The sequence below is a fragment of the Pseudomonas putida W15Oct28 genome, from assembly GCF_000708715.2.
In the GTDB taxonomy this organism is placed as follows: domain Bacteria; phylum Pseudomonadota; class Gammaproteobacteria; order Pseudomonadales; family Pseudomonadaceae; genus Aquipseudomonas; species Aquipseudomonas putida_R.
In genome coordinates this window covers 1-164,804 of sequence record NZ_JENB01000011.1, presented here as the reverse complement: position 1 = coordinate 164,804, position 164,804 = coordinate 1, and the positions used below count along the sequence as shown (strand labels likewise).

The following is a 164,804-nucleotide window of genomic DNA, read 5'->3' as shown; positions in this document are numbered from 1 at the left end:
CCCCAACGGCGACCCCCAGTTGATCAACCCCCGCCCCGCATCCGCTTCATCCTCGCCCACCAGCTGCACCACCTGCTCCTGGCCCTGCGCATCGACAAACCGCACCCGGCTACCAATCTGCACCTTGCTGCGTGAAGTTGCTGCAGGCACCACCTGGGCACTCTGCACCCGCGCATTGAAGTAACGCAGGTCCCGTTCGGTATCGGCCAGCCGCTGCTTGTCGCCGCGCTCGCCCTGCGCCTGCAGCTCGCTGCGCAAGGCATTAAGCTCGGCCACGCGGGCCTGCAGCTGACGCAGGCCGTTGGCGGTGACGTAGTTGGTTTGTTCGCTGACGCGTCGCTCGACCGGTTGGTCGGCCTGGGCGGCGGCCTGGTCTTCGTTGACGAATGCTCGGCTCATGCAGGGCCTCCTTGTGCAGGAGACCATCATGGCAGGCCGCCGGTTTCAAGGGATGTCCGTTTGCGACTCAGTTATGGCGATAGGCCTTGGCGGCGCCACGGTCCTTTTCCTGCTCCCACTCGCGGTCGCGCTGGTCCCAGAAGCGCTCGTGGTACTCGCGCTGTTCTTCGCTGTTCTGCATGGCGTGGCACTGGCGAAAACCATCGTCCCAGCCGGTTTCGTACTGGCGCTCGTGCAGGTAGCGCGGCACGTTCTTGCTGAACCCGCCCACCATCAGCCCGGCCGCCAGGCGGCCGCTGCTGCAGCCGTCCTGGAAGCCATCGGCATAGGCAGGGGGATAACCATGGTTGAGCATCTGCTCGTGGGTGGTTTCGCAACCTGACAGCAACAACGCAATGCACACGCCGAACCAGTACCGCGACATAACCACCAGACCCTCCCGTTGATAGTGGCAAGTCTAGGTGGCGATTTGTCGGGGAGGTGTCAAAACAGTGTCAAAGAGTTGGTTGGAAAACTTTCTTTCCGGCGCGGCACGTTCCATGTAGGAGCGGCCTTGGGTCGCGATCGGGCCGCAAAGCGGCCCCGGGATTTCAGCGATGATGCACATATTGCTGGGGCCGCTCTGCGGCCCGATCGCGACACAAGGCCGCTCCTACAAAAAGCGCGCAGGCCCGACCCGCTAGTAGTGATACCACTTCAGTTCCAGCATCACCTCGTTCTGCGCCGTAGCCAGGTGGCTGAACTCGCGCGAGGCACTCAACCGCAGCCCCAGGTTCTGGCTGATCTCCCACTGCTGGTTCAGGCTCACACTGCGCCGCACTTCGCCATTGGTGAAGTAATCGCCTTTGGCCTCCAGCGTCATGTTGCCCAAGCCGTTGCGCCACAGCAGCCCGCCATTGAACCCCGCCGCCGGGGCGATGAACTGGGCGAAGTCGTTGTGATGCTCGACCCGCACCGTACCCAGGGCAAAGCCCAGCAACCCGTCGGCCAGTTGCCAGGTGCCACCGGCGCCGCCGTTCACGTGGCTGACCAGCACCTCGTCATCATGCTTGCCGGGCACCCGCTCCAGGCCGCCGGCCACTTGCCACGACCAGGGCTTGAGCAGCTCGTTACGGGGTGTCAGTGAGCGAATGGTGGCCAGGTCCAGACGCTGAACCTGCCAGTCATTACCCTCGTACTGGCGCACCTTCAGCTGCAATATCTCGATTTGTGCCCCCAGCGGGAAGCCGTAGGCATTGTCGTTCAGGTCGTGGTAGGCCATGCGCAGGCCGTACTCGGCGTAGGCGCGGTCTTCACGGGTGCCCACGCCCAGCTGCCAGGTGCGTGAGTCATGGCCGTCCTCGGGCAGGCCGGGGCGCTCGATCTGCAAGGGCGGCGGGGGGTTGCTGTTGATCGCCCGCAGCAGCTCGAAGCTGCGTTTCGCCCGCCCTGGGTCGCGTTCCTGGCCATTGGCGCGGTAGCGCTCCAGGCGATACGCGGCGTCCTGCACCAACGCCTGGCGTTCGCTGGGCAGGGCCTTGAATTCAGGGCTCTGCAACTGCGCGGTGTCGGCACTCACGGCCAGCACCTGACGCTTTTCGTCGTGGTCCAGTGGCTCTGCCCGGGCCAGCAGTTCACGTTCGCGGGAGGGGCGGTAGGTTTCGCTGGCGACCAAGCCGGACTGCTTCACGGCCTTCACCGTATCGGTCGGGATGGCGGTCAGCGGGAACTGCGAGGTCAGGTCCAGGCTCGGCCGGGCCACTTGCAGCAGCTCCAGCAGGCGATACGAGCAGTTTTCGTCGAAGAAGAAGTAGTCGAACTGGATCTGCTTCAGCTCCCACACATGCTCGACCATGCGCCCGGTTTCTTCGGGGGTGAGGTCCAGCTGGTATTCCCACAGGTCGCGGTTTTCCAGGCTGCGGTATTCGGACAGTTTTTCCTGGTAGGGCATCAGCGCGAACAGCCCTGGGTAGCCGCCCATCAGGCCCTTCCAGGCGTACAGGATGCTGTTGTCGCTGCCTTCGATGTAGGCGCCGAAGTTGATCGCGTAGCTCAGCAGGGTGGTGTCGTCGTTGCGCGTGCTGGACTGGTCGATGCGCAGCAGGGTGTGGCCGAACATCGACGACGGGCTGTTCAGGTAGGCCGCCGGGAAGATCAACGCGGCGCTGTGCGGGTCGATCGACTTGTACCAGGTCTTGAACTCCTGGCAGTCCGGTTGCGGCAGGCCTTGCAGGTCGAGCTGTTCGCGCAGCCAGCGGGTGCGGGCGGGGAATACGCATTGGGCGTGCTTGTCGCCGAGGCTGGCCGGGGCATACAGCGCTTCGACCGTGGCTTGCAGCTCTTGGTCGGGGTGGTGCGCACCGTCCTCGGCAAGGAAGAACGCATCATCATCCACATAGCTGCGCCAGCCACCGAGCTTGGCGGTTTCGTAGTGACCAATGGCGAGCCAGTAAGGGGTATTGGCCAGTTGCTGGAGACGGCCTTGGTCCAGCATGGGTGCGGCATGAACAGGGGCGCAGGCACACAGCGCCAGGGAAGCGAGGCGTTTGAGCATATCGGGCAACTACTTCTTAACGATGCCGAAAAAGGCGAAACCCGCCCCGGGGGAGGGGCGGGAGCAGCTGCGCTTAGGCCTCGGTAGCGTATTTGGCCAGGCGTGGGTCGCTCTTCAGAACGGCCAGTGTGTTGCTGTGGACAGTTTCAGCAGTGACGTCGGCGCTGGTGAAGATCTGGTTGAAGTGCTGGTGGGCGACCGACTCGAAGTAGCCACGGTCTTCCGGGGCGACACCGAGGACCACGGCATAGGTGGTCAGTGCTTCACCCTGGCCCATGGCCATGTCTTCGGAAAGCTCGTTCATCATGCCGTTCATGGCAAACCAGGACTTGCCGCCGTAGGTCAGCGAAGCCTTGGTGGAGCAGCCGTTGGTGCCGGAGGTCATGCCGAAGGTGGCGTTGCCGGAAGTGCCGTTGGTGGTAGAAGCCAGGAAGTGTGCCGGAGTGCCGCGCTGGCCTTCGAACAGCATGTTGCCCCAGCCGCAGTTCGGGCCGCCAGGCGCTTCGGCCATGGCGTTAAGCGAGACCACGGTGAACAGAGTACCCAGAAGAATCCGTTTCATAGCATTTGTTCTCTTTGTCTTAACCAAGGGTCAGGGTTTCTGGCAACTCGGTTGCCAGGTCGGGAAAGCATTTCACCCACCCGCGCAGCTTGGAGTTTAGGCACGATCTAAAGGTTGCGTTGTTGATTGCGAAAAATTTGCTGTTGCATGACCTGCACTGGCTGCGACCTGCCGCGATATAAAGTCCCGTAGAGCCTTGCAAGGCGCGCTGAGGCAGCGCCAGAATGCTGCTCATCTGCCCCGCCGAAGTAAGGAAACCCAATGCCCGATCCTGTCGCTGCGCGCCTGCGTCTCGCGCCTGAAGCCCTGACCCGGCGTTTCTCCCCCGAGCAGTTTGCCTTTACCCATACCGACGATCTGGAGCCGTTTCGCGGAGTCCTGGGCCAGGAACGTGCTGTCGAGGCCCTGCAGTTCGGCGTGGCCATGCCCCGCCCCGGTTACAACGTATACGTGATGGGCGAGCCCGGCACCGGGCGCTTCTCGTTCGTCAAGCGCTACCTCAAGGCCGAGGGCAAGCGCCAGCACACCCCGGCCGACTGGGTCTACGTCAACCACTTCGATGACACCCGCGAGCCCCGCGCCCTGGAATTGCCATCGGGCAGCGCCGGTGCGTTCATTGCCGACATGGGCGGGTTGATCGACAACCTGTTGGCCACCTTCCCGGCAGTGTTCGAGCACCCGTCCTACCAACAGAAGAAAGGCGCCATCGACCGCGCCTTCAACCAGCGCTACGACCGCGCCCTGGATGTGATCGAGCGGGCCTCGCTGGAAAAGGACGTGGCGTTGTACCGCGATGCCAGTAACGTCGCCTTCACGCCGATGGCTGAGGGCAAGGCGCTGGACGAAGCCGAGTTCGCCCAGTTGCCCGAAGCGGTGCGCGAGCAGTTCCACGAAGACATCGCCTTGCTCGAGGAACAGCTGAACGAAGAGCTGGCCAGCCTGCCGCAGTGGAAGCGCGAGTCGAACAACCAGCTGCGCCAGCTCAACGAAGAAACCATCACCCTGGCCTTGCAGCCGTTGCTGGCGCCGCTGTCGGAAAAGTACGCCGAGAACGCCGCGGTGTGCGCCTACCTGCAGTCGGTGCAGCTCAACCTGCTGCGCACCGTGGTCGAGCAACTGGTCGACGACAGCAAGACCGACGCTGCCGCGCGCAAGCTGCTTGAAGAGCAATACGCCCCAAGCCTGGTGGTCGGCCACCATGCCGCCGGTGGCGCGCCAGTGGTGTTCGAGCCGCACCCGACTTACGACAACCTGTTCGGCCGTATCGAATACAGCACCGACCAGGGCGCGCTGTACACCTCGTACCGCCAGCTGCGCCCTGGCGCGTTGCACCGTGCCAACGGCGGCTTCCTGATTCTTGAAGCCGAGAAAATGCTCGGTGAGCCGTTCGTGTGGGATGCGCTCAAGCGTGCGCTGCAGTCGCGCAAGCTGAAGATGGAGTCACCGATCGGGGAGCTGGGCCGTGTGGCCACCGTCAGCCTTCAGCCGCAGATGATTCCGCTGAACGTGAAGCTGGTGATCATCGGCTCGCGCCAGCTGTACTACGCCCTGCAGGACCACGACTCGGATTTCCAGGAGATGTTCCGCGTGCTCGTGGACTTCGACGAAGACATGCCCATGGTCGACGAGAACCTGGAGCAGTTCGCCCAGTTGTTGCGCACCCGTACCAACGAAGAGGGCATGGCGCCGTTGACCAGTGACGCGGTAGCGCGCCTGGCCACCTACAGCGCCCGCCTGGCCGAAAACCAGTCGCGCCTGTCGGCGCGTATCGGCGACCTGTTCCAGCTGGTCAGCGAGGCCGATTTCATCCGTCAGCTGGCCAGTGACGAAATGACCGACGCCGGGCACATCGAACGTGCGCTCAAGGCCAAGGCCACCCGCACCGGGCGTGTTTCGCAGCGGGTGCTGGACGACATGCTGGCCGGCATCATCCTGATCGACACCGAAGGGGCGGCCATCGGCAAGTGCAACGGCCTGACCGTACTGGAAGTGGGCGACTCGGCGTTCGGTATGCCGGCGCGTATCTCAGCCACCGTGTACCCGGGCGGCAGCGGCATCGTCGACATCGAACGCGAGGTCAACCTTGGCCAGCCGATCCACTCCAAGGGTGTGATGATCCTCACCGGGTACCTGGGCAGCCGCTATGCCCAGGAGTTCCCGCTGGCGATCTCCGCCAGCATCGCCCTGGAGCAGTCCTACGGTTATGTGGACGGTGACAGCGCCTCGCTGGGCGAAGCCTGCACGCTGATCTCGGCCTTGTCGCGCACGCCGCTCAAGCAGTGCTTCGCCATCACCGGCTCCATCAACCAGTTTGGTGAAGTGCAGGCGGTGGGTGGGGTCAACGAGAAGATCGAAGGCTTCTTCCGCCTGTGCGAGGCGCGTGGCTTGACCGGCGAGCAAGGGGTGATCATCCCGCGTGCCAACGTCGCCACCCTGATGCTCGACGAGCGCGTGCTGCAGGCGGTGGAGAACGGCATGTTCCACGTCTACGCGGTCAGCCAGGCCGACGAGGCACTGAGCCTGTTGGTGGGCGAGGAGGCCGGGGTGCTCGATGACCAGGGCCTGTTTACCGAGGGCAGCGTCAACGCCCGGGTGGTTGAACGCCTGCGTGAAATCGCCGAAATGATCAGCGAAGAAGACATCGAGAAGGCAGAAAAAGAACGCCTGGAAGAGGTGATTGCCCAGGCCAAACCGGCCTGAGTCAATAAACCGGCGCTGGCGGCGATGTGCTACCGTTCAGCGCCGGTTTTCCATCTTTCTGTGCTGTTATTCTATGCTGGAACTTAAGGACAGTATCAGCGTTCAGGATGGAAACAGCCTGGTGTTCAGGCTGAACAAGGCTTATTGGAGGGGACGCGGCCATGCGCAACCTCAGCCTCACACGCCAGTGCCTGGGCCTGGTGACCCGCATCGAATGCAGCATTCGCCCACTGGCCGGGGATAACGGCATGTGGACGCTGCTGTTCGCCGCCGGCATGGCCGGTGAGCAACCTTCCGCAATCAAGGCCCAAGGGCCGTTTCATGGGCCTATGGTGGCTGAATCGGTGCTCAATGCCATTGTCGACAGCCTGACCTTGCATGGTTATCAGGTGTCCGAAGACCCGCAGATCTGGTGTTTGCATTTGCAGGCGCAGTTGCGGCGGATCAATGGCGAGCGGTGCCGGAACCTGGGGGATTACCAGTTTCATCCTGAGACCTGAACCATTGCCGGGGCCGCTTTGCGGCCCATTCGCAGCACAAGGCTGCTCCTACAGGAGATCGCGTTCCCTTGTAGGAGCAGCCTTGCGCTGCGAATGGGCTGCAAAGCAGACCCAGTTCACCGGGCTTTTGCTGTAACAGGTGGCTGGCTATACTCGCTGTCGTTTTTTTAGTCACCTGACGAGTCCCAAACCCTCCATGGAACGTATTCTCGAAAACGCGATGTATGCCTCGCGCTGGCTGCTCGCACCTATCTACTTCGGCCTGTCCCTCGGCCTGCTGGCCCTCGCGCTGAAATTCTTCCAGGAAGTGGTCCACGTCCTGCCCAACGTCTTCGCCCTGAGCGAAGCAGATCTGATCCTGGTCATCCTCTCGCTGATCGACATGTCGCTGGTGGGTGGCCTGCTGGTGATGGTGATGATTTCCGGCTACGAGAACTTTGTCTCGCAACTGGACATCGACGACAGCAAGGAAAAGCTCAACTGGCTGGGCAAGATGGATTCTTCGTCGCTGAAGATGAAGGTGGCTGCGTCGATCGTGGCGATTTCGTCCATTCACCTGCTGCGGGTGTTCATGGATGCGCAGAACATCTCCACCGACTACCTGATGTGGTACGTGATCATCCACATGACCTTTGTGGTCTCGGCGTTCTGCATGGGCTACCTGGACAAGCTGACCAAGCACTGAGCCCGGTTGTTGCCTGCACCGCCCGTCTGTTGCAAAACGGACGGGCGGTGTCGTTTCTGGCTTGTGCTTTCGGCCCACCTGTACGAAAAATGATCGCTCATGCGTGGTTCTCATCGCGAGGTGCTTACATGAACCTGCATCAGCTCAATCTCGAGGCCAGGGCTGGCCATGTCGACGAAGTGAACCTGATCGCCATCGAAGGCGGCGATTACCTCATTGAAGCCCGGCTCAAAGGGCGCGCCCACCCGCTGTCTGACACCCGTGGCGAGCGCTTGCGCGTGCACTCGGTGGAGGATGCCCGCAAGTTGCTGCAAACCATCCCCATGGTCTCGATGAACCTGGTGCACTGGTCGGTGCAGGATGAAATGTGCGGCATGGGCTCGCACCCCGAAGAAGACCTCAAGGTGCCGATTTCCCAGCGTTCGGCCTGGTAGCTGCTCGCAGCTCATCAGTGTGCTAGGCTGCTCGCCCTTTTCATCAAGGGCGCGGCTGCACTGCGCCCTGCAGTGGAGCACGACAATGTCCGAACTCAATCTGTCTACCGACGAAACTCGCGTCAGCTACGGTATCGGCCGTCAGCTGGGCGGCCAGCTGCGCGACAACCCGCCACCAGGTGTTAGCCTGGAAGCCATCCTGGCCGGCCTGACCGACGCCTTCAACGGCGCCGACAGCCGCGTCAGCGAAGCCGACCTGTCGGCCAGCTTCAAAGTGATCCGCGACATCATGCAAGCCGAAGCTGCTGCCAAGGCTGAAGCCGCCGCTGGCGCTGGCAAGGAATTCCTGGCCGAAAACGCCAAGCGTGATGGCATCACCACCCTGGCTTCGGGCCTGCAGTTCGAAGTACTGACCGCAGGTGAAGGCGCCAAGCCGACCCGCGAAGACAACGTGCGTACGCACTACCACGGCACCCTGATCGACGGCACCGTGTTCGACAGCTCCTACGAGCGTGGCCAGCCGGCTGAATTCCCGGTAGGTGGCGTGATTGCTGGCTGGACCGAAGCCCTGCAGCTGATGAATGCCGGCAGCAAATGGCGCCTGTACGTGCCGAGCGAGCTGGCCTACGGCGCCCAAGGCGTTGGCAGCATCCCGCCGCACAGCGTGCTGGTGTTCGACGTCGAGCTGCTCGACGTTCTGTAATACCGCCGGGGCCGCTTTGCGGCCCATTCGCGGCACAAGGCCGCTCCTACAGGAATATGCGATCCCTCGGCGGGATGCGTTCCCTGTAGGAGCGGCCTTGTGTCGCGATCGAGGGCGAAGCCCTCGCCAGATCTGTCAGTTCCAATCCGTTCCCATCGGGCGCAATGCCCGCGCATAGCAGAACAGAAACAAATTCCGCACCAACTCCTTCAGCACCCCCGGTTCACTCGAATTCAGCCCGCTCATGTCCAGGTCGCCCTGGTCACGCAGTTCGTCGAGCGCTTCTTCTTCAAGCACCGCGCACACTTCGCCGGTTTCGCGATGAAGAATGCGCAGGTAGGGGTGAGGGCGGTCAAGCCAAGCGTCAATCAGATAAGTCATGGCTATTCTCCTTGGAAATCAGTTCCAATGAGAATAATTCTTATTATCAAAATAGCAAGCGCCAATTGGCAATTTTTTGTGTAATCAGACTTTGCGAACGAACTCGGACTTCAGCTTCATGGCGCCGATGCCGTCGATTTTGCAATCGATATCGTGGTCGCCGTCGCACAGGCGGATGTTCTTGACCTTGGTGCCGACCTTGACCACCAGGGACGAACCCTTGACCTTGAGGTCCTTGATCACGGTGACAGTGTCGCCATCCTGCAGGATGTTGCCGACCGAGTCTTTCTTCACCGCCTCGTCGCTGGCCGCTTCGGCGTCGCCACTGGCCGACCACTCGTGGGCGCATTCAGGGCAGATCAGCTGAGTGCCATCCTCATAGGTGTATTCGGAGTTGCATTTTGGGCAGGCTGGCAGAGTGCTCACTTCGGTTCCTCAAACAAACAGACGGGCGGTTAAAAACCCACATTGTAAAAGGTATTTTCCCAGAAGTGATTATGTCCGGACAAAAGCATCGCGGGCTTGCCCGCTCCAACAGGGATGGCACCAACCTCAAGGGCTGTACTCATCCTGTGGGAGCGGGCAAGCCCGCGAATGGAGGTGGCTCGGTCTATCAGTGAGTACGCGCGACTGCAAACTCGCTCAGCTCGACCAGGGCATCCCGGTATTCACTGGCCGGCAGCACTTCGAGGCAGGCAATGGCACGCTTCACATAGTCGCGCGCCAGCTCTGCGGTGTACTTCAGCGCGCCCGACGCTTCGACCGCCACGCGGATCTGCTCCAGATCCTCAAGGCCACCTTTCTGGATCGCCTGGCGTACCAGCGCAGCCTGCTCGGCAGTGCCTTCGCGCATGGTGTAGATCAGCGGCAGGGTAGGCTTGCCCTCGGCCAGGTCGTCACCGACGTTCTTGCCCAGGGTTTGCGAGTCGCCCTTGTAGTCGAGCAGGTCGTCGACCAGCTGGAAGGCCACGCCCAGGTGGTCACCGAAGGTGCGCAGGGCTTCGCGCTGCTCGTCGGTGGCTTCGGCCAGCGCGGCGGCGCTGTGGGTCGAGGCTTCGAACAGCATCGCGGTCTTGCCGCGGATGACCTCCATGTAGATTTCCTCGGTGGTGCTGGCATCGCGTACCCGCGACAACTGCAGCACTTCACCTTCGGCAATCACGCGGGTGGCCTTGGACAGGATCTGCATGACCGGCATCGAACCCAGTTCGACCATCATTTCGAACGAGCGCGAATAAAGGAAGTCGCCCACCAGCACGCTCGGCGCGTTGCCCCACAGGGCGTTGGCGGTGGAGCGGCCACGGCGCATGCCGGACATGTCGACCACGTCGTCGTGCAGCAGGGTGGCGGTGTGCAGGAATTCGATGGTGGCAGCCAGCAGGCGCAGGTCGTCGCCCTCGCGGCCCAGGGCCTTGCCACACAGCAGTACCAGCAGGGGGCGCAGGCGCTTGCCACCGGCCGACGTGATATAGTCGCCGATCTTCGATACCAGCGGCACGCGCGAGGTCAGCTGCTTCTTGATGATCTCGTCGACGGCGCTGAAATCATCAGCCACCGCGCGGTAGAAGGTTTGGGGTTGCATCGGCTGCTCCAGTGAGGTTGCGCGGCATGCTAGGTCGCGGGTACCGGTGTGTCAAGGCGCGGTGCCAGCGGGCCGGGGGCGGCACTTGCAAGCAAAACCAGGGTTGCGTACAATCGCGCACCCTAACTTCCTGGGCAGCACCTGCCTTACGCAATTGCGCCGGGCCGTTCCAGCCTTGTGCAGCCATGCCAGCCAATACTCATCATATAAAGCGCTGGGTGAGCAGGATTATCGGAGAAATACCATGTCTTACGCAGTAATCGTTACCGGCGGCAAGCAGTACAAAGTCGCTGAAGGTGAATTCCTCAAGATCGAAAAACTGGAAGTCGCCACTGGCGAATCCGTGACTTTCGATCGCGTTCTGCTGGTCGCCAACGGTGAAGAAGTCACCATCGGTGCTCCAGTTGTTGCTGGCGCTAAAGTAGTGGCCGAAGTCGTTTCGCAAGGCCGCCACGACAAGGTTCGCATCATCAAGTTCCGTCGTCGTAAGCACCACATGAAGCGTATGGGCCACCGCCAGTGGTTCACCGAGATCAAAATCACCGGCATCCAGGCTTAATCCCCTAGATCCCCTGAATTTATTTGGAGAATTGAACCATGGCTCACAAGAAGGCTGGTGGTAGTACTCGTAACGGTCGCGACTCAGAATCTAAACGCCTTGGCGTGAAGATGTATGGCGGCCAGGTTATCAAGCCAGGCAACATCATCGTCCGTCAGCGCGGCACTGAATTCCACGCTGGCTACGGCGTTGGCATGGGCAAGGACCACACCTTGTTCGCCAAGATCGAAGGCGTGATCAAGTTCGAGAAGAAAGGCGAGTTCATGCGCCGTTACGTGAGCATCGTCGCCGCTTAATCGCGACGTCGCTCCAGAAGCCCCGTCATGCGACGGGGCTTTTTCGTTTGTGGTGAGCCTCTTGCAAAGCTGTTTGTCTGGGTTGCCGGCGTTGGTTTCTACGGTCGTACGGGGCCGCCGCGCTCATTTTTGCAAGAGCCTCATGTTTTTGATTCATTCAACTCGTCTACTGACGAGAGGCGGTTTTAATGAAGTTTGTTGACGAAGTATCGATTCGGGTCAAAGCCGGTGACGGCGGCAACGGTTGCATGAGCTTCCGTCGCGAGAAGTTCATCGAGAACGGTGGCCCCAACGGCGGTGACGGCGGTGACGGCGGCTCGGTGTACATGGTTGCCGATGAAAACCTGAACACCCTGGTCGACTACCGCTACACCCGTCACCACGAAGCCCAGCGCGGCTCCAATGGCGGCAGCACCGACTGCACCGGCAAGAAGGGTGAAGACCTGTTCCTGCGCGTGCCGGTCGGCACCACGGTGATTGACGCTTCCACCCAGGAAGTGATCGGTGACCTGGTCACCCCTGGCCAGAAGCTGATGGTCGCCCAAGGCGGCTGGCACGGCCTGGGCAACACCCGTTTCAAGTCCAGCACCAACCGTGCACCGCGCCAGACCACGCCAGGCAAGCCGGGTGACCAGCGCGACCTGAAGATGGAAATGAAGGTGTTGGCCGACGTTGGCCTGCTGGGCCTGCCGAACGCCGGCAAGAGTACCTTCATCCGCTCGGTCTCGGCCGCCAAGCCGAAAGTGGCCGACTACCCGTTCACCACCTTGGTGCCAAACCTGGGCGTGGTCAGCGTCGACCGCTGGAAGAGCTTCGTCATCGCCGACATCCCCGGCCTGATCGAAGGCGCTTCCGACGGTGCCGGCCTGGGTATCCGCTTCCTCAAGCACCTGGCGCGTACCCGCGTGCTGCTGCACCTGGTGGACATCGCGCCGCTGGACGAAAGCAGCCCGGCCGATGCTGCCGAAGTGATCGTCAACGAGCTGACCCGCTTCAGCCCGTCGTTGGCCGAGCGTGAGCGTTGGCTGGTACTGAACAAGTCGGACATGGTCATGGACGACGAGCGCGATGAGCGTGTTCAGGAAGTGATCGATCGCCTGGAGTGGGAAGGCCCGGTCTACGTGATCTCGGCGATCTCCAAGCAGGGTACCGACAAGCTCAGCCACGACCTGATGCGCTACCTCGAAGACCGCGCTGACCGCCTGGCCAACGACCCGGCCTACGCCGCAGAGCTGGCCGACCTCGACCAGCGCATCGAAGACGAAGCCCGTGCCCAGCTGCAGGCCCTGGACGACGCGCGTACCCTGCGCCGTACTGGCGTCAAGAGCGTGCACGACATCGGCGACGATGACGGTTGGGATGATGATTTCGAGGACGACGAAGACGGTCCGGAAATCATTTACGTGCGCGACTGACCGGTTGCAGTACACTAAACGCCGCTCTCTGGAGCGGCGTTTTTGTATCCACGGTATCTACAGATTCGACATAGGTTGGAAGAAGATGCGAAGCAAGGTGACGGGCGCCAAGCGCTGGGTCGTGAAGATTGGCAGTGCTCTGCTGACCGCCGATGGCAAGGGCCTCGACCGCGGTGCCATGGCCGTTTGGGTCGAGCAGATGGTCGCGCTGCGTGAGGCAGGCGTGGAGTTGGTACTGGTCTCCTCCGGGGCCGTGGCTGCCGGCATGAGCCAGCTGGGCTGGACTTCGCGACCGAGCGCGATGAACGAGCTGCAGGCGGCTGCCGCGCTCGGCCAGATGCGCCTGGTGCAGGCCTGGGAGTCGAGCTTCGGCGAGCACGGCAAGCACACCGCGCAAATCCTGCTGACCCATGACGACCTGTCCGACCGCAAGCGTTACCTGAACGCTCGCAGCACCCTGCGCACCTTGGTCGACTTGGGCGTGGTACCGGTGATCAACGAAAACGACACCGTGGTCACCGACGAAATCCGCTTTGGCGACAACGATACCCTGGCGGCGCTGGTGGCCAACCTGGTCGAGGCCGACCTGCTGGTGATCCTCACCGACCGCGATGGCATGTTCGACGCCGACCCGCGCAACAACCCCGAAGCCCAGCTGATCTACGAAGCCCGTGCCGACGACCCGACGCTGGATGCCGTGGCCGGTGGTACCGGTGGTGCCCTGGGCCGTGGCGGCATGCAGACCAAGCTGCGCGCAGCCCGCCTGGCCGCCCGTTCCGGTGCCCACACCATCATCATCGGTGGCCGTATCGAACGCGTGCTGGACCGCCTGAAGGCAGGCGAGCGCCTGGGTACCTTGCTGTCGCCCGAGCGCGGCATGCTCGCTGCGCGCAAGCAGTGGCTGGCTGGCCACCTGCAGACCCGTGGCACCCTGGTGCTGGATGCCGGCGCCGTGCAGGCGCTGCGCCAGGCCAACAAGAGCCTGTTACCGGTTGGCGTGAAGACCGTACAGGGCAGCTTCCGTCGTGGCGAGATGGTGGTGTGCGTCGGCCCGGACGGTGTTGAAGTGGCCCGCGGGCTGGCCAACTACAGCGCCCTGGAGGCGCAGAAGATCATCGGTCAGTCGTCCGATACCATCGAGTCGATCCTTGGCTATAGCGCCGAGCCCGAGCTGGTACACCGCGACAATCTGGTGCTGGTATGAGCCTGTTCAAGCGGGTGATTGCCGTGGCGTTGCTGGCGCTGCCAATGCTGGCCGGGGCCGAGGAAGTTGGCCAGGTGTCCACTGTGTTCAAGTTCCTCGGGCCGAACGACCGCATCGTGGTCGAAGCGTTTGACGATCCCAAAGTCGAGGGCGTGACCTGCTACCTGTCGCGGGCCAAAACTGGCGGCATGAAGGGTGGCTTGGGGCTGGCGGAGGACCGTGCGGAGGCGTCGATTGCCTGCCGTCAGGTCGGGCCGATCAACTTCAAGGGTGAATTGAAAGATGGCGAGGAAGTGTTCAAGGAACGCACCTCGCTGGTGTTCAAGACCATGCAGGTGGTGCGCTTTTTGGACAAGAAGCGCAATACGCTGGTGTACCTGGTGTACAGCGACCGCATGATCGAAGGCAGTCCGCAGAATGCGGTGACCGCGATTCCGATCCTGCCTTGGGCTCATTGATAGCCTGGTAGATTTTGGGAGGCCTTTGGCCTCCTATCGCGACACAAGGCCGCTCCCACAAATGTCCTGCATACGCCGATCAATGTGGGAGCGGCCTTGCCGGAGCGCCGGACCGGTCGGATAGGGCCGCAAAGCGGCCCCCGATTCCTCAGGCTAACTCTTCAGCCTGATCCTCACGCACAACCTTCCTCACCTCATCCAGCCGGCTGATGAACTTCCAGTCCGCCTCGTCGATGTAGATGCCGTTCGGCCCGCTACCGCCTTCCAGGTCGATCGCCACGTGCGCCGATACCTGCGGCTTCACACTCGCCAGAATCGGTACGAAGCCCAGCTGCAAGCTGGTCTCCAGCAGGGCCGCCTGGTTGCGTTCGTCGATGTCCGCTGCTTCGTCCAGGTAGTACGGCAGGCGGATGCGCCCGGCCAGGTCGCGGTCCATCAGGTGCAGCAACAAATACATGTTGGTCAGCGCCTTGATGGTCATGGTGGTGCCGTTGGACGCAGCGCCGTCGATGTCGGCGTGGATGATCGGCTGGCCATTCACCTTGGTGATCTCGAACGCCAGCTCGAACAGGTCTTTCAGGCCCAGCTGGTTGTGGTTGGCTGCTACCAGGCGTGCCAGGTATTCCTTGGCCTCTTCGTTCTTGTTGTCCTGCTCGGCGCTTTGGGTCAGGTCGAACACCGACAGGGTTTCGCCTTCTTCGTACTGGCCGGCGCTGTGGATGATCTGGTCGATGTGCTTGAGCGCTTCCTTGTTCGGCGCCAGCACCACGCGGAAGCTCTCCAGGTTGGAAACCTGGCGCTTGTTGATCTCGCGATTGAACAGGGCCAGCTGGTGCTCGAGGCTGTCGTAGTCACTGCGGATGTTGCGCAGGGTCCGGGCGATGTCGGTGACCGCGGCGCGGCGTGCCTTGGCCAGGGTCAGGGCTTCTTCAGTGCGGTGCGCATAGGCGTTCACCAGCAGCTGCAGGCGGCGCTCCATGTCGTCTTCGCTGTCGAACTTGGCCACGCCTTTCAGGCGCACCTGGGCGTACAGCGCCTCGATCTGGTTGTCTACACGCTGCAGGCCCTGCCAGCTGTCCTGGTAGTCGTTGAGCAGCGGCAGCAGGTTGTCCATCGAGTCGTCGATGGCTTCCATGAACGGCGTGCCGTAGGGCAGGTCGGCCGGCAGCAGCTGGCGACGGCGCAGGGCGTCTTCCAGGGTGCGCTGTTTGGACTCGAGGTCACCGATCTGGCGGCCGACCAGCTGCAGCTTGGCCGACAGCTGCTGGACGCGCTCGGTAAAGGCATCACTGGAGCGCTTGAGTTCGTCCTGGGCGGCTTCCAGTTGCGACAGCTGTTCCAGCTTCTCGGGCTCTTCGGCGGCCAAGGTTTCGCTGCGGCGGAAGTCTTCCAGCGCCTTCTGCGCGTCCAGCACCTGCTGGTACAGGGTTTCGGTCTGCGCCTTGGAGGCTGAGCGGTCGGCGGTTACAGCCTGCTGGGTCTTGAGCTGCTTCAGCTCTTTTTCCAGGCGCTCTTTCTGGTCGCGCAGGGCGGCGCGGTCGGCCAGGGCCTGCAGCGCCGGTGGGTCGATGTGGGTAAGGTCGATGGACAGGCCCGGGGCTTCGAAGCGCTCGCCCTTGAAACCGTCCAGCACCGCTTCCAGCGATTTTACCCACAGGGCGCTGTCGTCCAGCTCGATGCCACGGTCACCCAGCGGCAGGCTGAACAGAGCACCGTTGAACAGGCGCATCAGGCGATCGACGTCCTGTTGCGAGAACTCTTCGCGCAGGCGGGCGTAGCTGTTGTTGTCAGCGTGGTCCAGCTGCTGCTTGACCTGCTTCAGGCGTTTTTCCAGGTCGCGTACGCGCTCGTCCAGGTCTTCGGCACTGAACTGGCGCGACTGCGCCAGGGCGCCGGCCAGTTCGTCGTGGGCATCCTTGGCCGCCAGCAGTTGCTGCTCCAGTACCTTGACGTCATCGACCAGGGCAAAGCGGTGCTTGAGCACCGACAGCTCGCCCAGCCAGCGCTGGATACCGGTGATTTCACGCTCCAGGCGCATCAGCTCCTGGGTGCCGCCGCGCTGGTCATTCTGCAGGCGGTCCTGCTCGCCACGGTAGTGCTCGGACTGGATGACCAGCTCTTCCTTGCGCGCCATGGCGTATTCCTGCCAGGTGCCCAGCAGGGTATCGAGCACCGGCGAAATGCGGTGCAGCTTGCCGCGCAGGATGTCGCGCTGGGCGACACCACCGGCCAGGGCCTCGACCAGCGGGCCGGCAGCGACCAGGGCGTTGTAGTCCTGTTCCATGCGGCGCACGTCGCGGAAGGCTTCCTCGCACGCGGCGATGTAGTCGACGCTGCCCGAACGCAGGCTGTGCTCGAAGGCGTCAAGGAACAGCTGCTTAAGCTTGGCCGCGGTGATTTCGCGCATGTGCAGCAGGTTGATGAACAGTGCGCGGAAGGTTTTCAGGCTTTGCTCGCTGGTGGAGCGCAGCGGGATCATGGTCAGGTCCAGCGGCACCGAGGTGTGGCCGCCAACCAGCAGGCGGCGCAGTTCGTCCGGCTTCAGCTCGTAGGCCTTGATGCCCAGCCGCTCCAGGTTGGTGAACAGCTCTTTCTGGCGCAGGCAGGTGTCGTTCTTCTGGTAGTGGGCCAGGTCCAGTTCGCCTTTGTAGGCGAAGAACTGGTGGCCGAAACCGCCGCCCGGGCCGCGGCCGACCACGCCGATCACGTGCGGGCCGTGGGGCAGGCTCAGTTCACAGAGAATGTACGAGGTGTCGCTGGCGAAGTAGAAGCGGCGCGACTGCTCGAGGCTGTACTTGCCGAAGCTCATGTCCGACATGCGCGCCAGGATCGGGAACTGCAGGGCGTTGATCGACGCCGATTTACCCAGGTTGTTGGCACCGTAGACCGACAGCGGGTGCTCCAGCGGGAACAGGCCAAGGCTGTAGCCGGCGGTGTTGAGCAATGCAAAGCGGCGGATGCCGTAGCGTTCCTGGCTCATGCGTCAATCTCCTGTTGCTCTTCGCGGATGGCCCGGGCCAGGGCGTCCTCTTCGCTTTCGCCCTCGAAGGGCGTGAGGTCGAGCGGGTCGTCGGTGCGGTTGAGTTCTTCGGGGCTTTCTTCCTCGATCAGTACCGGGGTCGGCAGCGGCAGGACGCTGTGCAGGGTGGCGGCCAGGTCGCGGTCCTGCTGCACCGAAAGGCACACATCGAGGAAGCGGTGCATCGGCGGCAGGAAGCGGTAGATGCCGCCTTCTTCATGGGCGAAGCCGAGCTGGGTCATGCGGCGCAGGATTTTTTCTTCCAGCTCTTCCACGGTCTGCACTTCGGCCTGCAGGAACAGGTCGCGGTACTTGTCCAGCAGCGAGGGCAGTTCGTCGCGGCCGATGCTGCCGCCGTCCAGCACGGCCATCGGGTCACGGCCCTGGTCGGCCAGGTGCTCGACCAGGATGAAGGTGAACAGCGACAGGCGCTGCGCGGTCTTGTTGACCTGCGCGGCGGTCATGTCCGGCACGAAGTAGTAGAAGCCGCGGGTATCGCACACCAGCTCGAAGCCCAGGGCCTTGAACAGGGTGCGGTACTGGTCCTGGAAGTTCGACAGCTGCGCGTACAGCTCGGGGTCGCGGCGGCTGACGTGGAAACCTTTGAACAGCTCGCGGAAGATCGGCGCGAGCTGGGACAGTTCGGAAAGATCAAGATGCATGGGCTGGGCTCGCGTTGGGTTCGGTAGGCGCGCTGGTGGCGTCTTCGCGGCTGGAGGTCAGGGCGAACGAGCGCAGGCTGACCAGGTGTTCCTGGGTGGTGTATTCGCGGCGGTCGAGGCGTTCGCGCTTGAAGCGCTTTTCCCGCGACAGGCGCGAGAACCAGTACAGCAGTTCGTCGGTGGCGCCTTCGGGCTCCTGCTCCAGCAGCCAGACCATCAGGTCGGGCAGCGGCAGGGCCTGTTCGCAGCGTTGGGCCATTTCCTTGACCGTGCGCGGTGCACGAGGCAGATCGCCGGATTGGGTCTTGTGGGCCTTGGGGAAGCGCGCCGGCTTGGGCTCGAAGCGCGCCAGGGCGTACACATAGGCTTCGACCTGGCTGGCACTGCCGAGGAAGGTGCTTTGCGGGCGGGTGAACATCGGCATGGCCGCTTGTGGCACGGCGTCGATGCCCTTGCGCCGGATCACCGACAGGGCCAGCGCGGCGCCACGGGTCACGGCGTTGTGCCGGCGGGCTTCTTCACGCAGCGGCAGCAGCAGTTCACGGGCGTGGCGCAGGGTCAGCTGGGCGCTGGTCTGCATTTCCAGAATGCGTGCGTGGGTACGCAGCAACATGTCGTCGTCGACCAGGTGGCCCAGGCGCGCCTGTTCGCCCAGCAGCTTCAGCAGCACGGTCTCGACCTTGCGCACGCCTTGTTCGAAGGCGCCGTCGGCGTTCACCAGCTGGATCATCGGCTCGACGTATTCGTCCCAGGTGGCCAGTACTTCGGCATAGCGCTGGCGCAGCGGGATCTGGCGGTTGCTGGTCTTGGCCCGTTCGGCCACGGCGACCAGTGCCTGTTCGTCGTTATCGAGCTTTTTCAGCACGTCGCGCACACGCATGTCGAGCAAGCGCAGCTGGCGCGCCAGGTCGTCGCTGTCGCGGTTGTCGAAGGCATCCTGGATATGGCCGGCCAGGCGTTCGAGGTGGCGCAGGTAGGCTTCGATCTCCAGGCACAGGCCCAGCCGGTGTTCGCGGCGCAGGTAGGCGAGGAAGTCGTGGATCTGCGCGTTGAGCTCGAAGCGGTTCGGGCTCTTGGCCACCGGGACCAGGATGTCCAGGCGGATCCACACGTCGAGTAGCTGGGTGATGTCCTGCGGGGTGCTTTCGAGCTGCTGGCGGGCCACATGCTGGCGCAACTCGACCAGGCTCAGGGTGCCCTGGTCGAAACGCTCGCACAGCGGCTCGATCAGGGCCCAGTGTTCGGCTAGGGCGCGCAGGACGCGCTTGGGTTCGATCATTGGCTTCGACTCGTTGCCAAGAAAAAGGGGGCGATTGTACTGCATCCGGGGGGGAGGTTTTCACCCCTTGGTCTGTAATGAGAGATAACCTTTTTGTTTGTGGGTGTATGGCGGTGTTTTTGTGGTGGTTTTCTCGCATGGTCACTTGTGATGCTGATAATCTTTTTGACTATCAGTCCATACTCACAAGCACCCACACGAATTGCTTGATTCAATTTGTTAAAGAGCGCTTGGTTAAGAGCTTTTCGTCTCAACCGAGGCGCGCATTCTACGCTTTCCTCAGAGCCTGTCAAGCGTTTATTTTGAAGTTTTTTCCGAGAAACTCGTTTAGCTTCAAACACTTAACTCGCTGCGATCTCTCGTAGCGGGAGGTGAATCATACAGCGTTTAGAAGCGCTGTCAACCACCATTTCAATCGCTTGCGATCTTTCGATCGTAGCCCTTACAGCATCACTTAACTCGCTGCGATCTCTCGTAGCGGGAGGTGAATCATACAGCGTTTAGAAGCGCTGTCAACCACCATTTCAACCGCTTGCGATCTTTCGATCGTAGCCCTTACAACACCACCTTAACTACCTAACTCGTTGAATCTCAAGGAGTTTGTCGTTCCGATGTCGCTGGAAGTGGGGCGCATTATAAGGGGATTCGAAAGCGCGTCAACACTTAATTTCAAGAAAGTGAAATATAAGGGGGAAAGACCCTATAAAGGCTACCAGGCGCTCGCCATGACACATTCAGCGCCTGGGAGATCGAGCGCCGCCCGCGCGGCGCATCGCGACGCAAGGCCGCTCCCACATTTGTTTCGGGCCAGTCATGCCTGTGCCATTGGCGCGCGTACCCCTGGGTGCACGACGCGATATCGAAGGGGACAAGCAAGGGACCGCGCGCCAATGGATCAGGATTGATTGGCCCGAAACAAATGTGGGAGCGGCCTTGCGTCGCGATGCGCCGCGCGGGCGGCGCTCGGTCTGATAGGCGCTGCAAAAACCACGGCGTACACGTTAGAATGCCCAACTGTCTTGACCCCCTCCGGATACCCGCCCCTTGCTGACCGAACCCCGTCGCCGCGCCTACCTTTCCGCCATGCAAGTGGTGCACTGGCTGCCGCGCGCCGAACTGCCGTTCGCCGCACCGTCGCGGCCCGAGCTGCTGCTGCCGGTGGCGCCGGTCGAGGACATCGATTTCGAGGTCAGGCCGGCACCGGCTGCAAACGAAGCGCCCGCCAGCCCCCAGGCCCGCACCGGTGAGCGGCCGAAAATCGAGATCCCGCGCCCGGGCAGTGCGCCCAAGCCTGCCGCCAAGCCCGTCGAGGCCGAGGAGCAGCCCGCACCACCACGCCCGGCCCCCGTACCGCCACCGCGCTTCTCGCTGCAATTGCTGCGCGCTGGCAGCTGCCTGCTGCTGGTCGAACTGACCACCGGCCAGCCGTTCCAGAGCCGCGACCCGTCCTACCTGCTGCTCAAGGACATGCTGCGCGCGGCTGGCCTGCCTGACGCCCCACAGATCATTGGCGAACCGGTGCGCTGGCCGTTGCTGGTACGCGGCAATATGGACCAGGGCCCGGAAGCTGCGCGCGATTTCGTCCAGGGCTTTGTCCAGGCGCGCCTGGAAGACGCACCGAGTACCTGCCTGTGGCTGATCGGCTTGCCGGCACTGCGCTTTGCCGCCAATGCCGATGCCGAGGCCTATTACCAAACCCTGAAGCTGGACGGCCTGGGCGATGCCTGGGCGCTGCCGGGCCTTGAATTGTTGATGGACGAGCCGCAGCGCAAGGCGGACGTCTGGAAAGCCATGCGCCAGCTGATGGCGCGCTGGAAGAGCGTTGAATGAGTGAATCGATCAGTTTCCGCCCGATGAACGAGGCGGATCTGGAAGCCGTACTGAAGATCGAATATGCCGCGTTCAGTCACCCCTGGACCCGTGGGATCTTTCAGGATGCGCTCAAGTCGTACGAAGTCTGGCTGATGTTCGATGGCCAGCAGCAGGTTGGCCATGGGGTGATCAACGTGATCATCGACGAGGCGCACCTGCTCAACATCACCGTCAAACCGGCAAACCAGGGCCGCGGCCTGGGCCTGCGCCTGCTGGAGCACCTGATGGCCAGGGCCTACCAGCTCAATGGCCGCGAGTGCTTCCTTGAAGTGCGCGCCAGCAACCAGTCGGCCTATCGTTTGTACGAACGCTACGGTTTCAACGAAATCGGCCGCCGCCGCGACTATTATCCGATTGCCGGTGGCCGTGAAGACGCCCTGGTGATGGCCTGCACCCTGCTTGAGGACTGACCTCGCATAGTCGGCGCCATCCACCGCGTAGCTTTCTTTGTTCTCTATGCAGGGATGGATAAAGAATGAACAAACTGCTTCTGGCGGCGGGCCTGCTGATAGCGGCTACTGCCCACGCCGACGAACGCGACCTGTGGATGTTCGCCCAGTGGGCCGGCGACCACCAAACCCGTCCCTTCCGTGAAATGCTGGTGGATACCCGCCTTTACGGTGTAGTGCCTATCCACCAACTGCTGCGTTCGGCCTCGGACTGGAAGCTGTGCCACGCGTCGCCCTTCGCCGTGCCGCCTGCCAGCAACTGGCCGGCTGTGCGCTCGACCCTCTCGCTGATCAAGGTGCTTGACGGCCAAGGCATCCTGCGCCAGTTCGAGGTGGTGTCGGCCTATCGCGACCCTCGTCTGAATACGTGCGCAGGCGGTGCTGCCAACAGTGCCCATACCCGCGCCTTCGCCGTCGATATCCTGCTGCCGGCCTGGGCGGACCCTAACCCGCTGTGCCGTTTCTGGCAGCAGCATGGCCAGGCGTGGAGCATGGGCCTGGGTCGCTATCCGTCGGGGCGCATCCATCTGGATACCGCGGGCTATCGCACTTGGGGCGGTGATGGCAGCGCGGGGTCGTCGTTCTGCGTCAAACCCAAGTGAGCCAGGCAACGTTGGCATTCGCCCATGACCCACTCTGCGAAGCGCTGGCGCTTGCCGCTGTCGTCCAGGGGCTGTGGGCTAAGCAGGTGGTAGGCCGAGCCATCGCGCACAAAACCGAACGGCGCCTGCAACTGCCCGCTGTCGAGTTCGTCGCGCACCATCAGGGCTGATGCCATGGCCAGGCCCAGGCCGGCGCTGGCGGCCTGAATCGTCAGGTAGAAGTGTTCGTAGTCGCTGCGTTCGTTGTGCCGCGCCTGCTGGCCGCTGAGGCGCAGCCAGGTGGGCCAGGCAGCGGGGCGGGTGGTGCTGTGCAGCAGGCGTTGGCCGTCGAGCTGGGTGGAGGAGGCGGGGTGGCACACCGGGCCGATCCATTCGTCACAGATTTTTTGATTGAACAGCTGGTTGTCCCAGTGGAAGTCGTCGCGGCGGATGGCCAGGTCGACACCGCTGCGGGCGAAGTCCAGCGGCCCGCCGGCGGCTACCAGGTGCAACTGCAGGTCGGGGTGGTCGGCATGGAAGCGGGGCAGGCGCGGGATCAGCCAGCGCATGGCGATGGTCGGCTCGCAGGACAGCACCAGTACATTGTCGCGGGCCTGTTGTTGCAAGCGCTGCACGGCGCCTTCGAGTTGTTCGAAAATCGCCTGGGTGGTGCCTTGCAGGGCACGGCCGGCGGAGGTGAGGAAGATGGCCCGGTTACGGCGCTCAAACAGCGCCACGCCAAGGCTTTCTTCAAGCAGGCGTATTTGGCGGCTGACCGCGCCGTGGGTGACGTGCAAGTGCTCGGCGGCGCGCACGAAACTCTCGGTCTGGGCGGCGATGTCGAAGTAGCGGAAGGCGTTGAGCGGCGGCAGTTTCATGGCATCCCTTTTGGCCTGTGCCGGCCTCTTCGCGGGTTCACCCGCGAAGAGGCCGGCACAGGCTCTACATATCTGTGAGTAAAGCTATCAGATATGCCTCACTATAAATCGATTTTTCATTGTTCATGAGCGCTCGATAATCACCCGGTCTGTGCATTTTCATCGCCTATCGAGAGCCATCAGCATGACCGAACTCATCGCCGTCGCCCTGTTCACCCTGCTCGCCGTCATCAGCCCTGGCGCCGACTTCGCCATGGTCACCCGCAGCAGTTATGCACAGGGCCGCAAGGCCGGGCTGGCGGCTGCCGTGGGTATCGCACTGGGGGTGCAGGTGCACGTGCTGTACACCGTATTGGGCATTGCCGTGATCATCAGCCAGAGCCCGGCGCTGTTCCTCGGCATGAAAGTGCTGGGTGCGGGTTACCTGATCTACCTGGGCTACAAGTCGCTTACCAACACTCAGCGCATCTCCCTCGAGGGTGGCAGCCAATCGGCCGCCAGCGCGTTGCAAGCCCTGCGCACGGGCTTTTTGACCAATGCCCTCAACCCCAAGACCATGTTGTTCGTCATCAGCGCTTTCACCCAGGTGGTACAACCGGGTAGCTCGCTGAAGCTGGCCTTTGCCTACGGCGCGTTCATGTCTCTTGCCCATTGGCTGTGGTTCAGCCTGGTGGCGGTGTTTTTCTCCAGTACTGCCTTGCGCAAGGCGATGATCGACCGGCAAGTGCTGGTGGACCGTGTCATTGGGCTGGCACTGATCGGCCTTGGCCTGGCAGTGGCGGTCACCGGAATACGTTGAAGGGGCGATTGCATGTTGGGGTGATGGCCATTTAGAATAGAATCATTCCCATTTGCGAAGTCTCGCGATGAAACCAGCAACGCCCGCCGCCGCAGACAGCCTGGATGCCTTGTACAAGGGCTATCACAGCTGGTTGCTGGTCTGGCTGCGCCAGCGCCTGAACTGCCCTCAGCATGCGGCCGACATGGCCCAGGATACCTTCGTCCGTTTGCTCAGTGCTGGCAGTTACGTTGCCCCCCGCGAGCCTCGGGCCTTGCTGGCGACGGTGGCGCGTCGCCTGCTGATCGACCGTGGCCGTCGGCATAAACTGGAACAGGCCTATCGCGAAGCGTTGGCACTGCACGTAGAGCAGATGGAGCAAGCGCCTTCACCCGAGCAGATCCACGCCGCCATACAAGCTCTGGAACAGATCGACCGGGCCCTGTCGCGCATGCAGCCACGGGTGCGACAGGCGTTTGTGTTGCGCCATCTCGAAGGCCTGAGCCACAGCGAAATCGCCCAGCGCCTGCAGGTGTCCACCAAGAGTGTGCAGGGCTATCTGGTGCAGGCGCTACTGGCATGCCACGCGGCAGCAGAGGCCTGCCTGTGAGCCCGGAAATTCTGCACGAAGCCGCCGAATGGCTAGTGCGTCTGGACGACCAGCCCAGCGGTCGCGACCGTGAGGCCTTCCGTGTCTGGTTGGCGCAGGACAGCGAGCACCTCGAAGCCTTCCAGCGCATGCAGGAAACCTTGGCCCCCTTGCAGGTGCTCAAGCAGGCACCTGCGCGCAACGCACTGTTGGCGTTCAAGCAACAGCGGCGTTCGTCCCAGGCCCTGAAGGCGATCGCCCTGGTCGCAGTACTGGCCTTGCCGCTGGGGCTGTTCGTGCAGCAGGGGCCGGTTTACCTGTTGGCCGATATCCGTACCGGCAGCGGTGAATGGGCTACGCGGCAGTTGCCTGATGGCAGCCTGCTCAGGCTGGATGGCGGGTCTGCCGTCAATCTGGACTTCGATGGCCGCACGCGCACGGTTCACCTGCTGCGCGGGGAAATCCTGGTGGATGTGGCCAAGGATGCCGGGCGCCCGTTCAAGGTGGTTACCGAGCATGGCAGCGTGCGGGCGCTGGGTACGCGCTTTGTGGTGGAACAGCTGGCCGAAGGCTCGCGTCTGGCGATGATCGAGTCCAGTACCGAGGTCGACAGCCATGGCCAGCGCCGGGTAGTGACGGCTGGCCACGAACTGCATTTCGATGCCACTGGGCCGGGCGAGCAGCGAGCCGTTGATGGAAGAGGTGTAGAGCAGGCGTGGGCCCGGCACCAGCTGGTGGTGCGCGAGCGCCCGTTGGTCGAAGTGCTCGAACAATTGAGCCGTAACCATTCGAGCTATTTGCTGTTCGATCGCAAAGCCCTGGCAGACATCCGCGTGACCGCCGTATTGCCGACTGACGACAGCGAGCGCGCACTGCGCCTGCTGGCGCGCAGCCTGCCGCTGGCTATCGATCACTACACGCCCTGGATCACGCGGGTGCGCTACCTGCCAGCGTCCGAGTTCAGATAAAAAACATTCCCATCTGCTTCCAGTTCTCGATTTCCGTGCGTCCTTGTCGTAAGCCTACATAACGGAGTATCGGGAACATGCTTTCGAACTTGCGCCTGCGCATCCCTTTCACGCCTCGCAATGCGCTGGCTTTTGCTATTCACCTGGGGCTGGGCTGCCTGCCGCTAGCCCTGGCGCCTGTAGCGGTGGCCCAGCAGCAGGTGCAGCGCTATGACATCCCGGCGGGTGCGCTGGGTGATGTGCTCAGTAGCTTTGCTCGCCAGGCCGGCGTGGCGATTTCGTTCGATGCCAGCGAGGTCGAAGGGCGACGCAGCGCGGGGTTGCAGGGTAGCTATGGCGTGCAGGAAGGGTTTGCCGTGCTGCTGGGCGGGCAGGGGCTGCAGGCGCAGGCGAGTGCCGATGGTTTTGTGCTGGTCAGCGTGCCAGGCAATGAAGGGGGGCTGGAGTTAGGGGCAACCACCATCAACAGTCAGTTGCTGGGCAGCATTACCGAAGGCAGCGGCTCGTACACCACCGGTATCAGCAATGCCGCCACCAAGCTTAACCTGAGCCTGCGCGAGACGCCGCAGTCGGTCAGCGTGATGACCCGCCAGCGGATGGAGGACCAGAATTTGCGCAGCATCGGGCAGGTGCTCGAGCAAACGCCGGGTATCAATGTGCAGAGCCCGGGCAGTGATCGCCTGTACGTGTTCTCCCGTGGGCTGGCAATCGACAACTACCAGTACGACGGCATGCCCACCACGACGTTCGCGTTCAGCCAGGCGCTGCCCCAGGCGCTTTCGGACATGGCCATCTACGACCGGGTCGAAGTGGTACGAGGCGCTACCGGCTTGCTGACGGGGGCAGGCGACCCGTCCGGCACGGTAAACCTTATTCGCAAGAAACCCACGGCGCATTTCAAGGGCTACATCAGTGGCGGGCTCGGTTCCTGGGACCTGTACCGCACCGAAGTGGATGTGTCCGGCCCACTGACCGACAACGGTGCCGTGCGCGGTCGTGCGGTGGCGGCGTACCAGCAAGGCAACAGCTTCACCGACCACCTGCAGCAGCAGAAGACCATCGTGTATGGCGTGAGCGAGATGGACCTGACGCCGGATACCCTGTTTACCTTGGGCGTGGAGTACCTGGACAGCGACCCGCGTGGCTTTTCCACTACAGGTTTGCCGGTTGTGGCCACCAATGGCTCGGGGCGTGGTTTCCAGTACCGCATGCCGCGTTCATACAACGGTGCCAGCCGTGACAGCAGCAACCATCAGGAGTCGGTCAACACGTTTACCTCGCTTGAGCATCGCTTGGGCGATGGCTGGGCACTCAAGCTCGCCGCCAATTATCTGTATGGCACCCGCGACTACGATTCGGTCATCGTTGGCACCACCACGGGCGTGGTCAACCCGGTGACAGGCGATGGTTTGCGCTATACCGCCACCAAGGGTGACAACACGCAGAAGCAGCGCGGCATCGATGTAATGCTCAGCGGCCCGTTCCAGTTGCTGGGGCGTGAGCACGAACTGGTGATGGGCTTCAATTACCAAAGCTATGAGAACCGCCGTAACGGCTTTGGCAACCTGCTGGCCAATGGCAGCAGCAACAATGGCGTCAGCGGTGTGCCGGTGAACATCTGGGCCTGGGACAACCAGGGCCCGACGCCGGCCTACAACTTCAACCGTGAAGACGATGACATTGATCAGCGCCAGACAGGGGCTTACCTGGCGACGCGTCTCAAACCGACGGATGACCTGTCGGTGATCCTGGGTGCGCGGGTCAGCAACTACCAGTACGACGCCCTGTTCCATTATCACGTTGCCAGTCTGCAGCCCTACGACACTGACGACTCGGTCAAGGCCACCGGTGAAGTGACACCCTACGCGGGCGTGGTCTACGACCTCAACGACGTGCACTCGGTGTATGCCAGCTACACCAGCATCTTCAAGCCGCAGCCCTATCGTGACCAGGCAGGGAAGCTGCTGCAGCCGCGAGAAGGGGATAACTACGAGATTGGCTTGAAAAGCGAATACTTCGGCGGTCGCTTGAACACTGCTGTGGCGTTGTACGAAGTCAGGCTGGACAACGATGCCGTGGCCGACGGAACCGTGGCGGGCAGTGATGGCCTGATTACCGCTTATCGCGCGGAGCAGACCACCACCCGTGGTATCGACATGGAGGTGAGCGGGGAGCTGGCGCCGGGCTGGAACCTGGCAGCCAGCTATACCCATTCCAGGGTCAAGGACAACGACGGCGAGCGGGTCAAGACCACCATCCCGATGGACATGTTCAAGCTCTGGACCACTTACCAGCTGGGGGGTGAGCTGGAGCGGCTGACCCTTGGCGGTGGTGTGAACTGGCAGAGCGGCATGCATTTTACCGCGACGCCTTGGCAGGTTAGTAATCCGGTGAAGATCAAGCAGGGGGACTATGCCACCGTTGGCCTGATGGCACGCTACCAGTTCACTCGGGAGTGGTCGGCGACCGCGACGGTGAACAATCTTTTTGATGAAAAGTACTTCAGCTCGTTTGATGACAACTTCAACAGTGCTTCTTATGGCGAGCCGCGCAACTTCATGCTGAGTTCCAAGCTGGAGTTCTAGGGTTCAGGGTTTCACGCGGTCCTTGTAGGAGCGGCCTTGCCGGGGCGCCGGACCGGTCGGATAGGGCCGCAGAGCGGCCCCGGCAATTTTGTAGCGGTGCGAAGATCCCGGGGGCGCTTCGCACCCCGATCGCGACACAAAGCCGCTCCTACAGGGGTCGCGAAAGGCCTTGAGCTTTTTCGCAGGCAAAGAAAAAGGGCTTACCTTGCGGTAAGCCCTTCGTCTTGTTTGGTGGCTACACAGGGACTTGAACCCCGGACCCCAGCATTATGAATGCTATGCTCTAACCAACTGAGCTATGTAGCCAATGGCGCGCATTATTCTCTTGAACGGGCCCTCTGTCAACACTCATTTCAAAAAAAATTTGCACGCTTTCAAAAACTTAGCGGCCAGGCCTGGTTTCAGTGCACCACAAGCCAGTGCCCGAGCACGCCCTTAAGCTGCAGGTGCTGGGCCGCCGCCAGGGATTGCAGGCTTTCGCCAGGGCGGTCGAGGTTGAAATCACCGCTCACGCGCCGATGGGCCATTTGTTCATCCATCATCCACACGCGCTGCCCCTGGTAGCCGGCAAGGCGCTCCAGCACCTGCCCCAGTGGCATGTCGGTGGCTTTAAGGCGTCCGTTGCGCCAACTGTCGGCGGTTTTCAGGTCTGCCTTTTGTACCGGGTCGATGCGTGTGTCATCGAAGGTGACCCGCTCACCCGCCGAGACCATGCGCTGCTCACCCCCCTGGGTGACCATGGCCTTGCCACTGAGTACGACAAGTTCATCATGACTTGCATGGCGGGCTACCTGCAGGCGGGTGCCGAACACATGGATGCGTGCGTTGCCCACGTCCACTTCCATCGCCCGCCCGTCGAGCACGACTTCCAGGTACACCTGGCCCTGCACCAGGTGCAGTTGGCGGGTGCGGCCGCGCAGGTCGACGTTCATTGCGCTGGCGCTGTCCAGGTTGAGGGTCGTGCCATCCGCCAGGCGTGTGCTGCGCCGCTCGCCCACGTCGGTGTGCAGCTCGCTGGCCAGCCGCTGCATCAGCGGCCAGTACAGGTAGGCTGCGGCGCCCAACCCGAGCAGGAACACAAGCGCCAACCATTTGCCCAAGTGGCTGCGGCGTACTGTGACGTGCCGTGGGCGAGGGCGGGCGGGTGGTGGTTGCAGCTGTTGCCAGAACGTCTCCAGCTCGGCGTAGGCGTGGGCATTTTCGGGTACCTGGCACCAGGCTGCGAACGCCTGGCGCTGGGCTTCGTCGCAACCGGGCTGGCGCAACAGCGAAAACCACTCCAGCGCTTCCTGCTGTGGGTCGGGCTGCTGCAGCTGCTTGGCGGGCATCGGGCTCATGGGGTCGGTCTGCTCACGATAGGGGCCGTTTCGCCCAACGATGACAGGGGTATGGGCTAAGGATGCTAATTATATTGAGAACCATTTTCAAGTACGTTGCGACAGAGGGATAAAAAAGGTAGCTATGTATCTATTTGTTTCCTGATAATCGGATCCCAAACTGCGGACGGAGATTCAGGCACATGGCCACCAGTAGCGCCTCCACGGCGTCCACCAGCGCAGCGGCGAGCCAACAGACGCCGCTGGTAATGCGCATCATCGGTTTCTGCGCCCTGGCGCACCTGATCAACGACCTGATCCAGTCGGTGCTGCCGGCGATCTACCCGATGCTCAAGGCCAATTACGACCTGAGCTTCGCCCAGATCGGCCTGATTACCCTGACGTTCCAGATCACCGCTTCGCTGCTGCAACCCTGGGTCGGCTTTTTTACTGACCGCCGCCCCGCGCCAAACCTGTTGCCGATGGGCACCCTGTGCACGCTGGTGGGCATCGTGATGCTGGCCTTCGTCGGCAGCTTCCCGATGATCCTGCTGGCTTCGGCGCTGGTCGGCATCGGCTCGTCGACGTTCCACCCGGAAACCTCGCGTATTGCGCGCCTGGCCTCTGGCGGGCGCTTCGGTCTGGCCCAATCGACCTTCCAGGTGGGCGGCAACACCGGCTCCGCACTGGGCCCGTTGCTGGCGGCGGCCATCGTCATTCCGTTCGGCCAGACCCACGTGGCCTGGTTCGGCCTGGCCGCGTTGTTCTTCCTCGGTGTCACCCTGATGCTGCGCGGCTGGTACAAGGAGCACCTCAACCAGGCCAAGGCGCGCAAGGCGGTGCAGGCCACCCATGGCATTTCGCGCAATCGGGTGATCGCGGCGCTGATCGTGCTGGGCCTGCTGGTGTTCTCCAAGTACTTCTACATGGCCAGCTTCACCAGCTACTTCACCTTCTACCTGATCGAGAAGTTCGACGTGTCGGTGGCCAGCTCGCAGTTGCACCTGTTCCTGTTCCTGGGTGCGGTGGCGGCGGGTACGTTCTTTGGCGGCCCGATCGGTGACCGCATCGGGCGCAAGGCCGTGATCTGGTTCTCGATCCTGGGTGTGACGCCATTCACCTTGGCGCTGCCGTATGCCGACCTGTTCTGGACCACCGTGCTGAGCGTGGTGATCGGCTTTATCCTGGCTTCGGCGTTTTCTGCGATTGTGGTGTATGCGCAGGAGCTGGTGCCGGGTAGCGTGGGCATGATCGCCGGGATCTTCTTCGGGCTGATGTTCGGCTTTGGCGGCATTGGCGCGGCGCTGCTGGGGTATGTGGCGGACCTGCGCGGTATCGAATATGTGTATGGCCTGTGCTCGTTCCTGCCTTTGTTCGGGTTGTTGGCGGTGTTCTTGCCGTCTACAGGTAAACGCTGAGATCGCTGGGGGCTGCTTTGCAGCCCCCGGGCGATTGACGAGCCCCCCTGAGGTGGCTAGAGTGCCGCCTCTTTTTACCCACCACCTGCGTAGTAGCCAAAGCAATGCGCCGTAACCCGTCCCTCCCACATGCCCGCCAGCCTGCCCTCCAGGCCCTGCGTCGTGCCTGGCCGAGCGACACGGTGCTCAAGCGTCGCCGCAGCGTGCTGTTTGCCTTCACCTTCTCGCCACACCTCGCCTGAACTGATCTGCGCTTTTGCGTCGCTCGCCACCCTGGCGTGCGCGCCTGTGTCTGCACGTCTTTTCGGTTTGCAAGGAGTGGTACATGAACATGCGTTTGCTGGCGGGCCTGTTGTTCGCCGTTTCGGTCGTGGGCTTCAGCCTGGGGGCCAGCCTGCCGCTGGTGTCGTTGCGCCTGCATGAGGCCGGGGCCAGTACCCTGGAAATCGGCATCATCTCGGCCATCCCCGCTGCGGGCATGATGCTCTCGGCGTTTCTGGTCGACGCCTGCTGCCGCCACCTCACCCGGCGCACCATCTACCTGCTGAGTTTCAGCCTGTGCACCGTCAGCATTGCCCTGCTCGAATCGGCCTTTGGCTCGATGTGGTTGCTGGCGCTGCTGCGCCTTGGCCTGGGGCTGGGCATGGGTATTGCCATCATCCTCGGCGAGTCGTGGGTCAACGAGCTATGCCCTGAGCATAATCGCGGCAAGATCATGGCCCTTTACGCCACCAGCTTTACCGGCTTCCAGGTGCTGGGCCCGGCCATGCTCGCGGTGCTGGGCGCCAACAGCCCGTGGATCACCGGTGTGGTCACCGCCTGCTACGGCCTGGCGTTGCTGTGCATCGTGCTGACCGTTCCCAATGACCATGTCGAACATGAAGAGGGCGACAAGAGCTTCGGCCTGGCCGGGTTCTTCCGCGTGGCTCCGGCGTTGTGCGTGGCGGTGCTGTTTTTCTCGTTCTTCGATGCCGTGGTGCTGTCGTTGTTGCCGGTGTACGCCACCAGCCATGGCTTTGCCGTGGGCGTGGCGGCGCTGATGGTGACGGTGGTGTTTGCCGGCGACATGCTGTTCCAGCTGCCGCTGGGCTGGCTGGCCGACCGGGTGGAACGCACCGGGCTGCACCTGGTGTGCGGGCTGGTGGCGATGTCGATTGGCATCGGCCTGCCGTGGCTGCTGAACATGACCTGGCTGCTGTGGCCGCTGCTGGTGGTGCTGGGCGCGGTTGCGGGGGGCATCTATACCTTGGCGCTGGTGCTGATCGGGCAACGCTTCAAAGGCCAGGACCTGGTCACTGCCAATGCCAGCGTGGGTTTGCTGTGGGGCGTGGGTAGCCTGATCGGCCCGCTGGTCAGTGGCGCAGCGATGGATGTGGCCCCGCATGGCCTGCCCATGGCGCTGGCGCTGATGGCCGGGTTGTTCGTGTGTTTTGCCCGGCAATCGTACCGGCGCGCGGGCCGGATGCGAGCTGTAGCAGACTGACATCCTCCCAGCGTACGCGACACCCGTGGGGGTCACTGTCTTGTGCTGTTTGCTCTGGCCCAATCGCCGGCAAGCCAGCTCCCACAGGTACGGTGTATGGCTAGTAGGCGATGCGATCAATGTGGGAGCGGCCTTGTGTCGCGAAAGGGCTGCGGAGCGGCCCCACAATTTCAGCTTCGCCGCGAATATTGCCGGGGCCGCTTTGCGGCCCTATCGCGACACAAGGCCGCTCCCACAAGGAGCGCGCAGCCGCTCAAATTAGTCAGGCTGCGCCGATGCTTACCCAATAGCGCGTTTTGTAGTCGACACGCACCGGCAGGCTGCGGGTGAGCAACTGCAGAATCTGACTGGTATCGGCCAGCTGATAGGTGCCTGATACCTTCAGGTTCGCCACCTCGGGGGCACAGCGCATCAGGCCAGGGCGGTAGCGGGCGAGCTCTGCGACAAACTCGCCCAGTGGCATCTGCTGCACGCTGAGCACACCGTCGGTCCAGCCCCAAGGGTCGCTGTGCAGGGCCACCGTGTGGACACTGCCATTGGCCCCAACCTGCAAGGTTTCGCCCGGCTGCACCTGCCGCGGCGAGGCCGAAGAGGGGAACAGCGTAACCTCACCACGACGTACCGCCAGCAGCAGGCCATGGTTGTTTTCGCGCAGCAGCAGTTGGCCGTTGAGGGTGGTCAGCGGGCCGACGCGGGTGTCGATGTGGAACGGGCGGGTATCGTTGGGGTTGCTGTCCAGGCTGACCTCGCCACGTACCAGTTCCAACTGGCGTTGCTCGGCGCTGTAATGCAGGTCGATGGCGCTGGCAGTGTTTAGCAGGATATGGCTGCCATCGCTGGCTTGCCACTGGCGCCGTTCACCCGTGGCGGTGCTGCTATCGGCCAGCAACTGCGGCAGGCCCAGAGGTTCGCGCGTGGCCCAGCCCAGGCTGCCGCCCACGGCCAGCAGCCCCAGTAGCTTGAGGTGGTCACGGCGGCTGCTGCGCTGGCGCTGGCTGCCGTCCAGGGTGCGCCGGCTCAGGTCCTTGGGCAGCCCGGCCAGTTCGTCGCCAAGGTGGCTGACCCGTTGCCATGCCAGCGGGTTGTGCGGGTGGCTGGCCAGCCAGTGCTGGAACTGCTGCTCGGTACGCGGGCTGGGGCGGTCGAAGCGCAGCTTCACCAGCCAGTCGATGGCCTGGTCGACTTGCGCCTGCGCCGGCACGCTGTCACGCATCGGCATAACGCAACCGGTAGCAGACGCCCAAGGCCTTGGCCAGGTCGCGCTCGACCGTGGCCCGGGACACTTCCAGCTGCTGGGCGATCTGCACGATGCTCAAGCCGTCCAGTTGAGCCAGCAGAAACGCCTGGCGAACACGCGGTTTCAGCTGGTGCAGGGCACGGTCGAGGCGGTCCAGGGCATCGAGAATGACCAGCCTGTGCTCTTCGCTGGGTACCTCGGCTTCGGGCAGGTGGGCCAGGCTTTGCTGGTAGGCGTGTTCCAGTGCGCGACGGCGAAACTGGTCGATCATCAGGCCACGGGCGATGCTGCTGAGGTAGGCGCGTGGCTCTTTCAGCGGCGAAACCTGACGGGCCCGCAGCAGCCGCACGAAGGTATCCTGGGCCAGATCGGCGGCATGCTCACTGCAACCTACCCGGTTGCGCAACCAGCCGCGAAGCCAGCTATGGTGGGCCTGGTAGAGCAGAGCGACCTCGGTCGGCTTGAGCGTGTCGTTGATCTGCATCGTAGCGAAGGCCCGGTCCTGTGAACTGTGCGACTGTGAATAGTTCTCAATTCTATGCGGGGATAACGGCACAGGGCAATGGTATGCCAGGAATTCGCCGCGCAAGAACCGGCGTTTACCCGATGAACGGCTGGGCTAAGCTGGACCTGCATTCACCCTGTTGGAGGCGCCATGATCCTGGCCGACCTTTCGCCCGAGGCCTACTGCGAGGCTACGCGATATTTAGCAGCGCTCGACCCGGACTGGTCGCGGCACATTGCTGCAACCGGGCCTTGCCTGCATCAGGCCACGCCGGGGCGTGAGCCCTACGAGGCGCTGGTGCGGGCGATTGCCTATCAGCAGCTGCATGCCCGTGCTGCCGAAGCGATCCTTGGTCGGTTGCTGGCGTTGTTCCCGGAGGTTGCGTTCCCGACGCCACAGCAGTTGTTGACGGTCAGCCCGGAAACCCTTCGCGCCTGCGGTTTTTCGGCAAGTAAGCTGGCCACGGTGCAAGGCATAGCCCAGGCCCGGCTGGAGGGCCTGGTGCCGACGCGGGAAGAGGCATTGGCCATGGCTGACGAAGCGCTGATCGAACGCCTGGTAACCTTGCGCGGGGTAGGGCGATGGACGGTGGATATGCTGCTGATCTATAGCCTGGAACGTTCGGACATTCTGCCAGTGGACGATTTTGGCGTGCGTGAGGGGTATCGGCGGTTGAAGGGGGTGGAGAAGGCGCCGACACCGGCGCAAATGCGCTCCCTGGGCGGCGGCTGGCGGCCGTTTCGAACCGTGGCGGCCTGGTACCTGTGGCGGGCCTGAGGTTTTTGCATCGCCTGTACCGGCCTCTTCGCGGGCATGCCCGCTCCCACAAGTCCTCTGCGGGGTTCGAGCCTTGTGCAGTGCCTGTGGAATCACCTGTACCCAGAGGGACTGCACAAGGCTCGAATCCGGCAGAGTACCTGTGGGAGCGGGCGTGCCCGCGAAGAGGCCGGTACAGGCGAAAACTTATCTGGATGCTGACCCATGAATCTCTACACCACCCCTGACCAACGCTGGCAAGCCGTCGAGTCCCGCGACTCCAGCGCCACCGGCCACTTCGTCTACGCCGTGCGCACCACGGGCGTCTACTGCCGCCCCGGCTGCAAGTCACGCATGGCCAAGCGCACCAACGTCGAATTCTACGACAACCCCACTGCCGCCGAAGCCGCAGGCTACCGCGCCTGCAAGCGTTGTATCAGCAAGGCCAGCACCACCCGCCACAGCCAACTGGTCACCCGCGCCTGCCGCCTGATCGAAACCAGCGACCCCGCGCCCAGCCTCGACCAGCTCAGCGCGCAACTGGCCGTCAGCCCCTTCCACCTGCACCGCCTGTTCAAGGCCGAAACCGGCGTTACCCCCAAGGCCTACGCCACGGCCTTCCGTGCCCGGCGCCTGCGTGAGCACCTGGAAGACGGGCAGCGTTCAGTCACCGACGCCATCTACGATGCCGGCTACAACTCCAACAGCCGCTTCTACGAAAGCGCCGATCAGCGCCTGGGCATGCGCCCCCGGCAGTACCGTGCAGGCGGCGCAGGGGCCACCCTCCATTTCGCCCTCGGCCAGTGTTCGCTGGGCGCGATCCTGGTGGCCCAGAGCGAGAAGGGCATTTGCGCGATTTTGCTGGGCGACGACCCCGAGGCCCTGTTGCACGACCTTCAGGACCAGTTCCCCAAGGCCCGCCTGATCGGCGGCGACAGCGCATACGAACAGTTGGTCGCCACAGTGGTGGGCTTTGTCGAAGCCCCGGCGCTGGGCCTGGCGTTGCCGCTGGATGTGCAAGGTACGGCGTTTCAGGAGCGGGTGTGGCAGGCGCTGCGCGAGGTGCCGGCCGGCAGCCGGGTCAGCTACACCGACATTGCCGAGCGTATCGGTGCGCCCAAAGCGGTGCGCGCGGTGGCCATGGCTTGTGCGGCCAACCACATCGCGGTGGCCATCCCCTGTCATCGGGTGGTGCGCAGGGACGGCGATATCAGTGGCTACCGTTGGGGTGTCGAGCGCAAACAACAACTGCTCAAGCGAGAGACGGCACTCTCCTGATTGCCTGAAGCCGCGTAGAATCCCCCGCCAAATCGAGTTGTAAAGAGGAAACTTCGATGAGGCGTTTCAGCCTTGCCCGTTATTGCCCAGGCCTGATGGCCCTGCTGGCCCTGATGCTGGTTATTGCCAGCCCGGCCTGGTCGGCCTCGGCCACGCCATTGTCCAACCTGGCTGCTGCCGAAGCGCCAGCGCTGGATGAAAATGCCAGCATCGAACAGCTGAGCGACCGGCTGGACCTGATCCGCCAGGGTGTCACCAGCGAGGCCAACGATGACTTGCTGTCGCAGTTGCGCCTGGCAGCGATGCAGGTTCAGCGCCAGGCTGATGCATTGAGTGCACAGCGCACCGCCGACGTAGGCAAGCTCGACGACAAGTTGAAGGTCATCGGCCCGGTCCAGCCGGACGAGGCCGTCACCCTGACCCAGCAGCGCAAAGAGCTGGAGGCCGAAAAAAAGGCACTGGTAGCCCAGCAGGATCAGGCCACCAAGCTGACCCAGTCGGCTCGCGACCTTTCCACGCAAATCGTCAACCTGCGCCGCAGCCAGTTCAACTCGCAGATCACCAGCCGCGCGGCCTCGCCACTGAGCCCGGCGTTCTGGCAGAGCATCATTCGCCCCACCCAGGACGACGTGGCGCGCCTGCGTGACCTGCGCGGCGAGGCGGCCGATGCCATCGGCACTGCCTTCAGCGCCGAAAACCGCTGGCTGTTCATTACCAGCCTGGTGGCGGCGATTCTGGTCTGGACCCTGGTGCGGCGCGTGCTCGAGCGTTTGCTGGCCAGTGCCATGGTCGGCTGGTTGCCCGAGGGCCGCCTGCGCCGCAGCGCCTTGGCCCTGGGCGTCAGCCTGGCAACCCTGGGTACCATTGCCGGTTCTGTATCGCTGCTGCGCTGGGGGCTGGAGAGCAGTGCCGAGCTGGGTTCCGATATCGCCAGCCTCACCAACCACATTCTCACCCTGGTGGTGTTCAGCGCCTTCATAACCGGCCTGGGCCGCGCCATGCTGATGCTGCAACGGCCGTCGTGGCGGCTGCCGGCGATCCATGACGAAGTCGCCAGCGCACTGGGCTGGTTCCCGAAGGTGCTGGCATTGGCACTGATGGTCATGATGACCATGGAGCGCATGAACAGCGTGATCGGCGCCAGCCTGGCGCTGACCGTGGCGGTCAATGGCCTCACTGCGCTGGTCGTGGCGTTTATTTTTGCCGGTGCGCTGCTGCGTTACCGCCGCACCCTGCGCAAGCATGATCTGGAGCGCCCCACGGGCCTGGCCGGGTTGATTCCGTTCGTGATGGTCATATGGTTGGCGTTGATCCTGCTGGCGCTGCTCACCGGTTACCTGACACTCGCCTATTTCCTGACTGCCAAGCTACTGTGGGTCAGCCTGGTGGTCACCTGTGCCTACTTGCTGACCACCTTCTTCGGCGACCTGTGCGAAACCCTGCTGTCGCCACGCCAGCCCGGCGGACTGGCGCTGGCCTCGACCCTGGGCCTGGCGCCTCGCCACCAGGCGCAGGCCAGCACCGTACTGGCCGGCATCGGCCGCACCATTGTGCTGTTCCTGGCGCTGTTGCTGGTGTTGATGCCGTCGGGCACCAGCCCCAGCGAACTGCTACTGAGCCTGGGCGACTGGGACGGCACCGGTGGCAAGCTGCTCGGCAACCTGAACATCGTGCCGCAGGACATCCTGCTGGCGATGGGGATCTTCTTCGGCGGCCTGTTTGCCATTCGCGTGGTCAAGCGCTGGCTGAGCGATCGCCTGCTGCCGGAAACCGACATGGACGCCGGCATGCGCGCCTCGCTGGTAACCCTGGTGGGTTACCTGGGCTTCCTGTTCCTGGCCATGCTGGTGATGTCGACCCTGCGCATCAACCTTACCAGCCTGACCTGGGTGGTCAGTGCCCTGTCGGTGGGTATCGGTTTTGGCTTGCAGCAGATCGTGCAGAACTTCATCTCCGGCTTGATCCTGCTCACCGAGCGCCCCGTCAAGGTGGGCGACTGGGTCAGTCTGGCGGGTGTCGAGGGTGATATCCGCCGCATCAATGTGCGCGCCACCGAGATCCAGATGTCCGACCGCTCGACGGTGATCGTGCCCAATTCGCAGTTCATCTCTCAGAACGTGCGCAACGTGACCATGGGCAATGCGCTGGGCGTGGTCGGCATTACCCTGACCCTGCCACTGGAGACCGATGCCAACCGGGTCCGCGAGCTGTTGTTGGCGGCTTACCAAGAGCATGAGGCGATTCTGGATGCACCAGCCACTTCGGTGTCGTTCAAGGACTTGACTGCCAGTGGCATGGTGATTGGCGTCAGTGGTTACGTGGCGGGGCCGCGGCAGGTGTCGGGCACCCGTAGCGACCTGCTGTTCACCATCCTTGGGCGCCTGCGTGATGAGGGTATTCCCCTGTCTTCGCCGCAGAGCATGGTGCTGGTGCAAGAGGGTACGCGCCCGGCTGATGAATCGGCTTGAGTGCCGGGGGCTGCTTTGCAGCCCTTTCGCGACACGAGGCCGCTCCTACAGGGATGTGCATGCTCTCAGGCGGTGCGATCCCTTGCAGTAGCGGCCTTGTGCCGCGAAAGGGGCGCACAGCGCCCCCGAATTCAATGCTGCTTGGCCTGCTTGATCCGCAGCAGAATCACCATCAACACCAACAGTACCGGCGGCGCCATGGCCAGCAATCCATCCCGCGCCGTCAGCCCCAACCCCAGCACATTCAGCCCGCCATACAGCAGCTTGAACAAGTTCAGCAGGTAGTAGGTGATGGCAATGATCGACAGCCCCTCCACCGCCCGCTGGATTTTCACCTGGGCATCGGCCCGGGCATTGAGGCTGCGCAGGATCTCGGCGTTCTGTTCTTCCATCTCCACCTGCACACGCGCCTGCAACAGGTCGCCCAGGTTCGCCACGTTCTTCGCCAATTGCTCCAGCCGCTGCTCGGTCGCCGCGCAATAGCGCACAGTCGGCTTGAACCGACGTTCGATGAACACCCCCAGGCGCTGGCAGTCGCCCACATGGCTTTCGCGCAGCTCGCCCAGGCGTTCGAACACCAGTTGCGCATAGGCTTGTGTGGCGCCGAAGCGGTGGCGGGTCTTGACCGTGTGGCTGACCACCTGGCGTGACAAGTGGGCAATGGCGTCCAGCAGCCCTTTGGAGTCATGGCCGTCCCCCCCGGCACTGCGCTCCGAGAGGCTGACCAAGGTCTTGTCGAAGGTATCCAGTTCGTGGCTCAGGGCCTTGGCCGTGGCCAGGGTCAGCGAGGCCATCATGCGGTACGTCTCGATTTCCAGCAGACGGCGGATCATGCGGCCCTGGCGGTAGGCATTGAGGCGGCGGTTGATGAACAGGAATCGGTTGGTGCCATCTTCGGTCAGGCGGAAATCGCTCCACACCACCGCATCGCCCCCGCCAACGCACGAGCCGCATGGGTCCTTGAAGCCGTAGTGGGCCAGGTTCAGGTCGTGTTCGTCACGCACCAGCACCTGCACTGCGTTGATTACCTGCGCTGCCTGCGGGGCAATTGCCTCGGCCAGCACCGGCGGCAGGGGCTGCCACAGCGCCTATGAGATCGAGCGCCGCCCGCGCGGCGCTTCGCGGGGCAAGCCCGCTCCCACATTTGTTTCGGGCCAATCAATCCTGATCCATTAGCGCGCGGTCCCTTGTTTGTCCCCTTCGATATCGCGTCGTGCACCCAGGGGTACGCGCGCCAATGGCACAGGCATGACTGGCCCGAAACAAATGTGGGAGCGGGCTTGCCCCGCGAAGCGCCGCGCGGGCGGCGCTCGATCTCACAGGCGCTGCAAGGGTTGTGGCAGGCTCAAAGCCAACGCCATCTATAGACAGCCCCATCACCGCCCTGACACCCAGCGAAGCAACACCCCAAAAACAAAGCGGGGAGGCCTTCCGGCCTCCCCGCTTCAGTTACCTACCTTAAAGGCTAGGGAACGCAAACTGCGACGCCTCATGGCTGGCACGCTGCGGCCAGCGCTGGGTAATCGCCTTGCGACGGGTATAGAAGCGCACCCCGTCCGGGCCATAGGCATGCAGGTCGCCGAACAGCGAACGCTTCCAGCCACCAAAGCTGTGATAAGCCACCGGCACCGGCAGCGGCACGTTCACACCGACCATGCCCACTTCGATCTCGTCGCAGAACAGGCGTGCCGCTTCACCGTCACGGGTGAAGATGCAGGTACCGTTGCCATACTCGTGATCATTGATCAGCTGCATGGCCTGCTCCAGGCTGTTCACACGCACCACGCACAGCACCGGGCCAAAGATCTCTTCTTTATAGATGCGCATCTCCGGGGTCACCTTGTCGAACAGGGTGCCACCCACGAAGTAGCCATCTTCATTGCCGGCCACACGCAAGCCGCGGCCATCCACCACCAGCCTGGCGCCTGCAGCAACACCGTCATCGATGTAACCCACGACCTTGTCACGGGCAGCAGCCGTTACCAGCGGGCCCATGTCCAGGCCACACGAAGTGCCGGCACCAATCTTCAGTGCCTTGATCTGCGGTTCCAGCTTGGCAATCAGGGCATCGGCCACCTGGTCGCCCACGCATACCGCCACCGAAATAGCCATGCAACGCTCGCCGCACGAACCGTAGGCCGCGCCCATCAGTGCGCTGACGGCATTGTCCAGGTCGGCATCCGGCATCAGTACTGCGTGGTTCTTGGCGCCACCCAAGGCTTGCACGCGCTTGCCGCGCTTGGTGCCTTCGGCATAGATGTACTCGGCGATCGGCGTCGAGCCGACGAAGCTCAGCGCTTTGACTTCTGGCGCTTCGATCAGCGCATCCACCGCTTCCTTGTCACCGTGCACCACGTTCAGGATGCCCTTCGGCAGGCCGGCTTCCAGCAGCAGCTGGGCGATGTACAGGGTCGAGCTCGGGTCACGCTCGGAAGGTTTGAGGATGAAAGCGTTGCCGCAGGCAATGGCCAGCGGGTACATCCACAGCGGCACCATGGCCGGGAAGTTGAACGGGGTAATACCAGCGACCACGCCCAGCGGCTGGAAGTCGGACCAGGCATCGATGTTCGGGCCGACGTTGCGGCTGTACTCGCCTTTCAACACTTCTGGCGCTGCGCAGGCGAACTCGACGTTCTCGATGCCGCGCTTCAGTTCGCCGGCTGCGTCTTCCACGGTCTTGCCATGCTCTTCGCTGATCATCTGCGAAATCTTGGCTTCGTTCTGCTCCAGCAGTTGCTTGAAGCGGAACATCACCTGGGCGCGCTTGGCCGGCGGGGTGTTGCGCCAGGCCGGGAAGGCCGCCTTGGCGGAGTCGATCGCTTCCTGCACGGTCGCGCGGCTGGCCAGCTCGACCTTGCGTACAGCCTGGCCGGTGGACGGGTTGAAGACATCGGCGGTGCGCTCACCCTTGGAAACCAGCTCGCCATGGATCAGGTGCTGAACAATGCTCATGCAAAACTCCAGATATAGAAGGTAGAAGCAGGCGCGCTATCTATATGTACGCACCTGGCATCGAAATCGGAAAGATCAGTCGATCAGGTTCAGGTTTTCGCCGACGGCGTCGAACAGGCGGTCCAGTTCCTGCGGCGTGGTGTTGAACGTTGGGCCGAACTGCAGGGTGTCGCCACCAAAGCGTACATAGAAGCCTGCCTTCCACAGCTTCATCGCCACTTCGTACGGGCGGACGATGGCATCACCGTCACGGGCGGCGATCTGGATGGCGCCGGCCAAACCGTAGTTACGGATATCGACGACGTTCTTGGTGCCCTTCACGCCGTGCAGCAGCTTCTCGAAGTGCGGCGCCAGCTCGGCGGCGGACTGCACCAGGTTTTCCTTCTGCAGCAGGTCCAGCGCGGCGATACCGGCGGCGCAGGCCACCGGGTGGGCCGAATAGGTGTAGCCGTGCGGGAATTCCACGGCGTATTCCGGCGTGGGCTGGTTCATGAACGTCTGGTAGATCTCGCTGCTGGCAATCACCGCGCCCATCGGAATGGCGCCGTTGGTTACCTGCTTGGCGATGCACATCAGGTCCGGGGTCACGCCGAAGGCTTCAGCGCCGGTCATCGCGCCCATGCGGCCAAAGCCGGTGATCACTTCGTCGAAGATCAGCAGGATGTTGTGCTGGGTGCAGATTTCACGCAGGCGCTTCAGGTAACCCTTCGGCGGCGGCAGTACACCGGCGGAACCCGCCAGCGGCTCGACGATCACCGCAGCGATGTTGGAAGCATCGTGCAGCTCGATCAGCTTGAGCATTTCGTCAGCCAGGGCAATACCGCCCTCCTCCGGCATGCCCTTGGAGAAGGCGTTCACCGGCAGCACGGTGTGAGGCAGGTGGTCGACGTCCAGCAACTGGCCGAACATCTTGCGGTTACCGTTGACGCCACCCAGGCTGGTACCGGCGATGTTCACGCCATGGTAGCCACGGGCACGGCCGATCATCTTGGTCTTGGTCGCTTGGCCTTTCAGGCGCCAGTAGGCACGCACCATCTTCAGCGCGGTGTCGGCGCACTCGGAACCGGAGTTGGTATAGAAGACGTGGTTCAGATCGCCTGGAACCAGATCGGCAATCTTTTCCGCCAGCTGGAACGACAGCGGGTGGCCAAACTGGAACGCAGGTGAATAGTCCAGGGTACCCAGCTGACGGGTCACCGCGTCGGTGATTTCCTTGCGGGTGTGCCCGGCGCCGCAGGTCCACAGGCCAGACAGCGCATCGAAGATCTTGCGCCCCTGGTCATCGACCAGGTAGTTGCCTTCGGCCGCCACGATCAACCGTGGGTCGCGGTGGAAGTTACGGTTGGCGGTGTAGGGCATCCAGTGGGCATCCAGCTTGAGCTGGCTGGCGATACCGGCGGTAGCGGTTTCGGGCATGTTCATCGGCGGTTCCTCGAAAGACGATTAGGCAACGATGTATGTTGTTGCAGCTAAATTGGCACGGCGATAAAGTCTGAAAAAGCCAACATTTCTAATCTTCAGACAGGCCGTGACTAAACTGATGAGCCGACGCCCCGATCCACTCGCCCAAGTCAGCGATTTCGACATCCGCCTGCTGAAGATCTACCGCAGCGTGGTCGAGTGCGGTGGCTTTTCGGCCGCCGAAAACGTGCTGGGCATTGGCCGCTCGGCCATCAGCCAGCAAATGAACGACCTTGAGCAGCGCCTTGGCCTGCGCCTGTGCCAGCGCGGCCGCGCCGGTTTCTCGCTGACCGAGGAAGGCCGCGAGGTCTACCATTCGGCACTGCAACTGCTCAGCGCGCTGGAAAGCTTTCGCACCGAGGTGAACGGCCTGCACCAGCACTTGCGAGGCGAACTGAACATCGGCCTGACCGATAACCTGGTCACCCTGCCGCACATGCGCATCACCCATGCCCTCGCCGAACTCAAGGACCGCGGGCCCGATGTGCGTATCCAGATACGCATGATCGCCCCCAGCCAGGTCGAGCACGGCGTGCTCGACGGCAGCCTGCATGTCGGTGTGGTACCCCAGACCAGCCCGCTGTCAGGCCTTGAGTACCAGCCGTTGTACAGCGAACGCTCACTGTTGTACTGCGCGGTCGGCCACCCGCTGTTCTATGCCGATGATCAGCAGGTCGACGACGACCGCCTCAACAGCCAGGAAGCCATCACCCCCACCTTCCGCCTGCCAGCCGACATCCAGGCCCATTACCAGGCGCTGAACTGCACGGCCAGTGCTTCGGACCGCGAAGGCATGGCGTTTCTCATCCTCACCGGGCGCTACATTGGCTACCTGCCCGACCACTACGCCATGTTCTGGGTGCAGCAAGGCCGCTTGCGCGCCCTGAAGCCGCAACAGCGCTTCTATGACCTGAGCCTGAGCTGGGTAACGCGCAAGGGCCGGCGGCCGAACCTGGTACTGGAAAGCTTCCTCGACAGCCTGGCTGCGACACGTTGATGCCAGTCTCTGCCGCAAACGCTTGTCACTTCGGCGCAGGCAGGTAATCTTGTCCGACAGCCGCAGCCCCTGACCCGTACGGAATCGTCCATGACCCTAGAAGTCCCTGCGCACCGCCTCTCTGCCTCGGGCAAGCCCGCGGGCCGCATCCGCCAGAAGAACGAGCAGGCCATTATCCAGGCCGCCGAAGACGAGTTCGCCCGCCATGGTTTCAAGGGCACCAGCATGAACACCATCGCCCTCAAGGCGGAATTGCCCAAGGCCAACCTGCATTACTACTTCACCAACAAGCTGGGCCTGTACATTGCCGTGCTCAGCAACATCATCGAGTTGTGGGACAGCACCTTCAACGCCTTGAGCGTCGAGGACGACCCAGGGGAAGCCCTGAGCCAGTACATCCGCACCAAGATGGAGTTCTCGCGACGCAACCCGCAGGCCTCGCGTATTTTCGCCATGGAAGTGATCAGCGGCGGCACCTGCCTGACCGAGTACTTCAGTGCCGACTACCGCGAGTGGTTCCGTGGCCGGGCTGCCGTGTTCCAGGCCTGGATAGACGCTGGCAAGATGGACCCGGTCGACCCGGTGCACCTGATCTTCCTGCTCTGGGGCAGCACCCAGCACTACGCCGACTTCGCGACCCAGATCTGCCAGGTTACCGGCCGCAGCCGCCTGACCAAGCAGGACATGGAAGACGCGAGCAACAACCTTATCCACATCATTCTGAAGGGCTGCGGCATCAAGCCGGCTGTGTAACCGTCATTTATGCCTTCTACCCTGCTCGACCTCTGCGAATACCGCGAGGACATCCGCAAAAGCCGCTTCATCACCCTCGCCGGGCCGATCAGCAGTGCCGCCGAAGCGATGAGTTTCATCGAACGCCACAGCGACCTGGCCGCCACCCACAACTGCTGGGCCTGGAAGCTCGGCGCGCAGTACCGCAGCAACGATGATGGCGAACCCGGCGGCACCGCAGGCCGGCCGATTCTGGCAGCCATCGAAGCGCAGGACTGCGACCAGGTCGTGGTGCTGGTGATCCGCTGGTACGGCGGCATCCAGCTGGGTACCGGCGGCCTGGCCAGGGCTTATGGCGGCGGGGCCAACAAGTGCCTGCAACAGGCGCCCAAGCGGCTGCTGGTGCAGCGCAGCGAATTCACCTGCAGTTGCAGTTTCAGCGAACTGGCACTGGTGAAACTGCGCCTTGCCGAGGTTGACGGCCTGGTACTGGATGAACAGTTCACTGCCAATGGCGTAGACCTGTTGATTGCGCTCGGCGACGCCCACCTGGGGCCACTGCAGCAGCAACTGGCCGACCTGAGCCGCGGGCGTATCCTGCTCGAAGCGCGCTGAACATTGCCCACAGCAACTGTGGGCCTGCCTGTGGATAAGCTTGGGGCAGTCGCTTGCACGCTAGTGTTTTCATGGCCTGCAGAGCTTTGATCATATTTTGATCACTATTTGATGACAGCCGCAAATTGCTGAAAGCCCACGAGTTATCCCCAACACGAGGCCAGGCGCGCCCGCCTGCATCGCCCTAAGCTTGCACACAATAACTGTGGATCAGCTTGTGGATAACCCGTGCGCCAACAGATGAATCGCCCGGCCAGGCAAGGCCCAGGCGACGTTGATCATTTTTTATACAGACCTGGGCAGGCAGTGAGTGCCGCTGTGGATTATTCTCAAATACCTTTCACTATTACCGACCACGGAGCGCGTTCACATGACTGACGCAAAAACCGCACTTATCATCGGCGCCTCGCGCGGGCTTGGCCTGGGCCTGGTGCAGCGCCTGAACGAAGACGGCTGGAACATCACCGCCACCGTGCGCAACCCGCAGCAACCCGGCGCACTGGCGGACGTACCGGGCGTGCGCATCGAACAGCTGGAAATGAACGACACCGCCCAGCTCGATGGCCTGAAGCAACGCCTGCAGGGCCAGGTGTTCGACCTGGTATTCGTCAACGCAGGCGTCATGGGCCCCATGCCGCAAGAACTGGAGACGGTACAGAACAAGGACATCGGCGACCTGTTCATGACCAATGCCGTGGCGCCGATCCGTGTGGCCCGCCGCTTGGTCGGCCAGGTGCGCGAGGGCAGCGGCGTGCTGGCCTTCATGAGTTCGGTCCTGGGCAGCGTAACCATCCCCGACGGTGGCGAAATCTGCCTGTACAAGGCCAGCAAGGCAGCGCTGAACTCGATGATCAACAGCTTCGTGGTCGAACAACAGCGCCCCGGCCTGTGCGTGCTGGCCATGCACCCGGGCTGGGTGAAAACCGACATGGGCGGCGAAAACGCCGAAATCGACGTGTTCACCAGCACCCGCGGCATGCTCGACCAGATCAACGCACAAAGCGGTAACGGCGGCCTGCGTTTCATCAACTACAAGGGTGAACCCTTGGTCTGGTGATTCACCGGGTCGCAGCCTGGCCGGGCGCAATGCCCGGCCAGCCCCTGTAGAATGGCGGCAACCGTACCTGATTGAGATGATCCACTATGTATGACTGGTTGAACGCCCTGCCCAAGGCCGAACTGCACCTGCACCTGGAAGGCTCGCTGGAGCCCGAGTTGCTGTTCGCCCTGGCCGAGCGCAACAAGATCGCCCTGCCCTGGGCTGATGTGGAGACCCTGCGCGGTGCCTATGCCTTCAACAACCTGCAAGAGTTCCTCGACCTGTATTACCAGGGCGCGGATGTGCTGCGTACCGAGCAGGACTTCTACGACCTGACCTGGGCCTACCTGCAACGCTGCAAAGCCCAGAACGTGATCCACACCGAACCGTTCTTTGACCCGCAAACCCACACCGACCGCGGCATCCCTTTCGAAGTGGTGCTCAATGGCATCAACCAGGCGCTGAAGGACGGCCACAAGCAACTGGGTATCAGCAGCGGCCTGATCCTTAGCTTCCTGCGCCACCTCAGTGAAGAGGAAGCGCAAAAAACCCTCGACCAGGCCCTGCCGTTCCGCGATGCGTTCATCGCCGTCGGCCTGGACAGCTCGGAAATGGGCCACCCGCCCAGCAAGTTCAAGCGCGTGTTCGACCGCGCCCGCAGCGAAGGCTTTGTTGCCGTTGCCCATGCCGGCGAAGAAGGCCCGCCCGAGTACATCTGGGAAGCGCTCGACCTGCTGCAGATCAAGCGTATCGACCATGGGGTACGCGCCATCGAGGACGAGCGCCTGATGCAACGCATCATCGATGAGCAGATCCCGCTCACCGTGTGCCCGCTTTCCAACACCAAGCTCTGCGTGTTCGACCACATGAGCCAGCACAACATCCTGGACATGCTCGAACGCGGCGTGAAGGTTACGGTCAACTCGGACGACCCGGCCTACTTCGGCGGCTACGTGACGGAAAACTTCCACGCCCTGCACACCCACCTGGGCATGACCGAAGACCAGGCCCGTCGCCTGGCGCAGAACAGCCTGGATGCCCGGCTTGTCTGATTGAACGACGGCGTTGCGCTCAACCGACCTGCAACGTCGCCACGCGGGCTATGCGATTGATCTGCTGGATACCCAGCGCCGAGATATGCAATGCCCGCGTGTCCTCTGCCTCACGCATCCAGCCAGATTGCAGAAACAGCCTGAACAAGGCCTGGCCCAGCACACCGCCCAGGTGCGGGGCTTGGTCGTTCCACTCGGTGCAACGGCAAATCACACAACCGCGTTGCTGGTCCGGTGCCAGGGCATCGATATAGACCCCGACAAGCGCCAACTGCGCTCGCCCCTCATCACTCACCATCAGTTGCCTGCCGCTGCCCTCCAGCCAGCCGGCCACCACCAGGCGGTGATAGAGCTCACTGGCAAGTTCCCCACCCAGGTGATCGCCACAACGGCGTGCCCGGCGCATCGACATGGGCAGCGGTGAAACCGGGGCCTTGGCCCGCTCCCCCCTGGCGCTCTCCAGCTGAACGCTGGCCAGGGCCTCCACGGCGGCCCCCACCTGCGGTGTCGCCAGGCGGAAATAGCGCTTGCGGCCACGTGCTTCATGCCTGAGCAAACCGGCCGACGACAGCAACGAAAGGTGCGCGCAGGCCGATGACGAAGTCAGGCCGGTCATTATCGCGAGCTCATTGGCCAGCCGTGGCGTGCCGTCGATCAATGCCCACAACATGGCACTGCGCTTGGGGTCGGCCATCAGGCTGGCTATCTGGCTGATACTGCTGGCTGCGTTCATGTCCCTGTAACTCCCTGCAAGTTCACTGTGTGGATGCGATGGCCAACCCTGGCAGGGAAGCACGTCTCGCTGTCACTGGCCTGGTTCGTCAGTATAAGCCGCAGCAAACGCCATTCAGACGGCCACGTGCCGACGCACCTACCGCGTAAAGCCACTGGGTATGCCTACCCATGGCAAGCAGTGACGCGGCCTCGGAAAACTGCCCGAAGCCCGGTCAGCCAAAGCTCCGATATACGCATACAGGGGTGCTGAAACATCTTGATGAAAAAAGACGTGCTGCAATTTCAGATATGGCCCACAGCCATGTTTCACAAATAGCGCGAAACAAAGCGAAGGTTCTGCAGGTTTGCGGGCATTACACCCAAAGCAGGAAACAGGGTGTCGAAAGTGCGCCTGTCGACCGTCAGTCAGGACACTGATGCAGCCCGTGGCAGGCACGAGGGGCAGCGCTACACTTGAGCGGCTCCCCCCTTCTGGAGGTTTGCCGCGATGAAAATTGTCGTCAGTGCATCGAGCCGAAACCCTGCCTGCCCCTGGCAGGTCCAGCTCGATCAACACGTGGTCAGTTTCCGCAGCGAGGCCGAGGCGCGGGCCTTCGTCGCCACGCTGGAAACCCGCCTGCAGGCACCTCACCCGCTTATGCGGGACGCGTGGCCTGCAAGCGTCGGGTCAGCAGCGCGACACTGACCGCCAGTGCACCGCACAAGCTGATCACCATCGCCATCGGTACCGCACTGCCATCATGCAGCAGGCCGACCAGTGCCGCCGCCCCTGCGGCGACGCTGAACTGCAGGCAGCCCATCAGTGCCGAGGCGCTGCCAGCCCGTGCGCCCTGCCCGCTCATGGCGCATGCAGAGGCATTGGGGATGATGCAGCCCAGGCTGGCGATGCAGATGAACAGCGGTACCAGCAGCGGCCACAACTGGGTCGGCTGCAATGCTGCCACGCCCAACAGTGCAAGGCCTGCCGCCAGGTACACCCAAACCCCGCGCGCCAGCAAAAACGCCGGCCCACGCTTGGCCAACAGACGCGCATTCACCTGTGCCACCAGGATAAAGCCGGCGGCATTGGTGCCGAACAGCCAGCCGTAGTGCTCGGCCGGCACGTCATAGAGCTTGATGAACACGAAAGGCGAACCGGCGATGTAGGCAAACATGCCGGCAATGGCGATACCGCCGGTCAAGGCGTGGCCAAGGAACACCCGGTCAGCAAGCAACCGCAGGTACTGGCGCAACGCGCCAGACAACGGCTGACGCGGCATGTGCGCAGGCAGGCTTTCCGGCAGGCCAAGGCTGACCGCCAGCAGGCAGCCGGCGCTGAACAGGCTCAAGGCCAGGAAGATCGACTGCCAGCCCGCCAGGTTCACCAGCACACCGCCCAGCATCGGTGCCAGGATCGGCGCCAGGCCCATGACCAGCATCAGTTGCGAAAACACTTTGGCCGAGGCCACCGGGTCGCACTTGTCGCTGACGATGGCCCGCGACAGCACCATGCCGGCACAACCGCCCAATGCCTGGACGAAGCGCGCCAGCACCAGGGTGTCGAGGTTGGGGGCATAGGCACAGGCCAGCGACGCCAGGGTGAACAGGGTCACCCCGAACATCAGCGGTATGCGCCGGCCAAAGCGGTCGGCTACCGGGCCATAGGCCAACTGGCCGATAGACAGGCCGAGGAAGTAGGCGGCCAAAGTGGCCTGGATGTGTTTTTCATCGGTGGCGAACGCCTGCGCCATGGCCGGGAAGGCGGGCAGGTAGAAGTCGATCGCCAAGGGCCCGAACGCACTGAGTGCACCCAGGATGAGCACCATTCGCAGGTTCATCAGGAATCCATAGCAGGCTAAGCAAGTGATTGATTCTACCTGCTGTGGACCCTATCGGTATGAAAACATTTGCAACAAACCTGGGCCTTGGTCTCGCTCAAAACCCTAAAACTGGCGTGGTCCCTGTGGGAGCGGGCGTGCCCGCGAATCAGGCAACGCGGTGGATGGCACCGGCTATGCCGGTGTTCGCGGGCAAGCCCGCTCCCACAGGTAAGTCTTCAGGCGAGTTCGGCCTGGTAACCTTCATCCCGAATGGCGGTAAGGATCTGCTCCTGCGCCAAGTCACTCTGCACCCGTACCTGCTTGGCTGCCAGGTCGATCTCGACCTTGGCCGCTGCATCCTGCTCCTGCACCGCGCGGGTCACGGCTTTCACGCAATGGCCGCAGGTCATGCCTTGTACATTGAACACTTGCATGGGGGTTGCCTCCTTCAGGTTTTCAACGAGTCTCAAGCTTGCCATCGGGGCAAGGTCAAGCCCTGCCAGCAACACATGGGGTGGAAATCCACGCCCGCGTCGGCCAAGCTTCGCGTTTGACGATCAGGCAAGCAGGAGATTCTTCATGTTCAGGGCAGCATTGGGCGTCGTCGGGCTATTGAGCGCGCTGGCTGCGGTGCCACCGGCCAGTGCCGAGGGCAATTCGGACTACAGCGTACTGATCATTTCCCGGGAACGCCTGGAAGTGGCCACCAACTGCGAAATCGGCGTCTACCTCAACGATCAGCTTTCCGGGCGTGTGTTCCAGGAGCAATCCACCTCGTTCAACCTGCCGCCCGGCCCGGTGGATGTGCGCCTGCGCCTGCTGCCAGGGCAGATGCCAGGCTGCGCACCGGGCATCGAGGACCAACGCAGCACACGTTTGAACCTGCAGACGGGCCAGATCAACAAATACCGCATCGCCATGGGGCAATATGGGCTGGAGTTGAAGCGAGCCGGCCTGGGCTATTGACCTTACCTGCATGGCAAGGTTGATGCTGGAGGCCTGTCCAAGGAGGAGAGCCATGCCCGCATCCACCATTTATGACCTGCCGATCTCCGGCATGACCTGCGCCAGCTGTGCCGGCCGGGTCGAGCGCGCCCTGCGCAAGGTCACCGGCGCTGAACAGGTCAGCGTCAACCTCGCCACCGAACAGGCCCGGGTCCAGGCCCCGGCCAACAGCCTGCCCGCCCTGGTCGATGCCGTGCGCGAAGCCGGCTACGGCGTGCCCACCCGTACCGTCGAACTGCAGATTGGCGGCATGACCTGCGCCAGCTGCGTCGGCCGCGTAGAGCGCGCCCTGGGTAAACTGCCCGGGGTCGAGCAGGTCAGCGTCAACCTGGCCAGCGAACGCGCGCACCTCGAGGTGCTCACGGCCCTCGACGACAACCTGCTGATCGACGCCGTGCACAAGGCTGGCTACAGCGCCAGCCTGCCGCAAACGGCCAAGGACGACCAAAGCGCGGCCCAGCGCCGCCTGCGCAAAGAGCGCCTCGCAGTCGGCGCAGCCTTGCTGTTGGCCCTGCCGCTGGTATTGCCAATGCTGGTGCAGCCATTCGGCCTGCACTGGATGTTGCCTGCATGGGCGCAGTTCCTGCTGGCCACGCCCGTGCAGTTCATTCTCGGTGCCCGCTTCTACATAGCCGCCTGGAAAGCCGTGCGCGCCGGTGCCGGCAACATGGACCTGCTGGTGGCCCTGGGCACCAGCGCTGGCTATGGCTTGAGCCTGTACCAGTGGGCGCAGGCCCCCGCCGGCATGGCCCCACACCTGTATTTTGAAGCTTCAGCCGTGGTGATTGCCCTGGTATTGCTGGGCAAGTACCTGGAAAGCCGTGCCAAGCGCCAGACCGCCAGTGCCATCCGCGCCCTTGAGGCACTGCGCCCGGAACGCGCCCTGCGTGTAGTCGACGGCCAGGAGCAAGACGTGGCCATCGCCCAACTGCGCCTGGGCGACCTGGTACTGGTCAAGCCCGGCGAGCGTTTCCCGGTCGATGGTGTGGTCGAAGACGGCAGCAGCCATGCCGATGAAGCCCTTATCAGCGGCGAAAGCCTGCCGGTGCCCAAGCAACCCGGCGACAGTGTCACCGGGGGCGCCATCAATGGCGAAGGCCGGTTGCTGGTGCGCACCCAGGCGCTGGGCACCGAAACGGTACTGGCCCGTATCATCCGCCTGGTCGAAGACGCCCAGGCCGCCAAGGCGCCGATCCAGAAGCTGGTCGACCGGGTCAGCCAGGTGTTCGTCCCGGCCGTGCTGGTACTGGCCCTGATCACCCTGATCGGCTGGTGGCTGGCCGGCGCACCGCTGGAAACCGCACTGATCAACGCCGTTGCCGTGCTGGTCATCGCCTGCCCCTGTGCCCTCGGCCTGGCCACACCTGCAGCAATCATGGCTGGCACCGGGGTTGCCGCCCGCCACGGTATCCTGATCAAGGACGCCGAAGCCCTGGAGCGGGCCCATGCGGTCAACCGCGTGGTCTTCGACAAGACCGGCACGCTTACCTCCGGCAGCCCGCGGGTTGTCCACAGCCAGGCGCAAGTGGGCAGCAGCGCCGACCTGCACCGCCTGGCCGGCGCCTTGCAGCGCGGCAGTGAGCACCCACTCGCCAAGGCGGTGCTGGATGCCTGCGCCGAACAAGGGCTGGATGTGCCAAGCGTTACCGACAGCCAGTCGCTGACCGGGCGCGGCATTGCCGGGCGTGTAGAGGGCCGCGAGCTGGCCCTGGGCAACCGCCGCTTGCTCGACGAAAGCGCCCTGCAACCCGGTGACCTGGCCGCCAAGGCCCAGGCCTGGGAAGCCGAGGGGCGCACCCTGTCGTGGCTGATCGAACGCGGCACGCAACCCCGTGTGCTGGGCCTGTTCGCCTTTGGTGACAGCCTCAAGCCCGGCGCCGCGCAGGCCATAAACACCCTGCGCGCACGGCACATCAGCAGCCACCTGCTGACCGGCGACAACCGCGGCAGCGCCAAAGTGGTGGCCGACGCCCTGGGCATCGACGATGTGCATGCCGAAGTGCTGCCAGCCGACAAGGCCGCCACCGTGGCCGCGCTGAAGCAGGATGGCGTGGTCGCCATGGTGGGCGATGGCATCAACGACGCCCCGGCCCTGGCGGCCGCCGATATCGGCATTGCCATGGGTGGCGGCACCGACGTGGCCATGCAGGCCGCCGGCATCACCCTGATGCGTGGCGACCCGCGTCTGGTCCCCGCCGCGCTGGAAATCAGCCGCAAGACCTACGCCAAAATCCGCCAGAACCTGTTCTGGGCGTTCATCTATAACCTGATCGGTATCCCGCTGGCTGCACTGGGTTACCTCAACCCGGTACTGGCTGGCGCCGCCATGGCCCTGTCCAGCGTCAGCGTGGTCAGCAACGCGCTGTGGCTCAAGGCGTGGAAACCCACCAGCACCAACGAGGAAGCGCCATGAACATCGGCCAGGCCGCCCGCCGCAGCGGGCTTAGCACCAAGATGATCCGTTATTACGAATCCATCGGCCTGCTCAAGCCTGCCACGCGCAGCGACAGCGGCTACCGCCTGTACCAGGCAGAAGACTTGCACAGCCTGGCCTTCATCAAGCGCTCCCGCGACCTGGGCTTTTCACTGGAAGAGGTCGGCAAGCTGCTGACCCTGTGGCAGGACCGCCAACGTGCCAGCGCCGATGTGAAGGCGCTGGCCATGCAGCACATCGACGAGCTGAACCGGCGTATCGAGGAGTTGATGAGCCTGCGCGACACCCTTGGCGAGCTGGTTTCGCATTGCCAGGGGGACGACCGCCCGGACTGCCCGATCCTCAAGGACCTGGCCAATGGCGCTGCTGGAGGCTGCTGTCACTGATCAGTCACCAGCGCTTGGTATGCCAAAAGCGTCCAAACGCGACCGAATAGTCACCAACCGCGACTTTATCCAATAAATACAGGCGTTTTGCTTCATAAAACCCGGATGCTGCCGATGTACTGGCTACCTGCCTCGTGTGTCGAAAATAAAAAATTCCGGGAGCGTCGATGAGCATCAAACAGAAACTGACCTGGGCATTCGCGGTCATCGCCGGCTTGCCCATCGTCCTCGTGGCCACACTTGTGGTCCTCAACCTGCGCGGCGAAGCCCGCGACGGATTCCTCGACGGTAGCAGCCGGGAAATTCGCCAGGTCAGCAACGCGATGAACATCTTCTTCCAGGGCATCAACCAGAACGTCGAGTACATGGCTTCGCAGCCAATGGTCGCCGCCACCGGCAGCGAGCTGAACAAGTACACGAGCGCCGCGCCGTCCTACGAACTGGGCGAGCAGGCCAGCAAGCTCCTCGACTTCATGACCCGCCTGGCCAACTCGCATCCCGCCTACGCCTACCTGTCTTACGGGGTGAACGACGGCGGCTACACGGGCTGGCCGGCCGGGCAGAAGTTCGTCAATTACGACCCACGCACCCGCCCTTGGTACCAGTTGGCCATGGCCAACCCTGGCAAGACCGTGCGTACCGGCGCCTACTACTGGGCCGCCGACGACGCGGTACTGGTCAGCACCGTGCGGGCCGTGGCCAACCAGTTGGGCAACCCCGGCGGCGTGGTCAACATCGACGTATCGCTCAAAGGCCTGACCGAGATCGTCAAACAGATCAAGCTGGGTGAAAGCGGCTACCTGATGCTGGTCGAAAGCAACGGCAACGTCATGGTCGACCCACGCGACGCCGCTCACAACTTCAAGCAGCTGGCCAGCTTCGGCGACGGCTATGCCGCGCTGGCCAAGGCCGGCAAAGGCCTGGTAGAGGTCGAGCTCAATGGCGTGCGCTACATGGCCAACGTCTACCCCGATGAGCAATTGGGCTGGACCTTCATCGGCCTGATCGAGCAAAGCGAAGTGATGCAGACCACCACCCGGCTGACCTGGCTGATCGGGGTCATCGCCGTGGTGCTGGCCGCGCTGTTCGCAGTGGTCGGTGCCGCCTTCGCCAAGCTGATCGTGCGCCCGATCAACAGCGTCACCAGCGGCCTGGAAGACATTGCCCAGGGCGAGGGTGACCTGACCCGCAACCTGGAAATCCGTGGCCGCGACGAAACCGCGCAACTGGCCAGCTGGTTCAACCAGTTCCTTGGTGCCATTCGCAGCCTGATCCAGCACATTGGCGCAGCTGCCGGCAAAATCCTCAGCACCTCCAGCAGTTCGACCCGGGTTTCCAGCGACATGGCCGAGGCCGCTGGCCGCCAGCGCGAAGCCGTGGACATGGTGTCCACCGCCTTCCACGAAATGGTCGCCACCGCCAACGAAGTGGCCCGGTCCTGCAGCCAGGCGGCGCAGTCGGCCGACAGCGGTCAGCAGCAAGCCCGCGAAGGCCAGCAGCAGATCGATGCCGCCGTGCAAAGCGTCGACCGCCTGAGCCACGAAATCGAACAGTCCGCGCAGTCGATCCAGCAGCTGGAGCGTGACAGCAACGCCATCCAGTCGATCCTCGGCACCATCCGCTCGATTGCCGAACAGACCAACCTGCTGGCCCTCAACGCGGCCATCGAAGCAGCCCGTGCCGGTGAGCAGGGCCGCGGATTTGCCGTGGTGGCCGACGAAGTGCGGGCCCTGGCCAAGCGCACTGCCGACTCCACCGCCGAAATCGACGGCCTGCTGGGCAACCTGGCCAGCCGCACCGCCGAAGTGGCTGATCAGATGCATGCCAGCCTGGAAGTGTCGCAGCAGTCGGTGAGCCGTATCGGCCTGGCCCGCGACAGCTTCGGGCAAATCCGTGAGTCGGTGGATGTGATCCGCGACATGAACACGCAGATCGCCACGGCGGCCGAGGAACAGCACCAGGTGGCCGAGGACATCAACCGGCACATCAGCCAGATCCACGGCGATGCGCAGCTGGTGGCCGAACTGGCCCAGGCGGCGCGCCAGGACTCCGAGAGCCTGGCGGGGCTGTCCAATGAGCTGGATTCGCTGGTGCGCAGGTTCCGTACCTGATGCGTTGCCTGTACCGGCCCTATCGCCGGCAAGCCAGCTCCCACAGGACCCCGCTGCCCTCAGGGGCTGTGCAGTCCCTGTGGGAGCTGGCTTGCCGGCGATAGGGCCGGTACAGGCAAACAATGCCTAGAGTTTCAACTCGCCAGGGGTAGCCCCAAACAGCTGCTTGAAGGCCGCAATGTAAGCCGAGGTGGAGTCATACCCACACCCCAGCGCCGCCTCGGTCACATTCTCCCCCGCCTCCAGCAACGCCAGCGACGACAACAGCCGCATGCGCTGCCGCCAGTTGCGAAAGCTCAACCCCGTCTCGCGCTGGAACAGCCGCATCAGCGTCTTCTCCGAACACCCCAGCTCCCGCGCCCATTGCTGCAAAGTCTGCGGCTGGTCCGGCGCGGCGATCAAACCGTTGCACAGGGCCAGCAACCCAGGGTGGCGTGGCAGCGGCAGCGAAAACCCGACTTCCGGCAAGGTGCGCAGCTGGTCGAGCAGCACCGCCACCAGACGCGCCTCGGCGCTGTCATCCTCGGGGTAGTCCGGCGGCAACAGGCAGAACTGCTTGATCAGCTCGCGCGCCAGCGGGGTCACTTCCAGCACCCGACATTGCTCCGGTGCCCATGGGCAGGCATCGCGGCGCACGTACAGGCTGCGCATCTCTGCCTTCATTGAAGTGACCACTTCGTGTTCGGCATCGGCAGGGATCCACACACCCCACTGGGGCGGAGCAAAGTAGCTGCCGTCCCGGGTGTATACGCCCAGTACGCCGCTGATGGCGTAGGAAAATTGCACCCAGTCGTGCTGGTGGCGGGTGGTCCAGGAGCCGGCGCCGAGGCTTTCGGCACGGGCATAGAGGGGCCTGGGCAAGTGGTCCAGCGCAGGAATGGCGCGAGGATGTCCGATGATCGGCATGGCGGTTTCTTGTAGTTCTGAGCAGACAAGCCTAACAGCTGGGGGAAATGACTGTGACATCTGTGCCGCCTTCTTCGCGGGCTCGCCCGCTCCCACAGGTCCATCGCTGCAACTAAAGGCGGTGCTGTACCTGTGGGAGCGGGCAAGCCCGCGAAGAGGCCAGTACAATTGATCTGGTACTTACCCTTACAACACCACCTTAACTACCTAACTCGTTGAATCTCAAGGAGTTTGTCGTTCCGATGTCGCTGGAAGTGGGGCGCATTATAAGGGGATTCGAAACCCCGTCAACCTTTAATTTCAAGAAACCTTAATATCGCTGAAAAGCAAAGCAGGGAGGCCTGTCGGCCTCCCTGCTTTTATATAGCACCAGCCGTTTCTAGAGCACGCCGGCATCGCGCAAGCGCTGCACCTCACCTGCCTCGAGCCCCAGCACTTCCCCCAGTACCGCCCCGGTGTGCTCACCCAGCAGCGGCGGCGCCCGCCGATACTCCACTGGCGTCTCCGACAGCCGTATAGGGCTGGCCACCTGCGGCACGCTACCCGCCAGCGGATGCGGAATGTTAACCGCCAACCCCCGCGCCAACACCTGAGGGTCCTGGAACATCTGCGCCAAGTCATTGATAGGCCCGCACGGCACCCCCGCAGCCTCCAGCTGGGCCACCCATTCGGCGGTTGTCTTGAACACCGTGGCCTGGCGAATCAGTGGAATCAGCTCGGCCCGGTTGGCCACCCGCTGCTTATTAGTAAGGAAGCGCGGATCGTCCGCCCATTGTGGCTGCCCGGCCACTTCTGCAAACTTGCGGAACTGGCTGTCGTTGCCCACGGTAAGAATGAAGTCGCCATCCGCCGTCGGGAAGTCCTGGTAGGGCACTATATTAGGGTGCGCATTGCCCAGGCGCCGAGGCGGGTTGCCCGTGGTCAGGTAGTTCATGGCCTGGTTCGCCAGGCAGGCTACCTGTACATCAAGCAACGCCATGTCCACATGCTGGCCCACCCCGGTCTGCTCCCGATGGGCAAGGGCGGCAAGCATGGCCACCGTGGCGTACAGCCCGGTAAGGATGTCGGTAAGTGCCACACCCACCTTCACCGGCCCCGCACCTTCCTCACCCTCCGGTCTGCCGGTCAGGCTCATCAGCCCACCCAGCCCCTGGATCATGAAGTCATAACCGGCGCGCTTGGCATACGGCCCGGTCTGGCCGAAACCTGTAATGGAGCAATAGATAAGCCGCGGATTGATCGCCTTCAGGCTCTGGTAGTCCAGCCCGTAGGCAGCCAAACCGCCCACCTTGAAGTTCTCGATGACAATATCGGACTTCGCCGCCAACTCACGCACCAGGCGCTGCCCTTCAGGCCGGGTGAAGTCGATGGTCACCGAACGCTTGTTACGGTTGGCCGACAGGTAGTAAGCCGCCTCGCTTGTGTTCTCCCCCTCGGCATCCTTGAGGAAGGGCGGCCCCCATGCGCGGGTATCGTCACCACTGCCCGGGCGCTCCACCTTGATAACGTCAGCGCCCAGGTCAGCGAGAATCTGGCCAGACCAGGGGCCGGCCAACACGCGCGAAAGGTCCAGCACCCGCAGATGTGATAGCGCGCCCATGGGCTGGCTCCTTATTAATAGAAGGCCTGGATACCGGTCTGCGCACGCCCAAGGATCAGCGCATGCACGTCGTGAGTCCCTTCATAGGTGTTGACCACCTCCAGGTTTACCAGGTGACGGGCCACACCAAACTCATCGGAGATGCCGTTGCCACCCAGCATGTCGCGCGCCATGCGGGCGATATCCAGCGCCTTGCCGCAGGAGTTGCGCTTCATGATCGAGGTAATTTCCACTGCAGCGGTCCCTTCATCCTTCATACGCCCCAGGCGCAGGCAGCCTTGCAGGGCCAGGGTGATTTCGGTCTGCATGTCGGCCAGCTTCTTCTGGATCAGCTGGTTGGCAGCCAGAGGGCGACCGAACTGCTGGCGGTCCAGGGTGTACTGACGCGCGGTGTGCCAGCAGGCTTCGGCAGCGCCCAGCGCCCCCCACGAGATGCCATAACGGGCTGAGTTGAGGCAGGTGAACGGGCCCTTGAGGCCGCGCACATCCGGGAAGATGTTCTCTTCTGGCACAAACACATTGTCCATGACCACTTCGCCGGTGATCGAGGCGCGCAGGCCGACCTTGCCGTGGATTGCCGGGGCGCTGAGGCCCTGCCAGCCTTTTTCCAGGACAAAGCCGCGGATATCCCCTGCATCGTCCTTGGCCCAGACCACGAATACATCAGCGATCGGGCTGTTGGTGATCCACATCTTGCTCCCGGTCAGGCGGTAACCGCCGTCGACCTTCCTGGCACGGGTGATCATCGAGCCTGGGTCGGAGCCATGGTTAGGCTCGGTCAGGCCGAAACAACCGATCCACTCGCCACTGGCCAGCTTGGGCAGGTACTTCTGCTTTTGTGCCTCGGTACCGAACTCGTTGATCGGCACCATCACCAGCGACGACTGCACGCTCATCATCGAGCGGTAACCCGAGTCGATACGCTCAACCTCACGGGCGATCAGGCCATAGCACACGTAGTTCAGCCCGCTGCCGCCGTATTGCTCCGGAATGGTGGCACCCAGCAGGCCAATTTCACCCATCTCGCGGAAGATCGCCGGGTCGGTCTGCTCGTGGCGGAAGGCCTCGAGCACACGCGGGGCCAGCTTGTCCTGGGCGAACTGATAAGCGCTGTCACGCACCATGCGCTCTTCTTCAGTGAGCTGCTGATCCAGCAGCAGCGGGTCGATCCAGTGGAAGCTTGCTTTACCGGCCATGAGCGAAATCCTCGAAATAGGGGGCAGTTTCTTGTGCCTTTGAGCCTAGGCCTGATCGGCCGCCGGGACAAACGAGGATTGCGCACCCATTAGTGATAATTTGTCACTTCGTAAATCGGTAAAACACCTTGAAAACAGCCTGACGAGTGAGGTTGACGTACATGCGCCGCAAGATCCCCAGCACCGCTGCCCTGGTTTGCTTCGAGGCGGCGGCGCGCCACGAGAGCTTTACCAAGGCTGCCCAGGAACTCGCCCTGACCCAGGGTGCCGTTTGTCGGCAGATTGGCGGCCTCGAGGCCTTCCTCAATGTGGAACTGTTCCGCCGTTCGCGCCGCGGCGTGAAGCTGACCGAAGCCGGCCTTTCCTACAGCCGCCAGGTTGCCGCCCAACTGGACGCCGTAGAGCGCGACACCCTGTCGGTGATGGGCCAGCAGGGCGCCAGCGTGATCGAACTGGCCGTAGTGCCTACCTTTGGTACCCAATGGCTGCTTCCGCGCCTCAAGGACTTCCAGCAACGCCACCCCGAGGTCACGGTCAACCTCACCAACCGTACCCGGCCATTCCTGTTCGCCGACACCCCCTTCGATGCCGCGATCTATTTCGGTGATGCCGACTGGTCTGGCACGCAGTCGCACCGGCTGATGGGAGAAAACCCGGTCCCCGTCTGCAGCCCGGCATTGCTGGCCGGGCAGGGCATGCTTGAAGCACAGCGCATCGCCCAACTGCCACTGCTGCAGCAAAGCACGCGCCCCTACGCCTGGCGGCAGTGGTTCGGCAGTTTGGGGATGAATGTGGAACGCGACATGACAGGCCCACGTTATGAACTATTCTCGATGCTCGCCCAGGCGGCGATACATGAAATGGGGATCGCGCTGATTCCGCCGTTCCTGATCCAGCGCGAGCTGGGGGAGGGTAGGTTGGTGGTCGCTAACAGGCATGCCCTGATCAGCGACAAGGCCTACTATCTGATGATTCCGGAGCGCAAGGTAGAGTCGGCCTCGCTGCGCGCATTCCGCGACTGGCTGGTGAGCCAGGCCCAGGCCTACGCCGCAACAACCTGACCAAGTGCGACAAATTGACCCTGTAGTCAATTATTTTAAACACCTACAGATATATGTATTTGTCGCATATCCATAAACTGTTATGCCGGTCTGAAAAAACCCTTTAACCCTGCTAACTACGCGTCTTTGCGGGCTATTTTGCGACATTCACCGTGCCGTAAGCGTATTGACTCAAATATTTTTGATTTTTTCTCCTAATCTCCCAATAGCCCATGTTTGACGGGGCGCAGCCTTACCGCTGCGACAAGCGGTCACAGGGTGACTTGTAGTTTTAACTTCGTTTCGCTCCATAACCGGTTGAAGGCCCGGGGGTTCGTCTGCAAAATGCTTCGCCCGCCCGGGATTCGGCGGGTCGGCGCTCCACAGCCGCCCCAGCGCACCATCCGAAGTGTGCTGGTTCTTACAAAGACAAAAGGTCACCGCAGGAGAAATAGTCGTGCACATTGGTGTTCCTCTCGAGACGCAGACCGGTGAGACAAGGGTCGCTGCGACCCCGGAAACCATCAAGAAACTGATTGGCCAGGGCCATCAGGTCACCGTCCAACGGGGGGCAGGGCTCAACGCCAGCATTCCGGACAGTGCCTATGAGGCCGTGGGCGCTTCCCTTGGGAGCGCAGCCGATGCCTACGGCGCCCAATTGGTACTCAAGGTGGTCGCCCCCAACGACCAGGAGCTGGCCCTGATCAACAGTGGCAGCCTCCTGGCGGGCATGCTCAACCCCTTCAACAGCGAACTGATCGGCAAGATGGCCGAACGCGGCATCACCGCTTTCGCCCTGGAAGCCGCGCCACGCACCTCGCGGGCGCAGAGCCTGGACGTGCTGTCGTCACAGGCCAACATCGCCGGTTACAAGGCCGTGCTGCTGGCTGCCCATCACTACCCACGCTTCATGCCCATGCTGATGACCGCCGCCGGTACCGTGAAGGCCGCGCGCGTGCTGATCCTGGGGGCAGGCGTTGCCGGCCTGCAGGCTATCGCCACCGCCAAGCGTCTGGGTGCGGTGATCGAAGCGTCCGACGTACGCCCGGCCGTGAAGGAACAAATCGAGTCGCTGGGTGCCAAGTTCATCGACGTGCCTTACGAGACCGATGAGGAACGCGAGTGCGCCGAAGGCGTCGGCGGTTACGCCCGCCCCATGCCGGCCAGCTGGATGCAACGCCAGGCCCAGGCCGTGCACGAGCGCGCCAGGCAGGCGGACATCGTCATCACCACCGCACTGATCCCCGGCCGCAAGGCACCAACCCTGCTCAGCGCCGAAACCGTCGCGCAGATGAAGCCCGGTTCGGTGGTCATCGACCTCGCTGCAGCCCAGGGTGGCAACTGCCCGCTCACCGTTGCTGACCAGGTGGTAAAGGAAAACGGCGTGACCATCGTCGGCCCGACCAACCTGCCGGCCCAGCTGGGTGCCGATGCTTCGGCGCTGTATGCGCGCAACCTGCTGGACTTCATGAAGCTGCTGTTCGACAAAGACGGCGCGCTGGTCATCAACCTCGAAGACGACATCGTCGCGGCCTGCCTCATGTGCCGTGATGGTCAAGTCGTCCGCAAGAACGGCTAAGGAGCACGACAATGGAAGACATGCTGATTTCCCATGGCATCTACAACCTGATCATCTTCGTGCTGGCCATCTATGTGGGCTACCACGTGGTGTGGAACGTCACCCCGGCGCTGCACACGCCGCTGATGGCCGTGACCAACGCCATCTCTGCCATCGTTATCGTCGGCGCCATGCTGGCCGCCGCCCTCACCGTGACCCCTGCCGGCAAGCTGATGGGCACGCTCGCCGTGGCCCTGGCCGCGGTCAATGTGTTCGGTGGCTTCCTGGTCACCCGCCGCATGCTTGAGATGTTCAAGAAGAAAGCCAAGAACGAGGGGCAGAAGTAAGCATGAGCATGAATCTGGTAACACTTCTGTACCTGGTCGCTTCGGTGTGCTTCATCCAGGCGCTCAAGGGCCTGTCGCACCCGACCACCTCGCGGCGCGGCAACCTGTTCGGCATGATCGGCATGGGCATCGCCATGCTCACCACGGTTGGCCTCATTTATAAGCTCGGGGCTGAACTTGCAACGGCGGGCATCGGCTACGTCATCGTCGGCCTGCTGGTCGGTGGTACCGCCGGTTCGATCATGGCCAAGCGCGTCGAGATGACCAAGATGCCGGAACTGGTCGCCTTCATGCACAGCATGATCGGCCTGGCTGCCGTGTTCATCGCCATCGCCGCCGTGCTGGAACCGCAGTCGATGGGCATCGTTGCCGCCATAAGCGACCCGATCCCCACCGGCAACCGCCTGGAGCTGTTCCTGGGCGCGGCCATCGGTGCTGTTACCTTCTCAGGTTCGGTGATCGCCTTCGGCAAGCTGTCGGGCAAGTACAAGTTCCGCCTGTTCCAGGGCGCTCCGGTACAGTTCCCTGGCCAGCACAAGCTGAACCTGATCCTCGGCCTGACCACCATCGCCCTGGGCCTGCTGTTCACCTTCACCGGTCATTACAGCGCCTTCACCCTGATGCTGGCCCTGGCCTTCGTCATGGGCGTACTGATCATCATCCCGATCGGCGGCGCCGACATGCCGGTGGTGGTGTCGATGCTAAACAGCTATTCGGGCTGGGCAGCGGCCGGTATCGGCTTCTCCCTGAACAACTCGATGCTGATCATCGCAGGCTCGCTGGTGGGTTCGTCCGGTGCCATCCTCTCGTACATCATGTGCAAGGCGATGAACCGCTCGTTCTTCAACGTCATCCTCGGTGGCTTTGGCGGGGATACCAGTGCCAGCGCGGCGCAAGGCTCGAAAGAGCAGCGCCCGGTGAAGTCCGGTTCGGCCGACGATGCCACCTTCCTGCTCAGCAACGCCGACAGCGTGATCATCGTCCCGGGCTACGGCCTGGCAGTGGCCCGTGCCCAGCACGCGCTGAAGGAACTGACCGAGAAGCTGACCCACAACGGCGTGACCGTGAAGTACGCCATCCACCCGGTGGCGGGCCGCATGCCCGGGCACATGAACGTGCTGCTGGCCGAGGCCGAAGTGCCGTACGATCAGGTGTTCGAGATGGACGACATCAACGCCGAGTTCGGCCAGGCCGACGTGGTGCTGGTGCTGGGCGCCAACGACGTGGTCAACCCGGCGGCGAAGAACGACCCCAAGTCGCCAATCGCCGGCATGCCAATCCTCGAAGCGTTCAAGGCCAAGACCATCATCGTCAACAAACGCTCCATGGCCAGCGGCTATGCTGGCCTGGATAACGAACTGTTCTACCTGGACAAGACCATGATGGTGTTCGGTGACGCCAAGAAGGTCATCGAAGACATGGTCAAGGCGGTGGAGTGACAACCTCTGCTGCAAACCAACTGATATAAAGGAAGCCCCGGTCAGATGCTGCCGGGGCTTTCCTTTTATTGATCCGGATCAATGGCTCTACTTCAAGGCTTCTCATACGACCATGGTCGTGGGACGGCAATGGGCGAAATCTCTAGACTGCGCTGCAGTAGTTTCAGTAGCCCGAGATAACAATCCATGTACCGTGATCGTATCCGCTTGTCCTCCCTGCACAGCAAGGTAATGAGTGCGGCTGATGCCGCTGGTCTGATCGAGGACGGCATGACCGTCGGCATGAGCGGTTTCACCCGCGCCGGCGAAGCCAAGGCCGTACCGCATGCCCTGGCCGAACGTGCCAAGCAATCGCCACTGAAAATCAGCCTGATGACCGGCGCCAGCCTGGGCAACGACCTGGACAAGCAACTGACCGAGGCCGGCGTGCTGGCTCGCCGCATGCCGTTCCAGGTCGACAGCACCCTGCGCAAGGCCATCAACGACGGCCAGGTGATGTTCATCGACCAGCACCTGTCGGAAACCGTCGAACAACTGCGCAACCAGCAGCTGAAGCTGCCGGACATCGCCGTTATCGAAGCCGTGGCCATCACCGAGCAAGGCCACATCGTGCCAACCACTTCGGTAGGCAACTCGGCCAGCTTCGCGATCTTCGCCAAGCAGGTGATTGTCGAGATCAACCTCTCGCACAACCCCAACCTCGAAGGCCTGCACGACATCTATATCCCGACCTACCGCCCGACCCGCACGCCAATCCCGCTGGTCAAGGTCGACGACCGCATCGGCAGCACTGCCATCCCGATCGACCCGGCCAAGATTGTCGGCATCGTCATCAGCAACCAGCCGGACTCGCCGTCCACCGTGCTGCCGCCGGACGACGAAACCCAGGGCATCGCCGACCACCTGATCAACTTCCTCAAGAATGAAGTTGAAGCTGGCCGCATGACCAACAAGCTCGGCCCGCTGCAAGCCGGTATCGGCAGCATCGCCAACGCGGTGATGTGTGGCCTGATCGAGTCGCCGTTCGAAGACCTGACCATGTACTCCGAAGTACTGCAGGACTCCACCTTCGACCTGATCGACGCCGGCAAGCTGAGCTTCGCTTCGGGCAGCTCGATCACCTTGTCCAGCCGCCGCAACGCCGACGTGTTCGGCAACCTGGAGCGGTACAAGGACAAACTGGTGCTGCGCCCGCAAGAAATCTCCAACCACCCGGAAGTGGTACGTCGCTTAGGCATCATTGGTATCAACACCGCACTGGAGTTCGATATCTACGGCAACGTCAACTCCACCCACGTGTGCGGCACCCGGATGATGAACGGCATCGGCGGCTCGGGCGACTTCGCCCGCAACGCCCACCTGGCCGTATTCGTCACCAAGTCGATTGCCAAAGGCGGCGCGATCTCAAGCGTGGTGCCGATGGTCAGCCATGTCGACCACACCGAGCACGATGTGGACATCCTGGTCACCGAGCAAGGCCTGGCCGACCTGCGTGGCCTGGCGCCGCGCGAGCGGGCACGGGCGATCATCGACAACTGCGTGCACCCAGACTACCGCGCTGCGCTGAACGATTACTTCGATCGCGCCTGCCAGCGTGGCGGCCACACCCCGCACATCCTGCGTGAAGCGCTGAGCTGGCACGAGAACCTGGAAGAAACCGGGCGCATGCTGGCTAGCTGATGCAGGCGCGGCCTTGTGTCGCGATGGGCTGTACAGCAGCCCCCTCAAACTCAGCTGTGACATCGCAATTCTGGGGCCGCTCTGCGGCCCTATCGCGACGCAAGGCCGCTCCTACAAGACTGTGCGGCACAGTTCGGCCATCTAAACCGACATAAACTGTTCTACTGTACCGGTTTTCTCCCGGTCCTCGCCGTTCAAAACCCTCTCACGACCTGAAAACGCACCATATTCGTGCAGACCAGTACAGTTGCGCCATTTTCGAGTGCAACAGTAGGGTTACACAGTTAACTGAGCCATCGTCTTTCAACAGAACTGTATCTACTGTTATGGACAACAGAGGAGGATCATTGGCATCAGTTAAATCACTACCTAATCCCGCCATAAGCGGAAGGATGAAGCATCATGGAACGTACCCTCAGTTCCGGTCTGGTTTTTGAAAGCAACGCCCAGCAATCCAACGCCTCGCTGCCGCTGCGCGCACTGTCGACCCTGCTGCTGTGGCAGCGCCGCATGGCCAGCCGCCGTCAACTGGCTCGCCTGGACGGCCGTCTGCTGGCTGACGCCGGTATCAGCGAGTCGCAGCGTTACGAAGAGCTGAGCAAGCCTTTCTGGCGCTAAGCTCCGGCTTGCCGGCTTCGGCCGGCACCGCGAATTCCGAAACCCGTTGCAGGTGACTGCGACGGGTTTTTTATTTCCAGGCCGCGCGCTAGAGCCGTTTTCAGGCTGATAGGTACAGTTTTAACGGCTTTGAATATAGCCAGTACAGTTGTTTGGCGTGCCGTTCATTAACTTCCACAAACAACGGCGCGTGATACGCTTGTCTGAACAGTCTGTTGAAAGCCGCTGTTAAACGTACCGCGACGAGCTGTATGAGCGTCCGATAAGCAGAACCACCCGATCCTAGTCCAGGAGTTCACCATCATGTCCCGTAAATACCTGATTGGCGCCGCCCTGATGCTGAGCCTGGCCGGCACCGCACACGCCACCAGCTTCGTTGTCACCACCGACGCCGTCGTTGGCGCAGTGGCCGCATCCACCGATGCCACTTCCGATATCTCCTCGTCCTTCAAAGACGACAAGATCGTGCAGGCCGCCCGTGACGACGCCGCCAGCTTCGTTGGCAGCCAAGGCGACATCCGCGGTGCCAAACTGGAAAGCGCGTTCCTGCACATCCGCTCGCAGATGCCGGCCCTGCAGGCCAGCGACGCGCAACTGGCCCAGGCCATCCTGGCGCTCTGAGCCCGGCTGAGCCGTTCAGCTGTGCTGGTCCCCCCCAGCACAGCCGCACCCACCTTTGCCGCCCACGTTCCCAGCCGTTGTAGAGCCCATGCGTTATCTGTTGCCGCTGCTGTTCTCCGTTGCCGGCATGGCCAGTGCCCATGCCATGGATACCACCACGCAAAGCCTGGTCATCACCGGCTATGTCACCAGCCAGGTCACCACTGCACCGTTTGATCGCAAGCTGGTTCGCCAGGCGCGCGACGATGCAGCTGCCTTCGTTGCCAGCGACGGCCAGATCCGCGGCGTGCGGCTGGAAGCCGCGCTGGAATCATTACGCCACAATTGTTCGCAGCACGCCGTCGGCGACCTGGAACTGGTGCAGGCAATTCTCGTCCAATAAACACATCTGACTCCCTGTATTTTTCGGAGATGCTCCATGCGTAAACCGCTGATTGCCGCTACCCTCGGCATGCTGCTGCTGGCCGACCTGGCCCAGGCACATACTCTGGTGGCCACCAGCAACATCATCGTGCGTGCCTTTGGCCGCTCGATCGACTTCACCTCTGACACCACCACCTCGATTCGCGACTCCAAAGTGGTGCGCGAAGCCCACGACGATGCCGCCAGCTTCGTCGCCAGCAATGGCGACATCCGCGGTGCCCAGCTCGAGGCCGCCTTCAGCACCCTGCGCGAGCGCGTGCCAGAAGCACGCGGCGCCAGCGACCAGGTACTGGCCGAAGCCATCCTCGCACTGTGAACCGCATGCGTGCCTGGCTGCTCGGCTGCGTCCTGACGCTGCTCGGCACACCCGCATTGGCCGACCTGCAGCTTGAGCTGCAGGCATCCGGCCTCGACCCACAACAAACCCAGGCCACCCAAGCCCTGCTCGACGAGGCCATGGGCAAGCTGCCTGCGCGCTTCAAGCAACAGTTGGACCGTCGCGTACGGGTCAGCTGGAGCGACAACATGCCTGCCGACGCCTACGGCCAGGCATCACTGGTGTCCACCCTCGAACTCAACCGTCGCCTGCTGCCCAGCCTCACCGATGGCAGCGCCGCCAGCGAGCGCACCAACCGCCCACACGGCACGGTGCGTGAAGAGCTGCTGGCCACCGTGTTGCACGAGCTCACCCATATCTACGACCGTGCCCGACTGTGGCCCGGTGCCGAAAGCTCGCTGATTGCCCGCTGCAAGCGCCAGCAAGGCACGCTGGGCAAGATTGGCCTGCCCGAAGAATGCCGCGGCCAGGCCGAGCGCCGCTTCACCCTCAGCGACGACCCGCGCCTGCTCGACCTGGCCGGCTGGCAGCAGTACGTGGGCCGACGCGGCGAGCGCGAACAGCAGAATGGCCAGTTCGTGCGCAGCCCAGACAGCTATGAGCTGAGCAGCCCCAAGGAGTACATCGCGGTCAACATGGAGTACTTCCTCCTCGACCCGAGCTACGGCTGCCGCCGCCCGGCGCTGAACCAGTACCTGCGCGAGCACTTCGGCTGGGCACCCCAGCAGGACACCTGCGCCAAGGGCCTGCCGTTCATCAACGCGGGCAGCGACTTCGCCCGCCAGCCGCTGGGTGAAATCGACCCCGAGCGGGTGTATGAAGTGGATTACCTGCTGGCCGAAGCCAACCAGAACCTGGTCAGCCGCTGGGGCCACAGCATGCTGCGCCTGGTGATCTGCAAGCCCGGCCGCCCACGCGGGCCGGACTGCCGCCTGGACCTCGACCAGAGCCTGGTGCTGTCGTACCGCGCCTTCGTCAACGACGTGCAGCTGTCCAGCTGGGACGGCCTGATTGGTGTCTACCCCTCGCGCTTGTTCGTACTGCCGCTGGGCCAGGTGATCGATGAATACACCAAGACCGAACTGCGTAGCTTGGCCTCGGTACCCTTGAAGCTCAACCGCGATGAAGTCGAGAACCTGGTGCGTCAGGCCGCCGAGATGCACTGGGGCTATGACGGCAACTATTGGTTCCTGTCCAACAACTGTGCGGTGGAGTCATTGAAACTGCTGCGCAGCGGCACCGCCAACCCACGCCTGAACGACCTCGACAGCATCATGCCCAACGGCTTGCTGGCCGTGCTCAAGGGCAGGGGGCTGGCCGACACCAGCGTGCTCGACGACCCGCGCGAGGCGTTGCGCCTGGGCTACCGTTTCGACTCCTACCGCGACCGCTACCAGGCCATGTTCGAGGTACTGAGGAAACAGCTGCCGATCAAGCAAACCCTGGTTGAAGACTGGCTGGCCCAGGATGCCGAACAGCGCCGCCCCTGGTTCGCCAAGGCCGACCTGCGCACCAGCGCTGCGTTGCTGCTACTGGAACAGGCCAGCTTGCGCCGGCAACTGCTGCTGGCCCAGGACGAGGTCAAGCAGCGTTACCTGAATGCTGCGGCGCTGAAAGATGGCAGCATCAACAAAGCTGACGCAACCCTCAAGCAGATGCTCGCCAACAGCGGTTTCCTCAGCCGCCCGGCAGAGTTGCTCGATGCCAAGGGCTACGGGCTGCCGCAACCCGAAGAGCGCAAGCACCTTGAGCAGGTGAGCAGCGAACGCCAGGCGCAGCTGTTGCGCTTGAGCACCAGCCTGGACAAAGAGGTGAGGGCGCTGCTGGAGCCATCACGGGCCAAGGAAATTGCCGCGGTCGAGGCCAATGTGAAGCAGATCGGCGAGCATTTGCGGGCGCTGCATAAAGCTGCCGGTGGCCTGCAATTGTGATGTTGCCTGTGCCGGCCTCTTCGCGGGTAAACCCGCTCCCACAGGGACTTCGCATTTCCTGAGACTGCGGTAATCCTGTGGGAGCGGGTTCACCCGCGAAAGGGCCGGTACAGACAACACAAGTCCTACAGTTTCTCTTCGGCCTCGGAAGGCAGCTGTTCATCCAGATGCAGCCAAGGCAACCGGCTGCCCACCCAGATATGCCGGTTGGCCCTGACCCGCTCGGGCTGATCCAGCGTCGCCACCGTCACATCAACCGTTTCCGGGCTGTGCGTGGTTACCAGTGCCACATGCGCCCCGCAATGCCCACAGAAGTACCGGCGGCAACTGGCCGGTGCCACATAGCAGTTCGGTTCGCCCACCAGCCACTGAAACCCCGAACGGGGCAGGGTGAGCCAGGTCACCACCAGCCCGCCGCTTACCCGGCGGCAAATCGTGCAGTGGCAGTGGGCAATGTCGGTCAGGTCACCCTCCAACCGGTAACGCAAGGCGCCGCAATGGCAGCCCCCTTCGGTCACATTCTGCATCACCTACCTCTCGTCGCCTTTGCCTCAGCGAAAGCTGGCTGAAAGCTTGTCCTCATAGGATAGCCCCCACTACCGGCACAAGACCGGTCAGCCAGGGCACCCGGTAAACACCGCGCCCGGCCCAATCAACAACAACAATGGTGATTCTGATGTATTCCTGTGCCCGCCTTCCTGCAGTACCCCTCCGCATGCTCCCTGTGCAGCGCCTGACGCGCTGATCCGCCCGAATCGACTTTCCTTTCGCCGCGCCACGCCTGGAGTATTGCCATGCTGACCTTCCTCGGCTTTGCCATGGTCATCACCTTCATGTACCTGATCATGACCAAGCGCCTGTCGGCCTTGATCGCCCTGATCCTGGTACCGATCCTGTTCGCCCTGTTCGGCGGCTTCTCCGCCAAGATCGGCCCCATGATGCTCGAAGGCATCAGCAAGCTCGCACCTACCGGCGTGATGCTGATGTTCGCCATCCTCTACTTCGCCCTGATGATCGACTCCGGCCTGTTCGACCCGGCCGTGCGCAAGATCCTCAAACTGGTCAAGGGCGACCCGCTGAAAGTCTCGGTCGGTACCGCCGTGCTGGCCCTGGTGGTCTCGCTCGACGGTGACGGCGCCACCACCTACATGATCTGCTGCGCCGCCATGCTGCCGATGTACAGCCGCCTGGGCATGAGCCCGCGGATCATGGCCGGCCTGATCATCCTGGCCGGTGGGGTGATGAACATGACCCCTTGGGGTGGCCCGACTGCCCGCGCCGCCAGTGCCCTGCATGTGGACCCCTCGGACATCTTCGTGCCGATGATCCCGGCCATGCTGTTCGGCGTGCTGGCGATCCTGGCCATTGCCTACATGTACGGCAAGCGTGAACGTGCCCGCCTGGGCGAACTGCACCTGCCGACCGACGACGTCGACCACAGCGAAATCACCGTTTCGCAATTCCCGGAAGCACGCCGGCCCAAGCTGCTGTACTTCAACGGTGCCCTGACCGCCGCCCTGATGGTCGCGCTGATCGCCGGTGTGCTGCCGCTGCCCGTGCTGTTCATGATCGCCTTCAGCATCGCCATGATCGTCAACTACCCGTGCCTGCAGCAGCAGAAGGACCGCATCGCTGCCCACGCCGGCAGCGTGCTGGCCGTGACCGGGCTGATCTTCGCCGCCGGCATCTTCACCGGTATCCTGTCGGGTACCGGCATGGTCGACGCCATGTCCAAGAGCCTGCTGGCCGTCATCCCCGAAGCGCTGGGCCCGTACCTGGCGGTAATCACCGCGATCGTGAGCATGCCGTTCACCTTCTTCATGTCCAACGATGCCTTCTACTACGGCGTATTGCCGGTGCTGGCCGAAGCCGCCAGCCACTACGGCATCACCCCGGTGGAAATGGCCCGTGCGTCGATCGTCGGGCAGCCGGTACACCTGCTCAGCCCGCTGGTACCCTCCACCTACCTGCTGGTGGCCCTGGCTGGTATCGAGTTCGGCGATCATCAGCGCTTCACGCTCAAGTGGGCAGTGCTGGTGTGCCTGTGCATAATGCTCGCCGCACTGCTGATGGGGATTTTCCCGCTGTTCAGTAGTCTTTAATACATACGTATCCGTATCACCTACGCGACGCGCCCTGACCGGGGCGCGTTGCCATTACCGCTCGAAGGAAAATACATGGAATGGCTGACCAGCCCGGAAATCTGGGTTGCCTTTTTTACCCTCACCGCGCTTGAGATCGTCCTGGGTATCGACAACATCATCATGATCTCGATCCTGGTCAGCCGCATGCCCAAGCACATGCAGCCGCGCACCCGGATCTTCGGCCTGGCCCTGGCCATGGTCACCCGTATCCTGCTGCTGCTGTCGATTACCTGGGTCATGCGCCTTACCGCCGACCTGTTCGTGGTGTTCGGCCAAGGCATCTCCGGGCGTGACCTGATCCTGTTCTTCGGTGGCCTGTTCCTGCTGTGGAAAAGCTCGCAAGAGATCTACCACGGCCTGGAAGGCGAAGACGAAAACCCGGACGAGCCGAAAGGCGCGGGTGGCAAGTTCTTCTACACCATCATCCAGATCGCCATCATCGACATCGTGTTCTCGCTGGACTCGGTGATCACCGCAGTGGGCATGGTTTCCCACGTGCCGGTGATGATCGCCGCCATCGTTGTCGCCGTGCTGGTGATGATGCTGTGCGCCGGTGCCATCAGCAATTTCATCGACAAACACCCGTCGCTGAAGATGCTCGCACTTTCGTTCCTGATCGTGGTGGGTACCGTGCTGATCGCCGAAGCTTTCGACGTGCACGTGCCGAAGGGCTACGTCTACTTCGCCATGGCCTTCTCGCTGGCGGTGGAAGCCATCAACATCCGCATGCGCACCGCCTCGGCCCGCAAAGATGGCAAAGAGCAAGACCCGGTGAAACTGCGCAAAGACATTCCGGGTCAATAAGACCAGGAAGTGCAGGACACAAAGGGCCCTCCGGGGCCCTTTTTCATGCCTGAACATTGCCTGTGCCGGCCTCTTCGCGGGCTTGCCCGCTCCCACATGGACGGCGCCGCTCTCAAGAGCAATACAGTTCCTGTGGGAGCGGGCGAGCCCGCGAAGAGGCCGGCACAGGCAATCATTCATTTCCCATGTGTTTCAAATAAATGACTGCCATGCGAAGCTGGCGACAGCTGCGTAAAACAACTAAAGCTTTGAGTGAGCACTGAAAATTCTTCAAAAGCTCACGTTTCTTTTCTTGGCCCGGTGGGCCAGTGCAACAGGGGGCCTTCGCCATGCTGACCCTGCTCAACCTGCTCTCGGCCGTGACGCTTCTGGTCTGGGGTACCCACATCGTGCGTACGGGCATCCTGCGGGTGTTCGGCTCGAACCTGCGGCGCATCATCAGCCAGAACATGGACAAGCGCCCGCTGGCGTTCATCGCCGGCATTCTGGTCACCGCCATGGTGCAAAGCAGTAACGCCACGGCCATGTTGGTCACGTCCTTCGTCGGCCAGGGCCTGATGGCCATGACCCCAGCCCTGGCGATCATGCTGGGTGCCGATGTAGGTACCGCGCTGATGGCCCGGGTACTGACCTTCGACCTGTCGTGGCTGTCACCGCTGCTGATCTTTCTGGGCGTGATTTTCTTTCTCTCGCGCAAGCAGACAAGGGCTGGCCAACTGGGCCGTGTTGGCATCGGGCTTGGCCTGATCATTCTGGCACTGGAGCTGATCGTGCAGGCAGCGGCGCCGATCACCCATGCCCAAGGCGTGAAAGTGCTGTTTGCCTCACTAACCGGCGACATCATGCTGGACGCCCTGGTCGGCGCGATGTTCGCCATGATTTCCTATTCCAGCCTGGCCGCCGTGCTGCTGACCGCAACGTTGGCAGGCGCCGAAGTCATCAGCCTGCCGGTGGCCATCGGCCTGGTGGTCGGGGCCAACATCGGCAGTGGCTTGCTGGCCTTCATCAGCACCAGCATGCAAAACACCGCCGGGCGCCGGGTGGCCTTGGGCAGCCTGCTGTACAAGCTGTTCGGCCTGCTGCTGATCATTCCGGTGCTGCACCCGTTGGTGGCGTGGATGGACTCGCTGAGCTTCAGCCCGCAAGAGCTGGTCATCGGCTTCCACCTGCTCTACAACACGCTGCGCTGCCTGCTCATGCTACCCACGGTCAAACTCATGGGCCGGCTGTGCAATACCCTGCTGCCCGAGCGCGAAACCGGCAACGGGCAAGCGCGCCCACGCCACCTCGACGCCTCGGCACTGGAAACGCCCAGCCTGGCCTTGGCCAACGCATGCCGCGAAACCCTGCGCCTGGGCGATATCGTCGACAGCCTGCTCGAAGCCATGCTCGGCGCCCTGCGCGGCACCCAGACCGCGCTGCCACAGCAGGTCCGCGCCCTGGGCGAAGACGCCGAAGCCCTGTACAGCGCGATCAAGCTGTACCTGGCGCAGATGTCGCGCGAAGACCTCAGCGAGCAGGACAACCGCCGTTGGGCAGAGATCATCGAACTGGCGATCAACCTCAAGCTGGCCTGCGACCTGATCGAGCGCATGCTGCGCAAGGTCCAGCAGCAGAAAACCAGCCAGCGCCGGGAGTTTTCCCAGACAGGCCTGGAGGAGCTCACCGGCCTGCAGGAGCAATTGCTGGCCAACCTGCGCCTGGGCCTGACGGTGTTTCTCAGTGCCGACCCGGAAAGCGCCCGCTTGCTGCTGCGGGAAAAACGCCGTTTTCGCGCCCAGGAACGGCGCCTGGCGCACGCCCATGTCAGCCGCTTGCAGCGTAAGGTGGTGCAAAGTATCGAGACCAGTTCGCTACACTTGGAGCTGATCGCCGACATGAAGCGGTTGAACTCTTTGTTCTGCAGCAGTGCCTATGTGGTACTGGGCGGCTCGGACACCGGCGGCCTGATGCTCGACAGCGTGCCGGACGAAGCCCGTCTGCCCTGATATTGCCTACCAGAGGATTCTCGCTCGCCCATGCGTTGCCTGATGTTCGTTTGCCTGCTGATCTGCAGCCTGCCCTCATTGGCCCTCGACCGCTCACGCGTTGAGGGCTACCTGCTGCCCAACGGCCTGCAGGTCATCCTGAAAAACGGCTACGAGCGTGACCATGTGGCGATTCGGCTGGTGGTCGGGGTAGGCCTGGACGACTTCGATTGCGAGCAGAAAGAGCTGCCACACCTGCTTGAGCACCTGCTGTTCAGCGGCATCGACGAAACAGGCGAGGGCGGCCTGGAAGAACGCCTGCAAGCGCTTGGCGGCGAGTGGAACGCCTACACCAGCAGCGCCGACACCACCTTCGTCATCGAAGCCCCGGCGCGCAACCAGCGCAAGGTACTCGACCTGCTGCTGGCGGTCATCCGCGATACCCACATCGACGCCAAGGCCCTGGCCACTGCCAAGCGCATCATCGAGCGCGAGGATGGTGGCCATTATGGCCACCTGCAGCGCTGGCTCGACCGCCAGGACATCGGCCACCCCGCCAGTGGCCAACTGGCCACCGAACTGGGCCTTAAGTGCCCGGAGCGCTCCAACATCGACGACATGACCCTGGAGCAGGTACAGGCCTTGCGTGACCGCTGGTACGCCGCCAACAACATGACCCTGATCATGGTCGGCGGCCTCGACCGCCTGCTGCCGGCCTACCTGGAACGCACCTTTGGCGAACTGCCAGCCACCGAACCGGAGGAGCGCCGCAACCTGGAAAGCATCACCCACCAGGCGGAGCAACGTCGCGACCTGACCCGGGGCTGGCTGGGCGATAGTGTCAAACTGCACTGGCTGTTCATCGAGCCGGTGCTGGACAACGACCACCAGGCCACCCTCGACATACTGTCGCGCTACCTGGACTGGGCGCTGTACGACCAGCTACGCCTGCGCAACGGGCTGTCCTACGGCCCCTCGGTGCAACGCGAAAGCTTCGGTGACACCGGCCTGATCAGCCTCAACGCCGACCTGGAGCGCGATGACATCGACAAGGCGGTAAAGGTGATGCAGGCCCTGTTCGAGCACCTGCGCAAGGAAGGCCTGGACCCGGACACCTTCGCCCGTATCAAGGACGCCAGCGTGGCCAAGGAAAGCTGGAGCACCCAGGGCAACAGCGCCCTGGCCGACTATTACTGGGGGGCGCTGAACGACTATACCGACGGGCGTTTTGCCAACCCGGTGCGCAAGCTGCGCCAGGTCAGCCTGGAGCAGGCCAACGGGGCATTGAAAGAACTGCTCAAGGAAGAGGGCTACCTGCGTATCGAGAAGCCGTTGCTGGGCTATGACGAGCTTTACGGGCTGGCCGCCTTGCTGGTGGGGCTGATCCTGGCGGCAGGGTTGCTGCGCTGGCGGCGACATGGGCCTGAACGGCCGAGTGGTGCTACACGGCAGCGGTGAATCGGCGGTATCCTTTTGCCAGTACCGGCCCTTTCGCGGGCACGCCCGCTCCCACAAGGACCGCGTTATCGCCGAACCCTGTGGGAGCGGGCATGCCCGCGAAGGGGCCCGGACAGCCACCTCATCCTTTCTGTTGTAGCCCCTAATGCCCCAAATCCCCCATATCGTCCAGCGCATCATCGAACTGCTCAAACGCTACCCCGGCATCATCGCGCTCGGCGGTTTCCTCTCCGGCATCGGTAGCTTCATCCTGGTCGACCGCCAGGCCGGCCTGGCCAGCTGGGTGGCCGTGCTCATGCTGGTCAGCTGGGTCTGGCTGATGCTGGAAAACACCCTCACCGGCCTGTTCGCACGCACCTTCAACCGCGAAATCCCGCAGCCGCTGTTGCGCTACGCGACGCAGATGATCCACCAGGAAACGCTGTTCTTCGTGCTGCCGTTCTTCTTCATCACCACCACCTGGAACAGCAGCCAGCTTGTGTTCACCGGCTTGCTCGGCGCCGCTGGCCTGATTTCGATCATCGACCCGCTGTACTACAAGTGGCTGGCGCCGCGGCGCTGGCTGTTCCTGGCGCTGCATACCCTGACGCTGTTCGCCGCCCTGCTGACTGCGCTGCCGATCATCCTGCACCTGACCACCGCGCAAAGCTTCAAGCTGGCCCTGATCGCGGCCATGGCCCTGTCGTTCCCCAGCCTGGCCAGCAGCTTCCCGATCAACAACTGGCGCCGCGCCGTGGCGTTGGTGCTGGTCACCCTGTCGGTCGGCGCCGGGGGCTGGCTGCTGCGCTCCTGGGTACCGCCGGCCACCCTGTGGATGACCGAAGTGGCGGTGAGTACCGAAGTACTGAACCGCCAGCCAGGTGAGTCGCTGGACGAGATTGCCGCCAGCCGCATCCGCAGCAGTGGCCTGTACGCCTACACCGCCATCAACGCACCACGCGGCCTGAACGAGCGGATCTACCATGTGTGGCAGAAGGACGGTAAAGAGGTCGACCGCATCGCCCTGGACATCCATGGCGGGCGCAAGGAAGGCTACCGGGCCTGGACCCACAAGCAGAACTTCCCGCCAAACCCGGTGGGCAAGTGGCAGGTCAGGGTGCTGACCGAGGATGGGCAGGTGATCGGCGTACTGCGCTTCAAGGTGGTCGACGATGCACCGGCGCAGTAATTGAAAGCAGGGGCTGCTTCGCAGCCCATCGCAGGCAAGCCAGCTCCCACATGGAACGGGTAAACGCTGGCCCCTGCGCCCCAATGCCCCAACACACAGCACATAATCACCAAACAGCCCATGCCCGCTGCGCTATGATCAGCCCCTAAGCCTTAGCGCCGAGTCAATTGCATGGAGCCTATGACCACCCCCAGCGCCACCCTGGACGCCAGCAGCCAACCGGCCTGCCTGCGCATAACCGGTGACTGGACCCTGGCGCACTACGCCAGCCTCAGGCGCGAGAGCGAGCAGCTGCGCGCGCAATACCCTGCCGACACCGTCGCCGACCTTAGCCAACTGGGCCGCCTGGACACCGCCGGGGCCTCGCTGCTGGCCGAGCTGCTCGGCTCCGAGCGCCTGTCTCAGTGTACCGAAGACCTGCCCGAAGCCAGCCGTGCACTGCTCAAGAACGTCTACTGCTCGGTCCAGGACTACTGCATCCCGGTCAAGGAGCCCGAGCGCAACGTGCTGCTGATGCTGCTGGAACGTATCGGCCGCGCCGTCAGCACCCTGTGGCAAGACTCCATGCAGTTGCTCGGCTTCATCGGTGTCATCCTCGAGACCCTGATGCGCCGCGCCCTGCAACCGCACCGCTGGCGCCTCACCCCGGTTGTGGCACATATCGAAGAGACCGGGCTGGACGCCGCCCCAATCGTCGCCTTGCTGACCTTCCTGGTAGGCGCGGTGGTGGCCTTCCTCGGTGCCACGGTGCTGGCCGCGTTCGGCGCGACCATTTTCACCGTCGACCTGGTGGCGTTCTCGTTCCTGCGCGAGTTCGCCGTGCTGCTGACCGCCATCCTCATGGCCGGCCGCACCGCCAGCGCCTTCACCGCGCAGATCGGCTCGATGAAGGCCAACGAAGAAATCGACGCCATCCGCACCCTGGGCCTGAACCCAATGGAGCTGCTGGTGGTGCCACGGGTACTGGCGTTGCTGATTACGCTGCCCTTGCTCACCTTTGTCGCGATGATCTGCGGCATCGTCGGCGGCGCAGTGGTATGCGCCTTGTCGCTGGATATCTCGCCGGCCATGTTCCTGTCGCTGCTGCAAAGCGATATCGGCGTGCAGCACTTTCTGGTGGGCCTGGCCAAGGCGCCGTTCTTCGCCTTCCTGATCGCCGCCATCGGCTGCCTCGAAGGCTTCAAGGTCAGCGGCAGCGCTGAATCGGTGGGCGCACACACCACTTCGGCGGTGGTGCAGTCGATTTTCGTGGTCATCGTGCTGGATGCCGTGGCCGCCCTGTTCTTCATGGAGATGGGCTGGTGAATGATCGGGAAAAAGTGATCGAAGCCCGCGGTATCTGCAACCGCTTCGGCCGCCAGGTTGTGCATGAAAACCTGGACCTGGACCTGTACCGTGGCGAAATTCTGGCCGTGGTCGGTGGTTCGGGCAGCGGCAAGTCGGTACTGCTGCGCAGCATCATCGGCCTGCGCCGGCCCAATGAAGGGCTGATCAAGGTGTTCGGCCAGGACCTTGCGGGCCTGCGCGAAGAACAGCGCTCGCTGGTCGAACGGCGCTTCGGCGTGCTGTTCCAGAAGGGCGCGCTGTTTTCTTCGCTGACCGTCACTGAAAACGTGGCCTTGCCGTTGATCGAACACGCCGGGCTGTCCCGCGCCGATGCCGAGCACCTGGCCGGCGTGAAACTGGCCCTGGCCGGGTTGCCCATCTCGGCCGCCGACAAGTACCCGTCCTCGCTGTCGGGGGGCATGATCAAGCGGGCAGCGCTGGCCCGGGCCCTGGCACTGGACCCGGACATCCTGTTCCTCGACGAGCCCACCGCCGGCCTGGACCCGATCGGCGCTGCCGCGTTCGACCAGCTGATCCTGACCCTGCGCGATGCACTGGGCCTGTCGGTGTTCCTCATCACGCACGACCTCGACACCCTTTACACCATTACCGACCGCATCGCGGTGCTGTCGCAGAAAAAGGTCCTGGTGGCCGGCCCGCTGGCCGAGGTCGAACAGACCAACGACGCCTGGATTCAAGAATACTTTCACGGCCCACGCGGGCGCGCCGCCGAGCAGGCCGCCACCCGTGCCGGGCAGGAGCGCTGAGCAATGGAAACCCGAGCCCATCACGTTCTTATCGGCCTGGTCACCGTCCTGGTGGTGGCTGGTGCCATGCTGTTCGGCCTTTGGCTGACCAAGTCCAGTGTCGATGACGCCTTCAAGGATTACGAAGTAGTGTTCAACGAAGCCGTTTCCGGCCTGTCGCGCGGCAGCCCGGTGCAGTACAACGGCATCAAGGTGGGCGATGTATCCACCCTGCGCCTGGACCCGAAGGACCCGCGCCGGGTACTGGCGCGGGTGCGCCTGAGCGGCGACACCCCGGTTAAGGAAGATACCCAGGCCAAGCTGACCCTGGCCGGCGTGACAGGCAACTCGTTCATCCAGCTCAGCGGCGGCACCCCGCAAAGCCCGGAACTGAAAGGCAAGGATGGCAAGCTGCCGGTGATCATCGCCTCGCCGTCGCCGATCTCGCGCCTGCTCAACGACAGCAGCGACCTGGTCACCAACATCAACCTGCTGCTGCACAACGCCAACCAGATGTTCTCCGAGGACAACATCGGCCACCTCAGCAGCACCCTGGCCAACCTCGACAAGACCACGGGCGCCTTCGCCGGCCAGCACGGCAGCATCGCCCAGGCCATCGAGCAACTGGTGCAGGTGGGCAAGCAGGCCAGTGCCACGCTGGCCGAAACCCAGGCACTGATGCGCAATGCCAACGGCCTGCTGGCCAGCGATGGCAAGCAGGCAATCGGCAGTGCCGAGCAAGCCATGCAGTCGCTGGCTGAAAGCACGGCAACCATCAACAATCTGCTCAAGAACAACAGCGAGGCCATCGGCGACGGCGCCCAGGGCCTGAACCAGCTCACCCCAGCCATTCGCGAGCTGCGCGAAACCCTCAACGCGCTCAAAGGCATTTCCCGGCAACTGGAGGCCGACCCGAGCGGCTACCTGCTCGGCCGCGACAACAACAAGGAGTTCCAGCCATGAAACCGTCGTTGCGCCTGCTGGCCCTGGCGGCCGCGCTGAGCCTGGCCAGTGCCTGCTCGATCCTGCCCAAGACCGAACCCGTCGACCTCTACCGCCTGCCGGTAAACCAGCCTAGCCGCACGGCGGCGCCGCTGGACTGGTCCTTGCGCCTGAACAAGCCGCTGGCCAGTGAAGTGCTGGCCGGGCCGCGCATTGCCGTCATCCCCCAGGGCGATGTGGTCAGCAGCTACAAGGGCGCGCGCTGGAGTGATACGGCACCGGTGCTGCTGCGCAACCGCCTGCTCGATGGTTTCCAGCGTGACGGCCAGGTACAGCGCCTGAGCGCCGACGACAGCAACCTGCAGGCCGACTACGAGCTGGCTGGCGAGCTGCAGGCGTTTCAGAGTGAATACCGCCCGGGCGGGGCGGTGGAAGTGGTGATCCGCTACGACGCGCGTCTGGTTCAGGGCCGTACCCAGCGTATCCTGGCCAGCAAGCGCTTCGAGATTCGCCAGCCGCTGGCCGACAAGCAGGTATCAGCGGTGGTCGCCGGCTTCGGCCAGGCCAGCGACCAGCTGGTGGGGCAGGTGGTGGGCTGGACCATTGGCCAGGCCAACCAGGCTCAACTGAAGGTTCAGGCGAAGAACCAGTAGCAGACAAAGATCGCCGCAATCACCCCGGACAACTCGGCCAGCAGTGCGCAACCCACCGCGTGGCGCACGCGCTGGATGCCCACGGCGCCAAAGTACACGGCCAGTACGTAGAAGGTGGTTTCGGTGCTGCCTTGAATCGTTGCCGCTACCAGGGCCGGGAAGCTGTCCACGCCTTGGGTCTGCATGGTCTCGATCAGCATGGCCCGCGCTGCGCTGCCGGAGAACGGCTTGACCAGCGCGGTGGGCAGGCCCTCGACGAAGCGGGTGTCCAGGCCCATCCAGTTCACCGCATGGCGGATACCGTCCAGGGCCAGCTCCAGGGCGCCAGAGGCGCGCAGCACACCCACCGCCACCAGCATCGCCACCAGGTACGGCAGCAGGTTCTTGGCCACGTCGAAGCCTTCTTTGGCGCCTTCGACAAAGGCTTCATACACCTTCACCCGCCTCATGGCACCAATCACCAGGAACAGCATGATCACGCCAAACAGCGTGAGGTTGCCCAGGATCGATGACAGGCTGGCCAGCGCGGCGGCCGACAGCGTGCCAAGAAACGCCATGAAACCGCCCAGCAGCAAAGCGCCAGGGATGAAGTAGGCAAGCACCACCGGGTCCCACAGGCGCAGACGCTGCATCACGGCCACCGACAGCAGGCCGACCAGGGTCGAGACGCTGGTGGCCAGCAGGATGGGCAGGAACACCATGGTCGGGTCCGGCGCGCCCTGTTGGGCCCGGTACATGAAGATGGTTACCGGTAGCAGCGTCAGCGACGAGGCGTTGAGCACCAGGAACAGGATCTGCGCGTTGCTCGCGGTGGTGCTGCTGGGGTTCAGCTCCTGCAGTGCGCGCATGGCCTTCAGGCCAATCGGTGTGGCGGCGTTGTCCAGGCCCAGGCCGTTGGCGGCAAAGTTCATGGTAATCAGGCCCAGGGCAGGGTGGCCGGGCGGCACCTCCGGCATCAAACGGGCAAACAGCGGGCCCAGCACCTTGGCCAGCCATTCGACGATACCGGCCTTCTCGGCGATCTTCAGAAAGCCCAGCCACAGGGTCAGGGTGCCGAACAGCAGCACCATCACCTCGACCGACAGCTTGGCCATGGCGAAGATGCTTTCGACCATTGCCGCGAAGATGCCGGCGTTGCCGCCTACCAGCCATTGGGCCAGGGCGGACACCGCCGCCACCAGGAAAAAGCCAAGCCAAAGGCCGTTGAGCATCCGTGTGTTCCCCCTGAAAAATGCCCGAATGATAGCGTATTCCGAAGCTTGCCCGGTCCTCTGTAGGAGCGGCCTTGTGTCGCGAAAGGGGTGCGCAGCGCCCCCAAGATTTCAGCTTCGCCGCACAAGGTGCTGGGGCCGCTCTGCGGCCCTTTCGCGACACAAGGCCGCTCCTACAAGGGCTCATGATCGGCACAAGACTTCAACAGACAACAAAAAGCCCCGACAAGTCGGGGCTCTTGGTCAAGCAGCGGTCAGGCTCAGCGCTTGGCAGTTTCGCCAGCTACTGCAGCTTCCTGCTTGTCGGCCATCAGCGAGGCGTAGTACTTCTCGCCCTTGGCCGCGTCGTACATGCCTTCCCAGCGCGCGATGACCAGTGCCGCCAGGGCGTTGCCCACCACGTTCAGCGCGGTACGGGCCATGTCCATGATGCGGTCGACACCGGCGATGAAGGCCAGGCCTTCCAGCGGGATGCCCACGCTGCCCAGGGTAGCCAGCAGGACCACGAACGATACGCCCGGTACGCCAGCGATGCCTTTGGAGGTGACCATCAGGGTCAGCACCAGTAGCAGCTGCTGGCTCCACGACAGGTCGATACCGTACAGCTGGGCAATGAAGATGGCCGCGATGCTCTGGTACAGGGTCGAACCGTCAAGGTTGAAGGAGTAACCGGTCGGTACCACGAACGAGCAGATCGACTTCGGCGCGCCGTACTTTTCCATCTTCTCGATCACGCGCGGCAGCACGGTTTCGGAGCTGGAGGTGGAGTAGGCCAGGATCAGCTCATCTTTCATGATGCGCATGATCTTGATCACCGAGAAGCCGAACACGCGTGCAATCAGGCCCAGCACCATGAAGGCGAAGAAGGCGATGGCGAAGTACACCAGCAGCACCAGCTTGGCCAGCGGCAGCAGCGAGCTGAAGCCGAAGTTGGCCACGGTCACGGCGATCAGGGCGAACACGCCGATCGGGGCGTAGTTCATGATCATGTGGGTGACCTTGAACATGGTTTCCGATACGGCCTGGAAGGTGCGTACCAGCGGGTCGCGCAGCTCTGCCTGCAGGCTCGAAAGGCCCAGGCCGAACATGACCGAGAAGAAGATGATCGGCAGCATTTCGCCACGCATCAGCGCTGCGAAGATGTTCGACGGGATCAGGTTCAGCAGGGTCTCGATGAACGCGTGCTCATGCTGCACCTCAGCCGCAGTGGCCTGGTACTTGGAGATGTCCACGGTACCCAGGGTGCTCATGTCGATACCGGCGCCCGGGTGGAACAGGTTGGCCAGCACCAAACCCACGACGATGGCGATGGTGGTCACCACTTCGAAGTAGATGATGGTCTTCAGGCCGATGCTGCCCAGTTTCTTCGCATCGCCAACCCCGGCGATACCCACGATCAGCGACGAAATCACGATCGGGACGACGATCATCTTGATCAGGCGAATGAAGATGTCACCGGCCGGCTGGAGGACGTTACTGATCCACCAGGCCTTTTCCGCGCTGAAGTGGTTCAGCAGCGCGCCGATTGCAACGCCCAGTACCAGACCGATGACGATCTGCCAGGCGAGGCTCAGTTTTGCCTTCTTCATGTCTTTACCCTTTGTTCTAGTGGTCATGGCACCGGACGAGAACGCCCGTGACAGAGCCGTTGGCCAGGTCACGGGCAGCAAATCATTCCATCCGGCGACTTCATGTAAGGACAGCGCAGGCGAGCGACAGGGCGCTCTGGCCAGCGAAAAAGGCGGCAACTATTGCGATGGCAGGGGGGGAAATCTAATGCCGGAAACGCATACCCCATGCCGATTGTGCATAGTGGTCCGCACGAAAATAGGGCGCTCGCAAGTGCTTGATTTATAACGTTCGGAATCCCGAACAAGACCAAACCGCCATATTTCGGCAGATTTGACGGTATGGGATGGGGATGGAAGATGGCTTGTTCGACAATCCGAATGGCGGAAATGACACTTGAAGAAGCGTCATCGAGGTGGAAAAAAATTGACGTGCGGTCGAGACAAAATGTGTCTTGAGGCAAAAAACGCGCAAGGGAAGAGGCGTTTTCTACAAGGCTCCTCGGAAGTCAGGTCGGTTCAGGTATCCCTATGACACCGCCGACCTGAAACTTCCGATTGCGCCTTTCCTGACCCGGCCCATCGCTGGGGGCACTCCCTGTGCCCCTAGGCCACTCCGATCCTGCAACAATCAGAACAGCCCAGCCCCTTGGTCATGTGCTGCCCCTCCTCGGGGCGGCGCATCATAGAAGGCTGAAATATAGAAAGGTTCAGCTTCTATTACGTGACAGTCGGTGACCTTTCATCGGTACCGGCAATAAATGCTCAGTACCAGTTCGGGTCACGCTTGAGCTGCTCCTGCAGCATTGCCTTCATGCCGTCGTCCGGTTCACCCAGCCAGCGGTACTGCGCGTGGCGCGTGGGCGACTTGTCGCTCGGCAAGCCTTCGGGTACCTCCACGAGCATCCCGTAGGCATCGTCCTTGTCCCAGCTGAACGCAACGATCAGCCGCTTGTAGGTGCAGTTGTCCTGCGACTCGCACAGCGGGCCGACCAGGTACTTGTCACCATCTTCGCTCACGGCGGACATCTGCTGCTGGGCACTGCCGGTCAGATTGACCACCCAATCGGGCAGGCGTTCCTCGCCCTTGATCGTGTCCTGCCAGGTTTCCCGGTACTCCGGGTCCGAGCCGAGCAACTGGTCGACCCGGACCTGGCCGTCATTGGCCGCCATCGCCGCCGCACTGCCACCCATCAGCAGGGCGGCAGCCAGGGCTGTAGAAAGCATCCTGCCCATCTTCAACCTCGTCCACGTCCAAAGAAGAAGGAGGCTACGAACAGCACCAGGAAGACAATGAACAGGATCTTCGCGATACCCGTCGCAGCGCCCGCGATACCACCGAAGCCCAGTACGGCAGCGACAATGGCGATGATGAGGAAAGTGATAGCCCAACTCAGCATGGTGGTTCTCCTTTCTTTTTCAGAATCGATCGGGCCGGCAGGTCAGAAGACCCAACGGTCCTGTGGTACGACATTTTCCAAAGTGGCCGGTGAGGTACTCGCCTGGCCAGCTGTCAGCCGGTCAGCGGCCTTGACCAGGGTGTTGGCACGGGTTGCCTGAATCTGCGTCAACAGTGCAGTTTGCGCTGCCACTTGCTCCGCCAGGCGGGCCGTCTGCCAGCTGTAATAAAAGAGGCCGGCGGCCAGGGTCAGCAGCAGCGCCATGCCGAGTGACAGCATCTGGCGAAGGGGCAGTGCGGCGATCTGCGAGCGGTTGACGGATTGGCGGTTCATGCCGGCTCCTCCTGCTGTAATTTTTGTTCAAACCTGAACATGTGATTGCAGCCTGCATGCCAGTCTTTTTATTTTTATAAAATCCTTATAAATCAATAACTTATAGATCACTGATGCAATTGCCGGGGACGTATCCTGCACGATGCCGCCTCTGCGGTCGTGCGAATTGCACGATCAGCCTTCAACCTTGGTCGCGACCTTGAGCAGGTCGGCATCCACCCCGCGCACGCCGATGATCTGCCGGGCGATCTCCACGGCGATGGTTTTCTGCTCAGCGCTGACCACCTCGCCCGACAGCCGCACCATGCCCGCTTCGCTGGCCACTTTCAGGTTCAGGCCATCGAGGTTGCGACTGAAGCGGTAACTGTTCTGGATCTTGTCGATGATCCAGCTGTCGCTTGGCTGCGGACCGGCTGGCGCCCCTACCGGGGTTTCGCGGGCCTTGGCCATGGCGGCGGAGTCAAGGCTGACCAGGTTGTTGACCAGGTGCACACCGTCGGTGGTACGCGCCACCACGCCGGCCAGCTCCTTGGCTTCGGCACTGTCGACCTTGCCCCGCAACGTCACCACGCCCTCACTGCTTTGCACTTCTATAGGCGCCTTTTCGGTGGTGCGGCTCCACAACAGCCGGGCACGGATCACCGCCGCCAGGGTGGCGTCCTCCAGGCGCTGGGCGTAGGCACGCAGCTCCAGCGGCCGCTCCACCAGTTGGGCATTGACCTGCAGCTGGTTCTCCACCTGTTCGATGCCCCGGGTGGCCCGGGCCACATCTTCGGCCAGCTGCCGTTCAACCTCGTTCTCCACCTCGCCGGAAAGCCGCGCCTGCTTGCCGTCCACTTCAACGTTGATGCGGAACGGGTCGAGCATGCGGTTCAGTGACAGGGCGGTTTGCAGGGCGCCTTCGAGGCGGGCGTCCTGCACAGGGTCGGCAATTGCCGGGGTGAATACTGGCAACAATGTGGCTGCCAACACGGCTGTACGCAGGGAAAAGGGCATGGCAGTGCATCCTTTTTGGGCAAAAGGTGAAAATCGTCGCAACCAATGTGCCACCGCATGCCTCTAAGCAAATCATTGGAATATCGCGGTCTGCAGGCATCGTTTGGCCATTGGCTAGCATGCAAAGGACAGAATCCTTCAGAATTGACCATGCAACTTGCCCGATTTTTCCCACACTATATGAAGATCTATCCTTAAGGAGCGCAGGAAATGGAATCAGCCCAGGACAACCAAGGCCGCATTCTGCTGGTGGATGACGAGTCCGCGATCCTGCGCACCTTCCGCTACTGCCTGGAAGACGAAGGCTATAGCGTGGCCACGGCCAACAGCGCTGCCCAGGCAGAAGCGCTGTTGCAGCGCCAGGTGTTCGACCTGTGCTTTCTCGATTTACGCCTGGGCGAGGACAACGGCCTCGACGTACTGGCGCAGATGCGCATCCAGGCACCCTGGATGCGCGTGGTGATTGTCACCGCGCACTCGGCGATCGACACGGCGGTGGACGCCATCCAGGCCGGCGCCGCCGACTACCTGGTCAAGCCCTGCAGCCCCGACCAGCTGCGCCTGGCCACCGCCAAGCAGCTGGAAGTGCGCCAGCTTTCCGCGCGGCTGGAGGCACTGGAAGGTGAAGTGCGCAAGCCCAAGGACGGCCTCGACTCGCACAGCCCGGCCATGATGGCAGTGCTGGAAACCGCCCGACAGGTCGCCACCACCGACGCCAACATCCTCATCCTGGGCGAGTCCGGTACCGGTAAAGGCGAGCTGGCCCGGGCCATCCATGGCTGGAGCAAGCGTGCACGCAAAGCCTGCGTGACCATCAACTGCCCGTCGCTGAACGCCGAGCTGATGGAAAGCGAGCTGTTCGGCCACACCCGCGGCGCCTTCACAGGCGCCAGCGAAAGTACCCTGGGGCGGGTCAGCCAAGCCGACGGGGGCACGCTTTTTCTCGACGAGATCGGCGATTTTCCCCTGACTTTGCAACCAAAGTTGCTGCGATTCATTCAGGACAAGGAATACGAGCGCGTCGGCGACCCCGTTACCCGGCGCGCCGATGTACGCATTCTGGCCGCCACCAACCTCAACCTCGAAGAAATGGTGCGCGAAAGCCGCTTCCGCGAAGACCTGCTGTACCGCCTCAATGTCATTACCTTGCACTTGCCGCCCCTGCGCGAGCGAAGCGAGGACATCCTGACCCTGGCCGACCGCTTCCTCGCCCGCTTCGTCAAGGAATACTCCCGCCCCGCCCGGGGCTTCAGCGACGAAGCACGCTCGGCCCTGCTCAACTACCGCTGGCCCGGCAACATTCGCGAACTGCGTAACGTGGTAGAGCGGGCCAGCATCATCTGCCCGCAGGAACGGGTGGAAATCAGCCACCTGGGCATGGGCGAGCAGCCTGCCGGCAATGCCCCGCGCGTGGGTGCAGCGCTAAGCCTGGATGAGCTGGAGCGTGCCCACATCGGCGCCGTGCTGGCGGCCAGCGACACCCTCGACCAGGCCGCGAAGACCTTGGGTATCGACGCTTCCACCCTGTACCGCAAGCGCAAGCAGTACAACCTATGAAGTGGCCACCCATGAAGCTGCGCACGCGGCTTTTCCTCAGCATCTCGGCGCTTGTCACGGTGGCCTTGCTCGGGCTTATGCTGGGCCTGTTCAGCGTGCTGCAGATGGCCACGGTGCAACAGCAACTGGTACGTGAGACTACCCATGCCCTGGAAGTGGGCCTGAAGTTACGGCAGAACCTTGGCGAACAACTGACCCTGATCCTTGACGAAGGCACGGCCCCGGAGAGCCTGCGGGTGCTGCAGGAGAACTTCCAGACCCTGCTCAACCAAGGCCTGGAGCAAGGCGGTGAGCGCACCGGGTTCAGCAAGGCCAGCAGTAACTACCAGGCCTTCCTCCTGGCGTACCGCGACAGCCCCGCGCCCGCCCGCAGCATGGGTATCGACCAACCGCTGGGGGCGGCCTTCAACCAGGTGCGTACCGACCTGATCGACGCCCACAAGCAGGCCCTGGAGCTCATCACCCGCAGCGAGGAACACACCCGGGACCGCGCCCTGCTGGTCAGCGGTGTCCTTGGCCTGATGGGCCTGGTCGTGCTGGTGCTGGGCTTCGTCACCGCGCACAACATCGCCCGACGCTTCGGCCAACCGATCGAAGCCTTGGCCATCGCGGCCGACCAGTTGGGCAAAGGTAATTTCGACGTCACCCTGCCAGTCACCCAGGCCACCGAGCTGAACCAGCTGACCCGCCGCTTCGGCCTCATGGCCGATGCCTTGCGCAAGCACCAGGCCACCAACGTCGACGAGCTGCTGGCCGGCCAGCAACGCCTGCAGGCCGTGCTCGACAGCATCGACGATGGCCTGCTGATCATCGACCGCCAGGGCCGCCTGGAGCACCTCAACCCGGTGGCGCAACGCCAACTGGGCTGGAACGACAGCCGCGTGGGCAGCAGCCTGGCCGAGGCCCTGCAGCGCCCGGAGCTGGAGCAGCAGCTGCGCCAGGTGCTGCGCGGCGGCAGCCTGGACCGGCCGCCGGACGACTTGAACATGGAGGTCGATGAAGAAGCGCGCCTGCTCACCTACAGCCTGACCCCGGTCAGCCACCCGCAGGGGCCGATCCTTGGCGCGGTGATGGTGCTGCACGATGTGACCGAGCAGCGGGCCTTCGAACGCGTGCGCAGCGAGTTCGTGCTGCGCGCCTCCCATGAGCTGCGCACCCCGGTCACCGGCATGCACATGGCCTTCGGCCTGTTGCGCGAGCGGGTCAAGTTCCCTGCCGAGGCGCGCGAGAACGACCTGCTGGAAACCATCGGCGAAGAAATGCAGCGCCTGACGCAGCTGATCAACGACCTGCTCAATTTCTCTCGTTACCAGAGCGGGCTGCAGAAACTCGACCTGGCCCCCTGCGCCCTCGACGAACTGCTGGAGCGGGCGCAACTGCGTTTTGCCGAGCAGGCGGCACACAAGCAGATCGAGTTGACCAAGGAACTGGAGCCGCCGCTGCCGCGCCTGCGGGCTGATGCCGCCCAGCTGGACCGGGTACTGGACAACCTGCTGCACAACGCCATCCGCCATACCGCCAACGGCGGGCGTATCCGTTTGCATGCACGACGGCATGCGGAGCGGGTGATCATCAGTGTCGAGGACAATGGTGAGGGCATTGCCTACGGGCAGCAGGGGCGCATCTTCGAGCCCTTCGTGCAGGTAGGCCGCAAGAAAGGTGGCGCAGGGCTGGGGCTGGCGTTGTGCAAGGAGATCGTACAGCTGCATGGCGGGCGCATGGGCGTGTTTTCCCGCCCGGGGCAGGGCACCCAGTTCTACATGGCTTTGCCGGTTTGAGTATCGCCTGTACCGGCCTCTTCGCGGGCAAGCCCGCTCCCACAGGCCCCCACAAGCATTGGGCTTTGTGCAATACCTGTGGGAGCGGGCTTGCCCGCGAAGAGGCCGGCACAGGATTTCTCAGTGTTCAACCCGCCGCGGCAGCTGCCCGCGAGTCACCAGCTCGGCGAACTGCCTGGCGTTCAGCGGCCGGGCAAACAGCCAGCCCTGGCCGTAATTGACCCCTTCACTGTTCAGCAGCACCGCCTGGTCTTCACACTCGATACCTTCAGCAATCACCCGCAGGTGAAGGTCATGGGCCATGCGGATGATATGCGGGGCAACGCCACTGCTGGCAGCATCGTGGCCCAGCGCGTCGATGAACGCCTTGTCGATCTTCAGGCAGTCCACCGGCAGGGTCTGCAGGTAGGCCAGGCTGCAATAGCCTGTACCAAAGTCGTCGATGAGCACCTGATGCCCTGAAGCGCGCAACGCTTGCAGGTTGTCACGGGCCACCACCACATCCACCAGGCCACGCTCGGTCACCTCGAAGGCAATCTGGCTGGGCGCCACCCGATGCAAGGCCAGCAGGCGCGCCGCCACCCGGCCGATACGCGGCACCATTACATCGCAGGCGGCCAGGTTCACCGATATGTACAGTTTGGGGTGCGAGCGCAGCAACTGCCCCAGCTGTTCGAGCACACGCTGCAGGACAAAGTCGGTGATCTGGCGAATCTGCCCGGTGTTTTCCGCCAACGGGATGAACAAGTCCGGGCTGGTCAGGGTGCCGTCCGGGCGCCGCCAGCGCACCAGCGCTTCGGCACCCACGCAGCGACGGCTGTCGAGTTCGAAAATCGGCTGGTAGAGCACCTGCAGTTCCCCGCGACGCAAGGCATGCTGCAACTCCGAGCTCATCGACCGCCGTTGCAGGATCAATTGCAGCACCAGCCAACCAATGCAGCAAGCCGCCAACACACTGCCGGGGAACAGCAGCCAGAGCATGCCGTTCATCCTCAATGGCAGGCTGGCCCGCGGGGCAATCAGCACCAGTTGGTAATCCGGCGACTTGGTCGGCATGCGGTAGATCAGGCGGTCGCTGAGTTCAAGTAGCGACTTGTGGCTGGTCGACCAGGCCGAGGGCGGCGGCCACACCTGTGGCGGGCCCAGCACGGGGATGGCCCGGGCACCGTTATCCAGCACCACCACCAGGCTGCCACCCGGAGGCAGATCGACCACATCGGTCAGGTGCCCGCGCGAGGTTGAGACCACGAACTGGCCCCGGCCTAGCATGAGCGCAGCCAGGTTCTCGTTCGGTTCGGTCGTGGTGTTCAACCAGTAGCTGTAGGTGGGCCCCTGAATGTCGGGTGGCCGCAAAGGTTCGAATGCCCGCTCGTCGCCACGGTTGGAGCACGCGACATCACCATCCACATAAGCCGCTTCATAAATGAACCGCGAACTCAGGCCAACCTGCTGCAAGGCCGCCAGCATTGCTGGGCTGCAGCCACGCAAGGGCTGTGCCTGCAACAGGTCTACCCCTTCCCGCAACTGGCCAAACACTTGCTCGAGGCGGTCGAGAAAACGCTCGCCCTGGGCGTTCATCTGTTCGCTCTCGCTTTGCTTCATCTGTTGCAGGGCAATACCGATGCTGGCAGAGAGCAACAGGGCCGCGCTGGCCAGCGCTGCCAACGTGGCCAGCATCCAGGGACGGTAAAAAATTTGGCGCAGCAAGGTGATGATGGCTGACATCAAAGGCATCCAGTTGATAACTAAGGTATAGCAACTGAATCGAGAATCACCCTCACCGTTTGGCGTTTATCCGAAGTTTACGCAGACCCTTGTAGGAGCGGCCTTGTGTCGCGAAAGGGCTGCAAAGCAGCCCCGGGATCTCAGCTTTTGGCCTGGGTCGCCGGGCTATCGCCACACAAGGCCGCCCCCACAGGGCTCAGCGCATGCGGTTGAGCACCTGCAGCATCGCCGCCGTCTGCGCATCCGGCATGCCGTCGAAGCGCTGCGGGCGGAAGCGCATCTGGAATGCAGTGATTACATGGCGGGTGGCAACATCCAGCACCCCGGTCTGCTCGATTTGATAGCCAAACCGCGCCAGTTCCTGCTGGTACCAGCCAATGCTCGGCGGGTTGACGCTGAAGTAGGCTTGCTGCCGCGCCACGGCATTGGCATCGGGCCAGATACCCAGCCCGGCATCGGCAAGGCGCTTCCACGGGAACAGCGGCCCCGGGTCCAGCTTGCGGGACGGGGCGATATCACTGTGGCCAATGATGTGCCGCGGTTCGATGTTGTTGCGTTTGACGATGTCCTTGAGCAACGCAATCAGCGACTGGACCTGCGCTTCGCTGTAAGGGTGCCAGACCCGGCCATTCGGTGTGTCGGTGAACCCCGGGTTGACGATCTCGATGCCAATGGACGAGGAGTTCAGCCAGGTGCGCCCCTGCCACTGGCTGTCACCGGCATGCCAGGCACGGCGGTTTTCATCCACCAGTTGATACACCGTCGCCGGGCCGTCGCCGATCAGGTAATGGCTGCTGACCTCACCATGGGTGAGCAGCGCCAGGGAGCGCTCCAGCGAAGCATTGGTGTAATGCAGGACAACGAACTGGATACGGTTGTCCTGGTTGGCCGAGGGGTGGCTGCGGTCGATGCGCAGGCCCGTCGAGCAACCGGCGACAGATAACAGCAAAAAGGTAATCAGCGTTTTTTTCAGCGTGGAAAGCACGTCAGTGGCCTCAGCGAATGAGCGCTACAGTATAACGTGCTCCCCATCGCCGCGCTTACCGTGGGTCTGTGTTTGCAGGCTAGTTCTGCTCGACGCGGTTGCGCCCCAGCTCCTTGGCCCGGTACAGCGCCGCATCGGCGCGCTTGAGCACCTGGTCGCCGCGCTCGCCGGAGCGGAACGCACCCAGGCCGATGGAGGTGGTGATCACCACCCGCTCACCCTTGAAGTGGAACGGGCAGGCTTCCACCGTGGCCCGCATTGCTTCCGCCACCTGGGCAGCGGCTGCCGGCGACGTCTGCGGCAGCAGCAGGACGAACTCCTCGCCGCCGAAACGGGCGATGAAGTCACGGCCGCGCAGGCGCTTGCGCAACTGGTCGGCGACAATCTTCAGTACCTTGTCCCCGGCCAGATGCCCATAACTGTCGTTGATGCGCTTGAAGTGGTCCAGGTCGAGGATCGCCATGGCCAGATGGCCGCCGTTTTCTTGCCATTCGATTATTTCGCGCTCGACCCGCTCGCTCCAGGCCGCACGGTTGGGCAGGCCGGTGAGGGGGTCGAGCAGGGCTTTCTGCCGCTGCTCTTCCAGGTGCTCGCGATAACCGAGCGCCTCGTGCTCCATGTTCGCCACCCGTTCGGACAGGCCTTGCAGGCGCCCCGCCAGCTCTTGCTCGCGGCGATCCCGCTCGTGCTTGTGCTCGTCCATGGTGATCAGCAGGCCTTCCAGGCGGTTGTCCAGGATGTGCTTGAGGCTGTCGACGTCGGCGGCGCCCTGCACACTGTTTTGCAACCCATCGACATGCTCGCGCAACTGGGTATCCAGTTCGCGAGCAGCGGAGCTGTTGTCGGCATGGCCGGCGCTCGCCTCGTGCAGGTGGCTCTGGAAACCTTCGAGGCGCTCATTGAGTTGCTGCAGGTAGGTTTCGAACTCGTGCTGGCCACTGTCGGTGATCGCCAGCATGAGCACGGCGAGGTCATCCAGCACCGGGATCAGCTCATACCAGTTCAGGCCACGGGCAACGCGCTCGCGCATTTCCAGCGCCTGGGCCTTGTGCCGCTCGGGCAGGCTCAGGTCATCGAGCAGGCCGAGCAGGGTCTTCTCGATGTGCGCAGCAACCTGGCTGTAGGGCGGCTCTACCGCGTAGGGCAGGGCATAGGGGCCGTCTTCGCCGAAGGTTTCTTCAAGCGTTTGTGCGGGCTGTACTGCTGCCAAGGGTTCGCTGACGGCCGCTTCCGGCTCGGGCGCTTCTTCCTGTGGCAGTGGCTGAGCGGCCGGGGTTTCAATTGTTTCGATCAACGCCGGCCCAGACACCTCCAGCTCAGGTTCGGGCGCTACCGTCGTTTCGGCGGTAGAGGCTGAAAGCGGTTGCAGCGCATCCACATCGTCTGGCTGGGGGGCTTCGATACTGCGCTGTGCAGCCGGGGGCGCCTCAGCAGCAGGCACAGCTGCCGGCGCGGGCGCGGGCTCGCTTTGTGGCTCATCCTCGCGGCTGCCGAACAGGCGTTGCAAAAAGCCGGGCCGGGCTTCGTCCCCCGGTTTGCCGAGGGCCGACAATGCAAGGCCCTGCAAGCCGCTCAGCTCGCCCAGCAGCGGCGGCAGGTCGCGGGACTGGGCAACGCCACCATCGAGTTTTTTCGCCAGCTTTTTCAGCGGCCGCGAGATATCGTTGGGCAGCGGCAGGCCTTGCAGCTGGCCAACCAGCGCGGTCAGCGCATCGCTGACCTGGTTCATGCGGGTTTCCCGGCGCTGTTCGGAGTCCAGCACCGCTTTTTCAAGGCGCGGAATCAACCCGGCGAGGCCAGCGTCCATGTTGTCGCTGCGGATAACCTCGCGCATCTCCTTCATGCACGCGTCCACCACCTTGTCACTGCCTTCGGCAGCCAGGGTGCTGCGCACCAGGCCGCGACGCAGCAGGTCGAGACGGGCGTCCCAGCGGCGTTCGAGCTTTTCTTGCTGCTCGATGCTTTTAAGGTATTTTTCTTTCCAGCGCTCAGCGTCTTCAGTCATGCCCGGGTCCGCAAACGGTGATGGCAATTAGCTCAAGACCGGCAGCGTATCCACAGTCAATGCATCAGGCAATCGAATCTCGACAGCAACGGGAAGGTGGTCGGAAATTGGCCGCGCCAACACCTCGACACGCTCAAGCGTGAGGCTTGGGCTGAGCAGGATATGGTCCAGGCAACGCTGGGGGCGCCAGCTGGGGAAAGTCGCTTCGACTTGCGGGGCGATAAGGCCCAGATCGCGCAGCGGCGAGTGCTCCAGCAGGTCGGTGGCATGGGTATTCATGTCGCCCATCAGCACCTGGTGGCGGTAACCACCAATCAGCTCGCGGATGTAGCCCAGTTGCAGGGCGCGGGTCTTGGCGCCGAGTGCCAGGTGCATCATCACCACGATCAGCGCATCTTCGCCTTCACCAAAACGCACCAGGATCGCCCCACGGCCGGCCGGGCCGGGCAGCGGGTGGTCTTCGAGCGAATGTGGCTTCAGGCGGCTGAGCACGCCATTGCTGTGCTGGGCGAAACGCCCGAGGTTGCGGTTGAGTTGCTGGTACCAGTAAGGGAAGGCCCCCAGCTGAGCCAGGTGCTCGACCTGGTTGACATAACCTGAGCGCAGGCTGCCACCATCGGCTTCCTGCAAGGCCACCAGGTCGAAGTCGCCCAGCAAATCACCGATTTTCTGCAGGTTGCCGGCACGCCCGTTATGCGGCAGCAAGTGCTGCCAGCTGCGGGTCAGGTAATGCCGGTAGCGCTCGGTGCTGATGCCGACCTGAATGTTGAAGCTGAGCAGCCGCAGTCGACCATCCTCGGGCAGGCCAGAAGCCTGCAGGTGATGCTCGTTGACCTGCGGCTGGTGCAGGCCAATGCCACGCGTGGTTCTGAAGCGGGGCATGGGTTACGCCGCCTACTTGGCGGCGCGCTCCTTGGCGATCAGCTGGTCGGCGACGTTCAGCACGCCTTCCGGCCCGCCAGCGGTGCTCAGGTCGAAGCGGTACTTGCCGTTCACCACCATGCTCGGTACGCCGGTGATTTCGTACTTCTTCGCCAGTTCCTTCGCCTGGTTGACCTGGCCCTTGATGGCGAACGAGTTGAAGGTGGCAAGGAACTTGTCCTTGTCCACACCCTGGGTGGCGAGGAAGTCGGCCATGTCCTGCGGGTCGGTCAGGCGCTTTTTCTGGTTCTGGATGGCGTCGAAGACGGCAGCATGCACCTTGTGCTCGACGCCCATGGCTTCGAGGGTCAGGAACATCTGGCCGTGTGCGTCCCATGGGCCACCGAACATGGCAGGAACACGTTTGAAGTTGACGTCAGCGGGCAGCTTTTCAGCCCACGGGTTGATGACCGGCTCGAAGTGGTAGCAATGTGGGCAGCCGTACCAGAACAGCTCGACCACTTCGATCTTGCCAGGCACGGAAACCGGAACAGGGTTGCTCAGCTCGAGGTATTCCTTGCCAGCAACAGGCTCGGCGGCCTGGACGGCAGTCATACCGAATACGCTGGCAGCGACCAGCGCGGCGCTGAGAATCAGTTTACGCATGCTTTACTCCTGAGCAGTCATTGGTCGCCACGACGCGACCTGCACTGAGACAGGCCGGGAAGGGGTCGAGTTCTGTAGTGTAACGGCTGCGGACTGAAAAAAGGGCGGCCCGGCCGCCCTTTCATCATTGGCCTGCAACATTAACAGAAGGTTAATGCAGGCCCTGGATGTAGCTGGCCAACGCCTCGATGTCGTGGTTGCTCAGCTTGCCGGCGATGGTGCGCATGGTCATGGCATCGCCATCGTTGGTGCGGTTGCCTTCGCGGAAGTCCGTGAGCTGCTTGGTCACGTACTGCGAGTGCTGGCCGCTCAGGTGCGGGAACCCGGCCAAGGCAAGACCCGCGCCGTTGGGGGAATGGCAGCCGGTGCAGGCGGGCATGCCTTTTTCCAGGTCGCCGCCGTTGAACAGCGCTTTGCCACGCTCGACCAGCTTGGGATCGGCGGCGCCCACGCTGCCTTTCTGGCTGGAGAAGTAGGCGGCGATATCGGCCAGGTCCTGGTCGCTGAACGCGGCCAGCATGCCGGTCATCTCCAGCACGGTACGCTTGCCCGACTTGATATCGTGCAGTTGTTTTTCAAGGTAACGCGGGCCCTGGCCGGCCAGTTTCGGGAAGTTCGGTGCCAGGCTATTGCCGTCGGGGTTGTGGCAGGCGCCACAGACGGCCGTCTTGGCCTGGCCGGCGGCGGCATCGCCTTTGATAGGTTGCGCAGCAGTGGCCGCACCTGCGACACCCAGGGTCAACAGCAGACTCACGACTAGTTTGTTCATCAGCTAATCCAACACGGCTAAGGGTGAAATGTTATGTATCGGGACTGCCGCTCATCCAAAGGATGACCAAACGGTAGTCCTCGGCACTGCAGTCCATGCACAATCCACGCGGCGGCATAGCCTTGAAACCCTGGGTCACGTGCTTCACCAGTACATCCATGCCTTGCGCCAGCCTTGGCTCCCATGCTGCCCGGTCACCCTGTCTGGGCGCCTGTGGCAACTGCCCGGTGTGACAGGCCGCACACGTGCGGTTGTACAACACCTCGGGATCCTGTGTAGCCTGTGCGCTGAAAACCGGCAGGAACATACCGACAGCAAGCAGCCATTTCGCCATGCGGAACGACCTTCAGGGTTGGGGGCCGCGCTGCGTTCTGATGCGCGAGCTATTGTTCGACACCCCATGCCCGTTCCCCTTCGCTGGGAGAATGAGCACACAAAAACTGGGGCATTATATACTTCCGCCATCCAAACGGAAACGACACCGCTTGCCAGGCTCGAGCCTTCAGAGTCAGGCAACACCCACATCGGATATCCCATGCAAGTCAAGAACCCCATCCTCGGCCTCTGCCAGAAAGCTACATTCGCCCTCAGCGCTGCCAAGGTCGAACAATGCCCGGAAGACCAGGGTTACGAGGTGGCTTTTGCCGGCCGCTCCAACGCCGGCAAATCCAGCGCCCTCAACACCCTGACCCATGCCAGCCTGGCGCGTACCTCGAAGACCCCGGGGCGCACCCAGCTGTTGAATTTCTTCAGTCTGGACGATGAACGGCGTTTGGTCGACCTGCCGGGCTACGGTTATGCAAAAGTGCCGATCCCGCTCAAGCAGCACTGGCAGAAACACCTGGAAGCCTACCTGGGCAGCCGTGAGTGCCTGCGCGGCGTGATCCTGATGATGGACGTGCGCCACCCGATGACCGACTTCGACAAGATGATGCTCGACTGGGCCAAGGCCAGCCGCATGCCCATGCACATCCTGCTGACCAAGGCCGACAAGCTGACCCACGGCGCGGGCAAGAACACCTTGCTGAAAGTGCAGTCGGAAATCCGCAAGGGTTGGGGTGATGGCGTGACCATCCAGCTGTTCTCGGCACCCAAGCGCCTGGGCGTGGAAGACGCCTACCGCGTGCTGGCGGGCTGGATGGAGCTGGAAGACAAGCCGGTAGCCTGAAACCTGCACCGCTCCGCTTGTGTGGGAGCGGCCTTGTGTCGCGAAAGGGCCGCAAGGCGGCCCCATGATTTTAGCGTTGTCGCAGAGATTGCTGGGGCTGCTGTGCAGCCCTTTCGCGACACAAGGCCGCTCCCACAAGAGGGTGCTGCAGCGCCCTAATGGCAAATTGCGGGCAAAAAAAACCCCGGACTTCGTATGGGGAGGGGGAAGTTCGGGGTCCAAGTCCGGACCGCTAGGGCGGGGTCCAGATATCTGCCAACACTTAACACAACATAGGAGCATCGAAGGGCTTCACCAGCCATTCAGTTACTCTGAGTTCCGCTTCACCGGTTTAGTTCCGAAGCCCTGAAAACTATTTGCGATAGTTTCATGAAACTTCAGCACCCACGGCACTGAGCGGTGCCAGGATCCGCGTCACTACGCCGCAGATCCTACACAGCTTTCCCCGCTCAATCAGTGAGCTTCGTCCCAATTCGCGCCAATTCCTGCCTCCACCAGCAGCGGCACATCCAGTTCTGCGGCCTGGCTCATGTGCTGGCGAATTTCATCTTTCACCTGCTGAACCAGGTCCTCACGCACCTCCAGGACCAGTTCGTCGTGTACCTGCAGGATCACCCGGGCATCCAGCCCGCTCTCGCTCAGCCAGTTATCCACATTGACCATGGCCCGCTTGATGATATCGGCGGCAGTACCCTGCATCGGCGCGTTGATCGCCGTGCGCTCGGCGCCTTTGCGCAAGGCCGGGTTCTTGGCGTTGATGTCCGGCAGGTACAGGCGGCGGCCGAACAGGGTTTCGACAAAGCCTTGCTCGGCGGCCTGGGCGCGGGTGCGCTCCATGTAGGCCAGTACGCCCGGGTAGCGGGCGAAGTAGCGGTCGATGTAATCCTGCGACTGCTTGCGGTCGACGCCGATCTGCTTGGCCAGGCCAAAGGCACTCATGCCGTAGATCAGGCCGAAGTTGATGGCCTTGGCCTTGCGGCGCTGGTCGGTTGTGACATCTTGCAGGGCCACACCGAACACTTCCGCCGCCGTGGCCCGGTGCACGTCGAGGTCGTTGCGGAAGGCGTGCAGCAGGCCTTCGTCCTTGGCCAGGTGGGCCATGATGCGCAGCTCGATCTGCGAGTAGTCCGCCGCCAGCAGCTTGTAGCCCGGGCTGGCAATGAACGCCTGGCGGATACGCCGGCCTTCGGCGGTGCGGATCGGGATGTTCTGCAGGTTCGGGTCGCTGGATGACAACCGGCCGGTGGCTGCCACAGCCTGCTGGTACGAGGTGTGGATTCGCCCGGTGCGCGGGTTGATCTGGCCCGGCAGCTTGTCGGTGTAGGTGCTCTTGAGCTTGCTCAGGCTGCGGTACTGCATCAGTACCTCAGGCAGTGGATAGCCGAGCAAGGCCAGCTCGTCGAGTACGGCTTCGGCGGTGGACGGCTGGCCCTTGGCGGTCTTGCTCAACACCGGCATGCCCAGCTTGTCGTACAGGATCGACCCCAGCTGCTTGGGCGAGCCAAGGTTGAATTCTTCACCGGCCAGCTCGTAGGCACGTAGCTCCAGCTCGGCCATCTTCACGCCCAGCTCACCGCTCTGCACGTGCAGCAGTGCGGCATCGACCAGCGCACCCTGGCGCTCGATCTTGGCCAGCACCGGCACCAGCGGCATCTCGATGTCCATCAGCACCGGCTGCACGCTCGGCGTCTGTGCCAGGCGACCTTGCAGCGTTTGGTGCAGGCGCAGGGTGATGTCGGCGTCTTCGGCAGCGTAGGGGCCGGCCTTGTCCAGGTGGATCTGGTTGAAGGTCAGCTGCTTGGCGCCCTTGCCGGCGATGTCCTCGAAGGCGATGGTGGTGTGGTCGAGGTACTTCTGCGCCAGGCTGTCCATGTCGTGACGTGTGGCAGTGGAGTTCAGCACGTACGACTCGAGCATGGTGTCGTAGGCCACGCCGCGCATTTCGATGGCGGGCGAGCCGTTGGCGAGGATGTTGATGTCGTACTTGGCGTTCTGCCCGACCTTGGCCTTGGCCGGGTCTTCGAGCAGCGGTTTCAGGGCCAGCAATACGGCCTCGCGGTCCAGCTGGGCGGGCGCGCCTTCATAGTCGTGCGCCAACGGCACATAAGCCGCCTCATGGGGCGCGACAGCGAAAGACAGGCCCACCAGCTGCGCCTTCTGGGCATCCAGGCCGGTGGTTTCGGTATCGAAAGCGAACAGCGGCGCCTGGCGCAGCTTTTCAAGCCATGCGTCGAAACGGGCCTGGTCCAGAATGGTTTCGTACTGCGGCTCGACCTTGGCCGCCGGCTCTGCGACCGGCGCAACCTCAGTACCTGCCCTTGCAGCGTCGCGCTGCACATCGGCAACCCAGCTCTTGAACTCCATCTCGGTGTACAGCGCCTGCAGCGCTTCGCGGTCAGGTTCACCGCACACCAGCGCATCCACTTCAACGTCCAGCGGTACATCGACCTTGATGGTGGCCAGCTCGTAGGAAAGGAACGCCGCGTCGCGGTGTTCCTCAAGCTTGGCCGGCAAGGTCTTGGCGCCACGAATGGCCAGTGTCGGGACCTTGTCCAGGTTCGCGTACAGATCGCTGAGGCCGCCGCCGATACCGGTCAGCAGGCCCACGGCGGTTTTTTCGCCCACGCCCGGCACGCCGGGGATGTTGTCGACCTTGTCGCCCATCAGGGCCAGGAAGTCGATGATGTGTTCCGGGCCGACGCCAAATTTCTCATGCACGCCAGCCACGTCCAGTACGCTACCGGTCATGGTGTTGACCAAGGTAATGTGCCCGTCCACCAACTGAGCCATGTCTTTGTCACCGGTCGAGATGATCACCGGGCGGCCCTGGGCAGCAGCGCTGCGCGCCAGGGTGCCGATGACGTCGTCGGCCTCGACACCCTCGACGCACAGCAGCGGGTAGCCCAGCGCCCTCACGCTGGCGTGCAGCGGCTCGACCTGCACCCGCAGGTCGTCAGGCATGCTTGGGCGGTTGGCCTTGTACTCGGCGAACATGGCATCGCGGAAGGTGCCGCCCTTGGCGTCGAACACCACCGCGAACAGGCTGTCGGGGTACTGTTTGCGCAGGCTCTTGAGCATGTTCAACACACCCTTCACCGCACCGGTCGGCATGCCCTTGGACGTGGTCAGCGGCGGCAATGCGTGAAAGGCGCGGTACAGGTAGGAGGAACCGTCCACCAGGACGAGGGGGGCTTGGCTCATGAGCAGAATCAACCTTTTCGACGGGTCCGGCGCTAGAATAGCCAGAATCATTGACGACAAAGGGACTAGGTTATCATGCGTACACTCAATCGCCTGTTACTGCTCGGCCTATTGGCAACCACGCCTGTCGTCACCCTGGCGGCGGACGACGCCCCCTCGGCCGATCCCGAGGTGACCATTCGCACGGAAGGCGACAAAACCATCCAGGAGTACCGCCAGAACGGGTTCCTGTATGCGATCAAGATCACGCCGAAAAACGGCAAGCCTTATTTTCTGGTACGCGCTGATGGCACTGATGCCAATTTCATTCGATCCGACCAGCCGGACATGCTGATTCCGTCCTGGAAGATCTTCGAGTGGTAATCTGACGCGCACCGTTCACATCAACCCGGCACTTCCCGGCGGAAGTGCCCGTATGGGCAATTTTTCATCATGTCAGTCTTCACCCCCGTGACCCGGCCTGAGCTGGAAACCTTTCTGGCGCCGTACGAGCTGGGCCGTCTGCTCGACTTCCAGGGCATTGCCGCCGGCACCGAGAACAGCAATTTCTTCGTCAGCCTCGAACAGGGGGAGTTCGTCCTGACGCTGATCGAGCGCGGGCCCAGCGAGGACATGCCGTTCTTCATCGAACTGCTCGACACTCTGCACGACGCCGACATGCCGGTGCCCTATGCCATTCGTGACCGCGACGGCAATGGCCTGCGCGAGTTGTGCGGCAAGCCGGCGCTGCTGCAGCCACGGCTGTCGGGCAAGCACATCAAGGTGCCGAACAACCAGCACTGCGCGCAGGTCGGCGAGCTGCTGGCACACATTCACCTGGCCACCCGCGAGCACATCATCGAGCGCCGCACCGACCGTGGCCTGGACTGGATGCTGGCCTCCGGTGCCGAGCTGTTGCCGCGCCTGACTGCCGAGCAAGCCGCACTGCTGCAGCCGGCGCTGGATGAAATCACCGCGCACAAGGCGCAGATTCTGGCGTTGCCACGGGCCAACCTGCATGCCGACCTGTTCCGCGACAACGTGATGTTCGAAGGCACCCACCTGACCGGTGTGATCGACTTCTACAACGCCTGCTCCGGGCCGATGCTGTATGACATCGCCATCACCGTGAACGACTGGTGCCTGGATGAGAAGGGCGCCGTGGATGTACCGCGTGCCCAGGCACTGCTGGCGGCCTATGCGGCGCTGCGGCCGTTCACTGCAGCCGAAGCCGAGTTGTGGCCGGAAATGTTGCGGGTAGGTTGCGTACGCTTCTGGCTGTCGCGCCTGATCGCGGCCGAATCGTTTGCCGGGATGGATGTGATGATCCACGACCCGAGCGAGTTCGAAGTGCGCCTGGCCCAGCGCCAGCAAGTGGCTTTGCACCTGCCGTTCGCCCTCTAGACCGCATCTGCTTCTTCGCGGGCACGCCCGCTCCCACAGGGATAACACAAGCCTGAAAGTTATCGTTGTTCCTGTGGGAGCGGGCATGCCCGCGAAGAGGCCGGTACAGGCTTACAGCTGCTCCAGGCAACCCGCCAGATCACCGCCCAGCTTTTCCAGCAAGCGCTCATAGCCTTTGCCATCCACCGGGTCGGTACCGCCCAACGCATCCAGCTCAGCCAGGTGTACCGGCAACCCGGCAGTCAGGGTCTCGGCCAGGCGCGGCCGCAGCGGCGGCTCGCTGAACACACAGGTCTTGCCCACTTCCTGCAGGCGCTTGCGCATGGCTGCCACATGTTGCGCCCCAGGCTGCACCTCGGACGCCACGCTGAACACGCCGGTGTGCTTCAAGCCATATTCAGCCTCGAAGTAATCGAACGCTTCGTGGAACACGAAGTACGGCTTGTCGGCAATACCGTCCACCCGCGCCTTGATACGCCCATCCAGTGCATCAAGCCGCTCATCGAAGGCCTTCAGGTTGCTCTGGTAGCGAGCCGCGTTAGCCGGGTCGACCTGGGCCAGGTCAGCCGCCATTTTTGCCGCGATTACCCGCGCATTGACCGACGATAACCACAAGTGCGCATCCAGGCTGCCTGGACGGTGATCGTGGTCATGGTCGTCGTGGTCTTCTTCCTCATGGGAATGGCTGTCCTCGCCAAAGTGACGCAGCTTCATGCCCGTCAGCGACTGCACGGCCACCGTGGGCTTGCTGCGGCTGCCCAGCACCCGCGGCAGGAAGTTCTCCATGTCCGGGCCGATCCAGTACAGCAGGTCGGCATCACCTACCCGGCGCACGTCGGACGGGCGCAATGCATAGTGGTGCGGCGAAGCGCCTGGCGGCAGCAACACGTCAGGGCTGCCAACGCCATCCTGCACGGCGGCGGCAATCTGCTGAAGGGGTTTGATACTGGTGAGCACACGCACATCGGCCTGGGCGGAAAATGCGATGAAAGCGACAAACAGAGCTAGGAATCGGGACACGGTGGATACTCGAGTCGTCAGAAACAGGTAACATAATAACGTCTCCATCCAGAACCGTCGCTGCCCATGTCCATCACGCCGCTGGCCAACCGTCCTCACGATCATTCCCATTGCGTACACAGCGCACTGGCTGAAGCCGACGCCTTGTGCACCCGCCAGGGCCTGCGCCTGACCGCGCTGCGCCGCCGTGTGCTGGAGCTGGTGTGGCAAAGCCACAAGCCGCTGGGCGCCTACGACATCCTCGCCGTGCTCAGCGAGCAGGACGGCCGCCGCGCCGCGCCGCCCACGGTGTACCGCGCGCTGGACTTCCTGCTGGAAAACGGCCTGGTGCACCGCATCGCCTCGCTCAACGCCTTCATGGGCTGCAGCCACCCCGAGCACGTGCACCAGGGCCAGTTCCTGATTTGCCGGGCCTGCCATGTGGCCATCGAGCTTGAGCAGAGCAGCATCAGCGACGCCATCATCAACAGCGCCAAAGACGTGGGCTTCACGGTCGAGACCCAGACCGTGGAAGTTGTCGGCCTGTGCGGCAGCTGCCGGAGCGCGGCATGAGCGATGCCCTGATCCGCCTGGAGCAGGTCGGCGTCACCTTTGGCGGCGAGGCGGTGCTCGACAGCATCGACCTGTCGGTCGCACCCGGCCAGATCGTCACCCTGATCGGCCCCAACGGGGCGGGCAAGACCACCCTGGTGCGCGCCGTGCTCGGGCTGCTCAAGCCACACCGCGGCAAGGTATGGCGCAAGCCGAAGCTGCGCATTGGCTACATGCCGCAAAAGATTCAGGTCGATGCCACGCTGCCGCTGTCGGTGCTGCGCTTCCTGCGCCTGGTGCCCGGCGTAGACCGCGCCGCAGCCTTGTCGGCGTTGCAGGAAGTGGGCGCCGAACAGGTCATCGACAGCCCGATCCAGACCATTTCCGGCGGCGAGATGCAACGCGTGCTGCTGGCCCGCGCCCTGCTGCGCGAACCCCAGTTGCTGGTGCTCGACGAGCCGGTGCAGGGCGTGGACGTGGTCGGCCAGACCGAGCTGTACAACCTCATCACCCGCCTGCGCGACCGCCATGGCTGCGGCGTGCTGATGGTGTCCCACGACCTGCACCTGGTGATGAGCGCCACCGACCAGGTGGTGTGCCTGAACCGTCACGTGTGCTGCTCGGGCCACCCCGAGCAAGTCAGCGGCGACCCGGCGTTCGTCGAACTGTTTGGCCAGACCGCGCCGAGCCTGGCCATCTACCACCACCACCACGACCACAGCCACGACCTGCACGGTTCGGTGGTCGCCCCTGGCACCCATGTTCACGGAGAGCACTGCAAGCATGGCTGATTTTCTTCTCTACGCCTTGCTTGCCGGCTTGTCCCTGGCGCTGGTTGCCGGCCCGCTGGGTTCCTTCGTGGTATGGCGGCGCATGGCCTATTTTGGCGACACCCTGTCCCATGCCGCTTTGCTCGGTGTGGCCATGGGCTTTGCCCTGGACGTCAGCCCGGCGCTGGCGGTAACCGTGGGCTGCCTGCTGCTGGCGATCCTGCTGGTGACCTTGCAGCAACGCCAACCACTGGCCTCCGATACCCTGCTCGGCATTCTTGCCCCCAGCACCCTGTCGCTCGGCCTGGTGGTACTGAGTTTCATGCACGATGTGCGCATCGACCTGATGGCCTACCTGTTCGGTGACCTGCTGGCCATCAGCACCACGGACCTGGCCTGGATCCTCGGCGGCAGTGCGCTGGTGCTGGCGCTGCTTGCCGCGCTGTGGCGGCCGCTGCTGGCAGTCACCGTGCACGAAGAACTGGCCACGGTCGAAGGCCTGCCCGTTGCCGGCCTGCGCCTGGCACTGATGCTGCTGATTGCTGTGGTGATTGCCGTGGCCATGAAGATCGTCGGTGTGCTGCTGATCACCTCCCTGCTGATCATCCCGGCGGCTGCGGCGCAGCGTCACGCCCGCTCCCCCGAGCAGATGGCCGTGGGCGCCAGCCTGCTGGGCGTTACCGCGGTCTGCGCAGGCCTGGCCATGTCCTGGTTCAAGGATACCCCCGCCGGCCCGTCGATCGTGGTCTGCGCGGCGGTGCTATTCTTGCTGAGCCTGGCCCTGCCAAAACGCTGAAAGGCAGGGCGTGTGAAGGCACGCCTTGCAACCTTTTGCCGGGTAAAGGGTCTGTAAGACCTGTTTTCGAGCGTGCGCACCTGGGTGTAGACTTGCTCGCTTTTTGCGCAAATAGAGAGTCGCAGGAATGAAGCCGTTCGCCTCCCGTTATCTGCTTGTTGCCGCGTTTTCCCTGCTCCTGGCTGCCTGTTCCAGCGCGCCGGTCGAACAGGCCCCCGCACCTGCCCAAGCCGATGCCTGGCAGCAGTTGCAACAAAACATCGCCAGCAACGAGCTGGCCACTGCCGAAGACCAGCTGGCAGCCCTGCAAGCGCAGTCGCCTGACGACGTACGCCTGGAGCAATACCAGCGTCAGTTGGCCGAAGCCTATCTGCAACGCAGCCAGATCGTCTTGCAAAAGGGCGATGTGAACGCGGCCGCTACCGCCCTGGCCCGTGCCCGCGCACTGATGCCGCAAGCCCCGGCAGTGACCGGTGGCGATCCCCTGTCCCAGGCACGCAAGGCCGAGCTGGAGAAGGCAGAGGCTGCCCTGAAGGCCGCTGAAGCCAAGCCCAAGGCACGCATCATCGACCCGACAGCGCCAAGCACGGTGGTGGCCTTGAAGACCACTGACAGCCGCGCCATGCGCCGCCAGCTCGATGACATTGCCGCCGATGTGGTGAGTTATGACTGCGAAGTGGTGTTCCAGGTGCCGCGTACCGACGATGCGCCGTGGCTGAAGACCTTGCTGGAGAAGCGCGTGCGCAAGATCGACAGTGGGTTCGAGTTGAAGCAGAAGCATGAGATTCAGCGCTCGCTGCCGGCGCAGGTGGTTCTGGTACCGCATCAGCGCTGAAAACACTGGGGGCGCTGCGCGCCCCTTTCGCGACACAAGGCCGCTCCTACAAGGGAATGCAATCTCCTGTAGGAGCGGCCTTGTGTCGCGATGGGCTGCAAAGCAGCCCCCTAGGCCGGCACAGCCTCCGCAGCCGCTTCCCGCTCCCACACCCGGTGCCCTTCAACCGCTTTGACAAAGGCATCCACGGTCTTCTGGTCATCCCCCAGCAACAGCCCCTTGTCCTCCTTCAGCCCCAGGCCGGTCGCCAGCTCTTTGGTCAACACCAGCGCTTTCAGGTGCTTGTAGCCTTCCAGCACGAAGTGCTTGGCCAGCCCGCTGGCCGCCAAGGCATCCGTCGAAGCCTTGCCAGCAGGCACGACAATCCCGTCGAACATGATCGACGGCATCCCTTCCATCGACGCATCCACCGGTAGCTGCTTGCCATCCGCCGCCTTCACAGGCGCCGAAGTCGGCCCTAGCAGCATTGGCCTCGCGCTATGGGCCTCCAGTGCCTTGACCAGCCTGTCGACGCTCGCTGCATCCACCCCATTGGCCAGCAGCACGGCAATCTTGCGCCCCTTGATGCCCACGACCCCTGGATGGTTCATCTGGCTCAGTGCTGGCGACTCGGCAAGCTTGCTGCCCTTCACCTGAACGGTGCCCGCCTTGGGTGCTGGCAGCCCCAGGTTGGCCGCGACTGCGGCCGCCAGCTTGAGGTCGATGTTGGCCAGAATCTCGTTTACTTCGCGGGCACGAATGGCCTCGCGTTCTACTTTGCCCAACTCGAAACTGTAGGCCTTGATGATGTGCTGTTGTTCAGTCGGGCTCATGCTTTGGAAGAACAACCGTGCTTGCGAGAAGTGGTCCCCGAACGACTCGCTGCGCTGGCGGATCTTGTAGGCATCGACCCGTTCCTGATAGCTCTCGAAGCCGCCGTCCTGTGCGGCGGGCGGTGTTTCCTTAGGCCAGCCGCCATCGATGGAATTCGGCTCGTACGAGGCCCGGCCCTTATGTACGACGTGCTGGTGCAAGGCATCGCGCTGGTTATTGTGGTTGGGCGCAACAGGGCGGTTGATCGGGATCTGATGGAAGTTGGGCCCGCCCAGGCGGCTGAGCTGCGTATCGGTGTAGGAGAACAGCCGGCCCTGCAGCAGAGGGTCATTGGTGAAATCGATACCCGGCACGATATGACCTGGGCAGAAGGCAACCTGCTCGACCTCGGCGAAGAAATTGTCCGGGTTGCGGTTGAGGACCATCTTGCCAAGCGGGGTTACCGGTACCAGTTCCTCGGGAATGAGCTTGGTCGGGTCCAAGAGGTCAAAGTCGAATGTGTGTTCGTCTGCCTCAGGCACGATCTGCACGCCCAGTTCCCATTCCGGGTAATCGCCGGTTTCAATGGCTTCGCAGAGGTCACGGCGCTGAAAATCGGTGTCCTTGCCCGCCAGTTTCTGCGCTTCGTCCCACAGCAGGGAGTGTACGCCCTGCTTCGGTTTCCAGTGAAACTTGACGAAGCTGGCCACGCCCTCGGCGTTGATCAGGCGGAACGTGTGCACGCCAAAGCCTTCCATCATGCGCAGACTGCGCGGGATGGCGCGGTCAGACATGGCCCACATGACCATGTGGGCGGATTCCGGCACCAGCGAGACAAAATCCCAGAAAGTGTCATGTGCCGAGCCGCCGGTGGGTATCTCGTTGTGAGGCTCTGGCTTCACCGCATGGACAAAATCGGGAAACTTGATGGCATCCTGAATGAAGAATACCGGCATATTGTTTCCAACCAAGTCGAAATTGCCTTCATCTGTATAGAACTTGACCGCAAAACCACGCACGTCCCGCACTGTATCACCTGAGCCTCGAGGGCCTTGGACCGTGGAAAAGCGGACAAAGACGGGCGTGATCTTTTCCGGGTCCTGCAAGAATCCGGCCTTGGTCAGCTCGGCGTGGTTGCCATAGCTCTGGAAGAACCCGTGAGCGCCAGTACCGCGGGCGTGCACGATGCGCTCAGGGATACGCTCATGGTCAAAATGGGTAATCTTTTCGCGCATGATGAAGTCTTCAAGCAGCGAGGGCCCCCGATCTCCCGCCTTGAGCGTGTTCTGGTTATCAGCGATGCGTACACCCTGATTGGTGCGCAGGGCATGGCCGGTCGCATCGCTGCGATCGGCCTCCAGGCTCTGCAACTTGGCATTGGTGTTGGCCCGGTCAGGGGTCTGGGTGCCGGCGGCCTCACTCTGCTTGGGCGCGTCCGTTTTCTTGCTGGGCATGATCGGCTCTCCTCGTCAGTCTTCAGGCGTGCCCGTTTTCGGGCTTGTTCAAGTAGTGACTAGAAGGCTTGGACGAGCGTTCAATCAGGATTACCGGTTGTCGCGATATGCCCGAAGGATTGGTGCATTACGAAATAAATGCTAAGAACAGCTATGGGAAAAGGCTAAAATGCGCGACCCCAGCTAACCGCTGACCCAAATTTCAATGCGCCCCACAAGGTTCGCTACGTGATCGAGTTCCAACAGGTACATAAGACCTACCGCGTTGCCGGTAGGGAAATCCCCGCACTGAATCCGACCAGCCTGACCATCGAAGATGGCCAGGTGTTCGGCCTGATCGGCCATTCCGGCGCCGGCAAAAGCACCATGCTGCGCCTGATCAACCGCCTGGAAGAACCTTCCGGCGGCAAGATCATCGTCGACGGCGAAGACGTCACCGCGTTCAACGCCAGCCAGCTGCGCGGCTTCCGCCAGCAGGTCGGGATGATTTTCCAGCACTTCAACCTGCTGGCCTCCAAGACCGTGGCCGACAACGTCGCCCTGCCACTGACCCTGGCCGGCGAGCTGTCGCGCAGCGAAATCGACAAGCGCGTCACCGAGCTGCTGGCCCGCGTGGGCCTGTCGGACCACGCCAAGAAGTACCCGGCGCAGCTGTCCGGCGGCCAGAAACAGCGCGTGGGCATCGCCCGTGCCCTGTCCACCAACCCGAAGATCCTGCTGTGCGACGAGGCCACCAGTGCCCTCGACCCGCAAACCACGGCCTCGGTCCTGCAACTGCTGGCCGAAATCAACCGTGAGCTGAAGCTGACCATCGTGCTGATCACCCACGAGATGGACGTGATCCGCCGTGTCTGCGACTGCGTGGCGGTGATGGACGCCGGCCAGATCGTCGAGCAAGGCTCGGTGGCCGATGTGTTCCTGCACCCGCAGCACCCCACCACCAAGCGCTTTGTCCAGGAAGACGAGCAGGTCGATGAAGGCGAGCAACGCGACGACTTTGCCCACGTACCGGGCCGCATCGTGCGCCTGACCTTCCAGGGCGACGCCACCTACGCGCCGCTGCTGGGCACCGTGGCCCGCGAAACCGGTGTGGACTACAGCATCCTGGCCGGGCGTATCGATCGTATCAAGGATGTCCCCTATGGCCAGCTCACCCTCGCCCTGATCGGCGGAGACATGGAAGCGGCGTTCGCCCGCTTCAAGGCAGCTGATGTACATATGGAGGTACTGCGTTGATGGACGCCCTTAGTTTCTTTGCCAACGTCGACTGGGCCGAAATCTGGCTGGCCACCATCGACACCATGATCATGCTGTTCGGCTCGCTGTTCTTCACCGTGCTGCTGGGCCTGCCACTGGGTGTGCTGCTGTTCCTCTGCGGGCCAAAGCAGATGTTCGAGCAGAAGGGCGTGTATGCGCTGCTGTCGCTGGTGGTCAACATCCTGCGCTCGCTGCCGTTCATCATCCTGCTGATCGTGATGATCCCGTTCACCGTGCTGATCACCGGCACCTCGCTGGGCGTTGCCGGCGCCATCCCGCCGCTGGTGGTGGGTGCCACGCCGTTCTTCGCCCGCCTGGTGGAAACCGCCCTGCGTGAAGTGGACCGCGGCATCATCGAGGCTACCCAGTCGATGGGCGCCACCACCCGCCAGATCATTACCAGTGCGCTGCTGCCAGAGGCCCGTCCGGGTATCTTCGCGGCCATTACCGTCACCGCCATCACCCTGGTTTCGTATACCGCCATGGCCGGTGTGGTGGGTGCCGGTGGCCTGGGCGACCTGGCGATCCGCTTCGGTTACCAGCGTTTCCAGACCGATGTGATGGTAGTGACCGTGGTACTGCTGCTGGTACTGGTTCAAGTACTGCAGAGCGTGGGCGACAAACTGGTCGTGCATTTTTCCCGTAAGTAACCCCAATGGGGTCGGCCTGGCCGACCCGTTCGGGGGCCGTCGCGGCCCTCACAAGGAGTGATCAATGAAGAAGCTGCTTGCTGTCGCTGCCGCTGTTGCGGCCTTCTCGGCCCACGCCGATACCCTGACCGTTGCCGCCACCCCGGTGCCGCACGCCGAGATCCTCAACTTCGTCAAACCACAACTGGCGAAAGAAGGCGTGGAGCTGAAGGTCAAGGAATTCACCGACTACATCCAGCCGAACGTACAGGTGGCCGAAAAGCGCCTGGACGCCAACTTCTTCCAGCACCAGCCGTACCTGGATGAGTTCAACAAGGCCAAGAAGACCGACCTGGTAAGCGTGGCTGGCGTGCACATCGAGCCGCTGGGCGTGTATTCCACCAAGATCAAGGACCTGAAAGAGCTGTCCTCCGGCGCCACCGTGGTCATCCCCAACGATGCCACCAACGGCGGCCGCGCCCTGCTGCTGCTGGACAAGGCAGGCGTGATCAAGCTGAAGGACAACAAGAACATCCTGTCGACCGTCAAAGACATCACCGGTAACGACAAGGGCTTGAAGTTCCGCGAGCTGGAAGCCGCCACCATCCCGCGTGTGCTGACCCAGGTCGATGCCGCCCTGATCAACACCAACTACGCGCTGGAAGCCAAGCTGAACCCGTCGAAAGACGCCCTGGCCATCGAAGGCAGCGACTCGCCCTACGTGAACATCCTGGTTGCCCGCCCGGACAACAAGGATTCGGAAGACATGAAGAAACTGGCGGCTGCACTGCACTCGCCTGAGGTGAAGCAGTTCATCCTCGAGAAGTACAAAGGCGCTGTGGTTCCGGCGTTCTGAGCCAACATCCCCGGGGCCGCTTTGCGGCCCTTTCGCGACACAAGGCCGCTCCCACAAAGTAAGGCGTACGCCGATCGCTGTAGGAGCGGCCTTGTGTCGCGATAGGCCTGCGCAGCAGGCCCAGTATTCTCAATCCCGCTTCACAAGCCCGGGCAACTGCGCCACCAGCTTCTGGTTGTTGAACGGCGCACGAATGAACCCGCGCTGACGCCCATCCGGCCCGACTACCGCCAGGTTACCGCTGTGATCCACGGTATACCCCGGCTTGCTGGTATCCGCCGGAATGAACGGAATGCTCAAGGCATTGGCCAGCTTCTGGGTGTCTTCGATCGAGCCCGCCACCCCGACAAAGTCCTTGTCGAAATAGCCCAGGTACTGCTTCAGCTGGTTCGGCGTGTCGCGGTTGGGGTCCACACTCACCAGCACCACCTGCAGCCGGTCGACGGCTTCCTTGGGCAGCTCGCTCTTCACCTGACGCAACTGGGCCAGGGTGGTCGGGCAGATGTCCGGGCAGTAGGTGTAGCCAAAGAACAGCAGCGACCATTTGCCTTTCAGGTCATCCAGCTGCACGGGCTGGCCGTCCTGGTTGGTCATGGTCACGTCGGCCACGGCGCGGCTCTGCGGCAGCAGGATGATGCCGGCGTCGATCAGCTCGGTGGGGTTGGGCTGGTCGCGGCCATTGAGCACCTTGTTGACGGTCAGGCCCAGGATCAACGCGACCAGGGCGACGAGGATAAAGACGGTTTTCTGGGTTCGGGTCATAGGTTCAGCAACAGGTAGTGGTCGAGGAGCAACGCGATGAACAGCGCGAACAGGTAGCCGATAGAGTACTTGAAGGTGCCGATCGCCGCGTGCGGGCGGCTGCCACGGTACAACACCCAGGCCCATTGCAGGAAGCGCAGGCCCAGGGCCAGGGCACAGGCCAGGTACAGCGGGCCGCTCATGTGGATGGCATACGGCAGCAGGCTCACCGCCAGCAGAATCAGGGTGTACAGCAGGATATGCAGCTTGGTGTAGCGCTCGCCATGGGTCACCGGCAGCATGGGGATATCGGCCTTGGCGTACTCTTCCTTGCGGTGGATGGCCAGGGCCCAGAAGTGCGGTGGGGTCCAGGCGAAGATGATCAGCACCAGCAACAAGGGTTCGGCGCTGACATGGCCGCTTACCGCCACCCAGCCGAGCAACGGCGGGGCGGCGCCGGCCAAACCACCGATGACGATGTTCTGCGGCGTGGCGCGCTTGAGAAAGCCGGTGTAGAGCACCGCATAACCCAGCAACGAGGCCAGGGTCAGCCAGGCGGTGAGGGCGTTGGTGAACGCCAACAGCAGGGCCATGCCCAGCAGCGCCAACGTCAGTGCAAACAGCAACGCCGGCAGCGGCTCGACCCGGCCTTGGGCCAGCGGCCGCTTGTGGGTACGGGCCATCAGCGCATCGATGCGCCGGTCCACCACATGGTTGACCACCGCCGCAGCGCCAGCGCACAAGCCGATGCCCAGGTTGCCGAACAGCAGCACGCTCCAGCCGACCCCCGCCCGTGTGGCCAGGAACATGCCCGCCAGCGAAGTGATCAGCATCAGTACCACCACCTTGGGCTTGGTCAGCTCCAGGTAATCGCGCCAGCTGGCCCGTCGTGCGCTCAGAAGCGTCGCCACGAGTCGTTCCTCATGTGATGGGAAATGCCCACACCGGCCACCGGCCGCAGGCGCCAACCTTGGCCGACACCCACGCGAACCTTGTCGACCACTCGAATGCGGTAGTTCACCAGCACCATGCTCAGCAGCAACAGCACCCCGCCGGCATTGTGCGCGACAGCCACCGCCAGCGGCAGGTGGAACACCACGTTGCTGATGCCCAGGCCCACTTGCAGGGCCAGCGCCAGCAGCACCAGCCGCGCCAGGCCGGGGAGGCCACAGCGGTACAGCTTCCAGCTGAGCATCAGCAGCACGCAGGTCACCACTAGCGCGCCCAGGCGGTGGCTGATGTGGATGGCCGTGCGGGCATCACTGTCCAGTTGCCCGCCCAGGTAATTGGGCCCGACGTGCTGGGTGAGGTGGAAGCCATTGCTGAAGTCCGCCGCGGGCCACCACTGGCCATGGCAGGTGGGCAGGTCGATGCAGGCCACCGCCGCGTAGTTGGCACTGACCCAGCCGCCCAGGGCGATCTGGCCGATCACCACCAACAGCGCCAGCGCAGCGATCCGGCGCAGGCTCAGCGGCAGTTTCGGCAAGGGTGCAAAGGCCCGGGACAGACGCAGTGACAGCAGGAACAGCAAGCTCAGGGTGGTGAAGCCGCCCAGCAGATGCGCCGTTACCACCTGCGGCCACAGCTTCAGGGTCACCGTCCACATGCCGAAAGCCGCCTGGGCCAGCACCACACCCAGCAACAGCACCGGCAGGCGATACGGCTGGCCATCGCGGGCATGCCGGCGCAGCGCCTGGAAGGCGAGCAGGGCAATCACCATGGCCAAGGTACCGGCAAAATAGCGATGGACCATCTCGGCCCAGCCCTTGGCCTCTTCCACCGGGTGATCGGGGAAGTGTAGTTCGGCATGGGCGAGCTGAGCCTCGCTCTTGGGCACGCTGATAAAGCCATAGCAACCCGGCCAGTCGGGGCAGCCGAGGCCGGCGTGGGTCAGGCGGGTATAGGCACCCAGCAGCACAACCAGCAGTGCCAGCAGGGTGGCGAACACAGCTATGCGGAATCCAGGTCTGGCCATGGCAGGCTCCTAGCCGATGTTGGAAAGCTTCAGCAGGTGGCGCAGGTCATCCAGCACATGCTTGCCGTTGGCCTTGCCGTCGTAACGCAGCACCAGGTTGCCGTGGGGGTCGACGATCCACAGCTGCGGGCCAGGCTCGCCCACCTTCTGCAGGTAGCGCGGGGCATCCAGCGGGTAGCGTTGCAACTGCGGGTACTCGCGGCCCAGCAGCGCCTGGTAGTCGGCGCTCAGCGGTTGGGCGGTGGCCAGCGCATGGCTGGCACGGCTGGCATCACGGCCCAGGCCCACCTGGATCTGCCGGGCCAGGTACACCAGGCGCTGGCAGTCCTCGGCACAGGCTTCGGGTGCGCTGACCAGCAATTGCCAACGCTCGTCCTTGCCTGCCACGCCGATATCGGTGCGGCTTTCACCGTTGCCGATCATGGCGCCGTGGTAGCTGCGGCCTTCCGGCACCCAGAACTTGAGCTTGTACATACTGGTAGCCAAAATCATCGGCCCGAGCACCACCAGCAGAATCAGCAAAAGCTGCAAACGCCCGCGGGCTCTGGGTTTGCTACGTTCAGGCACGTCCAGTGGAGTGGCGGTGGCCATGGCGTTTCTCCTTGTTGTGGTGCCAGCCGAAATAGAGGTAGAGCAGAACCAGTGCGCCAGCCAGTGCAAACCATTGCACGGCGTAGCCCAGGTGTTTTTCCGGGCCCATGGCGACAACCGGCCAATCCAGGCGATAGGTCGCCGGGCCGGGCTCCAGGCGCAACTCATGGGCAAAGCCTTCGCGGCCCAGGGTTGGCCAAAACTGTGCGGCATCAACGGCGGTGAGCAGATGCGGCCATTGGCCGCCTTCAGGGTCGGGATGCAGCTGGAATGTGCTGCCGGGCGATACGTACACCGAGGCGTCCAGTGCCAAGGCCTGTGAAGGGGTATCGAAATGCACCGGCACGCGGCGGTCTGGCCATGGCAGCCAGCCGCGGTTGATCAGCAACCACTGGCCACTGGCCTGGTCATGGAAGGGTTGCAACAGTTCGACACCGGCCTGGCCATCGCGCATGCGGTTGTCGAGGAGCACGCTGTGCTCGGCGTCGAAGCGGCCGTACAGGTGCACGCGGCGAAAGGCGTTGTCGTCGCTTGATGCGAGCTGGGCGGTGGTGATCGGTGCCTCGATGCGCCGCTCGGCATAGGTGGCCAGCAGCACGCGCTTTTCCTCGGCACGGCCGAGTTGCCAGCAGCCAAGCGCGATCAGCCCCGGCAGCAGTGCAAGCACCACCAGGGTCGGTACCCAGCCTGGGCGAAACGGCCTCACGGGCGCCTCGCTATACTTATCCACATCACCGCATCCCCCCGGAGTAGCGCCATGCTCAAGGCCGCGATTGTCCTGATGCTGTTGGCCACGATTGCCAGCCTGTTCAGTGGCCTGGTGTTTCTGGTCAAGGACGATGAAAACTCGACTCGCCTACTGAAGGCACTGACCGTGCGGGTGACCCTGGCGGCCCTGACCATTGGCCTGGTGGCCTACGGCTTTATCAGTGGCCAGCTGGTCTCCCACGCGCCCTTCTGAACCCCTACGCCGCTCCCTGTAGGAGCGGCCTTGCGTCGCGATGGGCCGCGTAGCGGCCCCAAATCCTGCAACCGCCGACTCACCTGAAAGATCGCATTGGCAGTTTTGGGGCCGCTACGCGGCCCATCGCGACACAAGGCCGCTCCTACAGGGACCGTGCTGCCGGCATAGCCATGTCTTGCCAGTCACAGCACATACACAAAGATGAACAACCCCACCCACACCACATCAACGAAGTGCCAGTACCAGCTGGCCGCCTCGAAGCCAAAGTGTTTTTCCGGGTTGAAGTGCCCGCGCAAAATGCGCACGAACATCACGATCAGGATGATCGTGCCCAAGGTCACGTGGGCACCGTGGAACCCGGTGAGCATGAAGAACGTCGCGCCATAAATCCCCGAACCCAGCGTCAGCCCCAGCTTGGTGTAGGCCTCGTGATACTCGAAGGCTTGCAATGCAATGAAGCTGAGCCCCAGCAGGATGGTCAGGGCCATCCAGAATTTCAGCGGCCCGCGGTGGTCACGGCGCAGGGCGTGGTGGGCGATGGTGATGGTCACACTGGAACTGACCAGCAAGATGGTGTTGATCAGCGGCAGGTGCCACGGGTCGATCACTTCCTTGGGCGGCGGGAACAGTTTCGGGTCGGGGGTGTGCAGCAGCGGCCAGGTGAATTCGAAGGTCGGCCACAGCATGTGTGCAACCCCTTTGGCCCCTTCCCCCCCCAGCCACGGCCCGGCGAGTACGCGCACGTAGAACAACGCACCGAAGAAGGCCATGAAGAACATCACTTCAGAGAAGATGAACCAGCTCATGCCCCAGCGGAACGAGCGGTCCAGCTGCGGGCTGTACAGCCCCGCACGGCTCTCCTTGACCACTGCCCCAAACCAGCCAAACAGCATGTAGGCCAGGAACAACGCGCCCACGAAGAAGATCAGCGGCCCGTGCGATTCCGGGTGCCCGGCCTTCATGTCGTTGAACCAGGTGCCCAGGCCGAACACCGTGATGAACATGCCGATGGTGGCGATGATCGGCCACTTGCTCTGCGCCGGAACGTAGTAGTGCTGATGACTTGCCATTGCTGTTCTCCTTCCCTTAACGGGCGCCCTGGACGTCCTGGGCCGCAACATGCGCGACCGGCGGGTGGCGAGCGGTGATGTCGAACAAGGTGTAGGCCAGTGTCAGGTGCTTCACGCTGGCCGGCAGGTCGCGGTCGACGATGAAGCGCACCGGCATCTCGATGCGTTCGCCGGGCTGCAGCACCTGCTGGGTAAAGCAGAAGCACTCGGTCTTGTGGAAGTACGCCGCGGCTTCGGCCGGGGTGATGCTGGGTATCGCCTGCGCGCTCATGGGCCGGTCGGTCGGGTTGTGCGCGACAAAGATCATCTGGTTCACCGCCCCCGGGTTGACCTCCAGTTGGTCAGCCGTGGAGTAGAAGTCCCAGACCATGTCGCTGGCATTGGTCGACATGAACTGCACCCGCACCGAACGCGACGGGTCGCTGACCTGGCTGCCTTCGTATTGCCCGCCGGTCTTGCCGTTGATGCCGAAGGCCTTGCACATCACGTCGTAGATCGGCACCAGGGCGAAGCCGAAGGCGAACATCACCACCGTCAGCATCAGCAGGCGCGTTACCAGGCGTTTCAGCGACAGGCCGTTCATGGCGGGTTTCCTATTTCACTTCCGGTGGTGTCTGGAAGGTGTGGTAGGGCGCAGGCGAGGGGATAGACCACTCCAGGCCCTCGGCGCCATCCCAGGGCTTGGCCGGTGCCGGCGCGCCGCCGCGGATGCACTTGATGACAATGAACAGGAAGAAGATCTGCGTGGCGCCGAACATGAAGGCACCGATCGACGACACCATGTTGAAGTCGGCGAACTGCAGGTTGTAGTCGGGGATGCGTCGCGGCATGCCGGCCAGCCCCACGAAGTGCATGGGGAAGAAGGCCATGTTCATGCCGACGAACGACAGCCAGAAGTGCAGCTTGCCGAGGGTTTCGTCGTACATGTGGCCGGTCCATTTCGGCAGCCAGTAGTAGGCCGAGGCGAAGATGCCGAAGATTGCCCCGGGCACCAGCACGTAGTGGAAGTGCGCCACCACGAAGTAGGTGTCGTGGTACTGGAAGTCCGCCGGGGCGATGGCCAGCATCAGCCCGGAGAAGCCGCCGATGGTGAACAGGATGACAAAGGCGATGGCGAACAGCATCGGCGTCTCGAAGGTGAGCGAGCCCTCCCACATGGTGCTGACCCAGTTGAACACCTTCACCCCGGTGGGCACGGCAATCAGCATGGTGGCGTACATGAAGAACAGCTCGCCCACCACCGGGATGCCGACCACGAACATGTGGTGGGCCCAGACAATGAACGACAGGAAGGCAATGGCGCCGGTGGCGTACACCATCGAGGTGTAGCCGAACAGCGGCTTGCGCGAGAACGCCGGGATGATCGAGCTGACCGCGCCGAACGCCGGCAGGATCATGATGTACACCTCGGGGTGGCCAAAGAACCAGAACACGTGCTGGAACAGCACCGGGTCACCGCCGCCGGCGGCACTGAAGAAGCTGGTGCCGAAGTGGATGTCCATCAGCATCATGGTCACCACGCCGGCCAGCACCGGCATTACCGCAATCAGCAGAAACGCGGTAATCAGCCAGGTCCAGACGAACAGCGGCATCTTCATCAGGGTCATGCCAGGCGCACGCAGGTTGAGGATGGTGGCAATCACGTTGATCGCGCCCATGATCGAGCTGATGCCCATCAGGTGGATGGCGAAGATGAAGAAGGTGACGCTGGCGGGCGCATAGGTGGTGGACAGCGGGGCATAGAACGTCCAGCCGAAGTTCGGCCCGCCGCCCGGGCTGAACAGGGTCGAGACCAGCAACAGGAAGGCTGCCGGCAGCAGCCAGAAGCTGAAGTTGTTCATACGCGGCAGGGCCATGTCGGGCGCGCCGATCATCAACGGGATCATCCAGTTGGCCAGGCCGACGAAAGCCGGCATCACCGCACCGAACACCATGATCAGGCCGTGCATGGTGGTCATCTGGTTGAAGAAGGCCGGCTCGACGATCTGCAGGCCGGGCTGGAACAGTTCGGCGCGGATCACCATGGCGAACGAGCCGCCGAGCAGGAACATGATGAAGCTGAACCACAGGTACATCGTGCCGATGTCTTTATGGTTGGTGGTCAGCACCCAGCGCATCAGGCCCTTGGCCGGGCCGTGGGCGTGCTCATGGCCGTGGGCGTGGTCGTCGATCACTGTGCTCATGTCCTGTCTCCTGCAACCCATTGATTGCCGCGAGTAACCCGGTTCATTGCGCTTCTGCCTGCTTCAGCGCCAGCACGTCCTTCGGCGTGACCATGTCGCCCTTGTTGTTGCCCCAGGCGTTGCGTTCGTAGGTGACAACGGCGGCAATGTCGACTTCCGAGAGCTGCTTGCCGAACGCCGCCATGGCGGTGCCGGGCTTGCCGTGGAAGACGATGCTCAGGTGGCCTTCCTTCGGCCCGGTGGCAATCTTCGAGCCCTTGAGCGCCGGGAACATCGGCGGCAGGCCCTGGCCTTCGGCCTGGTGACAGGCCACGCAGGTGGTGTGGTAAACCTTGTCGCCACGTGCCACCAGCTCGTCCAGGGTCCATTCCTTGCTGGTCAACTCTTTGAGCTTGGCAGCTTCTGCCTTGCGCTCGCCCAGCCAGGTGTCGTAGTCGGCCTTGGATTTGACCTCCACCACCACCGGCATGAAGCCATGGTCCTTGCCGCACAGCTCGGTGCACTGGCCGCGGTAGATGCCGGGCTTTTCGATACGGGTCCAGGCTTCGTTGACAAAGCCCGGGATGGCGTCGCGCTTGACCGCGAAGGCCGGCACCCACCAGGAGTGGATGACGTCGGCGGCAGTCACCAGGAAGCGCACCTTGGCGCCCACCGGCAGCACCAGCGGCTGGTCGACTTCGAGCAGGTAATGCTCGTCTTTGGGGGCCTTGTTGTGAATCTGATCGGCGGGGGTGGCCAGGTTGCTGAAGAACTCCACGTCCTGGCCCAGGTATTTGTAGTGCCACTTCCACTGGTAGCCGGTGACCTGGATGTCGATGTCCGACTCGCTGGCGTCGTAGATGTCGATCAGGGTCTTGGTGGCCGGTATGGCCATCACCACCAGGATCAGGAAGGGCACCACGGTCCACATGATTTCCACCCAGGTATGCTCGTGGAAATGCGCGGCCTGCTGGCCTGTGGAGCGGCGGTGGACGACCATGGACCAGAACATCGCGCCGAACACCACGATGCCAATGATCACGCAGATCCAGAAGATGGTCATGTGCAGGTCGAAGACGGCGTTGGAAACTTCCGTCGCCCCCGGGTGCATGTTCACGGTCCAGGCGGCGTTGGCCTGACCAAAAACCGACCACAACAGGAGGCCCATCCAGACATGTGGATGTCGCATCATTGCGGGTTCCCCTTCTAATTCTTGTTGTCCCGGAGGCGTGGCCTGCGGCAAGAGGGAACGGCGGTCAAGACTGCCTGGCTTCGACGACCGAGCCCCTGCAAAAGCAGTCGGGCCTCATCAACGAATCACGTTCAACGGGAGTATAGACAGCGACCAATGGCACGCAATGAAGCCTGTGAAATGAACTTCACGAAATGACTGAATGGTCTGAAAACCGCGCGCTTGATAGGGTGTGGCGCAATAATGGCATTTTTATATGCCTGGCAGCGCACACGTTTGCGCGGCTTATAACAAATGCGTCTTAGGTATTCTGTATACCGAGCTAATTTAGTGTCTTCCGTTTGAAACGTAATGTCCCTGGAGTTGTCATGAACATCGCTGCTGTACGCGAGCAGGTAAGCCAAGCCCATCAACATGAAGGCCAGACCGGCCAATTGAAAGAGCGTCTCGAGCTGCAACTGCCCCACCTGCACCCCTCGATCCAACTGCCTGAGCAGGACGCCCAGGGTACTTTGGCGCGCTTCGTCAGCGCCTACATCGATCAGGTTCCGGAACTGCTGGAGGCCGCCCACGAGGTCGCCCGCGAAGCCGGGATCGAATCGCAGATCAAACCTGTACTGAAAATTGCCGAGGCCTACTTCCTGCAGCCGCCCAGCGTGATGCAAGGGCATGTCGGCCTGGACTGCCTGCTGGATGAGGCCTACCTGGCGCACCGCCTGGTGGAAGAGGTGAATGACCTGTACATCCGCCACTTCCAGCAGCCGCTGATTCCGGTCGACACCACGGTCGCCAACCTGATTGCCCACCAGTTGATTGGCGAGAGCTTTGCCAACCAGCTGGATGAAGTGGTGCATCACTCGGTTGACGAAATGCTCAATGACGAAAGCTTTGCGGTGGAATCGGTGGAGGCCTACCGCGAGAAACTGAGCAGCCCGGCAACCGGCGAGGCGTGGAAGCGCTGGCCGTGCCTGTCGCGGCAGCTGGGTGTCGAGCTGGGCCAGCCGGCCTGATACTCCTGCCCCGGCCTCTTCGCGGGCTTGCCCGCTCCCACAGGTTTTGCGCTGGTTTCAGCTAAGGCGCAATCCTGTGGGAGCGGGCATGCCCGCGAAAGGGCCGGATCAGGCAAAAAAGATTTCAGCTCTAGGCCCCAACCCCCGCCGTAGTCCGCAACCGCCCCTCGATCCGTCGCTTCAACCGCCGCTGTTCTATCAGCAACCGCGACCCATTGGCCGAATTGCTGCGGCCCCAGTCCTCCAGCAGCTCAAGGCACGAGTGGTCGATATAGCTCAGGTTACCCAACGGCACATGCAACGTGGTGCCCGCCGGTACGGTATCCAGCACCTGGGTCAGCGCCGGCACCTTCAGGAACGTCGCCGCACCACTTAACCGCAACTCCATGTGCCCGGCCTTCTCCAGGCTCACCAGGTTGATCTTCAGCCGCGCCGCCTTGAACGCCAGCTTCAGCAGGGTCAGGGCAAAGCCCAGCAGCACGCCGGTCAACAGGTCGGTGAAGATGATCGCCAGCGCCGTCGCCGCATAGGTGAACATCGGCATGCGGCCATAACGGCCCAGGCCACGAAACGCCTTGAAATCAACCAGCTTGATCCCGGTAAACACCAGCACACCCGCCAGGCTCGCCACCGGAATCTGCTGCAGCACGCTGCTCAACACCACCACGAAGGCCAATAGCCACAGGCCATGGAAGATTGCCGAAGCCCGCGTCTGCGCCCCCGCCTGCACATTGGCCGAGCTGCGTACGATCACGCCCGTCATCGGTAGCGCGCCCAGCACACCACAAAGCATGTTGCCGATACCTTGGGCCGACAGTTCACGGTCAAAGTCCGAACGCTGGCCGCTGTGCATGCGGTCTACCGCCGCAGCCGACAGCAAGGTTTCGGCGCTGGCGATGAAGGCCAGGGCAAAGGCGGCGACCAGCAGGGTAGGGTCGGCCAGTTGCATCAGGTCAGCCGGGCGGAGCCAGTCGATGGCCTCGGACAGGTCTGCCGGCACCTGCACGCGGTTTACCGGCAAGGCCAGCCACATACTGATGACGGTCATGGCGGCAACGCCCAACAGGGCGCCAGGGACGAAGCGCAGCCGCTGCGGCCGCAGCCGCTCCCAGCCCCACATAATGGCGATGGTGCCCAGGCCCAGCGCACCGGCCATCCAGCCGGAGCCTGCGCTTTCCTGTGGCAGGGCGGCGGCAACGGTGGACGGGAATTCCAGCAGGTTCTGCAACCCGGAAGGCTGCGGCGCCGTGTCGAACATCACATGCACCTGCGACAACACGATCAGCACGCCAATGCCCGCCAACATGCCGTACACCACCGCTGGCGCAGTGACCCGAAACCAGCAACCCAGGCGCAGGCGCCCGGCCAGCAGCTGCAACAGCCCGGCCAGCAACAGGATCGGCCCGAGCATGGCCATGCCATGCTGGCGCACCAGCTCGAACACCAGTACCGCCAGCCCGGCAGCAGGGCCACTGACCTGCAACGGCGAACCGGCGAGGAAACCCACCACAATGCCGCCGATAATGCCGGTAATCAGGCCCTTTGCCGGCGGCATGCCCGAGGCAATCGCGATGCCCATGCACAACGGCAGGGCCACCAGAAAGACCACCACCGACGCCAGCAACTCACGCGGCAGGGCCGCTTTCAACTGTGTAATGTTCACCGTGTTTCTCCTTTCTCTGTCGCACGGCCATTCCTCTGGCCGTGGGCACGTTTGCCCCTGACGCGCGCGCAGGCGCGGGCCGCCAGCAGGTATGCCGGCAAGTCAGTCAGGGAATTCAAGGCAGCCGAAGGCCGCGCCACACCCCTACAGGGTGCAGCCGGCTATCAAGGTTCTAGCGGTGGATGGGTCGCTTAGTAGCGACCTCTCGGAGTAGCGCAGGGGACCGGCTCGCCAGCAGCCAGGGGCAGGAAGCTGTCGCTGATGGCGTCATAAGCTTCGATCTTGCTGGTTTCGATGTCGTAAACCCAGCCATGAATGAACAGCTCACCGGCTGCAAGGCGCGAGGCAACCGAAGGATGGGTGCGCAGGTGATGCAACTGGGCGATCACGTTTTCCTTGGTCAGCACCTGCATGGTTTCGTGTTCGGTACCGCACGAGCAGTTGTTCTCGACCACGGTACGCGCCACTTCGGCATGGCGAAGCCAGGCGGAAACAGTCGGCATCTTGGTCAGCGATTGCGGGTTGAGTACCGCACGCATGGCGCCACAGTCGGAGTGGCCACAGACGATGATGTGGTGCACTTTCAGCGCAAGTACGGCGTACTCGATTGCGCTGGAAACACCGCCATTCATCTGGCCATAAGGCGGTACCACGTTACCCACGTTACGGGTTACGAACAGGTCGCCTGGCGAGCTCTGGGTGATCAGCTCGGGGACGATGCGCGAATCGGCGCAGGTGATGAACATGGCACGCGGCGTTTGCGCAGTGGCGAGCTTCTTGAACAGCTCTTGCTGCTCGGGGAAGACGTCATGGTGAAAGCGCAGGAAGCCGTCGACGATGTGCTTCAGGGCGGCATCGGCGCCCTCAGCGGGTACCTCCGGAACGACCTTGGATGGGTCCTTGACGGGCATGATTCATCCTCTTGACGGTGTGTTGGTAAATCCATTTTACCGGGGAAAGATTCTGGCTATGCAGGGTTTTAGATGACACGCACGGGCCATAGATCACAGTCGGTGTGGACTGATTTCCTACGCTAGCGGGGAAAACTTAACTGAAACTTAATTCGAAGGCTCTAGAACGGGCGTTCCAGATATAAAAGGCGGGTTCTTGATAATAGCAAAAAAACATCAACTGCCAATATGTATTAGCGCAATTATTAGCTCGGATTAGTTGTATTGAGGGCTGGCAATGGGCCCCATGTGGGAACCTGAGTGCTGCGCAGAACCTGTGGGAGCGGGCGTGCCCGCGAAGGGGGCGACACGGTGTATGGCACCGGCTGCGCCGGTGTTCGCGGGCACGCCCGCTCCCACAAAAGCCCTGCTCTGTTCGAAGAATCAGAATAGGGCCATCTGCCCACCGGGCGGGCAGAAGGCAGAGCAATCCAGCGCCTGCGCCTCGCGCCCTTCGAAATCAAGGCGTTTCATGGCTTTGGCAAACCGTTGTGCCAACAGCTCGGCAAACACACCTTCACCGCGCATGCGCGCGCCAAACCGGCTGTCATACAGCTCGCCGCCCCGGCTCTGGCGGATCAGGCTCAATACATGGGCCGCCCGTTGCGGGTAATGGTCCTGCAGCCACTGCTCGAACAGCGGCGCCACTTCCAGTGGCAGGCGCAGCATCATGTAGGCCGCGCTCTGTGCACCCGCTTCCCTGGCAGCCTCCAGCAAGCGCTCCAGCTCACTGTCGTTGATCATCGGAATCATCGGCGAACACAGCACACCCACCGGCACACCCGCCTCGCGCAGCACGCGGATGGCCCTCAAGCGGGCATTGGGTGACGCCGCCCGCGGTTCCAGTACCCGCTTCAGGTCATCGTCCAGCGTGGTCAGGCTGATCATCACCCGTGCCAGACGCTGCCGGGCCATTTCGGCCAGCAGGTCGAGGTCGCGCAACACCAGCGAGCCCTTGGTCACGATGGTCACCGGGTGACGAAAACGCAGCAACACTTCCAGCAGACGCCGGGTCAGCAACTGTTCCCGCTCGATTGGCTGATACGGGTCGGTATTGGAGCCCAGGTTGATTGGCGCGCACACGTAACCCGGCTTGCTCAGCTGTTGCGCGAGCACTTCGGCGGCATTGGTCTTGGCGATCAGCTTGGTTTCGAAGTCCAGGCCGGGGGAGAGGTCCCAATAGGCATGGGAAGGGCGGGCATAGCAGTAGATGCAGCCATGTTCGCAGCCGCGGTAAGGGTTGATGGAGCGGTCGAAGGGCAGGTCGGGCGATGTATTGCGGGAGATGACCGATTTCGCCGTCTCGCTGCGCACCTCGGTGCCTTGGGTCTGCGGCACTTCCTGATACCAGCCGTCGTCCTCTGCCACCGAATGGTTGGCGGCAAAACGGTTGTGCGGATTGTGCGCCGTGCCACGGCCCTTTAGTGGTGCTGGAGGATTCATGGCTAACCCCGATACTGTATTTACATACAGTATCGTAGCTGCCTTGAATCCACCAGCGCCTCTGATCCGACCGCCAGTGCTTACTCTGTCGGTTTCTTCAGCTTCGGATTAGGAAAGAACTGCACCGTCTGTACCTTGGCCGGCGCCGCCTTGGGTGCCAGGTGGTTGACTCGGGTGCCGAGTTCCTTGGGCACCGACAAGCCCTGCTCGTTGAGGGTGTCGGTGAACCCGCAGGCGACGCACTCGCGGTGCGGTACGTCGTCTTCGCTCCACATCATCAGCTTGTCGGGCTCGCTGCACGCGGGGCATACCGCCCCGGCAATGAAGCGTTTCTTGGTCTTGTTCACAACTACCTCGCTCACGCCGCAGCGCCTTCGGTAAGACCACTATGGCGCAGCAGCGCATCGATGGATGGCTCGCGGCCACGGAAGTCGACAAACAGCACCATCGGCTCGCGCGAACCGCCTCGGGCCAGGATCGCCTCGCGGAAGGCACGGCCGGTCTCGGCATTCAGCACGCCTTCTTCCTCGAAGCGCGAGAACGCATCAGCCGACAGCACTTCAGCCCACTTGTAGCTGTAGTAGCCCGCCGCGTAACCGCCCGCAAAGATGTGCGCAAAGCTGTTGGGGAAGCGGTTGTACGCCGGTGGGCGCATGACCGACACCTCGTCACGCACGCCTTCGAGCACCTGCAGCACGCTGCGGCCGTCGCCATGGCTGGCGTGCAGCTCGAAGTCGAACAGCGAGAACTCCAGCTGGCGCACCATCATCATGCCCGACTGGAAGTTTTTCGCCGCCAGCATCTTGTCCAGCAGGTCCTGGGGCAGGGCCGCGCCGGTTTCGTAATGGCCGGAGATCAGCGCCAGGCCTTCTGGCTCCCAGCACCAGTTTTCCATGAACTGGCTCGGCAACTCGACCGCATCCCAGGCCACGCCGTTGATACCGGAAACGCCGGCATGCTCGATGCGGGTCAGCAGGTGGTGCAGGCCGTGGCCGAATTCGTGGAACAGGGTGGTGACTTCATCGTGGGTCAGCAGCGCAGGCTTGCCGGGTGCGGCCGGGGTGAAGTTGCACACCAGGTTGGCCACTGGGCTCTGCAGCTCGCCACCAGCAGTGCGACGACGGTCGCGGGCGCCATCCATCCAGGCACCGCCGCGCTTGTTGGCACGGGCGTAAAGGTCGAAGAAGAAGCGCCCGACATGCTGGCCGTTTTCCTTGATCTCGAACAGGCGCACGTCTGGGTGCCAGCTGTCGAAGCCCTTGAGCTCGGCGATTTCGATGCCGTACAGGCGCTGCACGATGCTGAACAGGCCACCCAGCACCTTGTCGATCGGGAAGTAGGCGCGCAGGGCTTCCTGCGACACGCTGTAGCGCTGCTCGCGCAGCTTCTCGCCAAAGTAGCCGGCGTCCCAGCTGGCCAGTTCAGGGCAGCCTTGCTCGGCGGCGTAGGCCTTCAGCTGCTCCAGGTCCTGGGCGGCAAACGGCTTGGAGCGCTTGGCCAGGTCACGCAGGAAGCTCAACACCTGGTCGCTGGACTCGGCCATCTTGGTGGCCAGGCTCAACTCGGCGTAGTTCTTGTAACCCAGCAACGCGGCCAGTTCCTGACGCAGGTCGAGAATTTCCTGCATTACCGGGCCGTTGTCGAACTGGCCGGCATTCGGGCCCTGGTCCGAGGCGCGGGTGCAGTAGGCAGCGTACAGCTCTTCGCGCAGGGCGCGGTCGCTGGCGTAGGTCATCACGGCGTAGTAGCTGGGGAATTCCAGGGTGATCAGCCAGCCGTCGAGGCCCTTGGCCTGGGCAGCGGCCGCCATCTGCGCCTTGGCCGAGTCGGTCAGGCCGGCCAGCGCGGCTTCGTCGGTAACGTGCTTGGTCCACGCCTGGGTGGCGTCGAGCAGCTGGTTGGAGAAGCGGCTGCCCAGCTCGCTGAGCTTGCTTTGCACTTCGGCGTAGCGCTGCTGCTGGTCCGCCGGCAGGTCGATACCCGACAGGCGGAAGTCACGCAGGGCGTGTTCGAGAATAGTCTTTTGCGCCACGTCGAAGCCGGCGGCTTCGGGGCTATCGATCAGCGCCTGGTAGGCGTCGAACAGCGCGCGGTTCTGGCCCAGTTCGGTAGAGTAGGCGCTCAACGCAGGCAGGCACGACTCGTAGGCCTCACGCAGCTCGGCGCTGTTGCACACCGCATTGAGGTGGCTGACCGGGCTCCAGGCGGCGCCCAGGCGGTCGTTCAGTTCGTCCATCGCCAGCACCAGGCCAGCCCAGGTAGGGGCCTTGCCCTGCTTTTCGAGGATCTCGGCAATGGCTTTACGGTTGTCGGCCAGGATAGCTTCGATCGCCGGCAACACGTGTTCGGCACGGATTTGCGAGAAGGGCGGCAGATCGTGGGATTGCAGAAGCGGGTTGTTCGCAGTCACGGTTTGGATACCTTGGCAGAAGAAACACTGCCCCATCTTAATTACAATCGACGCCGACCGCAGCAGGCACCCTGCCTATCGGCACAGATGAGAGACGCTATCATGGCCATCCGAAGCTTCCAGCAACACACTCCGAAAGTTGGACTACGTGCCTTCGTCGATCGTTCGGCAGTGGTGCTGGGCGACGTGGAGATCGGTGAAGACAGCTCGGTCTGGCCGCTGACCGTGGTACGCGGCGACATGCACCGCATCCGCATCGGTGCGCGCACCAGCGTGCAGGACGCCAGCGTGCTGCACATCACCCACGCCGGCCCGTTCAACCCGGACGGCTTCCCGCTGATCATCGGTGACGAGGTGACCATCGGCCACAAGGTCATGCTGCATGGCTGCACCCTGGGCAACCGCATCCTGGTCGGCATGGGCAGCACCATCATGGATGGCGCCATCGTCGAGGACGAAGTGATCATCGGTGCCGGCAGCCTGGTACCGCCGGGCAAACGCCTGGTCAGCGGTTACCTGTACATGGGCAGCCCGGTGAAACAGGCCCGGCTGCTGAACGACAAAGAGCGCGCGTTCTTCTCCTACAGCGCCGGCAACTACGTGAAGCTCAAGGACCAGCACCTGGCCGAAGGCTACGACCAACCGGAATGACCGTATTCGCGGGCTTGCCCGCTCCCACAGGTTTAGTGGAGCCTTCAGGTCCAGCGCCATACCTGTGGGAGCGGGCAAGCCCGCGAAGAAGGCAACGCAGCACTCAAGTGGAACCTCATACATGCATCAGCAAAACATCCTGTTCGATCTAGACGGCACCCTGACCGACCCTCGCCTGGGCATCACCCGCTCGATCCAGTATGCCTTGGCCAAGCTGGGCATCGACGAGCCAGACCTGGCCCGCCTCGAACATTTCATCGGCCCACCCCTGCTGCAGGCTTTCATGCAGTTCTACAGCTTCGACGAAGCCAAGGCCTGGGACGCGGTGAACTTCTACCGGGAACGTTTCCGCGTCACCGGCCTGTACGAAAACCTGGTGTTCCAGGGCGTGCCGGAGTTGCTCGAAGCCCTGAACGGGCAGGGCCGCACGCTGTACATCGCCACTTCCAAACCGTGGGAATTTGCCCGGGAAATCGCCCGGCACTTCGCCTTCGACCACCACTTCAAGGTGATCTATGGCAGCGAACTGGACGGCACGCGCACCAACAAGGTCGAGCTGATCCGCCACCTGCTGGATGAAGAAGGGCTGGACCCGGCGCAGACGTTGATGATCGGGGACCGCAAGCATGACCTGATTGGCGCGCGCAGCAATGGCTTGCAGGCGGCGGCGGTGGGGTATGGGTTTGGTAGCCGGGAAGAGTTGATGGCCGAAGAACCTGCTTACCATTTCGCCACGGTAGCCGAGTTGCATCAGGCTTTTAGCAAGGCTTGAGGGCCATGGGGGCTGCTTTGCAGCCCTTTCGCGACACAAGGCCGCTCCCACAAAGGCTCTGCGTAAGCCGATCAATGTGGGAGCGGCCTTGCCGGGGCGCCGGACCGGTCGGATGGGCCGCAAAGCGGCCCCAAAGTCTCACCGGCTAACCATCAACCGCTGCAACGCCGCCTTCCGCTCTTCAATCGGCAACCGCCCCAGTTGCTCGACCCGCTCGTAAAACCGCGCCCAATCCCCACCCACCTCACGAAACACCGCCGCAAACGCCGGCACCCACTGGTCATACAGCCCAAACGGTAACAACTTGGCATTGTTCATCGGCCCATACACCCAGGCGTCATAGCGCTTGTCACCGCCCCACTGGCCATCGCGCACCTGCCGGTACTCACCCCTCAACCGCTCAAACTCGGCCTGTTTGGCCAGCCGCTTGTGCGCATCGTCCAGCGGGCCGGCATAAATCGCCTGCAACCGCTCACGGCTGGCCAGCACCAGCCGGATGAACTGGTCACGCTGTTGCCCCTGCTCCTCGCCAACTGCGGCAAGCCCACGGGACACGCGCCATTGCCGGGTGCCTTCCTGCTCGACAAAGGACGCAAACGATTCGTTGAACTCGGTATCGTCCTGCACATAGAAGCGCTGGTGAGCCAGCTCATGGAAGATGAGCGTGGCCAGGCGCTCGTGGCCCCAGCCGGCCATTGACGACAAGATCGGGTCGTCGAACCAGCCCAGGGTCGAGTAAGCCTCCACGCCACCCAGATACACATCCAGGCCGTCCTCGCGCATCAATGCCGCTGCCCCGCGTGCCGCACCTTGCTGGTAGTAGCCGCGATAGGCCACGCACCCCGCGATCGGGAAACAGTGCGTCACCGGCTGCAATGACAACTCCGGCGTGGCGAACACATTCCACACCACATAGGGCCGGCCAATGTCGGCATACACCCGGTAGCTGCGGTTATCCGGCAGTTTCAACTGCTGGCTGGCGAACACCCGCGCCTGTTCAGCGTGCGCCAGGCGCGAGCGTAATTGCGGTGACGTGGCCGGGTCAGCCACCACCTGCGCGACGGGCTGACGCGCGCGCAGCAGCTGCAATTGGCCCTCGGCCAGCTGCCCATAGTAGGCAACGCTGCTGCAACCGTTCAGCAGGAGCGCCGCCAGCAGGGGAACAAAAGGGATGAAAACGCGGTCGAGTGCCCCAGGGCCTGAGCGCTGCATAAGAAAAAGTCGAAGCATCCGGGACTGTCTGACTCGCTCAAGGCCAATTCGCTTCAAGACTATCTCGCCAAGGGGGAGTTTCGCCATGCGTGCATTGTTGGTCGCCGGTTCACTGTTGCTGATATCCGCCTGTTCCACGTTGCCAGCCCCGGACCCGAACCAGGCCTGGATCGACCTCACGCCCTACGACGACACCTCGCTGGACGCCGTGCAGGTAGATGAGCGTGACTGGGCCGACAGCCGCTATTTCGAAGTACAGCCCGGCAGCCACGAGCTGACCGTGCGCTACCAGTTCCCGGTCACCCCCAGCAATATCGGCCCCGTCGACGAGCCGTTGTGGCGTGATTGCCAGGTCAAGCTGACCTTCAAGGACTTCGGCGCCGGCCAGCGCTACCAGCTGCACGCGGGCAGTATCGGCTTCCGCCCCTGGATCAAGCTTTACGACGACCGGCAAAAAATGGTCGGCCAAGGCTTGCCAGCAGGCTGCCAACGCACCTGAACGGTAGAAACGGCGCTATGCTTGTAACGTGTAAATCGCAAGTGGGAGTTTTGCCATGCGCCAGCCCATGATGCTGATCGCCCTCAGTGCACTGGGGGCTTGCGCCAGCCCCTTGCCACCCGTCGACCCCAAGCAGGCCTGGGTCGATCTCTACACCATGACCCCCGGCCGGGTGATCATGGCCGACCGCCTCGATGGCAAGCGCCTGGATGACGGCCGTTACTTTCAGGTAACGCCGGGCAAGCACGAACTGGTGGTGCGCTTCGATTATGAAATCTACGCGGGCGGCATCATGTCCGAACCCAGGGACCGCACCTGCTACCTGACCGTACGCTTTGACGACTTCAAGGCCGGTGAACGTTATCGCCTGGAAGCACGGGCCCCGGTGATGGAGCCGCAGGTGCTGCTGTATGACGCAAGCCGCAAGGTAGTGGTGAACGAGCCTAGCGACGTGTTCTGCATTCCGTGAATGGGGGGCTGCTTTGCAGCCCATCGCGACACAAGGCCGCTCCCACATTGATCGGCGTATGCAGGGCCTTTGTGGGAGCGGCCTTGTGTCGCGAAAGGGCCGCAAAGCGGCCCCATAATCCCGAGCCTACCGATCATTCTTTTGATAAATGATCTTCTTCGTGCCGCCATCGCAAGTCCCGACGACCATGTTCTGGTCCTTGACCTCACTGTTGGGCACGATCTCCAGGGTGTAGGACGGCACACCCTGAGCCTGGATCTTGGCCTCGATCTCGGCTTTCAGCTCTTCGCACGGCTTGACCGCCGCCAACGTAGACGTGGCGACCAGGGAAGCCAACACGGCGATTGCTACGCGAATCATGGAACGGCTCCTGAAAAGGCAGCGTGCTGCCGACGCTGTTTAGACTACAGCAAACCGCCTCCGTTGCGCCGCTTCAGCCCACTAGCGCCGCATCCAGGCTGATTTTTGCGTTCAGCACCTTGGACACCGGGCACCCTTCCTTGGCCTTGTTGGCAATCTCCAGGAACTGCGCCTCGCTTGCCCCCGGTACCTTGGCCCGGAGCACCAGATGCACGGCCGTGATGGCAAAACCATCAGGCAGCTTGTCGAGCGTCACCTCGGCAGCGGTGTCGATCCGGTCCGCTGTCAGCCCTGCTTCACCGAGCATCATCGACAACGCCATCGAGAAACAGCCCGCATGCGCCGCACCAATCAGCTCCTCCGGGTTGGTCCCGGGGGTGCCCTCGAATCGGGTGTTGAAGCCATACGGGTTCTGCTTGAGCGCGCCGCTTTCGGTAGAAAGCAGGCCCTTGCCATCCTTCAAGCCACCTTGCCAAATTGCCGATGCTGTCTTTTTCATGCTGCCTCCTGGTCATTCGGTTACGTGCTTATGGATTCAGAGGGCAGCCGCTTACGGCAAGTTCAGACCAATCGCACAGCAAACATTGAATCCCCCGAATATGCCCATACAGAGTTACAAAGGCCTCTGGCCAACCACCTTTGCGGAGGCTCCAATGACGCAGCTGCGTGACCTGAAAATATCCACCCTCGACCTGGTGCCCGTGCGCGCCGATGCAGGCCCGGCGCAGTCGCTGCGCAACTCGCTGGACCTGGCGCAACACGTCGAGCGTTTTGGCTACAACCGCTTCTGGGTGGCCGAGCACCACAACATGGACGGCATCGCCAGTTCGGCGACGTCAGTGCTGATCGGTTATCTGGCCGGGGGTACTTCGAGCATTCGCGTGGGCTCTGGCGGGGTGATGCTGCCCAACCACGCACCACTGGTGATCGCCGAACAGTTCGGCACCCTGGCCAGCCTGTACCCGGGGCGTATCGACCTGGGCCTGGGGCGTGCGCCGGGTTCGGACCAGATGACGGCCTACGCCCTGCGCCGCGACCGCGCTGGCGGCCCGGACGACTTCCCGGACGATGTCGAGGAGCTGTCGCGCTACCTCGGCCCACGTACCGATGATCAAAAAGTAATCGCCGTGCCGGGGTACGACACTGACGTGCCAATGTGGCTGCTGGGTTCCAGCCTGTTCAGCGCCCAGCTGGCGGGCATGCGCGGTATGCCCTATGCCTTCGCTTCGCACTTTGCGCCGCGCTACATACACGAGGCGATCCGCGTTTACCGCAATCATTTCAAGCCATCGACCACGCTGGACAAGCCGTATGTGATGCTGGGCATCCCCATGGTGGTGGCAGAAACAGACGAAAAGGCCGAATACCTGGCAACCTCGGTGTACCAACGCATCCTGGCGCTGATCCGCGGCCAGAGCCTGATGCAAAAACCGCCGGTGGAAAGCATGGATGGGCTGTGGTTGCCCCATGAGCGGGAAACGGTGGGCAGCTTCCTGGGCCTGGCGATGATCGGCAGCCCGCAGAAGGTAAGGGCCAAGGTGGAGGTGCTGCTGGAGCAGACCGGGGCGGACGAGCTGATCTTTACCTGCGACCTGTATGAGCATGCGGACCGGATCCGGTCCTATGAACTGCTGGCGCAGGCACTCAAGACCGAGTGACCTTCTTCGCGGGCTCGCCCGCTCCCACAGGACTGCACAGGTGCTTGAACCTGTAGATTACCTGTGGGAGCGGGCAAGCCCGCGAAAAAGCCAACACATCAACCGCGGCGGTACACAATCTCTTTGGTACCCGCCTCGCAGCTACCAATCACCTTGCCGGCCGGCTCGCCCTTGTTGACGATCTCCAGCTTGTAGCCAGTAACCCCTTTGGCATCCAGCTTGGCGGCAATCTCCGCCTTCAGTTCTTCGCACGGCTTGCCCGCCGCCAGCGCACCACCGGCCAGTGTCATCAGGCCCAGCGCCAGAATCAGTTTGTTCATCGATCGCGTTCCTTGTGCAGATGAAATCAGAAAGGGCGCACGCCAAGGCGCCCCCTTCCTAAATACCCCATCAAGCCCGGATCATCCAGCCCGGCGCTGTTTCAGCTGTTGGCGACACGGAAGCCCACCTTCAGCGTGACCTGGAAGTGCGCCGCCTTGTTGTCGCGGATGTGCCCACGGGTATCGATCACTTCAAACCATTCCAGGTGCTTGATGCTCTTGCCGGCTTCGGCCAGGGCATTGTTGATCGCGTCTTCGATACTGGTCGGCGAAGATCCCACCAGCTCGATCTTCTTGTACGTGTGATGGTCAGTCATGTTCACGCTCCTTGGATAACGGTGATTTTTTAGCCTAGCAGCCAGCCTAGCAGCGTAGGCCCGGTTTACCTGCGAGCCGTCCGCAAAGGTGAAAGTTCGATCGCACTTTCGCGCAGGCCAAGGGTCGCAACCTTTACAGCCCATACTGCAAAGGAGAGTCAACATGCACCGCAACTCGCTGCGTAAAACATCCCTGGAAAGCATGGAAGCGGAGATCGAAAGCCTTCTGAAAAGCCTGGAAAACCTCAAGCATGACGCGTCGGAAGAGTCCCAGAAGTCGGTGAAGGCAATCCGCAGCAACGCCGAAAGCGCGCTGAAACACTCGCGTAGCCTGCTCAGTGATGCTTACGAGGAAGTGAAGACCCGCACCCGCCAGACCGGTATCGCGACCCGTGATTACGCGCAGGAGCACCCGGTTACAACAGCGGGCGTGGCGATTGGCGCCCTCGGCCTGCTGGCGGCCTATCTGCTGACCCGTCGCAACTAACCCGCCTGGCGTTCCAATTCGCGGCGCAGCCACTGCGCCAACTGCTCGGCGCGCCCATCTGCGGCGCGCCGCGGCACCCACAACGCCAACGCTGCCGGGGTAGGGGAAAACCCCCACGGCGCGCTGAGGCGCCCAGCCCGCAAGTCATCCGCCACCAGTGGCTGCGGCGCAATGGCCACGCCAAGGCCTGCAACCGCCGCCTCCAGCAAATAATACAAATGCTCGAACGCCTGGCCGTAGTGCAACCTGGCCGGGTCCAGTCCCTGCTGCTGACCCCAGGTGGGCCATGCTTGCGGACGTGACGTGGTATGCAGCAGCGCCTCCTCCAGCAGGGCGCTGGCAGGCGCCCCACGCAAGCGTTCGAAGCCGGCAAAGTGCGGGCTGAGCACCGGGCCGATACGCTCCTCGGCCAGCACATGCACCTGCATGTCCGCAGGCCATGGCGGCTCGGCGTACACCAGCAATGCATCAAGCCCTGGGCGACGCGGGTCGAGGTCACCTTCACCGGCTGACAAATGCAGGCGCAATTCGGGCAAATCCGCCTTCAGGCGCCCCAGCCTCGGAATGAACCAGCGCGCCAGCAGGCTGCCCGAGCAGCCCAGCACGAACGGCGCCTCGCTGACATCGCGGCTGAGCTCGGCACACACACTGCGCAGCCGGTCGAAAGCCTCGCCACTGGCATCACGCAGCCGGATGCCTGCATCTGTGAGTTTGATGCCACGCCCGTCCTTGACGAACAGGGCCACGCCAAGGTGCTCCTCCAGTACCTTGATCTGCCGGCTGACAGCGCCATGGGTAACATGCAGCGCTTCAGCCGCCTGGCTGACGCTGTTGAGCCTGGCGGTAGCCTCGAAGGCGCGCAGGGCATTCAGGGGAGGGAGGTCGTGGGCCATGGTACCTGTGAGTTTTTCTGACACGTTTGCGCAATCTTATCGGTTTTCAGCCGGGCTTGCCGTGGTTAGAGTAAAGCCCATCACTCATTCATTACGCCCTGGAGCGCCCCATGACCCAGTCCCAATACCGCCCCGGCCCCGACGCCAATGGCCTGTTCGGCTCGTTCGGCGGCCGCTACGTGGCCGAAACCCTGATGCCACTGGTGCTGGACCTGGCCCGCGAATACGAAGCGGCCAAGGCAGACCCCAAGTTCCTCGAAGAGCTGGCCTATTTCCAGCGCGACTACATCGGCCGCCCCAACCCGCTGTACTTCGCCGAGCGCCTGACCGAGCACTGTGGCGGCGCGAAGATCTTCTTCAAGCGTGAAGAGCTCAACCACACCGGCGCGCACAAGGTGAACAACTGCATCGGCCAGGTGCTGCTGGCCAAGCGCATGGGCAAGAAGCGCCTGATCGCCGAAACCGGCGCCGGCATGCACGGCGTGGCCACCGCCACCGTGGCTGCCCGCTTCGGCCTGCCGTGCGTGATCTACATGGGCGCTACCGACATCGAGCGCCAGCAGGCCAACGTGTTCCGCATGAAGCTGCTGGGCGCCGAAATAGTCCCGGTCACGGCCGGTACCGGCACCCTGAAAGACGCCATGAACGAAGCCCTGCGCGACTGGGTCACCAACGTCGAAGACACTTTCTACCTGATCGGCACCGTCGCTGGCCCACACCCGTACCCGGCCATGGTCCGCGATTTCCAGTCGATCATCGGCAAAGAAACACGCGTTCAGTTGCAAGAGAAGGAAGGCCGCCTGCCAGACAGCCTGGTTGCCTGCGTCGGTGGTGGCTCCAACGCCATGGGCCTGTTCCATGAGTTCCTCGAAGAGCCGAGCGTGCAGATCATCGGCGTCGAAGCCGGTGGCCACGGCGTGCACACCGACAAGCACGCTGCCAGCCTGAACGGCGGCGTACCGGGCGTGCTGCACGGCAACCGCACCTACCTGCTGCAAGATGCAGACGGCCAGATCACCGACGCCCACTCGATTTCCGCAGGCCTCGACTACCCGGGCATCGGCCCGGAGCACGCCTACCTGCACGAAGTGAAACGCGTCGAGTACGTCAGCATTACCGATGACGAAGCGCTGGATGCGTTCCACGCCAGCTGCCGCCTGGAAGGCATCATCCCGGCGCTGGAAAGCTCCCACGCCCTGGCCGAAGCGATCAAGCGCGCACCGAAGCTGCCCAAGGACCACCTGATGGTCGTGTGCCTGTCGGGCCGCGGCGACAAAGACATGCAAACCGTCATGAACCACATGGCCGCCCAGGAGAAACAGGCATGAGCCGTCTTGAACAACGCTTCGCCGAACTGAAGGCCGAAGGCCGTTCGGCACTGGTCACCTTCGTCACCGCAGGCGACCCGGGCTACGACGCCTCGCTGCAGATCCTCAAGGGCCTGCCGGCCGCCGGCGCCGATGTGATCGAGCTGGGCATGCCGTTCACCGACCCGATGGCCGATGGCGTGGCCATCCAGCTGGCCACCCTGCGCGCACTGGAAGCTGGCCAGACCTTGGCCAAGACCCTGCAGATGGTTCGCGAATTCCGTGTGGATAACCAGACCACGCCAATCGTGCTGATGGGCTACTACAACCCGATCCACCGCTTTGGCGTGGATGCGTTCGTGGCTGAGGCAAAAGCAGCGGGCGTCGATGGCCTGATCATCGTCGACCTACCGCCAGAGCACGACGCCGAACTGGCCACCCCGGCCCAGGCTGCAGGCATCGACTTCATTCGCCTGACCACCCCGACCACCGACGATGCGCGCCTGCCGCGCGTGCTGGAGCGCAGCTCCGGGTTTGTGTACTACGTGTCGGTGGCCGGTGTGACCGGTGCCGGCTCGGCGACCACCGAGCACGTGACCGAAGCCATTGCCCGCCTGCGCCGGCATACCGACCTGCCGATCAGCGTTGGTTTCGGCATTCGTACCCCGGAGCAGGCTGCGAACATCGCCCGCCTGGCGGATGGTGTAGTGGTAGGCTCGGCGCTGGTCGACAAGATTGCCCAAGCCAAGAGTTCCGACCAGGCAGTGAATGATGTACTCAGCCTGTGCTCGGCACTGGCAGAAGGGGTGCGCGGCGCCCGCCGCTAAACCGCGTCGCCTGCTTCGCGGGCACGCCCGCTCCCACAGGGACCCCACAGATACTGAAAACTGTGGAGAACTTGTGGGAGCGGGCGTGCCCGCGAAGAGGCCAGAAAAGGTGACAGAGACCTACCCACCAAAAATCGACAGGTTCAAAGGCCGCAAAGCCCCCATCCAGATCGCATGGTCCCGGTGGTCCGCCAGTTCATCCCCGGTCAGCGGGTGCATGAACACCACCAATCCCTTCCGATACAGCGCCAACCAAGGCAACACCACCCCGACAAATTCCGGCTCGAACGCCAGCTGGCAGCTCCAGTCCGGGTGCGGCCCAACCGGCTTCTGGTGCATGCGCCCCATGGTCACGGGAAACAGCCGCATCGCTTCCTCGCACAGTTCCCGGGCCTGCTCCATGGTCGCTGCGTCGTAATAAACATGGGCGTGATAACCCTTGATCCTCTGCACGATAACTCCTGATTGCGGTCCAACCATCACCACCTGCAAAGGGAGTGATGCAGTGAAAAACGCCGAAACCCCAGTGTACAAACTGGTCCTGTTCGGGCCTGAAAGCAGCCTGGGCAATGCCCTGATGGCCGAGCTGCTGGCGCGCCAGCACGAAGTCACCGCCGTGGTCGATGACCTGAACCGCCACACCGCGCGCCCGGGCCTGCACTTCAAGATAGGCGGGCTGGGGGATGCCGACCAGGCAGAGCAGGGCGCAGCAGGCGGCTCGGCGGTGATCGCCCTGCTGTCGGCGCTGGCGCCAGGTGACTTGCCGGGGCAAGCACGCCTGAGCGAGGCACTGGTGGCGGGGCTTGAGCGTACGACTATACGCCGGCTGTTGCTGGTGGGCGATTTCGCTGTGCTGGATGAGCCGGGCAAATACAGCGAGGCAGAGCGGGAATGCGTGGACCATGTGGTTGATGGGTTGCAGCGCAGTGCGTTGCACTGGACGCTGATCAATACGCCGCAGGCGTTGCCCGATGAGGGGTGGGCACGCGTAGCGGCGGGGATGGCGGATATGCTGGAACTGGACCTGCACCGGGGCGAGCATCTGAACTTCGTGGTCTAGATCGCCGGGGCTGCTTTGCAGCCCATCGCAGGCAAGCCAGCTCCCACAAGGACCGCGCCGGCCTGAGCGGCATGTATTGCCTGTCAGGGTCCAATCTCAGGCAAATCAGCCCCTACAGGAATCCCACAGCCTGTCAGGCCGTCGCAGCCCTTGTGGGAGCTGGCTTGCCTGCGATGGGCCGCAAAGCGGCCCCAAAATCTCACAGGTTGCGCTCATGCTCCAGCCAACCGACAAACCGCTCGATCAGCGCCCCACGCCGCTTGCGCGGTGGCAGAACCGCGTAATAACCACGCTCCGAGCGCAAACTCCCCTGCAAAGGCCGGCACAACAACCCTTGCTCCACCAACCCATCCACCAGGTGCCCCCAACCAATCGCCACCCCTTGCCCGGCAATCGCTGCCTGGATCAACAACGTGTAGTTATCGAACCGCAACTGCCCAGCAGGCGGTGGGCTGGCCACGCCAAACCCGCGAAACACCCCCGCCCAGTCAAACCATCGGCTGGCTTGCTCGCCCTTCAAATGCAGCAAGGGCAATCGCTGCAAAGCCACGGCTGACAAAGGTTTGCCATCCGTCAGGCGGGGGCTGCACACCGGGAAGACTTCCTCATCGAACAGCCAGCGGCTTTCACCCTGATGAAAGCGCCCATCGCCAAACAGCACCGCCACATCGATGTCCGGGCGCAACATGCCCTGGCTGCGTTCACCGGTCACCAGGCTCACATCCACCTGTGGATAAGCCTCGTGGAAGCGCTGCAGCCTTGGCATCAGCCAGAACGCCGCAAAGGCAAAGTCGGTGGCCACCTGCAGCACTTCGCGCTGGCCGCGCCCGCTGGCCTGGGCAATGCCGTCATCCATGGCTTGCAGGCCCTGGTGTACCTGTTCGAACAACAACTGGCCGGCCTCGGTGAGCTCGATGCCGCGATAAATACGGTCGAACAGGCGCGTGCCCAGCTGTGCTTCCAGGCGCTTCACCTGCTGGCTCACGGCCGGCTGCGTGGTCCCAAGCTCCAGCGCCGCAGCGGTAAAACCCCGCAGGCGTGCCGCGGCTTCGAACACACGCAAGGTATCCAGCGACAGCTCGGCAAGGTGCTCAAACATAAGCGCAGCTAATCCCAGTCATTGCCCGCCATGGGCTTTACCCATGTTATCCACAGTCGCATCTTGGTAGGCAAGCGGATCGCATAACCCTCAACGATGGAAGCCACCATGACGCGCCCGAATATCCTGTTCATCATGGCCGACCAGATGGCCGTACCCTTGCTGCCGATCTACGCCCCTTCGCCCATCCAGATGCCGCACCTGAGCCGCCTGGCCGAGCAGGCGGTGGTGTTCGATTCGGCCTACTGCAACAGCCCGCTGTGCGCGCCGTCACGCTTCACCCTGGTCAGCGGCCAACTGCCCAGCCGCATCGGCGCCTACGACAATGCTGCCGATTTCCCCGCCGATGTACCGACCTATGCCCACTACCTGCGCCGCCTGGGCTACCGCACCGCGCTGTCCGGCAAGATGCACTTCTGCGGCCCGGACCAGTTGCACGGCTACGAAGAGCGCCTGACCAGCGACATCTACCCGGCCGACTACGGCTGGGCGGTGAACTGGGACGAACCGGATGTGCGCCCGAGCTGGTACCACAACATGGCTTCGGTACTGCAAGCCGGCCCGTGCGTGCGCACCAATCAGCTGGATTTCGACGAGGAGGTGGTGTTCAAGGCGCGCCAGTATCTTTACGACCATGTGCGCGAAAACGACGGCCGGCCGTTCTGCCTGACCGTGTCCATGACCCATCCGCACGACCCCTACACCATTCCCAAACGCTACTGGGACCGCTACGAGGGTGTGGATATCCCCATGCCCCATGCCGAGTTCGGCCAGGCAGACCTCGACCCGCACTCGCAGCGCCTGCTGAAGGTCTACGACCTGTGGAACAAACCGCTGCCTGTGGACAAGATACGCGACGCCCGCCGCGCCTACTTCGGCGCCTGTAGCTACATCGACGACAACATCGGCCAGCTGCTGCGAACCCTGGAGGAGTGCAACCTGGCCGACGACACATTGATCGTGTTTTCTGGTGACCACGGCGACATGCTGGGCGAGCGTGGCCTCTGGTACAAAATGCACTGGTTCGAGATGTCGGCGCGGGTACCGCTGCTGGTCCACGCGCCCAAGCGCTTTGCAGCGGGCCGGGTAAGCGCCTCGGTATCGACCTGCGACCTGCTGCCGACCCTGGTCGAACTGGCCGGCGGCGCTGTGGATAAAAACCTGCACCTGGACGGCCGCTCGCTTGTCGGCCATCTGCAAGGGCAGGGCGGTCACGATGAAGTGATCGGCGAATACATGGCCGAAGGCACCGTCGGCCCGCTGATGATGATCCGCCGCGGGCCCTACAAGTTCGTGTACAGCGAAGACGACCCATGTCTACTCTATGACCTGAGCCGCGACCCGCACGAGCGGGAGAACCTCACCGGCAGCCCGGACCATCAGGCGCTGCTGCAGGCATTTGTCGATGAAGCACAACAACGTTGGGATATCCCCAGCCTGCGCCAGCAGGTACTGGCCAGCCAGCGGCGCCGCCGCCTGGTTGCCGAGGCGCTGGCCATCGGCAAGCTGAAAAGCTGGGACCACCAACCGCTGGTGGACGCCAGCCAACAGTACATGCGCAACCACATCGATCTCGACGACCTCGAGCGCAAGGCACGTTATCCACAGCCCGCCCCCCTGGATTGAGAAGAGAGGCCGCCATGCACAAGTTCTCCGCCGCCGTGTTCGCCCTGGCCCTGGGCGCCACCACGGCCCACGCCGCCGACAACGACGCACAATGCAGTACCGTGAAAATGGCCGACCCCGGCTGGAGCGATATCGCCTCGACCAATGCCGTGGCCCGTCTGTTACTGGAAAGCCTGGGCTACAAGGTGAAGATCGACAGCCTGGCCGTGCCGATCATCTATGGCGGCCTGAAGGACGGCCGTGTCGATGCCTTCCTGGGCAACTGGATGCCGGCGCATCAAGGCTTTCATGACAAGTTCATCGCCAACGGCGATGTGCAGCAACTGTCACGTAACCTGGAAGGAACCGAGTTCACCCTGGCGGTGCCCGACTATGTGTGGAATGCCGGAGTGAAAGACTTCGCCGACCTGCAGAAGCACGCCGACCAGTTCGACAAGAAGCTGTATGGCATCGGCTCCGGCGCCCCGGCCAACCTGTCGCTGAAGGAAATCATCGACAAGAATGAATTCAACCTTGGCCAGTGGAAACTGGTGGAGTCCAGCGAGCAGGCGATGCTGGCCCAGGTCGACCGGGCGGTGAAAAAGCAGCAGTTCATCACCTTCCTTGGCTGGACCCCGCACCCGATGAACGTGAAGCTGAAAATGCATTACCTGACTGGCGGGGAAAAGTGGTTCGGCAGCAAGGGCGAGGTGTACACGCTGACCCGCAAGGGTTATCCACAAGCCTGCCCGAATGCGGCGAAGCTGCTGGGTAACCTGAAGTTCACACTGGACATGGAAAACGCCATCATGGCCGAGGTTGTGGATAAGAAGATCAGCTTCGATGACGCGGCCAGGGCTTGGGTGAAAACGTATCCCGAGGTGCTGGACGGGTGGTTGGCTGGGGTGACTACCAAGGCCGATGGCAATGCCCTGGAGGCCGTCAAAGCCAAACTGTAATCTTAAAAGCAACACCCGCTCCCCTGTGGGAGCGGGCACGCCCGCGAACACCGGCGCAGCCGGTGCCATACACCGCGGTGGATTTTTCGCGGGCATGCCCGCTCCCACAGGGTTTGGCGAAACCTTAAGGATTGTGGATAACCCATGCATCGCCTCTATTTACTGCTGCCATTCCTCACCTGGCTCCCCCGCCAATCGGGCCGCAGCCTGCGCCAGGACCTGCTGGTCGGCCTGAGCGGTGCCATCCTCGCCCTGCCACAATCCATCGCCTACGCCCTGATCGCCGGCCTGCCCGCCGAATACGGCCTGTACGCTGCCATCGTGCCAGTGCTGATCGCCTGCCTGTGGGGTTCGTCCTGGCACCTGATCTGCGGCCCCACCGCTGCCATTTCCATCGTGCTCTACGCCAGCATCAGCCCGCTGGCGGTGGCCGGCAGCGCCGATTACATCACCCTGGTGCTGCTGCTGACGTTCCTCGGCGGCATCTTCCAGCTACTGCTGGGGCTTTTGCGGTTTGGCGCGGTGGTCAATTTCGTCTCGCATTCCGTGGTGCTCGGCTTCACGCTGGGTGCTGCCATCGTGATTGCCCTGGGCCAGTTGCCCAACCTGCTGGGCATGGACCTGCCCAGCCAGGCCACGGCACTGAAGACCGTGCAGGACCTGGCCAGCCATGCAAGGGAGGTCGACCTGCCTTCATTGATGCTGGGGCTGGCCACCGTAGTGGTCGGTGTGGCCTTCAAGCTCTGGCGCCCACGTTGGCCGAGCCTGTTGATAAGCCTGATGCTGGTCAGCCTGCTGGCCTGGCTGCTGCCAGGCTACTTTGGCCATGTACCGCGGGTGGCGGCGTTCACCGGCCAGCTCCCGCCCTTCAGCCCGCTGCCGTTGCTGGATGTGGAACTGATGCTGCGCCTGCTGCCCAGCGCCGTGGCGGTGGGCATGCTGGGGCTGGTCACCAGCCTTTCTATTGCCCGCTCGTTGTCGGCACGTTCGGAACAACTGATCGACCCTGACCAGGAAATACGCGCACAGGGCCTGTCGAACATCGCCGGTGCGTTTTTCTCCGGTTACTTGTCTGCCGGTTCCTTCACCCGCTCGGGCCTGAGTTATGAGGCAGGTGCCCGCTCGCCCATGGCCGGGGTATTTTCTGCACTGTGGGTGGCGTTGTTCGCCGTTACCGGTGCCGGCCTGATCGCGCACCTGCCGATACCCGCCATGGCCGGCAGCATCCTGCTGATCTGCTGGGGGTTGGTGGACCATCGGGGGATTCGCGCGCTGTTTCGGGTCAGCCGCTCGGAGTTTCTGGTGATGGCGCTGACGGCGGCGGCGACGTTGTTGCTGGAGCTGCAGACGGCGATCTATGCCGGGGTGCTGGCGTCGCTGTTCTTCTATTTGAAGCGCACCTCACGGCCACGGGTGCAGCAAAGCCGTGAAGGGGACGCGGATGTGTTGCGGGTGGGCGGGTCGATTTTCTTTGGCGCGGCGCATTACCTGCAGGTGCGCTTGCAGCGCTGCCAGGGGCCACATGTGGTGATCGATGCGCGGCAGGTGAATTTCATCGATTACTCGGGTGTGGATATGTTGCACCGCGAGGCGCGGCGGTTGCGGCGGTTGGGCGGGAGTTTGACCTTGCACCGGGCCAGGCCGCAGGTGATCGAGGAATTGCAGAAGCTGGAAGGGGTGGAGTTGTGTCCGATCAGCTTTGAGGATTGATGTAGGGTTGAGATTCTGGGGCTGCCTTGCAGCCCATCGCGACACAAGGCCGCTCCTACAGGGATCTCGATTTGCCGCCAGACCGCGATCCCCTGTAGGAGCGGCCTTGCGTCGCGATAGGGCCGCAAAGCGGCCCCAACAATCTCAACCCCGAGCAAGCTGCCGGCGCAGTTCAGCCAAAACCGGCGCTGTATCCGGCCGAACCCCACGCCATATAAAGAAGGCTTCAGCCGCCTGCTCAGCCAGCATCCCCAACCCATCCAGCACCTTGGCCGCGCCCAGGTCAGTAGCCCACTGGCAAAACGGCGTCGGCTCCTTGCCATACATCATGTCGTAGCAAACCGTGCGCCCCGCCTCGACCAGGCTGTCGGCAATCGGCGGCATTTCCCCGGCCAGGCTCGCCGAGGTGGCGTTGATGATCACATCCACCGGCTCCTGCAACCAGGCAAACCCGCTGGCTACCACCGGCCCCAGCTCATCGAACTCGCGCGCCAGCTGCTCGGCTTTTTCCACAGTCCGGTTGGCAATCACCAACGATTGCGGCTTGTGCGCCAGAATCGGCTCCAGCACGCCACGCACGGCGCCACCGGCCCCCAGGATTAGAATGCGTTTGCCAGCAAGCTCGACCCCGGCATTCACCGTCAGGTCGCGAACCAGGCCAGCGCCATCGGTGTTGTCGCCCAGCAGGGTGCCGTCAGCCAGCCTGCTCAGCGTGTTCACGGCGCCAGCGCGCTGGGCACGCGGGGTAAGGCTGTCGCACAGGCGGTAGGCTTCTTCCTTGAACGGCACGGTGACGTTGCCGCCGCTGCCTTGCTTGAAGAAGCCGCGCGCACAATCACTGAACTCGTCCACCGGTGCCAGCAAGGTGGCGTATTCCAAATCCTGGCCGGTCTGCTCGGCAAACAGGCGGTGGATCAGCGGCGACTTGCTGTGGCCGATGGGGTTACCAAAAACGACGTACTGGTCCATGACGGCTCCTTGTTTATCCACAGGGTTACTGGCCGAGCCAGTCGCGGTCCTGAAGGAAGTACTCGGTCAGGCGCGCTTCTTCGCTGCCGGGCGCGGCCTTCCAATCGTAGCCCCAGCGTACCTGAGGCGGCAGCGACATGAGGATGGACTCGGTACGGCCACCGGACTGCAGGCCGAACAGGGTGCCACGGTCGTAGACCAGGTTGAATTCCACGTAGCGCCCGCGGCGGTATTCCTGGAACTCGCGCTGCTGCGGGGTGTAGGGCGTGTCCTTGCGGCGCTGGACGATCGGCAGGTAGGCGTTGACGAAGGCATCGCCGATGGCGCGGATGAAAGCAAAGCAGGTGTCGAAGTCCCACTCGTTCAGGTCATCGAAGAACAGGCCGCCAATGCCGCGTGGCTCGCCACGGTGCTTGAGGTGGAAGTAGCGGTCGCACCAGGCTTTGTAGCGTGGGTACACGTCGGCGCCGAAGGGTGCGCAGGCTTGCTCGGCCACGCGGTGCCAGTGGACGCAGTCTTCTTCATTGCCGTAGTACGGCGTCAGGTCGAAGCCGCCGCCGAACCACCATACGGCCTCTTCACCTTCTTTTTCAGCGATGAAGAAACGCACGTTGGCGTGAGAGGTGGGCACATGCGGGTTGTGCGGGTGGATCACCAGCGACACACCCAGGGCCTCGAAGCCACGGCCTGCCAGTTCAGGGCGGTGGGCGCTGGCCGAGGGTGGCAGGCCGGCACCAAACACATGGGAGAAGTTGACCCCGCCTTTCTCGATCACCTTGCCGTCGCCGATCACCCGCGTGCGGCCCCCGCCACCGGCTTCGCGCACCCAGGCATCCTCGACGAAGCGGGCGCCGCCGTCTTCTGTTTCGAGGGCAGAGCAGATGCGGTCTTGCAGGTCGAGCAGGTAGGCTTTCACGGCCTCGGTGCGGCTAGTCATCGGGTCACCAGAAACGGGCAGGGAAGAATTCGCCGCGTAGCATACCACCGCCAGCGCACGCGCCGCAGTTGACGGCGATCAAGCAAAGGCGTCCGATAGAAGGCCTTTTCCCGATCCCGACGACAGGAGTGCGAGATGGCCAAGCGTATCCAGTTCAGCCAGCATGGCGGCCCGGAAGTGCTGCAGTTTGTGGAATTTGAACCCACCCCGCCCGGGCCGCAGCAGGTGCGCGTGCGCAACCATGCCATCGGCCTGAACTTCATCGACACGTACTTTCGCAGCGGGCTGTATGCACCGCCGTCCCTGCCTTCTGGCCTGGGCACAGAAGCGGCCGGTGTGGTCGAGGCAGTAGGCGAGGGCGTGACCCGGCTGAAAGTGGGTGACCGCGTGGCCCATGCCGGCGGCCCGCTGGGTGCGTACAGCGAGGTGCATACCTTGCCGGAGGCCAACCTGGTCAAACTGCCTGACAACATCAGCTTCGAGCAGGCAGCAGCGGTAATGCTCAAGGGTTTGACCGTGCAATACCTGCTGAAGCAGACCTATGAGGTCAAACCGGGCGACGTGATCCTGTTCCACGCGGCAGCGGGTGGCGTCGGTTCGCTGGCGTGCCAGTGGGCGAAGGCGCTGGGCGCCAAGCTGATCGGCACCGTGAGTTCTGGCGAGAAGGCCGAACGGGCCAAAGCGCTGGGGGCATGGGAAACCATCGACTACAGCCATGAAGATGTGGCCAAGCGGGTACTGGAGCTGACCGACGGCAAGAAATGCCCGGTGGTGTATGACGGCGTGGGCGCCGATACCTGGCTGACCTCGCTGGACTGCCTGCAACCACGCGGTTTGATGGTGAGCTTCGGCAATGCCTCGGGCGCGGTGAGCGGGGTGAACCTGGGGATTCTGGCGCAGAAGGGCTCGCTGTATGTGACCCGGCCGACCTTGGCCACCTATGCCAACAATGCCGAGAACACCCAGGCCATGGCCGATGACCTGTTTGCGATGATTGGCAGTGGCAAGCTGGTTGTGGATATCCAGCAGCGGTATCCGTTGAGCGAAGCGGCCAAGGCACAGGCTGAGCTGTCGGCGCGCAGGACTGTGGGGTCGACTGTACTCATCCCCTGAGCCAGACACATTCCCTGTGGGAGCGGGCATGCCCGCGGTGCATGGCACCGGCTCTGCCGGTGTTCGCGGGTGAACCCGCTCCCACAGCTAATGAGTCGGCCTGGATTACAGCAATCCCATTTGGACTGCTTTGCCTTGATTAATCGTCGTAGTGATATCGGCACTGCAAGATTGTCATCTGCCCACCTTCGAAGAGGTAGACCAACCGATGCTCGCGAGTAATACGGCGAGACCAGAATCCTGAAAGGTCGCCCTTGAGCGGTTCAGGCTTGCCAGTACCTTTGAAAGGAGTACGAAGGCACTCCCTGATCAGTGCGTTGATCGTTGCGAACACATCAGAGTCAGCATCTTTCCAATGGCAGTAGTCTTCCCAACCCTCTGAAGTAAACGCAACGCTTACAGAATTGCGAGCCTCAGTCTTGTTGCGTTGTTTTGACTTCATGTTCATCTATGGACAGCTCATGGGTAGCAGCTTTACCCGACCGCAGCTGATCAATGGATGCGCGCAAGCGCTTGGCATTGGCTGAAGAACCCAACAGGTACATGGTTTCTTGCATGCCGTTGTAGTCTTCAAGCGAGATCATAACCACCGGCTCACCGCGCTGGCGCGTAATGATCGCAGGTTCGTGATCCCGACATACATCATCCATCGTCTGCTTCAGGTCGGCGCGAGCCTGGCTAAAAGTCAGTACATGCATTTCTTCAAATCCCTCCCAGGCAGGGCCCGGATCAGGTTTTTCTCGACCCATTCAGTTCTGCCGAATGGGCGCTAGGCTTGGTGGCTTCCGATAGTAAATTTGGCAGATACCAACTCAAACATTGTACAAGCCTAGGTACAAACCTCAACATCCCATGGTCGGGAACCTTGAGAATGCAAAGCATAAATTGGATGTCTTCTGGTGGGCAGGTGATTGCTGCCGACAGCGCTTGTAGGAAATTGCTGTGAAAGCAGGCCTACCTGCTCCCACAGCAATGCATTGAATTAAGGGACGCCGCCGTTTTGGGGTGAACAGCTTGTCGGTGGTGGGGTCGACTCGATGCCATCGAGGATCGCCTCAATCACCCCCTCCGCCATTTCAATCGCATGCAGGTTCGACCAGAACATGCCCCGGCCTTCTTCGCGCATGTAGTCCAGGGCTTTGTATCCGGTTTCGTAGGCACTGCGCAGGTACAGGGCTACATGGACCAGAGCGTCCTCGGCGGAAATGTTCGGGTTGACGGTGAAGAGCGGGTCATGGCCGGCATCGCAGCGACCGAAGGAGCGGGTGGAGGTGCAGGGTAGGCGTGGATCTGGAACAATTTTCTTCATCATTAGATCTCGCTTCATGGCCGCACCCAGTCGTTACCACACGAATGGGTGGCAGCTGTACGCAGGGTGGTAAACCGGGTGAGAGATCTAAAACCCAGCAGGCACGAAGCCTCCTGCGAACAGCCGCCATGGACTGCCAAGATCTCTCTGAACCCGGGTTACCACACCCGATCGCCAAGTTATTCGGCGACGGTTTAAGCCTAAGGGCAGAGGTTCCCGGTGAGAAGGTGACGGCAGAGGACGCGGGTCGTAGGATATTTCCCAAGCCGCAAGATGGACAGCCATTCGAGACAAAATCAGAAAAATCTGCGGGGACTTGGCTCTACCCTGTGGGAGCGGGCATGCCCGCGAACACGGGCGAAGCCCGTGCCAGGCACCGCGGTGGATTCTTCGCGGGCGCGCCCGCTCCCACAGGGGCCCGAGCCCATCCGCCAGTTCCGAGGATGGATTCAGCCCGGGCGAACGACTTCGCCGGTAGCCAGGTTGCGAATCACACTCGGGTTCTTCCGCCCCCCCAGCGCCCCGCCCAACACCATGTCCAGCTGGCCATGGAAGTACTGCTCAACCCGCAACCGGGTCTTGGCTGCCGGGCGCCCGCCGGGGTTGCACGAGGTGGAAATCAGCGGCCCCACCAACGCGCACAGTTCACGCACCTGCGGATGGTCGCTGACCCGCAGCGCCACGGTGTCATGCTGCCCGGTCACCCATTCTGGCAACAGGTCCTGGTGGGGCACCAGCCAGGTATTGGGCCCCGGCCAGGTGCTGCCCATGCGGTCGATCCAGTCTTCCGGGAAGTCCTCGAACAGGAAGTCGAACTGGCGGATGTTGTCGGCGATCAGAATCAGCCCTTTATCCACAGGGCGCGACTTCAGCGCCAGCAGGCGATACACCGCGTCCTCGTTCCATGGGTCGCAGCCCAGGCCCCAGACCGCTTCCGTCGGGTAGGCGATGACTGCGCCCGCCCGGATCTCACGTGCGGCTTGTTGCACACGAAAACTGCTCACCATTGCTGTTTCTCCGCCTATATACCTTGCATGTGAGCAGTGTACTTAGCCCGCGCGGGCAAACCAACGCCCGGCTTCATTGCTGACCCGGCCTTCCAGCTCCAGCTCGGTCAGCTGCGCCAATACCTCGGCCAGCGGCAGCTCGCTGCAGTGCGCCAGGCTTTCGCTGGTTTGAGGCGCTGCATGCAGCAGGGCAAGCAGGGGATGCTCGAACCTGTCCACAACTGCAGGCGGCAGGTTCTGCCAGCCCTTCAGGCTTTCCAGGATCTGCTCCACACTTTCCACCAGCAGCGCCCCATCACGGATCAGCTGGTGACAGCCTTTGGCCCCCGGGTGGTGAATGGAGCCCGGAATGGCATACACCTCGCGGCCTTGCTCGGCCGCCAGGCGCGCCGTGATGAGCGAGCCACTGGCCAGGCTGGCCTCGACCACCAGCACGCCCAGCGACAAGCCGCTGATGATGCGGTTGCGCCGTGGGAAGTTGCCGGGCAGTGGTCCGGCATCCAGCGGATACTCGGAAACCAGCGCACTGCCGTTGTCGATGATCGCCTGCGCAAGCTCTTGATGGCGCTGTGGATAAAGTTTTTGAAGCCCCGTACCGAGCACGGCAATCGTGCACCCACCGGCCTGCAACGCGGCCCGATGAGCGGCACCGTCGACACCCACCGCCAGCCCGCTGGTAATGGTGAACCCGGCTTGCGCAAGGTAGCGGGAAAATGCCCGGGCAGTGTCGAGCGCCGGGGGTGTGGCACGTCTGCTGCCCACGATGGCCAGCTGAGGGCGGTCGAGCAAGGCCGGTTCACCCGCTACGAAAAGCAGCGGTGGGGCATCGTCGATTTCTGCCAGCAAAGCAGGGTAGCCAGGGCCGTCCCACATCAGCAAATGCTGGCCGGGGCGCTCTAGCCAGGCCATTGCGGCCAGCGCGCCATCGCGTACCTCGGCACTGCGCCGGGCATCGATGGTGGCTTGGGGGATGCCTAACGCTCGCCAGGCCGAACCTGGGGCACTAAGCGCAGAAGAAGCACTGCCGAACGCATCGAGCAAGGTGCGAAAACGTCGCAGTCCTGTCTCGGGCAGGCGATGCAGGCGTAATCGCGCTTCCAGTTCGGCAGGCGGGCAGAGCGACGAGTGGTAACGGGGCATGGGGATCATCCTTGATCGAAACAGGGCCATTTACGTGGCACAATCTGTGGATAACTCTGTGAGTAACACTTTGAAAAGCTGTCCATTGATTGGGGGCTATCAAGCCCATAGACACCCTAGACGAGCTTGCCAGGTGCCGAAATCCCCGTTTCCCTTTATTATGTGTGCTCAGTTTTCAACCGAACGCACAGTGACTGCCTGACCTTATGGCCATCTTGAACATTCTCGAATTCCCGGACCCGCGCCTGCGCACTATCGCCAAACCGGTGACGGAGTTCGACGACGCCCTGCGTCAGCTGATCGACGACATGTTTGAAACCATGTACGAAGCCCCTGGTATCGGCCTGGCCGCCACCCAGGTCAACGTGCACCTGCAGGTCGTGGTCATGGACCTCAGCGAAGACCGCAGCGAGCCGCGCGTCTTCATCAACCCCACGGTCGAAGAACTGACCCACGACATGGGCCAGTATCAAGAAGGGTGCTTGTCGGTGCCCGGCTTCTACGAGAACGTCGACCGCCCACTGCGTGTACGGGTCAAGGCCCAGGACCGCGACGGCAAGCCGTACGAACTGGAATGCGAAGGCCTGCTGGCGGTGTGCGTGCAGCACGAATTCGATCACCTCAACGGCAAGCTGTTCGTTGACTACCTGTCGCAGCTCAAACGCGACCGGATCAAGAAGAAGCTGGAAAAGCAGCACCGCCAGCAAGCCTGATCCCCACCTTCCAGAAGGCTTGCTCCGGCAAGCCTTTTTCTATTTTGAAGCGAGAACTCCATGCGCATCGTCTTTGCAGGCACTCCAGAGTTTGCCGCCGAACACCTCAAGGCCCTGCTCGACAGCCCTTACGAGATCGTGGCCGTCTACACCCAGCCCGACCGCCCGGCCGGCCGTGGCCAGAAGCTGATGCCAAGTGCGGTCAAGGCACTGGCCGTGGCCCATGACATCCCGGTGTTCCAGCCGCAGACCCTGCGCAATGCCGATGCCCAGGCCGAACTGGCCGCGCTCCAACCAGACCTGATGGTGGTGGTCGCCTACGGCCTGATCCTGCCGCAGGTGGTGCTGGATATCCCGCGCCTGGGCTGCATCAACAGCCACGCCTCCCTGCTGCCACGCTGGCGCGGTGCGGCGCCGATCCAGCGCGCGGTGGAAGCCGGCGACGCCGAGAGCGGCGTGACCGTGATGCGCATGGAAGCTGGCCTGGACACCGGCCCGATGCTGCTGAAAGTAGTCACCCCGATCAGCGCCGACGACACCGGCGGCACCTTGCACGACCGCCTGGCCGAAATGGGCCCGCCCGCAGTCATTCAGGCCATCGCCGGCCTGGCCGACGGTTCGCTGCAAGGTGAAGTGCAGGACGATGCCCTGGCCACCTACGCACACAAGCTGAACAAGGACGAGGCGCGCATCGACTGGAGCCGCCCGGCTGTTGAACTGGAGCGCCTGATACGCGCCTTCAACCCGTGGCCGGTGTGCCACAGCACCCTCGATGGCGAAAGCGTGAAGGTGCTGGCCGCCAACTTGTCCACAGGCAAGGGCGCCCCTGGCGAAATCCTGTCGGCCAGCAAGGACGGCCTGGTCGTTGCCTGCGGTGATCAGGCGCTTAGCCTGACCCGCCTGCAACTGCCCGGCGGCAAGGCGCTGAACTTCAGTGACCTGTTCAACAGCCGCCGCGAGAAGTTCGCCGCCGGCAAGGTGCTGGGCCAATGAACCCACGTCTCGCCGCCGCCCGTGCCCTTGCCGCTGTACTCAGTGGCAAGGCCTCGCTGAACAGCTCGCTGCCGGCACAACTGGACAAGGTCGATGAACGCGACCGTGGCCTGACCCAGGACCTGGCGTTCGGTACCGCACGCTGGCAGCCGCGCCTCGACCTGCTCGCCGCGCAACTGCTGCAGAAGCCGTTCAAGGCCGCCGATGCCGATGTACAGGCGCTGCTGCTGGTCGGCCTGTACCAGCTGTTCTACACCCGCATTCCGGCCCACGCAGCCATCGGCGAAACCGTGGGCTGCGCCGACAAGCTGAAGAAGCCGTGGGCCAAGGGCCTGCTCAATGCCGTGCTGCGCCGTGCCCAGCGCGAAGGCGAGGAACTGCTCGCCGGCATGGAGCGCGACCCGGTGGTACGCACCGCCCACCCGCGCTGGCTGCAGAAGGCGCTGAAAGCTTTCTGGCCAGAGCAATGGGAAGCCATCTGCGCCGCCAACAACGCGCACCCGCCGATGATTTTGCGGGTCAACCGCCGTCACCACAGCCGCGATGCCTACCTGGCACTGCTGGCCGAAGCCGGTATTGGCGCCAGCGCCTGCCAGTACAGCCGTGACGGCATCGTGCTGGCCGAGGCCTGCGACGTGCGCGGCCTGCCAGGCTTCGCCGAAGGCTGGGTGAGCGTACAGGACGAAGCCGCGCAGTTGTCCGCCGACCTGCTCGAACTGGCCCCCGGCCAGCGCGTGCTGGACGCCTGTTGCGCCCCGGGTGGCAAGACCTGCCACTTGCTGGAGGCCGAAGCCGGGCTGGCGCAGATGGTGGCCATCGACCTCGAAGCCAAGCGCCTGACCCGCGTGCGCGAAAACCTCGACCGCCTGCAGCTGGACGCCGAGCTGATCGCCTGCGATGCCCGCGATACCGCCAGCTGGTGGGACGGCAAGCCGTTCCAGCGCATCCTGCTTGATGCGCCGTGTTCGGCCACCGGCGTGATCCGCCGCCACCCGGACATCAAGCTGACCCGCCAGGCCGACGACATCCCGGCCCTGGCAACGCTGCAAGGCGAGCTGCTCGACGCCCTGTGGCCGACCCTGGAAGTAGGCGGCATGCTGCTGTACGCCACCTGCTCCAGCCTGCCGACCGAGAACACCGAAGTGGTAGGCGCGTTCCTTGCCCGCACCCCGGGCGCCCGTGAGCTGGACCTGGCCACCGAGGCTGGCCTGCGCCAGCCCCACGGCCGCCAGTTGCTGGCTCAGGAAGGCGGCCACGACGGCTTCTACTATGCCAAGCTGATCAAGATCGCCGCCTCACGCGGATAAGCACAAACGGTAGGGAGTAGCGGATGAAGATCATCATCCTCGGTGCAGGGCAGGTAGGCGGTACGCTGGCAGAGCACTTGGCCAGCGAAGCCAACGACATCACCGTGGTCGACACCGATGGCGAGCGCTTGCGCGACCTCGGTGACCGCCTGGACATCCGTACCGTGCAAGGCCGCGGCTCGCTGCCGACGGTGCTGCGCCAGGCCGGTGCCGACGACGCCGACATGCTGGTGGCAGTGACCAACAGCGACGAAACCAACATGGTCGCCTGCCAGGTGGCCTATTCGCTGTTCCACACCCCCACCAAAATCGCCCGGGTGCGCGAGTCGGCCTACCTTACCCGCGAAGAGCTGTTCCACAACGACCATATCCCGGTGGATGTGCTGATCAGCCCCGAGCAGGTGGTGACCAACTACATCAAGCGCCTGATCGAGCACCCGGGCTCGCTACAGGTGATCGACTTCGCCGAAGGCAAGGCCCAGCTGGTGGCGGTGAAGGCCTACTACGGCGGCCCGCTGGTCGGCCAGCAACTGCGCCAGATCCGCGCGCACATGCCCAACGTCGACACCCGCGTGGCGGCCATCTTCCGCCGCGACCGGCCGATCACCCCACGTGGCGACACCGTGATCGAGGCTGACGATGAAGTGTTCTTCATCGCCGCCAAGAAGGACATTCGCGCCGTGATGGGCGAACTTCGCCGCATCGACGAGACCAACAAGCGCATTGTCATCGCCGGCGGCGGGCAGATCGGCGAACGCCTGGCCGAAGCCATCGAGAGCCGCTACCAGGTGAAGATCATCGAGATGAACCCGGCCCGCTGCCGGCACCTCTCCGATACCCTGGAAAGCACGGTGGTGCTGCAGGGCAGCGCCTCGGACAAGGACCTGATGCTCGAAGAGAACATCGCCGACGCCGACATTTTCCTGGCCCTGACCAACGACGACGAAGCCAACATCATGTCGTCGCTGCTGGCCAAGCGCCTGGGCGCGGGCAAGGTGATGACCATCATCAACAACCCGGCTTATGTCGACCTGGTGCAGGGCGGTGATATCGACATCGCCATCAGCCCGCAGCTGGCCACCATCGGCACCCTGCTGGCGCACGTGCGCCGAGGCGACATCGTCAGCGTGCACTCGCTGCGCCGCGGCGCGGCCGAGGCAATCGAAGCCGTGGCACACGGGGACGCGAAGTCGAGCAAGGTGGTTGGCAAGGCCATCGAAGACATCGCCCTGCCGCCGGGTACCACTATCGGCGCGATCATCCGTGACGAAGAAGTGATGATTGCCCACGACGACACCGTGATCGAGTCGGGTGACCATGTGATCCTGTTCGTTGTGGATAAAAAACAAATTCGGGATGTGGAGAAGCTGTTCCACGTCGGCTTGAGTTTCTTCTAGGAGAAGAGGGCATGCGCGAATCGCTGGAGAAGATGCTGGCCAAGGGTGTGGATAACCCGCTGCTGAGGTTTGGCTTGGGCAAGGCCTGGCTGGATGAAGGCAACGGCGCTGAAGCGGCGGTGCACCTGGCTCGGTGCGTGGAGCAGGATCCGAAGTACTCGGCGGCGTGGAAGCTGCTGGGCAAGGCGCATCAGTTGCAGGGTGACCTGGCGGCGGCGCGCAAGGCATGGGAAGACGGGATCGTGGCGGCGCAGGCCCATGGCGACAAGCAGGCCGAGAAAGAGATGGCAGTTTTTCTCAAGAAATTGAACAAAGCTTGAGATTGCCGGGGCTGCTTTGCAGCCCATCGCAGGCAAGCCAGCTCCCACAAAGACTGAGCAGGCTCATGGATTGTGTGCAAAACCCTTGGCTTTCTCAGGTTGAAGCATAACCTGAGGCCGGCACGGTCAATGTGGGAGCTGGCTTGCCTGCGAAAGGGGCGCAAAGCGCCCCCAAAAATCTCAATACCAGCGCGGCTCGCCAGCCGGGCGCTTCTTGAAGCGCTTCATGCTCCACATGTACTGGCTCGGGTACTCGCGCACATAGCGCTCGACCACCTTGCTCATCGCTGCCGCCGACTCGGTCACGTCGGTGCTGTACATCGCCTCCGGCGCTGCTTCCAGAATCACCCGAAAGCCCGAACCATCCGGCAGCCGCAGCGCATGCAGGAACACCCCCACCGCCTTGCCACCGGCCAACATGTTCGGCACGAACTTGCTGGTCAGCGCCTGGGTGCCCAGGAACGGCACAAACACCCCTGCCGATTCCGACGGCTCCGGGTCGGCGGGGATGCCCACCTGGCCACCGCGGCGTACTTCCTTGATCACGCTGAGAATGCCTTCCTTGGTCGAAGGCGCCACGCGGTTGCCCATCTGCACGCGCTGCTCGCGCAACAGGTCATCCACAGCTTTAAGCTTCGGCGGGCGGTAGAAGATGATCGGTTTGCACTGGTTGCAATAGAAGTGGTTCAGCACTTCCCAGTTGCCCAGGTGGCTGGTGATGCCCACCACGCCCTTGCCCGAGGCCAGGGCCTGCTCCAGCACTTCCAGGCCGTGCACTTCCTTGACCAGCTCCAGCGAACGCTGCGGCGGCCAGATCCAGGCACAGGCACTTTCGACAAAGGATTTGCCGATATCCCGCAGCGCCTGGCCAACCAGTTGCTCACGGGCAACCGGGTCCATCTCCGGGAAACACTTGGCCAGGTTGATCCGCACCACGTTGCGCGAACCGTTGGGGACTTTCCACATCAGCCAGCCAATACCCGCGCCGACGCGCTGCACAGCGCCCCAGGGCAGCTTGGCAAACAGGCGCAGCACCCCGACCATCAGGGCGCCCTTGAACTTTTCCACAGGCGAATTCCTTATTTCAGCAAGGCGCGCATTGTAACCCCTCAGCGCAACAAGGCGGCGTAGCGATCGCAATCGGTGGTGTGGTCCATGACCATGCCAGTGGCCTGCATGAAGGCGTAGCAGATGGTCGGCCCAACGAAGGTGAAGCCCGCTTTCTGCAGGGCCTTGCTCATGGCCTTGGCTTCATCGGTAACCGCCGGCACATCGCTGCGGCCTGTGAAATGGTTGACCTTCGGCGTACCGCCGACGAACGACCACAACCATTCGGCCGGGTTATCCACAGCCAGCCAGGCCTGGGCATTGCGCCGGGCAGCCTTGAGCTTGAGGCGGTTGCGGATGATGCCGGCATCCTGCATCAGTGCTTCGATGCGTTCGTCGCTCATGGCGGCCAGCTGTACCGGGTCGAAGCCGTACATCACCTGGCGATAACGCTCGCGTTTGCGCAAAACGGTTATCCACGAAAGCCCGGCCTGGAACCCTTCGAGCAAAAGCATCTCGAAGAGCAACGCCGGGTCACGCTGTGGCGTTCCCCATTCCTGGTCGTGGTAGGCCTGGTACAACGGATCGTCGGTACACCAAAAGCAGCGTGGCATAAGGCTCCAATGAGTAGAGGGCGAGGCGAATCAGGTTATACTCCCGCTCTTTACATCCGCATCCCCAGATACAGGTGAATTTCGTGAGCCAGCCTACGCCAGCCGTGCGTACCTTCCAAGACCTGATCCTCGCCCTGCAGAACTACTGGGCAGCTCAAGGTTGTGTGGTGCTTCAGCCCTACGATATGGAAGTAGGCGCCGGCACTTTCCATACCGCCACGTTCCTGCGCGCCGTCGGCCCAGAAACCTGGAACGCCGCCTATGTGCAGCCTAGCCGTCGCCCTGCCGACGGGCGGTATGGCGAAAACCCAAACCGCCTGCAGCACTACTACCAGTTCCAGGTGGTGCTCAAGCCAAACCCGGCCAACTTCCAGGAGCTGTACCTCGGCTCGCTGAAAGCCATCGGCCTGGACCCGCTGGTCCACGACATCCGCTTCGTCGAAGACAACTGGGAATCGCCGACCCTCGGCGCCTGGGGTCTGGGCTGGGAAATCTGGCTGAACGGCATGGAAGTCACCCAGTTCACCTACTTCCAGCAGGTAGGCGGTATCGAGTGCTACCCGGTCACCGGTGAAATCACCTACGGCCTGGAGCGCCTGGCCATGTACATCCAGGGCGTCGATTCGGTGTACGACCTGGTGTGGGCCGACGGCCCGTTCGGCAAGGTCACCTACGGCGACGTGTTCCACCAGAACGAGGTGGAGCAGTCGACCTACAACTTCGAACACGCCAACGTCGAAAAACTGTTCGAGCTGTTCGACTTCTACGAAAGCGAAGCCAACCGCCTGATCAAGCTGGACCTGCCGTTGCCGACCTACGAAATGGTCCTGAAGGCCTCGCACACCTTCAACCTGCTGGACGCGCGCCGCGCCATCTCGGTAACCGAGCGCCAGCGTTACATCCTGCGAGTACGTACCCTGGCCCGGGACGTGGCGCAAAGCTATCTGCAAGCCCGCGCGCGCATGGGCTTCCCGATGGCCACCCCTGAACTGCGTGACGAAGTGTTGGCTAAGCTGGAGGCTGCACAATGAGTGCTCAAGATTTCCTGGTAGAACTGGGCACCGAAGAGCTGCCACCCAAAGCCCTGGCCACCCTCGGCGACGCCTTCCTGGCCGGCATCGAGAAAGGCCTGCAGGCCGCTGGCCTGAACTACACCGCCAAGCAGGTGTACGCCGCGCCGCGCCGCCTGGCCGTGCTGATCCGCCAGCTGGACGTGCAGCAGCCTGACCGCAGCATCAATATCGACGGCCCGCCCCTGCAGGCTGCTTTCAAAGACGGCGAGCCGACCCAGGCTGCCTTGGGCTTCGCCAAGAAGTGTGGCGTGGAGCTGGCCGAAATCGACCAGAGCGGCCCCAAGCTGCGCTTCTCCCAGCACATCCCGGGCAAGTCCACCATTGGCCTGCTGCCAACCATCGTCGAAGATTCGCTCAACGACCTGCCGATTCCCAAGCGCATGCGCTGGGCGGCCAGCCGTGAAGAGTTCGTGCGCCCGACCCAATGGCTGGTGATGCTGCTGGGCGACCAAGTGGTCGACTGCACCATCCTGTCGCAGCAAGCCGGCCGTGAATCCCGTGGCCACCGCTTCCACCACCCGGAAAACGTCGTCATCACCACCCCGGCCAACTACGTCGAAGACCTGCGCAAAGCCTACGTGCTGGCCGACTTCGCCGAGCGCCGCGAGCTGATCAGCAAGCGTACCGCCGAGCTGGCCATGCAGCAGGAAGGCACCGCCATCGTGCCACCTGCGCTGCTGGATGAAGTGACCGCCCTGGTCGAGTGGCCGGTGCCGCTGGTGTGCTCGTTCGAGGAGCGTTTCCTCGAGGTGCCGCAGGAAGCCCTGATCACCACCATGCAGGACAACCAGAAGTACTTCTGCCTGCTGGACAGCGAAGGCAAGCTGCTGCCGCGCTTCATCACCGTGGCCAACGTCGAAAGCCGCGACCCGAAGCAGATCGTGCAAGGCAACGAGAAGGTCGTGCGCCCACGCCTGACCGACGCCGAGTTCTTCTTCAAGCAGGACAAGAAGCAGCCGCTGGAAACCTTCAACGAGCGCCTGAAAAACGTGGTGTTCCAGGCTCAGCTGGGCACTGTGTACGACAAGGCCGAGCGTGTTTCCAAACTGGCTGCGTTCATTGCCCCGCTGATCGGCGGCGACGCCCAGCGCGCCGGCCGTGCCGGCTTGCTGTCCAAGTGCGACCTGGCCACCGAGATGGTCGGCGAGTTCCCTGAAATGCAGGGTGTTGCCGGTTACTACTACGCGCTCAACGACGGTGAGCCGCAAGACGTCGCCCTGGCCCTGAACGAGCAGTACATGCCGCGCGGTGCTGGCGCCGAGCTGCCGCAGACCCTCACCGGTGCTGCCGTGGCCATCGCCGACAAACTCGACACCCTGGTTGGCATCTTCGGCATCGGCATGCTGCCCACCGGTAGCAAGGACCCGTACGCCCTGCGCCGTGCCGCCCTGGGCGTGCTGCGCATCCTGATCGAGAAGCAGCTGGACCTGAACCTGACCGGTGCGGTCGAGTTCGCCGTCAAGCAGTTCGGTGCCAAGGTCAAGGCCGCCGGCCTGGCCGAGCAGGTACTGGAGTTCATCTTCGACCGCCTGCGTGCGCGTTACGAAGACGAAGGCATCGATGTAGCCACCTACCTGTCGGTGCGTGCCCTGCAGCCAGGCTCCGCCCTGGACTTCGACCAGCGTGTGCAGGCCGTGCAGGCCTTCCGCAAGCTGCCGGAAGCCGAAGCCCTGGCCGCGGTGAACAAGCGTGTATCGAACCTGCTGAGCAAGGCCGAAGGCGCCATCGCCGAACAGGTCGAGCCGAAGTACTTCGACAACGCCAACGAGTTCTCCCTGTACTCGGCCATCCAGCAAGCCGACCAGGCTGTGCAACCGATGGCTGCTGCACGCCAGTACAGTGAATCGCTGGCCCGCCTGGCGGCCCTGCGTGACCCGGTCGACGCCTTCTTCGAGGCGGTGATGGTCAACGCTGAAGACGCCAAGGTACGCGCCAACCGTTATGCCCTGCTCAGCCGCCTGCGCGGCCTGTTCCTGGGCGTGGCCGACATTTCGCTGCTGGGGTAAGCCTTGAAACTGCTGATTCTCGACCGTGACGGGGTCATCAACCATGACTCCGACGCCTACATCAAGACGCTGGAAGAATGGGTGCCGATCCCTGGCTCGGTCGAGGCCATCGCGCAGTTGAGCAAAGCGGGCTGGACGGTGGCCGTGGCCACCAACCAGTCCGGCATTGCCCGTGGCTACTACACGCTGGCAACCCTGGAGGCCATGCACGCACGCCTGCGCGCGCTGGTCGCGGAGCAGGGGGGCGAGGTGGGCCATATCGTGTATTGCCCGCACGGGCCGGACGAAGGCTGCGTTTGCCGCAAGCCAAAGCCCGGCATGCTGGTAGCGATCGCCGAGCATTACCGGGTCGCCCTGCACGGCGTCTGGTTCGTCGGCGACAGCAAAGGTGACCTGGAGGCCGCCCTGGCCGTCGGTGCACAACCCGTGTTGGTAAAAACCGGCAAGGGCGAGCGGACCCTGGAAAAAGGTGTCCCTGAAACTACACTGATTTTCGACGATCTGGCAGCTATCGCCAGAGAACTAATTTAAACGGTGCGCCTTCGGGCGCATTTTTCTCAGGCGGGCATGCCCCGCAATGGTACAAGCCACTATGTCGATCCTGCAGGCGATCAGAATCTTTCTTTTTTACCTGCTGCTGGGCACCAGTTCGCTGCTGTGGTGCTCGCTGAGCTTCTTCATCGCGCCGTTCCTGTCGTTCCCCAAGCGCTACAGGTTCATCAACGTGTACTGGTGTCGCTGCGCGCTGTTCCTGGTGCGCACCATTCTCGGCATCGACTACAAGGTCACCGGCGCCGAGAACGTGCCGAATGAGCCCTGCGTGATCCTGTCCAACCACCAGAGCACCTGGGAAACCTTCTTCCTTTCCCAGTACTTTTCGCCGCTGAGCCAGGTGCTCAAGCGCGAGCTGCTGTACGTACCGTTCTTTGGTTGGGCCATGGCCATGCTGCGGCCGATCGCGATCAACCGCGACAACCCGAAGGAAGCGTTGCGCCAGGTGGCGAGCAAAGGCGACGAGCTGCTCAAGCAGAAGACGTGGGTGCTGATCTTCCCTGAAGGCACCCGCGTGCCGTTCGGCACCGTGGGCAAGTTCTCCCGCGGCGGTACTGCACTGGCCGTGAATGCCGGGCTGCCGGTGCTGCCGATTGCCCACAATGCCGGCAAGTTCTGGCCTAAGACCGGTTGGGGCAAGCGTGCCGGTACCATCGAGGTGGTGATTGGCGAGCCGATGTACGCCAATGGCACCGGGCCACGTGCCATCGCCGAACTCAACGACCGCGCTGCGGCGTGGAACGAAGCGACCCAACGGGCCCTGGGTTCGCTGCCGCCAGCCGATGAAAAAACCCAACAGCAGACGGCTTGAACATCTGTGGATAACTTGTGAGCAGTTTTTCGATCAAATGCTTGAAGTGATCGCTAAGTGGTTGAATTAGCTGTTTATTTCTACGTGTGACATTTTTCTTAAAATCGTGCATAAGTTTTTTCGTGGCATAAAAAAACCGGCTTTTACAGCCGGTTTTTTTGTGCCCTGTGAACAGCATCAGACCTTGTCGAGATCCACGTCTTTGGTCTCTTTAAGGCAGAAAATCCCCACCACCAAACTGATCCCGGTCACCAGCACCGGGTACCACAGCCCGTAGAAGATATCCCCGGTATACACCACCAGCGCGAACGACACGGTTGGCAGGAAGCCGCCGAACCAGCCATTACCAATATGGTAGGGCAGGGACATCGAGGTGTAGCGGATACGGGTGGGGAACAGTTCAACCATCACGGCTGCCAGCGGGCCATAGGTCATGGTCGCGATCAGGATCATCGCCACGATCAGCACCACCACCATCACTTGATTGACCTGCCCCGGGTCGGCCTTGGCCGGGTAGCCAGCCTGCTCTACTGCGGTGCGCATGGCCGCTTCGTCGAAGCCATTGATGGCCTTTTCACCAATGTTGACCACCACATCACTGCCGGCCACGTTTACCGAGCTGTACGGCAGGCCCTGCTTGACCAGGAACGTCTTGACCTTGTCGCACGGGCTGTCGAAACGCGCCTTGCCCACCGGGTCGAACTGGAAGGTGCAGCTTTGCGGGTCGGCGGTGACCACGATCGGCGCCTGCCGGCTGGCGGCATCGATCTGAGGGTTGGCGTAGTGGCTCAGCGCCTTGAACAGCGGGAAATACAGCACCGTGGCCAGCAGCAGGCCGAGCATCAGGATCGGCTTGCGGCCGATGCGGTCCGACAGCCAGCCGAAGAACACGAAGAACGGTGCACCGATCACCACACTGATGATCAGCAGGGTGTTGGCCTGGGCCGGGTCCATCTTCAGCATCTGGGTCATGAAGAACAGCACGTAGAACTGCGCCGTGTAGAAGGTCACGGCTTGCCCGGCGTTGATGCTGAACAGCGCGGTAAGCACCACTTTCAGGTTCGGCCAGGAGGTGAACGACTCACGGATCGGCGACTTGCTGACCTTGCCCTGGGCCTTCATTTTCACGAAGGCCGGCGACTCGTGCATGCTCATGCGGATCCAGGTGGAGATGGCCAGCAGCACGATCGACAGCAGGAACGGCAAGCGCCAGCCCCAGGTTTCGAACTGGTCGCCACTGATGTAGCGGCTGCCCAGCACCACCAGCAGCGACAGCAACAGGCCAAGGGTGGCGGTGGACTGGATGAACCCGGTGTAGAAGCCCCGTTTGCCTTGGGGTGCATGTTCGGCCACATAGGTGGCAGCACCGCCGTACTCACCGCCCAGCGCCAGCCCCTGCAGCATGCGCAGGATCACCAGGATGATCGGTGCGGCAATGCCGATGCTGGCATAAGTGGGCAACAACCCCACGGCGAAGGTGGACAGGCCCATGAGCACGATGGTGACCAGGAAGGTGTACTTGCGCCCGATCATGTCGCCCAGGCGGCCGAACACCAATGCACCGAACGGCCGCACCAGGAAGCCGGCGGCAAAGGCCATGAGGGCGAAGATGAAGGCGGTGGTGTCGTTCACCCCAGCAAAGAACTGCTTGCTGATGACCGCTGCCAACGCGCCATAGAGAAAAAAGTCATACCACTCGAAAACCGTCCCGAGGGATGACGCGAAAATGATCTTGCGTTCTTCACGGCGGCTGGAGCTGCTGGCCGCCGCACCCTGTTCCTGGATGTAATCCGACATCGTTGCTGTCCTCGGCCCGCAGGCCACAGTGATTATTCTTTTTGTTCCACTGTCGGCGGCTTCTGACCGCGAGCCGCCGGTGTTGCACGCACCCGGGTCAGGGGGTCGGTATCGCGTCTTCGTTCAAGTAGGTCTGGGTAGCAGCTCCTTTGAGGATCAGTTGCGCCGCCTTCTCGGCGATCATCAGGGTCGGTGAACAGGTATTGCCGGAGGTGATCTGCGGCATGATCGAGGCATCGGCCACGCGTAAACCGGGGATGCCGTGCACGCGCAGCTGGTTATCCACAACGTCCAGGGCACCGCTGCCCATGCGGCAAGTACCCACCGGGTGGAAGATGGTGGTGCCAATCTTGCCGGCTGCCTCGAACAGGTCTTGCTCGGTTTGCAGAGCTGGGCCTGGCAGGTATTCCTTGGGGTCGAACGCTGCAAGGGCAGGGGCCTGCACGATGCGCCGGGTGAGGCGGATGGCATCGGCGGCCACGCGCAGGTCCTGAGGGTCGCTAAGGTAGTTGGGGTCGATCAGCGGCGTGCTGTTCATGTCAGTGCTACAGATATCGATACGCCCGCGGCTGGCCGGGCGCAGGTTGCACACCGATGCGGTAAAGGCCGGGAACGGGTGCAGCGGCTCACCGAAGCGCTCCAGTGACAGCGGCTGTACGTGATACTGCAGGTTGGCGGTGGCCTGCTCCGGGCTCGAACGCACGAACGCGCCCAGCTGGCTCGGCGCCATGGCCAACGGGCCGCTGCGGTCATAAAGGTAGCGCAGGCCCATGCCCATCTTGCCCCAGAGGCTGTTGGCCATCTGGTTCAAGGTGCGGGTGTTGCGGATCTGGTAGATCAGGCGCAGTTGCAGGTGGTCCTGAAGGTTGCCGCCCACGCCCGGCATATCGTGGCGTACACCAATGCCCAAGCTTTCCAGCAGCTGGCGCGGGCCGATGCCGGAGCGCTGCAGAATAGCGGGTGAACCGACGGCGCCGGCGCACAGGATGATCTCGCGACGTGACGCAAACTCGTGCCAGGCGCCTTGCCAAAATGCTTTCACGGCCCGCGCCCGGGTGTTGTTGAGCAGTACCTGGTCAACCTGAACGCCTGTCAGCACGGTGAGGTTGGCGCGGTGCTTTATCGGCCGCAGAAAGGCTTTGGAGGCGTTCCAGCGCACGCCGCTGCGCTGGTTGACCTGAAAGTATCCACAGCCCTGGTTGTCGCCGGTGTTGAAGTCGTCGATTTTAGCGATGCCGCTTTGCTCGGCGGCATCACGGAAAGCATCGAGGATCGGCCAGCTGTAACGCTGGCGCTCGACCCGCCATTCGCCTTCACCGCCGTGGTGCTCGCTGGCGCCGGCGAAGTGGTTTTCGCTGGCCTTGAACAACGGCAGCACGTCCTTCCAGGCCCAGCCGTCATTGCCTTGCTCGGCCCAGCGGTCATAGTCCGCCGCCTGGCCACGCATGTAGATCATGCCGTTGATCGAAGAACAGCCACCGAGCACCTTGCCGCGCGGGTAGCCCAGGGCGCGACCACCAAGGCCTGGCTGGGCCTCGGTCTTGAAGCACCAGTCGGTGCGCGGATTGCCGATGCAATAGAGATAGCCGACGGGAATGTGAATCCAGGGATAGTTGTCGCGGCCACCCGCTTCCAGCAGCAGTACGCGGCAGGAAGGGTCGGCGGACAAACGATTGGCCAGCAGGCAACCGGCAGGACCGGCCCCTACGACCACGTAGTCGAAGACAGAATCGGCTGATGGCATGTGCAACCTCGCGCCCGTTTTTTATTCTTGTCCCGATCCATCTTAGTGCGTAATTTCGTGGGTGAAACACGAGATTTCGCGCAGCCGCTGTGCGTTTTAGCACAGCGACCATCACTGCAACGGCGGGCTCCTGTAGGAGCGGCCTTGAACTGGCCTAATGATCCCGGACACCTCTTAAGGGCGATATGATTCGCCCAATCAGGAGGTTCCATGCAAGAACGAAAGACCTATACCCGTGAGTTCAAGCAACGTGCTGCAAGCATGGTTCTTGATGATAAC

General features: G+C 62.9%; 159 protein-coding genes, 1 tRNA gene and 3 pseudogenes. 89 read left to right on the top strand and 74 right to left on the bottom strand.

Annotation, left to right across the window (positions count from 1 at the left end; all coding sequences use genetic code 11):
• The 4 genes from AK81_RS10290 to AK81_RS10275 form a co-directional block, all read right to left on the bottom strand.
• Positions 1–399, bottom strand: a 399-nt coding sequence (locus AK81_RS10290; RefSeq protein ID WP_043198781.1) for a GreA/GreB family elongation factor, incomplete at its 3' end; no start/stop codon positions are given.
• 67 nt (positions 400–466) lie between these two features.
• The gene (locus tag AK81_RS10285; protein ID WP_043198777.1) at positions 467–823 is read right to left on the bottom strand and encodes a hypothetical protein; all 357 of its coding nucleotides are present in this window, start codon (positions 821–823) and stop codon (positions 467–469) included.
• 255 nt (positions 824–1,078) lie between these two features.
• Positions 1,079–2,932, bottom strand: coding sequence for a DUF4105 domain-containing protein (locus AK81_RS10280; protein ID WP_043198775.1), 1,854 nt, complete (start codon positions 2,930–2,932; stop codon positions 1,079–1,081).
• A 73-nt stretch (positions 2,933–3,005) separates the two neighbouring features.
• Positions 3,006–3,494, bottom strand: coding sequence for a DUF3015 domain-containing protein (locus tag AK81_RS10275; RefSeq protein ID WP_043198774.1), 489 nt, complete (start codon positions 3,492–3,494; stop codon positions 3,006–3,008).
• 261 nt (positions 3,495–3,755) lie between these two features.
• Between AK81_RS10275 and AK81_RS10270 the strand changes: the two genes are divergently transcribed.
• The 5 genes from AK81_RS10270 (at position 3,756) to AK81_RS10250 (ending at position 8,516) form a co-directional block, all read left to right on the top strand.
• The gene (locus tag AK81_RS10270) at positions 3,756–6,194 is read left to right on the top strand and encodes a Lon protease family protein (protein WP_043198772.1); all 2,439 of its coding nucleotides are present in this window, start codon (positions 3,756–3,758) and stop codon (positions 6,192–6,194) included.
• Between the two features lie 161 nt (positions 6,195–6,355).
• The gene (locus tag AK81_RS10265) at positions 6,356–6,694 is read left to right on the top strand and encodes a hypothetical protein (RefSeq protein WP_043198769.1); all 339 of its coding nucleotides are present in this window, start codon (positions 6,356–6,358) and stop codon (positions 6,692–6,694) included.
• A gap of 196 nt (positions 6,695–6,890) precedes the next feature.
• The gene (locus tag AK81_RS10260; RefSeq protein WP_016501546.1) at positions 6,891–7,379 is read left to right on the top strand and encodes a TIGR00645 family protein; all 489 of its coding nucleotides are present in this window, start codon (positions 6,891–6,893) and stop codon (positions 7,377–7,379) included.
• 128 nt (positions 7,380–7,507) lie between these two features.
• Positions 7,508–7,813, top strand: a complete 306-nt coding sequence (locus tag AK81_RS10255) for a DUF6482 family protein (RefSeq protein WP_016501545.1) — start codon at positions 7,508–7,510, stop codon at positions 7,811–7,813.
• Between the two features lie 85 nt (positions 7,814–7,898).
• Positions 7,899–8,516, top strand: a complete 618-nt coding sequence (locus AK81_RS10250) for an FKBP-type peptidyl-prolyl cis-trans isomerase (RefSeq protein WP_016484828.1) — start codon at positions 7,899–7,901, stop codon at positions 8,514–8,516.
• Positions 8,517–8,651: 135 nt separating this feature from the next.
• On the opposite strand, the gene AK81_RS10245 is transcribed toward AK81_RS10250, so the two are convergent.
• The 3 genes from AK81_RS10245 to AK81_RS10235 form a co-directional block, all read right to left on the bottom strand.
• Entirely contained in the window at positions 8,652–8,897 is a 246-nt protein-coding gene (locus AK81_RS10245; RefSeq protein ID WP_016484829.1) for a PA4570 family protein, read from the bottom strand.
• Positions 8,898–8,981: 84 nt separating this feature from the next.
• Positions 8,982–9,323 (bottom strand): zinc ribbon domain-containing protein YjdM, encoded by a 342-nt coding sequence (locus AK81_RS10240; RefSeq protein ID WP_043198767.1) that lies wholly within the window; start codon positions 9,321–9,323, stop codon positions 8,982–8,984.
• Between the two features lie 187 nt (positions 9,324–9,510).
• A complete protein-coding gene (locus AK81_RS10235; RefSeq protein ID WP_016501544.1) occupies positions 9,511–10,479 on the bottom strand; it encodes a polyprenyl synthetase family protein in 969 nt (322 codons plus the stop codon).
• A gap of 244 nt (positions 10,480–10,723) precedes the next feature.
• Here AK81_RS10235 and rplU point away from each other — a divergent pair, with 244 nt between their 5' ends.
• The 5 genes from rplU (at position 10,724) to AK81_RS10210 (ending at position 14,411) form a co-directional block, all read left to right on the top strand.
• Complete coding sequence (gene rplU / locus AK81_RS10230) at positions 10,724–11,038, top strand: 50S ribosomal protein L21 (RefSeq protein WP_003247466.1); 315 nt, start codon at positions 10,724–10,726, stop codon at positions 11,036–11,038.
• A 38-nt stretch (positions 11,039–11,076) separates the two neighbouring features.
• Complete coding sequence (rpmA, locus tag AK81_RS10225) at positions 11,077–11,334, top strand: 50S ribosomal protein L27 (protein ID WP_003247464.1); 258 nt, start codon at positions 11,077–11,079, stop codon at positions 11,332–11,334.
• A 188-nt stretch (positions 11,335–11,522) separates the two neighbouring features.
• Positions 11,523–12,749, top strand: a complete 1,227-nt coding sequence (gene cgtA, locus AK81_RS10220; protein ID WP_043198765.1) for an Obg family GTPase CgtA — start codon at positions 11,523–11,525, stop codon at positions 12,747–12,749.
• An 85-nt stretch (positions 12,750–12,834) separates the two neighbouring features.
• The gene (gene proB / locus AK81_RS10215; RefSeq protein ID WP_043198764.1) at positions 12,835–13,953 is read left to right on the top strand and encodes a glutamate 5-kinase; all 1,119 of its coding nucleotides are present in this window, start codon (positions 12,835–12,837) and stop codon (positions 13,951–13,953) included.
• Entirely contained in the window at positions 13,950–14,411 is a 462-nt protein-coding gene (locus AK81_RS10210) for a CreA family protein (protein ID WP_043198762.1), read from the top strand. The genes proB and AK81_RS10210 overlap by 4 nt, the downstream gene beginning before the upstream one ends.
• Positions 14,412–14,559: 148 nt before the next feature.
• Here the strand turns inward: AK81_RS10210 and mksF are convergent, their stop codons facing one another.
• The 3 genes from mksF to mksB are packed head-to-tail and all read right to left on the bottom strand — an operon-like array spanning position 14,560 to position 19,371.
• A complete protein-coding gene (gene mksF / locus AK81_RS10205) occupies positions 14,560–17,391 on the bottom strand; it encodes an Mks condensin complex protein MksF (RefSeq protein ID WP_043198760.1) in 2,832 nt (943 codons plus the stop codon).
• Positions 17,388–18,092 carry an Mks condensin complex protein MksE gene (gene mksE, locus AK81_RS10200; RefSeq protein ID WP_043198758.1) on the bottom strand — a complete coding sequence of 235 codons (705 nt, stop codon included), beginning with the start codon at positions 18,090–18,092 and terminating at the stop codon, positions 17,388–17,390. Before mksE ends, mksF begins: the two co-directional genes overlap by 4 nt.
• Positions 18,082–19,371, bottom strand: coding sequence for an Mks condensin complex protein MksB (gene mksB, locus AK81_RS10195; RefSeq protein ID WP_043198756.1), 1,290 nt, complete (start codon positions 19,369–19,371; stop codon positions 18,082–18,084). Before mksB ends, mksE begins: the two co-directional genes overlap by 11 nt.
• 1,044 nt (positions 19,372–20,415) lie before the next feature.
• On the opposite strand from mksB, the gene AK81_RS10190 reads away from it, so the two are divergent.
• The 3 genes from AK81_RS10190 (at position 20,416) to AK81_RS10180 (ending at position 22,294) form a co-directional block, all read left to right on the top strand.
• Positions 20,416–21,201 carry a hypothetical protein gene (locus tag AK81_RS10190; protein WP_043198753.1) on the top strand — a complete coding sequence of 262 codons (786 nt, stop codon included), beginning with the start codon at positions 20,416–20,418 and terminating at the stop codon, positions 21,199–21,201.
• Complete coding sequence (gene rimI, locus AK81_RS10185) at positions 21,198–21,653, top strand: ribosomal protein S18-alanine N-acetyltransferase (RefSeq protein WP_043198751.1); 456 nt, start codon at positions 21,198–21,200, stop codon at positions 21,651–21,653. Before AK81_RS10190 ends, rimI begins: the two co-directional genes overlap by 4 nt.
• 65 nt (positions 21,654–21,718) lie before the next feature.
• Positions 21,719–22,294, top strand: coding sequence for a D-Ala-D-Ala carboxypeptidase family metallohydrolase (locus AK81_RS10180; RefSeq protein ID WP_043198750.1), 576 nt, complete (start codon positions 21,719–21,721; stop codon positions 22,292–22,294).
• Here the strand turns inward: AK81_RS10180 and AK81_RS10175 are convergent.
• A complete protein-coding gene (locus AK81_RS10175; protein WP_043198749.1) occupies positions 22,234–23,151 on the bottom strand; it encodes a LysR substrate-binding domain-containing protein in 918 nt (305 codons plus the stop codon). The genes AK81_RS10180 and AK81_RS10175 overlap by 61 nt on opposite strands.
• Before the next feature lie 184 nt (positions 23,152–23,335).
• Here AK81_RS10175 and AK81_RS10170 point away from each other — a divergent pair, with 184 nt between their 5' ends.
• The 4 genes from AK81_RS10170 to AK81_RS10155 all read left to right on the top strand — a co-directional run bounded on the left by AK81_RS10170 (position 23,336) and on the right by AK81_RS10155 (position 28,071).
• Positions 23,336–23,950 carry a LysE family translocator gene (locus tag AK81_RS10170; RefSeq protein ID WP_043198748.1) on the top strand — a complete coding sequence of 205 codons (615 nt, stop codon included), beginning with the start codon at positions 23,336–23,338 and terminating at the stop codon, positions 23,948–23,950.
• Between the two features lie 67 nt (positions 23,951–24,017).
• Positions 24,018–24,539 (top strand): sigma-70 family RNA polymerase sigma factor, encoded by a 522-nt coding sequence (locus AK81_RS10165; protein WP_043198747.1) that lies wholly within the window; start codon positions 24,018–24,020, stop codon positions 24,537–24,539.
• Positions 24,536–25,486, top strand: a complete 951-nt coding sequence (locus AK81_RS10160; protein WP_241496069.1) for a FecR family protein — start codon at positions 24,536–24,538, stop codon at positions 25,484–25,486. The genes AK81_RS10165 and AK81_RS10160 overlap by 4 nt, the downstream gene beginning before the upstream one ends.
• Before the next feature lie 77 nt (positions 25,487–25,563).
• Positions 25,564–28,071 carry a TonB-dependent siderophore receptor gene (locus AK81_RS10155; RefSeq protein WP_081042040.1) on the top strand — a complete coding sequence of 836 codons (2,508 nt, stop codon included), beginning with the start codon at positions 25,564–25,566 and terminating at the stop codon, positions 28,069–28,071.
• 229 nt (positions 28,072–28,300) lie between these two features.
• Here AK81_RS10155 and AK81_RS10150 read toward each other — a convergent pair.
• Positions 28,301–28,377, bottom strand: a tRNA-Met gene (locus tag AK81_RS10150).
• 95 nt (positions 28,378–28,472) lie between these two features.
• On the bottom strand, positions 28,473–29,399 hold the full coding sequence (locus tag AK81_RS10145) for a FecR family protein (protein WP_043198745.1): 927 nt from the start codon (positions 29,397–29,399) through the stop codon (positions 28,473–28,475).
• Positions 29,400–29,590: 191 nt separating this feature from the next.
• Between AK81_RS10145 and AK81_RS10140 the strand changes: the two genes are divergently transcribed.
• The 3 genes from AK81_RS10140 (at position 29,591) to AK81_RS10135 (ending at position 32,288) form a co-directional block, all read left to right on the top strand.
• Entirely contained in the window at positions 29,591–30,805 is a 1,215-nt protein-coding gene (locus tag AK81_RS10140) for an MFS transporter (protein WP_043198744.1), read from the top strand.
• A 104-nt stretch (positions 30,806–30,909) separates the two neighbouring features.
• Positions 30,910–31,047, top strand: coding sequence for a hypothetical protein (locus tag AK81_RS30215; protein WP_016484845.1), 138 nt, complete (start codon positions 30,910–30,912; stop codon positions 31,045–31,047).
• A gap of 83 nt (positions 31,048–31,130) precedes the next feature.
• Positions 31,131–32,288, top strand: coding sequence for an MFS transporter (locus AK81_RS10135; protein ID WP_043198742.1), 1,158 nt, complete (start codon positions 31,131–31,133; stop codon positions 32,286–32,288).
• A 262-nt stretch (positions 32,289–32,550) separates the two neighbouring features.
• Here the strand turns inward: AK81_RS10135 and AK81_RS10130 are convergent, their stop codons facing one another.
• Complete coding sequence (locus tag AK81_RS10130) at positions 32,551–33,507, bottom strand: FecR domain-containing protein (RefSeq protein WP_043198740.1); 957 nt, start codon at positions 33,505–33,507, stop codon at positions 32,551–32,553.
• On the bottom strand, positions 33,494–34,009 hold the full coding sequence (locus tag AK81_RS10125) for a sigma-70 family RNA polymerase sigma factor (RefSeq protein WP_043198738.1): 516 nt from the start codon (positions 34,007–34,009) through the stop codon (positions 33,494–33,496). Before AK81_RS10125 ends, AK81_RS10130 begins: the two co-directional genes overlap by 14 nt.
• Positions 34,010–34,180: 171 nt before the next feature.
• Between AK81_RS10125 and AK81_RS10120 the strand changes: the two genes are divergently transcribed.
• From AK81_RS10120 to AK81_RS10110, 3 genes are all read left to right on the top strand, one after another.
• Positions 34,181–34,807: a DNA-3-methyladenine glycosylase family protein gene (locus AK81_RS10120; protein ID WP_043198736.1), complete on the top strand. Its 627-nt coding sequence runs from the start codon at positions 34,181–34,183 to the stop codon at positions 34,805–34,807.
• Between the two features lie 204 nt (positions 34,808–35,011).
• Entirely contained in the window at positions 35,012–36,064 is a 1,053-nt protein-coding gene (gene ada, locus AK81_RS10115; protein ID WP_043198734.1) for a bifunctional DNA-binding transcriptional regulator/O6-methylguanine-DNA methyltransferase Ada, read from the top strand.
• A 56-nt stretch (positions 36,065–36,120) separates the two neighbouring features.
• Complete coding sequence (locus tag AK81_RS10110; RefSeq protein ID WP_043198732.1) at positions 36,121–38,532, top strand: DUF3772 domain-containing protein; 2,412 nt, start codon at positions 36,121–36,123, stop codon at positions 38,530–38,532.
• A 131-nt stretch (positions 38,533–38,663) separates the two neighbouring features.
• On the opposite strand, the pseudogene AK81_RS10105 reads toward AK81_RS10110, so the two are convergent.
• From AK81_RS10105 to AK81_RS10095, 3 genes and pseudogenes are all read right to left on the bottom strand, one after another.
• Positions 38,664–39,614 (bottom strand): annotated as a pseudogene (locus tag AK81_RS10105) (DUF3422 domain-containing protein); the annotation flags it as partial.
• Positions 39,615–39,990: 376 nt separating this feature from the next.
• A complete protein-coding gene (locus tag AK81_RS10100; RefSeq protein ID WP_043198731.1) occupies positions 39,991–41,484 on the bottom strand; it encodes a CoA-acylating methylmalonate-semialdehyde dehydrogenase in 1,494 nt (497 codons plus the stop codon).
• 75 nt (positions 41,485–41,559) lie between these two features.
• Positions 41,560–42,906 carry an aspartate aminotransferase family protein gene (locus tag AK81_RS10095; protein ID WP_043198728.1) on the bottom strand — a complete coding sequence of 449 codons (1,347 nt, stop codon included), beginning with the start codon at positions 42,904–42,906 and terminating at the stop codon, positions 41,560–41,562.
• Positions 42,907–43,021: 115 nt separating this feature from the next.
• Here AK81_RS10095 and AK81_RS10090 point away from each other — a divergent pair, with 115 nt between their 5' ends.
• The 5 genes from AK81_RS10090 to AK81_RS10070 all read left to right on the top strand — a co-directional run bounded on the left by AK81_RS10090 (position 43,022) and on the right by AK81_RS10070 (position 47,380).
• Positions 43,022–43,942 (top strand): LysR family transcriptional regulator, encoded by a 921-nt coding sequence (locus AK81_RS10090; protein WP_193393753.1) that lies wholly within the window; start codon positions 43,022–43,024, stop codon positions 43,940–43,942.
• A gap of 90 nt (positions 43,943–44,032) precedes the next feature.
• Positions 44,033–44,695 carry a TetR/AcrR family transcriptional regulator gene (locus AK81_RS10085; protein WP_043198725.1) on the top strand — a complete coding sequence of 221 codons (663 nt, stop codon included), beginning with the start codon at positions 44,033–44,035 and terminating at the stop codon, positions 44,693–44,695.
• A 9-nt stretch (positions 44,696–44,704) separates the two neighbouring features.
• Positions 44,705–45,289: an IMPACT family protein gene (locus tag AK81_RS10080; RefSeq protein WP_043198722.1), complete on the top strand. Its 585-nt coding sequence runs from the start codon at positions 44,705–44,707 to the stop codon at positions 45,287–45,289.
• A gap of 370 nt (positions 45,290–45,659) precedes the next feature.
• The gene (locus AK81_RS10075; RefSeq protein WP_043198721.1) at positions 45,660–46,346 is read left to right on the top strand and encodes an SDR family oxidoreductase; all 687 of its coding nucleotides are present in this window, start codon (positions 45,660–45,662) and stop codon (positions 46,344–46,346) included.
• A gap of 86 nt (positions 46,347–46,432) precedes the next feature.
• A complete protein-coding gene (locus tag AK81_RS10070; RefSeq protein WP_043198720.1) occupies positions 46,433–47,380 on the top strand; it encodes an adenosine deaminase in 948 nt (315 codons plus the stop codon).
• A gap of 19 nt (positions 47,381–47,399) precedes the next feature.
• Here AK81_RS10070 and AK81_RS10065 read toward each other — a convergent pair whose 3' ends face one another.
• Positions 47,400–48,113 (bottom strand): ArsR/SmtB family transcription factor, encoded by a 714-nt coding sequence (locus AK81_RS10065; RefSeq protein WP_043198719.1) that lies wholly within the window; start codon positions 48,111–48,113, stop codon positions 47,400–47,402.
• Between the two features lie 489 nt (positions 48,114–48,602).
• Here AK81_RS10065 and AK81_RS30390 point away from each other — a divergent pair, with 489 nt between their 5' ends.
• Positions 48,603–48,800, top strand: a complete 198-nt coding sequence (locus tag AK81_RS30390) for a hypothetical protein (protein ID WP_080642756.1) — start codon at positions 48,603–48,605, stop codon at positions 48,798–48,800.
• On the opposite strand, the gene AK81_RS10060 is transcribed toward AK81_RS30390, so the two are convergent.
• Together AK81_RS10060 and AK81_RS10055 are read right to left on the bottom strand one after the other, a co-directional pair.
• Positions 48,751–49,932 carry a multidrug effflux MFS transporter gene (locus AK81_RS10060; protein ID WP_043198718.1) on the bottom strand — a complete coding sequence of 394 codons (1,182 nt, stop codon included), beginning with the start codon at positions 49,930–49,932 and terminating at the stop codon, positions 48,751–48,753. The two genes, AK81_RS30390 and AK81_RS10060, sit on opposite strands and share 50 nt — an antisense overlap.
• Positions 49,933–50,150: 218 nt before the next feature.
• Positions 50,151–50,348 (bottom strand): heavy-metal-associated domain-containing protein, encoded by a 198-nt coding sequence (locus AK81_RS10055; protein WP_043198717.1) that lies wholly within the window; start codon positions 50,346–50,348, stop codon positions 50,151–50,153.
• A 145-nt stretch (positions 50,349–50,493) separates the two neighbouring features.
• Between AK81_RS10055 and AK81_RS10050 the strand changes: the two genes are divergently transcribed.
• From AK81_RS10050 to AK81_RS30780, 5 genes and pseudogenes are all read left to right on the top strand, one after another.
• Positions 50,494–50,880 carry a hypothetical protein gene (locus AK81_RS10050; protein WP_043198716.1) on the top strand — a complete coding sequence of 129 codons (387 nt, stop codon included), beginning with the start codon at positions 50,494–50,496 and terminating at the stop codon, positions 50,878–50,880.
• 52 nt (positions 50,881–50,932) lie between these two features.
• Positions 50,933–53,332: a heavy metal translocating P-type ATPase gene (locus AK81_RS10045; protein WP_043198715.1), complete on the top strand. Its 2,400-nt coding sequence runs from the start codon at positions 50,933–50,935 to the stop codon at positions 53,330–53,332.
• Complete coding sequence (gene cueR / locus AK81_RS10040; protein ID WP_043198714.1) at positions 53,329–53,739, top strand: Cu(I)-responsive transcriptional regulator; 411 nt, start codon at positions 53,329–53,331, stop codon at positions 53,737–53,739. Before AK81_RS10045 ends, cueR begins: the two co-directional genes overlap by 4 nt.
• Before the next feature lie 167 nt (positions 53,740–53,906).
• A pseudogene (locus tag AK81_RS30785) lies at positions 53,907–54,992 on the top strand (HAMP domain-containing protein); the annotation flags it as partial.
• Positions 54,993–55,082: 90 nt separating this feature from the next.
• Positions 55,083–55,850, top strand: coding sequence for a methyl-accepting chemotaxis protein (locus tag AK81_RS30780; protein ID WP_370529840.1), 768 nt, complete (start codon positions 55,083–55,085; stop codon positions 55,848–55,850).
• 126 nt (positions 55,851–55,976) lie between these two features.
• On the opposite strand, the gene AK81_RS10030 is transcribed toward AK81_RS30780, so the two are convergent.
• The 3 genes from AK81_RS10030 to AK81_RS10020 form a co-directional block, all read right to left on the bottom strand.
• On the bottom strand, positions 55,977–56,756 hold the full coding sequence (locus AK81_RS10030) for an AraC family transcriptional regulator (RefSeq protein ID WP_043198712.1): 780 nt from the start codon (positions 56,754–56,756) through the stop codon (positions 55,977–55,979).
• 379 nt (positions 56,757–57,135) lie between these two features.
• The gene (locus AK81_RS10025; RefSeq protein WP_043198711.1) at positions 57,136–58,356 is read right to left on the bottom strand and encodes a CaiB/BaiF CoA transferase family protein; all 1,221 of its coding nucleotides are present in this window, start codon (positions 58,354–58,356) and stop codon (positions 57,136–57,138) included.
• Positions 58,357–58,370: 14 nt separating this feature from the next.
• Positions 58,371–59,552, bottom strand: coding sequence for an acyl-CoA dehydrogenase (locus AK81_RS10020; RefSeq protein WP_016497451.1), 1,182 nt, complete (start codon positions 59,550–59,552; stop codon positions 58,371–58,373).
• Positions 59,553–59,713: 161 nt separating this feature from the next.
• On the opposite strand from AK81_RS10020, the gene AK81_RS10015 reads away from it, so the two are divergent.
• The 10 genes from AK81_RS10015 (at position 59,714) to AK81_RS09970 (ending at position 69,546) form a co-directional block, all read left to right on the top strand.
• Positions 59,714–60,613 (top strand): LysR family transcriptional regulator, encoded by a 900-nt coding sequence (locus AK81_RS10015; protein WP_043198710.1) that lies wholly within the window; start codon positions 59,714–59,716, stop codon positions 60,611–60,613.
• 436 nt (positions 60,614–61,049) lie between these two features.
• Positions 61,050–62,171, top strand: coding sequence for a Re/Si-specific NAD(P)(+) transhydrogenase subunit alpha (locus AK81_RS10010; RefSeq protein ID WP_043198709.1), 1,122 nt, complete (start codon positions 61,050–61,052; stop codon positions 62,169–62,171).
• A gap of 11 nt (positions 62,172–62,182) precedes the next feature.
• Positions 62,183–62,497, top strand: a complete 315-nt coding sequence (locus AK81_RS10005) for an NAD(P) transhydrogenase subunit alpha (protein WP_016484308.1) — start codon at positions 62,183–62,185, stop codon at positions 62,495–62,497.
• Positions 62,498–62,499: 2 nt separating this feature from the next.
• Positions 62,500–63,936 carry an NAD(P)(+) transhydrogenase (Re/Si-specific) subunit beta gene (locus tag AK81_RS10000; protein WP_043198707.1) on the top strand — a complete coding sequence of 479 codons (1,437 nt, stop codon included), beginning with the start codon at positions 62,500–62,502 and terminating at the stop codon, positions 63,934–63,936.
• A gap of 186 nt (positions 63,937–64,122) precedes the next feature.
• Entirely contained in the window at positions 64,123–65,616 is a 1,494-nt protein-coding gene (locus tag AK81_RS09995; RefSeq protein ID WP_043198706.1) for an acetyl-CoA hydrolase/transferase family protein, read from the top strand.
• 402 nt (positions 65,617–66,018) lie between these two features.
• Positions 66,019–66,234, top strand: coding sequence for a DUF1127 domain-containing protein (locus AK81_RS09990; RefSeq protein WP_016497446.1), 216 nt, complete (start codon positions 66,019–66,021; stop codon positions 66,232–66,234).
• Between the two features lie 303 nt (positions 66,235–66,537).
• Positions 66,538–66,855 carry a DUF2388 domain-containing protein gene (locus AK81_RS09985; RefSeq protein WP_043198703.1) on the top strand — a complete coding sequence of 106 codons (318 nt, stop codon included), beginning with the start codon at positions 66,538–66,540 and terminating at the stop codon, positions 66,853–66,855.
• Between the two features lie 88 nt (positions 66,856–66,943).
• A complete protein-coding gene (locus AK81_RS09980; RefSeq protein WP_043198702.1) occupies positions 66,944–67,237 on the top strand; it encodes a DUF2388 domain-containing protein in 294 nt (97 codons plus the stop codon).
• Between the two features lie 36 nt (positions 67,238–67,273).
• Positions 67,274–67,594, top strand: coding sequence for a DUF2388 domain-containing protein (locus AK81_RS09975; RefSeq protein ID WP_043198700.1), 321 nt, complete (start codon positions 67,274–67,276; stop codon positions 67,592–67,594).
• The gene (locus tag AK81_RS09970) at positions 67,591–69,546 is read left to right on the top strand and encodes a DUF4105 domain-containing protein (protein WP_043198698.1); all 1,956 of its coding nucleotides are present in this window, start codon (positions 67,591–67,593) and stop codon (positions 69,544–69,546) included. The genes AK81_RS09975 and AK81_RS09970 overlap by 4 nt, the downstream gene beginning before the upstream one ends.
• Before the next feature lie 125 nt (positions 69,547–69,671).
• On the opposite strand, the gene AK81_RS09965 is transcribed toward AK81_RS09970, so the two are convergent.
• Complete coding sequence (locus tag AK81_RS09965; protein ID WP_043198696.1) at positions 69,672–70,073, bottom strand: GFA family protein; 402 nt, start codon at positions 70,071–70,073, stop codon at positions 69,672–69,674.
• A gap of 267 nt (positions 70,074–70,340) precedes the next feature.
• Here AK81_RS09965 and AK81_RS09960 point away from each other — a divergent pair, with 267 nt between their 5' ends.
• The 9 genes from AK81_RS09960 to AK81_RS09920 all read left to right on the top strand — a co-directional run bounded on the left by AK81_RS09960 (position 70,341) and on the right by AK81_RS09920 (position 80,754).
• Positions 70,341–71,648, top strand: a complete 1,308-nt coding sequence (locus tag AK81_RS09960) for a CitMHS family transporter (RefSeq protein ID WP_043198695.1) — start codon at positions 70,341–70,343, stop codon at positions 71,646–71,648.
• A 75-nt stretch (positions 71,649–71,723) separates the two neighbouring features.
• Positions 71,724–72,494 carry a TerC family protein gene (locus AK81_RS09955; protein ID WP_043198693.1) on the top strand — a complete coding sequence of 257 codons (771 nt, stop codon included), beginning with the start codon at positions 71,724–71,726 and terminating at the stop codon, positions 72,492–72,494.
• 329 nt (positions 72,495–72,823) lie between these two features.
• Positions 72,824–74,482 carry a Na/Pi cotransporter family protein gene (locus AK81_RS09950; protein ID WP_043198692.1) on the top strand — a complete coding sequence of 553 codons (1,659 nt, stop codon included), beginning with the start codon at positions 72,824–72,826 and terminating at the stop codon, positions 74,480–74,482.
• A gap of 30 nt (positions 74,483–74,512) precedes the next feature.
• A complete protein-coding gene (locus AK81_RS09945; protein WP_043198689.1) occupies positions 74,513–75,919 on the top strand; it encodes a M16 family metallopeptidase in 1,407 nt (468 codons plus the stop codon).
• 145 nt (positions 75,920–76,064) lie between these two features.
• Entirely contained in the window at positions 76,065–77,087 is a 1,023-nt protein-coding gene (locus tag AK81_RS09940; RefSeq protein WP_043198687.1) for a DUF5924 family protein, read from the top strand.
• A 171-nt stretch (positions 77,088–77,258) separates the two neighbouring features.
• Positions 77,259–78,392, top strand: coding sequence for an ABC transporter permease (locus tag AK81_RS09935; RefSeq protein WP_043198686.1), 1,134 nt, complete (start codon positions 77,259–77,261; stop codon positions 78,390–78,392).
• Positions 78,389–79,180, top strand: a complete 792-nt coding sequence (locus AK81_RS09930) for an ABC transporter ATP-binding protein (protein WP_043198685.1) — start codon at positions 78,389–78,391, stop codon at positions 79,178–79,180. The genes AK81_RS09935 and AK81_RS09930 overlap by 4 nt, the downstream gene beginning before the upstream one ends.
• A gap of 3 nt (positions 79,181–79,183) precedes the next feature.
• Entirely contained in the window at positions 79,184–80,122 is a 939-nt protein-coding gene (locus AK81_RS09925; RefSeq protein ID WP_016497434.1) for an MlaD family protein, read from the top strand.
• Positions 80,119–80,754: an ABC-type transport auxiliary lipoprotein family protein gene (locus AK81_RS09920; RefSeq protein ID WP_043198683.1), complete on the top strand. Its 636-nt coding sequence runs from the start codon at positions 80,119–80,121 to the stop codon at positions 80,752–80,754. Before AK81_RS09925 ends, AK81_RS09920 begins: the two co-directional genes overlap by 4 nt.
• On the opposite strand, the gene AK81_RS09915 is transcribed toward AK81_RS09920, so the two are convergent.
• From AK81_RS09915 to AK81_RS09895, 6 genes are all read right to left on the bottom strand, one after another.
• Entirely contained in the window at positions 80,736–81,965 is a 1,230-nt protein-coding gene (locus AK81_RS09915) for a nucleoside recognition domain-containing protein (protein WP_043198682.1), read from the bottom strand. The two genes, AK81_RS09920 and AK81_RS09915, sit on opposite strands and share 19 nt — an antisense overlap.
• A 260-nt stretch (positions 81,966–82,225) precedes the next feature.
• Positions 82,226–83,554, bottom strand: a complete 1,329-nt coding sequence (gltP, locus tag AK81_RS09910) for a glutamate/aspartate:proton symporter GltP (protein ID WP_043198681.1) — start codon at positions 83,552–83,554, stop codon at positions 82,226–82,228.
• A 744-nt stretch (positions 83,555–84,298) separates the two neighbouring features.
• A complete protein-coding gene (locus AK81_RS09905) occupies positions 84,299–84,769 on the bottom strand; it encodes an inhibitor of vertebrate lysozyme family protein (RefSeq protein WP_043198679.1) in 471 nt (156 codons plus the stop codon).
• Positions 84,770–84,771: 2 nt separating this feature from the next.
• The gene (locus AK81_RS27660) at positions 84,772–84,933 is read right to left on the bottom strand and encodes a DUF1328 domain-containing protein (RefSeq protein WP_003252966.1); all 162 of its coding nucleotides are present in this window, start codon (positions 84,931–84,933) and stop codon (positions 84,772–84,774) included.
• A 42-nt stretch (positions 84,934–84,975) separates the two neighbouring features.
• Positions 84,976–85,266: a hypothetical protein gene (locus AK81_RS09900; protein ID WP_043198678.1), complete on the bottom strand. Its 291-nt coding sequence runs from the start codon at positions 85,264–85,266 to the stop codon at positions 84,976–84,978.
• A 174-nt stretch (positions 85,267–85,440) separates the two neighbouring features.
• On the bottom strand, positions 85,441–86,262 hold the full coding sequence (locus tag AK81_RS09895; RefSeq protein ID WP_043198677.1) for a BON domain-containing protein: 822 nt from the start codon (positions 86,260–86,262) through the stop codon (positions 85,441–85,443).
• A 210-nt stretch (positions 86,263–86,472) separates the two neighbouring features.
• Between AK81_RS09895 and algB the strand changes: the two genes are divergently transcribed.
• Complete coding sequence (algB, locus tag AK81_RS09890; RefSeq protein WP_043198675.1) at positions 86,473–87,819, top strand: sigma-54-dependent response regulator transcription factor AlgB; 1,347 nt, start codon at positions 86,473–86,475, stop codon at positions 87,817–87,819.
• A complete protein-coding gene (locus AK81_RS09885) occupies positions 87,816–89,597 on the top strand; it encodes a KinB sensor domain-containing domain (protein WP_043198673.1) in 1,782 nt (593 codons plus the stop codon). Before algB ends, AK81_RS09885 begins: the two co-directional genes overlap by 4 nt.
• Before the next feature lie 120 nt (positions 89,598–89,717).
• Here AK81_RS09885 and AK81_RS09880 read toward each other — a convergent pair whose 3' ends face one another.
• The 7 genes and pseudogenes from AK81_RS09880 to AK81_RS09850 all read right to left on the bottom strand — a co-directional run bounded on the left by AK81_RS09880 (position 89,718) and on the right by AK81_RS09850 (position 96,942).
• Positions 89,718–91,322 (bottom strand): EAL domain-containing protein, encoded by a 1,605-nt coding sequence (locus AK81_RS09880; RefSeq protein ID WP_043198672.1) that lies wholly within the window; start codon positions 91,320–91,322, stop codon positions 89,718–89,720.
• A 196-nt stretch (positions 91,323–91,518) separates the two neighbouring features.
• Positions 91,519–92,307: an N-acetylmuramoyl-L-alanine amidase gene (locus AK81_RS09875; protein ID WP_043198670.1), complete on the bottom strand. Its 789-nt coding sequence runs from the start codon at positions 92,305–92,307 to the stop codon at positions 91,519–91,521.
• 79 nt (positions 92,308–92,386) lie between these two features.
• A complete protein-coding gene (locus tag AK81_RS09870; RefSeq protein WP_043198668.1) occupies positions 92,387–94,312 on the bottom strand; it encodes a GGDEF domain-containing protein in 1,926 nt (641 codons plus the stop codon).
• Between the two features lie 27 nt (positions 94,313–94,339).
• Positions 94,340–95,172, bottom strand: a pseudogene (locus tag AK81_RS09865) (endonuclease/exonuclease/phosphatase family protein).
• Between the two features lie 34 nt (positions 95,173–95,206).
• On the bottom strand, positions 95,207–95,839 hold the full coding sequence (gene dsbA, locus AK81_RS09860; RefSeq protein WP_043198663.1) for a thiol:disulfide interchange protein DsbA: 633 nt from the start codon (positions 95,837–95,839) through the stop codon (positions 95,207–95,209).
• 151 nt (positions 95,840–95,990) lie between these two features.
• Entirely contained in the window at positions 95,991–96,608 is a 618-nt protein-coding gene (locus AK81_RS09855; RefSeq protein WP_043198662.1) for a c-type cytochrome, read from the bottom strand.
• 31 nt (positions 96,609–96,639) lie between these two features.
• Positions 96,640–96,942, bottom strand: coding sequence for a c-type cytochrome (locus AK81_RS09850; protein WP_016484276.1), 303 nt, complete (start codon positions 96,940–96,942; stop codon positions 96,640–96,642).
• Between the two features lie 201 nt (positions 96,943–97,143).
• On the opposite strand from AK81_RS09850, the gene yihA reads away from it, so the two are divergent.
• On the top strand, positions 97,144–97,776 hold the full coding sequence (gene yihA, locus AK81_RS09845) for a ribosome biogenesis GTP-binding protein YihA/YsxC (protein WP_016497419.1): 633 nt from the start codon (positions 97,144–97,146) through the stop codon (positions 97,774–97,776).
• Between the two features lie 453 nt (positions 97,777–98,229).
• On the opposite strand, the gene polA is transcribed toward yihA, so the two are convergent.
• Positions 98,230–100,977 carry a DNA polymerase I gene (gene polA, locus AK81_RS09840; RefSeq protein WP_043198659.1) on the bottom strand — a complete coding sequence of 916 codons (2,748 nt, stop codon included), beginning with the start codon at positions 100,975–100,977 and terminating at the stop codon, positions 98,230–98,232.
• A 75-nt stretch (positions 100,978–101,052) separates the two neighbouring features.
• On the opposite strand from polA, the gene AK81_RS09835 reads away from it, so the two are divergent.
• Positions 101,053–101,340, top strand: coding sequence for a DUF2782 domain-containing protein (locus AK81_RS09835; RefSeq protein ID WP_003252997.1), 288 nt, complete (start codon positions 101,053–101,055; stop codon positions 101,338–101,340).
• Between the two features lie 69 nt (positions 101,341–101,409).
• Positions 101,410–102,360 (top strand): homoserine kinase, encoded by a 951-nt coding sequence (locus AK81_RS09830; RefSeq protein WP_043198657.1) that lies wholly within the window; start codon positions 101,410–101,412, stop codon positions 102,358–102,360.
• Between the two features lie 111 nt (positions 102,361–102,471).
• On the opposite strand, the gene AK81_RS09825 is transcribed toward AK81_RS09830, so the two are convergent.
• A complete protein-coding gene (locus AK81_RS09825; protein WP_050491858.1) occupies positions 102,472–103,428 on the bottom strand; it encodes a zinc ABC transporter substrate-binding protein in 957 nt (318 codons plus the stop codon).
• A gap of 18 nt (positions 103,429–103,446) precedes the next feature.
• On the opposite strand from AK81_RS09825, the gene zur reads away from it, so the two are divergent.
• From zur to AK81_RS09805, 4 genes are all read left to right on the top strand, one after another.
• Positions 103,447–103,932, top strand: a complete 486-nt coding sequence (zur, locus tag AK81_RS09820; RefSeq protein ID WP_043198654.1) for a zinc uptake transcriptional repressor Zur — start codon at positions 103,447–103,449, stop codon at positions 103,930–103,932.
• On the top strand, positions 103,929–104,702 hold the full coding sequence (gene znuC / locus AK81_RS09815; protein WP_012269923.1) for a zinc ABC transporter ATP-binding protein ZnuC: 774 nt from the start codon (positions 103,929–103,931) through the stop codon (positions 104,700–104,702). Before zur ends, znuC begins: the two co-directional genes overlap by 4 nt.
• A complete protein-coding gene (znuB, locus tag AK81_RS09810) occupies positions 104,695–105,477 on the top strand; it encodes a zinc ABC transporter permease subunit ZnuB (RefSeq protein WP_043198652.1) in 783 nt (260 codons plus the stop codon). Before znuC ends, znuB begins: the two co-directional genes overlap by 8 nt.
• Positions 105,478–105,604: 127 nt before the next feature.
• Positions 105,605–106,312: a PA5502 family lipoprotein gene (locus tag AK81_RS09805; protein ID WP_043198650.1), complete on the top strand. Its 708-nt coding sequence runs from the start codon at positions 105,605–105,607 to the stop codon at positions 106,310–106,312.
• Between the two features lie 110 nt (positions 106,313–106,422).
• Here the strand turns inward: AK81_RS09805 and katE are convergent, their stop codons facing one another.
• Entirely contained in the window at positions 106,423–108,558 is a 2,136-nt protein-coding gene (katE, locus tag AK81_RS09800; RefSeq protein WP_043198648.1) for a catalase HPII, read from the bottom strand.
• Between the two features lie 228 nt (positions 108,559–108,786).
• Here katE and AK81_RS09795 point away from each other — a divergent pair, with 228 nt between their 5' ends.
• From AK81_RS09795 to AK81_RS09785, 3 genes are all read left to right on the top strand, one after another.
• Positions 108,787–109,794 carry a methionine ABC transporter ATP-binding protein gene (locus AK81_RS09795; protein WP_043198647.1) on the top strand — a complete coding sequence of 336 codons (1,008 nt, stop codon included), beginning with the start codon at positions 108,787–108,789 and terminating at the stop codon, positions 109,792–109,794.
• Positions 109,794–110,465, top strand: a complete 672-nt coding sequence (locus AK81_RS09790; protein WP_043198646.1) for a methionine ABC transporter permease — start codon at positions 109,794–109,796, stop codon at positions 110,463–110,465. Before AK81_RS09795 ends, AK81_RS09790 begins: the two co-directional genes overlap by 1 nt.
• 64 nt (positions 110,466–110,529) lie before the next feature.
• Positions 110,530–111,300: a MetQ/NlpA family ABC transporter substrate-binding protein gene (locus tag AK81_RS09785; protein ID WP_043198645.1), complete on the top strand. Its 771-nt coding sequence runs from the start codon at positions 110,530–110,532 to the stop codon at positions 111,298–111,300.
• Positions 111,301–111,429: 129 nt separating this feature from the next.
• Here the strand turns inward: AK81_RS09785 and AK81_RS09780 are convergent, their stop codons facing one another.
• The 5 genes from AK81_RS09780 to AK81_RS09760 are packed head-to-tail and all read right to left on the bottom strand — an operon-like array spanning position 111,430 to position 115,313.
• On the bottom strand, positions 111,430–112,062 hold the full coding sequence (locus tag AK81_RS09780) for an SCO family protein (RefSeq protein WP_043198644.1): 633 nt from the start codon (positions 112,060–112,062) through the stop codon (positions 111,430–111,432).
• On the bottom strand, positions 112,059–112,952 hold the full coding sequence (cyoE, locus tag AK81_RS09775) for a heme o synthase (protein WP_043198642.1): 894 nt from the start codon (positions 112,950–112,952) through the stop codon (positions 112,059–112,061). Before cyoE ends, AK81_RS09780 begins: the two co-directional genes overlap by 4 nt.
• Positions 112,937–114,016 (bottom strand): COX15/CtaA family protein, encoded by a 1,080-nt coding sequence (locus tag AK81_RS09770; RefSeq protein WP_043198641.1) that lies wholly within the window; start codon positions 114,014–114,016, stop codon positions 112,937–112,939. Before AK81_RS09770 ends, cyoE begins: the two co-directional genes overlap by 16 nt.
• Before the next feature lie 9 nt (positions 114,017–114,025).
• Positions 114,026–114,607 (bottom strand): hypothetical protein, encoded by a 582-nt coding sequence (locus AK81_RS09765; protein WP_043198639.1) that lies wholly within the window; start codon positions 114,605–114,607, stop codon positions 114,026–114,028.
• Complete coding sequence (locus tag AK81_RS09760) at positions 114,576–115,313, bottom strand: SURF1 family protein (RefSeq protein ID WP_043198637.1); 738 nt, start codon at positions 115,311–115,313, stop codon at positions 114,576–114,578. Before AK81_RS09760 ends, AK81_RS09765 begins: the two co-directional genes overlap by 32 nt.
• A 51-nt stretch (positions 115,314–115,364) precedes the next feature.
• Between AK81_RS09760 and AK81_RS09755 the strand changes: the two genes are divergently transcribed.
• Positions 115,365–115,568 (top strand): twin transmembrane helix small protein, encoded by a 204-nt coding sequence (locus AK81_RS09755; protein WP_043198635.1) that lies wholly within the window; start codon positions 115,365–115,367, stop codon positions 115,566–115,568.
• Between the two features lie 185 nt (positions 115,569–115,753).
• On the opposite strand, the gene AK81_RS09750 is transcribed toward AK81_RS09755, so the two are convergent.
• From AK81_RS09750 to coxB, 4 genes are read right to left on the bottom strand one after another with little or no spacing between them, the layout of a single operon-like run.
• Positions 115,754–116,641 (bottom strand): cytochrome c oxidase subunit 3, encoded by an 888-nt coding sequence (locus tag AK81_RS09750; protein WP_043198633.1) that lies wholly within the window; start codon positions 116,639–116,641, stop codon positions 115,754–115,756.
• A gap of 16 nt (positions 116,642–116,657) precedes the next feature.
• Positions 116,658–117,224 (bottom strand): cytochrome c oxidase assembly protein, encoded by a 567-nt coding sequence (locus AK81_RS09745; protein ID WP_016484257.1) that lies wholly within the window; start codon positions 117,222–117,224, stop codon positions 116,658–116,660.
• 10 nt (positions 117,225–117,234) lie between these two features.
• Positions 117,235–118,824, bottom strand: a complete 1,590-nt coding sequence (ctaD, locus tag AK81_RS09740; protein ID WP_043198631.1) for a cytochrome c oxidase subunit I — start codon at positions 118,822–118,824, stop codon at positions 117,235–117,237.
• Between the two features lie 43 nt (positions 118,825–118,867).
• Positions 118,868–119,995, bottom strand: a complete 1,128-nt coding sequence (coxB, locus tag AK81_RS09735) for a cytochrome c oxidase subunit II (protein WP_043198628.1) — start codon at positions 119,993–119,995, stop codon at positions 118,868–118,870.
• A 368-nt stretch (positions 119,996–120,363) separates the two neighbouring features.
• On the opposite strand from coxB, the gene AK81_RS09730 reads away from it, so the two are divergent.
• Complete coding sequence (locus AK81_RS09730; RefSeq protein ID WP_043198626.1) at positions 120,364–121,005, top strand: hypothetical protein; 642 nt, start codon at positions 120,364–120,366, stop codon at positions 121,003–121,005.
• Positions 121,006–121,135: 130 nt separating this feature from the next.
• On the opposite strand, the gene AK81_RS09725 is transcribed toward AK81_RS09730, so the two are convergent.
• From AK81_RS09725 to prlC, 5 genes are all read right to left on the bottom strand, one after another.
• Complete coding sequence (locus AK81_RS09725; RefSeq protein ID WP_043198624.1) at positions 121,136–122,668, bottom strand: SulP family inorganic anion transporter; 1,533 nt, start codon at positions 122,666–122,668, stop codon at positions 121,136–121,138.
• A gap of 191 nt (positions 122,669–122,859) precedes the next feature.
• Positions 122,860–123,579, bottom strand: coding sequence for a carbonic anhydrase (locus AK81_RS09720; RefSeq protein WP_016497399.1), 720 nt, complete (start codon positions 123,577–123,579; stop codon positions 122,860–122,862).
• A 423-nt stretch (positions 123,580–124,002) separates the two neighbouring features.
• On the bottom strand, positions 124,003–125,061 hold the full coding sequence (locus AK81_RS09715) for a PA0069 family radical SAM protein (RefSeq protein WP_043198622.1): 1,059 nt from the start codon (positions 125,059–125,061) through the stop codon (positions 124,003–124,005).
• 80 nt (positions 125,062–125,141) lie between these two features.
• A complete protein-coding gene (locus AK81_RS09710) occupies positions 125,142–125,423 on the bottom strand; it encodes a YheV family putative zinc ribbon protein (RefSeq protein WP_016497397.1) in 282 nt (93 codons plus the stop codon).
• Complete coding sequence (gene prlC, locus AK81_RS09705) at positions 125,420–127,507, bottom strand: oligopeptidase A (protein WP_043198620.1); 2,088 nt, start codon at positions 127,505–127,507, stop codon at positions 125,420–125,422. The genes AK81_RS09710 and prlC overlap by 4 nt, the downstream gene beginning before the upstream one ends.
• A gap of 66 nt (positions 127,508–127,573) precedes the next feature.
• On the opposite strand from prlC, the gene AK81_RS09700 reads away from it, so the two are divergent.
• Both AK81_RS09700 and AK81_RS09695 read left to right on the top strand, forming a co-directional pair.
• On the top strand, positions 127,574–128,122 hold the full coding sequence (locus tag AK81_RS09700) for a gamma carbonic anhydrase family protein (protein WP_043198617.1): 549 nt from the start codon (positions 127,574–127,576) through the stop codon (positions 128,120–128,122).
• A gap of 121 nt (positions 128,123–128,243) precedes the next feature.
• Positions 128,244–128,894, top strand: a complete 651-nt coding sequence (locus tag AK81_RS09695) for an HAD family hydrolase (RefSeq protein WP_043198615.1) — start codon at positions 128,244–128,246, stop codon at positions 128,892–128,894.
• 138 nt (positions 128,895–129,032) lie between these two features.
• Here the strand turns inward: AK81_RS09695 and AK81_RS09690 are convergent, their stop codons facing one another.
• A complete protein-coding gene (locus tag AK81_RS09690; protein WP_043198614.1) occupies positions 129,033–130,106 on the bottom strand; it encodes an aminopeptidase in 1,074 nt (357 codons plus the stop codon).
• Positions 130,107–130,191: 85 nt separating this feature from the next.
• Here AK81_RS09690 and AK81_RS09685 point away from each other — a divergent pair, with 85 nt between their 5' ends.
• Together AK81_RS09685 and AK81_RS09680 are read left to right on the top strand one after the other, a co-directional pair.
• Positions 130,192–130,605, top strand: coding sequence for a hypothetical protein (locus tag AK81_RS09685; protein WP_043198612.1), 414 nt, complete (start codon positions 130,192–130,194; stop codon positions 130,603–130,605).
• A 55-nt stretch (positions 130,606–130,660) separates the two neighbouring features.
• Entirely contained in the window at positions 130,661–131,074 is a 414-nt protein-coding gene (locus AK81_RS09680) for a hypothetical protein (RefSeq protein ID WP_043198611.1), read from the top strand.
• 126 nt (positions 131,075–131,200) lie between these two features.
• Here the strand turns inward: AK81_RS09680 and AK81_RS09675 are convergent, their stop codons facing one another.
• Positions 131,201–131,434, bottom strand: a complete 234-nt coding sequence (locus AK81_RS09675) for a DUF1161 domain-containing protein (RefSeq protein WP_016497391.1) — start codon at positions 131,432–131,434, stop codon at positions 131,201–131,203.
• Between the two features lie 73 nt (positions 131,435–131,507).
• Complete coding sequence (locus AK81_RS09670; protein ID WP_019470354.1) at positions 131,508–131,933, bottom strand: OsmC family protein; 426 nt, start codon at positions 131,931–131,933, stop codon at positions 131,508–131,510.
• Positions 131,934–132,087: 154 nt separating this feature from the next.
• Here AK81_RS09670 and AK81_RS09665 point away from each other — a divergent pair, with 154 nt between their 5' ends.
• Positions 132,088–133,092 carry an LLM class flavin-dependent oxidoreductase gene (locus AK81_RS09665; RefSeq protein ID WP_043198606.1) on the top strand — a complete coding sequence of 335 codons (1,005 nt, stop codon included), beginning with the start codon at positions 132,088–132,090 and terminating at the stop codon, positions 133,090–133,092.
• A gap of 98 nt (positions 133,093–133,190) precedes the next feature.
• Here AK81_RS09665 and AK81_RS09660 read toward each other — a convergent pair whose 3' ends face one another.
• Positions 133,191–133,412 (bottom strand): DUF1161 domain-containing protein, encoded by a 222-nt coding sequence (locus tag AK81_RS09660; RefSeq protein ID WP_016484240.1) that lies wholly within the window; start codon positions 133,410–133,412, stop codon positions 133,191–133,193.
• A 101-nt stretch (positions 133,413–133,513) separates the two neighbouring features.
• On the bottom strand, positions 133,514–133,729 hold the full coding sequence (locus tag AK81_RS09655) for a dodecin (protein ID WP_043198603.1): 216 nt from the start codon (positions 133,727–133,729) through the stop codon (positions 133,514–133,516).
• A 163-nt stretch (positions 133,730–133,892) separates the two neighbouring features.
• Here AK81_RS09655 and AK81_RS09650 point away from each other — a divergent pair, with 163 nt between their 5' ends.
• Positions 133,893–134,216: a DUF883 family protein gene (locus AK81_RS09650; protein ID WP_043198601.1), complete on the top strand. Its 324-nt coding sequence runs from the start codon at positions 133,893–133,895 to the stop codon at positions 134,214–134,216.
• Here AK81_RS09650 and AK81_RS09645 read toward each other — a convergent pair.
• Entirely contained in the window at positions 134,213–135,109 is an 897-nt protein-coding gene (locus tag AK81_RS09645) for a LysR family transcriptional regulator (protein ID WP_043198599.1), read from the bottom strand. The two genes, AK81_RS09650 and AK81_RS09645, sit on opposite strands and share 4 nt — an antisense overlap.
• 110 nt (positions 135,110–135,219) lie before the next feature.
• Here AK81_RS09645 and trpB point away from each other — a divergent pair, with 110 nt between their 5' ends.
• Complete coding sequence (gene trpB, locus AK81_RS09640) at positions 135,220–136,437, top strand: tryptophan synthase subunit beta (protein WP_043198598.1); 1,218 nt, start codon at positions 135,220–135,222, stop codon at positions 136,435–136,437.
• Complete coding sequence (trpA, locus tag AK81_RS09635; RefSeq protein ID WP_043198596.1) at positions 136,434–137,243, top strand: tryptophan synthase subunit alpha; 810 nt, start codon at positions 136,434–136,436, stop codon at positions 137,241–137,243. Before trpB ends, trpA begins: the two co-directional genes overlap by 4 nt.
• Before the next feature lie 120 nt (positions 137,244–137,363).
• On the opposite strand, the gene AK81_RS09630 is transcribed toward trpA, so the two are convergent.
• Positions 137,364–137,696 (bottom strand): DOPA 4,5-dioxygenase family protein, encoded by a 333-nt coding sequence (locus AK81_RS09630; RefSeq protein WP_043198594.1) that lies wholly within the window; start codon positions 137,694–137,696, stop codon positions 137,364–137,366.
• A 52-nt stretch (positions 137,697–137,748) separates the two neighbouring features.
• On the opposite strand from AK81_RS09630, the gene AK81_RS09625 reads away from it, so the two are divergent.
• Complete coding sequence (locus tag AK81_RS09625) at positions 137,749–138,303, top strand: NAD(P)H-binding protein (RefSeq protein WP_043198592.1); 555 nt, start codon at positions 137,749–137,751, stop codon at positions 138,301–138,303.
• Between the two features lie 199 nt (positions 138,304–138,502).
• On the opposite strand, the gene AK81_RS09620 is transcribed toward AK81_RS09625, so the two are convergent.
• Positions 138,503–139,402 carry a choline sulfate utilization transcriptional regulator gene (locus tag AK81_RS09620; RefSeq protein ID WP_043198590.1) on the bottom strand — a complete coding sequence of 300 codons (900 nt, stop codon included), beginning with the start codon at positions 139,400–139,402 and terminating at the stop codon, positions 138,503–138,505.
• 108 nt (positions 139,403–139,510) lie between these two features.
• Here AK81_RS09620 and betC point away from each other — a divergent pair, with 108 nt between their 5' ends.
• The 3 genes from betC (at position 139,511) to AK81_RS09605 (ending at position 143,676) form a co-directional block, all read left to right on the top strand.
• Positions 139,511–141,028, top strand: coding sequence for a choline-sulfatase (gene betC, locus AK81_RS09615; RefSeq protein WP_043198589.1), 1,518 nt, complete (start codon positions 139,511–139,513; stop codon positions 141,026–141,028).
• Positions 141,029–141,042: 14 nt separating this feature from the next.
• Positions 141,043–141,966 (top strand): choline ABC transporter substrate-binding protein, encoded by a 924-nt coding sequence (gene choX, locus AK81_RS09610; RefSeq protein WP_043198588.1) that lies wholly within the window; start codon positions 141,043–141,045, stop codon positions 141,964–141,966.
• Between the two features lie 144 nt (positions 141,967–142,110).
• Positions 142,111–143,676, top strand: coding sequence for a SulP family inorganic anion transporter (locus AK81_RS09605; RefSeq protein WP_043198587.1), 1,566 nt, complete (start codon positions 142,111–142,113; stop codon positions 143,674–143,676).
• A gap of 144 nt (positions 143,677–143,820) precedes the next feature.
• Here the strand turns inward: AK81_RS09605 and aroE are convergent, their stop codons facing one another.
• Together aroE and hemF are read right to left on the bottom strand one after the other, a co-directional pair.
• Positions 143,821–144,645: a shikimate dehydrogenase gene (gene aroE, locus AK81_RS09600; protein ID WP_043198586.1), complete on the bottom strand. Its 825-nt coding sequence runs from the start codon at positions 144,643–144,645 to the stop codon at positions 143,821–143,823.
• A gap of 25 nt (positions 144,646–144,670) precedes the next feature.
• The gene (gene hemF / locus AK81_RS09595; protein ID WP_043198585.1) at positions 144,671–145,582 is read right to left on the bottom strand and encodes an oxygen-dependent coproporphyrinogen oxidase; all 912 of its coding nucleotides are present in this window, start codon (positions 145,580–145,582) and stop codon (positions 144,671–144,673) included.
• 135 nt (positions 145,583–145,717) lie between these two features.
• On the opposite strand from hemF, the gene AK81_RS09590 reads away from it, so the two are divergent.
• Positions 145,718–146,695 carry an NADPH:quinone reductase gene (locus tag AK81_RS09590; RefSeq protein WP_043198582.1) on the top strand — a complete coding sequence of 326 codons (978 nt, stop codon included), beginning with the start codon at positions 145,718–145,720 and terminating at the stop codon, positions 146,693–146,695.
• A gap of 139 nt (positions 146,696–146,834) precedes the next feature.
• Here AK81_RS09590 and AK81_RS28085 read toward each other — a convergent pair whose 3' ends face one another.
• From AK81_RS28085 to dprA, 5 genes are all read right to left on the bottom strand, one after another.
• Positions 146,835–147,143, bottom strand: a complete 309-nt coding sequence (locus AK81_RS28085; RefSeq protein WP_081042037.1) for a Txe/YoeB family addiction module toxin — start codon at positions 147,141–147,143, stop codon at positions 146,835–146,837.
• Positions 147,109–147,393, bottom strand: coding sequence for a type II toxin-antitoxin system Phd/YefM family antitoxin (locus AK81_RS09585; RefSeq protein WP_043198581.1), 285 nt, complete (start codon positions 147,391–147,393; stop codon positions 147,109–147,111). Before AK81_RS09585 ends, AK81_RS28085 begins: the two co-directional genes overlap by 35 nt.
• 284 nt (positions 147,394–147,677) lie before the next feature.
• Positions 147,678–148,007 carry a hypothetical protein gene (locus AK81_RS09580; RefSeq protein WP_043198579.1) on the bottom strand — a complete coding sequence of 110 codons (330 nt, stop codon included), beginning with the start codon at positions 148,005–148,007 and terminating at the stop codon, positions 147,678–147,680.
• Positions 148,008–148,453: 446 nt separating this feature from the next.
• Positions 148,454–149,011: an L-threonylcarbamoyladenylate synthase gene (locus AK81_RS09575; RefSeq protein WP_043198577.1), complete on the bottom strand. Its 558-nt coding sequence runs from the start codon at positions 149,009–149,011 to the stop codon at positions 148,454–148,456.
• Positions 149,012–149,053: 42 nt separating this feature from the next.
• Positions 149,054–150,151, bottom strand: a complete 1,098-nt coding sequence (dprA, locus tag AK81_RS09570; protein ID WP_043198575.1) for a DNA-processing protein DprA — start codon at positions 150,149–150,151, stop codon at positions 149,054–149,056.
• Between the two features lie 206 nt (positions 150,152–150,357).
• Between dprA and def the strand changes: the two genes are divergently transcribed.
• The 5 genes from def to AK81_RS09545 are packed head-to-tail and all read left to right on the top strand — an operon-like array spanning position 150,358 to position 154,881.
• Positions 150,358–150,864, top strand: coding sequence for a peptide deformylase (gene def / locus AK81_RS09565; RefSeq protein ID WP_016497369.1), 507 nt, complete (start codon positions 150,358–150,360; stop codon positions 150,862–150,864).
• A gap of 60 nt (positions 150,865–150,924) precedes the next feature.
• Positions 150,925–151,857: a methionyl-tRNA formyltransferase gene (fmt, locus tag AK81_RS09560; RefSeq protein WP_043198573.1), complete on the top strand. Its 933-nt coding sequence runs from the start codon at positions 150,925–150,927 to the stop codon at positions 151,855–151,857.
• Positions 151,854–153,164: a 16S rRNA (cytosine(967)-C(5))-methyltransferase RsmB gene (rsmB, locus tag AK81_RS09555; protein WP_019473743.1), complete on the top strand. Its 1,311-nt coding sequence runs from the start codon at positions 151,854–151,856 to the stop codon at positions 153,162–153,164. The genes fmt and rsmB overlap by 4 nt, the downstream gene beginning before the upstream one ends.
• A gap of 23 nt (positions 153,165–153,187) precedes the next feature.
• On the top strand, positions 153,188–154,561 hold the full coding sequence (gene trkA, locus AK81_RS09550; protein ID WP_043198571.1) for a Trk system potassium transporter TrkA: 1,374 nt from the start codon (positions 153,188–153,190) through the stop codon (positions 154,559–154,561).
• An 11-nt stretch (positions 154,562–154,572) separates the two neighbouring features.
• Positions 154,573–154,881 (top strand): tetratricopeptide repeat protein, encoded by a 309-nt coding sequence (locus AK81_RS09545; protein WP_043198569.1) that lies wholly within the window; start codon positions 154,573–154,575, stop codon positions 154,879–154,881.
• Positions 154,882–155,061: 180 nt separating this feature from the next.
• Here AK81_RS09545 and AK81_RS09540 read toward each other — a convergent pair whose 3' ends face one another.
• Positions 155,062–155,949: a lysophospholipid acyltransferase gene (locus AK81_RS09540; RefSeq protein ID WP_043198568.1), complete on the bottom strand. Its 888-nt coding sequence runs from the start codon at positions 155,947–155,949 to the stop codon at positions 155,062–155,064.
• Positions 155,950–155,990: 41 nt separating this feature from the next.
• Positions 155,991–156,542, bottom strand: coding sequence for a DNA-3-methyladenine glycosylase I (locus AK81_RS09535; protein ID WP_043198567.1), 552 nt, complete (start codon positions 156,540–156,542; stop codon positions 155,991–155,993).
• A gap of 83 nt (positions 156,543–156,625) precedes the next feature.
• Here AK81_RS09535 and glyQ point away from each other — a divergent pair, with 83 nt between their 5' ends.
• The 4 genes from glyQ to AK81_RS09515 are packed head-to-tail and all read left to right on the top strand — an operon-like array spanning position 156,626 to position 160,984.
• Positions 156,626–157,573, top strand: a complete 948-nt coding sequence (gene glyQ / locus AK81_RS09530; RefSeq protein ID WP_043198565.1) for a glycine--tRNA ligase subunit alpha — start codon at positions 156,626–156,628, stop codon at positions 157,571–157,573.
• On the top strand, positions 157,570–159,621 hold the full coding sequence (gene glyS, locus AK81_RS09525; protein WP_043198563.1) for a glycine--tRNA ligase subunit beta: 2,052 nt from the start codon (positions 157,570–157,572) through the stop codon (positions 159,619–159,621). The genes glyQ and glyS overlap by 4 nt, the downstream gene beginning before the upstream one ends.
• A gap of 3 nt (positions 159,622–159,624) precedes the next feature.
• Entirely contained in the window at positions 159,625–160,152 is a 528-nt protein-coding gene (gmhB, locus tag AK81_RS09520) for a D-glycero-beta-D-manno-heptose 1,7-bisphosphate 7-phosphatase (protein ID WP_043198562.1), read from the top strand.
• A gap of 46 nt (positions 160,153–160,198) precedes the next feature.
• Positions 160,199–160,984, top strand: a complete 786-nt coding sequence (locus AK81_RS09515) for a lysophospholipid acyltransferase family protein (protein WP_043198561.1) — start codon at positions 160,199–160,201, stop codon at positions 160,982–160,984.
• A gap of 177 nt (positions 160,985–161,161) precedes the next feature.
• Here the strand turns inward: AK81_RS09515 and AK81_RS09510 are convergent, their stop codons facing one another.
• Positions 161,162–162,781 carry an MFS transporter gene (locus AK81_RS09510; RefSeq protein ID WP_043198560.1) on the bottom strand — a complete coding sequence of 540 codons (1,620 nt, stop codon included), beginning with the start codon at positions 162,779–162,781 and terminating at the stop codon, positions 161,162–161,164.
• 97 nt (positions 162,782–162,878) lie between these two features.
• Positions 162,879–164,525 carry a GMC family oxidoreductase gene (locus tag AK81_RS09505; protein WP_043198558.1) on the bottom strand — a complete coding sequence of 549 codons (1,647 nt, stop codon included), beginning with the start codon at positions 164,523–164,525 and terminating at the stop codon, positions 162,879–162,881.
• Between the last annotated feature and the right edge of the window lie 279 nt (positions 164,526–164,804).

Coding starts and splice junctions, on each gene's coding strand:
- AK81_RS10285 (WP_043198777.1), bottom strand. CDS start 823: ATGTCGCGGTACTGGTTCGGCGTGTGCATTGCGTTGTTGCTGTCAGGT.
- AK81_RS10280 (WP_043198775.1), bottom strand. CDS start 2,932: ATGCTCAAACGCCTCGCTTCCCTGGCGCTGTGTGCCTGCGCCCCTGTT.
- AK81_RS10275 (WP_043198774.1), bottom strand. CDS start 3,494: ATGAAACGGATTCTTCTGGGTACTCTGTTCACCGTGGTCTCGCTTAAC.
- AK81_RS10270 (WP_043198772.1), top strand. CDS start 3,756: ATGCCCGATCCTGTCGCTGCGCGCCTGCGTCTCGCGCCTGAAGCCCTG.
- AK81_RS10265 (WP_043198769.1), top strand. CDS start 6,356: ATGCGCAACCTCAGCCTCACACGCCAGTGCCTGGGCCTGGTGACCCGC.
- AK81_RS10260 (WP_016501546.1), top strand. CDS start 6,891: ATGGAACGTATTCTCGAAAACGCGATGTATGCCTCGCGCTGGCTGCTC.
- AK81_RS10255 (WP_016501545.1), top strand. CDS start 7,508: ATGAACCTGCATCAGCTCAATCTCGAGGCCAGGGCTGGCCATGTCGAC.
- AK81_RS10250 (WP_016484828.1), top strand. CDS start 7,899: ATGTCCGAACTCAATCTGTCTACCGACGAAACTCGCGTCAGCTACGGT.
- AK81_RS10245 (WP_016484829.1), bottom strand. CDS start 8,897: ATGACTTATCTGATTGACGCTTGGCTTGACCGCCCTCACCCCTACCTG.
- AK81_RS10235 (WP_016501544.1), bottom strand. CDS start 10,479: ATGCAACCCCAAACCTTCTACCGCGCGGTGGCTGATGATTTCAGCGCC.
- rplU (WP_003247466.1), top strand. CDS start 10,724: ATGTCTTACGCAGTAATCGTTACCGGCGGCAAGCAGTACAAAGTCGCT.
- rpmA (WP_003247464.1), top strand. CDS start 11,077: ATGGCTCACAAGAAGGCTGGTGGTAGTACTCGTAACGGTCGCGACTCA.
- cgtA (WP_043198765.1), top strand. CDS start 11,523: ATGAAGTTTGTTGACGAAGTATCGATTCGGGTCAAAGCCGGTGACGGC.
- proB (WP_043198764.1), top strand. CDS start 12,835: ATGCGAAGCAAGGTGACGGGCGCCAAGCGCTGGGTCGTGAAGATTGGC.
- AK81_RS10210 (WP_043198762.1), top strand. CDS start 13,950: ATGAGCCTGTTCAAGCGGGTGATTGCCGTGGCGTTGCTGGCGCTGCCA.
- mksF (WP_043198760.1), bottom strand. CDS start 17,391: ATGAGCCAGGAACGCTACGGCATCCGCCGCTTTGCATTGCTCAACACC.
- mksE (WP_043198758.1), bottom strand. CDS start 18,092: ATGCATCTTGATCTTTCCGAACTGTCCCAGCTCGCGCCGATCTTCCGC.
- mksB (WP_043198756.1), bottom strand. CDS start 19,371: ATGATCGAACCCAAGCGCGTCCTGCGCGCCCTAGCCGAACACTGGGCC.
- rimI (WP_043198751.1), top strand. CDS start 21,198: ATGAGTGAATCGATCAGTTTCCGCCCGATGAACGAGGCGGATCTGGAA.
- AK81_RS10180 (WP_043198750.1), top strand. CDS start 21,719: ATGAACAAACTGCTTCTGGCGGCGGGCCTGCTGATAGCGGCTACTGCC.
- AK81_RS10175 (WP_043198749.1), bottom strand. CDS start 23,151: ATGAAACTGCCGCCGCTCAACGCCTTCCGCTACTTCGACATCGCCGCC.
- AK81_RS10170 (WP_043198748.1), top strand. CDS start 23,336: ATGACCGAACTCATCGCCGTCGCCCTGTTCACCCTGCTCGCCGTCATC.
- AK81_RS10165 (WP_043198747.1), top strand. CDS start 24,018: ATGAAACCAGCAACGCCCGCCGCCGCAGACAGCCTGGATGCCTTGTAC.
- AK81_RS10155 (WP_081042040.1), top strand. CDS start 25,564: ATGCTTTCGAACTTGCGCCTGCGCATCCCTTTCACGCCTCGCAATGCG.
- AK81_RS10145 (WP_043198745.1), bottom strand. CDS start 29,399: ATGCCCGCCAAGCAGCTGCAGCAGCCCGACCCACAGCAGGAAGCGCTG.
- AK81_RS10140 (WP_043198744.1), top strand. CDS start 29,591: ATGGCCACCAGTAGCGCCTCCACGGCGTCCACCAGCGCAGCGGCGAGC.
- AK81_RS30215 (WP_016484845.1), top strand. CDS start 30,910: ATGCGCCGTAACCCGTCCCTCCCACATGCCCGCCAGCCTGCCCTCCAG.
- AK81_RS10135 (WP_043198742.1), top strand. CDS start 31,131: ATGAACATGCGTTTGCTGGCGGGCCTGTTGTTCGCCGTTTCGGTCGTG.
- AK81_RS10130 (WP_043198740.1), bottom strand. CDS start 33,507: ATGCCGATGCGTGACAGCGTGCCGGCGCAGGCGCAAGTCGACCAGGCC.
- AK81_RS10125 (WP_043198738.1), bottom strand. CDS start 34,009: ATGCAGATCAACGACACGCTCAAGCCGACCGAGGTCGCTCTGCTCTAC.
- AK81_RS10120 (WP_043198736.1), top strand. CDS start 34,181: ATGATCCTGGCCGACCTTTCGCCCGAGGCCTACTGCGAGGCTACGCGA.
- ada (WP_043198734.1), top strand. CDS start 35,012: ATGAATCTCTACACCACCCCTGACCAACGCTGGCAAGCCGTCGAGTCC.
- AK81_RS10110 (WP_043198732.1), top strand. CDS start 36,121: ATGAGGCGTTTCAGCCTTGCCCGTTATTGCCCAGGCCTGATGGCCCTG.
- AK81_RS10100 (WP_043198731.1), bottom strand. CDS start 41,484: ATGAGCATTGTTCAGCACCTGATCCATGGCGAGCTGGTTTCCAAGGGT.
- AK81_RS10095 (WP_043198728.1), bottom strand. CDS start 42,906: ATGAACATGCCCGAAACCGCTACCGCCGGTATCGCCAGCCAGCTCAAG.
- AK81_RS10085 (WP_043198725.1), top strand. CDS start 44,033: ATGACCCTAGAAGTCCCTGCGCACCGCCTCTCTGCCTCGGGCAAGCCC.
- AK81_RS10080 (WP_043198722.1), top strand. CDS start 44,705: ATGCCTTCTACCCTGCTCGACCTCTGCGAATACCGCGAGGACATCCGC.
- AK81_RS10075 (WP_043198721.1), top strand. CDS start 45,660: ATGACTGACGCAAAAACCGCACTTATCATCGGCGCCTCGCGCGGGCTT.
- AK81_RS10070 (WP_043198720.1), top strand. CDS start 46,433: ATGTATGACTGGTTGAACGCCCTGCCCAAGGCCGAACTGCACCTGCAC.
- AK81_RS10065 (WP_043198719.1), bottom strand. CDS start 48,113: ATGAACGCAGCCAGCAGTATCAGCCAGATAGCCAGCCTGATGGCCGAC.
- AK81_RS30390 (WP_080642756.1), top strand. CDS start 48,603: ATGAAAATTGTCGTCAGTGCATCGAGCCGAAACCCTGCCTGCCCCTGG.
- AK81_RS10060 (WP_043198718.1), bottom strand. CDS start 49,932: ATGAACCTGCGAATGGTGCTCATCCTGGGTGCACTCAGTGCGTTCGGG.
- AK81_RS10055 (WP_043198717.1), bottom strand. CDS start 50,348: ATGCAAGTGTTCAATGTACAAGGCATGACCTGCGGCCATTGCGTGAAA.
- AK81_RS10050 (WP_043198716.1), top strand. CDS start 50,494: ATGTTCAGGGCAGCATTGGGCGTCGTCGGGCTATTGAGCGCGCTGGCT.
- AK81_RS10045 (WP_043198715.1), top strand. CDS start 50,933: ATGCCCGCATCCACCATTTATGACCTGCCGATCTCCGGCATGACCTGC.
- cueR (WP_043198714.1), top strand. CDS start 53,329: ATGAACATCGGCCAGGCCGCCCGCCGCAGCGGGCTTAGCACCAAGATG.
- AK81_RS30780 (WP_370529840.1), top strand. CDS start 55,083: ATGGCCGAGGCCGCTGGCCGCCAGCGCGAAGCCGTGGACATGGTGTCC.
- AK81_RS10030 (WP_043198712.1), bottom strand. CDS start 56,756: ATGCCGATCATCGGACATCCTCGCGCCATTCCTGCGCTGGACCACTTG.
- AK81_RS10025 (WP_043198711.1), bottom strand. CDS start 58,356: ATGGGCGCGCTATCACATCTGCGGGTGCTGGACCTTTCGCGCGTGTTG.
- AK81_RS10020 (WP_016497451.1), bottom strand. CDS start 59,552: ATGGCCGGTAAAGCAAGCTTCCACTGGATCGACCCGCTGCTGCTGGAT.
- AK81_RS10015 (WP_043198710.1), top strand. CDS start 59,714: ATGCGCCGCAAGATCCCCAGCACCGCTGCCCTGGTTTGCTTCGAGGCG.
- AK81_RS10005 (WP_016484308.1), top strand. CDS start 62,183: ATGGAAGACATGCTGATTTCCCATGGCATCTACAACCTGATCATCTTC.
- AK81_RS10000 (WP_043198707.1), top strand. CDS start 62,500: ATGAGCATGAATCTGGTAACACTTCTGTACCTGGTCGCTTCGGTGTGC.
- AK81_RS09995 (WP_043198706.1), top strand. CDS start 64,123: ATGTACCGTGATCGTATCCGCTTGTCCTCCCTGCACAGCAAGGTAATG.
- AK81_RS09990 (WP_016497446.1), top strand. CDS start 66,019: ATGGAACGTACCCTCAGTTCCGGTCTGGTTTTTGAAAGCAACGCCCAG.
- AK81_RS09985 (WP_043198703.1), top strand. CDS start 66,538: ATGTCCCGTAAATACCTGATTGGCGCCGCCCTGATGCTGAGCCTGGCC.
- AK81_RS09980 (WP_043198702.1), top strand. CDS start 66,944: ATGCGTTATCTGTTGCCGCTGCTGTTCTCCGTTGCCGGCATGGCCAGT.
- AK81_RS09975 (WP_043198700.1), top strand. CDS start 67,274: ATGCGTAAACCGCTGATTGCCGCTACCCTCGGCATGCTGCTGCTGGCC.
- AK81_RS09965 (WP_043198696.1), bottom strand. CDS start 70,073: ATGCAGAATGTGACCGAAGGGGGCTGCCATTGCGGCGCCTTGCGTTAC.
- AK81_RS09960 (WP_043198695.1), top strand. CDS start 70,341: ATGCTGACCTTCCTCGGCTTTGCCATGGTCATCACCTTCATGTACCTG.
- AK81_RS09955 (WP_043198693.1), top strand. CDS start 71,724: ATGGAATGGCTGACCAGCCCGGAAATCTGGGTTGCCTTTTTTACCCTC.
- AK81_RS09950 (WP_043198692.1), top strand. CDS start 72,824: ATGCTGACCCTGCTCAACCTGCTCTCGGCCGTGACGCTTCTGGTCTGG.
- AK81_RS09945 (WP_043198689.1), top strand. CDS start 74,513: ATGCGTTGCCTGATGTTCGTTTGCCTGCTGATCTGCAGCCTGCCCTCA.
- AK81_RS09940 (WP_043198687.1), top strand. CDS start 76,065: ATGCCCCAAATCCCCCATATCGTCCAGCGCATCATCGAACTGCTCAAA.
- AK81_RS09935 (WP_043198686.1), top strand. CDS start 77,259: ATGGAGCCTATGACCACCCCCAGCGCCACCCTGGACGCCAGCAGCCAA.
- AK81_RS09925 (WP_016497434.1), top strand. CDS start 79,184: ATGGAAACCCGAGCCCATCACGTTCTTATCGGCCTGGTCACCGTCCTG.
- AK81_RS09920 (WP_043198683.1), top strand. CDS start 80,119: ATGAAACCGTCGTTGCGCCTGCTGGCCCTGGCGGCCGCGCTGAGCCTG.
- AK81_RS09915 (WP_043198682.1), bottom strand. CDS start 81,965: ATGCTCAACGGCCTTTGGCTTGGCTTTTTCCTGGTGGCGGCGGTGTCC.
- gltP (WP_043198681.1), bottom strand. CDS start 83,554: ATGAAGAAGGCAAAACTGAGCCTCGCCTGGCAGATCGTCATCGGTCTG.
- AK81_RS09905 (WP_043198679.1), bottom strand. CDS start 84,769: ATGGGCAGGATGCTTTCTACAGCCCTGGCTGCCGCCCTGCTGATGGGT.
- AK81_RS27660 (WP_003252966.1), bottom strand. CDS start 84,933: ATGCTGAGTTGGGCTATCACTTTCCTCATCATCGCCATTGTCGCTGCC.
- AK81_RS09900 (WP_043198678.1), bottom strand. CDS start 85,266: ATGAACCGCCAATCCGTCAACCGCTCGCAGATCGCCGCACTGCCCCTT.
- AK81_RS09895 (WP_043198677.1), bottom strand. CDS start 86,262: ATGCCCTTTTCCCTGCGTACAGCCGTGTTGGCAGCCACATTGTTGCCA.
- algB (WP_043198675.1), top strand. CDS start 86,473: ATGGAATCAGCCCAGGACAACCAAGGCCGCATTCTGCTGGTGGATGAC.
- AK81_RS09885 (WP_043198673.1), top strand. CDS start 87,816: ATGAAGTGGCCACCCATGAAGCTGCGCACGCGGCTTTTCCTCAGCATC.
- AK81_RS09880 (WP_043198672.1), bottom strand. CDS start 91,322: ATGTCAGCCATCATCACCTTGCTGCGCCAAATTTTTTACCGTCCCTGG.
- AK81_RS09870 (WP_043198668.1), bottom strand. CDS start 94,312: ATGACTGAAGACGCTGAGCGCTGGAAAGAAAAATACCTTAAAAGCATC.
- dsbA (WP_043198663.1), bottom strand. CDS start 95,839: ATGCGTAAACTGATTCTCAGCGCCGCGCTGGTCGCTGCCAGCGTATTC.
- AK81_RS09855 (WP_043198662.1), bottom strand. CDS start 96,608: ATGAACAAACTAGTCGTGAGTCTGCTGTTGACCCTGGGTGTCGCAGGT.
- AK81_RS09850 (WP_016484276.1), bottom strand. CDS start 96,942: ATGGCGAAATGGCTGCTTGCTGTCGGTATGTTCCTGCCGGTTTTCAGC.
- yihA (WP_016497419.1), top strand. CDS start 97,144: ATGCAAGTCAAGAACCCCATCCTCGGCCTCTGCCAGAAAGCTACATTC.
- polA (WP_043198659.1), bottom strand. CDS start 100,977: ATGAGCCAAGCCCCCCTCGTCCTGGTGGACGGTTCCTCCTACCTGTAC.
- AK81_RS09835 (WP_003252997.1), top strand. CDS start 101,053: ATGCGTACACTCAATCGCCTGTTACTGCTCGGCCTATTGGCAACCACG.
- AK81_RS09830 (WP_043198657.1), top strand. CDS start 101,410: ATGTCAGTCTTCACCCCCGTGACCCGGCCTGAGCTGGAAACCTTTCTG.
- AK81_RS09825 (WP_050491858.1), bottom strand. CDS start 103,428: ATGGAGACGTTATTATGTTACCTGTTTCTGACGACTCGAGTATCCACC.
- zur (WP_043198654.1), top strand. CDS start 103,447: ATGTCCATCACGCCGCTGGCCAACCGTCCTCACGATCATTCCCATTGC.
- znuC (WP_012269923.1), top strand. CDS start 103,929: ATGAGCGATGCCCTGATCCGCCTGGAGCAGGTCGGCGTCACCTTTGGC.
- znuB (WP_043198652.1), top strand. CDS start 104,695: ATGGCTGATTTTCTTCTCTACGCCTTGCTTGCCGGCTTGTCCCTGGCG.
- AK81_RS09805 (WP_043198650.1), top strand. CDS start 105,605: ATGAAGCCGTTCGCCTCCCGTTATCTGCTTGTTGCCGCGTTTTCCCTG.
- katE (WP_043198648.1), bottom strand. CDS start 108,558: ATGCCCAGCAAGAAAACGGACGCGCCCAAGCAGAGTGAGGCCGCCGGC.
- AK81_RS09790 (WP_043198646.1), top strand. CDS start 109,794: ATGGACGCCCTTAGTTTCTTTGCCAACGTCGACTGGGCCGAAATCTGG.
- AK81_RS09785 (WP_043198645.1), top strand. CDS start 110,530: ATGAAGAAGCTGCTTGCTGTCGCTGCCGCTGTTGCGGCCTTCTCGGCC.
- AK81_RS09780 (WP_043198644.1), bottom strand. CDS start 112,062: ATGACCCGAACCCAGAAAACCGTCTTTATCCTCGTCGCCCTGGTCGCG.
- AK81_RS09770 (WP_043198641.1), bottom strand. CDS start 114,016: ATGGCCAGACCTGGATTCCGCATAGCTGTGTTCGCCACCCTGCTGGCA.
- AK81_RS09765 (WP_043198639.1), bottom strand. CDS start 114,607: ATGGCCACCGCCACTCCACTGGACGTGCCTGAACGTAGCAAACCCAGA.
- AK81_RS09755 (WP_043198635.1), top strand. CDS start 115,365: ATGCTCAAGGCCGCGATTGTCCTGATGCTGTTGGCCACGATTGCCAGC.
- AK81_RS09750 (WP_043198633.1), bottom strand. CDS start 116,641: ATGGCAAGTCATCAGCACTACTACGTTCCGGCGCAGAGCAAGTGGCCG.
- AK81_RS09745 (WP_016484257.1), bottom strand. CDS start 117,224: ATGAACGGCCTGTCGCTGAAACGCCTGGTAACGCGCCTGCTGATGCTG.
- ctaD (WP_043198631.1), bottom strand. CDS start 118,824: ATGAGCACAGTGATCGACGACCACGCCCACGGCCATGAGCACGCCCAC.
- coxB (WP_043198628.1), bottom strand. CDS start 119,995: ATGATGCGACATCCACATGTCTGGATGGGCCTCCTGTTGTGGTCGGTT.
- AK81_RS09730 (WP_043198626.1), top strand. CDS start 120,364: ATGAACATCGCTGCTGTACGCGAGCAGGTAAGCCAAGCCCATCAACAT.
- AK81_RS09720 (WP_016497399.1), bottom strand. CDS start 123,579: ATGCCCGTCAAGGACCCATCCAAGGTCGTTCCGGAGGTACCCGCTGAG.
- AK81_RS09715 (WP_043198622.1), bottom strand. CDS start 125,061: ATGAATCCTCCAGCACCACTAAAGGGCCGTGGCACGGCGCACAATCCG.
- prlC (WP_043198620.1), bottom strand. CDS start 127,507: ATGGGGCAGTGTTTCTTCTGCCAAGGTATCCAAACCGTGACTGCGAAC.
- AK81_RS09700 (WP_043198617.1), top strand. CDS start 127,574: ATGGCCATCCGAAGCTTCCAGCAACACACTCCGAAAGTTGGACTACGT.
- AK81_RS09695 (WP_043198615.1), top strand. CDS start 128,244: ATGCATCAGCAAAACATCCTGTTCGATCTAGACGGCACCCTGACCGAC.
- AK81_RS09690 (WP_043198614.1), bottom strand. CDS start 130,106: ATGCAGCGCTCAGGCCCTGGGGCACTCGACCGCGTTTTCATCCCTTTT.
- AK81_RS09685 (WP_043198612.1), top strand. CDS start 130,192: ATGCGTGCATTGTTGGTCGCCGGTTCACTGTTGCTGATATCCGCCTGT.
- AK81_RS09680 (WP_043198611.1), top strand. CDS start 130,661: ATGCGCCAGCCCATGATGCTGATCGCCCTCAGTGCACTGGGGGCTTGC.
- AK81_RS09675 (WP_016497391.1), bottom strand. CDS start 131,434: ATGATTCGCGTAGCAATCGCCGTGTTGGCTTCCCTGGTCGCCACGTCT.
- AK81_RS09670 (WP_019470354.1), bottom strand. CDS start 131,933: ATGAAAAAGACAGCATCGGCAATTTGGCAAGGTGGCTTGAAGGATGGC.
- AK81_RS09665 (WP_043198606.1), top strand. CDS start 132,088: ATGACGCAGCTGCGTGACCTGAAAATATCCACCCTCGACCTGGTGCCC.
- AK81_RS09660 (WP_016484240.1), bottom strand. CDS start 133,412: ATGAACAAACTGATTCTGGCGCTGGGCCTGATGACACTGGCCGGTGGT.
- AK81_RS09655 (WP_043198603.1), bottom strand. CDS start 133,729: ATGACTGACCATCACACGTACAAGAAGATCGAGCTGGTGGGATCTTCG.
- AK81_RS09650 (WP_043198601.1), top strand. CDS start 133,893: ATGCACCGCAACTCGCTGCGTAAAACATCCCTGGAAAGCATGGAAGCG.
- AK81_RS09645 (WP_043198599.1), bottom strand. CDS start 135,109: ATGGCCCACGACCTCCCTCCCCTGAATGCCCTGCGCGCCTTCGAGGCT.
- trpB (WP_043198598.1), top strand. CDS start 135,220: ATGACCCAGTCCCAATACCGCCCCGGCCCCGACGCCAATGGCCTGTTC.
- trpA (WP_043198596.1), top strand. CDS start 136,434: ATGAGCCGTCTTGAACAACGCTTCGCCGAACTGAAGGCCGAAGGCCGT.
- AK81_RS09620 (WP_043198590.1), bottom strand. CDS start 139,402: ATGTTTGAGCACCTTGCCGAGCTGTCGCTGGATACCTTGCGTGTGTTC.
- betC (WP_043198589.1), top strand. CDS start 139,511: ATGACGCGCCCGAATATCCTGTTCATCATGGCCGACCAGATGGCCGTA.
- choX (WP_043198588.1), top strand. CDS start 141,043: ATGCACAAGTTCTCCGCCGCCGTGTTCGCCCTGGCCCTGGGCGCCACC.
- AK81_RS09605 (WP_043198587.1), top strand. CDS start 142,111: ATGCATCGCCTCTATTTACTGCTGCCATTCCTCACCTGGCTCCCCCGC.
- aroE (WP_043198586.1), bottom strand. CDS start 144,645: ATGGACCAGTACGTCGTTTTTGGTAACCCCATCGGCCACAGCAAGTCG.
- hemF (WP_043198585.1), bottom strand. CDS start 145,582: ATGACTAGCCGCACCGAGGCCGTGAAAGCCTACCTGCTCGACCTGCAA.
- AK81_RS09590 (WP_043198582.1), top strand. CDS start 145,718: ATGGCCAAGCGTATCCAGTTCAGCCAGCATGGCGGCCCGGAAGTGCTG.
- AK81_RS28085 (WP_081042037.1), bottom strand. CDS start 147,143: ATGAACATGAAGTCAAAACAACGCAACAAGACTGAGGCTCGCAATTCT.
- AK81_RS09585 (WP_043198581.1), bottom strand. CDS start 147,393: ATGCATGTACTGACTTTTAGCCAGGCTCGCGCCGACCTGAAGCAGACG.
- AK81_RS09580 (WP_043198579.1), bottom strand. CDS start 148,007: ATGATGAAGAAAATTGTTCCAGATCCACGCCTACCCTGCACCTCCACC.
- AK81_RS09575 (WP_043198577.1), bottom strand. CDS start 149,011: ATGGTGAGCAGTTTTCGTGTGCAACAAGCCGCACGTGAGATCCGGGCG.
- dprA (WP_043198575.1), bottom strand. CDS start 150,151: ATGCCCCGTTACCACTCGTCGCTCTGCCCGCCTGCCGAACTGGAAGCG.
- def (WP_016497369.1), top strand. CDS start 150,358: ATGGCCATCTTGAACATTCTCGAATTCCCGGACCCGCGCCTGCGCACT.
- fmt (WP_043198573.1), top strand. CDS start 150,925: ATGCGCATCGTCTTTGCAGGCACTCCAGAGTTTGCCGCCGAACACCTC.
- rsmB (WP_019473743.1), top strand. CDS start 151,854: ATGAACCCACGTCTCGCCGCCGCCCGTGCCCTTGCCGCTGTACTCAGT.
- trkA (WP_043198571.1), top strand. CDS start 153,188: ATGAAGATCATCATCCTCGGTGCAGGGCAGGTAGGCGGTACGCTGGCA.
- AK81_RS09545 (WP_043198569.1), top strand. CDS start 154,573: ATGCGCGAATCGCTGGAGAAGATGCTGGCCAAGGGTGTGGATAACCCG.
- AK81_RS09535 (WP_043198567.1), bottom strand. CDS start 156,542: ATGCCACGCTGCTTTTGGTGTACCGACGATCCGTTGTACCAGGCCTAC.
- glyS (WP_043198563.1), top strand. CDS start 157,570: ATGAGTGCTCAAGATTTCCTGGTAGAACTGGGCACCGAAGAGCTGCCA.
- AK81_RS09515 (WP_043198561.1), top strand. CDS start 160,199: ATGGTACAAGCCACTATGTCGATCCTGCAGGCGATCAGAATCTTTCTT.
- AK81_RS09510 (WP_043198560.1), bottom strand. CDS start 162,781: ATGTCGGATTACATCCAGGAACAGGGTGCGGCGGCCAGCAGCTCCAGC.
- AK81_RS09505 (WP_043198558.1), bottom strand. CDS start 164,525: ATGCCATCAGCCGATTCTGTCTTCGACTACGTGGTCGTAGGGGCCGGT.